The organism is Acinetobacter sp. TGL-Y2 (assembly GCF_001612555.1).
Classification (GTDB): Bacteria; Pseudomonadota; Gammaproteobacteria; order Pseudomonadales; family Moraxellaceae; genus Acinetobacter.
The window spans coordinates 692,059-922,744 of sequence record NZ_CP015110.1 but is presented as its reverse complement, the minus strand read 5'-3'; the positions used below and the strand labels follow the sequence as shown (position 1 = coordinate 922,744).

195 protein-coding genes, 2 tRNA genes, 3 rRNA genes, 1 other RNA gene and 8 pseudogenes (2 of these 209 running past the window's edge) are annotated in these 230,686 nt (G+C 40.2%); 69 read left to right on the top strand and 140 right to left on the bottom strand.

What is annotated here, in order from left to right:
• The 8 genes from AMD27_RS04295 to AMD27_RS04260 form a co-directional block, all read left to right on the top strand.
• On the top strand, positions 1-31 hold the 3' portion of the coding sequence (locus AMD27_RS04295) for a phosphatase PAP2 family protein (RefSeq protein WP_228140702.1). It extends 593 nt beyond the left edge of the window; the window shows 31 of its 624 coding nt (coding positions 594-624); its start codon lies beyond the left edge, outside the window; it ends in the stop codon at positions 29-31.
• Between the two features lie 13 nt (positions 32-44).
• Positions 45-1,307 (top strand): efflux RND transporter periplasmic adaptor subunit, encoded by a 1,263-nt coding sequence (locus AMD27_RS04290; protein WP_067656834.1) that lies wholly within the window; start codon positions 45-47, stop codon positions 1,305-1,307.
• A gap of 12 nt (positions 1,308-1,319) precedes the next feature.
• Positions 1,320-4,502, top strand: coding sequence for an efflux RND transporter permease subunit (locus tag AMD27_RS04285; RefSeq protein WP_067656831.1), 3,183 nt, complete (start codon positions 1,320-1,322; stop codon positions 4,500-4,502).
• The gene (adeK, locus tag AMD27_RS04280) at positions 4,502-5,953 is read left to right on the top strand and encodes a multidrug efflux RND transporter AdeIJK outer membrane channel subunit AdeK (protein ID WP_067656826.1); all 1,452 of its coding nucleotides are present in this window, start codon (positions 4,502-4,504) and stop codon (positions 5,951-5,953) included. Before AMD27_RS04285 ends, adeK begins: the two co-directional genes overlap by 1 nt.
• Before the next feature lie 101 nt (positions 5,954-6,054).
• On the top strand, positions 6,055-6,411 hold the full coding sequence (locus AMD27_RS04275; protein WP_067656823.1) for a YbjQ family protein: 357 nt from the start codon (positions 6,055-6,057) through the stop codon (positions 6,409-6,411).
• Between the two features lie 3 nt (positions 6,412-6,414).
• Entirely contained in the window at positions 6,415-6,852 is a 438-nt protein-coding gene (locus AMD27_RS04270) for a YbjQ family protein (protein WP_067656820.1), read from the top strand.
• A gap of 385 nt (positions 6,853-7,237) precedes the next feature.
• A complete protein-coding gene (locus AMD27_RS04265) occupies positions 7,238-8,026 on the top strand; it encodes an SDR family NAD(P)-dependent oxidoreductase (protein WP_067656817.1) in 789 nt (262 codons plus the stop codon).
• Positions 8,027-8,160: 134 nt separating this feature from the next.
• Entirely contained in the window at positions 8,161-8,589 is a 429-nt protein-coding gene (locus AMD27_RS04260; RefSeq protein ID WP_067656814.1) for an ester cyclase, read from the top strand.
• Between the two features lie 160 nt (positions 8,590-8,749).
• Here the strand turns inward: AMD27_RS04260 and AMD27_RS04255 are convergent, their stop codons facing one another.
• Both AMD27_RS04255 and AMD27_RS04250 read right to left on the bottom strand, forming a co-directional pair.
• Positions 8,750-9,544 carry an SDR family oxidoreductase gene (locus AMD27_RS04255; RefSeq protein ID WP_067656812.1) on the bottom strand — a complete coding sequence of 265 codons (795 nt, stop codon included), beginning with the start codon at positions 9,542-9,544 and terminating at the stop codon, positions 8,750-8,752.
• Positions 9,545-9,600: 56 nt separating this feature from the next.
• The gene (locus AMD27_RS04250) at positions 9,601-10,290 is read right to left on the bottom strand and encodes a hypothetical protein (RefSeq protein ID WP_067656809.1); all 690 of its coding nucleotides are present in this window, start codon (positions 10,288-10,290) and stop codon (positions 9,601-9,603) included.
• Positions 10,291-10,751: 461 nt separating this feature from the next.
• Here AMD27_RS04250 and AMD27_RS04245 point away from each other — a divergent pair, with 461 nt between their 5' ends.
• Complete coding sequence (locus AMD27_RS04245; protein WP_067656807.1) at positions 10,752-13,646, top strand: valine--tRNA ligase; 2,895 nt, start codon at positions 10,752-10,754, stop codon at positions 13,644-13,646.
• 44 nt (positions 13,647-13,690) lie between these two features.
• Here the strand turns inward: AMD27_RS04245 and AMD27_RS04240 are convergent, their stop codons facing one another.
• The 5 genes and pseudogenes from AMD27_RS04240 to AMD27_RS04220 all read right to left on the bottom strand — a co-directional run bounded on the left by AMD27_RS04240 (position 13,691) and on the right by AMD27_RS04220 (position 18,912).
• On the bottom strand, positions 13,691-14,878 hold the full coding sequence (locus AMD27_RS04240; protein WP_067656804.1) for a DNA uptake protein: 1,188 nt from the start codon (positions 14,876-14,878) through the stop codon (positions 13,691-13,693).
• Between the two features lie 111 nt (positions 14,879-14,989).
• Positions 14,990-15,352, bottom strand: coding sequence for an endonuclease domain-containing protein (locus tag AMD27_RS04235; RefSeq protein WP_067656800.1), 363 nt, complete (start codon positions 15,350-15,352; stop codon positions 14,990-14,992).
• A 194-nt stretch (positions 15,353-15,546) separates the two neighbouring features.
• Positions 15,547-16,650, bottom strand: coding sequence for a molecular chaperone DnaJ (locus AMD27_RS04230; RefSeq protein WP_067656798.1), 1,104 nt, complete (start codon positions 16,648-16,650; stop codon positions 15,547-15,549).
• A gap of 169 nt (positions 16,651-16,819) precedes the next feature.
• Positions 16,820-17,528, bottom strand: a pseudogene (locus AMD27_RS04225) (carbonic anhydrase).
• Between the two features lie 394 nt (positions 17,529-17,922).
• Entirely contained in the window at positions 17,923-18,912 is a 990-nt protein-coding gene (locus AMD27_RS04220) for an NAD(P)H-quinone oxidoreductase (RefSeq protein ID WP_067656795.1), read from the bottom strand.
• 360 nt (positions 18,913-19,272) lie between these two features.
• Between AMD27_RS04220 and AMD27_RS04215 the strand changes: the two genes are divergently transcribed.
• Entirely contained in the window at positions 19,273-20,151 is an 879-nt protein-coding gene (locus AMD27_RS04215; RefSeq protein ID WP_067656792.1) for a 5'-methylthioadenosine/S-adenosylhomocysteine nucleosidase, read from the top strand.
• Positions 20,152-20,233: 82 nt separating this feature from the next.
• Here AMD27_RS04215 and AMD27_RS04210 read toward each other — a convergent pair whose 3' ends face one another.
• The 5 genes from AMD27_RS04210 to lysS form a co-directional block, all read right to left on the bottom strand.
• Positions 20,234-20,503: a hypothetical protein gene (locus AMD27_RS04210; protein ID WP_067656789.1), complete on the bottom strand. Its 270-nt coding sequence runs from the start codon at positions 20,501-20,503 to the stop codon at positions 20,234-20,236.
• A gap of 146 nt (positions 20,504-20,649) precedes the next feature.
• Positions 20,650-22,266, bottom strand: coding sequence for a sulfate adenylyltransferase subunit CysN (cysN, locus tag AMD27_RS04205; protein WP_067656786.1), 1,617 nt, complete (start codon positions 22,264-22,266; stop codon positions 20,650-20,652).
• A gap of 152 nt (positions 22,267-22,418) precedes the next feature.
• Positions 22,419-23,327 carry a sulfate adenylyltransferase subunit CysD gene (gene cysD / locus AMD27_RS04200; protein ID WP_171254824.1) on the bottom strand — a complete coding sequence of 303 codons (909 nt, stop codon included), beginning with the start codon at positions 23,325-23,327 and terminating at the stop codon, positions 22,419-22,421.
• Positions 23,328-23,621: 294 nt separating this feature from the next.
• Positions 23,622-25,079 carry a capsule assembly Wzi family protein gene (locus AMD27_RS04195; RefSeq protein WP_067656780.1) on the bottom strand — a complete coding sequence of 486 codons (1,458 nt, stop codon included), beginning with the start codon at positions 25,077-25,079 and terminating at the stop codon, positions 23,622-23,624.
• A 153-nt stretch (positions 25,080-25,232) separates the two neighbouring features.
• Positions 25,233-26,759, bottom strand: a complete 1,527-nt coding sequence (lysS, locus tag AMD27_RS04190) for a lysine--tRNA ligase (RefSeq protein ID WP_067656774.1) — start codon at positions 26,757-26,759, stop codon at positions 25,233-25,235.
• 480 nt (positions 26,760-27,239) lie between these two features.
• On the opposite strand from lysS, the gene AMD27_RS04185 reads away from it, so the two are divergent.
• Positions 27,240-27,752: a YqiA/YcfP family alpha/beta fold hydrolase gene (locus AMD27_RS04185; RefSeq protein WP_067656771.1), complete on the top strand. Its 513-nt coding sequence runs from the start codon at positions 27,240-27,242 to the stop codon at positions 27,750-27,752.
• A gap of 137 nt (positions 27,753-27,889) precedes the next feature.
• Here the strand turns inward: AMD27_RS04185 and AMD27_RS04180 are convergent, their stop codons facing one another.
• On the bottom strand, positions 27,890-28,432 hold the full coding sequence (locus AMD27_RS04180; RefSeq protein WP_067656768.1) for an adenine phosphoribosyltransferase: 543 nt from the start codon (positions 28,430-28,432) through the stop codon (positions 27,890-27,892).
• 545 nt (positions 28,433-28,977) lie between these two features.
• On the opposite strand from AMD27_RS04180, the gene rubA reads away from it, so the two are divergent.
• The 4 genes from rubA to oxyR all read left to right on the top strand — a co-directional run bounded on the left by rubA (position 28,978) and on the right by oxyR (position 32,337).
• Positions 28,978-29,142 (top strand): rubredoxin RubA, encoded by a 165-nt coding sequence (rubA, locus tag AMD27_RS04175; RefSeq protein WP_067656765.1) that lies wholly within the window; start codon positions 28,978-28,980, stop codon positions 29,140-29,142.
• Between the two features lie 99 nt (positions 29,143-29,241).
• Entirely contained in the window at positions 29,242-30,420 is a 1,179-nt protein-coding gene (locus AMD27_RS04170) for an NAD(P)/FAD-dependent oxidoreductase (protein WP_067656762.1), read from the top strand.
• Positions 30,421-30,479: 59 nt separating this feature from the next.
• Positions 30,480-31,415, top strand: a complete 936-nt coding sequence (locus tag AMD27_RS04165; protein WP_067656759.1) for an alpha/beta fold hydrolase — start codon at positions 30,480-30,482, stop codon at positions 31,413-31,415.
• Between the two features lie 16 nt (positions 31,416-31,431).
• Positions 31,432-32,337 carry a LysR family transcriptional regulator OxyR gene (gene oxyR, locus AMD27_RS04160; RefSeq protein WP_067656756.1) on the top strand — a complete coding sequence of 302 codons (906 nt, stop codon included), beginning with the start codon at positions 31,432-31,434 and terminating at the stop codon, positions 32,335-32,337.
• Between the two features lie 78 nt (positions 32,338-32,415).
• Here the strand turns inward: oxyR and ppk1 are convergent, their stop codons facing one another.
• Positions 32,416-34,488, bottom strand: a complete 2,073-nt coding sequence (ppk1, locus tag AMD27_RS04155; RefSeq protein WP_067656753.1) for a polyphosphate kinase 1 — start codon at positions 34,486-34,488, stop codon at positions 32,416-32,418.
• 126 nt (positions 34,489-34,614) lie between these two features.
• Entirely contained in the window at positions 34,615-35,289 is a 675-nt protein-coding gene (gene mtgA, locus AMD27_RS04150) for a monofunctional biosynthetic peptidoglycan transglycosylase (RefSeq protein ID WP_067656750.1), read from the bottom strand.
• 86 nt (positions 35,290-35,375) lie between these two features.
• Between mtgA and AMD27_RS04145 the strand changes: the two are divergent.
• Positions 35,376-36,166: pseudogene (locus tag AMD27_RS04145) on the top strand (rhomboid family intramembrane serine protease).
• A 49-nt stretch (positions 36,167-36,215) separates the two neighbouring features.
• Here the strand turns inward: AMD27_RS04145 and AMD27_RS04140 are convergent.
• Together AMD27_RS04140 and AMD27_RS04135 are read right to left on the bottom strand one after the other, a co-directional pair.
• On the bottom strand, positions 36,216-38,729 hold the full coding sequence (locus tag AMD27_RS04140) for an ABC transporter permease (RefSeq protein ID WP_067656747.1): 2,514 nt from the start codon (positions 38,727-38,729) through the stop codon (positions 36,216-36,218).
• The gene (locus AMD27_RS04135; protein WP_067656744.1) at positions 38,726-39,463 is read right to left on the bottom strand and encodes an ABC transporter ATP-binding protein; all 738 of its coding nucleotides are present in this window, start codon (positions 39,461-39,463) and stop codon (positions 38,726-38,728) included. Before AMD27_RS04135 ends, AMD27_RS04140 begins: the two co-directional genes overlap by 4 nt.
• 11 nt (positions 39,464-39,474) lie before the next feature.
• On the opposite strand from AMD27_RS04135, the gene AMD27_RS04130 reads away from it, so the two are divergent.
• Positions 39,475-40,119, top strand: coding sequence for an arylesterase (locus AMD27_RS04130; protein ID WP_067656741.1), 645 nt, complete (start codon positions 39,475-39,477; stop codon positions 40,117-40,119).
• Positions 40,120-40,168: 49 nt separating this feature from the next.
• On the opposite strand, the gene AMD27_RS04125 is transcribed toward AMD27_RS04130, so the two are convergent.
• Positions 40,169-40,783 (bottom strand): carbonic anhydrase, encoded by a 615-nt coding sequence (locus AMD27_RS04125; RefSeq protein WP_067656738.1) that lies wholly within the window; start codon positions 40,781-40,783, stop codon positions 40,169-40,171.
• 323 nt (positions 40,784-41,106) lie between these two features.
• Between AMD27_RS04125 and AMD27_RS04120 the strand changes: the two genes are divergently transcribed.
• Entirely contained in the window at positions 41,107-42,099 is a 993-nt protein-coding gene (locus AMD27_RS04120; RefSeq protein WP_067656736.1) for an alpha/beta fold hydrolase, read from the top strand.
• A gap of 45 nt (positions 42,100-42,144) precedes the next feature.
• Positions 42,145-43,143: a hypothetical protein gene (locus AMD27_RS04115; protein ID WP_081406001.1), complete on the top strand. Its 999-nt coding sequence runs from the start codon at positions 42,145-42,147 to the stop codon at positions 43,141-43,143.
• Between the two features lie 63 nt (positions 43,144-43,206).
• Here the strand turns inward: AMD27_RS04115 and AMD27_RS04110 are convergent, their stop codons facing one another.
• Together AMD27_RS04110 and nfuA are read right to left on the bottom strand one after the other, a co-directional pair.
• Positions 43,207-45,231 carry a TonB-dependent receptor plug domain-containing protein gene (locus AMD27_RS04110; protein ID WP_067656730.1) on the bottom strand — a complete coding sequence of 675 codons (2,025 nt, stop codon included), beginning with the start codon at positions 45,229-45,231 and terminating at the stop codon, positions 43,207-43,209.
• Positions 45,232-45,397: 166 nt separating this feature from the next.
• Positions 45,398-46,036 carry a Fe-S biogenesis protein NfuA gene (gene nfuA / locus AMD27_RS04105; RefSeq protein ID WP_067656727.1) on the bottom strand — a complete coding sequence of 213 codons (639 nt, stop codon included), beginning with the start codon at positions 46,034-46,036 and terminating at the stop codon, positions 45,398-45,400.
• A gap of 159 nt (positions 46,037-46,195) precedes the next feature.
• Here nfuA and AMD27_RS04100 point away from each other — a divergent pair, with 159 nt between their 5' ends.
• Positions 46,196-46,813 (top strand): rhomboid family intramembrane serine protease, encoded by a 618-nt coding sequence (locus AMD27_RS04100; protein ID WP_067656724.1) that lies wholly within the window; start codon positions 46,196-46,198, stop codon positions 46,811-46,813.
• A gap of 244 nt (positions 46,814-47,057) precedes the next feature.
• Positions 47,058-48,602: a hypothetical protein gene (locus AMD27_RS04095; RefSeq protein WP_067656721.1), complete on the top strand. Its 1,545-nt coding sequence runs from the start codon at positions 47,058-47,060 to the stop codon at positions 48,600-48,602.
• Positions 48,603-48,737: 135 nt separating this feature from the next.
• Here AMD27_RS04095 and AMD27_RS04090 read toward each other — a convergent pair whose 3' ends face one another.
• Positions 48,738-50,360 carry an inorganic phosphate transporter gene (locus AMD27_RS04090; RefSeq protein ID WP_067656718.1) on the bottom strand — a complete coding sequence of 541 codons (1,623 nt, stop codon included), beginning with the start codon at positions 50,358-50,360 and terminating at the stop codon, positions 48,738-48,740.
• Between the two features lie 468 nt (positions 50,361-50,828).
• Here AMD27_RS04090 and metH point away from each other — a divergent pair, with 468 nt between their 5' ends.
• The 3 genes from metH to dhaK all read left to right on the top strand — a co-directional run bounded on the left by metH (position 50,829) and on the right by dhaK (position 57,696).
• Complete coding sequence (gene metH / locus AMD27_RS04085; RefSeq protein WP_067656714.1) at positions 50,829-54,524, top strand: methionine synthase; 3,696 nt, start codon at positions 50,829-50,831, stop codon at positions 54,522-54,524.
• 265 nt (positions 54,525-54,789) lie between these two features.
• A complete protein-coding gene (locus AMD27_RS04080; RefSeq protein WP_171254771.1) occupies positions 54,790-55,689 on the top strand; it encodes a DUF4145 domain-containing protein in 900 nt (299 codons plus the stop codon).
• Positions 55,690-55,965: 276 nt separating this feature from the next.
• On the top strand, positions 55,966-57,696 hold the full coding sequence (gene dhaK, locus AMD27_RS17985; RefSeq protein ID WP_081405920.1) for a dihydroxyacetone kinase subunit DhaK: 1,731 nt from the start codon (positions 55,966-55,968) through the stop codon (positions 57,694-57,696).
• Positions 57,697-58,402: 706 nt separating this feature from the next.
• On the opposite strand, the gene AMD27_RS04065 is transcribed toward dhaK, so the two are convergent.
• The 5 genes from AMD27_RS04065 to pnuC all read right to left on the bottom strand — a co-directional run bounded on the left by AMD27_RS04065 (position 58,403) and on the right by pnuC (position 63,199).
• The gene (locus tag AMD27_RS04065; protein ID WP_067656706.1) at positions 58,403-59,692 is read right to left on the bottom strand and encodes a glutaminase; all 1,290 of its coding nucleotides are present in this window, start codon (positions 59,690-59,692) and stop codon (positions 58,403-58,405) included.
• Positions 59,693-59,794: 102 nt separating this feature from the next.
• The gene (gene def, locus AMD27_RS04060) at positions 59,795-60,271 is read right to left on the bottom strand and encodes a peptide deformylase (protein ID WP_067656703.1); all 477 of its coding nucleotides are present in this window, start codon (positions 60,269-60,271) and stop codon (positions 59,795-59,797) included.
• Between the two features lie 122 nt (positions 60,272-60,393).
• On the bottom strand, positions 60,394-61,608 hold the full coding sequence (locus tag AMD27_RS04055; RefSeq protein WP_228140701.1) for a GGDEF domain-containing protein: 1,215 nt from the start codon (positions 61,606-61,608) through the stop codon (positions 60,394-60,396).
• A 679-nt stretch (positions 61,609-62,287) separates the two neighbouring features.
• A complete protein-coding gene (locus AMD27_RS04050; protein WP_416202803.1) occupies positions 62,288-62,563 on the bottom strand; it encodes a hypothetical protein in 276 nt (91 codons plus the stop codon).
• A 54-nt stretch (positions 62,564-62,617) separates the two neighbouring features.
• The gene (gene pnuC / locus AMD27_RS04045; protein ID WP_067656697.1) at positions 62,618-63,199 is read right to left on the bottom strand and encodes a nicotinamide riboside transporter PnuC; all 582 of its coding nucleotides are present in this window, start codon (positions 63,197-63,199) and stop codon (positions 62,618-62,620) included.
• Between the two features lie 270 nt (positions 63,200-63,469).
• On the opposite strand from pnuC, the gene AMD27_RS04040 reads away from it, so the two are divergent.
• Positions 63,470-64,255 carry a crotonase/enoyl-CoA hydratase family protein gene (locus AMD27_RS04040; protein ID WP_067656694.1) on the top strand — a complete coding sequence of 262 codons (786 nt, stop codon included), beginning with the start codon at positions 63,470-63,472 and terminating at the stop codon, positions 64,253-64,255.
• Positions 64,256-64,286: 31 nt separating this feature from the next.
• A pseudogene (locus AMD27_RS19360) lies at positions 64,287-65,169 on the top strand (alpha/beta hydrolase).
• Positions 65,170-65,283: 114 nt separating this feature from the next.
• On the opposite strand, the gene AMD27_RS04030 reads toward AMD27_RS19360, so the two are convergent.
• The 19 genes from AMD27_RS04030 to AMD27_RS03940 form a co-directional block, all read right to left on the bottom strand.
• A complete protein-coding gene (locus AMD27_RS04030; protein WP_067656691.1) occupies positions 65,284-65,772 on the bottom strand; it encodes a hypothetical protein in 489 nt (162 codons plus the stop codon).
• A gap of 433 nt (positions 65,773-66,205) precedes the next feature.
• A complete protein-coding gene (locus AMD27_RS04025) occupies positions 66,206-66,436 on the bottom strand; it encodes a DUF2171 domain-containing protein (RefSeq protein ID WP_067656688.1) in 231 nt (76 codons plus the stop codon).
• 367 nt (positions 66,437-66,803) lie between these two features.
• Positions 66,804-68,957 carry a TonB-dependent receptor gene (locus AMD27_RS04020; protein ID WP_067656685.1) on the bottom strand — a complete coding sequence of 718 codons (2,154 nt, stop codon included), beginning with the start codon at positions 68,955-68,957 and terminating at the stop codon, positions 66,804-66,806.
• A 396-nt stretch (positions 68,958-69,353) separates the two neighbouring features.
• Positions 69,354-71,759, bottom strand: coding sequence for a glucose/quinate/shikimate family membrane-bound PQQ-dependent dehydrogenase (locus AMD27_RS04015; protein ID WP_067656682.1), 2,406 nt, complete (start codon positions 71,757-71,759; stop codon positions 69,354-69,356).
• Between the two features lie 170 nt (positions 71,760-71,929).
• Positions 71,930-73,171, bottom strand: a complete 1,242-nt coding sequence (locus tag AMD27_RS04010) for a carbohydrate porin (RefSeq protein ID WP_067656679.1) — start codon at positions 73,169-73,171, stop codon at positions 71,930-71,932.
• 761 nt (positions 73,172-73,932) lie between these two features.
• Complete coding sequence (locus AMD27_RS04005) at positions 73,933-75,126, bottom strand: hypothetical protein (RefSeq protein ID WP_067662753.1); 1,194 nt, start codon at positions 75,124-75,126, stop codon at positions 73,933-73,935.
• 150 nt (positions 75,127-75,276) lie between these two features.
• Entirely contained in the window at positions 75,277-76,917 is a 1,641-nt protein-coding gene (locus AMD27_RS04000; protein ID WP_067656676.1) for a thiamine pyrophosphate-binding protein, read from the bottom strand.
• Positions 76,918-76,958: 41 nt separating this feature from the next.
• Entirely contained in the window at positions 76,959-78,425 is a 1,467-nt protein-coding gene (locus AMD27_RS03995; protein ID WP_067656673.1) for an aldehyde dehydrogenase, read from the bottom strand.
• A gap of 19 nt (positions 78,426-78,444) precedes the next feature.
• On the bottom strand, positions 78,445-79,236 hold the full coding sequence (locus AMD27_RS03990; protein WP_067656671.1) for an aspartate dehydrogenase: 792 nt from the start codon (positions 79,234-79,236) through the stop codon (positions 78,445-78,447).
• 10 nt (positions 79,237-79,246) lie between these two features.
• Positions 79,247-80,041 (bottom strand): SDR family oxidoreductase, encoded by a 795-nt coding sequence (locus AMD27_RS03985; RefSeq protein WP_067656669.1) that lies wholly within the window; start codon positions 80,039-80,041, stop codon positions 79,247-79,249.
• A 21-nt stretch (positions 80,042-80,062) separates the two neighbouring features.
• Positions 80,063-80,878 (bottom strand): alpha/beta fold hydrolase, encoded by an 816-nt coding sequence (locus tag AMD27_RS03980; protein ID WP_067656666.1) that lies wholly within the window; start codon positions 80,876-80,878, stop codon positions 80,063-80,065.
• A gap of 18 nt (positions 80,879-80,896) precedes the next feature.
• Positions 80,897-81,418: a cupin domain-containing protein gene (locus AMD27_RS03975; RefSeq protein WP_067656663.1), complete on the bottom strand. Its 522-nt coding sequence runs from the start codon at positions 81,416-81,418 to the stop codon at positions 80,897-80,899.
• 111 nt (positions 81,419-81,529) lie between these two features.
• Complete coding sequence (locus AMD27_RS03970; RefSeq protein ID WP_067656660.1) at positions 81,530-82,753, bottom strand: MFS transporter; 1,224 nt, start codon at positions 82,751-82,753, stop codon at positions 81,530-81,532.
• Between the two features lie 44 nt (positions 82,754-82,797).
• The gene (locus AMD27_RS03965) at positions 82,798-84,006 is read right to left on the bottom strand and encodes an NAD(P)/FAD-dependent oxidoreductase (protein ID WP_067656657.1); all 1,209 of its coding nucleotides are present in this window, start codon (positions 84,004-84,006) and stop codon (positions 82,798-82,800) included.
• Positions 84,007-84,034: 28 nt separating this feature from the next.
• A complete protein-coding gene (locus AMD27_RS03960; protein ID WP_067656654.1) occupies positions 84,035-84,964 on the bottom strand; it encodes a VOC family protein in 930 nt (309 codons plus the stop codon).
• Between the two features lie 10 nt (positions 84,965-84,974).
• Positions 84,975-85,739, bottom strand: a complete 765-nt coding sequence (locus AMD27_RS03955) for an SDR family oxidoreductase (RefSeq protein ID WP_067656650.1) — start codon at positions 85,737-85,739, stop codon at positions 84,975-84,977.
• Positions 85,732-86,799 (bottom strand): aromatic ring-hydroxylating oxygenase subunit alpha, encoded by a 1,068-nt coding sequence (locus AMD27_RS03950; RefSeq protein WP_067656647.1) that lies wholly within the window; start codon positions 86,797-86,799, stop codon positions 85,732-85,734. The genes AMD27_RS03955 and AMD27_RS03950 overlap by 8 nt, the downstream gene beginning before the upstream one ends.
• 18 nt (positions 86,800-86,817) lie before the next feature.
• Entirely contained in the window at positions 86,818-87,117 is a 300-nt protein-coding gene (locus tag AMD27_RS03945; RefSeq protein ID WP_067656644.1) for a recombinase-like helix-turn-helix domain-containing protein, read from the bottom strand.
• Positions 87,118-87,143: 26 nt separating this feature from the next.
• On the bottom strand, positions 87,144-87,449 hold the full coding sequence (locus tag AMD27_RS03940; RefSeq protein ID WP_067656641.1) for a non-heme iron oxygenase ferredoxin subunit: 306 nt from the start codon (positions 87,447-87,449) through the stop codon (positions 87,144-87,146).
• 262 nt (positions 87,450-87,711) lie between these two features.
• On the opposite strand from AMD27_RS03940, the gene AMD27_RS03935 reads away from it, so the two are divergent.
• On the top strand, positions 87,712-88,527 hold the full coding sequence (locus AMD27_RS03935; protein WP_067656639.1) for an IclR family transcriptional regulator: 816 nt from the start codon (positions 87,712-87,714) through the stop codon (positions 88,525-88,527).
• Between the two features lie 98 nt (positions 88,528-88,625).
• Positions 88,626-89,600, top strand: a pseudogene (locus tag AMD27_RS03930) (IS5 family transposase).
• 202 nt (positions 89,601-89,802) lie between these two features.
• Here the strand turns inward: AMD27_RS03930 and AMD27_RS03925 are convergent.
• The 16 genes and pseudogenes from AMD27_RS03925 to AMD27_RS03840 all read right to left on the bottom strand — a co-directional run bounded on the left by AMD27_RS03925 (position 89,803) and on the right by AMD27_RS03840 (position 107,462).
• Positions 89,803-90,231, bottom strand: a complete 429-nt coding sequence (locus tag AMD27_RS03925; protein WP_067656636.1) for an MFS transporter — start codon at positions 90,229-90,231, stop codon at positions 89,803-89,805.
• A 190-nt stretch (positions 90,232-90,421) separates the two neighbouring features.
• Entirely contained in the window at positions 90,422-92,614 is a 2,193-nt protein-coding gene (locus AMD27_RS03920; RefSeq protein ID WP_067656634.1) for a TonB-dependent receptor, read from the bottom strand.
• 209 nt (positions 92,615-92,823) lie between these two features.
• The gene (locus AMD27_RS03915) at positions 92,824-93,432 is read right to left on the bottom strand and encodes a GNAT family N-acetyltransferase (RefSeq protein WP_067656631.1); all 609 of its coding nucleotides are present in this window, start codon (positions 93,430-93,432) and stop codon (positions 92,824-92,826) included.
• Positions 93,433-93,467: 35 nt separating this feature from the next.
• Positions 93,468-94,088, bottom strand: coding sequence for an RraA family protein (locus AMD27_RS03910; protein ID WP_067656628.1), 621 nt, complete (start codon positions 94,086-94,088; stop codon positions 93,468-93,470).
• The gene (locus AMD27_RS03905) at positions 94,088-94,894 is read right to left on the bottom strand and encodes a (2Fe-2S)-binding protein (protein ID WP_067656625.1); all 807 of its coding nucleotides are present in this window, start codon (positions 94,892-94,894) and stop codon (positions 94,088-94,090) included. Before AMD27_RS03905 ends, AMD27_RS03910 begins: the two co-directional genes overlap by 1 nt.
• Positions 94,895-94,913: 19 nt before the next feature.
• Entirely contained in the window at positions 94,914-96,839 is a 1,926-nt protein-coding gene (locus AMD27_RS03900; protein ID WP_067656623.1) for an IucA/IucC family protein, read from the bottom strand.
• 11 nt (positions 96,840-96,850) lie between these two features.
• The gene (locus AMD27_RS03895; protein ID WP_067656620.1) at positions 96,851-98,692 is read right to left on the bottom strand and encodes an IucA/IucC family protein; all 1,842 of its coding nucleotides are present in this window, start codon (positions 98,690-98,692) and stop codon (positions 96,851-96,853) included.
• A 17-nt stretch (positions 98,693-98,709) separates the two neighbouring features.
• On the bottom strand, positions 98,710-100,152 hold the full coding sequence (locus AMD27_RS03890) for a DHA2 family efflux MFS transporter permease subunit (RefSeq protein ID WP_067656617.1): 1,443 nt from the start codon (positions 100,150-100,152) through the stop codon (positions 98,710-98,712).
• Positions 100,153-100,166: 14 nt separating this feature from the next.
• Complete coding sequence (locus AMD27_RS03885; protein ID WP_067656614.1) at positions 100,167-101,573, bottom strand: lysine N(6)-hydroxylase/L-ornithine N(5)-oxygenase family protein; 1,407 nt, start codon at positions 101,571-101,573, stop codon at positions 100,167-100,169.
• The gene (locus AMD27_RS03880; RefSeq protein ID WP_067656611.1) at positions 101,566-103,356 is read right to left on the bottom strand and encodes an IucA/IucC family protein; all 1,791 of its coding nucleotides are present in this window, start codon (positions 103,354-103,356) and stop codon (positions 101,566-101,568) included. The genes AMD27_RS03885 and AMD27_RS03880 overlap by 8 nt, the downstream gene beginning before the upstream one ends.
• A 200-nt stretch (positions 103,357-103,556) precedes the next feature.
• Positions 103,557-104,033, bottom strand: a pseudogene (locus tag AMD27_RS19025) (transposase).
• 68 nt (positions 104,034-104,101) lie between these two features.
• Positions 104,102-104,356 carry a hypothetical protein gene (locus AMD27_RS03870; protein WP_228140700.1) on the bottom strand — a complete coding sequence of 85 codons (255 nt, stop codon included), beginning with the start codon at positions 104,354-104,356 and terminating at the stop codon, positions 104,102-104,104.
• Between the two features lie 1,185 nt (positions 104,357-105,541).
• Complete coding sequence (locus tag AMD27_RS03860) at positions 105,542-106,012, bottom strand: transposase family protein (protein ID WP_067655823.1); 471 nt, start codon at positions 106,010-106,012, stop codon at positions 105,542-105,544.
• Positions 105,960-106,355 (bottom strand): transposase family protein, encoded by a 396-nt coding sequence (locus AMD27_RS03855; RefSeq protein WP_067655826.1) that lies wholly within the window; start codon positions 106,353-106,355, stop codon positions 105,960-105,962. Before AMD27_RS03855 ends, AMD27_RS03860 begins: the two co-directional genes overlap by 53 nt.
• Before the next feature lie 87 nt (positions 106,356-106,442).
• Positions 106,443-106,658, bottom strand: a complete 216-nt coding sequence (locus AMD27_RS03850) for a hypothetical protein (protein WP_067656605.1) — start codon at positions 106,656-106,658, stop codon at positions 106,443-106,445.
• Positions 106,659-107,015: 357 nt separating this feature from the next.
• Positions 107,016-107,462: a hypothetical protein gene (locus AMD27_RS03840; RefSeq protein ID WP_228140699.1), complete on the bottom strand. Its 447-nt coding sequence runs from the start codon at positions 107,460-107,462 to the stop codon at positions 107,016-107,018.
• Positions 107,463-107,623: 161 nt separating this feature from the next.
• Between AMD27_RS03840 and AMD27_RS03835 the strand changes: the two genes are divergently transcribed.
• A complete protein-coding gene (locus tag AMD27_RS03835) occupies positions 107,624-107,998 on the top strand; it encodes an IS630 transposase-related protein (RefSeq protein WP_067655598.1) in 375 nt (124 codons plus the stop codon).
• Positions 107,995-108,543, top strand: coding sequence for an IS630 family transposase (locus AMD27_RS17970; protein WP_081405914.1), 549 nt, complete (start codon positions 107,995-107,997; stop codon positions 108,541-108,543). Before AMD27_RS03835 ends, AMD27_RS17970 begins: the two co-directional genes overlap by 4 nt.
• 18 nt (positions 108,544-108,561) lie before the next feature.
• Here AMD27_RS17970 and AMD27_RS03825 read toward each other — a convergent pair whose 3' ends face one another.
• From AMD27_RS03825 to ssb, 4 genes and pseudogenes are all read right to left on the bottom strand, one after another.
• On the bottom strand, positions 108,562-108,768 hold the full coding sequence (locus tag AMD27_RS03825) for a hypothetical protein (protein ID WP_067656595.1): 207 nt from the start codon (positions 108,766-108,768) through the stop codon (positions 108,562-108,564).
• Positions 108,762-109,274, bottom strand: a complete 513-nt coding sequence (locus AMD27_RS03820) for a PAAR domain-containing protein (protein ID WP_067656592.1) — start codon at positions 109,272-109,274, stop codon at positions 108,762-108,764. The genes AMD27_RS03825 and AMD27_RS03820 overlap by 7 nt, the downstream gene beginning before the upstream one ends.
• An 875-nt stretch (positions 109,275-110,149) precedes the next feature.
• A complete protein-coding gene (gene fic, locus AMD27_RS03815) occupies positions 110,150-111,259 on the bottom strand; it encodes a protein adenylyltransferase Fic (protein ID WP_067656589.1) in 1,110 nt (369 codons plus the stop codon).
• A gap of 287 nt (positions 111,260-111,546) precedes the next feature.
• A pseudogene (gene ssb / locus AMD27_RS03810) lies at positions 111,547-111,873 on the bottom strand (single-stranded DNA-binding protein); the annotation flags it as partial.
• Between the two features lie 372 nt (positions 111,874-112,245).
• Between ssb and AMD27_RS03805 the strand changes: the two are divergent.
• Both AMD27_RS03805 and AMD27_RS03800 read left to right on the top strand, forming a co-directional pair.
• Complete coding sequence (locus AMD27_RS03805) at positions 112,246-112,527, top strand: transposase-like zinc-binding domain-containing protein (protein WP_067656586.1); 282 nt, start codon at positions 112,246-112,248, stop codon at positions 112,525-112,527.
• A complete protein-coding gene (locus AMD27_RS03800) occupies positions 112,520-112,984 on the top strand; it encodes an IS1 family transposase (RefSeq protein WP_067656583.1) in 465 nt (154 codons plus the stop codon). Before AMD27_RS03805 ends, AMD27_RS03800 begins: the two co-directional genes overlap by 8 nt.
• 101 nt (positions 112,985-113,085) lie before the next feature.
• Here the strand turns inward: AMD27_RS03800 and AMD27_RS03795 are convergent, their stop codons facing one another.
• From AMD27_RS03795 to AMD27_RS19020, 3 genes are all read right to left on the bottom strand, one after another.
• Positions 113,086-115,992: a type I restriction endonuclease subunit R gene (locus AMD27_RS03795; protein ID WP_067656580.1), complete on the bottom strand. Its 2,907-nt coding sequence runs from the start codon at positions 115,990-115,992 to the stop codon at positions 113,086-113,088.
• 157 nt (positions 115,993-116,149) lie between these two features.
• Positions 116,150-116,560, bottom strand: coding sequence for an endonuclease domain-containing protein (locus AMD27_RS03790; protein ID WP_228140698.1), 411 nt, complete (start codon positions 116,558-116,560; stop codon positions 116,150-116,152).
• Positions 116,561-116,710: 150 nt separating this feature from the next.
• Positions 116,711-117,151 (bottom strand): restriction endonuclease subunit S, encoded by a 441-nt coding sequence (locus AMD27_RS19020; protein WP_416202802.1) that lies wholly within the window; start codon positions 117,149-117,151, stop codon positions 116,711-116,713.
• A gap of 27 nt (positions 117,152-117,178) precedes the next feature.
• On the opposite strand from AMD27_RS19020, the gene AMD27_RS03780 reads away from it, so the two are divergent.
• Both AMD27_RS03780 and AMD27_RS17965 read left to right on the top strand, forming a co-directional pair.
• On the top strand, positions 117,179-117,553 hold the full coding sequence (locus AMD27_RS03780; protein ID WP_067655598.1) for an IS630 transposase-related protein: 375 nt from the start codon (positions 117,179-117,181) through the stop codon (positions 117,551-117,553).
• On the top strand, positions 117,550-118,098 hold the full coding sequence (locus AMD27_RS17965) for an IS630 family transposase (protein ID WP_081405901.1): 549 nt from the start codon (positions 117,550-117,552) through the stop codon (positions 118,096-118,098). The genes AMD27_RS03780 and AMD27_RS17965 overlap by 4 nt, the downstream gene beginning before the upstream one ends.
• Before the next feature lie 59 nt (positions 118,099-118,157).
• Here AMD27_RS17965 and AMD27_RS03770 read toward each other — a convergent pair.
• The 3 genes and pseudogenes from AMD27_RS03770 to ssrA all read right to left on the bottom strand — a co-directional run.
• A pseudogene (locus AMD27_RS03770) lies at positions 118,158-118,781 on the bottom strand (restriction endonuclease subunit S); the annotation flags it as partial.
• The gene (locus AMD27_RS03765; RefSeq protein WP_067656570.1) at positions 118,781-120,352 is read right to left on the bottom strand and encodes a type I restriction-modification system subunit M; all 1,572 of its coding nucleotides are present in this window, start codon (positions 120,350-120,352) and stop codon (positions 118,781-118,783) included. The gene AMD27_RS03765 and the pseudogene AMD27_RS03770, both read right to left, overlap by 1 nt.
• 78 nt (positions 120,353-120,430) lie before the next feature.
• Positions 120,431-120,788, bottom strand: a transfer-messenger RNA (tmRNA) gene (gene ssrA / locus AMD27_RS03760).
• A gap of 128 nt (positions 120,789-120,916) precedes the next feature.
• Here ssrA and glpK point away from each other — a divergent pair.
• Positions 120,917-122,395 (top strand): glycerol kinase GlpK, encoded by a 1,479-nt coding sequence (gene glpK, locus AMD27_RS03755; RefSeq protein ID WP_067656567.1) that lies wholly within the window; start codon positions 120,917-120,919, stop codon positions 122,393-122,395.
• Positions 122,396-122,520: 125 nt separating this feature from the next.
• Here the strand turns inward: glpK and AMD27_RS03750 are convergent, their stop codons facing one another.
• From AMD27_RS03750 to AMD27_RS03740, 3 genes are all read right to left on the bottom strand, one after another.
• Positions 122,521-124,047 (bottom strand): DHA2 family efflux MFS transporter permease subunit, encoded by a 1,527-nt coding sequence (locus AMD27_RS03750; RefSeq protein ID WP_067656538.1) that lies wholly within the window; start codon positions 124,045-124,047, stop codon positions 122,521-122,523.
• Positions 124,048-124,053: 6 nt separating this feature from the next.
• Positions 124,054-125,253, bottom strand: coding sequence for an HlyD family efflux transporter periplasmic adaptor subunit (locus AMD27_RS03745; RefSeq protein WP_081405915.1), 1,200 nt, complete (start codon positions 125,251-125,253; stop codon positions 124,054-124,056).
• Between the two features lie 321 nt (positions 125,254-125,574).
• Entirely contained in the window at positions 125,575-126,072 is a 498-nt protein-coding gene (locus tag AMD27_RS03740; protein WP_067656535.1) for a thioesterase family protein, read from the bottom strand.
• Positions 126,073-126,180: 108 nt separating this feature from the next.
• On the opposite strand from AMD27_RS03740, the gene hemB reads away from it, so the two are divergent.
• Positions 126,181-127,194: a porphobilinogen synthase gene (gene hemB, locus AMD27_RS03735; protein WP_067656532.1), complete on the top strand. Its 1,014-nt coding sequence runs from the start codon at positions 126,181-126,183 to the stop codon at positions 127,192-127,194.
• A gap of 82 nt (positions 127,195-127,276) precedes the next feature.
• The gene (gene thiO, locus AMD27_RS03730; protein ID WP_067656529.1) at positions 127,277-128,380 is read left to right on the top strand and encodes a glycine oxidase ThiO; all 1,104 of its coding nucleotides are present in this window, start codon (positions 127,277-127,279) and stop codon (positions 128,378-128,380) included.
• A gap of 29 nt (positions 128,381-128,409) precedes the next feature.
• Here the strand turns inward: thiO and AMD27_RS03725 are convergent, their stop codons facing one another.
• Both AMD27_RS03725 and AMD27_RS03720 read right to left on the bottom strand, forming a co-directional pair.
• Entirely contained in the window at positions 128,410-129,315 is a 906-nt protein-coding gene (locus AMD27_RS03725) for a TIGR01777 family oxidoreductase (protein ID WP_067656526.1), read from the bottom strand.
• A gap of 69 nt (positions 129,316-129,384) precedes the next feature.
• The gene (locus AMD27_RS03720) at positions 129,385-129,834 is read right to left on the bottom strand and encodes an ABZJ_00895 family protein (RefSeq protein WP_067656523.1); all 450 of its coding nucleotides are present in this window, start codon (positions 129,832-129,834) and stop codon (positions 129,385-129,387) included.
• Positions 129,835-130,355: 521 nt separating this feature from the next.
• Between AMD27_RS03720 and AMD27_RS03715 the strand changes: the two genes are divergently transcribed.
• The 3 genes from AMD27_RS03715 to AMD27_RS03705 are packed head-to-tail and all read left to right on the top strand — an operon-like array spanning position 130,356 to position 131,509.
• The gene (locus tag AMD27_RS03715; protein ID WP_067655598.1) at positions 130,356-130,730 is read left to right on the top strand and encodes an IS630 transposase-related protein; all 375 of its coding nucleotides are present in this window, start codon (positions 130,356-130,358) and stop codon (positions 130,728-130,730) included.
• A complete protein-coding gene (locus AMD27_RS17960; RefSeq protein ID WP_081405901.1) occupies positions 130,727-131,275 on the top strand; it encodes an IS630 family transposase in 549 nt (182 codons plus the stop codon). The genes AMD27_RS03715 and AMD27_RS17960 overlap by 4 nt, the downstream gene beginning before the upstream one ends.
• 30 nt (positions 131,276-131,305) lie before the next feature.
• On the top strand, positions 131,306-131,509 hold the full coding sequence (locus AMD27_RS03705; RefSeq protein WP_067656520.1) for a hypothetical protein: 204 nt from the start codon (positions 131,306-131,308) through the stop codon (positions 131,507-131,509).
• A gap of 146 nt (positions 131,510-131,655) precedes the next feature.
• On the opposite strand, the gene AMD27_RS03700 is transcribed toward AMD27_RS03705, so the two are convergent.
• From AMD27_RS03700 to AMD27_RS03690, 3 genes are all read right to left on the bottom strand, one after another.
• On the bottom strand, positions 131,656-132,138 hold the full coding sequence (locus AMD27_RS03700) for an AmiS/UreI family transporter (protein ID WP_067656518.1): 483 nt from the start codon (positions 132,136-132,138) through the stop codon (positions 131,656-131,658).
• Between the two features lie 170 nt (positions 132,139-132,308).
• Positions 132,309-133,370 carry an AAA family ATPase gene (locus tag AMD27_RS03695; protein ID WP_067656515.1) on the bottom strand — a complete coding sequence of 354 codons (1,062 nt, stop codon included), beginning with the start codon at positions 133,368-133,370 and terminating at the stop codon, positions 132,309-132,311.
• A 30-nt stretch (positions 133,371-133,400) separates the two neighbouring features.
• On the bottom strand, positions 133,401-134,444 hold the full coding sequence (locus AMD27_RS03690) for an aliphatic amidase (protein WP_067656512.1): 1,044 nt from the start codon (positions 134,442-134,444) through the stop codon (positions 133,401-133,403).
• A 1,648-nt stretch (positions 134,445-136,092) separates the two neighbouring features.
• On the opposite strand from AMD27_RS03690, the gene AMD27_RS03685 reads away from it, so the two are divergent.
• On the top strand, positions 136,093-137,343 hold the full coding sequence (locus AMD27_RS03685; RefSeq protein WP_067656509.1) for an exonuclease SbcCD subunit D C-terminal domain-containing protein: 1,251 nt from the start codon (positions 136,093-136,095) through the stop codon (positions 137,341-137,343).
• A gap of 9 nt (positions 137,344-137,352) precedes the next feature.
• Positions 137,353-140,955, top strand: a complete 3,603-nt coding sequence (locus AMD27_RS03680) for an SbcC/MukB-like Walker B domain-containing protein (protein ID WP_067656506.1) — start codon at positions 137,353-137,355, stop codon at positions 140,953-140,955.
• Positions 140,956-140,999: 44 nt separating this feature from the next.
• On the opposite strand, the gene AMD27_RS03675 is transcribed toward AMD27_RS03680, so the two are convergent.
• Together AMD27_RS03675 and AMD27_RS03670 are read right to left on the bottom strand one after the other, a co-directional pair.
• Entirely contained in the window at positions 141,000-141,782 is a 783-nt protein-coding gene (locus AMD27_RS03675) for a hypothetical protein (RefSeq protein WP_416202801.1), read from the bottom strand.
• Positions 141,783-141,995: 213 nt separating this feature from the next.
• The gene (locus AMD27_RS03670) at positions 141,996-142,682 is read right to left on the bottom strand and encodes a YggS family pyridoxal phosphate-dependent enzyme (RefSeq protein WP_067656500.1); all 687 of its coding nucleotides are present in this window, start codon (positions 142,680-142,682) and stop codon (positions 141,996-141,998) included.
• A 122-nt stretch (positions 142,683-142,804) separates the two neighbouring features.
• Between AMD27_RS03670 and AMD27_RS03665 the strand changes: the two genes are divergently transcribed.
• The gene (locus AMD27_RS03665; RefSeq protein ID WP_067656497.1) at positions 142,805-143,842 is read left to right on the top strand and encodes a type IV pilus twitching motility protein PilT; all 1,038 of its coding nucleotides are present in this window, start codon (positions 142,805-142,807) and stop codon (positions 143,840-143,842) included.
• 36 nt (positions 143,843-143,878) lie between these two features.
• Positions 143,879-144,997, top strand: coding sequence for a PilT/PilU family type 4a pilus ATPase (locus AMD27_RS03660; RefSeq protein WP_067656493.1), 1,119 nt, complete (start codon positions 143,879-143,881; stop codon positions 144,995-144,997).
• Positions 144,998-145,079: 82 nt separating this feature from the next.
• On the opposite strand, the gene fur is transcribed toward AMD27_RS03660, so the two are convergent.
• On the bottom strand, positions 145,080-145,517 hold the full coding sequence (gene fur / locus AMD27_RS03655; RefSeq protein ID WP_067656488.1) for a ferric iron uptake transcriptional regulator: 438 nt from the start codon (positions 145,515-145,517) through the stop codon (positions 145,080-145,082).
• Between the two features lie 112 nt (positions 145,518-145,629).
• Between fur and AMD27_RS03650 the strand changes: the two genes are divergently transcribed.
• A complete protein-coding gene (locus AMD27_RS03650) occupies positions 145,630-146,028 on the top strand; it encodes an outer membrane protein assembly factor BamE (RefSeq protein WP_067656486.1) in 399 nt (132 codons plus the stop codon).
• 45 nt (positions 146,029-146,073) lie between these two features.
• On the opposite strand, the gene AMD27_RS03645 is transcribed toward AMD27_RS03650, so the two are convergent.
• The 9 genes from AMD27_RS03645 to AMD27_RS03605 all read right to left on the bottom strand — a co-directional run bounded on the left by AMD27_RS03645 (position 146,074) and on the right by AMD27_RS03605 (position 155,323).
• On the bottom strand, positions 146,074-146,391 hold the full coding sequence (locus AMD27_RS03645; RefSeq protein ID WP_067656484.1) for an RnfH family protein: 318 nt from the start codon (positions 146,389-146,391) through the stop codon (positions 146,074-146,076).
• Positions 146,391-147,473: a hypothetical protein gene (locus AMD27_RS03640; RefSeq protein ID WP_212846457.1), complete on the bottom strand. Its 1,083-nt coding sequence runs from the start codon at positions 147,471-147,473 to the stop codon at positions 146,391-146,393. Before AMD27_RS03640 ends, AMD27_RS03645 begins: the two co-directional genes overlap by 1 nt.
• A 171-nt stretch (positions 147,474-147,644) precedes the next feature.
• On the bottom strand, positions 147,645-148,100 hold the full coding sequence (locus AMD27_RS03635; RefSeq protein ID WP_067656481.1) for a bacteriohemerythrin: 456 nt from the start codon (positions 148,098-148,100) through the stop codon (positions 147,645-147,647).
• A gap of 264 nt (positions 148,101-148,364) precedes the next feature.
• The gene (locus AMD27_RS03630) at positions 148,365-149,213 is read right to left on the bottom strand and encodes a class II glutamine amidotransferase (protein WP_067656476.1); all 849 of its coding nucleotides are present in this window, start codon (positions 149,211-149,213) and stop codon (positions 148,365-148,367) included.
• Between the two features lie 246 nt (positions 149,214-149,459).
• Complete coding sequence (gene argB / locus AMD27_RS03625) at positions 149,460-150,365, bottom strand: acetylglutamate kinase (RefSeq protein ID WP_067656474.1); 906 nt, start codon at positions 150,363-150,365, stop codon at positions 149,460-149,462.
• A 29-nt stretch (positions 150,366-150,394) separates the two neighbouring features.
• Complete coding sequence (locus tag AMD27_RS03620) at positions 150,395-151,822, bottom strand: phosphomannomutase/phosphoglucomutase (protein ID WP_067656471.1); 1,428 nt, start codon at positions 151,820-151,822, stop codon at positions 150,395-150,397.
• Positions 151,823-152,028: 206 nt separating this feature from the next.
• Positions 152,029-152,481, bottom strand: coding sequence for a dUTP diphosphatase (gene dut / locus AMD27_RS03615; protein WP_067656468.1), 453 nt, complete (start codon positions 152,479-152,481; stop codon positions 152,029-152,031).
• Positions 152,482-152,506: 25 nt separating this feature from the next.
• A complete protein-coding gene (locus AMD27_RS03610; protein ID WP_067656467.1) occupies positions 152,507-154,546 on the bottom strand; it encodes a UvrD-helicase domain-containing protein in 2,040 nt (679 codons plus the stop codon).
• Positions 154,547-154,690: 144 nt separating this feature from the next.
• On the bottom strand, positions 154,691-155,323 hold the full coding sequence (locus AMD27_RS03605) for an OmpA family protein (RefSeq protein ID WP_067656465.1): 633 nt from the start codon (positions 155,321-155,323) through the stop codon (positions 154,691-154,693).
• Positions 155,324-155,569: 246 nt separating this feature from the next.
• On the opposite strand from AMD27_RS03605, the gene AMD27_RS03600 reads away from it, so the two are divergent.
• The 6 genes from AMD27_RS03600 (at position 155,570) to AMD27_RS03575 (ending at position 160,206) form a co-directional block, all read left to right on the top strand.
• Positions 155,570-156,493, top strand: a complete 924-nt coding sequence (locus tag AMD27_RS03600) for an acyltransferase (protein ID WP_067656462.1) — start codon at positions 155,570-155,572, stop codon at positions 156,491-156,493.
• 24 nt (positions 156,494-156,517) lie between these two features.
• The gene (locus AMD27_RS03595) at positions 156,518-157,567 is read left to right on the top strand and encodes a hypothetical protein (RefSeq protein ID WP_067656459.1); all 1,050 of its coding nucleotides are present in this window, start codon (positions 156,518-156,520) and stop codon (positions 157,565-157,567) included.
• Between the two features lie 118 nt (positions 157,568-157,685).
• Positions 157,686-158,408: a septum site-determining protein MinC gene (gene minC, locus AMD27_RS03590; RefSeq protein WP_067656458.1), complete on the top strand. Its 723-nt coding sequence runs from the start codon at positions 157,686-157,688 to the stop codon at positions 158,406-158,408.
• A 64-nt stretch (positions 158,409-158,472) separates the two neighbouring features.
• Positions 158,473-159,285 carry a septum site-determining protein MinD gene (gene minD / locus AMD27_RS03585; protein WP_067656453.1) on the top strand — a complete coding sequence of 271 codons (813 nt, stop codon included), beginning with the start codon at positions 158,473-158,475 and terminating at the stop codon, positions 159,283-159,285.
• A 3-nt stretch (positions 159,286-159,288) separates the two neighbouring features.
• Positions 159,289-159,561 (top strand): cell division topological specificity factor MinE, encoded by a 273-nt coding sequence (gene minE, locus AMD27_RS03580; RefSeq protein ID WP_067656450.1) that lies wholly within the window; start codon positions 159,289-159,291, stop codon positions 159,559-159,561.
• A 357-nt stretch (positions 159,562-159,918) separates the two neighbouring features.
• A complete protein-coding gene (locus AMD27_RS03575; protein WP_067656447.1) occupies positions 159,919-160,206 on the top strand; it encodes a PA4642 family protein in 288 nt (95 codons plus the stop codon).
• 82 nt (positions 160,207-160,288) lie between these two features.
• Here the strand turns inward: AMD27_RS03575 and AMD27_RS03570 are convergent, their stop codons facing one another.
• Entirely contained in the window at positions 160,289-163,444 is a 3,156-nt protein-coding gene (locus tag AMD27_RS03570) for a DNA translocase FtsK (protein ID WP_067656441.1), read from the bottom strand.
• 284 nt (positions 163,445-163,728) lie between these two features.
• Here AMD27_RS03570 and trxB point away from each other — a divergent pair, with 284 nt between their 5' ends.
• The 4 genes from trxB to AMD27_RS03550 all read left to right on the top strand — a co-directional run bounded on the left by trxB (position 163,729) and on the right by AMD27_RS03550 (position 167,957).
• Entirely contained in the window at positions 163,729-164,679 is a 951-nt protein-coding gene (gene trxB / locus AMD27_RS03565) for a thioredoxin-disulfide reductase (RefSeq protein WP_067656439.1), read from the top strand.
• Positions 164,680-164,784: 105 nt separating this feature from the next.
• Positions 164,785-166,335, top strand: coding sequence for a class I SAM-dependent methyltransferase (locus tag AMD27_RS03560; RefSeq protein WP_067656437.1), 1,551 nt, complete (start codon positions 164,785-164,787; stop codon positions 166,333-166,335).
• 60 nt (positions 166,336-166,395) lie between these two features.
• Positions 166,396-167,124 (top strand): leucyl/phenylalanyl-tRNA--protein transferase, encoded by a 729-nt coding sequence (gene aat / locus AMD27_RS03555; protein WP_067656435.1) that lies wholly within the window; start codon positions 166,396-166,398, stop codon positions 167,122-167,124.
• A gap of 17 nt (positions 167,125-167,141) precedes the next feature.
• On the top strand, positions 167,142-167,957 hold the full coding sequence (locus AMD27_RS03550; protein WP_067656433.1) for an arginyltransferase: 816 nt from the start codon (positions 167,142-167,144) through the stop codon (positions 167,955-167,957).
• 14 nt (positions 167,958-167,971) lie between these two features.
• On the opposite strand, the gene rimI is transcribed toward AMD27_RS03550, so the two are convergent.
• From rimI to AMD27_RS03515, 7 genes are all read right to left on the bottom strand, one after another.
• Positions 167,972-168,436, bottom strand: a complete 465-nt coding sequence (gene rimI, locus AMD27_RS03545; protein ID WP_067656431.1) for a ribosomal protein S18-alanine N-acetyltransferase — start codon at positions 168,434-168,436, stop codon at positions 167,972-167,974.
• 128 nt (positions 168,437-168,564) lie between these two features.
• The gene (locus tag AMD27_RS03540) at positions 168,565-169,446 is read right to left on the bottom strand and encodes a metal-dependent hydrolase (RefSeq protein WP_067656424.1); all 882 of its coding nucleotides are present in this window, start codon (positions 169,444-169,446) and stop codon (positions 168,565-168,567) included.
• Positions 169,447-169,672: 226 nt separating this feature from the next.
• The gene (gene tuf, locus AMD27_RS03535) at positions 169,673-170,863 is read right to left on the bottom strand and encodes an elongation factor Tu (RefSeq protein WP_067656421.1); all 1,191 of its coding nucleotides are present in this window, start codon (positions 170,861-170,863) and stop codon (positions 169,673-169,675) included.
• Between the two features lie 91 nt (positions 170,864-170,954).
• Positions 170,955-173,093 (bottom strand): elongation factor G, encoded by a 2,139-nt coding sequence (fusA, locus tag AMD27_RS03530; protein ID WP_067656416.1) that lies wholly within the window; start codon positions 173,091-173,093, stop codon positions 170,955-170,957.
• Positions 173,094-173,220: 127 nt separating this feature from the next.
• The gene (rpsG, locus tag AMD27_RS03525) at positions 173,221-173,691 is read right to left on the bottom strand and encodes a 30S ribosomal protein S7 (RefSeq protein ID WP_067656413.1); all 471 of its coding nucleotides are present in this window, start codon (positions 173,689-173,691) and stop codon (positions 173,221-173,223) included.
• Positions 173,692-173,870: 179 nt separating this feature from the next.
• On the bottom strand, positions 173,871-174,245 hold the full coding sequence (rpsL, locus tag AMD27_RS03520; RefSeq protein ID WP_004648013.1) for a 30S ribosomal protein S12: 375 nt from the start codon (positions 174,243-174,245) through the stop codon (positions 173,871-173,873).
• Positions 174,246-174,411: 166 nt separating this feature from the next.
• Positions 174,412-175,914 carry an EcsC family protein gene (locus tag AMD27_RS03515; protein ID WP_067656410.1) on the bottom strand — a complete coding sequence of 501 codons (1,503 nt, stop codon included), beginning with the start codon at positions 175,912-175,914 and terminating at the stop codon, positions 174,412-174,414.
• Positions 175,915-176,219: 305 nt separating this feature from the next.
• Between AMD27_RS03515 and AMD27_RS03510 the strand changes: the two genes are divergently transcribed.
• Positions 176,220-177,449, top strand: a complete 1,230-nt coding sequence (locus AMD27_RS03510; RefSeq protein ID WP_067656408.1) for a beta-ketoacyl synthase N-terminal-like domain-containing protein — start codon at positions 176,220-176,222, stop codon at positions 177,447-177,449.
• 72 nt (positions 177,450-177,521) lie between these two features.
• Positions 177,522-177,974: a protoporphyrinogen oxidase HemJ gene (hemJ, locus tag AMD27_RS03505; RefSeq protein WP_067656406.1), complete on the top strand. Its 453-nt coding sequence runs from the start codon at positions 177,522-177,524 to the stop codon at positions 177,972-177,974.
• A gap of 173 nt (positions 177,975-178,147) precedes the next feature.
• Here hemJ and AMD27_RS03500 read toward each other — a convergent pair whose 3' ends face one another.
• The 5 genes from AMD27_RS03500 to AMD27_RS03480 all read right to left on the bottom strand — a co-directional run bounded on the left by AMD27_RS03500 (position 178,148) and on the right by AMD27_RS03480 (position 184,097).
• On the bottom strand, positions 178,148-179,365 hold the full coding sequence (locus tag AMD27_RS03500) for an acyltransferase family protein (RefSeq protein ID WP_067656405.1): 1,218 nt from the start codon (positions 179,363-179,365) through the stop codon (positions 178,148-178,150).
• 169 nt (positions 179,366-179,534) lie between these two features.
• On the bottom strand, positions 179,535-180,956 hold the full coding sequence (locus AMD27_RS03495; RefSeq protein ID WP_067656403.1) for an amino acid permease: 1,422 nt from the start codon (positions 180,954-180,956) through the stop codon (positions 179,535-179,537).
• A gap of 146 nt (positions 180,957-181,102) precedes the next feature.
• Positions 181,103-181,462 carry a RidA family protein gene (locus tag AMD27_RS03490; RefSeq protein WP_067656396.1) on the bottom strand — a complete coding sequence of 120 codons (360 nt, stop codon included), beginning with the start codon at positions 181,460-181,462 and terminating at the stop codon, positions 181,103-181,105.
• A gap of 97 nt (positions 181,463-181,559) precedes the next feature.
• Positions 181,560-182,684 (bottom strand): alanine racemase, encoded by a 1,125-nt coding sequence (gene alr, locus AMD27_RS03485; protein WP_067656389.1) that lies wholly within the window; start codon positions 182,682-182,684, stop codon positions 181,560-181,562.
• A gap of 153 nt (positions 182,685-182,837) precedes the next feature.
• Positions 182,838-184,097, bottom strand: a complete 1,260-nt coding sequence (locus AMD27_RS03480) for a D-amino acid dehydrogenase (protein WP_067656387.1) — start codon at positions 184,095-184,097, stop codon at positions 182,838-182,840.
• 138 nt (positions 184,098-184,235) lie between these two features.
• Here AMD27_RS03480 and AMD27_RS03475 point away from each other — a divergent pair, with 138 nt between their 5' ends.
• Positions 184,236-184,700: an Lrp/AsnC ligand binding domain-containing protein gene (locus tag AMD27_RS03475; RefSeq protein WP_067662741.1), complete on the top strand. Its 465-nt coding sequence runs from the start codon at positions 184,236-184,238 to the stop codon at positions 184,698-184,700.
• Between the two features lie 78 nt (positions 184,701-184,778).
• Here the strand turns inward: AMD27_RS03475 and AMD27_RS03470 are convergent, their stop codons facing one another.
• A complete protein-coding gene (locus AMD27_RS03470) occupies positions 184,779-185,426 on the bottom strand; it encodes an HAD-IA family hydrolase (RefSeq protein WP_067656384.1) in 648 nt (215 codons plus the stop codon).
• Between the two features lie 98 nt (positions 185,427-185,524).
• Between AMD27_RS03470 and AMD27_RS03465 the strand changes: the two genes are divergently transcribed.
• Complete coding sequence (locus AMD27_RS03465) at positions 185,525-186,292, top strand: hydroxymethylpyrimidine/phosphomethylpyrimidine kinase (RefSeq protein ID WP_067656376.1); 768 nt, start codon at positions 185,525-185,527, stop codon at positions 186,290-186,292.
• A 49-nt stretch (positions 186,293-186,341) separates the two neighbouring features.
• Here AMD27_RS03465 and AMD27_RS03460 read toward each other — a convergent pair whose 3' ends face one another.
• From AMD27_RS03460 to rpe, 5 genes are all read right to left on the bottom strand, one after another.
• Positions 186,342-187,004: a nuclease-related domain-containing protein gene (locus AMD27_RS03460; protein WP_067656373.1), complete on the bottom strand. Its 663-nt coding sequence runs from the start codon at positions 187,002-187,004 to the stop codon at positions 186,342-186,344.
• 46 nt (positions 187,005-187,050) lie between these two features.
• Positions 187,051-187,569, bottom strand: coding sequence for a methylated-DNA--[protein]-cysteine S-methyltransferase (locus tag AMD27_RS03455; protein ID WP_067656371.1), 519 nt, complete (start codon positions 187,567-187,569; stop codon positions 187,051-187,053).
• A gap of 19 nt (positions 187,570-187,588) precedes the next feature.
• Positions 187,589-187,903 (bottom strand): DMT family transporter, encoded by a 315-nt coding sequence (locus AMD27_RS03450; RefSeq protein WP_067656368.1) that lies wholly within the window; start codon positions 187,901-187,903, stop codon positions 187,589-187,591.
• A gap of 74 nt (positions 187,904-187,977) precedes the next feature.
• Entirely contained in the window at positions 187,978-188,295 is a 318-nt protein-coding gene (sugE, locus tag AMD27_RS03445; RefSeq protein ID WP_067656364.1) for a quaternary ammonium compound efflux SMR transporter SugE, read from the bottom strand.
• Between the two features lie 614 nt (positions 188,296-188,909).
• Positions 188,910-189,596 carry a ribulose-phosphate 3-epimerase gene (rpe, locus tag AMD27_RS03440; RefSeq protein WP_067656362.1) on the bottom strand — a complete coding sequence of 229 codons (687 nt, stop codon included), beginning with the start codon at positions 189,594-189,596 and terminating at the stop codon, positions 188,910-188,912.
• A 210-nt stretch (positions 189,597-189,806) separates the two neighbouring features.
• On the opposite strand from rpe, the gene AMD27_RS03435 reads away from it, so the two are divergent.
• Positions 189,807-190,085 (top strand): DUF2218 domain-containing protein, encoded by a 279-nt coding sequence (locus AMD27_RS03435; RefSeq protein WP_067656358.1) that lies wholly within the window; start codon positions 189,807-189,809, stop codon positions 190,083-190,085.
• Between the two features lie 87 nt (positions 190,086-190,172).
• Here the strand turns inward: AMD27_RS03435 and AMD27_RS03430 are convergent, their stop codons facing one another.
• From AMD27_RS03430 to AMD27_RS03390, 9 genes are all read right to left on the bottom strand, one after another.
• Positions 190,173-191,216 carry a M48 family metallopeptidase gene (locus tag AMD27_RS03430; RefSeq protein WP_067656349.1) on the bottom strand — a complete coding sequence of 348 codons (1,044 nt, stop codon included), beginning with the start codon at positions 191,214-191,216 and terminating at the stop codon, positions 190,173-190,175.
• Positions 191,217-191,232: 16 nt separating this feature from the next.
• On the bottom strand, positions 191,233-192,339 hold the full coding sequence (locus AMD27_RS03425) for a YjgN family protein (protein WP_067656345.1): 1,107 nt from the start codon (positions 192,337-192,339) through the stop codon (positions 191,233-191,235).
• A gap of 143 nt (positions 192,340-192,482) precedes the next feature.
• Positions 192,483-193,319: an S-formylglutathione hydrolase gene (fghA, locus tag AMD27_RS03420; protein ID WP_067656343.1), complete on the bottom strand. Its 837-nt coding sequence runs from the start codon at positions 193,317-193,319 to the stop codon at positions 192,483-192,485.
• A 13-nt stretch (positions 193,320-193,332) separates the two neighbouring features.
• Positions 193,333-194,778, bottom strand: coding sequence for a C13 family peptidase (locus tag AMD27_RS03415; protein ID WP_067656340.1), 1,446 nt, complete (start codon positions 194,776-194,778; stop codon positions 193,333-193,335).
• Positions 194,779-194,898: 120 nt separating this feature from the next.
• The gene (locus AMD27_RS03410; RefSeq protein ID WP_067656338.1) at positions 194,899-195,717 is read right to left on the bottom strand and encodes a class I SAM-dependent methyltransferase; all 819 of its coding nucleotides are present in this window, start codon (positions 195,715-195,717) and stop codon (positions 194,899-194,901) included.
• Positions 195,711-196,535: an undecaprenyl-diphosphate phosphatase gene (locus AMD27_RS03405; RefSeq protein WP_067656337.1), complete on the bottom strand. Its 825-nt coding sequence runs from the start codon at positions 196,533-196,535 to the stop codon at positions 195,711-195,713. The genes AMD27_RS03410 and AMD27_RS03405 overlap by 7 nt, the downstream gene beginning before the upstream one ends.
• 12 nt (positions 196,536-196,547) lie before the next feature.
• On the bottom strand, positions 196,548-197,213 hold the full coding sequence (gene tsaB, locus AMD27_RS03400) for a tRNA (adenosine(37)-N6)-threonylcarbamoyltransferase complex dimerization subunit type 1 TsaB (RefSeq protein WP_067656335.1): 666 nt from the start codon (positions 197,211-197,213) through the stop codon (positions 196,548-196,550).
• Between the two features lie 157 nt (positions 197,214-197,370).
• On the bottom strand, positions 197,371-197,898 hold the full coding sequence (locus AMD27_RS03395; RefSeq protein ID WP_171254819.1) for a gamma carbonic anhydrase family protein: 528 nt from the start codon (positions 197,896-197,898) through the stop codon (positions 197,371-197,373).
• A 152-nt stretch (positions 197,899-198,050) separates the two neighbouring features.
• Complete coding sequence (locus tag AMD27_RS03390) at positions 198,051-198,665, bottom strand: CoA pyrophosphatase (protein WP_067656333.1); 615 nt, start codon at positions 198,663-198,665, stop codon at positions 198,051-198,053.
• A gap of 131 nt (positions 198,666-198,796) precedes the next feature.
• On the opposite strand from AMD27_RS03390, the gene AMD27_RS03385 reads away from it, so the two are divergent.
• Entirely contained in the window at positions 198,797-199,345 is a 549-nt protein-coding gene (locus tag AMD27_RS03385) for an NUDIX hydrolase (RefSeq protein WP_067656331.1), read from the top strand.
• A gap of 118 nt (positions 199,346-199,463) precedes the next feature.
• On the opposite strand, the gene AMD27_RS03380 is transcribed toward AMD27_RS03385, so the two are convergent.
• The 6 genes from AMD27_RS03380 to AMD27_RS03355 all read right to left on the bottom strand — a co-directional run bounded on the left by AMD27_RS03380 (position 199,464) and on the right by AMD27_RS03355 (position 207,586).
• Positions 199,464-201,353, bottom strand: coding sequence for a hypothetical protein (locus tag AMD27_RS03380; RefSeq protein WP_067656329.1), 1,890 nt, complete (start codon positions 201,351-201,353; stop codon positions 199,464-199,466).
• A 29-nt stretch (positions 201,354-201,382) separates the two neighbouring features.
• The gene (gene filE / locus AMD27_RS03375; protein WP_067656326.1) at positions 201,383-202,732 is read right to left on the bottom strand and encodes a putative pilus assembly protein FilE; all 1,350 of its coding nucleotides are present in this window, start codon (positions 202,730-202,732) and stop codon (positions 201,383-201,385) included.
• A gap of 11 nt (positions 202,733-202,743) precedes the next feature.
• Positions 202,744-204,408 carry an OmpP1/FadL family transporter gene (locus AMD27_RS03370; RefSeq protein WP_067656325.1) on the bottom strand — a complete coding sequence of 555 codons (1,665 nt, stop codon included), beginning with the start codon at positions 204,406-204,408 and terminating at the stop codon, positions 202,744-202,746.
• A 12-nt stretch (positions 204,409-204,420) separates the two neighbouring features.
• Complete coding sequence (locus AMD27_RS03365) at positions 204,421-205,677, bottom strand: hypothetical protein (protein WP_067656322.1); 1,257 nt, start codon at positions 205,675-205,677, stop codon at positions 204,421-204,423.
• A 40-nt stretch (positions 205,678-205,717) separates the two neighbouring features.
• Positions 205,718-206,551 (bottom strand): C39 family peptidase, encoded by an 834-nt coding sequence (locus AMD27_RS03360; protein WP_067656317.1) that lies wholly within the window; start codon positions 206,549-206,551, stop codon positions 205,718-205,720.
• A gap of 177 nt (positions 206,552-206,728) precedes the next feature.
• A complete protein-coding gene (locus AMD27_RS03355; RefSeq protein WP_067656313.1) occupies positions 206,729-207,586 on the bottom strand; it encodes a DUF6160 family protein in 858 nt (285 codons plus the stop codon).
• Between the two features lie 206 nt (positions 207,587-207,792).
• Here AMD27_RS03355 and AMD27_RS03350 point away from each other — a divergent pair, with 206 nt between their 5' ends.
• A complete protein-coding gene (locus tag AMD27_RS03350; RefSeq protein WP_067656310.1) occupies positions 207,793-209,178 on the top strand; it encodes an anthranilate synthase component I family protein in 1,386 nt (461 codons plus the stop codon).
• A gap of 95 nt (positions 209,179-209,273) precedes the next feature.
• Here the strand turns inward: AMD27_RS03350 and hisC are convergent, their stop codons facing one another.
• From hisC to AMD27_RS03315, 7 genes are all read right to left on the bottom strand, one after another.
• Entirely contained in the window at positions 209,274-210,371 is a 1,098-nt protein-coding gene (hisC, locus tag AMD27_RS03345; RefSeq protein ID WP_067656307.1) for a histidinol-phosphate transaminase, read from the bottom strand.
• A 154-nt stretch (positions 210,372-210,525) separates the two neighbouring features.
• Complete coding sequence (gene hisD / locus AMD27_RS03340; protein ID WP_171254766.1) at positions 210,526-211,827, bottom strand: histidinol dehydrogenase; 1,302 nt, start codon at positions 211,825-211,827, stop codon at positions 210,526-210,528.
• Between the two features lie 358 nt (positions 211,828-212,185).
• Positions 212,186-212,887, bottom strand: a complete 702-nt coding sequence (gene hisG, locus AMD27_RS03335) for an ATP phosphoribosyltransferase (protein WP_067656302.1) — start codon at positions 212,885-212,887, stop codon at positions 212,186-212,188.
• On the bottom strand, positions 212,887-214,143 hold the full coding sequence (gene murA, locus AMD27_RS03330) for a UDP-N-acetylglucosamine 1-carboxyvinyltransferase (protein WP_067656301.1): 1,257 nt from the start codon (positions 214,141-214,143) through the stop codon (positions 212,887-212,889). The genes hisG and murA overlap by 1 nt, the downstream gene beginning before the upstream one ends.
• A gap of 6 nt (positions 214,144-214,149) precedes the next feature.
• Positions 214,150-214,401, bottom strand: a complete 252-nt coding sequence (gene ibaG, locus AMD27_RS03325; protein ID WP_067656300.1) for a BolA family iron metabolism protein IbaG — start codon at positions 214,399-214,401, stop codon at positions 214,150-214,152.
• Between the two features lie 139 nt (positions 214,402-214,540).
• Positions 214,541-214,879, bottom strand: coding sequence for a ribosome hibernation-promoting factor, HPF/YfiA family (gene hpf / locus AMD27_RS03320; RefSeq protein WP_067656298.1), 339 nt, complete (start codon positions 214,877-214,879; stop codon positions 214,541-214,543).
• 186 nt (positions 214,880-215,065) lie between these two features.
• Positions 215,066-216,517: an RNA polymerase factor sigma-54 gene (locus AMD27_RS03315; RefSeq protein ID WP_067656296.1), complete on the bottom strand. Its 1,452-nt coding sequence runs from the start codon at positions 216,515-216,517 to the stop codon at positions 215,066-215,068.
• A 512-nt stretch (positions 216,518-217,029) separates the two neighbouring features.
• Here AMD27_RS03315 and AMD27_RS03310 point away from each other — a divergent pair.
• The 4 genes from AMD27_RS03310 (at position 217,030) to AMD27_RS03295 (ending at position 220,284) form a co-directional block, all read left to right on the top strand.
• Positions 217,030-217,929: an amino acid ABC transporter substrate-binding protein gene (locus tag AMD27_RS03310; RefSeq protein ID WP_067656294.1), complete on the top strand. Its 900-nt coding sequence runs from the start codon at positions 217,030-217,032 to the stop codon at positions 217,927-217,929.
• Positions 217,930-218,006: 77 nt separating this feature from the next.
• The gene (locus AMD27_RS03305) at positions 218,007-218,849 is read left to right on the top strand and encodes an amino acid ABC transporter permease (protein ID WP_067656292.1); all 843 of its coding nucleotides are present in this window, start codon (positions 218,007-218,009) and stop codon (positions 218,847-218,849) included.
• Between the two features lie 2 nt (positions 218,850-218,851).
• Complete coding sequence (locus tag AMD27_RS03300) at positions 218,852-219,529, top strand: amino acid ABC transporter permease (protein WP_067656289.1); 678 nt, start codon at positions 218,852-218,854, stop codon at positions 219,527-219,529.
• 11 nt (positions 219,530-219,540) lie between these two features.
• Positions 219,541-220,284 (top strand): amino acid ABC transporter ATP-binding protein, encoded by a 744-nt coding sequence (locus tag AMD27_RS03295; RefSeq protein ID WP_067656286.1) that lies wholly within the window; start codon positions 219,541-219,543, stop codon positions 220,282-220,284.
• Positions 220,285-220,700: 416 nt separating this feature from the next.
• Here the strand turns inward: AMD27_RS03295 and AMD27_RS03290 are convergent, their stop codons facing one another.
• From AMD27_RS03290 to AMD27_RS19355, 3 genes and pseudogenes are all read right to left on the bottom strand, one after another.
• A complete protein-coding gene (locus AMD27_RS03290) occupies positions 220,701-221,171 on the bottom strand; it encodes a transposase family protein (protein ID WP_067655823.1) in 471 nt (156 codons plus the stop codon).
• Positions 221,119-221,514 carry a transposase family protein gene (locus AMD27_RS03285; protein WP_067655826.1) on the bottom strand — a complete coding sequence of 132 codons (396 nt, stop codon included), beginning with the start codon at positions 221,512-221,514 and terminating at the stop codon, positions 221,119-221,121. Before AMD27_RS03285 ends, AMD27_RS03290 begins: the two co-directional genes overlap by 53 nt.
• A 71-nt stretch (positions 221,515-221,585) precedes the next feature.
• Positions 221,586-221,723: pseudogene (locus AMD27_RS19355) on the bottom strand (hypothetical protein); the annotation flags it as partial.
• 230 nt (positions 221,724-221,953) lie between these two features.
• Between AMD27_RS19355 and AMD27_RS03280 the strand changes: the two are divergent.
• Positions 221,954-222,901, top strand: coding sequence for an IS30 family transposase (locus AMD27_RS03280; RefSeq protein ID WP_067656902.1), 948 nt, complete (start codon positions 221,954-221,956; stop codon positions 222,899-222,901).
• 73 nt (positions 222,902-222,974) lie between these two features.
• On the opposite strand, the gene rrf is transcribed toward AMD27_RS03280, so the two are convergent.
• The 5 genes from rrf to AMD27_RS03255 form a co-directional block, all read right to left on the bottom strand.
• Positions 222,975-223,089 (bottom strand): 5S ribosomal RNA (gene rrf / locus AMD27_RS03275).
• 165 nt (positions 223,090-223,254) lie between these two features.
• Positions 223,255-226,149, bottom strand: a 23S ribosomal RNA gene (locus AMD27_RS03270).
• Positions 226,150-226,628: 479 nt separating this feature from the next.
• Positions 226,629-226,704, bottom strand: a tRNA-Ala gene (locus AMD27_RS03265).
• A gap of 73 nt (positions 226,705-226,777) precedes the next feature.
• Positions 226,778-226,854: transfer RNA gene (locus tag AMD27_RS03260), tRNA-Ile, on the bottom strand.
• Between the two features lie 61 nt (positions 226,855-226,915).
• Positions 226,916-228,453, bottom strand: a 16S ribosomal RNA gene (locus AMD27_RS03255).
• Together the 16S, 23S and 5S rRNA genes with 2 tRNA genes alongside form the textbook arrangement of a ribosomal RNA operon.
• A 622-nt stretch (positions 228,454-229,075) precedes the next feature.
• Between AMD27_RS03255 and AMD27_RS03250 the strand changes: the two genes are divergently transcribed.
• Positions 229,076-229,486 (top strand): YfiR family protein, encoded by a 411-nt coding sequence (locus AMD27_RS03250; protein ID WP_228140696.1) that lies wholly within the window; start codon positions 229,076-229,078, stop codon positions 229,484-229,486.
• Between the two features lie 4 nt (positions 229,487-229,490).
• Positions 229,491-230,686: the 5' portion of a diguanylate cyclase domain-containing protein gene (locus tag AMD27_RS03245; protein ID WP_067656282.1), read on the top strand. 22 nt of this gene lie beyond the right edge of the window; only the first 1,196 of its 1,218 coding nucleotides appear in the window; the start codon lies at positions 229,491-229,493; the stop codon falls past the right edge of the window.

Below are 230,686 nucleotides of genomic sequence, written 5' to 3'. Positions count from 1 at the left end.
GCAAAACAAATTATTTTTAGAGAAAATCTAAACGAGGTGGAATAATGATGTCGGCAAAGCTTTGGGCTCCTGCCCTCACTGCTTGTGCTCTTGCAACAAGTATTGCACTTGTAGGTTGTAGCGATAAACCTGAAGGTGCTGAGCAAGCTGCAGCAGCCCAGAAAATGCCACCCACTGAAGTAGGTGTCATTGTTGCTCAACCCCAAGGTGTTGAACAAACCGTTGAGCTTTCAGGGAGAACATCTGCATATCAAATTTCAGAAGTTCGCCCACAAGCCAGCGGTGTCGTTCTTAAACGTCTCTTTGCAGAAGGCAGTTTTGTTCGTGAAGGACAGCCTCTGTATGAAATTGATGCCAACACCAACCGTGCAAACTTAGACAGTGCTAAAGCATCACTGATTCGTCAGCAAGCTAATTTGAATGCATTTCGCGTTAAAGCGGATCGTTATCGTCAACTTGTGGGCATTAATGCCGTATCAAAACAAGAATATGATGACTTACAAGCGCAAGTAAAATTGGCACAAGCAGACGTTGCTGCATCTGAAGCAGCTGTTAAAAATGCTCAAATTAATTTGGGTTATTCAACCGTTCGCTCCCCTATTTCAGGTCAATCAGGTCGTTCATCTGTGACTGCTGGTGCATTGGTGACAGCCAATCAAGCCGATGCTTTGGTCACGATTCAACAACTTGATCCAATTTATGTTGATATTAATCAATCCAGTGCGGAGCTGCTTCGTTTACGTCAGCAGTTAAGCAAAGGCAGTATTGATCGTAGCAACAATACCAAAGTACGATTAAAACTTGAAGATGGCAGCCTTTATCCAGTAGAAGGTCAACTTGCGTTTTCTGATGCAAGCGTCAACCCAGATACAGGGACGATTACAGTTCGTGCTGTTTTCTCAAACCCAAGCCAATTGTTGCTTCCGGGTATGTATGCCACTGCACAAATTGTGCAAGGTGTTATTCCAAATGCAATTTTGGTTCCGCAAGCTGCGATTACACGTACGCCAACGGGTCAAGCGACTGCAATGGTGGTCAATGCCAAGAATGTGGTTGAAACCCGTCAAATTGAAACTGCGGGCGTTCAAGGCAAAGACTGGATTGTAACCAAAGGCTTACAAACTGGCGAAAAAGTAATTGTTGATGGTGTAGCGAAAGTCAAAGACGGTGCAACTGTCGTTGCAAAGCCTTACCAAGCTCAGCCAGCAGCGGCACAAGGTACTCAACCGGCTGCTCCTGCTGCTGCGCAAAAACCGGCAGAAGCTGCAAAGCCTGAAACTGAACAAAAATCTACTTCAAATACATAAGGGGTAGACTCAATGGCTCAATTTTTTATTCATCGTCCCATTTTTGCATGGGTGATTGCATTGGTTATTATGCTGGCGGGTGTTTTAACCATCAGTAAAATGCCAATTGCACAGTATCCGACCATTGCTCCACCCACTGTCACTATTGCTGCGACTTATCCTGGTGCATCTGCTGAAACTGTTGAAAACACAGTAACTCAGATCATTGAACAGCAAATGAATGGTTTAGATGGCTTACGCTATATTTCATCAAACAGTGCGGGTAACGGTTCTGCGTCTATTTCTTTGAACTTTGAACAAGGGATCGATCCTGACATTGCTCAAGTTCAAGTACAAAACAAATTACAGTCTGCAACTGCACTTTTACCAGAAGATGTACAGCGCCAAGGTCTAAGCGTCACCAAATCAGGTGCAAGTTTCTTACAGGTTTTAGCGTTCTATTCTCCAAATGGCGAATTAGGTGATGCAGATATTAAAGACTATGTGAATTCGAACATTTCTGAACCCCTAAGCCGCGTTGCTGGTGTGGGTGAAGTTCAGGTATTTGGTGGTTCGTATGCGATGCGTATTTGGCTAGATCCTGCCAAATTAGCCAGCTATCAACTCAGTCCAAGTGACATTGTAGCCGCACTGCGTTCGCAAAATGCGCAAGTTGCGGTCGGTCAATTGGGGGGTGCACCTGCTGTTGAAGGTCAAGTTTTAAATGCAACAGTCAACGCACAAAGTTTGCTTCAAACCGTAGATCAATTCCGTGCGATCTTTTTAAAAAATGCTGGAACAGGTGCTAAAGTCACTTTAGGTGATGTCGCTAAAGTTGAATTAGGCTCAGACAACTATCAGTTCACATCGAAATTTAACGGTAGTGCTGCAGGTGGTGTAGCCATTAAACTGGCAACAGGTGCCAATGCGCTCGATACAGCAGCAGCTGTTGAAGCACGTCTTGTACAGCTTCGTAAAAACTATCCTACAGGTCTACAAGATAAATTAGCTTTTGATACAACGCCGTTTATTAAGCTTTCAATTGAGAGTGTGGTTCACACCTTGATTGAAGCCATTATTCTTGTATTCTTTGTGATGTTCTTGTTCTTGCAGAACTGGCGCGCAACCATTATTCCAACCATGGCTGTACCTGTGGTGGTATTGGGTACCTTTGCCGTAATTAATATGTTCGGTTTCTCCATTAATACTCTGACCATGTTTGCCATGGTACTTGCCATTGGTCTTCTGGTCGATGACGCGATTGTGGTGGTGGAAAACGTTGAGCGGATTATGGTCGAAGAACATCTCGACCCTGTCGAAGCGACTGAAAAGTCAATGAAACAAATCACTGGCGCATTGGTGGGGATTACCACTGTACTTGCAGCGGTATTCGTTCCAATGGCATTCTTTAGTGGTACGACGGGGGTAATTTACCGTCAGTTCTCGATCACGCTGGTGACAGCGATGGTGCTATCGCTGATTGTGGCTTTAACATTTACCCCTGCCCTATGTGCAACCTTGCTTAAACAACATGATAAAAACAAAGAACAGGGCAACGGCTTTTTTGCGCGTTTCTTCCGTGGGTTCAATGATCGTTTTGATCGTATGGCTGAAGGTTATCAAAAATGGGTCGGCAAACTTCTTATTCATAAGATTTTTGCAGGTGCGATTTATGCCCTGGTACTGGTTGGTTTAATGTTCTTATTTAAAGGGCTTCCAAGTTCTTTCTTACCAGATGAAGATCAAGGTGTCGTCATGACACTGGTTCAACTTCCTCCAAATGCAACCATTGATCGTACTGAAAAAGTCATTGATCAAATGACGCACTATTTTAGAGAAACCGAAAAAGCCAATGTTGAATCTGTATTCAGTGTTGCGGGGTTCTCTTTTACAGGTGTAGGTCAAAATGCGGGCTTGGCTTTTATTAAATTAAAAGACTGGGAAGAACGCACCACCAAAGAATCGACCGTAGGTGCCATTATTCAACGCGGTATGGCGCTTAACGTGATTGCAAAAGATGCCTCTTACGTGATGCCATTGCAGCTTCCTGCAATGCCTGAACTCGGTGTGTCTGCAGGCTTTGACTTGATATTGAAAGATGCTGCCGGCAATGGGCATGAACAACTGCTCACTGCACGTAATATGATTTTGGGAATGGCTGCACAAGACAAACGTCTTGCCGGTGTTCGTCCAAATGGTCAAGAAGATACGCCGCAGTACAAAATCTATGTCGATAATGAAAAAGCCAGCGCAATGGGTGTCAGCATTTCAGAGATTAATAGCACCATGAGCATTGCTTGGGGTGGATCTTATGTGAATGACTTCATTGACCGTGGGCGTGTGAAGAAAGTTTATGTACAAGCCATTGCAGATGCACGCATGATGCCCGAAGATTTAAACAAATGGTACGTGCGTAGTTCTTCAGGTCAGATGGTGCCGTTCTCATCATTTGCAACAGGTGAATGGACTTATGGTTCGCCACGTTTAGAGCGTTATAACGGTATTTCTTCAGTCAACATTCAAGGTACACCAGCGCCAGGTATTAGCTCGGGTGATGCCATGATTGCGATGGAAGAAATCGTTGCAAAACTTCCAAGTATGGGCGTCAACGGTTTTGACTATGAATGGACAGGTTTATCTTTAGAAGAACGTGAGTCAGGTTCTCAAACCTTGGGCTTATATGTGCTTTCAATGCTCATTGTATTCCTGTGTCTGGCTGCACTTTATGAGAGCTGGTCTATTCCATTCTCTGTGATGCTGGTGATTCCACTGGGTATTGTCGGGGCAATTGGTTTGACTTTCTTGGGCATGGTTTTACTCAAAGATCCAAACTTAACCAACAACATCTACTTCCAAGTGGCGATCATTGCCGTGATTGGTTTGGCGGCGAAAAATGCGATCTTAATCGTTGAGTTTGCTAAGGAACTTCAAGAAGACAAAGGCGAGCCTTTACTTGAAGCAACTTTACACGCAGCAAAAATGCGTTTACGTCCAATCATCATGACCACCTTAGCCTTTGGTTTTGGTGTACTTCCGCTTGCGCTTGCAGGTGGTGCGGGTGCAGGTAGTCAGCACTCTGTTGGTTATGGTGTACTCGGTGGCGTGATTAGTTCGACCTTGCTCGGGATCTTCTTTATTCCGGTATTCTATGTTTGGATTCGAAGCATTTTCAAATTCAAGCCTAAACAAAAACTCTCTCAGGAGCATACATCGTGATGCAAAAGTTATGGTCTGTATCAGGTCGTAGCATTGCGGTATCTGCACTTGCGCTTGCTTTGACAGCTTGTCAAAGCATGCGTGGGCCAGAGCCGGTTGCTCAAGCCAATATTCCTGGCAACTACTTGGGAAATGCTTCAGGCACTTCTGTGGCAGAACAAGGCTACAAAGATTTCTTTGCTGACCCACGTTTAATTCAAGTTTTAGATTTAGCCATTACCAACAACCGTGATTTACGTACCGCGGCGCTGAACATTCAACGTGCACAGCAGCAGTATCAAATCACGCAAAATAACCAGCTTCCAACCATTGGGGCAAGTGGTGGCGTATTGCGTCAAGACACAGCAACCTCAAATGGTGCGAATACGGTCTATAACGTTGGCTTGGGTGTAACAGCCTATGAGATAGATTTTTGGGGACGTGTACGTAGCCTCAAAGACAATGCTTTAGACTCATATTTAGCCACTGCAAGTGCGCGTGATGCCACTCAAATTGCACTCGTGGGTCAAGTTGCACAAGCTTGGTTGAGCTATTCCTTTGCCAATGCCAATTTAAAATTGGCAGAACAAACGCTTAAAACGCAACTTGATTCTTATAACTTAAATAAAAAACGTTTTGATGTGGGTATCGACAGTGAAGTACCTGTGCGTCAAGCACAAGTCACGGTTGAAACTGCGCGTAATGATGTGGCTAACTACAAAACCCAAATCGCGCAAGCTCAAAACTTATTGAATTTGCTGGTGGGTGAAGCGGTTCCTTCAAATCTGTTACCTCAGCAACGTGTGACGCGTGTGACCAATAGCGATGCATTAACAGCAGGTATTCCAAGTGACTTGCTCAACAACCGTCCAGATGTCAAAGCGGCTGAATATCAACTCAGTGCTGCCGGTGCGAATATTGGCGCTGCCAAAGCTCGTTTATTCCCAACCATTAGCCTGACGGGTTCTGCCGGTTATGCATCGACTGATTTAAGCGACTTATTTAAATCAGGTTCATTTGCATGGTCTGTGGGCCCAAGCTTAGATATTCCAATCTTTGATTGGGGTACACGTCAAGCGAATATCAAAATTTCTGAAACGGACCAACAAATTGCGTTATCTGACTATGAAAAATCGATTCAATCGGCTTTTCGTGAAGTAAATGATGCTTTGGCGGTACGTCAAAATATCGGTTCGCGTTTAACTGCTCAGCGCCGTTTGGTTGATGCAACCAATACCACTTACAAACTGTCGAATGCTCGTTTCCGTGCCGGCATTGATAGTTTCTTAACCGTACTGGATGCTCAACGTACGTCCTATGCTGCTGAACAAGGTCTACTTTTGCTTGAACAAGCCAACTTAAATAATCAAGTTGAAGTGTATAAGAGCTTAGGAGGCGGTTTAAAAACCACTACCTCCCAGCAAATTCAGTATCAGCCATCGAGTGCTGATTTGAAATACAACCAAAAATAAGTCATCTTGATAAAAAAGCCCACCTTGTGTGGGCTTTTTTGATTGCATTTTGCAGCAGGATTTCCTATCTTCAAATGCAGTTCTTTATTTGAATCAACGTCATGCTTCTTAGTAACTTAGAATCCGTACCGGGTCATCAGATTATTCAACAGTTTGATGTGGTTTACGGCAGTACCGTACGTAGTAAACATGTGGGTCGTGACTTTCTAGCTGGACTTAAAAACATTGTCGGTGGTGAACTCACGGCATATACCGAATTATTGGAAGAATCACGTCAAGAAGCCATGAACCGTATGATTGCCAAAGCCCAGAGTTTAGGTGCGAATGCGATTGTCGGGATTCGTTTTTCCACCTCCAATATTACTCAAGGTGCATCTGAACTTTTTGTTTATGGTACTGCTGTACGTGTCAATAAAGCTGAGAGCTTACTCCCCGATCCATTTCCAACCCAAGGCTAAGTTATGGATGGTTTAATCTTTAAAGCGGTCATTTTTGTTTTCTTGTTCGCGATCGGCTTTGGTTTTGGTCGATACAATGAGCGTAAACATTTGAAGGCATTAGAGGCAGATGAGAAACGTCTGGCCTATATTCACATGGAGACCAATCGCTTTAAAACCACTGAATATTTGGGTCAAATGGTCAGTAGTAATGTGGTGATCTCGCATGACTACTTCAAATACGTCATTGCTCAAATTCAAAACTTCTTCGGCGGGCGTTTGAAAAGTTATGAAAGTATTGTCGAACGTGCTCGTCGCGAAGCAGTGGTTCGACTCAAGCAAGAGGCTGAGAAAATAGGTGCCACACAGATTATGGGATTAAGACTGAGCACCACTGACTTAGGCATGCAAGGCGGTATGGTTGAGGTGTTTGCTTATGGAACAGCGATTCAAAATCGTTAATCTTACGATCCCGATGCCTCCATTAAATGCGTTATTTTTTTGCTTTATAAACCTTATGATAGCGAGACTGTAAAACGGTCTTGCTTTATTTGTATCAAATCCATGGAACATTCAAAACTAAAACAATATTCTCAGCACTGTCTTAAGATACTGTATTGAAACATTATTTTAAAACCTTAGCTTTATCAATTCTTGAAATCTCGCTATCCAACTTTCACTGTCTTCATTCGCAATCGATGATTCATAAATCATAGAACCTAGAACAATCTGTCCTGAATTTAGACCTGTCTATTCAGCTGCTTTTTGGCTTAAATAAAGTAAGTAGAACTTATTTATACATTTCGTGTTTTATATATTCACTGTTCATCAAATAAGGAATTAGCGCATGCCTATTGCTATCGTTACAGGTGCAGGAAGTGGACTGGGTCAAAACATTGCGCTTGCACTTGCCAACAACGCCTATATGGTCTACGGCACAGCGTTTAATGATCAAGAAGTCGAACTTCTTCATCAACAATCAAAAGGCAAAGTAATGCTAAAAGTGTGTGATATCACCAGTCAAAATGATATTGATGCATTCGTAGATTTTTTCAAAAGTAAAGAAACCCATGGATTGGATGTACTGATTAATAATGCTGGAATCCTCACACCAGGTCCTCTTGAGATTATTCCAATTCAATCGATTATAAAAGAATTTGATGTCAATACTTTTGGGCTCTTGCGAATAGTGAACGCTTTTTTGCCAGTATTACGTCTTTCAAAAGGCAAAATCATTCAGATAAGCACAATCTCTGTGGATCAACCCTCAGCATTCAATGCACCTTCAAGCGCATCAAAATCAGCTGCAGAAATTTTCACTGAATTGTATGGTGCAGAATTAGAAAAATTTGGAATCAAGACGCACATTGCAGTCTGTGGAAATATGCAGACAGGTGGTCCCAAAAAAGTTCAAAAAGCACTGGATCAGATGATGTTGAATATGTCTGATCAAGAACAACAACTTTATGGACAAGCGTTTCAAGATTTCACTGATCGTATGATGGCAGGGCAAAATCTCGGATTAGATCCAGCACTTGCAGCCAAAGAAATTGTGGATTTAATTGATCATCCTGATGCTCCACTGCGCATTGCAATCGGAGATGATGCGCGTCGTATTTTGTCGCATCAAGAATAAATTTTAATTGACCGACCTCTACCCTCAGCGTATTGCCCTTTTCTTTCAAGGGTGAGTAATCAAAGAATTTATAAAATGACGACTCATGAGTATGGGTGTCGTGCTTTTTCAATACAGAGTCAAAGGAAAGAATAATGGATATTTTATACGATCAAAATAATCAACAAGCAGCTCAGAATGCTCAAATATTATTGGCACTATATGATGAAATGTTTAACCAGAAAAAACCACTAGAGGCCGCACGTAAATATCTGTCTCCCGACTATATTCAACATAATCCCTTTCTGCCCGATACTGCGGATGGAACAGGCGGTGCATTTCAAGAACGCTTAAAAAGCTTCCCTAATATGCGTGTTCGGGTTCATCGAATTATCTCTCACGGAGACTATACTTGGGCCCATGTTAACTTTTTTAATATCTACAACAATGATTCTCATGACCTAGGTACGGCAGGAGTCGACATTTTTAGATTTGATGCCAATGGGCTAATTTTGGAACATTGGGATGTTTTACAAGCAGTCGCCCTTCCTGCTGAGTGTGCTAACTCAAACGGCATGTTTTAAAGGATATCCCTGGTCTTTTTAAGCTTCTATATATCATACAAGCTTGAGAAACATTGAAAGACAAATTGACCTAATCGCAGTGCCTATTATTTTGCACTTGTTCATTTTCGACATATACATCAACTTCAAGCAATTTGATGTATAGCCTCCTATGCACATATTATTTCACTTTGACTTTACGAATCATTTTATATAAGGTTTTTGGCGACAACCGTGATACCCATACCCCGAGTTTTTCCTTAGCACCTCCCACCACAATAAACTCTTCTCCATGTAACAGCGCTTTCACCACGATTTCTGCAAACGCTTCAGGTTCTAAACCATTTTCAATCGCTTCATCTTGCTTGGCTTGCGGCTTACCCTCCCCATTTAATGCATTAAAAGATACATTGGTTTTGACAAACCCAGGGAAAATGACAGATACATTTACCCCCTCATTTGCGACTTCTGCACGCAAACTGTTCGCCCACAAATGAATCGCGGCTTTGGCAGCCGAATAGGACGCGCGGTACTGGGTACCGAGTAATCCCGCCACGCTGGATACAAATATAATGCGTCCCGATTTTTGCTTTAAAAAAGTCGGTAGTACAGTTTTGGTCAAAAAGACTTGAGAAAAATAATCAATTTCCATAATGGCACGTTCAGTTTGCATAGTGGTGTCTGCAATCAAGGCGCGCTGGCTTAATCCTGCATTATTGATGAGCCAATCAATTCTGCCTTTTGTAGCAACCACAAGCTCATGCGCCCGTCGTACTTGGGCTTCATCGGTGATGTCTGCTGCAACAGATAGATGACGTTCTGAATGACTTAAGCTGAGTCTGACCTTTTCAAGTTCCTCAATACGTCTGGCGGTGAGTACCACCGTTGCACCTCTTGAGGCACATGCGTTTGCCAAGGCTTTGCCCAAACCAGAAGAAGCTCCAGTAATCCAAACGATTTTTCCATCCATGATCATTTTTCTCTTATTGATGATGCAGATTGATTTGATGACGCAGATTGATATAGCACTGATTATACGTGAATCAGAAATTTTCCGAAGTGATCTGCATAATAGTGTGCCCGACTTGCATCACTGGTGTCGTACTCGTCGGCAGCCTTTTCAATGCGTTTATAGCCGGTGCTGGTAATCATATTGATCACCCCATTTAAAGTTTTATCCACTACAAAATTAAACTTCAATAAGGTTTTTGGATCACGAATAAATTCGGAAATACCCAAGTCGATGATCTTGATTAAATCCCGCATAAGCTGCGGCAAGACTTGAAAATTGCCTGCTTTTATTTGTTCTAATGCGGCTTGAGACTCAGCACCCAACTGGCGATCTAAGTGGTAAAACATTTTTGAATCACCTGTTTCAGAAACATGGAATTTTTTTAAAATGTGATTGGCCACAGGTTTTAAACGATCATTGCCAAAAAAGGAGATTGCCCACGGCATATATTTGGTGAGTGCGCCTTCAATTTGCGCCAAGACTTGCTCAGCTTCTTTTTGAGATTTTGAATTGGGATTGGCAGTATTTTTCTGCTTTTCTTTGACCAATGTGCCAAACACCTGTTCCAACACTTGGCAGGACATATCAGTAAAAACTCGTCCTAGATCTTTGGCTAAACTGGTTTTATCTGCATGGTTTAAGCGCTGGGTAATTTCAGCAAGCTCTTTATAGGTTTCTGCTTTTATATCCAACTGAATTTGATATGACATAGGTCCATTTCCCTGTTAATTTTAAGCATTTTTTTGAGTTATAGGGTTTATCTTAACAAAGCAGCCCAACGGCTTCATTGTCTTTTTCGACCTTTATTTGCGTTTAAATGATGCTTATTTCACATTAAATATCAATTCACTGGTACATCGCATTGGAATATTGCCCAAGATGCATCGGCTCAAATGCCCAAAACACTGGCTTCATCCTCCCGACATTCGAGATTTTCTCAGTATTGATCGAAAGTCGATTGAGTGGGACTGTCACGTTTATCAGGATTTAAACGTCTAACTCATCATCTGGTTTTATGCCAAACAAAAAAACAAAGTACCTTATTTCCTTCGTTTGTTTTTTCACACATTAAGAAACATCTATGCTGCGCAGGGAATACGAAGCAACATTCGGCTAAATTATTTTGCTACAATGAATACAATTTTTTATCTACTTTTGAATTTTTCTCACTATGACTGATTCAGCGCAAAATATTGCTACGACTTACGATCCCACTGAGATCGAAAAAAAATGGTACAAGACTTGGGAAGACAATGGCTACTTTAAGCCATCGGGTCAAGGTGAATCATTTTCTATTATGATTCCACCGCCGAACGTCACCGGTTCTTTACACATGGGGCATGGTTTTAACAATGCCATTATGGATGCATTGACTCGTTTTAACCGTATGTCAGGCAAAAATACCTTATGGCAACCGGGTACGGACCATGCCGGTATTGCAACGCAAATGGTGGTAGAGCGTCAATTGGCTGCTCAAGACATTAGCCGCCATGATTTGGGTCGTGAAAAATTCATCGACAAAATCTGGGAATGGAAAGAGCAATCTGGCGGAACGATTACGCGTCAAATTCGTCGTTTGGGTTCTTCTGTAGATTGGTCACGCGAACGTTTCACCATGGATGAAGGCTTATCCAATGCCGTAAAGGAAGTCTTTGTGCGTTTGCATAAAGACGGTCTGATTTACCGTGGTAAACGCCTCGTTAACTGGGATCCTAAATTACAAACTGCCCTGTCTGATCTTGAAGTTGAGTCTGATAAAGAAGAACAAGGTTCGCTTTGGCATTTCAAATATTTCTTTGAAGATAAATCACTACGCACGCATGATGATAAAGATTACATCGTGGTGGCAACCACACGTCCTGAAACCTTACTCGGTGATACAGCTGTTGCAGTGGCACTCGATGATGAGCGTTATGCAGACTTAGTTGGCAAAAACATTATCTTGCCGATTACTGGTCGTGCTGTTTCGATTGTGAAAGACGAATACGTCGACAAAGAATTCGGTACCGGCTGTGTCAAAATCACCCCTGCGCACGACTTCAATGACTATGAAGTGGGTAAGCGCTGCGAATTACCAATCATCAATATCTTCAACAAAAATGCTGAAGTGCTTGCAGAATTTGAATATATCGCAAAAGCAGGCGAACAAATTTCTAAAACCATTGCTGCACCAAGCGAATATATTGGTTTAGAACGTTTTGCTGCACGTAAAAAACTAGTTGAACAAGCGGAATCGGAAGGCTGGTTAGAGCAAATTCAACCTTATACATTGAAGCCACCTCGCGGTGACCGTTCAGGTGTGATTGTTGAGCCACTGCTGACAGACCAATGGTATGTAAAAATTGCACCACTGGCTGAGCCTGCGATTAAAGCGGTAAAAGATGGCGAGATTAAGTTTGTTCCTGAACAATATACCAACATGTATATGGCGTGGATGAACAACATTCAAGACTGGTGTATTTCACGTCAGCTTTGGTGGGGTCATCGTATTCCAGCTTGGTACGATGCTGAAGGCAATGTCTTTGTGGGTCGTAATGAAGCTGAAGTGCGTGCAGAAAACAACATTGATGCAAGCATTGCATTAACCCAAGACGAAGATGTGCTCGACACTTGGTTCTCTTCAGGCTTATGGACGTTCTCGACTCTAGATTGGACTGGTGACGCTGAACAAGATATGAAGAACTATTTCCTCAATACTTTCCATTCTACGGATGTATTGGTGACAGGTTTTGACATTATCTTCTTCTGGGTAGCTCGCATGATCATGATGACCATGCACTTCATGAAAAATGAAGATGGTACGCCGCAAGTGCCGTTCAAAACTGTGTATGTGCATGGTTTGGTACGTGATGGTGAAGGTCAGAAAATGTCGAAGTCGAAAGGGAACGTGCTTGATCCTTTAGATTTGATTGATGGTGTTGATCTTGAAACCTTAGTGCAAAAACGCACGACAGGTCTGATGAACCCGAAACAAGCGGCGAAGATTGAAAAATCAACCCGTAAAGAATTCCCAGATGGCATTCAGTCGTATGGTACAGATGCAGTTCGTTTCACGTTCTGTGCATTGGCCAACACGGGTCGTGACATTAAGTTCGACATGAAACGTGTTGAAGGCTACCGTAACTTCTGTAATAAAATCTGGAACGCGACTCGTTTCGTGATGATGAACTGCGAAGATCAAGTGATTGGTAGCGAAGCTCGTCAAGACCTGTGGGAATTGCCTGAACAGTGGATTGTCAGCCGTTTGCAAAAAGCTGAAGCTGCGGTACATCAAGCCTTTGCAACCTATCGTTTAGATTTGGCTGCACAAGCGATTTATGAGTTCATTTGGAATGAATACTGTGACTGGTATGTTGAGCTGACCAAGCCTGTATTAAACGATGAAAACATTTCAGTGGAGCGTAAAGCTGAAATCCGTCGTGTACTGCTTGCTGTGATGGAAGCCTCGTTACGTTTGGCTCATCCGCTGATGCCGTTCTTGACCGAAGAAATTTGGCAAACACTTGCGCCGAAGCTGAACATTGCAGGCGAAACCATCATGCTTGCGCAGTACCCTGTTGCCGATGAAGCCTTGATGAATGATCAAGCTGAAGCTGACATGCAGTGGCTACAAGGCTTAATTGGTGCGGTACGTAACATTCGTGGTGAAATGGGCTTAGGTAATGCGCGTTTTTTGCCTGTGTTAATGCAGAACATCACGGATGCTGAAATGGCGCAAATTTCACGTATTGAACCGTTATTCAAAGCATTGGCAAAAGTTGAAAGCATTACCTTCTTGGCCAATGGTGAACAACCACCGTTGTCGTCATCTAGCGTTGTCGGTCATGCCTCTGTCTTTGTTCCGATGAAGGGTTTAATTGACCCGAAAGCAGAACTTGGTCGTTTGCAGAAAGACTTAGATAAGGTTCAAAAGCAGCATGATCAAATTGCAGGAAAACTTTCAAATGAAGGTTTTGTGGCGAAAGCCCCTGCTGCTGTGGTTGAAGGTGAAAAAGTGAAATTGGCTGAGCTTGCTGATCAGCTTGTGAAGATTAAAGCGAATATGGAGCAGATTGCAGCGCTTTAATGCTGTAGTTTGATTCAAAAAACCCCCTCAGTTGAGGGGATTTTTTATTCAGCAAATCGTTCTTTTGCTAATTGTAAAGTTTTAACTCCGATACCTCGAATTTCTTTTAGATCATCAAAGGTGAGAGAACCATTTTTCTCTATTCTTGCCTTGTATATTGTTTTAGCAATCTCACGCTTAACATTCAACAGTACTTCAAAATCATCTAGAGTTGCTGTTATCAATGACGGTTTAGAATTAGCGCTTACTTGGGATGGATCTAAATATTCTAAAATATCAGAAAGCATCAAGTACATATGAAAAACAACACGAGTAGCTTCTAATTGATTAACTTCTGCATGAACGCCCTTATTGGTCATTTTGTAATTTTTTTCTAACCATGAACCTAAATAATCAACATGCATTTTAGCTAAATCACGATTACTTTCTGACTCTATCGACTCAGACATAAATTGCCAAAGACGATTGATATATTGATTAGCTTTGAAAGTTCGCTTATTAATGACCTTATCATTTGGTGGGTAAAGTTTATCGGCCAAGGCTTCTAACAGTCTACGACATGATGTTAATGCTTGTGACCATTCTTCGGAACTCTTAGATGATATTCCTTTAAATGCAAACATTAGTTGTTGTGCTAATTCAGGCTCTAAATCAAGCAATTTATCATCAACAGCATTCTTTAATAAGTCAAAACAACTACTTGAAGTCTCAGAATATTTATATTTATTACTTAATTTCACACAATATTCGTGGGATTTTTTCTTTATATAATCAATATGGTCTTGTACATTTTTCAAGTATAGAGTTTTATCATTACCGTTCTTTTTTAAATAAGGTAATTGATCCTCTAATATATTTATTGAATGATCCAAGCCACCAGTTGAATCTGAGTTTTTTAAACTAGCAAATTTAGATGTGATAATAAACTGATGATCAATCCCATTATCTTTTAATTCCTGCAATACAGTTTTAAATACAGAAGAACTAATATCTACAGGTTTTTGCTTTTTCTGAAATTCCTTATTAATTAAGTCCAATAATTTTTTTATATGAAAGACATATTTTTGATTTCCTAATTGAATTTCGGACCAAACATATATATTTTTTTCATCCAATAACAAAGAGGCACGTGATAATTTTTGAACTGCAACAGTTACACTTCCCTTTGCTGATTCGAGTTCTTTTAAAGCTTCATTCAATAGCCCAATAGCTTCCGATTTTTTATCTGACATTTCGCCCCCACAATTTAATTATAAATTTTATGTATTTATTGTGTCGATTTATGATTTTTCAAGTTGCACTCACCCTAATCTTCTTCTACAGGGAGAGGGAATTTTCCATTACTAATTTACTCTCAATTCATCACATACTTGCCATAAGTGTTCTAAAACCACATCTATCCGTCCCAACACATCATGATTCCAGTAGCGCACAACTGTTAAACCTAAAGGTTCTAAAAACTTAGTCCGTTCCGCATCATACTCAACCGCATCATCCGTTCCATACTGACCACCATCCAACTCAACCACTAAACCAATTTCATGACAGTAAAAATCGACAATATATGGTTTGATCACATGCTGACGGCAAAATTTAAGATCCATAAAACGCTTAGCACGTAAGATTTGCCACATCAGGTGTTCTGCATCGGTGGCGGTGTGTCGCATGGATTTGGCAAATTCTAATAAGTTAGGATCTATTTTCATTTTTATTTCCCTCTCCCCCTTGCGAACTCAGAATATATTCTGAGGATTCTCATCTCCCATAGGGAGAGGGAACTTTCATTGAGATTCTAATTATTGTTATTCGATTCCAGCTTAAACTCTTTTCGCAATGGATTTCCCTCTCTCCTTTCAGGAGATGAGTAGCACTGCTACGCAAGGAGAGGTGCTTTTAAAAATCACAAAACCCCATGCTCCAACAACATCTCTAATCCACTCAACCGCTTCATATATTTCAGCCGTTCAGTCTCGGCTTTAATTTGCTGTTTAATCGCGGAAGTATCCGCATCTATCTGTTTATACAGATTAGCCACTTGAACACGTCCTGAAGATTGACGCTTCCCCGATGCTTTGGCTTTCTTCGTCCAATACAAAGATTCAAGAACGTCATCTATCTGATCATCCAATTTCTGACTTTGCGCATCCAGCGCCAACTTATAAAACTTGATCTGATCGGGACTTAAACCCTTTTTGGCAATACCCCGCTCTTGATCAACTTGGATCTGCAATTTGAGAAGATAAAATAGATCTTTATTTTCATAAGCTTGATTGGCATGTTGAAGCATTTCGGTTTTTTCGAGCTTTTTGGCTTCATCTTGCTCACGATCAGGGTGAATGATTGCGGCGATTTTTAAATACGCCATCTTCAAAGATTGCTCTGCCATTTTCTGTGCTTGTGCTTGCTTGTCTTGCTGACGTTTGAGTTTGGCTTGCGCGCGAGCTTCAATATGCTGCTCAGCATCCCAACCCTCCATTTCTTTAATTTCTTCCATTTCATCAAACGCTATAGGGTCGAGTTGATCTGTTTGCTCATGCTCAGATTGAGCATCATGGTTCGCTGTATGGTTGGCTCTGTCTTTTTTATTTGACTTTAATTTTCGCTGGGATTGGTTCTGATGCTGGGCTTGGTGCTGATCATAAAAAGTATGCAGCTCATCCACTTTAATCAGTTGCTTTTCTGCCAGTGACTGCGAGTCTTTTAAATCCTGCGCCAAACTGTAAATTTTATCATCCAGTTGTGCCAACTCTAATTTGGAAAAAGCATGGCGGTGTAGACTTTCCCATAAGGTTTCAAGCTGCTCAAACAAAACCGTATGCCACTGCGCATAGGCAGGCATTAAGGTTTTACGGGCATGTTGCTGTATATCAGTTTTGGCATGTTCCAGTGTATCTAAATTAATTTTTTGTTGTTCTATTTTTTCAATTAGACTTTTCAGCTTTTGCTGTTGTGGCGGAAGCGGCTGAGCGTCTTGCGCTGTACTCAGGTTTAAATCAAATGACATAGCAATAAAAAAATTAAGTGAACCACAAACTCAGACGGTAGCACAATTTGTCTAAACTGCCTCAAAGATTCATATTCGCTTCATGAAAAACTTTAAAATAATATTGCTTTTGAAACCCATTAATCAAGAGCAGACCCGTAGGTCTGCTCTGTACGACTCGATGTATTCGTTACTCTAAAATCACACGTGCGCCAATCGGTTGGATGGGTCGATTATTCGGTTCAGCCATCAAATCTGCAAAGGCTTTAATCTGCGCTTTTGATGCTTGCTGAATCTCTTTAATCACCAACCAACGTACGCCTTCTGAACACGGTGGCGTGGTCAAAGACCCATTAAAACGATAATAATCTAAACGCTCAGGCAAAAAGCTTGCTGCTGTGTTGTTGCTCTTAAGCATACGTGTTTCACCCATTTTTTTAGGCAGCACCTCCCAAATATGTTGCAGCTTGGCATTCTGTTGTCCTTCTTCAAACATTAGCGCCACCACAGCCAGCTCACCTTTGTCTGAGGCATGGACTAGATGCAACTCCATGGGATAGCGTTTACCCTGAATGGTGTTTTCACTGGGGCTGTGCAAATGAAACTGCTTTAAAAAAAATTGCTGACCATCGAGCGTTAAGCTTGCACCGTCATTAAATTCAACTTGAACTGTATGACCATGGTTTTGCAGTGCTGTCATAGTCGAATTTTAACGGTGCTAAATCTGCTTGAATGGTCCGCTCAATGTTAATTGGAGATTGGTTTAAACCCGAACAGGCTTGATAATGTGGATTGAGCTTTGACCACTGCGCAGGATTTTTATAGTCCCAATCTGCGCCTGCCCACAATGAATTTGCCGCGAATAATGTTGTTAAAAATAAACCGTGTTTAAAAAACATAAAGAACCCAAAATTATTAAAATATATGTTAAAAATCTGCTATGCCGAAGCCGAGCTAGATGCAAAATATAGTGAAATTAGATGGATTTACACAACAGTTTAGATTCAATTTAATGCAGATTGGTAACAATACTTGCTTATTTTATTCACGTTACTTTTCATTCTTTCAGGTGGAGATAAGTTAGCCATCCAACATTCACCTGTACACGATTTATCTTAATTTTAAGCCGTTCAGATTAAATTCGATATGAATACATAATGCTTATTTTAATGACTTATTTAAGCGTGCCATTATTTCAAATGTAGCCTAGAACAGATCAGGAAGCATCGGATCATCTTATCGACACTTGCTTCCTGCTGATTTGATATATCAATGATAGATAGCGCTTAAAGTTTAAATGACTTCGACCACGACTTTACCGACATGTTCGCCCGTGTCCATGATCGCATGTGCAGCTTGAATTTGGTCAAATTTAAAGGTTTTATAGATCATCGGCAAGCATTCACCTTTCGCCCAAAGTGGTGCAACCACCTGTTTCAAGCCTTGGGTAATTTCAGCTTTTTCAGCAGTATTCCGTGCACGCATGGTTGAACCTGTAATGGTCAAACGCTTCATCATAATTTGACCAAGTTTGACCTCTTTAGCTTTTGCTCCACCCAAAAATGCGATATACACCAAACGCCCGTCACGACGCAGTAAATTCAAGTTTTGCGCTAAATACGGCGCTCCGACAATGTCTAAAATCACATCTACACCCGCATTGTCATTCGCTGCATTAATCACTTGTTCGAAGTCTTGGGTCTTATAATTAATGGCTGTGGTTAGGTGTGAAATTGCTTGCACTTTTTCATCTGAACCTACGGTTGCAAAAGTTCGAATGCCGAGCGCTTTACACAGTGCCAGTGCTGTCGTACCAATGCCACTGGTTCCCCCGTGAATTAAAACTATTTCGCCTGCTTTGGCTTGACCCATTTGGAACACATTTGCCCAAACGGTATAGAAAGTTTCAGGAATGGCTGCTGCCTGTACAAAGCTCACCCCTGCTGGAATGGCTAAGATTTGCGTCTCTGGTACCACGCAATATTCGGCATATCCCCCACCATTGGTCAAACCACAGACTTTATCGCCCACTTTAAATTCAGTCACGTCGCTACCCACAGCGTCAACCACTCCTGCCACTTCAAGTCCAGGGACTGGCGTCACACCTTTTGGCATCGGGTATAAACCTTGACGCTGCAAAATATCTGGACGGTTTAAACCGAAGGCATGGACTTTGACCAACACTTCATTGGCTTCAGGTGTCGGGATCGCAACCGATTCATAGGCAAGTTTTTCAACGCCACCTGGCTCTGTAATCATGATCTGTTGCATGGTGTTTGACATAGGTCTTTTCCTATCCTTGATATTTCATGTTTTATTGATGTATTGGAACATATTATGCTGTGATAAAAAAGAAGAGCGAATCTCTTTCAGCATTGATTTTAATGTGGACAGATTTCATTCCGAAAATTGACTAAAACCCTGCGAATAAAAAAGTGTATACAAGTAAAGGGATCGAAAGCATGTTGATGTCTGATTGTTGATTGTTGATTGTTGATTGTTGATTGTTGATTGTTGATGAGGATTAACTGATATTTTAAAAAAACTTCAAATCAGTAAGATAATGCAATTCTAAAATCGTCCATTTGGCACGATACTTGCGAGTTCTCAATATCCTCTCCTACCATCAAGCGATTTTTTTCCATGCTAAAAAAACTATTTTGCACTGTTGGCGTATGTAGTTCACTTGTTTTAAGTGGCTGTAATGATAGCGACGATAAAACGGTGCAACCCCTTCCTCCAGTAGCTGCTGAAAAAACCTTACAACCGATTGTGATTCAAGGTGCGCTGCCGATTGAAACTGAAAGTCTTGCCTCAAAGCTTGACAACACCACCTCAGAAACCATTGGTGGCTGGAAGTTTTGGAAAGGCACCTATCAAGGTTATCCGGTCATCATTTCTAAAACACGTATGGGGATGTCTAACTCTGCGGCAGCCACTGCGATCGCAATCACGCATTACAATCCCATTGCCATTATCAACCAAGGGACCTCTGGAGGTCATGACCCTGCTTTGAATGTGTATGACATTGTTGTGGGCAAATACACCACCAATATCAATGCATTTAGAACGCCAAAACTCCCTATCGGTGGTGGATCTGACGCTTTGAAGTGGAATGAAGCTTTTGATGTATTGCCTGAAGATGAATCTGATCCTGAACCGATTGCGATTCGTAAGTTTGAAGGTGATGCAGATTTAATTTTGGCAGCGCATAAAGCCAAAGCGACTTATAGCAAAGGTAAAGTGGTTGAAGGCACGCTAGGCTCTGCGGATGTATGGAACAATGAATTAGATCGTATTGCATTTATTCATCAAACTTATGGTACGTCTGCTGAGGAAATGGAAGGTGCATCGGTTGCACAAATCGCCACTCAATTTAATGTTCCTTTTGTCGGTATTCGTGTGCTTTCAAACAACATCACCAATAATGGTGCCTATGATCCGGGTACAGGTGAAGCGTGTCAGGACTTTGTTTTAAATGTTGTTGTTGAATATATGAAGGCTAAAAAAGCTGAGCTTTAATTTTTGATGTATGTGTTTCAACGCCCATGTTGAAACACATTCTATTGATGACTCTATAAAGCAGAAATCTATCTAATCCATTTTATCTCTTATAGTTTTTAATCATTTGTGCCGTCACATCCTCTGCATAACAAATAGGCGCATATCCACCAGCACGATGATAAGCGCTTCGCTTACCACAGCGACTGCCATTCCGTGCGGTATTATATGGACAAGGACAATTTCCAGAATAATTTTTAATCGATTCTTGAATTATTTTTTGCTTAATTACGTCTACATTTTCACTACTTTGTTTAGCTTCCACCTCAAAAGCTAAAAAAGATAAACCCATTATAATCAATAATCTTTTCATAAATCCCCCTCTATACTGGTATTGTATCGAGAAGAAATTTAAGTGAAAGTTCAACTTTTTAATGATTGTATGTTATTCAAACACTTAAAACTTAAGCAAATAAAAAACCCGCCATGAAGACGGGTTTCTTTTAAATCAGCTCAATCTTATAGACGAACTAATTCCACAATTTTGTCAGCCAATGCTTCAGCAGACTCATCTGCATAGCTCACGTCAGTCCCTTCGGCAACCGTTGTAATGACGACAACACCCGTCTCACGAAGTAACGCAACTTGAGCAGCATCGAGATCCGCTTTCGCAATTGCGACAATCCCTTGTTGAAGCAACAAGTTCTCTAAAGCTTGAGCATTGTCCAATGCTTTGCTTGATACCGTCACCGCAGCAGGTTTTTGACCCAAACGTGCAGCACGTGCTTCAGCAGTCACCGGATTGCTATGTGCCGTCCATTCAACAGACTCTTCCACCATACCCGCACCAATCGTCACGTTGTTCAAACGATCAATGAAGATAAACGAACCTGTATAACGACTGTCTTGATAACGGTCAAATACCACTGGCGCATCAAATTCAACGGTTACATTGGCAATTGCGTTCAGCTCTAGGCTCTCTACTTTTGCTTTTTCAAGTGTGTTGACATTGGTACGGTAGTTAATCGCGGTCACTTTTGCAGGAACGGTTTGCGTACCTATTTTGATGTTGTAGAGTTTACCCATCACCAGCGGTTGATCTGCCATCCACACCACAGTCGCTTCAACTGAACGTGAAATTGAAGGTAGACCTTGATCAGCACGGATCAACACATTACCACGAGAAATATCAATTTCATCGTTTAAGGTAATGGTCACGGCTTGACCCGCTGCAGCACGCTGCAAATTACCATCAAACGTCACGATCTCTTTGACTGTCGATGACTTACCTGAAGGTAAAGCAGTAATCGTATCACCAACGTTTACATCACCTAATGCGATCGTGCCGCAGAAACCACGGAAATCGAGGTTTGGACGGTTGACATATTGCACAGGGAACCGAAAATCACGCTGCGCCGTATCACGGTTAATTTCAACAGATTCTAAAGAACCCATTAAGGTTTGACCCGTGTACCAAGGCGTATTTTCTGACTTGTTCACCACGTTATCACCATTTAACGCTGAAATCGGCGTAAAGATGATGTTCGATGGTTGACGCTCGCCTAATTGTGCAACGAAGCCTGCATATTCAGTTTGAATTTCATTAAAGCGCGTTTCAGAGAATTCCACTAAGTCCATTTTGTTGATCGCAACAATAATGTTCTTAATACCCAAAAGGCTCGCAATGAAGGTGTGACGACGCGTCTGCGTCTGCACACCATAACGTGCATCAATCAAGATGATCGCAAGGTCGCACGTTGATGCACCTGTTGCCATGTTACGCGTGTACTGTTCATGCCCAGGAGTATCCGCAATGATGAACTTACGCTTTTCTGTAGAGAAATAACGATACGCCACATCAATGGTAATGCCCTGCTCACGCTCTGCTTGTAGACCATCGACAAGAAGCGCTAAGTCAGGTGCATCACCCGTAGTACCGACTTTTTTCGAGTCACGCGTCACCGCTTGTAATTGATCTTCATAAATCAATTTTGAATCATAAAGCAGACGACCAATTAAAGTCGATTTACCGTCATCCACGTTACCGCAAGTCAGGAAACGCAATAAGTCTTTATTTTCGTGTTGTTTTAAATAGCCCAAGATATCTTGGCTAATCAAATCTGATTGATGAGACATGGCTCATAGCTCCACAAATACGTTGAAATCGGTTGTTTTAATCTTCAAATCCACCTAAATCCTCCTTTACTAAAGGAGGACTTGCCTCCTTTCTTTTGGGGGGAGTTCCCCTTCTTTCTCAAAGAAGGGATTAGGGGAAGATTTGAAAATTCTTAGAAGTAACCTTCTTGTTTTTTCTTCTCCATCGAGCCTGCTTCATCATGGTCAATCATACGACCTTGACGCTCAGAACTGGTCGCCAAAAGCATCTCTTGGATGATTTCAGGCAAGGTATCAGCAGTTGACTCCACTGCACCTGTTAATGGATAACAACCTAAAGTACGGAAACGTACCGATTTCATTTCTGGAACTTCGCCCTCGAATAAAGGCATACGTTCATCGTCCACCATAATCAAGGTACCACTACGCTCAACCACAGGACGTTCTGCAGCAAGGTATAAAGGTACCAGTGGAATGCTTTCCAAATAAATATACTGCCAAATATCTAGCTCAGTCCAGTTAGACAGTGGGAATACACGAATACTTTCGCCTTTGTTCACTTTACCGTTATAAAGATTCCAAAGTTCTGGACGCTGGTTTTTCGGATCCCAACGATGTTTGGTATCACGGAAAGAGTAAACACGCTCTTTAGCACGTGATTTTTCTTCATCACGGCGCGCACCACCAAAAGCAGCATCGAAACCATATTTATCAAGGGCTTGTTTTAAGCCTTGCGTTTTCATGATATCGGTATATTTAGAACTACCGTGATCAAAAGGATTGATGCCTGCATCTTTGCCTTCTTTATTTTGATGCACGATTAGGTCAAAGCCATGTTTTTTTGCCATGTTGTCACGGAAGGCAATCATGTCTTTAAACTTCCAACCTGTATCTACATGGAGTAGTGGGAAGGGAAGTTTTGCAGGGTAAAATGCTTTTAAGGCGAGATGCAACATCACTGCTGAATCTTTACCAATGGAATAAAGCATCACCGGATTTTCAAACTCGGCAGCTACTTCACGGATAATATGAATACTCTCAGCTTCAAGCTGCTTAAGATGAGTAAGTCTTTCCTCATTTATTGACATCGACAACACCAGCTCAACTAAAACGTGTACTTATTACACTTGTAAAAATTTATATTCATTATAGTGATTTACAGCAATTTCCTTTTGCTTGTTTTATGATATTCATATACCAAAACATCATAAACAAACTCTCTAAATAGAGACTCTACACGGGTGATTCATTTATACAATCAGAAGGAATCGCTATGAAATCATGATATTTTGATCTCAATAACACATTTATCCTTGACCCTAAACCTAAACCCTATAAAAAGCCCCTTAATCATGGGGCTTTTTATGGCGCATGGCTTATCGACCAAACAGAGCACTGTCTAATGGTAGCTCTACACCCAGTGACAGACCACTATCATTGCCTTGACGATCTGAATCTGCCACCCAACCATTTATTTTTAAGGGAATGGTCGGTTTAATATAATGCGTCCAAGTTAAATCTAAGGCTTTAATCTCATCTTCTAAAGGAAATGCACGATTAATGGCAAGATTGGATTGATTCACTTTGGCAAATAACACACGACCCGATAAACGATTCATGCGGTCAAAGCGAATATCACCACCAACAGAGACCATTTCGCCATCACCCCCCATTGCATGCCCCAAAGGGAAACCATGCTGATAATAACCATCTTTATAAATATGATGGTTATATGAAATACCGTCTGCACTGCCATTGGTCATGGTGTCTGCCCATTCCGCATAGACTTGATAAGGCAAGTTCTTATAGCTCGATGAATAATCAACACCTGCCAAATACATTTTCTTAGCAGGTAACCCGCCTGCTTCATCTTCACCGACATATTGACCATATAAACTTACGGGCACATCCAGTAAAGATTGAAGATTAAGACGTGCATCTAAACCTGCAATTTGGTTAGAGGCATTACCCTCACCGGTACAACTCGCATCTTCGCAAGCATTGTCTTTTCCAATAAAAGCATTCCAATATGCTTTTGCAGAACCTGGTTGTCCTTCACCGTCAATTTGGAAAGTACGTGATGCACCCAGCTCCAAATAAGGCAATGGCTGTGCAGTCAAACGCAATCCCATTAAACGGGTTTTGGGTACTGCTGTATAGTCATCCAATTGACCTGCAAACGCTTGATATTGCCAAGGCCCAATCCAAGACAACCATTTAGATTCAAAAGCATTTTGTTCTGCGCGTTGTGCTGTAAAGCCATAGACAGGACGACTTGCATCGCCGCGAATTAAACTGCCATCATGTCCAGGTCCCCAATACGTTGGAATTTGACCTGCAATCAACCACTGATTCCAAAGCTTACCCGCCAGATAAGATCCTTCGACATTCACATCTTGATCATTGTCGATCTGAGGATCTTTCTCAGCATTGATACGCAGTTTTCCATCCCAATTCGTGCCACCTGCATTAAACTCCAGTGAAGCTCCATATTGAGACTTATTTTGATCCGCGAAAGCCTGCGGAATATTTTTCTGATCTGTTTCTGCAAATAGTCCAAGTTTGGCCATTTGATTATCGGATTTTAATTCATTTTGAATTGAATCAATCACTTTCTGCTGAGCATTGTTGATCACTTTTGCTTGAGATAACGCGCGTTGAATTTCATCACCGCTCATTGGCCATGTTGATGTACTGATTTCAATCACACCTTGTTGATTAAGCCAGTTTAAATCGGTACGTAAATGGTCATCATTTAACACCAAACCTTGTGCAAATGCTGGAAGGCTTAAGGCACTCAATATAGCCGCATACAATGATTTTTTTAGAAACATGCGTTTTCAATTCTCAAGTTTAATTCTCGTCTCCACCATAGTTTTTTTCATCTATTTTTTCAACATAAAAACTGTGTAACGTTTCACGATCTAAATATCTCACCCATAAAAAAGTCACTTCTGTGAAGTGACTTTTTTAAAACAAGAAAATGTTTAGTCTTTACGACGCATATGAGGGAACAGAATCACATCGCGAATGCTGGCTGCATTGGCAAATAACATCACCAAACGGTCAATACCAATACCTTGACCTGCTGTTGGTGGTAGACCGTATTCTAAAGCTTCCACGAAGTCCGCATCATAATGCATTGCCTCGTCATCACCCGCTTCTTTTTCATCCACCTGCGCTTGAAAACGCTCAGCCTGATCAATCGGATCATTCAGCTCTGAGAAGCCATTGGCAAGTTCACGACCACCAATGAAGAATTCAAAACGATCGGTAATATGCGGATTGTCATCATTACGACGCGCAAGCGGTGAGGTTTCTGCTGGATATTCAGTAATAAATGTAGGTTGACGAAGTTTAGTCTCAACCGTTTCTTCAAATACGATGGTTTGAAGTTTACCCAAACCAAAGCCGGGCTTCACTTTTTCTTTTAAAACGTTTTCTACAAAGTTTGCCAAGAAATCACGATCCCCCACATTTTCAGGGCTAAATTCAGGATTATTTTCTAAAATTGCATCGAACATGGAGATTTTTTTGTATGGGCCCTTGAAGCTATATACTTCTTCACCATACGGAACATCTGTAGAACCCAAAATATCGCTGGCTAATTTTTCAAGCATGTTTTCAGTAAGTTCCATCAAGTCTTTATAGTCTGCATAGGCTTGATAGAATTCGATCATGGTGAATTCTGGGTTATGACGTGTTGAAACACCTTCATTACGGAAGTTACGGTTGATTTCGAATACGCGCTCGAACCCCCCCACCACCAGACGTTTCAAGTAAAGCTCAGGTGCAATACGCAAGAAAAGTGGCATATCTAAAGCATTATGATGTGTCTCAAACGGACGAGCAGAAGCACCCCCTGGAATGATATGCATCATTGGTGTTTCAACTTCCATGAAACGTTGTTCAGTTAAGAATGCACGAATACCAGAGACCACTTTGGCACGAATCTCAAAAGTTTTGCGCGTTTCTTCGTTTACGATAAGGTCTAGATAACGCTTACGATATTTTGCTTCAGTATCGGTTAAGCCATGGAATTTGTCTGGAAGTGGACGTAAAGATTTGGTTAACAGTTCAAACTGTTCAATATGAACATACAGATCACCTTTACCCGAACGACCGATATAACCTTCAATTGCGATAATATCGCCTAAATCCAATGATTTAATTGTCTCTAATGTTTCAGGCGCAAGCTCTTTACGTGCAACATACAGCTGAATACGACCTGTCATGTCTTGAATCACGATGAATGAACCACGGTTCAACATCACACGACCGGCAACTTTTACATACACATTTTCGCTTGATTCAATCTCTTCTTTGGATTTGTCTGCAAATTGATCTTGTAAATCTTGCGCATAATGTTCACGTTTAAAGGTGTTTGGCCAAGGACTTTTCCCAGTCGCTTTAGCCTGCGCTTCAATCTGCTTTAACTTGGCGTGACGCTGTGCAATTAAATCGTTTTCGGAAATAGGTTGTTCAGAAGTCGATTGAGCGTTATGTTGCGTCATCACTGCCTCGTATATGTAGTAAAAAATCGGAAGTTGCATAGCATATCAGATTTAGCAAGCGTTGCGCAGTACTGTTCAAAGTGCAATTGAACAATTCGATTCACGCTTCAGCTCTCAGTTGCCTATACGACCTATCAATAAAGCATTGCACGGTAGCAACTGGTAAATCTGCTTAAGTTCAAGTTCAATAATGACGTGCATTCGCTTCCGTAACGCTACTAATTAACTGAAGTGAATGTACAGACTTAAAACAATCAATTGAGATTTAAAAGTTGAACTTACCAAACCCCATACTCTAAAGGTCTGTTCAAACTGCATTATTGCAAGATTTGGCATTTTTTATGTTCATTATTAGACCAAAAGCTAAGTTATTCTTTTGTGTAGAACACATAGAATAGCCATGAATGAATAGTGGAAATTTATTCTATTCAAATACTTTTTTTGGTTTCTTTGATGCTGCACTAACTGTGAATTAGAAGAATGAAAAGTTGTACACACAAAATACTCTTTTTACACGGATTAGATTCCTCAAAAGAGTCCACTAAATTTCAAGCGATTGATTCAGAAAATAAATTTTGTATCAATGTCGATTATCGCAACCTGAATTACAGTACGGTTGAACAGTTTTACCGTGACATTATTGAAAAAATTCAACCTGCGATATTGGTCGGCCATAGTTTGGGTGCATATTGGGCGCTGAAAATGTCCAAACACTTTCAACTGCCAACGGTCATTGCCAATCCGAGTTTAGCGCCCAACTTCAGCGTGGATTACCCTGCCATTACTGAAGACGACTTAGATCATGACATTCCGCAGTTTGCTTATATTGAATTGGGTGATGAACTATTAGATATGCATCAAACAGCAGATCAATTAGAATCATTTATGCAAGTCGATAGCATAAATGGTGGACATCACCGTCTGGCTGAACCTGAAAAGATTAATCACTTGATTGCGAAAATTGAAAAACATTACTTAAATTCATCATCTTAATTCATTTAAAGCAATACTATTAAATGAGTGAAATTAAAGTCTTAGCCGATTCAATATGTATATTTTAAATCATCGTTTTTCGATATCAAAAAAGCCATGGATATCCATGGCTTTTTGCATTGCTCAACTAAATCAACTTATGCAACATCTTGTTCAGGCATACTTTTGTCATCTAGAACCGACCAAACGTTTAGATCTAAATCACCGTGTAAGTCTGGTAAATCAAGAAAAATACTGGCACCTAAAATCGTGTGCTGGCATTTATCCATCAACTGCTTCACTGCTTTTAAAGTACCACCAGTCGCCAAAACATCATCCACAATAATCACTTTTTGCGGTTCGATATTTGCAGACATCTCTAAACGATCCATACCGTATTCTAAGCTATATCCCACACCAATCACAGGAGGTGGCAGCTTGCCTGCTTTACGTACCAACAATAAGCTTTTACCTGTACGCTGAGCCAATAAACTCGCCAAGACAAATCCGCGTGCTTCAACAGCCACGAAACTTTCAACTTCGGCCAACTGTTCAGCAGGAATGCTCGCAATCAGTGCATCCGTTAATGGCTCAATGCTATTCATAAACAATGGCGTTAAGTCAAAAAAGCAAATACCCGGTTTTGGAAAATCTTGGACAGTACGAATGTTTGACCACAAAGCTGTAGACGAGTTGATCATAGGAGATAGGAGAATGACAAAGGAATACGTGAATTTTAACGAATTTTGCAGCAGAAGAACAGTCAATTGTTGTTTTTTAGAACAGTGTTTTTTATTAAGTTATTGTTTTTATTCATTACATATTTTAAATAAATATTCCACACAAAGTATAAGCATCCTAATGATATCTTAAAATGTGGTTTTTTACTGTTAGACCTAAGTCCAAGCGAACTCACTCACAGTTCAAATTCAGTTTAAACTCCTGATTTTGGAGATATAAAAAGAGCATAAAATCAAATTGAAAGTAGGGACTCTTAAGAAAATCACCATAACATCTCAGATTTTTCTGCTTTAATTTGCCCAAACATCACGTGTTTTGTCCTCATCAGCCATTCAGCTTCAAGATTAGTAGGTTAAACTCCGTTATTTACTTTACATTGGTCATAGAACTGCGTAAAAATTTGCGGGAATATGTACATTTTTAAAGTCATATCCATTGAGTCTATGTACGGAAAAGAATTTTACTGACAACTTTAAGCGGATATGTCAGTTTTTTGGAGAATCAGATGAAAAAATATCAATGCATCGTTTGTGGATGGATTTATGACGAAGCAGAAGGTTGGCCTCAAGATGGCATCACTGCGGGAACAAAATGGGAAGATATTCCAGATGATTGGACTTGCCCAGACTGTGGTGTGTCTAAAGCTGATTTTGAAATGATCGAAGTTTAATTTCAGTGAAAAGGCCATGATTTCATGGTCTTTTTTTTGAATATTGTGGATTTTTCTAAATCCTAATTTATCTATATTAAGTGTGTATTGGAGCGTTTTATGCAACCTATCGTAATCATTGGTTCTGGCATGGCAGGTTATACCCTTGCAAGAGAGTTCCGTAAATTAAATACCGAGCAAGAGCTTGTGATGATTTGTGCTGATGATGCGGTGAATTATGCAAAACCGACGCTCTCAAATGCACTAGTAGGTAATAAAGCGCCTGAACAAATTGGATTAGGCGATGCTGAAAAAATGGCAGCTCAACTCAACTTACGCATTGAAAAGCACACTTGGGTTAAGCAAATTGATGCCGAAAATCGTGAATTGCATATCGAAAATCAAGAACAAACGACCATTCAGCCTTATTCAAAACTGATCTTAGCTGTCGGTGCAAATCCGATCCGCTTGGCGATTTCAGGTGATGCAAGTGATGACATTCACGTGGTGAATTCACTTACAGATTACCGTACCTTTCGTGAAAATCTATCAAAAAGTGCCGATAAACGCGTGGTGATTTTAGGCGCAGGACTGATCGGTTGTGAGTTCGCCAATGACTTACAAAATACAGGTCATCAAGCCACTGTGATTGATTTGGCACCCCAACCCTTAGGTCGTCTGCTCCCAAGTCATGTTGCAGAAGCATTCAAACAAAATTTAGAAGAAACAGGCATTCATTTCGTTCTCGGTACAACCGTTGAAAAAGTTTCAAAGCATGCTGAACAGGGTTATATCGTCACCCTTGCCAATGGTCAAAACTTGGTGGCGGATGTGGTGTTATCTGCCATTGGTCTACAACCTAATATAGGCTTGGCCAAAGATGCAGAGATTGAAACCAGTCGCGGTGTAGTAACCAATACTTTAATGGAAACCAATCAGGCAGATATCTATGCGATCGGCGACTGCGCTGAAGTCAACGGAATGCTTTTGCCTTATGTGATGCCACTGATGCAACAAGCACGTGCACTCGCAAAAACGCTCAATGGTCAATCTACCTCGGTACATTATCCAGCGATGCCTGTTGCGGTGAAAACTCCTGCTGCCCCACTGACTGTTTTACCTGCGCCACTCGATGTCGATGTCTCTTGGGAGACCGAAGAACTTGACGATGGCATGATTGCAAAAGCATTCGATAGTTCAGCGACCTTACGTGGGTTTGTATTACTTGGGCCAACAGCAGGCAAACAACGGCTTACACTCACCAAATTGGTTCCAGACTTGATTCCTGCTGCGATTTAGGGTTTAAATGAACGGGGTGTTTTTTAAGCATAGAAACACCCGACTTTAGGAAAATAACAATGAATAACGCATTACAATATCGTGTCTCTCCACATACCGCATACATGCAAGAAACCACTGTCGACTTAGGCAATGGCATTCAGTTGCATGTGGAAATTGGTGGTCAAGCTGAACATCCGACCATTTTATTGATTATGGGGTTGGGGGCACAATTGTTGTTTTGGCCAGATTTTTTTTGCAAATCGCTGATTGATCAAGGTTTTCGTGTTATTCGTTTCGACAATCGCGATATTGGCTTGTCTTCTAAAGTACGTCATCAAGGTCCAAGGCTCAACACGCTGAAATTGATGAGTCGCTTTGCCTTTGGGTTAAGCAATCACGGTTCGGCTTATGATCTGTATGATATGGCTGATGATGTCGCATTATTGATTGATCGCTTAGGTTTAGAGAAAGTCCATGTGATTGGCGCCTCTATGGGCGGTATGATTGCACAAATTTTAGCGGCAAAATATCCAGAGAAAATTGAAAAACTGGCGCTTTTATTTACCAGTAATAATCAACCGTTTTTACCCCCGCCCTTTCCCAAGCAGTTATTTAGCCTCATTGGAAAACCTGCATCCAATGATGAAGATGGGATTGTGAACCATAGTTTGAAAGTATTTCACACCATTGGTTCGCCCGGATACATCAATCAAATTGAAGTGATGCAAACTGCACGAAAATTATATCGTCGCAGTTACCACCCAGCGGGTGTACTTCAACAGTTTTTAGCAATATTATGTACAGGTTCTTTACTTCAGATTGATAAACAAATTCAACAACCCACGCTTGTGGTACACGGTTCTAAAGACCGTCTTTTGCCTGCAAGCCACGGGAAAGCCGTTTCCAAAGCAATTTCTGGTGCGACATTTGAATTAATCGAAGGAATGGGGCATGATATTCCTGCGCACTTCATTCCACATCTCAGTGGGTTATTTGCAAAACATTTTAAATGATAAACACTAGGACACTATGGCTGCATTACCATCCCTAAGACAGCTGTCATATTTGGTGACACTGTCTGAGACGTTGCATTTTACAGAAGCAGCACGTCGCTCATTCGTTACTCAGTCTACCCTGTCGGGTGGCATTATGGAGCTTGAGCGTTTATTGGGTGGCGTACTCGTTGAACGTGATCGCCAAAATGTACGTTTGACGCCACTTGGCGAGCAAGTGGTTGCACGTGCCCGTGTCCTACTTGCAGATGCTCAAGATTTAATGCGACTTAGTCGTGAAATGAGCGAACCTTTAACTGGTGATCTGCATTTAGGTATCATTCCAACAATTGCCCCATTTATTCTGTCGCAATTATTAGAAGAAGTGCATAAAGACTTACCGAAAATTCAATTACACTTGCACGAAGCTCAAAGTGAACATCTGGTTGAAAAACTTGAACATGGCAATTTAGACATGATCATGTTGGCTCTTCCTTTTGACACGCGCGGTCTAAAAGTGGCTGAAGTTGCTAAAGAAAGCTTATATCTGGTCTCCCATAAAGCTGACCACAAATCTGCGCAAGCAAAAAGCTTAGAAGATCTTGATTTATCGCATCTGATGTTACTTGAAGAAGGTCATTGCTTACGCGATCATACCTTGAGTGTATGCCCCGTGGGTGAGCGTAAGAATGATCATCGTCTAAAAGCGAGTTCGTTGCCTACGCTGATTGAAATGGTGAGCTCGAACTTAGGCTTTACCTTATTGCCGCAAATTGCGGTGAATACACACATGCTTAGAAACAATGATCAACTTGTGATTCGTCCGATTGAAAATGCACCTTCACGTGTATTGGCTTTAGTGACGCGTAAAAGTACCCCACTGCAAAGTGAATTTGATATGTTATTGCAAATTTTACAACGGGTTACTGCAAGACTTTGTTAAGACAGTCAGCAAAAAAAGGAGCCTCATGGCTCCTTTTTTATATTAGATTGTAAGTGGCTATATTAAAAGTATCGAGTATTAGAAAATTTCGAGTAATTTGTGCTGCGCATTATGCGGTGTATCGCCTTCTGCCATTTTCACACGATCCCAAGTCCCATCTCCACTGAGTAACCATGCCTGTTGGTTGTCTTTCATATAATTGAGCAACCCATATTGATAAATATGCTTTTTCAAAGTCGGCTCTTCAATTGGAAAACACACTTCTACACGATTGAATAGGTTACGATCCATCCAGTCGGCACTTGAGCAATACAGGCGCGAATTACCTGCATTTTCAAAATAATACACACGAGTATGCTCTAAGAAACGACCCACAATTGAACGTACACGAATATTTTCAGATAAATTTGGTAAGCCCGGTCTTAAACAACAAATCGAACGAATGATCAGGTCAATTTGAACACCCGCTTGTGATGCTTCATAGAGCTTATTGATCAACTGAACTTCAGTTAAAGCATTCACTTTGACAATAATTTGCGCACGCTTACCCGCTTTCGCATGGGCAATTTCTTCATCAATAAAGGTAATGAGCTGGGCGTGTAAGGTAAATGGTGCATGCATAAGCTTCTTTAACTTCGCCATTTTGCCCATGCCTGTTAACTCTTGAAAAATACGGTGTACATCTTCGCACAGTTCTTTTTGCGTGGTCATTAAGCCATAGTCTGTATAAATACGCGCGTTGGTTGCATGGTAGTTACCTGTACCCAAATGCACATAACGTACCAGCTTATTATTCTCACGGCGCACCACCAAAATCATTTTCGCATGGGTTTTATAGCCCACAATGCCATACACCACCACAGCGCCCGCTTCTTGCAAGACATTCGCTACGGCAATATTTGACTCCTCATCAAAACGCGCACGCAGTTCAATAATCGCGGTCACTTCTTTGCCGTTACGTGCAGCTTCTGCCAACACTTGGACAATTTCCGAATCTGGTCCACTGCGATACAGTGTTTGCTTAATCGCAAGTACCTGCGGATCACGCGCAGCTTCACGCAGTAAATTGATGACGGGCGCAAATGATTCAAAAGGATGATGCAACAAAATATCTTGCTTTTTCATCGCTGAAAATACATTTTCAGATTTTTTCAAGACTTTGGGAATCACGGGTGTATGTGAGTCATAACGTAAATGTGGACGTTTAAAGTTGGTGAGCAAACGCGCTAGGTTGACTGGACCATCGACTTTATAGAGCTGCTCTTCTTCGAGGTCAAATTCATTTAACAAATAATCATAAATATGTTTCGGACAATTCTCGGTCACTTCTAGACGCACAGCACGACCAAAACGGCGAGAGTTGAGTTCACCTTTCAATGCTTTGGCTAAATCTTCGACGTCTTCATTGAGTGCCAAGTCTGCGTTACGAGTAACACGGAATTGATAACAGCCTGTTGCTGTCATGCCGGGAAATAAATCAGACACATGTTCATGAATAATCGCAGACAGCATCACGTGATGGTCCTTACCCTCGGTCAATTCATCAGGTAAACGTACCACACGCGGCAATGAACGCGGTGCAGGCACAACCGCTAAATCAATCTGACGACCAAAGGCATCTTTACCTTCAAGGGTGACAATAAAGTTTAAACTTTTATTGACCAAGCGCGGAAATGGATGCGCCGGATCAAGACTAATTGGCGTCAGAACGGGTGCAACTTGCTCTTGAAAATACTTTTTCACCCACTGCGACTGTGCAGGCGTCAATTCACCACGGCGTAAAAAACAAATATCTGCTTCACGCAATTTCGGAAAAATTTCATCATTCAAAATACGATATTGGCGCTCTATTGCCGCATGTGTCGTTTTGGAAATCGTTTCCAGTACTTGCTTCGGTGTTAAACCATCTGGACTACGGCTTTCATTGCCCAATTCAAATTGCTCAATGACACCAGCCACACGAATTTCAAAAAATTCGTCCATATTGCGTGAAAAAATCAGTAAGAAATTCATGCGCTCAAGTAAAGGATGTAACGGATCGACCGCTTGTTCCAATACGCGCAGATGAAAATCTAGAATAGAAAGCTCACGATTTATATATCGTTCATTATAGGTATATTCTGTAGGACTATTAGAAACTGCGGTATTCATACCACCAACCTGCAAGCAAATGATCTGTTCTAAGTATGCTTCATATTTATGACAGTTTCATAAAAAAATACCCAAATAAATTTGAGCATTCAACGTTTCTAAATCGAAAAATCTCTAAACGGCAGATTATGGAATTTGAGTCGATCTCATATAGCGTAAAACCATACGTTTTTTATTCAGCACTTTTCGATCATTTTGATGATGTTGATAATATTTTGGATTCGGTAAAATAGACGCAAGAAACGCAGCTTGCTCTCGGCTAAGACTTTCTGCAGTTTTGCCAAAATAATGTTTAGATGCCGCTTCTACCCCAAAAATATGATCACCAAATTCTATGGAGTTCATATAAACCTCTAAAATACGCTGTTTTGACCACATCCGCTCCATCATGACCGTTGCAATTGCTTCTTGACCTTTACGTAAAAAAGAGCGTTTATTAAACAAAAATAAATTTTTTGACAATTGCTGGGAAATGGTTGACCCCCCCGCCACTACTTGCTCATTTTCACGATTACGCTCTAAAGCAAATTTAATCCCCTCAATGTCAAAACCTTGATGCTGGGTAAATTTTGCATCTTCAGCAGCCACAATCGCATGTTTTAAGTTATCACTGATTTGATCATAATCACGCCATTGATGCTGAATCGGTTTAGACGAATCAGTCCAATAGGTCCAGCGCATCAGCATCGTGGTATCGACTGAGTTACTGCGCCACCAGACCAAACTTGAAAAAATCCACAATTGAATTACAAGGATAATACTGACTATAATCAACAAAGTCCGAACAATAAAGGCTTTCATGTCAGTGTGTTACTCCTGCTCATATGGAATGTCATGCTATGCTCAATCATTTATAATAGAAAATAGAATACAAATACAGGTCTGAAATGCAAGTACCCCAGTTTATTCAGTCACAAAGAGATGCAATCGGCAAAATCACCTTATTGTTAATTATCATCAATGTAGGGTTATTTGCTTGGCAAATTTTCTCAGGTGTGAATGTATCCAATCCATCGACCGCGGATGCGATTCGTTGGGGAGCTGATTATGCACCGCTTACTTATCTTGCGGAACCCATTCGAATCTTTACCAGCACTTTTTTTCATTTTGGCTTAGTACATTTAATGCTGAATATGTGGGCACTGTATATTTTTGGCAATGTCGCAGAAAAAACCTTTGGTTCATTTTATTTTTTAGGGCTGTATTTACTTGCGGGCATCATGGGTAGCTTGCTGAGTGGTTATATTGATATTCGTAACACTTACGAGCTGACCAAAGTCTACTGCCGAATGTCTCAGCGGGCGCTTCAGGTGCAGTGATGGGCTTGGGCGGCGCGCTCACCTTATTGTCTTTATTACCTGTATTGCCGAAACAACAGTTTATTCTAGATCGAAAATCACTGCTCATGATCTTGGCACTGAACATTGGCATGGGTTTTATGATTTCAGGCATCAATAATGCAGCGCATATTGGCGGTATGTTGATGGGTGCAGTCCTCGCCTTGCTTTGGTATATGCTACGTAGATGGAAGCTTAACCCACTGGGCAATGTTATCATTATTGCGCTTGGGATCTGTACGACCTATCTGTTTTATCAGTACTGCTTTAGTTTAATTCAGCCCATTCAACCGCTCTGGTTAGAAATGCTGAATCAAAGTAAAAACCAATTGGGTTTTTAAGCCAATTGGTTTTCAGTTGATTTTATGCATCAAGCCATGTATCGAAACGCTATTGATTCATCTCTCTTAAACTTTGGAGTGGTGGAATTTCGCTCAAATAACTCAAACGATAGCGTCCGATCAAGGCACACAGCAGCAGCATCATGAGCGGTAAAATCAGCCAGATTTCTAAGTGAAACTGTATGCTAAGGCCCATGCGCTGACTGGCAATGGCACTGATCACTTCAGCAAATAAACACGATACGACTCCAGCAACAAGCCCAATAAAACCAATTTCCAAGGTCATCATATTTTTCAATTGTGCTTTGGAGCTGCCAAATGAGCGCATTAACGCCACTTCACGTTTGCGCTCATCCATCAGTAAATTTATACAGGCGATCAGCACCAAGAAACCCGATAAGCTCACTAAAATTGCCAATACGGTAATAATCTGTACCAACACATTTACCAAGTTTTTAATTTCTTGCAGAATCAGCGATACATCGATAAAGACCGTATTTGAAAACTGTTGAATGATGCTGACCAGTTTACCCTTTTCTTGTGGCGGCACATAGAAGCTCCCTAAGTAACTGCCTGCATTTTCATCCATGCTGTTCGGCGCAAAAATAAAGAAAAAATTGGGACTAAAACTTCCCCATTCCACCGATCTCAAATTCACCACTTTGGCCTGCAACTCACCTTCAGGCAAACTAAAGGTCAATTGATCTCCGATATTAATCCCCAGTTCTAACGCCAATTTGGATTCGACAGACACCTCACCCGCTTTCACCAAGGGCGCAGCCCCCCTAACAATGATATTGTCTTTGGGATATTCATGGGCTTGAGTTAAATTTAACTCACGGCGCAAAGAATTGTTTTGCTTCACCAATTCTGTTGAAAAAGGCTTACCATTATGCGCAATCAGTCGCCCTTTAACATTGGGATATAAAGGCGTGCTGACCCAATGATGGGCCTCAATTTGCTGTTTAAATTGCTCTACTTCAAACGGGGGTAGCCCATAAATAAATTGATTGGGTGTACCTTCAGGGAGTTCCTGCTGCCATCTGTCGAGAAGGTCGGTACGTAACACTGCCAACACGGTGATTAAACTCAAACCCAAGGCCAAAGCCGTGATTTGTAATGCGGTTTGCGATGGCGTGCGAATATAACCCGATAATCTATTTTTGAGTGCTTTGAGCGACTTTAATAACAGCCACACTATGCTATACAGCACTGCGCTTAAAATGATGACCGTACCAATCACAATGGCGCTCAGCATAATATTTTCAGTCAGGACCAAACTAAAAACAATGAGGCTGAGAATACCAGTGGCAAACATCACCAGCATTGATCGTGCAGATTTTTCTTGCTGGCGAATCACCCGAATCGGCGGTGTATTTAACAATTGCCATAAACTAGGAAGTACAAAACCAAACAACACCATCGCACTGGTGAAAATCGCAATGGGCAATGGACCCAGCAACATATCCCACAGCGTGAACTGCAATTCCAAATTTGGAATCAGCTCTAACATCAGCTGTAATAAGCCATAACCCAGACCTAAGCCTAATGTACTCCCTAGCAACATTGCGATGACAATCACAGCACACAAGAGTGCAATATAGGCTTTGAAAATTTGATTTTTCTTGGCGCCCATACAACGCATCAATGCAATATGATCTTGGTTTTGCTGAACATAACGCTGACTAGTCAGTGCGATGGCAATCCCACAGAGCAAAATGGTCAAAATATTGGCCAGCTGTAAGAAGGTATCTAGATTTTCAATCGGTTTCATCAAGCGGGTGTTGCCATCACTGGCGGTGCTTAAACGTAAGCTAGACTGCTCATCCACCAATGCTGCTGTGTCTGCACTGCCATTTGCATTCGTGTTTGAGTCGCCCAATGAATCATGATTTTCAGATTTTTTAAGTTGTTTAAAATGTTGCTCGAATGCACCAACTTGCTTAGGCTCGCCTGCCATGAGCAGTCGATAATCAATACGACTTCCCGGCTGTATCGCATTGGTCTTGGCAACATCTTGCTGAGCAATAATCACGGTCGGTGAAAATGCAGAGAACCCTAACTCTTGATTCGAGTCCTGTTCAATGACCGCACTGACCTTAAATACACCATCAGCAATGTTCAGTGAATCGCCCAATTTTAGCTTGAGCAATTCCATCGCTCTAGCGCTGAGCCAAACCTGTCCCGTTTGAATCTGTACAGAAATAGGCGAGACTTTCAGCTCCCCACGCAGTGGAAATGTCGGCTCAATTGCTTTGACATTGACCATCACAAAGGCATCATTGGTATGTGCCATTGAACTAAATATCGTGACATGAGATTGTTGTAGTTCAAGTTCAGACGCTTTGTCTTGCCACTGTTTTTCTATAGGGTAGTTATCGGTCAAGACCAAATCAGCGGCTTGCATTTTAGCCGCTTGTAAAGATACGGACTGCTGAATCTGTTCATTACTAAACTTTAACGCCGTGGTTGCACTGATGGCTAAACTCAGCGCAATAATCAGTAAATAAATCCCCGTTGAACCAAAACTTTGCCGAAGTAAGGGCTTAAACAATGCCATCATAACCGCGCCTCGATTCGAGTGGCATGCTCAAAGAGTGCGCCATCTTTTAGCTCATAATGACGCTGGCACTGCGCAGCGAGTGCTGGATCATGGGTGACCAACACCAAGGTGGTGCCCAGTTCCCGATTCAGTTGAAACAGCAGTTGTTCTATTTCTTCAGCCGTATCACCATCTAAATTACCCGTCGGCTCATCTGCGAAAATAATTTGAGGGTCGCTAATTAAAGCACGCGCAATGGCAACACGTTGCTGCTCTCCACCTGAGAGTACTTTCGGTGTTTGACTACTTTGGCGCTCAAGTCCGACTTTTTTCAGTAATGCCAATGCCTTCTGTTCGGCTTTAGCATAGTGAAAATCTGCTTGTAGCCGAAGCGGCAACATCACATTTTCCAGCGCAGTTAATGAGGGCAACAACTGAAAAGATTGAAATACAAAACCAATATGCTTTAAACGTACCAAAGCTCTTTGCTCTTCATTTAAGACATGCACAGCCTCACCCTGCACATAAAGCTCACCTGATGACGCTTGGTCGAGTGTCGCCAAGATCCCCAAGAGGGTCGATTTTCCAGAACCTGAACGCCCTGTAATGGCAACCTGTTCACCTGCATAAATCTCTAAATTTAAATTTTCAAAAATGCTTAATTTTTTTTGCTGTAATTGAATACTTTGTGTAAGTTTCCGTGCAGAAATAATCACCTGTGGCATGATGGATGGAGTCGAGTCTGTTTGAACCATAGAAAACCTATATGCAAAATGAAAAAATATTTAATCTCAAAACTTTAAAGAAATTTGGTCAATATTTTATATGTAGCATAGTCTTGCTTTTACCCAGTACAGTTTTTGCAAAAACCATTTTAATTTTAGGTGACAGTTTAAGTGCCGGTTATGGCGTAACGACGCAGCAAGGTTGGGTTAATCTACTGCAACAGCGACTCAATCAGCAGTATCCGAAACAACACAAAGTGATCAATGCCAGCGTCAGCGGTGAAACCACCAGTGGTGCATTGGCTCGTCTGCCAAAATTATTACAAACGCATCAACCCAATATTGTGGTGATTGAACTGGGGGGCAATGATGCACTACGGGGTCAACCGCCTCAAATGATTCAGCATAATCTTGCAAAACTTATCCAGAATAGTCAGAAATCTAAAGCAACAGTTTTACTGTTTGGGATGAAAATTCCGCCCAACTACGGCACAGCCTATAGCAAGGCTTTTGAAAATAACTATAAGCTGCTGAGCCAGCAGTACAAAGTGAAGTTACTGCCTTTCTTTATGCAAGGTGTTGCTGGCAATAAAAAATTGATGCAAAAAGATTTGATTCATCCGAATGCCAATGCGCAAAAAATCCTATTGGACAATGCCTATCCCTATATAAAAGGCGCTTTATAAGCGCCTTTTTTTCTTCATGCAAATAATACGATGCAAATATAATGAGATCTTAAAAGTCAAAGAACAGCACTTCGCCGGTTTCCAAAGAATACTCAGCGCCAACCACTTTAAGCTTGCCTTTAGAAATAAAACTCTCCAATACAGCAGAGCCGTGGCGTAATTGGTTCACTGAGGCAAACACATTCGATCGCACTGCGTGACAAGACAATTTTTTCAGGTCATCTTTGAGTTCGGTTTGCATTAAAATTTCAACCGATGGTCGCACACGGTTGACAATAGACATCAGGTTTGCCGAAGGCGGTTGGTCTGGGTTACGTAAAGCTTCAATGGTTGAATCAATCGCGCCGCAGTGAGTATGACCCAAGACAATCACCACAGGACAGTTAAAACTGTCTACTGCAAATTCAACACTGCCGACTTGTGAGGGCGCAACAATATTGCCTGCCACACGAATGACAAACAGATCGCCTAAACCTTGATCAAACACCATTTCAGCGGGGACACGAGAGTCTGAGCAACCCAAAATAATCGCGAAAGGTTCTTGGGTTTCTGCCATTTGCGCACGTTCATGGTGGGTCAGCAATTTTTGATGATTGGTCTCTCCATTCACAAAACGCTGATTACCTTTTTTTAAACGTTCTAAAGCTTCGACTGCAGTAAGCATGATCTATCCGTGGTCTATAAAGGTTTTAAGAGATTTTAATACTGTGATTTTTGAATGTCACTGACAAAACTTAAACTCTGTTACAAATTTTGTGAATTGCCAAAAATGACATCTATATCCGTTTTTTGGGCTTAACATTAAATTAAATTTCGGTTTTATAGAGACTTTTATATATTAATGGCATTTAGCTCATTTATTCTAAAGCAAACAATGACTAAAAAGCATGCAAATTTAGTTATCTGGCAAATGCTTTCACCATTTTCAACATGAATAATCGATAGGCTCTCCTTATAATACCTAGCTACTTTTTTGGATCAGTATGAATGTCATTTTTCCAATCTCCCGCTTTCGTTAAATTCATGACCGCAACCGCTTTGACACTGAGCCTAAACAGTCTCATGTTGATTCAATCCGCACAAGCGTCAAATCCAGTCGAATTTGTCGATTACCAAAAAATGTTACAAGAAGAACGGGCTTGGGCAGGCTTAACCACGAAAACATTACGTGTGGGTGATGTGGTTTGGAGCTACAGCGAAGGCGGGCAAGCCAACAAGCCAACCTTGCTATTAATTCATGGTATTGGCAGTAGCCGTGACACGTGGAATCTGATCGCACGAAATTTATCTAAATACTATCATGTGATTATTCCGGACTTGCCCGGCAGTGGTAATACGCAGACTACGAAAAACTTTGAAATGACTTTGCCGAATTTGACCGAGCAACTGCGTAGATTTGTCGAAACAGCCCATATCCAAAATGATTTACATATTGCTGGACATTCAGTCGGGGGTTCAATCGCTTTGCTGTATGCCTCAAAATATAATTTTGACACCAAAAGTTTATTTTTAATCAGTGCCGGCGGTTTATTTAAAAATAATCAAACCTCTTATTTGAATAATCCGGTGTATTTAAAGCAATTGGTGATTGCTCAGCCAGGTGATTTAAATTTTGTCATGAACAAGATCATGTATAACCCACCTTTTGTGCCCGCTGTAATTAAGAAACAGCAAGAGCTATTGATGATCTCACGCGCTGAAGACACCGCAAAGCTGATTACTCATCTACTTGATATGAATAAAATATATTCAATCAATACATTTGCCGCTATGCTTAAAAACATTGAAGCACCGACGCTGATATTATGGGGAAAACAAGACCCGATTGTGAATGTCGAAGTAGCTGCGGATTTAAAGTCATCACTCAAGTATGCACGTCAACCTGTGATTTTAGATCAAGTGGGTCATTTACCCATTATTGAAGCACCTGAACGCGTGACTCAGCATTATATTGAGTTTCTAAACATGCTTTCGCATTAGCCCCATTAACCGATACCTATAGGTTTGTAGAGATTTAAATTCATGATGAAAGATGCACGTACTGAACAATTGATTGAAGCGCATTTGGCATTTCTTGATCATGAATTTGCTCAAGCCGAAACCATTCAAACTGAATTTTTAAGTTTTTATCAATGGTTTCGTAAGCAACCGCTCAAGCAGCTTTGGTCATTTCCACAGATCAATGAATTACTGCAAAAACAAATTTTGGCCACCCCTGCCAGTGATTTTCTCATTGAACAAATTTCAGATCATATTCGCTTGGCTTTGGCACATAACCTCAATGATGACACCAAAATTGAAGATGTGATTCCAGTGCACACCATCGATAAAATTGCACAATATGTGGCAAGCAAAAGTGTGCATCGTGAGGCTTTAATCAAACGTGTGGTCAGTAATCCTGCTTTTTCTGCGACGCTCACGCAATTAATTCATCATTCAATTCAAGACTACATCGATAATTCTGTCATGAGTAAAAAAGTCCCCGGTGTCGGACGTTTTATGAAGATGGGAAAATCGGTTTTAGAAAGCGTTACGGATTCGAATCTTGACGATACGGTAAAGCATTATTTACAGAAAAATATCATCAAGATCAGTCAGCTCAGTGAACAAGTGATTAATCAGCAATTTGATGACAATAAGCTCTATCACTTTCAAGCGAACTTATGGCACAAAATTAAACAGGTGCCGTTGTCGAGTATGCGCAAGTATATTGAAGTGACAGATCTGCCTCAAACAGTCGGAATGGGCCATGAAATTTGGGATCATATTCGTCAAACCGATTATTTGAAGCAGCAAGTACATGACGGCATCTATGCATGGTATATCCGAAATGAATCGCATAATTTTGATGCGATTTTAAATGACATCAATATTGATGAAAGTTTGGTTCAACAGGAATTACAACAGCTCCTTGCGCCTGTAATTCAGAACATGATTTCCTCAGAACATTTAAAACAGCGTGCACGTCATTATTTAGAAAAGTTTTATTATTCTGAAAAAGCCCAACTGATTTTGAATGCTTAGTTTTAAATTAGTTTTTAAAAACGTATAAAAAAAACCGCTCTAATCGAGCGGTTTTTTTAAAGATTAGAATCTTGCAGTTAAACCTAAGTAATATTCAGCAGGATTACTTGAGCCATCACTTGTAGATTCAATTTTGACGCCAGCCACGTTTTTCACACCGCCTCGAAAGGTTAAGTGATCTGTAAAATTATAATTTGCCCCAATATCTGCTGTAGTATATGCCTTTTCAAAGCTGCGGCTTGAATCACCACTCTCTAATTGCTGCTTACCTAAATATTGGACTTTAGAGTTTAAGCTCAACTGATCGTTTACATCCCAAACCAATGCTAAATTTGACGTAATCTCAGGTGTGCCAAGTAATGTTTCGCCCGTAATTTTATTTTTAGATTCCAACATATAAGTCGTGTTACCTGTTACACGAAAATAATCATTGATGGGTAGTTTATAGTTAACCTCAATCCCACTGGTCCGTGCTTTTTCTACATTTGACGCTATTGCATAGAAAACATCACCACGGCGTTCATGGAATCTATTTTGGATAAGATCTTCAATATCGCTCAAGAAATAAGTCATATCCAAACCGGCACCATTTTGTTCATAACCGACACTAACTTCGTAGTTAGTACTTGTTTCTGGCTCTAAGTCTGGATTCCCAATCATTGAACATGTACGACCACTGCCTGCTGTTGACCAGCCCTCAAAAGTGTTACAACCATTTCCTCTCGAACCTGTACTACTGGTATCAGACCGCTCTCTTAGATTTGGGGCACGGAAGCTGCGTGACACCCCACCTTTCACCGTCCAATCGTCGGTTGGATGGTAAACGAGATAGGTTCTCGGTGAAAAATTTAAATCAAATGTTTCATATTCATCTAAGCGCCCACCCAATGTCAGAATAAGGTTTTCTTGTAGATGAATTTGATCTTCTAAAAAGAGTGACCACGAATAACTATCGAGTTTTCGATCATTGTTATTGAGTGTATTGCCGTCTTTATCTACAGCAGCATTGCCAATATTACTGTGGTTCGATACTTCTTCTTGCTTATACTGACCACCAACCGTTAAATCATTTTTAAAATTGAATACATTAAGCGGTTTAGTCGCTTTTAAATCCAATACTGTCTCTGAAGACTTCGTTTCAACGATGTCATCTTTTACCCAAGCATCATCTTTATTTTGAATTTTATTGTGGTACAAATCGACATTGGTCACTAAGTCATTTTCAAACTTAGCTTCATGTCCAATACCAAAGCCAATTCGATCCATCTCATAACCAAATTTACTTCCGCCACCTTCAATCACATCAGGTTCATCCTTACCAAAAGAACCATCCAAGTTAAAACTGTGTCGATCTGAAGGAGCCCAGGTTAGTCGCGTTGTTGCTGTATCTGTGGTTGATCCTGATGAACCTTCTGTATCTTTATCGCCATCACGCTCAGTACGATTTAATCCTAATCGAAAACCAATCGTATTCGTTACAGGCCCAGCTAAAGTTGCGCCAAAAGATTTGGTTTCACCGCGGCGACTTGTATCTGGCTTGCTAAAGTTTGTAGTCACAGAACCACTAAGCTGTGTTGGAATTTTTTTAGTGATAATATTAATCACGCCACCTACAGCTTCAGAACCATAAAGTGTTGACATTGAACCGCGAATAACTTCAATTCTTTCAATCATATCAGGCGTGATCCAATCTAAATCTTGTTCAGTTCGATCTGGACGATGTCCCAGTAAGGATTGATTACCTAATCTTTTTCCATCTACTAAAATTAATGTATATTTATCAGGCATGCCTCGTAATTTGATTTTTGACCCAGACCCCGAGTTCGAGTACCCCCCTGTCACACCAGGTAAATCACTCAATAACTCAGCAATACTATTAAATGGTGCTCTCTCAATGTCTTCATTACTAATGACACTAATTGAAGCGGGTGCATCTTTTACGTCAACTTCACTACCACTCGCGGTAACAACAATACTCTTAAGCTTAGCCTCAGAATAAACTTGATTAGCATCTTGAGCTTGTGTTGTAGACACTAATACTGATAGCACAGCTAACGACAAAGCCGACTGAATCCATTTCTTGTTCATACACATATCCGAAAACTTTTAAGAAGAGAATTAGAATTTTTCGTTGCGTATTGTAACAAATGATAAGACTAATGCAATTGTTTTTAATAATCATTATCATTTGCATTTACTGATTGGGCAAAGAATAACCCCCATATAGGAGGTTAATGATTTCATTCTAAATCATTTATTTGAAATAAGCACCTTCAGCTTGTGTGTGATCCGTTTGGTCAACCACACGTTTAAGCTCAGGAATTTGCTGTTGAAGCGTCGTTTCAACCCCTTGTTTCAAGGTGACGTCAATCGCTGAACAGCCTTGGCAACCACCACCAAATTTGAGTACAGCGGTTAAACCGTGTTCCGCATCTTCCACCACTTCGACCAATGCACAGTTACCCCCATGCCCTGCAAGACCTGGGTTAATTTCAGACTGAAGTACATAGGTAATACGTTCTTCGATTGAAGCATCTGGACCGACACGTGGCACTTTTGAGTTCGGTGCGCGGAAGGTTAATTGACCACCAAAACGGTCTTTGTTGTAGTCAATGACAGCATCTAATAAATAAGGAATGGACGGCGAATCAATGTACGCTGCGAAGTTTGGATAATCTTGCTTGTAATCAGTCGCTACGATTTCGTCTGGAGCACTATATGCCATGCAACACTCAGCACGTGGCGTACCCGCATGTTCAACAAAAACACGCACTGCGATTCCAGGAGTGTTCTGTTTTTCAAGTAAATCAAACAAATACTCTTGCGCAGTTGGCGTAATCAATAGGTTTGGAATTTCTTCAGCAACTGCAGTGCTGGTGTTCTCAGTCGACATAACCGTATTTCCTCAAGCTGAAGTCTCTATTTTAACTGAAGATCGGGGGTAATATGAAAAAATCAACTAAAATTGTCGGAATTAATATTAAAAGCCTACTTCTTAGCACAAAAAATGGCATGATATTGATCAAGTATCTCAAAGATGAATTTTTGCTCTATGTTAGATTTACCCTTTAATCATACAGTGACCATTGTCATTATTACGGTCATTATTTCCTTGATTGCACTTTCCAATCAAAATGTAATGAATCGTTTAATCTTTTGGCCGCCTGCAATTCAAAAGGGTCAATATGACCGCTTTATCAGTCATGGCTTTATTCATGCTGATGGTACACATTTGCTTTTCAACATGATTACCTTATTCTTCTTCGGTAGTATTATTGAAAACTTTTACCGCCAGTATCTTTACGAATTGGGCTTTGTCCTGTTCTATCTGGGTGGTCTCATCGTTGCGATTATTCCAAGTTATTTAAAACATAAAAATGATCATCGCTGGGCAAGTCTGGGTGCATCAGGTGCAGTATCAGCAGTTCTTTTTGCTTATATCTTGTTTGAACCGTGGAAACTAATTTTTGTCTTTTTCATTCCCGTTCCTGCCATTATTTTTGCTGTGCTCTATGTTGCATATAGCATCTGGTCAGCCAAACGGAATAATTCAAATGTGAATCATAGCGCGCATCTTTGGGGAGCCGCGTATGGTGTGATTATGACGATTATCATTGAACCGCGTTTGATTCCCCATTTTTTAAGTCAATTGGCGCAATTGCCTTTTTAAAATTCAACTCTTCGCTTTACAGTTCAAATAAGATATACAGGCCCACGTTGTGGGCTTTTTTATGCTCAAGCTCAATTGATTAAATAAATGATCATATCCATTCAGTCTAAATTAGTTAGATCTCAGTTTTTCATCGAGATAATCTTCATACAATTTTGGTAGTTAATGCCACCACGTTATTCAATTTGGCATAGATAATGTAGACATATGTATATTAATGACGAAAAATCACGAGAGTTTTTGCATGTCTCATACTTTAGATGGTCTTCAATTTCCAATTCAATCCAATAACAAAGCCAGCACCTCCAAAACAGGTCAAGCCATTTTGGCTGAAGCCTTGTCTACGGTGAATCATCAAGCTTCACTTCAGGTGTTATCTGAAAAAAACTGGCGTAAACAATATCCGATTCATTTCAAAGCCTTGGTTGAACATGGTTTGACCACTCCAGAAAACGCAATTGACATTGCTCAAAATGGACTTGCCAAAGCACAGCATAGTTTTGACTTTTATCGTGACGGTCAGCGTCATACGCTTACAGACATGATGGCTTTACCCCTTCAAAAATTGCACACCATTAAGCTCAAAGGTGAAAGTCACGCAGCACCTGAATGGTATGTCCCATATAAAGGGAAAAATCTTCAAGGACAAGCTTTGCTTGATCAAATCGATCTTTGGCAAGATGCAGGTATTATTGAAGCCAGCCATGCCAAAGCCTTGAAAACAGTGCTTGATCATCCTGAATGGTTTGATCTTTCAGACCGTACCATGGTGCTATTTGGTGCTGCATCTGAAGCAGGTCCTTTGACTTGGCTCGCCAAATGGAAAGCCAATATTATTGCAGTTGATTTGCAAAATTCTCGCGTTTGGGACAAAATTCTCAACACCATTCAACAGGGCAATGCCACGCTGTATGCCCCCTCTACAGAAGCGATTGATTCGAATGACTCTATTGCCACCTTAAAAGAAAAATTGGGGGCAAATCTACTTACTCAAACCCCTGAAATTGCGCAGTGGTTACTTGAGCAAGACCATACTTTAGATTTAGCCGCGATTGCGTATTTAGATGGTGAAAAGCATGTTCGGGTGTCTATGGCTATGGACAGCATTATGCAGCGTATCAGTGAGCAAAAACCCGATACCAGCCTGATGTATATGTGTACGCCAACAGATGTCTATGCAGTACCTTCAGACGTCATTGATGGTTCTGCAACGAAGTTTAAAACTCGTTCTCAGTCTGAAAAAATTCTCTGTAAAGGTATTGAGACTTTGAGCTTAAAGCACTTTTTTAAGCAAAATCTGCATGACAAAGTCACATCAGCTGAAGGTCAAAAATATGGTATTGCAGACTGTTTAGTGGTTGAACAAGGTCCGAATTATGCATTGGCTAAACGTATTCAGCAGTGGCGTGCGACCTTGGCACGTCATCAAGGACAGCGTGTCAGCATTAATATTGCCCCATCGACCACCACGCATTCTGTGACCAAGAATCCGCTGTTAAAGGCGGCATTCAACGGCGCAAGTCTATTTGGTGTGGAAGCCTTTAGTCCTGAAACCACCAATGCGATTATGGCGGCACTCTGGGTTCATGATCTGCGTAATCCTGAATCCATTGCTAATCCTGAACGTGTAATGAATCATCCGCTCGAGCTGATGATGGAAGGTGCAAATCACGGCGGACTATGGCGTGTGGCATATTTGGCTCGTACGGCACTTCCCTTTGCAGCCCTTTATGGTTTTGCAAATGAAAAACTACCGCTAAAGAAAGTATTGAGCTTATTTAATAAGTAATCACTTTTAATTTCCTTCTCCATAATTTCTTCTTAGGTAAATAGGACATTTAAGGGTTTTTAAGGATTGATCATCGCAATATTTAAGGCAAAAAAAACGCTGCAATCGCAGCGTTTTTTTAAATTCAAAATCATCTTAAAGGATCTGTAAGAACAACCAGAATAACCCACCAGATAAACAGATTGTCGCGGGTAAGGTAAAGATCCACGCCGATAAAATCGTACGAACCATTTGGAAGTTCAAGCCTGATTTATTGGCTACCATAGTACCTGCAACCGCACTGTTCAATACATGCGTAGTCGATACTGGCATCCCGAAACCATCCGCAGCAGCAATTGTAGTCATCGCAACCAATTCAGCAGACATCCCTTGACCATAAGTCATATGTTGCTTACCAATACGCTCACCTACAGTCACTACAATACGTTTCCAACCCACCATTGTTCCTAGACCGAGCGCAAGTGCAACGGCCACTTTAACCCAAGTTGGAATGTATTGGAGGAATGAATCCATATTGTCGCGGTAGTCTTCAACCGTTTGCTCTTGAGCAACAGTCATTGTTGGTAATGCTTCTGCTTTATCTAGACGCTTAAATGCAGTTGCACTTAAGTACATGTCATTACGTAATGCTGAAATTTCAACTTCAGGAATATCTTTTAATGAACCGTACTGACCTACACGGTCACCTAAGTGATCGGTCATGCTCGCAAGAGCAGGAACAACGTCAGAGGTAATTTCTTTGGTCTGGATATATTTGGTCAATACATCACGCGCTTGTACATCTGGAATATCCTGATGATTTGGATAGATTACAGCAGCCGTTTGTACAGACAGTTGTTCGAAAGACTGAATATGTTTCTCGTCTAGGTTCTTATTCAAAGAATAAGCCAAAGGCACACAACCAATCAGAATGAGCATGATCAAGCCCATACCTTTTTGACCATCGTTTGAGCCGTGCGCAAAACTTACACCAGTACAAGTAAAGATTAAGATGGCACGAATCAGTGGCGGTGGTGGTTTGTTGCCTTCGGGTGGCTGGAACAGCTCTAGTTGTTTCTTGAAGACTTTTTTTACCAACAAGAATAATAGTGCTGCAAAAGCAAAGCCAATCAACGGTGAGAATAATAATGCCTTACCTACTTTTAAGACCTGCTCCATGTCTACACCACTTGCGCCGCTACCTGCGTTCAAAATGTAGTTCATGATGCCCACACCTAAAATCGATCCGATTAAAGTATGTGAACTTGATGCAGGAATACCAAAGAACCAAGTACCTAAGTTCCAAGTAATTGCAGCAATCAGCATGGCAAAGACCATCGCAAAACCTGCGCCTGAACCGACATTCATAATCAATTCAACAGGCAGTAGTGCAATAATACCGTAAGCCACGGCGCCACTTGCGACCATAACCCCAAGGAAGTTACAGAAGCCGGCCCACATGACTGCAACAGGTGCAGACAGTGCGTTGGTGTAAATCACTGTAGCCACAGCATTGGCTGTGTCATGGAAACCGTTGACAAATTCAAAGCCTAAAGCGATGAATAATGCCGTCGCCAACAGAATAACTGAATAAAGACTTAACGCGGGAACATGCGACAAATCTGCAGCCAACTGAAAGCCAATATAAACAAGTGTGGATACGATTAATGTTAAGAACACCGGAACAAAGAATTTTGGTGTTGGCACATGAACATTCGTCGACTTCTCAGTACTTGACGATTGTGCTGAATCTGAAACGGGAGTTTGATTAGAATTCATGCAGATTGGTAAAGAGGATAAGAATATCCCCTTATTGTTCAATTTAATTATTACAATTATATGACAAAGAGCTGTCACATAAAGCATCTAAATGAGGCTTTATCTTAAATTTTAAACTGTTAAATCGCATTGGATTTATTTTTAAACAATATTTTTCAATAGTTTAATAAACTATTCCTTTTATGAGTTTACAAAATTTAACCCGTAATATTTCTGAAATAAAGTTGTAATATTTTTCGACTATTTCATCAATATTTCGCATCCAATTATTTTGCTTTGTAAATATGACAAAGTTATGAATAAAAACATAAATTTAAATTGAATCGTTCAAAAATTAACAGAATGTCGATTTAACACACGAAATTGACTGACTTGTGTCTGCTAAGGCGTTTATTTGCGCTGCAGATTGTTCAATTTCTGTTAAAATAATGCACCTTTATTAAGCTAAATATTTAGAGAGAGTCATTGATGTCTACCCTCGCTACATTAAAAGCACTTCTTGCTCAACGTATTCTCATTATTGATGGTGCGATGGGCACCATGATTCAACGCCACAAACTAGAAGAAGCTGATTATCGTGGAGAGCGCTTTGCAGATTGGGCATCAGACCTCAAAGGCAACAATGACTTACTGGTACTTAGCCAGCCCCAGATTATTCAAGGTATTCACGAAGCTTACCTAGAAGCGGGTGCGGATATTATTGAAACCAATAGCTTTAACGGCACCCGTGTTTCAATGTCTGACTACCACATGGAAGACTTGGTTCCAGAAATTAACCGTGAAGCTGCACGCATTGCCAAAGCAGCCTGTTTAAAATATTCAACGCCAGACAAACCACGTTTTGTCGCAGGTGTACTTGGTCCGACATCCCGTACCTGTTCGATTTCACCCAACGTGAATGACCCTGCATTTCGAAACATCACCTTTGATGAACTGAAAATCAATTATATTGAAGCCGCGCACGCTCTGATTGAAGGTGGTGCAGACATTCTCTTGATTGAAACTGTGTTTGATACCTTGAACTGTAAAGCGGCTATTTTTGCAGTCAAAGAAGTGTTCAAACAACTCGGTTATGAATTACCCCTGATGATTTCAGGTACCATTACCGATGCTTCAGGTCGTACTTTGACTGGACAAACCGCTGAAGCGTTTTGGAATTCAGTGCGCCACGGCGATTTATTGTCCATTGGTTTTAACTGTGCCTTGGGTGCAGATGCGATGCGACCGCACGTAAAAACCATCTCAGATGTAGCGAATACTTTTGTTTCAGCACATCCAAATGCAGGCTTACCGAATGCCTTCGGTGGTTATGATGAAACGCCAGAAGAAACCGCGGCATTTATTAAAGAGTTTGCGGAAAGTGGTTTGATCAACATCACCGGTGGCTGTTGTGGTACCACACCCGACCATATTCGCGCAATTTACCATGCTGTAAAAGACATTAAGCCGCGCCAAGTACCTGAGATTGCACCTGCATGTCGTCTTTCAGGTTTAGAGCCGTTTAACATCACCAAAGATTCACTGTTTGTAAACGTCGGTGAACGTACTAATGTGACCGGCTCTAAAAAGTTCTTACGCCTGATTAAAGAAGAAAACTTTACCGAAGCCTTAGATGTGGCACGTCACCAAGTTGAAGGCGGTGCGCAAATCATCGACATCAATATGGATGAAGGCATGCTTGACTCTCAAGGCGCCATGGTGAAGTTTCTTAACCTGATCGCGTCTGAACCAGACATTTCACGTGTACCGATCATGCTGGATTCGTCAAAATGGGACATTATTGAAGCGGGTTTAAAATGCGTTCAAGGTAAAGCCGTGGTTAACTCGATCTCGTTGAAAGAAGGCTATGACGAATTTGTAGAACGTGCCCGACTTTGCCGTCAATACGGGGCTGCCGTGATTGTGATGGCGTTTGATGAAGACGGTCAGGCAGATACGGCTCAACGTAAAAAAGACATCTGTAAGCGCTCTTATGATGTCTTGGTCAATGACGTCGGCTTCCCGTCTGAAGATATTATCTTTGACCCGAACGTGTTTGCGATTGCGACAGGGATTGAAGAGCACAATAACTACGCGGTTGATTTCATTGAAGCGACAGGTTGGATTAAACAAAACCTGCCAAATGCAATGATTTCAGGCGGAATCTCGAATGTCTCCTTCTCTTTCCGTGGCAATGAGCCTGTTCGTGAAGCGATTCATGCCGTGTTCTTGTACTATGCGATTCAGCAAGGCTTGACCATGGGGATCGTGAACGCAGGTCAGCTTGCGATTTATGATGATATTCCGAAAAACTTAAAAGATGCGGTTGAAGATGTGGTTCGCAACCAAAACCAAGGTGAATCACAGCAAGATGCGACTGAGAAGTTGCTTGAAGTTGCAGAAGAATACCGCGGTAAAGCGGGTGCGCAACGTGAAGCTGAAAATTTAGAATGGCGTGAGCAAAGCGTTGAAAAACGCCTTGAGTATGCCTTGGTTAAAGGGATCACCACCTATATTGATGTGGATACAGAAGAAGCGCGTTTAAAGTCCACACGCCCTTTAGATGTAATTGAAGGCCCACTTATGCAAGGCATGAACGTAGTCGGTGACTTGTTCGGTTCAGGTAAAATGTTTTTACCGCAAGTGGTGAAATCTGCACGGGTAATGAAGCAAGCCGTAGCATGGTTAAACCCGTACATTGAAGCGGAAAAAACTCAGGCACAAGCCAAAGGTAAAATCTTACTTGCAACAGTGAAAGGCGATGTACACGATATTGGTAAAAACATTGTGGGTGTAGTGCTCGGTTGCAATGGCTATGACATCGTGGACTTAGGTGTGATGGTGCCATGCGAGAAAATTTTACAAACCGCGATTGATGAAAAAGTCGATATTATTGGTTTATCGGGTTTGATTACACCGTCACTTGATGAAATGGTCTTTGTTGCCAAAGAAATGCAGCGTAAAGGCTTCAATATTCCCCTGATGATTGGGGGTGCGACCACTTCTAAAGCGCATACTGCGGTGAAGATTGACCCGCAATATCACAATGATGGTGTGCTTTACACAGCCGATGCTTCACGTGCAGTCGGTGTAGCAACCCAGTTACTTTCAGCTGAAATGAAGCCAAAGCTTTTGGCAGACTATGCAGCAGATTATGAAAAAATCCGGATTCGTTTAGCCAACAAACAACCGAAAGCGGCGAAACTGTCTTATCAGAATTCAATTGAAAATGGCTTAAAAATTGATTGGGACAATTATGTTCCGCCTAAGCCTCATATGCTGGGTCAAAAAGTCTTCAAGAATTATCCGCTTGAAACCTTAGTGCCCTACTTTGACTGGACACCATTCTTTATCTCTTGGAGTTTGGCAGGTAAGTTCCCTGCAATTCTGACTGATCACGTGGTGGGTGAAGCTGCAACTGACCTGTATGAACAAGCGCAAATCATGTTGAAAGACGTGATTGAGAATAAACGTTTTGATGCTCGTGCGGTCTTTGGTTTGTATCCTGCAAAACGTACAGGTGCAGATACCGTTCAAGTACTCGATGAATCAGGTCAAACGGTGACACATACGTTTGAACATATTCGTCAGCAATCAGACAAAGTGACAGGCAAACCGAACTTGTCTTTGGCTGATTATATTGCACCTGCGGATGCCAATCTTGAAGATTACTTGGGTGGCTTTACCGTTTCAATTTTTGGGGCTGAAGAGTTGTCTCATGAATATAAAGCCAAAGGCGATGATTACTCTGCAATTTTAGTCCAAGCTTTGGCGGATCGTTTTGCTGAAGCATTTGCTGAACATTTGCATGAACGTATTCGTAAAGAGTTCTGGGCGTATCAAACGGACGAACAACTCTCGAACGGTGAGTTAATCAAAGAGAAGTATGTGGGTATTCGTCCTGCACCGGGCTACCCTGCTTGCCCTGAACATTCTGAAAAAGAAACGTTGTTTAGTTGGTTGGATTCAACCCAAGCGATTGGTACACAACTCACTACAAGTTATGCAATGTGGCCACCTTCAAGTGTCAGCGGTTTTTATTATTCAAACCCGCAGTCTGATTACTTTAACGTGGGTAAAATTGCGCAGGATCAATTGGATTCTTATGCTGAGCGTAAAGGTTGGACGATGGATGAAGCGAAACGTTGGTTAATGCCAAACTTGGATGATTCGATTGATATCTAAATAATCCTCCCCAACCCTCCTTTGAAAAAAGGAGGGAGAAATCCATTCGTATCGAACATAAAAATCCCCTCGATTGAGGGGTTTTTTTGTTTTTAAATCTTAGAATCCCCCTAACTCCCCCTTTGAAAAGGGGGACTTTGTCATGTGATTAAATGAATTACGTGACAGCTCCTCCCTTTTTAAAGGGAGTTTGGAGGGCTTAAAAAGAAAAAATACTGTCAATATGTTTTTAAGCGTAGGTAAAAACTACCAAAGTGATCAAAATATGTCGGAAAATAATACTTTAAAAAATTATTGTAATGAATGTGATAAAGATACGAGCCATATTGTATTAGAACAACATAGTTGGTATTCAGATCCTGAAGATTATGATCATTCTCAATATCATAAACTAGTTAAATGTCTAGGTTGTGATAATGTGTCTTTAAGAATTGAAGATCATGATTTATTTTTTACAGTTCAAAATAATGATGGGGAATGGATCCCTGATATAACAATTAAGAACTATCCTAAAAAACTTCAGAATCATAAAAAAATTGATCATGATTATCTTATCCCCCAATTGGTTAGAAATATCTATAAAGAAGTTTTATTAACATTACAAGAAGATGCTAAAATTTTATCTAGCCTAGGTTTGAGGGCATGTATTGAATCTGTCTGCAACCATCTTGAAATAACTGGAGGAAATTTAGCCACACGTATTAATAAATTATCTACAGCCGGTTATATATCAAAAAAAGATGCTGAAAGATTACATGCCATTAGATTTATGGGTAATGATTCTGCACATGAGATCAAAGCTCCAAAAGGAGGTTCTTTAAAAATTGCTCTTGAGATTGTTGAGCACTTACTCAAAAGTGTTTTTATTTTACCCGAGCAAGCAAATGGATATTTAGATACCATTGTAGATAAATATGAATTATTTGAAACCTTACTTGAAAAACACCTGACAAATTTCAATAATGGTGATGAATATCCTCTTTATCATTTTTTTGAGAAAGATTGGCGTAGAGTGCAAGACTTTATCTCAAATTTTCAAACAGAATTGATTGAAAATATAAATAACTCCAATTTTAAGCTTCTTGAAATTGGAAAAAAGGATGTTAATCAAAAAGGTGATGAAATACAGCATTTCATCATCAAAAGATACGAAGTAACTGAATAATTATTAATCCCTCCCAACCTCCCTTTTCCAAAGGGAGGGGCTACATGAATTCCAGACCGTCATTAATTCCGTGGAAAGTCCCCCTGAGCAAGAACTTAAGCACCGCTTAAGTCGAAGCGCAAGAAAGGAAAATTTAGGCGGATTAAAAAGTAGCTCCATTTCTAACCTTTCCATCCCAAACCACCCATTTTTTACATTTTAGAGTCTACAAACTTAGCCACTTTCTATGATAATAGGCGACAAATTTCTCCCAAATTTCCGATTGTTGGTATTTCCATGAAAAAATTAATGAACGATGCTGAAAACATCGTGGTCGATCTGTGCAAAGGTCTGGTATTGGCACACCCTGAACTTGCATTTAACGAATTACATAAAATCATTTCAAGAAAAGAAAAACACAACAATGTCGCACTGATCAGTGGTGGCGGTAGCGGTCATGAACCTGCACATGCAGGCTTTGTAGGTACAGGTATGCTCGATGCTGCTGTATGTGGTGATGTGTTTGCTTCTCCTTCACAAATTCAAATCTATAAAGCCCTCACCCAAGTCGCAACCGACAAAGGTGTGCTGATGATCATCAAAAACTACTCTGGCGATATGATGAATTTCCAGAATGGCGCGGCACTTGCAACGGATGACGGCATTCAAGTCGACTATGTCAAAGTCGCAGATGACATTGCGGTTGAAGACAGCCTCTATACCGTCGGTCGTCGCGGTGTGGCGGGAACTGTATTTGTACATAAAATTGCAGGGGCAGCCGCGACACAAGGTTATGAGCTTGCCCGTGTAAAAGAGATCGCGCAAAAAGCTGCGGACAATGTCACAAGCTTAGGCTTTGCTTTTAGCTCATGCACCGTACCTGCCAAAGGCGCACCCACCTTTACACTTGCAGATGAAGAGATGGAATACGGCGTGGGTATACACGGTGAAACGGGTATTCGTCGTGAAAAAATCCTACCTTCACAGCAGTTAGCGCAGCGCATCGTCGATGATCTACTCAAAGACCGTCCAAACTTAAGCGAAGTTGCAGTGCTGATTAATGGTTTTGGTGCAACCCCAATGCAGGAGCTGTATCTATTCAACCAAGATGTTTGCCAATATTTAGCCAAGAAAGGCATCACGATTTATCGTACTTTTGTCGGTAACTACATGACCAGTATCGACATGGCAGGTGCATCTGTATCCCTGCTTGCACTAGATGATGAACTGAAAACCTACTTAGATGCCAAAGCCGATACCCCAGCATTTAAAATGGATGGCTCAACTGCACAGCCGATTCAACTTACAGCAAATGATGCTAAAGCAGAAGATTTGTTCAATGTCGCGATTGAAACACATGCTGAACATGCCACCATTTTAAATCATCACTTTAGCATTGAAAATATGCGCTACGTGGTGGATGCCATGAGTGCCTGTATCATCAAAAATGAAATTCCGTTCTGTGAACTCGATGCCCATGCTGGTGATGGCGATTTTGGTATGAGCGTCGCCAAAGGGTTTAGACAGTTAAAACGCGAATGGAATACATTGCTTCAATGTGAACAAATGGATGATTTTTTACTGAACTGTTCGATGATCATTATGGAACATTGTGGCGGTGCATCAGGCCCGATTTGGGGTTCAGCTTTCCGTGCGGCAAGTAAATCGGTTCAAGGTAAAAAGACCCTCTCTGTTGCGGACTTTGCTGCCATGCTGCAAGACGCAGTCAAGGGTATTCAAATGACAGGCGAACGCTCATTTGGACGGGGCGCTGTGGTGGGCGATAAAACCTTAATCGATGCGCTTGTGCCGTGTGCCGATTCTTGGTCTGCAAATTTTGATAAGACGTTTAAAGAAAACTTTATTTTAGGTGCGCAAGCTGCTGTTCAAGGTGCTGAATCTACTCAACATATCGTGGCACGTATGGGCCGTGCGGGTACGGTTGGTGAGCGCAGCTTAGGCTACCCAGATGCAGGTGCACATGGTTTAGGCGTGATCTTTAGTGAAATCGCTGAACAAATTAAATAAACTTTGGCCTCTATAAAACATCTCAAAACAATCTCAAAAGCATCGAACGGATTTCGGTGCTTTTTTTATGCATCTCAATATTCAATCCTTCAATAGATGTTCTGTCAAAGCGTTCTGAGCTGGATTTAACAATTATCGACATGTAACTGATACTTGAATAATTGGTTATTTTTAAAGATAAAGCTGATTGAACGATGACTATGCTCTGAAGCATCTGCATGCAATATATTGGGATTTTCACTATCTATACGCAAGTGTTTTTTAAATTTCTTCATAAACTGTGCTTTATTTAGGCTTGGTGAAGTGCTTAGTGAAGTGCTTGGAGAAATGCGTTCATTGTGAAAAGACAAACCGTTATTTTGAGTCAAATAGACCTCGTGAATTTGTCCATTTGAAAGCACACTGAAATTCTTAAATTGATATTGATCTGGAAAATATCCGCCATTGCACTCATCTTCACCGCCCTTCAAAATATGAAGAGGTTGACCAAATCTTTTAGGATTGACAGTCTAAGTTTTATAGACCTTGCCCTGAATAATCGGTTGTACAACATTTTCTGCTAAAGCCCCTATGGGCATGATTAAGCTCATGAAAAATGTCGCGATATACATAATTCTTTTGAATTTCATTATTTCTTCTCCAGCCTTATTCTTAATCACCTATAGATAAATAGCTTAAGGTCTCATTCAAAATTATCCTTTTTTAATCAAATTTTTAACTGTTTTTCTAAATAACGATCTAGCGGCTCTGTCACCACGCTTGTTTTTCTACCCTTGCATTGTGCTTCCGTCAGAATTCCTTCAGCATCTAATATCACAGCCGTGTGACCATCTTCAATTAACCGATTGACCCCTTCAAACAACATGCGCGCCCCAACGTCGTGCAATAAAGAGATATTGGTTAAATCTAAAATGATACGGGTATCGCCTTCGGGTTCATCTTCTAAAATCCGTAGCAGCATTTCTGATTCAGTAAATTGCAATACCCCGCGCAGCTCATAGACCACAGTTTGATTGTTTCCATCCGTTTCAGCAACGACATAACGGCGCTGAACAATCGTTTGCGCTGACGGCGTTCCCTCCATGAGATGCAGTCCCATATCATTGGAAAGCCGTTCCATAATTTCAATGCCACGTACGCTGTTGCCATGCTCATCAAGTTTGGGTGAAAACACTGCTATGCCGATTTGCCCGGGGAGTACGCCTATAATGCCACCGGCCACACCACTTTTCGCAGGAATACCCACGGTGGTCAGCCAGTCGCCTGCAGCATCGTACATGCCACAGGTCATCATTACGCTCAGTACTTGTCGTACCACTACTCGAGACAATAACCGCTTGCCTGTTTTAGCTTGCACACCGCCATTGGCAAGCACCCCTGCCATTTGTGCCAAGTCCTTGACCGTGACTTTAATCGCGCACTGCTTAATATAACCATGCACGATGGCAACTGGGTCTTCATCAAGCACCCCCACGGTTCGAAGCATATAGCCAATGGATAAATTACGAAATGCCGTTTCTAGTTCAGACCGATAAACCTGTTCATCAAACTCAAGCTCACGTCCTGCAAGCTCACTTAAAAATACTCTTAAAGTTTCAGCTCGATCAGCACCTGCTTCAGCATGAATCAGCGAATGCGTGGTGATCGCACCCGAATTAATCATCGGGTTTTTGGGGATTTTGTTTTTGGCATCGAGGGAAATTTGATTAAATGCCTCGCCTGAGGGTTCAACCCCCACCTTTTTTAATACGCTCTCTAAGCCCAGATGTTTAAGTGCCAAAGCATAAGCAAAAGGTTTTGACATCGACTGAATGGTAAATTCAGTGTCTTTGTCTCCCGTGGCATAGCTTGTACCATCGATGGTCGATAGCGCCAAGGCCAATTTATTCGGATCTGCACTTGCCAGTTCAGGAATATAATCCGCTAATGCTCCCTGATCATTTTGCTTACACTGCTTCAATACGTGCGCTAAATAATCAGCTACGGGTGTTTTCATTTTAATGGCCTTTACATTATTTTTTTAAGATGCATTCACCTTAAAGCAATGCGAGTACACGTCAACTCAATTCTAATTATCAGTCTAGATGTGATCTATGTGTCAAAGTCGATCGACAAATAGAACACCATTTAAATGATCGATTTCATGTTGAACAATCCGTGCAGGAAAACCACTCAACGTCAATTCAGTTGGCTGACCCTCAACACTATAAAAAAGCACTGTTACGGTTTCTGCCCGAAGCACTTGACCGCGTTCGTTTTCTACACTTAAACAGCCCTCTTCACCAGAAAGCATCTGTTCAGATAACGCTACAATTTCGGGATTCACCATCACAATCGGCTGCATTTCAGGCGCTTCTGGATAACGCACACTGGGACGTGACGCGACAATGATCAAGCGTTTAGACACATAACACTGTGGCGCTGCAATCCCCACACCGTTATAGGCAAGCATCGTATCTTGCAATGCATCTATCAAGCCAATTAACCATGGACTGGAAAACTCAGCCTCGACGACTGGTGCTGTCACTAACGTTAAAATGGCTTCGCCCCGCTGGGCAATATTTAAGATAGTCATGTTTTGTATTCTTATATAGGCATCTATTCATCTTAAACTGATTTTCAAATGAATGTGTATGCACTCTTCAATAGTCTTTTGCGTACTAATGGCAGAGCTTTCTATCTTACACTTTGTGCAGACTATTGTTGGGTTGAATCCCGAGCCTGACCTACGATAGCTTGCTGCTGTAAGACTTCAAAATAATCCCGAACCTGATTTCGACCCTGTTTTTTCGCCATATATAAAGCTTGGTCGGCATGACGGATGACTGCCTCTTTATTCAGTAGTGCATTTGAAATTGCAACACCAAAGCTTGCTGTCACTTTTATACGGGTTTTCTTATCGACTGTGAACTGTGCCTGTTCAATTTCTTTACGACATCGCTCCGCAATATCAAGCGCTTCTTGTAGATTTTTATGTGGCAATACCAAAATAAATTCTTCACCGCCAAAGCGTCCGACCACATCTCCTTCACGGAGCATTCGGCTTAAAATTTTGGCGACATTTTGAAGGACGTCATCTCCGATATCATGCCCAAAATTGTCATTGATGTGCTTAAAAAAATCTAAATCCAATAAAACCAAAGCATAGTTATGCTGCTCAAGTTCAATTTCCGCCAAGTTGTGTGCAATTTTTCGGCGATTAAAAATCCCCGTTAATGGATCCATTTGACTAATTTTTTCAATCTGTTTTTCTCTATTTCGCCACTGGGTCAAAAGAATTTCAAACAGTACAATACTGGCAAAGAAAATAGGGATATATAAAAATAACTGGCTATACACCCAGAACTCATTCTTATACAAAATTTGTTGATTCAAACTTTGGTTAAATACCGGTGCATAGTCCATATATCCCAAAGTACTTAAGACTATCGCGAACAACAAATAAACCGTAATCGGTAGGAAAATAATATAGACCATCTTGCGTTCAAATAGAACTAAGCCTACTGTAACCAAGCTAACATAACCCGCAATGGTCGCAGGACTATTTATCCCAATGGTATAACCAGCATACATAAAGGTGACTGCAAAATAAATAATCGCGATATAAGGAAAGTAACGTTGAAAGAAAGGGATATGCCTAAAATAATGACAAGGCAAAATCAGCAGAAAACTTAAAAGACACAAAATAACTGTTCGAGGGAAATGAACATTAAAATAATCGAGATTCATCCACTGTTGAAATGCGGGTGTAGAGGTACAAAAAATGTACCAAGCAATCCACAGTAAATGATCAAGACCGCCCAAAACCAACATCAAAATACTTTTATTGAGATTACTCCAATTCATCAGCACACTATTCTTCATAAAATAATGAATGGTGCTGGGATGAATAATGCGATTCGGTAAACTCATAGTTTTGGTTCATCTCTTTTAAAACAGATGTAATGTGCGCTGTAGATGATTTTTATTGATAATGTGTAGATTAGATCTGTAAGTTACATCCTTAAGTCATAGCTTTAACTTATAATCTTGAATACCTATACAATATATGTTGCTCTCCATCATAAACCTAAGTCCTTTAAGCTCATATCAAACAGTCCCCCTATAAAAGTGAAATCCATCACACTTTGATTGTTAATCTAGCACGTTAAACTTAGAATTTTCAAGGCTATGATTTCTATGACTTAGGCCTAGTGTTTAATTGAAACCGATTTTTTCTAGGAGTAGCCTTGATAAAACAAGGTCAAATTTTATTTTAGTATAGCCAATTCCATTTGTTTCGTCTGATTTTTATTCAAGATTTGCCTACTTTGAGATATACAACTTCATTTTTAATCAATGATTTTTGAATAACTCTAAATTGACAGCGGAAGTTCTCACTCTTTGTAGAAGATGAGCAGTACTGCTGCGCAAGAGGAAAGTTTTAATCACAAATTCTCATCTTTTTGCGGAATAAATTTCTCATCCTAGAGAGCAGGAACTTTCAGTTACCATTTAAGCAGCCTTGAAAGATTATTTTTAATTAAAAGGTTTTTAACGATTGAAAGAGATCTATTATTATATTATTCACTCACATTTAAAACGCTTTAATTCACTTCAATATTTCAATACTCACGTCAATATCCCCACGTACTGTGATCTTCAGCACTCGATGACGATACTGAATTCGTGCATCAAATTCATCTGCACCATCATCTAGTCCTGTACATGACCATGTGGTACCGCTTGGAAAGTCATCTAACCATGTCGCTTTATAAAAATCAGATACAGAATCGAAATTAAGATAGCGCTCAGGATCAGTTTGAATTTTTGCTGCCAAAGCATCGAACTTAGCCAACTGATGATGATTAAAATCAAGTATATTCAATCGTAGCATCCTATTTCACCATGGAAAATTCAAATTCTGATACAAACGCATTTTTTAAATAACAGAATGCTCCGCATGTTGTTTGTGCCAGATTTTAGTCCATTGCCACCAACCAAAAGTAGCCAATAGTACAAAAGCAGCATACAGCCCTGCGGTTAAATACAACGCTTTATAGTAAAACATACCCACATAAATAATATCGACAAACACCCAAAGTACCCAAGTCGCAATATGTTTTCGACTGGTCCAATAGGTTGCAAGTAGACTAAAAGCCGCCAGTTGTGCATCCAGTATGGGCAGTGAAGCATCTGTGAAATATTTTAACGTCAGCCCGAACATTAAACCGCCCACCGCGGCCATGATCATTTGCAAGATCACATGCGTGCGTGAAATAGGTGCAATCGAAATTTCATGATCAATATGTTTCGCTTTAAGCCAAAAGTAAAAACCATAGACATTCATGCCCATAAAGAAAAATTGCAAAATGGTTTCACCATAGAGCTTATATTCATAAAACAAATAGGCATAGAGTACAAAAGCGATTAGGTTGAAAAACCAGCACCACATATTTCGTAGTACCGTGAGGCTCACGCCAATCACACTAATGACAACAGCAAAAATTTCTAAAGGTGACATGGCAGGCTTTCACTCTAAGGATGTCCTATTATGAAAACTCGAAAATTAAACGCAAGCGTTTACGCATCAAATATGGCAAAAACCACAATGATTTTTCAGATCAGTAAAACAGTAAGCTAATCCTCAGCCTGCATATATGCAGAAGCTTAAGGGCACTCAAAAATTCCGCATGACTGAATAAATACAAATATGAACCCAACAGTTTTGACCTGCAGCATTTCCTGCTTTAAAACTAAGACATTGCAATCGATAAAAAGGATAAAAATAACCATGACAGAACATACAGGACGAGTCAGCCGGGAAAAACGTGATCATGTCTTGCTCCTCGGACTAGATCGGGCGCAAAAGCGTAATGCATTTGATCAATATATGATTGATGATCTCTCCCAAGCCATGACTGAATATGAAAACGATACGGAATTACGCTGTGCGGTCATTTTCGCGCATGGAGCGCATTTTACTGCAGGACTTGATTTGGTTCAGCTTCAAGGCAAAATATCTTCAGGTATCTTCTCTTCTGATCCAGACATCATTAATCCTTGGGGCACATCAGGACGCGTACGCAAAAAACCGGTCATTGTCGCTGTGCATGGCTACTGCTATACCGCGGGAATCGAATTAATGCTCAATGCAGACATCGGTATTGCTCAGTCCAATACACAGTTTGCTCAACTGGAAGTATTAAGAGGTATTTTACCCTTTGGGGGAGCAAGCGCTCGCTTTGTCAAGGCCGCAGGATGGAACAAAGCCATGCGTTACCTACTGACGGGCGATACTTTTAATGCACAGCAAGCCTTAGAGATGAATTTGATTTGTGAAGTGACCGAGGAGCATCCTTTGAAACGCGCACTTGAATTGGCCAGGAGCATTGCAATGGCTGCACCGCTTGCGGTTCAAGCCACCATTGCTGCTGCTAAAGACGCGCTTGAAATGAGTGAGAATGAAGCCTTTAAACAACTACATCGGCACCTCATGCCTTTACTGGGTACTTCGGATGTACAAGAAGGTGTTGATGCCATGCTTGAACGTCGAACGCCACACTTTCAAGGCAAATAAATGGGTTTAAAACAAAAATGAGAAAAAGATGATGCACCATTTAAAAATGAAAGACGCTCTTTTATTTCAAACCGAAACTGTGCAGTTTCAAGCCCATGATGGCTATGTTTTGTCTGGAATTCGCTATGTCCCTAACCAGACGATAAAAGCTAAAATTATTGTGGCGAGCGCAACAGGTGTACCGCAGCCTTTTTATCGTCGCTTCGCTGAATATATTGCACAGCAAGGTTATGAGGTGCTTACTTTTAATTATCGCAGTGTTGCCGCGTCCGCATCGAAACAGTTAAGAGCTTTCAAAATATCCTATTTAAATTGGAGCAATTTAGGCCTTGCTACGACTATCAAGAGTTATCATGAAAATGAGTTAGCACTGTTTATCGTTGCACACTCATACGGTGGGCAAGCTCTAGGCTTAACTTCAAATCATGACAAAGTCACGGCTATATACTGCTTCGGCACAGGTGCAGGTTGGGCAGGATACATGCCATTTAAGGAAAAATTTAAGGTGTCTGTAATGTGGAATATTATTTTCCCGCCCATGGTCGCACTCAAAGGTTATTTACCTTGGAGTAAACTCAACATGGGGGCAGATTTACCTTTGGAGGTTTATCAAGAGTAGCGCAAATGGTGTAAACATCCGACTTACTTTTTTGCAGATCCAGCATTACATGCCTTAAAGGCAAACTATGCAAAAGTGAAAACCAAAATTTTTGCCGTGTCCGCACTTGACGATGATTGGGCCCTTCCTCTATCCAAACAAGCTTTCATGCAGTTCTATAGTGATGCTGACTGACCTTTGTAAATATCCATGAGCAGATTATGGACTTAAAGAAATTGGCCATATGGGATATTTTAGAAAAGGATCAGAGCAGATTTGGAATGAAATCATAGCGGCCTTTGATCATCTGCTTTAGTTTTATTTTTAGGCTCATCTTTAGTTCTATCATTTTCTGCTTATAACCTGATCAGCATGTGTCTGATGTTTTAAGATGACGTATGAACTCTAAATGAAGATGCTTATGATTCGATTACACGGCAAACATGTATTCCTGTTTATGCTCAACGCCTTTGGCATCGACATGGGTATAGAAAATTCCATAGCGGCTTGCATAGTATTCTAAGGATTGATGCTTATAAGACCAAAAAACTGACCATTCGCCTAAATCAAATTGTTTAATTTGAGTTTGGGTCTGCGTGGGCATTTTATTTAGAAATTCTGCCTGAATGTGTTGGGCAGCATCCAGCTCATACTTTCGAATCTGCTTTTCGAAAAACAATTTGGCTACATCATCGAATAATTTTATATCTTCAGGGCTGATCTGTTCGACCATCACTATAGATTGAACCTTTGAATCTTTGTGTACAGGTTTAAATAAACGATTGAGGTGGATGTTGTTGAGATCAATATTTTTAAGATTAAAAAGCGTATAACGATGATGATTTCGGCTCAGTCTGTATAAACCATAAACGAAAGCAATGACTATAATTAGAATTACACCCAAAATCAGTATTTTCATAGCTCTTCTACCCACTTTAGACCACATATCCAATATAAAATATTGAATTTGATTAACATTTATTTATATTCCTATTAATCAAATTTTATTTTAAAAGATATTTTAGATTTTTTATAGCAGATCAAATATGACAATAACATTTAAACGTAACAATAAATGTCCGTATTTTGTTCTTTTTCACATAATTAGAATCGTTTACATATAAATGTTCTACAAGCAGATATGGGTTTTGGCTTTCTTATTGAAATCAACATCACAAATATCTAAAGCCTAAATAAGTATGTATAGGTGAATGTTTTATTCATTTTCTTATTTATTGAATTGATTTGCATTTGGTTAATATAAATTAGAATTTCATTTAAAATCATCTATCCATTTACATAAAAAAGAGCCCTCTCATGAGGACTCTTTCGAATTAAGTGATTTTGAGAACTTAAACTTCAATCCAATTTCCAGTCACTTCTTGCGAGTTTTTATTGAGTACCACTTGACCATCACGCAGTTCACCGACCCAAGAAGATGGGATCAGATGATGTTTACCATCACTGTGTTTGGTGAGTTTAATATCGTCACCCTGTAGGTGATCAACATCACCGACTTTTGTGCCACATGAGGCAATTACACTTGAATGTTCTTTGATATCTGTAATATTAACGGCTGTCATGTTCTTTATACCTCTATATATCTAATATTGGTAGTTCGAATATTCAGAGTAGTCTATTGAATTTTATTTTTCAGCATATGCAATGCAAATACTACATAATGTTTATCTTTATTTACTGAGTAGCTTTAAGTAACTACTTGTCTCCTTTCGTACAATTTGTATTTCAAATTTAATCATAATCATTCATAAAAGACCCAATACATGGTGATGCATATTTAAACATACAATTGATTTATTCATTGAATTTCAATATATACCAACTCATTAAAATATGAATTTAACGTAGCTTGTTATTCCATATTTCAAATCAAAATTAATAACAATTTAGTTCAATGAATAAATCTAAACATTCGCTATAAAAATAAATTTAAAAAGCTTTAGTTACACTTAAACCCGTACTCCAATTACGTCCTTCAGCGGGTTCAAAGAAACGCTTATTGCTTTCGTTCACAATTACGGAACCTGAATAATCTTTGTCAAATAGGTTATCAATTCGAGCAAATGTATTGAATGCCCAATCATTGACGGTCCAGTTATACCCAACATTGGCTGCAGCAACGACATAGCTTGGTGCTGAATCAGAGTTCACATCATCTACATAAATTTTATCGCTATAACGCATATCAACTCCTGCTCGCAAACCTTTTTCGGGCTTCCAACCCAAGCTGACAAAAGCCTGATTCTTGGCAATTCCCGGAATATAATTATTTTTTGCAATAGCAGCTACAGTGCCTTGAGCAGGAATATCCGCATCGAATTTTGCATCAATATAGCTATAACTTGCTTGTGCAAATAAATCACGCCACAGGTTTTTATTCCAAGATAGCTCTAAACCTTGTCTTAGCGTCTGATCAGCATTACGGAAAGTTGAGCGTCCTTCATCACTACCTGCTGAGACAATGTCATTGTCGGTTGTTGTATAAAAAGCTGCAACTGTAAACTGTCCCAATGAATTGTCAGATTTCATCCCAATTTCATAAGTTTCACTTTCAGCTGCTTTTAAGCTAAATGCTGTATTACTCGTTACGACAGGATAAGCCATTTCTGTAAAGGTTGGTGTTTCAAAACCTTGTGCATAGCTCACATAGGTCATTAACTCAGGAACAATTTGCCAACTTAAAGCAAGAGATGGCAATAATTTTTGGTAATCGGTTTTACCTGAGTTGTCACCATTTACATCGGTAATGTAATGATCTTCAGTTTTAAAATGCACATTGCTATAGCGTAAGCCCGCATCTAAGTTCCAGTCTTTATTCAAAGCATAAGATGCTTGTAAGTAAGGATCTATATTCCACAAGCTATTGTCTTCATTACGGCGTAACTCACCTTTTACACCCAAATTTTCACCGACAAAGTTTTGATAACCGCGACGCTCTTCGCTCATGCCATCGATTGCAACACCGGCAATGAGTTTTAAATTTGGAAGAATATCCTTACCCGTCCAACGCATATCTGTACCGTAAAAGTTACGGTCAAAATCAATTACACCACCGGCATGCTTCTTACCCAATTGGATTGTATTAGGCTTGCAGATATCTGTTTTATCGACATAAGCACATTTCGGAATCGATTGATATTGAGTCACAGAACGCTGTCCTGCGTAAACCATGGCATAAACGTCGTTCTGATCATTAATCGGTTTATTCCACGTTAAACCTGTTTGTAGCTGTTCAATTTCTTTCCGTGCATTATATAAAAATACATTCCCAGCCACTTGCTTCGGATTGGCTCTCCATTGATCACGCGTTAATCCCCCTGGATCATCCGCTTCAATTTTAACGTAATTATTGATCCAGTTGATTTTTGAGCCATCATCCAAATCCCAAGTGAGTTTGGTATTAGTGAGCGTTTTATTTGCGCCACTATGATCACGATAGCCATCGGTATCAAAATACGATGAACTGAGAATATAACTCGGTTCATTGGCATTTTTCGCACCGCCTTGTAGCACGATATTGGCTTGACCTTTATTTTCACTGCCACCTGAATAACCCAGCGTGATTGAATCCTTCCCCTTTCCTTCGCGGCTTGTGGTCAGAATCGTACCACCAGATGAGTTTCCATATAGTGAAGACAAACCACCACCTAACACTTCAATATGATCCAAACTGCTTAAATCAATATTTGAAGTTTGTCCTTGACCATCAGGCATGGTTGCCGGAATACCATCGACGTATAAACGCACGCCACGCACACCAAAACTTGAACGCGCGCCAAAACCACGCATTGAAATTTGTAAGTCTTGTGCATAGTTTTCACGGTTATTGAGTTGTAAACCCGGCACACCTTTTAAGGTTTCAGACAGATTTACATTCATGCCTTTTTGTGGCTCTTGCGTGAGGTAATACGCAGATGCAGGTGTAGACATCACATCACGATTGGTTCGTGTTGCCTCAATAATAATCGTGTCTAGCTTTTGGACAGACTGTGAATCACTTTCTGCATAAAGGTTTTGACCTACACAAGCAATCAAACAGGATAATGTCGATCTTACAAATGGAAATTTCGCGCTTTGATACATAAATGGCAGGCCTTATTTAACAGTGACTGAGTACAGCGAATCCGCTATCGAAATGTCATGCACTCATGATTCAAATCATTTGGTTTTAAGTCATTCAGATCGAATACACAATCTGATTCGATAACATTTATCTTTTGCTCAATTCATCACAATCATTGGAGCTTCAAAATTCTGTGTTTCATATATAACCATAAATTTTGCGCTTGATCTCACTGGATCTAAACAGCACTGAAAATGAGTCATATATGAATCATGATATTTTAATGGACTTTGAACAAATTGAGATTTTAGCAACACATCAACATCATTTTTTACGCCCTTAAAAATGAACGTGCTTTAAAGCAAAGATGATAAAAAAGCCTGACGAATCAGGCTTTTTTAAACTGAGTTAACAACTCAATTATTTTGATCAGGTAATGCATAAGCAACTAAAGCGTCACCCATTTTAGTACCAAACGATCCATGACCACCGGCCATAATCACTAGGTATTGTTTACCATTGGCTTCATATGTCATTGGCGTCGCTTGACCACCCGCAGGAAGACGACCTTTCCAAAGTTCATCACCATTTGTTACATTGATTGCACGGATATAGTTATCTTGCGTACCACCAACAAACATCACGTTACCCGCAGTTGAGATAGAACCACCCAACATTGGCACACCCATTTTAAATGGTGGTAATGGAACACCTGGCATACTGTCGCGAATCGTACCAATACGACGTTTCCATACAGTTTCATGCGTGTTCAAATCAACGCCCGCAATGAAGCCCCAACTTGGTTGTTTACATGGCAGACCCAATGGAGATAGGAATGGACCCATTTCAACACCGTAAGGCACGCCATACATCGGTTGAACACCTGCTTCAGTTCCTGCACCTTTAGCCGTTTGTTCACGGTTCGGGTCTTGTGGAATTAAGCGAGATACAAATGGCAAGCCAATTGGGTTCATCACAGCAATTTGACGGTCTGGGTTTACAGACATACCGCCCCATTCAAACACACCAAGGTTACCTGGGAACACCAAAGTACCATTTTCAGAAGGTGGGGTATAAATACCTTCATAGTTCAATTTGTGGAAAGATACACGACACATCAACTGATCAAACATAGTGGCACCCCACATTTGTTTGTCTGTCAATTTGTCTTTTGGCGCCAAATTAAAATCAGAGAATGGTTGAGTTTTAGAATAGAACTCGCCCTTGGTCTGTGGACCACGTTTCACAGATTGTGGAACAGGTTTCTCTGTAATCGGCACAATGGCTTTACCGTTACGGCGATCAAGAACGAAAGCATTGCCCGTTTTGGTCAATACATAGATTGCTGGAACAGTCTTGCCGTCTTTGTCTTTGATGTCAGCCAATGTCGGTTGAGATGGTACATCCATATCCCACAAATCGTGATGGGTTGTCTGGAAATCCCAAACCAACTTACCTGTGGTTGCATTAATCGCAAGCATAGCGTTTGCATAACGTTCATCAAGCTCAGTACGGTGACCACCATAGATATCTGGCGTACCCACACCCGTTGGTACATACACGATGTCCAATTCAGCATCATATGCCAATGGCGCCCATGCATTCGGTGAGTTTTTAACAAATTTTTGACCTGGAGCAGGGATCGCATTTGGATCTTCAGCACCTGTATCAAATACCCATAAAAGTTCGCCAGTATTTACGTCATAACCACGGATTACACCTGATGGCTCTTCAGTAGAATAGTTATCAGTGGTTGAACCCGCAATAATAATCGTGGTGCCTGTGACTACAGGAGGTGAAGTTGGAATATAACCCCCTGGGTAAGGGAATGGCATATCTTTTTGAAGATCAACTTCGCCATTTTTACCAAAGTCCGAACATGCTTTACCTGTTTGTGCATTGACTGCAACCAAACGACCATCATTCACAGGTAAAATGACTTTTTGAGGACATTCAACAGATGCTGATTTTTTCGCAGCAAGGCTAACTTTGAAACCTTCTGTATTGTTTACATCAAAATAAGAAACACCACGGCACGTTAAATGCTGAAAAGTAATATCTGCTTTTAACTTAGGATCAAAGGTCCATTTTGCTTTACCCGTAGTCGGGTCCAGCGCAACCAATTTTTGGTGGGTTGTACAGATGTACATGTTGTTGCCCACTTTAATTGGTGTAACTTGGTTGGTGGTTTCGCCTGAGTCAAGATCAGTTTTAAAATCACCAGTATTGTAGGTCCAAGCAACCTGTAGATCTTTCACATTCGATTCATTAATTTGAGTTAATGGTGAATAGCGAAGACCAGATTGTGTACGGCCATAGGCAGGCCAGTCTGAATCTGCAATACCTGGAATTGGTTTGGCTGTTTCAGGCTGCTGGGTTTTTAACTCTCCACGAATTTCTTGAGGATCATTAAAGACAGCATAAATCATCACTAAAATAGTAATGGCGAGTGAACCTATTAAAGCCATTTTGCCTGTTTTCGCATTTTCAAAACCACGCGTTGCCGCAGGAATTAACAATGCTAAACCGAATAGACCTAAAATATCTAAACGAGGTGCCAGTGCAAAGAAGTCAGAGCCAACTTCCCACAAGCCCCATACAACAGTACCTAGAACAAGTACAGCATACACAGTCAGTGCTGCGCCTTTTAGCTTTTGAAGCAGAACTGCTGTTACGATGAAGAATATACCTGCGATGATGTAGTACCAAGACCCACCAAGAACCGCAAGATAAATCCCTCCAACCAACAAGACTAAACCGATAATGGCAGCAACAACTGCCAAAATCGTCTTAAGTAATGAACCTGAAGGTGACGTATTCATATGAACACCTATATAAAATTCTTAAATTAAACACACATATTGAATCAATATGAGCACCTATATTTCACATTTTTTAGATCTTAAATACCTGATCATGGACTGTTAAAACGCGATATCAATGCGTATTTCTTTAACATTCATGCCCAGAACAAGTATTTATGATCTACAAATTAGAATGCTGTTTGGAATTTAATACCGCCAACCCAAACATTTTCACCGTTTTTACGTGCACCAACATGACGAACATATTGAACATTTGGACGGATGGTTAACCAGTTTGTTGCATGTAACCCGTAGTAAATTTCGGCATTGATTTCTTTGCTTTGATTACGATCAAAACGATCATTCATATTTATACGTGCAACACCAACAGCGATCTCATCTTTAGGACGAGCATCCATTGCACCTTTATAAACAAGGCCAATATTTTGCATATCCGTTTTTTCATTGGTTTTAGAATCATGAACAGTCGCATTCATAAAACCTGTTAAACCACGAGAAATATCACCTTCGTGTGCCGTCAATTGTTGCTTCGCAACAACCCAACCGCCTTGGTGATGATCTGTTTCATTTGGATCAGAAATTACAATAGCATCAGCTGTGCTGTAATAATAACCGGCATGGTATTCACCTGGGAGTTTTTGTTCACCAACTTTAGGTGTCCAGACTACTTCAACAGGAATCATTGCGCCTTTTGAACCGTCGGTGCTCAGGTTAAAACCTTTACCCCGTGCCAAGTTTTCAGGATTAATTTCATATGCACCCACTTGAGCATAAACTTCAGGTGTGATGTTATATTTCACACGTGCAGCCCATTGTGATACTGGCCAGTTGTACCATTCATCACCGACCCAATTCCCCACTTGTGAACCACAAAGTGCAAGGTTTTGGAAGTCACAGTCAAAGCTGTTGAAGTCTTCACCTTCACCAAAACGCCCCACTTTGACATCTAATTTTTGGTCTAAGAATTTTTTCTTAATCCAAAAATCAGTCAAACGCCACGTTTGACCACGACCCCAAACTTCTTGAGTCGAACTTAAATGACCATTTAAGGCATCGGAAGTGTTGGAAAGACTACGACCATTACGCTGGGTCACGGTGATTTGTGCTTCCGTATCTTCCCAACCCGCAATTTTTTCTAGGTCTAAGTGTGCGCCAACAGCAAACTGATCTGCATACTCAGTGCCATGGCTAGAAGAATGTTTGGCATCCAACAGGGTTGCCATTTCACCGCCATAGCCGAAGCTAAATTCATAACCTTGCTGCTGCAATGCAGTACGTTGACCATTCCAATCACCCAGCATCCAAGGACTTTCAGGATCAAATGCGTTGTTAGCGTGTGACGTGGTACTACACAATAGCAAAGCCGCCAAAGATGTATAAACACCCTTAGTTAAAGGAGAGAAAAACATTAAATGTCAAACCTAAATCACGCTCTTGAGATGTTAATGTTACACCCGTTTGATTGTAATTGCATAAAACACAAATCAAATACATAAAAAAATGAATGTTCAAAGCATCCAAAAAAATCTTTTTAATGCCTTAAAGTTAATGTAAAATTTTGTTATATAAGAAAATAAAATAAAATTCAGTTCTTTTATAAATATCAAAAAATGACAAAAAAATCTTTTTTATTTTTTCGCTTTAACCGAAAAAATATGCCCCCTATATCTGAGTCATCTAGTATTCTAAAATTTAAGCTAAACATTTAGTATATTCTTAGCTTTTTTGATCTTTATTTAAAAAAATACCCTCACTTTGTAATGGTAAATTTCTGATCTATGACTCCAAAGCAATCTTACACTTTGCATTACTTCTTGCTTCTTTTTTTCTTTCATTTTTTTTAAATATGATCTCTGCTCACATTTTCATGCTGCTGACATTGCAGTTAACCTCCTCCAATCTATGTGAGTAAATAGCGAAAGACTTTAAGGACAATCTAAATAACGCACAGATGAATATATGACAAAGATCACTCAATAATTAAATCACCACTGTAGAAATGACTCGGCACAAGAAGCCCGAGTCAGGTCTTTTTTCAAAAGCATGCTGTTGCACTTCAATTCACAATTTAAGAGATTAAAAGCCCAAAGAACATTAACCCTATTTCGCACAAATCCGACGTATTACATCAAGTTTATATCCAAGAAGCATCAACGCCTTTCGATCAACATTAGAAACTAAAACCAAGATTTAAATTAACTCTATACAACCATTGGTCTGAATACTTTGCCCCCTGCCCCGTGCTGAGACCTGTGCCATTTTGCGCACCCCCTAGAAAATTGGCATTTTTAGCCCAAGTATAGTCTGCCCAAACCATGAAAGGTTTTGCAATAAACATGGCTCCTGTTGTATTCATTTGTGAATCTGACCAATCATTTCTAGCTTTATCTAAGTAGCTATAGTCATTATAAAATCGAATTGCTTTTAGCTTCCCCATATCTTTTACTGGCAAGGTATACGCTAAATTCACACTCGAAACAGTACCTTCAGACGCGATAAAATAAGAAGGTGTTAATCCATTTGCACCCATTAACGTCACATCATCATTTATACCTGCTGGATTTTTGGCATCATATTCATATTGAATAACGGACGACTGTAAATTCCAACGTTCGTAGTTACTGTTGGTATGAAAACCTACCGCATAATATTTTCCATCATCGTCTGTGAGTTTATTATGTAATTGAGATACAGAGCCAGACGCCCCTATCTCATGCTTACCCCATGCTTTGGTTTCAAATTTATGTGCGACACGCGCATTAAATTGGTTATGTTTTTCATTTTGATATGCTGATTGGAAAGGCAAATGGTTTTCAGACAAATCATCATAGGTCGCAGATTCTGGTGAGTAACGTAACCCTGCATCGAGCATTCTCGGGTAATAACCTAATTTGATATCCCAATCTTGATGGTCGAAGTTCCAGTTCAGTCCCGGTGCAATATTATTTCCATAGCCCAAGAAAAAAGGAAGATGGTACGTCCAACCATTTTGAGGATAAGGATAAAGAGCAAAAGGTTTATAAACTAACCCGAGATCCAAACTTTGATGATCATCAATCTTATACCCTACATAAGCTTTTTCAACCGAAGTTATCTCTTGGTCTTGTATAATGGGACTGGCATTTAAGTAAAAGTCACCATATTTGGCTTTTAAATCTAAACGAAAAATATCAAAATCAAGCTTACCTAAGCCACGGTTTTTACTTTCATCCCACTGTTCATAACGATGATTAAAGCGTAAGACACCACCGACTTTAAATGAATTTGCGCCATCTTCACTTTTCCACTCTAAAGGATCTTCTTTTGCATACACTGACGTTATGCTTACTGCTATCAGCAGCATAGTTGCTATTGATTTCTTCATCATTTTGACATCCTTGATCTTTACATTGTTTTATACCCAAAACAATGTTTATTTTTATTTTAATTAAAAAAAATTATGCATTTATTTAAAAGATCAATTCTAAAATTTCTAGTATCAATCTTTTAAATCCCTTTTAAATGCTGATTGACCTTAATACAATTTTTTCTGCGGTGGTCCTGCAAATTTGAGTGGTCCAATCGAATTCATATCGAGTTCAATGACCGCTGGACCATTCAAGTTAATAGCATCTTGAATAGCTATTTTGAATTCTTCAGCACTGCCGACCTTCCAACTCTTCACGCCCATCGATTCGCCAAGCGCTTTATAGTCAGGGGTATGCAGCTCATTGAAATATTGACGTCCACCAAAGTAGTTATTTTGGATACCACGCATCACCCCATAGCCTCCATCATTCATGACCATGAGTACCATGTCGGTATTTTCTTGTGCCATGGTTGCAATTTCACCAATCCCCAGCATTAATCCACCATCGCCTACCAGTCCCACCACTTTCTTCGTCGGATTTGCAATTGAAGCGCCAATTGCGTGTGCCAGACCTAAACCAATTGCACCTGCAAGTGAGTGAATGTTTTTATTGGGTGTTTGAACTGGAAATAAACGACTGCCCCAAGTACTGCCCGACATGGTGATGTCACGTACAAAAATACCGTCTTCAGGCAAGGCTGAGCGTAAATAATCACAAATCAGTGCGTATTGATCCATTTGGGTACGCAGTGCTTCGATTGCATTGTCACGCGCCGCTTTTATGTCAGCATCGTAAGCGACATCTACTTTACTTGTGCCATTTAACGCTTTAACGACACGTGCTAAAAGATCTTTTGCTTCCGCACAAATAAATTGACCGACTTTATAGTTACGTTGCTGTGCAACGGGATTAGCATCAACCTGAATGATATGGTCAGGGAAAACAACCGAATAAGTCTTGGTTTCATTACTGCGTAAACGCGAGCCAACCACAACCAATAAATCTGCATCTTTTAACAGTTGCTCAACTGCCACAGAGTTATGAAATGCGCCTAATGTGCGTGGGTGATGATCTGCCAACACACCACGCGCATGGGTAGATGACACCACTGGAATACCTAAATCTGCAATCGCTTTAACTTCTTCCACTGAATTTAAAGTACCACCACCAATCCAAAAAATTGGTCGCTTTGCTTTCTTAATTTCTTCAGCAATTAGATTTATTTCTACATCTTCTGCCACAGGAATCTGTAATGCTTTTACAGGTCCTAAATTTGCAGGTAGATCAATTTCTGCGGCTTGCACATCAATCGGAATTTCAACACTCACGGGACCCATCGGAACTGTAGTTGCGACACGAATCGCTTCACGAATGACACCCACTGCATTTTCTGGGCTGGTAATACGAAATGCTGCTTTGCTTGACGCTTTTAAAAAGGTCAGTTGATCTTTGGTTTCATGAATAAAACTTGCATCACGATCTAAATATTCACGTTCAACTTGCCCTGTTAAGTGAAGCACAGGACTGCCTGCATTCATCGCTTCAATTAAAGAACCCACAGCATTACCAGCCCCTGCACCTGTACTTGTCAATGCAACCCCTAGTCCAGTAAAGCGTGAATCTGCATCTGCCATGGTCACACAACCCGCTTCGCCACGTGCTGCAACAAAACGGATTTTTTCACGGCGTCCAACTGCATCAGCAATGGGAAGATTATGAATTGAGATCACGCCATAGATGCTGTCTACTTTGTGCGCTTCTAAAACACGTGCGATTGCTTCGCCTACATTTACTTTTTCAGTCATTTCATCATTCCTTAATTTTTAAAATTTCTCATAAACTTTTATTAATCAGACCAAGGATTCGCTTGCTCGTTTAACCCGAGATAAATACTTTTTTGTTGCATATAAGACAAAATCCCCAAGCGACCTTTTTCACGACCAATACCACTGTCTTTAAAACCACCAAATGGCGCACTGATTGAGAATTTCTTATAGGTATTGATCCATACCGTTCCCACTTCTAAAGTACGTGCAATTTTCCATGCTTTACGATAGTTTTCCGTCCAGATACCCGCCGCCAACCCAAAACAGCTATCATTGGCTTGCTCAATCAAATCTGCTTCATTTTCATAAGACATCACCACCAAAACTGGGCCAAAAATTTCTTCTTGGCAGGTTTGTGCGCTGTTGCTTAAACCTGTGATAATCGTTGGTTTATAGAAACTCCCTTTGGCAAATTCACCCTCTGTAATCGCTTCACCGCCAGTGACCACCGTTCCACCTTCAGATTTGGCAAGTTCGACATAAGCATGTACCGATTCCAAATGCTTTTGATTGATGAGTGAACCCATATGGACATTTGGCGTTTCAGGATGACCTACACGTAGGCCTTCCGTAATTTCAACCAGACGCTTTAGGAATGCTTCATAAATAGATGCGTGAATAAATAAACGTGAACCTGCAATACAGGCTTGACCTGCCGAGCTAAAGATTCCGTAAGCAATGCCTTTGGCAGCAATTTCAATATCTGCATCAGCAAAAACAATGGTTGGCGATTTTCCACCAAGTTCTAACGATGTCGTTATTAACTTTTCTGCCGCAATATGTGCAAGATGGCGACCTGTGGTCGTGCCCCCTGTAAATGAAATTTTGCGAACCAAAGGGTGTTGAGCAATGGCGTCTCCAATGACAGAGCCACGACCGATAAGTACACTCAAAATACCTTTCGGAAGACCTGCTTCTTCAAAGATTTTTGCAAGCTCAAGCGCAATTAAAGAGGTGGCTTCCGCAGGTTTTAGAACAACAGCATTCCCCGCTGCAATTGCAGGTGCTAACTTTTGGACTTCACTGGCAATGGGTGAATTCCAAGGGGTGATTGCAGCAATCACACCCACAGGCTCGTACACACTCATGGTGACAAAATCGGATGCACGTTGCGTGGTTAATTCTTCGTTAAATGTCTCGCAAGCTGCCGCATTAAATCGTGCTGTCGCTGCTGCACTCATGACCAATGCACGTGTTTCAGATAAAGGTTTCCCGTTATCACGTGTTTGCAGTTTAGCCAATTCATCGGCGCGAGCCTCAATGATATCTGCAACTTTATATAAAATTTTTGCACGCTCATGTGGCAGTGAATTACGCCACTCAGGCTTACGCCAAGCTTGATCTGCTTTTACAATCGCTTCTTCTACATCTTCCAATGATGCTGTTGAAATTTCTGCATTGACTGTATTGTCTGCTGGGAATAGGCTTTGAATGACATTCCCACGACCCAAACGCCACTCACCCGCAATATAAATTTGTTTTACCATGGCACTCACCTATTCCTTGTTAAATCTGAATTGCATCTACACTATTTCGACATGCACGAATCACGCTGAGCGCAGCCAAGGTGGACGTTTTGGGATTACTTTCTAATGGCACACCAATCATCTCAATACTCATTTGTCCGAAACGACCTGAGGCAACAATGGTGTGTTTGTTTTGTCGACTATGAGGATCAACCGTAAGCTCAACTTGTGTTTCATCCATCCCAATACCTGCTAAGGCAATGGTTGCTGCCACATTGGCATTGGCTGGAAAATTCAGTGCTGCTTCACGTGCCGTACCTTTATAGAAAACAGTTGATTCAGTCACTTTGTCTAAATCTATGAGTTTTTCTGCATAGCTACCACGCCAACTGTTTGGGCTTTTACAGCCCTTATAAGTTACTTTTTCTAAACCGCCTTCTTTAGCAGCTGCAATCCCATCTATTCCAGCAATTGCACCTGCCAATAAGTGAAGATGAGCACCCGATTGTTCTGCTGTTTTTTGTAGTCGTTCAAAGAATTCTGTATCTGCAAATGTACCGACTGAGATCAGTCCAATGTTCCAACCATTTGCCAGTACTTTTTCTGCATGCTCTTTCACCGCAGCCTGACCCGCCACCTCAATCACATAATCTGGTGTGCCGTTACAGTCCTCTATATTCGAAATCACCTGCACATCTGCTGAAACAATCTTTTGGACACTTGCAATACTACGCTCAGGAACAACCACCCATTTCAGCTCAAGGTCTTTCGGTAAATGGACACGTACTTCATTTGCCATAGCACCAAAACCAATCATCATTAACTGTTTCATTGCGCTCACCCTATAAATGCTTGTTGAAACCGCCAGATACATCAATCGCAGAACCCGTGGTATAAGATGCCATGGGCGAAGCCAAGAACACCAAAGCACGTGCTGGCTCCTCGGGTTTACCTAAACGCGCTATGGGAATGCCACGTTTTTTAGCAATATTGCCAATCCACTCCTCCCACGTTTGATTAACATTGGCGCGTGTTTCAAAACGGCGTTTCCACTGTGCAGATTCGACCATACCGAGCAAAATCGAATTCACTCGAATGTTGTACTGTGAAAATTCATGCGCCAATGAATGGGTCAAATTTAAAAGAGCTGCACGTGCAGAAGACGTCGCAATCATGTGCGGTTCAGGTTGCAATGCCAGTAATGAATTCACATTGGTAATTGATGCACAATTTGACTGCTTCAATGCAGGTAAAAACTTACGGATCGGATGTAATACGCTGAAATATTTCAGCTCGACTTCTTTGAGCCAGTCGTCATCTTCTGTATTTTCAAAATTAGAAACACGACCTTGACCTGCGTTATTAATTAAAATATCGACACCGCCAAATTCGCTTTGCACTTGATCTGCAAATTTCTGTACATCTTCTTTATCTAAAACGTTGCAAATGACTGTTAATACCTTGGCATGTGGGTAGCGCGATAAAATGTGCGCTTTGGATTCTTTTAAACGCTGTTCATCACGACCGCACCAAGCAACATGAGCACCTTGTGCCACTAAAAGATCTACCGTTGCTAGTCCAATGCCAGACGAGCCACCGGTAACCACTGCTTTTTTTCCTTCTAATTGGAAGCTCATTTCCCTATCTCACATCAGTGCTTAATTAAGCGACAATAAAATTTGATTGAATTGCGCGGCTTGATCCAAATAACTTAAATGACCTGCATCTGCAATTTCGTAGCATTGCTTTAACTGAAACTGATCTGCCAATGCTTGGATATCTTGTGCAGGGGTAATGCCATCTGACATGCCCATGACCACATGAGTATTTTTTTGCTGTTCTTGCAAATAACTTTGAATGCAATCGTAAGCCAGTAAGTAAGATGCCTGTGTAAATCCAGTGAGGCTAATCTCTTGCATGACCGCTTCGATTAACTGCAAAGCATCCGCAGTTACATGGGCAACCAAATGTGGTCCTCTTGATTGCGCCATTCCTGTTGCACCCAGTGCTTTAAGCATCTTTGGTCTTTTTTCAAAAACCTCTTGCTGTTTCTGTGCTTCAAAGCCTTTATATCCTTGAGCGACATTGGCAAGTACCAATGCATTGACATATTCGGGGTATAAAGCATTAAACGCAGCCGCTTGTAATGCCCCTAATGAATGCCCGACCAAAATAATATCTGTTAAATTCAAAGCATCTAATAGATCTTTCAAACGCGTCGCATACTCTGTCGCTTTTGGCTCTGCTGTATCTAATGCATCGGAAGCACCATATCCGGGTACATCCCAAGCAAGAATATGAAAGTGCTGACCTAAATCTTGCAACTGCTTTATCCAAGAACCCGATCCAGAGCTAATGCCATGAAGTAGAACCAATGGTTTTCCCTGACCTGTTTCTCTATAAGACTGCTGTACGCCATTTAATTGAATGGTTTTTAATTCATACGCTGCCAGTTGCTCGATATAAGTCATCACTTCGTATCCTGTGTAAAATTAGCGCTTAATTTGAGACAGTGGATGCTCAGGTGGATAATTCGGAATGGTGGGTTTCCCTGTACCTAACATCACACACATCAAGGCATCATCTTGTCCAGGATTAAATAAGCCGCGATAAATTCCTGGAGGGATTGAAATCAAATCACGCTCATTTAAACGTGTTGTAAATTTCTGACCTTCATGTTCGATGAATAAATCAATCTCGCCACGAAGCATGAAAAAGACTTCTTCTACATCGTGATGAATATGTAGTGGACCTTCGCATTGCGGTGGAAGTACCATCGTTGAGAAAGTGAAGTTTTCAGCAGGGACTGTGTTGCCATCATTCGCAACGCCTGTCGCACCCGTACCCATATAACGCATTTGCGCACGGCGGTATTTAGGATCGTAATCTGCCTGAAACTTCAAAGCATCAAAATCATATTTACGCGTTTCAAAGCGAGCAATACGTCCATCCATCCATTCTTCTAAAGTTTTGTCTTCTGGTTGCATCCAAGATTCAAATTGCTGAGTTGACATGAAACTCACTCCTTCAAGGTTTGGACAGAATCTTGATGACTCAATAATTGATTCAGTCCGTTTATTAAATTTCGTTTTCCTCTCACCACTGTGATGAGAACAATTTTGGTTTTAGTAGCGTTTCAACAGTGGAATCAGGAAAAATGATCCGATCACTGCAAAAGCTGCAAGGAACGTAATCCCTAAGTTGAAACTTCCTGTTTGCATCACAATTGCACCAATCATCACTGGCGCTGCTGCACTTGCAAAGTTACCAAGTCCATTGAAAATACCACCTGCTGTAGCACCCACATCTGCTGTTGTGATTCGAGCGAGGAGCGCAAAAACAGCTGCCACACCGAAGCCCCAAGCCATAGCACTGAGCGACATTGCAAGAATCACCATGGCTGGGTTTGTCGCAATGACCATGAGATACATGAACACACCAGCAACGAATAACCCACCGCTGACTTGAATGGCACGTTTACCGAGTTTGTCAGAAAGTACCGCACCAATAATTTCGCCAAACAGCATGGCAATGAAAGGGAAACTTGAATAAATACCGAACTCTTTTAAGTTGAAACCTTTGTCTTGAATAAGATAAGAAGGTACCCAGCTATTGAGGCCCCATAAGTAAGTCATCAAGGCAATATTAAAAATACACAGCAACCAAAATGCAGAATTGGTTAATAGTGATTTGGTATTTGAAAGATGTACTTTGAAATTAACGCGTTTGCCTGTACCTTCAATATCTACGGTACGTTTCAACTGTAAATGACGTAAACCGAATACAATCAAAGCCAGTACGAGAAAGGTGATACTTCCCATTACGAAGAAGGTGCTGTGCCAATCATAATGTGCCAACACGAATGCGGTAATGGGAAATCCCAAAAATGCACCTATGGGTGTACCCAACAAAAACATCGTTGATGCGCGCGCTTGCTGACGGTCTGTATACGTTTGTTTTACAATGGTATAAGCGAGAGCAAAAAGTGGTCCTTCTGCTAAACCCAATAATATTCGCAGGGTAATCATAGTCGAATAATCATTTGCGAAGCCCATAGCAAACATGAGTACGCCCCATGAAGCGACACTCCAAAACAACATCTTTTTAGGGCAAAAGATATCCCCTAAAAAACTTAAGAACATCGATGAAAAACCATATGCCAGTAAGAAACTGGTCATGAGCCATCCAAGTTTTGCCTTATCCTGACCAATACCCATTGCGTTTTGGAAGGTTGAATCGGAAAACAAGACCGCGATACTAATCTTGTCAAAAAATGCGAGTATCACGCAGATCATTAAAATGACTGCCGGTATCCAATGCTTTATACCTGTTTTTGTTTCACTATCCATGGTTCGTTCCTTCGAATATGTTCTTATTGAGCCCTTTATCTCGGCTACTTCAATTTCATTAAATTAAAATCTGTATCTTGTAGTTGCTGGGGATCAAGTGTTTTGTCGCTGGCTATCCATCTCTTGGCGAGCTTTACAATTTTTGAATCATTTACCGCTATCATATTAATCAGTTGATTTTTACTGTTGAGATAGAAAAAACATTGCTGAGTTGAATTTGTATTGCGCACCACAACCTGCGCAGTTTGTTCAGGTTGATAGGTCCCCAAAATTTGAATATTGCATTGATATTGATCTGACCATAACCAAGGAATATCTTGGTAAGACGTCATTTCACCTAACATCGATTTTGCTGCTGATATCGCTTGATTTTGCGCATTGGCCCAAGACTGAATGCAGTAACCTAAACTTGGGTGAATGGCGACATCCCCTGCTGCATAAATATCTGGGTCAGAAGATTGACCATATTCATTCACAACAATCCCATCTTTCACGTCTAGCGCTGCGGCAGTTGCGAGTTCTTTGGCAATTTCAGCCCCTGCACCGACCACTACACAATCAAACTGTTTAAGTTTGATATTTGCATCAAACACTTCCACTTTTTGATCTACAGTTTCAATCAAATGCAATGTCGTTGCATTCAAATGAATAGCCGTACCTGCATCTTCATGCAATTGCTTTAAAAACGCAGAGACTTCAGGACTTACACTTCTGGCACACAGACGTGAGCCGTATTCAAAAACTTCAACATTCTTGCCTTGCTTACGCGCGGTAGCTGCAATTTCAAGACCAATCCAGCCACCTCCAATCACAGCAATGTGTTCTGAAGATTTTAATTTTTCTGCCAATTTTTGGCAGTCTTTAATATCGCGCATGGTGTAAACATTGTGCATGCTCGACCAAGCAGAAACAGGAATACGTGCTCGGCTGCCCGTGGCAATCAACAGCTTGTCATAAGCCAAAACCTTGCCACTTTCTAAAAGTACAGTTTTATCTGCCTTGTCCAGTTTTACTGCATGATCTGGCTTATGCCAAACGATAGAGAAATCCTTTAATTGCTCGGTAGAAAATAAATTTAAACTTTCTTCAGATGCTTCTTGAGATAACACTTGTTTTGATAATGGCGGACGTTCATAAAAAACATGCTCTTCGTTCGATACAACATGAATTTCACCGTCATACCCTTGATGTCTTAAGGTATGAACTGCCCAACCCGCAGCTTGCCCTGCACCTACAATCACAATTTTATTCATGTTGTCGACTTCCTTATCTTTGAATGAATTATGCAGGTTTCACTTGACGACGTGTTTCATGGTCTAGCCCCCCCTCAATCGCCCATTCAGTAAATAATTCCAAGCGATGTTCTTCCTCACGTGGTTGCCAATCTTCAGTCAAATAGTCATCATTGGTGTAATACTCAAATGCGCCCCCTAATGGAGAATGTACATACCAAAAATATGCAGATGAAATAGGATGACGACCAGGACCAATAAAGGTTGACCACGATTGGCGATTCATACTTAAACCACCACCAATCACTTCGTGAATATCACGAACAACAAAGGCCACATGGTTTAAACCCGCAGGTTTATTGGGAATAGAAAGTAAGAATAAATCATGATGGAAACCTTCACCGCGGCAGCGCAAAAAAGCCCCACGATCGGTATACGCATCTGACAAATAAAAGCCTAATTTTTCAATATAGAAAGCTTGAGTCGTGGCTAAATTTGGCGTAAAAAACACCACATGACCAATATCTACAGGTTCTGCTTTTTCATAAACAGGACTTGCCGCATTTACACGCTGTACATTGCCAAATTGATTAATTCCTTCGGTTTTAGCTTGCGGCATATCTTTGGTGATTGTTTTTTCGAAAACAATGGTCATACCGTTCGGATCAAGACATTGCACTTTATTTGAAGAACTGATAAATCCAGGTTCGTTTGCTAGGTTTAGATTGAGACGTTCAAAATCTTGCTCATTTTCCACACCCCATGTCACTTCACGAAGCGTTGAACCTGTCTCAATAGCCTCTGGTAAACGTTCGTCTGTAAGATCAAATAAATAAATCTTGCAGCCATTTTGAGTTTGATAAAGATCTGTAGCATCAATGTCTGAAGCGGTCGCAGTCAAACCAAAATCTGTTAAAAAAGTCTTTGCTTCTTCACGATTTTCAACACCGAACTTTAAAACTTCTATTCCTGTAATCATGTGTTGCTCCTTAATTAAAAACAAAGCCGCCATTCACAAGAATATTTTGTCCCGTCACAAAAGAAGACATATCTGAAAGCAGATAAATCGCTGTGCCGTTTAAATCCTGTGGATGTTGTTGACGCTGTATTGCTCTTCCATTGACATACAAATCATGACGCGCTTGGGGTACATATTCTGTTGCTTCTACTAGCGTTAAACCGGGGCTGAGGGTGTTGACACAAATATTGTCTTCGCCGAGTTCACGTGCCATGGAGCGCGTCATGGAAATAATTGCACCTTTACTGGCAACATAGGCCATTAATTTTTGTGCACCCCACATGGCCGTGTCGGACGCAATATTGACGATTTTTCCTGCACCTGATTTCTTTAAATGCGGGACACATGCTTGTGTGACTAACCATGTGCCTTTTACATTTACAGTCATCACGCGATCCCAAAGATCTTCGTCATATTCCATCATGGATACACCACCAACGCCTGTTGCTAGTGCTGCACAATTGATTAAGCCATCTAAACCTGAAAGTCGCTCAACAGCTGTTTCAACTGCCGTTTGAATGGATTCTTTTTGACTCAAATCGATCGTGATAGCTGAAACGTTTAGGCCTTTTTCAGCAAGCGTCAGCGCTTCTTTTTGAACAAGCTCAGCTAAGATATCGGCCATAACCACGGCTGCGCCTGCTTCTGCTACTGCTTGTGCAAAGTCACGCCCTAAACCTCTCGCCGCACCTGTGACCAAAATGCGCTTACCTGCTAAAATGGGTAAACTAGCCATGAGACACTTCCTTCATTTCAATACGGTTCTCATTTTGAGCAGTACGAAGTGCCGTGATTTTTTTGATTTGCTTCTCAGCTTCCTTTTTCATTAGGCGGCGTAAGCGAGATAAACCCACATCGTGCTGATAAAGGAATTCGTGTTTACGTGCATTTGGTGCGAGATTTTCAAGAATAATTCGATCTTGCTCTAACACGTCCCAATGCAATTGCTCTAAATGATTGCGATACAAGAAACGCCAAACATTACGTTGCCACCCCGAAACCTTGCGGCATCGCCAGAAGAACACGCGTGTATTTTTTTCATCAATGGGCGTTGCAAAACCAACAATCCAAAATACACCACCGGGACCAAAAGACTTACGATAAGGAATAGAAAGACGTAACCAAGCTGTACCTGTTTGACCGTATTCAACCCAGTCAAAATTCACACCTGTTTGACCTTCTTTTTCAAAAACAAAGCCATCTTTGGTCGGACGATGCTTCATTTCAGCTGTTCTTTCACCATCCGCCATAGAATGCGATGTGCAATGCAAATATGTGCCATGCATTGGATCCATTACATTATCAATCGCATATTGATGGTTGACTTTCCAATCCGCCATGCAAAGAAATGAACTCCACTCGTCACTGGCAAGCTGCTCAGGAAGCACTAATTCAGTAGGTGCTTCTGATGCATCAATACCAAACCAGATAAAAATTGCATCATGTAATTCTTGTACTGGATAGGTTTTAACACAATCACTGCCTTTTAATGGACAATCATGTACGGCGGGTACATCTTCAACGACGCCATCATGACGAACTTCCACCCCGTGATACCAACATGCAAGACGATCACCCAAATTCCAACCCAAAGACAGTCGTGCACCACGGTGTGGACAACGATCTTCCAAAGCGTGAATTTGACCTTTGTCATCACGCCATACCACAATATTTTCGCCTAAGCGCGTAATACCCACTGGGTTTGACCCAACTTCCCAACTTGCTAATACTGGATGCCATTGATCACGAAGACCAAGCTCAAGATATTGCTCAACATTTATTTCTGCTGTTGTCATGATGATGTCCTTATCCCGTTAGTAACCTAAGCGCTGCATCTCAGTTGAAAAATTCTCAACAGTCCATAGCTCACCAGATTCCTCTCTAAAACCCTGTTGATTTAAAGTCTCAACCAAATCATTTATTTCAGTCACATCATTGCTAAATGCTTGAAGCAAATGCTGAACAAAATCTTGCTCATACGAACTCGGTTCTTTGTAACGGTTTTGCCATACCAGATGCTCAACCTGACCTGGGATTTGAATATTATTAATACCCGCATCGCTTGAAGGGGTTGAGTAAATCCATCTTGCTAGCTTTTCGTTATATTGTTTCATTTGATAACTTCCCTATTCATCCATTTTCAAAGTTGAATTTGAATTTCTCCGTTTTCAACGCGTGCAGGATATGTGCATAAATCTCTGCAACCTGGACCACTTTCCAAACGTCCAGTGGGTATATCGAAAATTGCCTCATGCAATGGACATTCAACAGTTGAATCCTCAATAAATCCTTCTGTCAATAAAGCAAATGCATGAGGGCAAACATTTTCAATTGCAAAATATTTTTCTTCTATAACAAAGACACCAATTTTTTTGTCATTGATCTCAATCGCCTTTGGTTCTTCTTCTGCCACTTCATCTACTTTACAAACTGATATCCAATTCACGAGAGAACCTCCATGTTTCACTAGTAAAACTTTATTTGATATTTAAAACACAAAACAAGATTAAACTTTAACTCAAATCTTTGTCAAATATTATTTAATTAAATAAATCATTTACTTATTAAAATTAAACATATTGTAACGTTTTATATAGGGAATATTGTTTTATATGTAAACTCCATCTAAGTGATTTATAATGCTAAAATATCGTGTGAAAACACCCAAATTTGGGTCAAATTTAAAAATCGTGAAGGTCAATTTATAGATGAGCTCTACTCAAACAGACGTTGTATTTGAACAAGACACCCATAAAAATGAAGATCGATACTTAGTCCCGGGCTTGGTGCGAGGTTTATCAATTCTTGCATTATTTGATGAGCATAATCAGGAAATGACAATTTCTGAAATTGCAGAAAAATTAGATGTTAATCGTTCAAGTGCTTTTCGCTTAATCTATACGTTAGAGTTTTGTGGTTATTTAAGGAAAATGTCACAAAAGACCTATGCTCTGAACAGTAACGTTATGGAGTTAGGATTTAATAGTCTTTCTAAATCATCTATGACAGAATTAGCCTTGCCCCTGATGCGTGAACTTCGCGATAAAATCAAAATTGCGGTGCATCTTTCTATTTTAGAAAATACTGATATTGTTTTCATCAGCAATATGCAGTCAACAGGTGCGTTTACAAGTAACATTCATGTAGGAACACGCTGGCATGCGCATGCAACCGTTATTGGTCAGTTATTATTAGCAGATTTGCCAGAATCAGAAGTGATCAAACGTTATCAAAATTTTACAGATTGGAAAGTTTATTCTGAGATCACACCGCGTAACATCGAAGCGCTTTTAGCGCGTTTGAAAATGGTAAAAGAACAGCCCTGCATGGTCAGTTGGGGACATTTTAATAATGATATGGCTGCGTGTGCATCGCCCATACATAATCAATCTACTCAAGAGATGACAGCAGTACTTTCTGTTAGCTGCCCGTTGAGTACGTATAGCGAAGAAAAATTCAAACAAGAAGTTTCTAGTTTTGTGATCGATTATGCCAATAAAATATCTAAATTTATTTATAGATGATTAAGAAATTTAACTCTTCCATCAATCAAAAATCATTTTTCTAAGGCTTTTTTGCACAAACCTACCATCAAAGGCTTATTCAACAATATAATTTTCAAATGAATAAGCCTAGACCTAAAATCTACCGTACAACCAATTGGTCTTCTTATATGAGCAGTATACTGCGCAAGATTAATCAATCGAGGAAATATCTCGATTTGGTTTGATCCTATCCCCCAATGGTATGTTCAACTCAAAAACAAGCAAGGACGAAATCAAACCTACTCAGATATAGCTATTCAATGCTGTCTCATGATCAAATCTCTATTTCGACTCTCTTTACGCATGGTTATAGATTTTGTTCAGAGCCTCATTAAATTTTATGGACTGGATTGGACAGCACCAGATTACTCCACCACCTGTAAAGTCAAAGGTATATTGATATTGCGATTAGCTATCAGAAAAGTAGTGATGAACTTTCTTGCGCAATACACTGCTCATCATCGACTCTACTGGCTTTAAGTTTTTAGGTGAAGGCGAATGGAAACGCAAGAAGCGTCAGTCTGAATACCGTCGGCAATCGCGTAAACTGCATATCGGTATAGATGTTAAAACCCTGCAAATAGTGGCTGTTCATTTAACGACGAACAATGTCAGTGATTCGCAAGTACTAAGGGATTTACTTGATCAAATTCCACCAGATGAGCAGATTAATTCTGTCTATACAGATGGGGCTTATGACACAAAATATTGCAGACAAGTCATTTCAGATCGACAAGCACATGCGGTGATTCCGCCAAGAAAAAATGCAAAGCTCTGGAAAAATACAACTTTGAGATCTATGCAGAGAAATGAATTATTGAAAACAGTCAATCTTGCGAGGCAGTGCTTCTAACGAAGAGCCATTTGGAAAAAGTGGGCTGGGTATCACCGCCGAAGTTTGGTAGAAACCAAGATGCATTGCATTAAATTATTGGGCAATAAACCTCAGTACTATGAACTTTCAAAGCAAAGTCAATGAGATTCATGCACGTGTAGCAGCCCAAAATAAATTCACTGGATTAGGCCAGCCTCATACCCAAGTTATCACTTAAATTTGAGGCGATATGGGGAGCTTTAATTTTTAAATATTTGTGCAACAAAGCCTTTCCAAGCCAGATGAATCTCTGTTGCACTGCGTCTGAGAATCTAGAAATTTAATATAAGAGGTATTAAGTCGATCTTATGAAATCCTTAAAACTGATTAAGACCTATAGGTCATAAGTTTACTTACCTGATAGGGAAAATTAAAAATAGTTAATATGCTTCTTTGACAAATAGAAACCGCCGTGAGAATTGTAGTAACGATAATGCCAATAATACGAAGCCTAACATCGCCCATGGAAAGCTAGAAGCCCCATACTGTTGTAATAATAATCCGCCAGTTATACCACCTGCGGCTAAGCCAAAATTCCACATCGTGACTAAAATGGATTGGGCTATATCAGCATTCGCGCCTGCAGCATTAGCACAAGCTGTTTGTAATAACACTGGGGATGATCCAACACTGAACCCCCAAATAAAGATCGCCAAAATAATCAATACAGGGTGATTTTGGAAATAAGCGAACATTAATATTGCTAAGGCAAACATGCTCAAATTCAGTATCACTAAACGAGCTAATAGGCGATCGATAAAAACCCCAGTCACCCATACACCGATCATAGAAGACAAGCCAAAAATCATAGAATTACGTCAACATACTCAGACAGTCCAATGGGCTTTAAATACGGAATAATGGTAGTGCTAAATACCAACGTGTAATAATTCATTTATATATTTTAATATCAATAACTTATTATTTTTATCACGTCGTATTCATGCACTACCGAAAAAAGTATCCATAACCATTTTACGGATACTTTTTGAATGATGATTAATAGTGAATCAGATAGCTCAATGCAAAGGTACGTCCTTCGGCAGGAATAGCCAAAAGTAAGTTGTCATTTGTGATTGCCGCTTGTTGAGCAAATACTGTTTTATATTGATTACCCCAAACATTATAAACACCAAAATCCACGCGACCTTTCGCCATAGGAAAATGCGCCAATACATCCATCGTGGTATAACCTTTAATCTCTGCTGCACTATTACTGTCTTTGAAGCCTGCATCTTTTAGTGCTTGGTCATCTTTATAAGCTCTATCTGTGCCTTTAATGGCTTGCATTTGCGCACGAACACCATAGCCTTCATCATTACTCCATTCAGCAAATAGCGTTCCTTTTACTGGAGAAACCGCAAACGCATTTAATTCATGCCACTTATTTGCAGCATCTTTATACTGTCCGCGGGTATAGCCCAACGTCCCGCCCACCTTATAGTTTTCCATAAATGGATAACTGACATTGGCTTCTGCACCATAAACACGTTGATCGGTGTCCACAATATTCACTGAGCGGTCTGCGTTGAACTGAACCACCTTATCGGAGTTATTATAAAAACCTGTTAGACCTAAGTTTAGGCCATCATCTTGGTTTAAGCGCCAACCCAATTCATAACTATTTACGGTAATGGGTGCAATACCTGAAGTTGTGAGCGTGTAGGCGGCCACATCACGTAGTACACGTTGTACATCAGGATAACTATAACCCTGTGAGAAGTTTGCGTAAATTTGCTGATCATCCGTTAATGCATACACACTACCTAAGTTAAATAAAAACTTATCAGAATCTGTAGAATCAGCAGCCATTAAGGTAAAAGGTTTACGTGCAGTTAAGTAACTGTCCGTATCTGCTTGAACGTATTGATAACGCACGCCCCCCTGAATATTTAAACGATCTGTTAAAGCATAGTCACCTTGTAAAAAGGTGCCAATATTTTGGATTTCTGTGTCTGGTCCAGAACCTTGTTTTTCACCCGTTGCCGTATAGACCAAACCATTATTACTCGGTGTATAAAATTCGGCCCATTGGTGGTCTTTTTCCCAATCATAATCTAAACCATAAGTCAGTTTTAAATCACGTTCTGCAACTTTAAGATGAGATTGAACCGTAGAACGAATACCCGCATAATCAACATTAGATTGACTTTGTTTTACATCAACGCCATCAGCGGAATACCCATAAGGGACAAAGCGTGACTTTTCATTACGATAATACGCTTCTACATTCAAAATTTTGCCCAAGAAATCTTGATTTTGATATTGCGTGTTGAAAGCATAACGTTCTGTAAATGGCTGATTGTCTAAACTCCAGCCTTTAATCGCTTTATAAGAGGGTTGTGTTTTTGTTTTTAAGTAAGAATAGTCAGGGCCATATTCTGTATCTTGTTCATCTTTATAATATTGAGCACCAAAACTTAAGCTTTGATGCTCAGTTAAATTAAAATTTAAGCGACCATTTACATCAATGGTATCGGTGTCCATAGTGCTGCCTTGCCACGGGCTTAATGAAATACGATCACCCTTACCATCAAACTGAGAACCTCGGTTGGTATAGTCTAAACCTAAAAAACCATCCATTTTGTCATTATTAAATGATGCTGTTTGCCCCACTTGGTAGGCTAAGCTATCGCTACGAAACTGATCAGCCGATGTCAGACCCAACTTGGTTTGAAAGCTTAGAGGTTTCGATTTATCTGCACGTTTGGTAATAATATTAATAATACCGCCTGTTGCTCCAGAACCATAAATACTGGTTGCACCCGAAACGACTTCAATATGATCAATCATATTTGGACTAATACTGTTCAATTGACGTGCCACATCACGAGAGCCGGTTTGCGATACCCCATCAATCATCACCAGTACATTACGTCCGCGCATGGTCTGACCATAATTACTGGTGGTACCGCTACTCGGTGCTAAAGACGGTACAAGCTGTGCCAAAACATCTGCGACTTTACGTCCAGCCCCTGCCTGTTGTGTAATTTCATCACCCGCAATGGTCTGAACCGTTCCCGCAACTTCCGCAATACTTTTTGGACTACGTGTTGCTGTGACAACGATTGAAGCTAACTGCGTATTGGCTTGTTTTGTTTCGGATGATGAGACTTTAGCCATGTCATCTGCATATAAATGTGTACAAATGGCGGTGGTCAAAAGGCAAAGACTAAAGTGAGATAGTCGCATTCTTGTTCCTTGAATCTTGAGTATTAATGTTAGCGCAAATAATAACCATTATCATTACTGTTGTAAAATCCTTGTTTCAATATTTAATGCTTATAACCATGCTGGAATAAATTGGCTGGAATAAATTGATTAAAAAGATAGCATCGAGTTAGCACACTCGAATTTTAAAAGGATTTAAAAATTTAGGAAGATATAAAACATTCAAAAAATTAGTAAAGATCATCTGTTTGAAAAGGCAATAACTCTCCACATTGTTGATAAAATTTTTCTCTGAAACAATGATATAAAATGGCTTTTTTCTCTAACATTTGAATGTGTTTCTGGGCTTCAAATGCAATTTCTTGTGCTACATACTGATAAGATTTTACATTTTCATCGGGCTCTCCGACTATTTTTTCAGCAGTTGAATGTTCAAAAATGAAATAACACATCATGCGCATCACGGCTTTAAAATGCCCTTTTCCCACTACATTTATTTCACCCAACAATATATGCCAACCTAAATCATTGTCTAATGCAGGATAATATAATGAAAGCCTATCCCGCTTAGCTTCATATATCTCCAAATATCCAACATCCTGTTCTTTAATTTGAATAATATAAAGTCGTTGATGGTCATCAATGAGCATTTTTTCAAAATATACGGCTAATTCTATTTCAGGTTTATTGAGTTGCCATTGGGGAATCACATGCGGTTCATGCATCCACTTATAAAGTAATGAAAAATCCTGCGGCAGCTTTAAAGCCCGAAGTGCATATGACACTCCTTTTTCTTGATACTTAAAGTCATTTGGAAGTTTGGAGGATAATGTGTGCATATCTCGTTTATTACTCTTTTTATCCGTTACATCGGTTATTGATTGGCATGATAATACTGTTCAAGTGAATGCTGACTGAAAAACTGGTCACGTTTTTGTTTTTCTCGTAATTCCATATGTTGAAACTTTTCTAAATATTGTGCGGCAATATCAGGTTTTAAAATAAAGATACCGTCTGCATCTGCAACCATTAAGTCCCCTGTGGAAATAGTGGAACCCAAATAGTGAATATCGTGATCAAAGTCAACAAAACTTTCGCCTTCAGACCTTGTGGTTAAACTACTTACAGTTTGAGCAAATACAGGTACTTTCATTGTTTTTAAAGCATCTATATCTGTTACCGCACCTATAACGACAATCGCAGCCAATTGATGATAGATAGCTGCGCGATGACGCTGTTCACCCCAACATGCTCGATATCCAAGTTTTCTCGCATCTATTACCAGTATATCGCCAGCTTTACTTTCTAAAAGGGCATGACGGATCTGCATCGCATTGATAGAGTTTAAGGTCACTGTTCGCACAATACCGACGACATGCTGAACCGAATTAACGGCATGAATTTTGGGTAAATAGCCTGTGTCTAAAACATGACCTATGGTTGAACTGGCAACAAAGGCATATTGTGTTAATAAAAAATTTAATGGCTCTGACATCAGGTTTGATCTCTCCCTTGATCCTTTTTCACTAAAGGGCAACTGGCACAATATTCATTTTCAGCTTCGGGTAATTGGAAGTAAAAACAGCATTTTTTACGTTGATAGCTTCCCCCACTCAATTTTCGGCTTTGTTCCAACAGTAAAAATGGATTTTGTTTTAAACCGAAAAACTCAGCATTTAAATCAGATAAAAATTGCCGCTGGTTTTTCATTTTCCTCAACCCTTTTAGGGTTGAGTCTTTTCGTTGCATCAGGTCGTAAAACTGTAAAATACGAAGTGCGGTATTTTCCCAAAGCAAAAACTTCTGTACTTTTCCAACCTTACTCATCACTTCAAAAATCTGATTTAAATCCTTAAAAACTCTTAAAATAAAAATCTCATAAGCATAATTCTGAGTATTCACCGAATTTAAAGATAAAAACGAAAGCTTAAAATTTAAATGTCGATCCCAATACCATGTCGGCACCATTTGTACTGAAAGTGCAGATAATTCCCAAGGTAAATGAATCTGTTCAGTGAGCAGTGCATATAAATAGGGAAATAACAGGGGCACTGCCCAATACTTCATAAACATAGAAGCTGAACAGGTCAAATTAACCGCCTGAATTCGAATCTGAAATTCACTCAGTACAACTAAACATCGCTCAGGATTCATTAAATCTGAAAAACTATCTGTATTTTGCGCATGCAAATGAATTTTGATATTAAGCTGATCGACCAAAATCTGTTTTGCTTGCGACAATCCTAGATTTTCTAAATCCAGTTCTGGCTCAATATTGGCGACAGGGATAGGAGAACGCACGTTTTAGTGACCTGTTTTATCAATCGTTATAAAAAGCTTGGTAGTTTTTTAAAATATTACCGATCTTGCCTACACTGCTTGGCATGCTCCCTACTCGATTCTTTTGCTGCAATAATGGACGAATAAGCTGTTTATATGGCCACTGCTCTTTTTCAAATAAAAGATGTTGTAATTCAGCGCGTGCTTCATCATTCAATGGCACCTCATTTAAGGCCTCTTGTAACTGTTGAGCCACAACCTGCCACAGCTCATATTCCTCAATTTGATAATATTCAGCAATCGACTCTAAAATACTGGCTAAATTCACTTGTATACCCAGTGTTTGAAGATACAAAATCAACTCTTCAATAGAATCGTGATAAAGCGTGATTTTAAAATCATGAGGGCTTAAATAATGTGGGTCTTGCAAACCATGTTGTTGCAGCCAAGGTAAATAAATCCGCACCGAATCATGATCGCGCAGCATAAATCCTGAAAACTGTCCATTTTTTAAAACAATACAAATATTTTGACCATGAATCTCCCCCATTAAACCTAGACGAAATAAACGTAAATTCACCTCAAAAAAATCTCGACATAAGGCTACAAATATCTGAATGACATTCTCTTTATTCGATTCAATATTTTGAGCCTTTAAAATAAGTTCAAAAGGGTATAATTCTCCATCTACGAAATGTCCTAAACTCGCCATTGGAATAATTTGATAAGGTTGCTGCAACAATTCAGCAGGAATACGGCGCCGCTGTGCTGCCAAATGCATTGGTCGCTCATCAAATAAAGTGAGATTATCTGGAGTTAAATTTTCAGGTTGATGCGGTAAATAAGCCCACCACTGGCTTTCATCACATAACCATAAGCGTTTTTTCAAAACGTCATCTTTTTGTTTAGCAACTTGTAAAAGTTTCTGGTTTTTCTGTCCATTGATCATTTTGACAATGGGTAAAAAACGTAGCGACCCTAAAGACTTCACTGCTAATGGAAGTTTCAAACTGTCTTGTGGTTTTGACGATGACAATAAGCTTCTTAATGAAGAGCTGGCATACATTTCAGTGGACTGAAACTGCAAAGGAATAATCACGTGATCTGCGAGTTCTTGGGCAAATGTTTGTTCTAATACATGCTCAAATTGCCAAACATGTACAGGTAAAGTTAAATATTCTTCATTAATGCCTTTGTAATTTAACTCGTGTTGTAACTGTAAATATTCATTGTGATGAAGAAAAATTTTGGCAGGTTGATGAATTTCAAGTTGTATGACATCTTGCCCAAAGACCAATTTTTCTTTTTTAATTGCAATCCAATTTAATGCTATAGGTTGTGAAAATTCAGGACTATATTGCTGGTATTCATCTTTTGAAAAACCATCTTTGAGTTTGGCCAAAGGATGATATGGACGATCCCGGAGTCCTGCATATTGTTCAAGTTGAATAAACAATTGAGCAGATTGATCTAAATCCCATGTCTGGGTTTGAATCTGATGCTGAGTACTGAGTTGGTTTTGTTGCAGACTCAGTTGTAAATCAAGTCTAAAAGCGTTTAACTTGGATTCCTTACAATCGGTAAAATATCCTAAACACTGCATTGAATCAAAAAGTTCTAAAGCATTTAAAGTACGTAATTGAAAGTTTTGTTGCATTTGAACCAATACGGAAAAAGCAGGTGCAAAAGGTTGGATTTGCCAATCTTGTTTAATCGCTTTTCGCACAGGCAAAATAATAAATTCAGACAATGTTGAATTAAATAAAACAACAAAATAAGCTTGATTTGAATAAGCCTCAAACAGTGAACTAAAATTTTGCTCGAACCGCGCTTCTAATTGGGTTTTGGCCTGCTGTTCAGTAAAAATATATTGTTCAGAAATATAGCCTTCTACCAAAAAACTATTCACCAAGTCGACCCATACCATTTGAGCAGTCACAGTCGGTGAAAATAACATCGTATTCATCTTATGACCTCTTAAACTGCTTGTGGGCGAAATTGATACAGAGGGTTATTCACAAAACGAAGTTGAACTTCGCCATCGCCAAACAAGCGTCTTTTGGTTAAAGATTCAATGCAAAACTGTGGTGCAAATACGTCAAATTTTTCATATCTGATTCGATGTTCTGGATGTCGCTGTTGAAAATGGTGAATAATATTTGCTGCTTTTTGCCAGAATTGCTGTTCAGAAAAATTTTGGTTCTGTTGGAGCGTCATTGCGATATCACTTAAAGCAACGAAGAATAAACAGGCACAACTAAAATCTCGAACGGCATTTAAATCATCAGTCAAAATAAATGACATTCGATTTGCTTTGGCATGCTCTGCGGGTAAAGCATATAAGTCTAGATATTCATTTGGATGGGTTAAATGTTCTGGACTAAAACGCACACCGTCATGAAAATCTTTTAAGATAATTCGGGTTGGCCAGCCATTTTTATGCACTAAAATAATGTTTTGACCATGTGATTCTGAGCCAATCCCCTCAGCATGTAATAAAAATAAAATCGGTTGAATCACTACCGATAGAAATTGTTCAATCCACGCTTCAGTTCCATATTCTTTTAACCACGGTTGAATAAGCAATTGTCCATCATGTTGTATATGGCCAATACCATTGAGTGGAATGGCATCTTCTTCAGGCTTTAAATAGGTATGGATACTTTCACGCCATAAACTTCCAATGGTGCCGTAAGCTTGTTTTGCATGTGAGGCTGGCAATTTGGCAAAATCAACCGCAGTTGCATGAACTTCACGCAATATGGCAAAATCCAATGACTTTGCAATGTCACTATTTTCGATCAAACGTTGTAACCAGTCGGTAATTAATGGCCCATTCATGGCGGCATGAGAAGCCAAAATGCGTGAACTAGAGGTATTGGTTAAGCTCATTGAAAGCTTGATATATGGCTTTTCAGGATGGTATAAATTGGTCAAAGTTCTTAAAGACTGTTGAGCAATATAGGCATCGCCTCCCCGACCTAAATAAATGATTTTTTGAGCTACTATTTCTTCAAAAAAAGTATGAACCAAGGTATTTTCCCATTGCCAAGGATGAACAGGTAACCACGTATATTCAGCGGCATTTAAATGATGCTCTGTAACAACATGATTAAATGTTTCTAAATCTTTTTCAGTCAGTTGGTGTTTTAAAAAGCGATCTGGGTCAATCGAGACAGAATTATTTTCTGAGACTAATGACTGATGTACTGCTAACCATATCAAATGAATCGGCTGGGCATATTCAACGCCATATTTCAAATTATCTTGTAGACTAAAACCCACCCGCGACTTGTAACATGGATGATAAGGATGCCCTGCCATCAAATAGGTTTCTAAAACATCATAATTATGTTGGGCTGCAGGAAGTGGAAATTCATGTTGACAACGTTGGGATTGCACATCATGGATAAAAGTACGTTTCAACTCATAAATAAAATCATCTAATTGAGTCGCATTCGGAATAGCACGGACAATTTCGTCAACGACGCTATTTAATTGTGCGATCGATGTTTTTCCCCTATGGTCTTGACGAATAACATCTTGCTCACTTATACGTACCAAACCAAAGCTCAAATAATGCTGACCTACAGCAAAATACTGAACCGCTTGCTGATTTTGATCTTGAGCGCTGATAACAAAACTGCCATTTTCTATTTTTGTTGTAATAATTTCTTCATAAATCAGTGCTTGCAACAATTGTTTAATGACACGTTGCTCCACTTTCTTGATGGTAGCGTGATCAGGTTGCTGCCAAGCCAACGTCGGTGTAAAAGAAGAGTGATTGTTTTGTGATAATGTTGGATGTAAGTGACCCATTATTTTTTCCTTAATTATTAATGTTCAATATGAAGCTTTGGCTGTTTATGGTTCGGAAATTTCCATGCATAAGGCAATGCCAATAAAGTCATGCCTGCACAGAAGAAAAACAGCTCTCGAATTGCATATAGCTGTGCAATCGGGAGTTCATGATTCGATAAAAAAATTTGTGTGCGAATTTGCAGATAAAGTCCAGCTATCACCACGGCAACAGCCGAACTGAGACGTCGAAATAAGTTATTTACAGCTGCAGCTTGCGTGACCAGTTCTGGATCATGTAAGTGATTTAACCCAGCTGTGGTTGCAGGCATATAGGACAAACCAAAACCCAGACCATGAATGACCATACACACTATGAGTAAAATGAGAGATACATTGGCTGCTAGACCCAGTCCAATAAAAGAAATGGCAGTCAGCAGGATGCCAAAAATAATCAGCTGTTTTGCACCATGCTGATCTAAATATTTACCCGCACAGTTACTGCATAAACTGGTGGTTAATGCACTACTCATCAGTAATAATCCGGTCCAAATTGGACTTAACTGCAGGGTATTTTGAATAAGCAACGGTATGAGCAATAAGCTGATAAATAAACCGACGGTATGCACAACTGATATCATCAGGCTGTAATTAAACTCACGACTTTGAAACAACCGCCAAGTAATAATGGCATCGGTTTTTTTTCGACTTGACCAAAAAAAAACAAATCCTGTTAAACCACTCAAACCCAATAACCACCAGAACGACAGTTGTTGTAAATCCTGTAATTGTTTAACCGTGCTTAGACCAATCAATAATGAAACGATTGAAATTGCCAATAACACAAAACCGAGCCAATCAAATTTCAAACTCGTATCGATTGACTGTTTCGGTAAATATAACCAACCTATAGCCAAAGCCAACAAAGCCAGAGGTACATTCAGCAGAAATAAAGCTTGCCAATTAAACAGCACCAAAATGAGCGCGCCTAGCATAGGGCCACATGCCAATGTCAGCATAATCATTGCACCCCATAGCCCTGTTGCAGCGCCACGTTGTTGTTTCGGTGTGACTGAAAAAATAATGCCTAATGACAATGGAATCATCAGTCCACTAGAAAAACCTTGTAGTGCACGGATTACCAAAACAGTCTCAAAAGCAGAAGCCAGTACGCCACAGATTGAGCTCAACATAAAAATACTTAATGCCGATAAATACACACGGCGTTTACCAAAGTACTGACTTAAGAATCCAGTCACTAGCAAACTTAAGCTCATGCTCAAAAGAAAGATCACAATGACCCAACTGACCGTAGCTTCAGCGATATGAAAATCTTGCATAAGCTGGGGAATAGCAGGATTGAAACTACTATTATTGATACTGACTGTACCTGTTCCCAACATAACGGAAATCATTACCCAACGTTGTGACATTGAAACATCAGAAGCAGTACGAGACTCTGACTTGGATAGTTCAGTCATATATACTCTCTTTCTTACTTCGCCAAATATTCAGGAAATAAGTTAGTCTTTTTTCTTGAAATTTGAGATGACTCGCCGTCTGAACGATAGCTGCTTTTCGCGACATCCCTTATTGAAAATGGCCGCTCAATCTCTTTAGATTGAAAATCTTGAAAACTTTGCCGCCCTTCAATTTCAAAATAACGCTCACCTAAAATTTGATTGGCGATTTTTGCAGAACGAAAAGCACCTAAACCCAAATCTGGCGTGCCTACGCCGTGATGAAACAAGTCCGTATTTTGGACATAAATTTCGCCATCGGCTTGATAGTTCAACTTATAGTTCTCATTAATATGCCAATGCTTCTGTGTGTCTAAAACAATGTTGGGACTTAACTTATTTAACAAATCTAAAGAAGGATATTGATAACCAGTCGCAGCAATCACCGTACTTGCTTGAATATGCAAATTCTGCTGCTGCTGTGTTTGAAAAAATTTGAGCTGAATATTCTTTCCATTGATCACTTCTGCACTTTCAAGTTGATAATGACCCGCCATGGTGACATGCGTATCTACTGCTCCAATGCTTCGATGATAAAGACGCTCATAAATATCACGAATGGTTTTAGCGCTAATGCCTTTGTATAAATTGGCTTGCGTAGTCGGCAAGGTCTCTTTTAAATTTTTGGGTAAATGATAAAAGTAGGACATATAATCTGGACTAAAACTTTCCAAACCTAATGGGGTGTTTTCCATCGGGAAAAATCCTGCCGAACGCGTCAACCAATATAAATGAAATTTGGGTTTTCCCGTTTCAGAATTGATTTGTCGATCAAATAAATCGATAAATATTTCAGCAGCAGATTGTCCAGAACCGATCAACACAACATGGCCAGATAAATGCTCATCACATTGATGGAGATAATTTGAAGAATGCAAACACTGCCTATTTTGCTTAGCAATTATTTGTAATGGTTCTGGTAACTTGGGTATTGTTCCCATTCCTAGCACTAGTTTTCGGGTTTGATGAACAGACAAACGACCTTCTTGCTCGGTAATCACTTGAAAACCACCCGAAATAGGTGCAATGTCCGTTACTCGGCTTCCAAACTGTAAATGATGTAATTGCTGAACCACCCACTGACAATAATGATTATATTCTTGACGCGGAATATATAAACTTTCCCGAAAATAAAACTTATATAATCGTTGCTGAGCTTTTAAATAATTTAAAAAACTATATGGGCTTGTCGGCTCGACCATACTGACTAAATCTGCCATAAATGGCACTTGCATCATGGCATTGGGCAGTTGTATTCCAGCATGCCAATCAAAATTCTGACGTTTATCAAAAAATTGATATTTGAGTGAAGTATTTTGATTGAGCAATGCAGCCAGACTTAAATTAAATGGCCCCAAGCCAATACCAATAAAATCAAGCATATTCAACCTCCCCTATCGTTTGTTTAACGTACAGCGGGTTCTTGAGGTTGATATAAATAGATTGCTGTGAAATATGCGCTTGTAATTCATCCAATTCATACAACCGCGTCATCAAGTTACCTTTATATGGAAAAGTATCCTGATGTAAAACAGTTTTTAATAAATTGCTTTGTGGATATTTTTTATAGGCCTGAAGCAGATATGACCGGAGCATTTCAAGCAGTTGTTGTTCTTTGACTACACCCGTAATACCTATGGCATTAATCAACCCAAACAATGTATTACCAATAAAATAATAACGGAAACGCTCATCTACAAGTGATAATGGACATACTGCTTGACCATCCGTTGCCAATGTTGGAAAACGTTCTAAAATTTCACTGGCCAATTCTTCAATATAGTAAAAACCTTGATTATCTCTAAACCAAACTTTTTTCGGCATTCCCCCTTCAAGTTCAATTAAAGTATTTTGTTGATGGGCTTCAAATGCCATACCAAATTCATGATACAACTCCATGAGTGGTAAAATCGTAATCTCTAAGAAACGCTTAAACCACTGTAAAGCAACATCAGATTTGTTTTGGCCCGTTTGCTGTGAAATAGTGGTAAAAATTTCACTAAAACGATTTTTAAATTCAAATGGATGATCTTGACACAATGATGCGATACAAGTCACATCGTCTTTTTGCTTAAAGGGATTTTCACGCAAAATACAAATCGTTTCGTCTAAGACCTGTCCATTCACTTTTAGTGCAATCCAGGCTGGGTCACTCATGGTTTTTAAATGTGGATTGCGCTGTCTAAAATCTGCAAGACAGTTATCGTTCCACAATTGGTAACTGAGTAATCCTCGATGACATTCTTTATAAAGATTCACTCGAATTGAATTGGTCACAGCGACAGTCATTGAAGCTTTAAACATCCAAGGTGCCTGTTCACTATATAAAGTTCGCACTGATGTTGTAGCTTTCATCTCCCATCCTAATGCACCAAAATCAATCAGTTTGCCTTCGTGTAAAAGCTGTTGATACCAATCTTTATCTTTTAAATATCTGGCCTGCCATGGATGCAAAGGCAATAAAGCATAATCAGGATGTTCAGCCATTTTTGCACGATGATAAGCATTAAAAAATGGGGCTAAATCCTGTTTAAATTGGCTTGGAATATGCAAATTATGGGCATTGTCATGTACCACATGATCAGGATGTACATATAAAAAATGCATTTTAAAAGCTATTTTTGTTTCTGGAGAATAAGTCTGCCAATCATTTTGCACAAAACCCTGACGACTCTTTGGAGAGGGATGCATACTATGTCCAAGTACAAGTGCTTGTTCGCTCTGAATAAAGTTTTGCTTAAAGGCCACGACTTCATCTATATGATCTTCTCGATGATTCAAAAACTGCTCTAAGGCTCGACGACTTTGAATCCAGCTTTCCAGTAGTGATGACGTATCTAATTGTTTTCCATTTTCTTGCGCGATCAAATTTTCTAACAAATTTGCAGCTAAATTCACGGCGCTAATTTTTATAAGCTCTCCTTTTTGTTCAACCCACGGCAAAGCTGCAAAACGATGTCGTCCAACTTTACTTACATATTCAAGAGGCACATATATATATCCAGCGATTGTATCTAACGGAATACACACTAATACTTTGCCTTGACTCTTTTCTTGCAACTGCTGAGGTTGTTCTGCTACAGAGATGAAATATCCATTTCCTGTTTCTTGTAAATACGAATTAATTAAATGTTGTAACGCAATCTGATCTGTAATTGATTTCATCTTTATCACTTTATCTATTCAGTAAAAATAGTGTGATATGTAAGATATACCTCCACACACCAAATGTAAATGATAATCACTATTATTTACATTTATAAATAATATCGGAATAAAACCAATGCTAACCACTGTGCTAGCAGCCCTATGATTGGTTTGAACACCTGTAACCGTACTAGATATAGCTAGATTTAAATTTTAAGCTACATTTCCTTCAAACCCAAATCGAGTGCTTCTTCTATCGTTTTGTCTAACCGGACAGCGATATTTTTGACTTTGGATTTTAGCACTGACCATGCTTTTTCAATTGGGTTTAAGTCTGGACTGTAAGCAGGCAAGCACATGATTCTACAGTTAAAGTCTGTGGCTGGTTTTTTGATATTCCCATTCTTATGAATCGAAGCGTTATCTAGAATCAGCAGATGCCTCTTGGTCTTATCCTGATTATTTTAGTTAAATTTTCAAGTAGATATCTCAGCCATCCCGTGAACATTGCTCGATCGCATGAATCTTGAAAAAACCAAAGGGTAAAGGAACTCATATGCCGAATTAGACCTCACAGCACTGATGATACTTAATCTTTTCCCATGACCACCCAATTTTAAAGCAGGGCAACGACTGCCTAGTCTAGACCAACCACATTGCGCTGTATCTGTGGTGTTTATTCCAGATTCATCAATATAAAGAATCTGATCTTATCCAAACTCCTCTTTCCATTGCGGAAGAAACCAGTTGAATACAGCCCTTGTTATTTTATCGGCTTGCTTATAGAGAAAACTCTTTTTTTACGTGTCCAACCAAGCCTATGAATGGCTTTTAATAGGGTTGAGTAAAGGATTGGATACCCAAACTTTTGTTCAAATAAAGGAATGAGATCTTTCACTTGAGAAAATTCAGTAGTTTGAACAAAGTGTTTGAAAACGTCCATATCCTTGATTTTAGTGGGTCGACCTGCATTGATTTTAGGCTGTTTCAATTCTCCAGTAGTGTTCTGAAGAAGCATCCAGTCATCTAAAGTGGTCCTAGATATTTTGAAAGTTTTACATGTGTATGATTTGTGATTGTTTTCTTGATAAAACTACATGACTTTTTCACGTAAATCCACTAAATATATTTCAGGCATAATCTTGATCAAATGAATTTTTAATCATTGTATCCTAAAATAGGATTGCAGCTATAAGGCATAAAAAAAGGCTTAAACCATTACAGTTTAAGCCTTTCCACTTATGGCGTCAATTGAACTGGATTTATAAACAACTGTTATTTAAACAAAAAATGATATAATAAAAATAAGGGATACACACAGGGATACAAATTACTTGTTGCTAGGCTTATTTTTATAAGAATTGATCGTTAAAAAGAAGGTATTTACTTGAGCTTATGTACGCTGATTCGGTGGTCACCATCAGAGACTAATAGACTTTAATTAAAAATTAATGGTACAAGCTCTAAACACTATGGGGGGATATTCAAATATTTAGCGTTTAATGCTGAATGACCGACCTCTTAGACACATTTTTACATGCGTTTAATTAAAAATTAAGGCTCTTGACTAGCTATAAGCCTTATCTATCAAGGTAATGACTTTTTGAATGCACGTTTTTATAAGGTTTTAATGCATATTTCATTACTGTTTTCTTATTATTTTTATGCTTATTTTGATTCTTTTTAGCTATTTTCGGCTATCTCTAGCACCCTCACCGCTTTATTTTCAATATTGCCTGTGTAGCGGTTTGATGGGTTTTTAACGGATGGACTTGTTATTTTCTATACCGAAGATAAGCTTCGATAAGCATAGCTATAGGTGTTGTTATGAATAATAGTAGTCTCAAAACTAAATATAATGAAATAAGAACAAGATCTATTGCTTCAAATTGAACAGAATCACGGTTCAATATAGTGAAAAGAACAGTTAATACAACTGACGAAATGATGATAGATAAGAAAGATCTGATAGAAAAATATTTAATTTTACTGAACAAAAAGAACAATAGATTTGATAGGCCAACAACAGCCACACAAAACAATAAAACCTTGTTTACTATTAGGTGTCTATGGAAATAGCTATAAGAATAGATAAGACCTATTAGGAGTTGAGTATAAAGTACAATCCATCCGATATTTTTCATAATTATTAATAAGGTTGAGCTATTTTTAAGTTGGGGATTCTTTAGACTTCTTTCATAAGTCATTTTTTATTCAGCTCCATGTTGTAAATTCCAGCAATTAAATTGAATCTTAAGCCCAGTCTTTTTCCACGGTTACGATATCGCTCAGCAAGAATTTTGAAAGTTTTCAAACTACCAAATATATGCTCAATGCCAATTCTCCTTTTATTGATTTCTTGATTATACATTTTTAGCTCAGGATCCAGTTTGCAGCGCTTTTTTGCTTTTAATGGCAATAGGCTATTCGCATATACTGCATAAATCCCTTGATAGCCTTTATCTGCAAGAATGAAGGCACCTATAGGAATCTGATTCAAGTTACGTTTGAAGAGTTCAAAATCATGTACAGCACCACGACTCGTGCATAAACTTAGAATTTTCTGAGTCTTATAATGAATGATGGCTTGAACTTTGAAAGTATGTGCCTTCTTCTTCCCACTATAGCTTTTCTTCTGTTTTTTTAGGCCTTTGTATTGTAATTTCTGTGGCATCTACGATCACCACATTCCAATCAATGCCTTCGCCTTCTGGCAAATCCTTTGGTAAATTAAATAAATTCGACTTGATGAGGCAGTCCTCTACGTGGCGGACGATTCTTGAAGCTGTAGGCTCTGAAACACCATAACTTGTTGCGACATGGAACAATGTTCGGTATTCACGCCAATAACTTAAGCATAGAAGGATTTGATCTTCTATGCTCAATTTAGGTGGTCTGCCTTTGGCAGGAACATGCATATTAAGTTGCTCAACCATTAAATAAAAGGTTGACCATGAGATGCCTGTATATCGCTTGAACTGTGTTTCAGAAAGCTTTTTTGAATCGATGTATTTCATTCAAAGATTATGCATGATTATTGAAGAGGCTTTGGTACAAATAATCGGCAAAAGATTGATTATTTTTTGATTTATGAAAGAGATCTTTTATTTTCTTCCTTTAGGTAAATAAACTAAGCTCAAAATAAGGCCAGTCAAAAGTAAAGCAAACCAACCTCCAAAGATATATTTAGCTTTATGAGGTTCCCCATCTAAGCCTGCATTTGTAGAAAAAATTAGATCACTTGAGGATCTAATCAAAGTCCAAAAGACAATTGAAAATAAGATGATACTCAAAAAATAAATACTTATTTTTTTGAACATATTGATCTCTTTAATTATACAATTTCACTTGTTAATCTTTTTTCGATTCATAAATAATCTAATCAAAAGTACAATGAAAATAATTAATGAAAAAAGTAGATAGAAATTCCCATGAAAGATATGTGAACTAAAGCCCTCATATATAAATTTATATAAAAATTCTTGCTCTAAGTAGCCTAGCCAAGCTTTATCAAAGAAATAGCTTAAAATTAGTGAATACAAGCCAGTGAAACTTATAAATGCTAAGATCTTATCGATTTTATCCTTTATAAAAAATACAGAATTTAAGCTTAAAGAAGCGATTAAAATTGAAAAAACACATGAATAAACTGTAATCCAAAAACCGTAATTTTCCATTTAACTTCCCATAATCTTCTTAATTAAAGAAACAGATATACGACCTTCAGCACGTGTTTTATATCTAAGCTTGCCGTTATAAAAAATAGCACGTTGTCCATGCCGATAGTCTTGTTTAGTTATTTCCTTTGTATTTCCTCGATTTGGGGTAGTGAAGTCAGTATGACCAATAACAATACTTTTCTTTTTTCCTGCTTTAAACAGGTGTGAAGAAAGAACCGCACTAAAAGAGTCTTCATCCCCATCAATTGCTGTATTACACCCATGTATCTCAATTTTAGATTCATTAGTAAAAACATTAAAATTAATATCAGATAAAATAGGACAATTACTCCAATTTGCACCACCGAACAAACTATATTTAGAGAATTTAGTTGAAGAATCAAGGTAAATATTTGAAACTAAATTATTATCTTGAGCATGTTCGTAGCTCATTGATTTATTCATTGAAGCACCTATCACAGAATAAAGAGCTGATTGAGATCCATGACCAAAAATATCTAAAGATTGGACTGTATTTACAGGCTGAGCATTAATATATTCGACAAGTTGTATAGCTGCAATCTTATTTTAGGATACAATGATAAAAAATTAATTTGTTCAAGATCATGCCTAAAGTATATTCAGTGGATTTACGTGAAAAAGTCATGCAGTTTTATGAAGAAAATAATCACAAATCATATACATGTAAAACCTTTAAAATATCTAGAACCACTTTGGATGATTGGATTCTTCTTCAAAACACCACTGGAGAATTGAAACAGCCTAAAATCAATGCAGGTCGACCCACTAAAATCAAGGATATGGATGCTTTCAAACACTTTATTGAAACTACTGAATTTTCTCAAGTGAAAGATCTCATCCCTTTATTTGAACAAAAGTTTGGGTATCCAATCCTTTACTCAACCCTGTTAAAAGCCATTCATAGACTTGGTTGGACACGTAAAAAAAGAGTTTTCTCTATAAGCAAGCCGACAAAATAACAAGGGCTGTATTCAACTGGTTTCTTCCGCAATGGAAAGAGGCGTTTGGGGAAGATCAGATTCTTTATATTGATGAGTCTGGGATAAACACCACAGATACAGCGCAATATGGTTGGTCTAAACTAGGCAGTCGTTGCGCTGCTTTAAAATTGGGTGGTCATGGTAAAAGATTAAGTATCATCAGTGCTGTGAGGTCTAATTCAGCGTATCAGTTCCTTTACCCTTTGATTTTTCAAGGTTCATGCGATCGAGCAATGTTCACGGGATGGTTGAGATATCTACTTGAAAATTTAACCAAAGATAATCAAGATAAGACCAAAAGACATCTGCTGATTCTAGATAACGCTTCGATTCATAAGAACGGAGATATCAAAAAACTAGCCAAAGACTTTAACTGTAGAATCATGTACTTGCCTGCTTACAGTCCAGATTTAAATCCAATTGAAAAAGCATGGTCAGTGCTAAAATCCAAAGTTAAAAGTATCGCTGTCCGTTTTGACAAAAACATAGAAGAAGCGCTCGATTTAGGCTTGAAGGCAATGTAGCTTAAAATTTAAATCCAGCTATAACATACCTTTTGATATGAAATAGGACTTAACAGGTAAATCATTTTTATAATCAGCAATCACATTTTTAGAAGCATTATAAAAAGCACCATTGTCACCTAATGATCTAGCCCCTCCATAAAGTACCAAACGGATTGGAAGTTTTACATTTACCTTTTGAACTGTAGCTCTTTGAGTTGTTTGACCATTATGAACATCTACCATCCTTCATCCTCCGCTACTTGAATAGTGATAGTGTTAGGTTGATCACGATAACTTAATTTTTCAGTCATACCTTCTTCATCAGTTATACCTTCAACAGAAGATTCATCATCATAAGTAATGTTATATTTGATATTTTTATATGGTTGACCATCTAATTCATTAATTAATTGGTATTGACCTGAATACTGCTTATTAGTCATAAAAGAAGAACTAGCAGCATTGGCTTTACCTAAGCCACTGCCATTTGCTCTAACAACTAAATTTTGTTGAGGTAGGAATGTAGCTCCACACGTAGTCTTATCACCTGCCATAATGATGGTCTTAGAGCCTACAGTTAGAAAGCCTTTACCTAAAGAAATAGCCGAAACACTCTTTTTACATTTAGGGCATACATGCTTCATACCTTCTAAATGAACTGACTTACCTTCAACTAGAAAAGAACTATCAGCTTCTACGACAATTCCACCGTGATCTGTCTTGCAACCTATTGTTATGAGGGCTTTCATTATTTTTGTTTAATACTGCTTATATAATAGTTTATTTAAACACAATAAATGAACAACCGTAAACATTAAATCTAATAACGAGAAACCATATCGGCTTTTAACGAAATTTCGAATAGTCTCATCATTTTATCGATTAGCCATGACAAGTCATTACACATTTTAAGAATAATTTGCATGACTCGTACAAGTTAGGTCAATAGCAAGGGGGGGATATTAAAAGTTAAAAACATTGGAACAACCTAGACCACCATCCATCACACGTATAAAAAAATTCTTTTTCCAGCAAAAAAGTGCATCTAAAAGTTAACTTTCTACCTACATCACTCTATTTACAAGAGTTTCGTGTTTTTAAGATTAATCCACAAGTTAACTTTCAGTATATTTTTTAATCTAAAAGTTAAATTCTAAAGGTTAAAAGTGCATATAAAGTTAATTAAAAGTGCATATCTGCACTTCTGACAGTTTTCAGCATAATCATATTGTTATGGGTTGGTTTTAGAATCCCGACCTTTTCGCCACTTATGACGATAAGTTAAATTATTGTTTTCTAAGGTAACCGCAAAATTGCGTTTTGTGATATGGGATTATCCCACTTCACTAAATCATTGGTTCTAAGGTTGAACGCAAAATTGCACTGTCATCAATACAGCATTTTAAATGTGGAATTAAGCATATTTTTCTTTACGTAGCTATACAAAACAGCACTTTCAATTGTGAGTGAATGGCTTACCAGCACTGCCTTTCAGCATGTTTATTGGTAGGTACTGTATATCTAAGCCTAGCAAGACAAAATACAGAGTTTTCCTTGATGAAATGGCACTTATTGAAATGGCTATCACACCCAATAAAAAGCCCGGGATTAAGGAGGCTGTTGTTTAGTCGTATCGTATGAATTGATTATTATCATCTCGTAACAACTCTAAGAGCTTAGGATGGACAAATAGCTTTTCTTTACCCAGCTGTAACTCACGTAGTACACCAATTTCCACAAGTTTTTTTAAGTATGTTGATGCTGCTTGACGCTTTGCTATATTTTTATCAACTAGATTGGTTATACGACTATAAGGTTGCTCAAAAATAGTATCAACTAACTCACGAGTATATATTTTATCTGCATGGGTTTTTATATATTCAATAGTATGTTCATGTAAGCTCTTGATAGCTGTAATTTTAGATATAGTCCACTCACTAGTGTTCTTTACAGCTTGTAGCATAAACATCACCCAAGGACGCCAATCTCCATCTTTGGTCACATTGAGTAATAACTCGTAATATTGTGATTTATTTTGAATAATGAATCGACTTAGATAAAGAATAGGTAAACTTAATAAGTTACAATCCATAAGGTAGAGAATATTTAAAATTCTTCCTGTACGACCATTCCCATCAATAAAAGGATGAATTGCTTCGAATTGATAATGAGCTATAGCCATTTTCACCAAAGGGTCTAATTCTTCATTGTAATGAATAAATTTTTCCCAATCAGATAATAATGTCCGAATTACATCTTCACCTGCTGGAGGAGTATAAATAATTTCTCCTGTATAACTATTTTTTAATGCTGTACCAGTCGTTGCTCTAATACCTAAATCTACGCCTTTAATTGTTTGGCATATCTCAATAGTTGTACCTGTACATAGTGGTCTTTCTTTAATTGATTGAACCCCTTTATACAATGCAGTTCTATACCTTAAAGCCTCTTTAGTTGCATGGTCTGCATGTTCATCATTACCTTGCGCGTGTTGAAAAAGCTTATCTGTAGTCGTAACAATGTTTTCAATTTCAGAACTGTCTTTTGCTTCTAGTAACGGAATAATATTTATAAGAATCGTTTGATTTGGTATCAATTCCCCAGCCTGCTTTAATTCAGCTAGTGCTGATCTGGCTTCAATACATAATTTTAATACAGCTTTATTTTCTACATCTTGTGATGGAGGTAGATATGGTAAAGCGTTATATGGTTGATCTGCTTGCCATTGGCTCATTACTGTTATCTCATTTTGTGTCGATTTCAATAAGAAAAATCGACATAACTTTTAGTTTATGTCGATAGGATAAACATAACATGCCCTTCATGTCGATATTTTTTATAAAAATCGACATGTGATTGGAATCATGTCGATGCAATAAACATGATCAGATAGATATGTCGATAAAATCCAAAAGATCGAACATGAGGCTCTTAATATGTCGATGGTATAAATATATTAATGGTCATGTGTTGATTTAGATGGGAAAAATAAAGATTAAAAGTCTTAACTAGACTGCATCAAAGCAATTGCAACGTTTCGGCTTTGATTTCTGTTAGTTCCCGATCTGATCCGCTTTGGTCTTTCCACTTCCTTGTACGCAATGAACCCTCAATATAGACCTTTCCACCTTTCTTGAGGTACTTACTACTGGCAATCTCAGCTAATCGATTGCTGGTAGTAATTCTATGCCACTCTCAACGCTCTTTACGTTCTCCAATGGTCTTGTCTTTCCATTGCTCAGTGGTAGCCATACTAAAAGTGGCAATACTTCCGCCGTTAGGGAATTGTTTTATTTCAGGGTCACGACCTAATACACCCATTAAAATGACTTTGTTCACGTTTGGCAGGGTTATAAATCTCCTGATTTTTCTCAGAATGCCTATTTTTGATGGGCAACATGGGCAATACAGGCAACATACTTGATATATCTATCTTTCAGACTGTTACCTCTTTTTTTTAGCTTGGGCAACACGTTCAAAGCCTTTATCTATAAGGGTGTTGCCCTTGTTGCCTTTGTTGCTCTCTATTTTCAGGATTCCCAACTAAAAATAGCATCTTTGATTGCATAAACTCGAATCAATTTACTTCAACTAGGTAAGCTAAAGATTTTTGTATTCTTGCCTATATCATTTTCTAAGAATCCTAAATCGGTAGTGTGCAAAATTAACGTGGTTCAATCTAGAATAGACTTAAAAATACCTGAGTAATAGACCTTAAACATGATCATAGAAACGATAAGCTACTTATGTACCCGTTGCCAATCAGCAAATATTTATAAGAATGGACACAATAAAAGCGGGAATGCGCAGTTCAGATGTAAAGATTGCGGTCGATCAAGTGTGCTCAAACCTAAAATCAAATATACCGAAGAGCAAAAAGAACTCATCATCAATACTTATCTTGAACGAGGCAGTTTAAGAGGCATGCAGCGTCTATTTGGTGTTGCACCTCAAACGCTCATGGGATGGATAAAAAAAAGTAAACAACAGGAAATTGAGTGACGAATTACTTGATGCTCATCCAACAGATGTTCTAGAACTGGATGAACTTTGGAGCTTTGTAAAAGCTCGTCGTCATAAGGTTTGGAGTTGGATTGCACTATGCTGTCGTACACGTCAGGTCGTCGCTTATGTATGTGGTCAGCGCAATGATAAAACATGTACAGATTTACGTTGCCGTATTCCCTCAAGCTACTTTAATTTAGCAACATGTAGTGATTATTGGTCAAGTTATGCTGAGGTGTTTGATCCTGGTACCCATCGCTCTGTAGGTAAACATACAGGTTTAACGAACCATGTTGAGCGGTTCAATGCCACATTAAGAAATCGCTTAGGGCGTTTTACACGGAAAACTTTAAGCTTTTCGAAGAAGAAAGAAAATCATGAAGCTGTCTTGCATATGTTTTTATTAAAATACAATCAAGACATGAAAGATAAGTGGTTAACACGTCATATTTAGACACTACCCCTAAATCATAGCCCTTATTAGCACGCAATATTTTTGCTTCCTTTAAACGCAGACTACAGATCAAATCAGGCAGAACTATAACAAAAATTAATTTAAAAATTTAATTGAAATCGATTCAGTAAATGACTGGTCTTAACCTGTAATTCTGCATAGTAACGTTGCCGTTTTAATAAAGGTGGCTTTTCAATAGGTAATTCTTTAATTTCATGGGTGTATGGCAAGCGTTCTGTGAACTCAAAATTCGTTGCTACTTTATTAAACTCTATTTTCTTTAAATGTTCATCACGACAAAAGATATCGTATGCTTGTTGTTTTTCTACATCCCAAAACGATTTAAATGCGTCTTGTACTGATTGTCCGTTCAGCATTTTTGGGATTTGTTGCTGAATAAATTTTTCAATCAAATCTCTCTTGTCATATAAATGAACATTTGAGTCTAAAATAGAGTTAAGTTGAGCAATATGCTGCTCCCTTCTCTCAGTATTTTGAGTTTTAACAATCAGTGAAATTAAGCTTATAATATAGTCGACATCAACACGATCACTAAATAAAAGCTCTAATTGAAAATCTACCTCATCAAGCACAGACTGGTTTTTGTTATCAACGCTTTGAGACAATGCATAGTGTCTTGCCAAATCTTTATATTTAGATGAATAGTCATTAAATGTTTGTCGATTTAATGAGGTCTGATCTTGATCGTACTCCGTATAATGCCCCAATCTATTGTTGAGTTTCATCACCTCTTTAAATGCCATCACAAAGGACGCTTTTTGACTTTCACCGAATAGTTCATCTACAGATTGGCAAGTTGGTGTAATCGTCAATAAAGTGTTCACAGCCGTTTCATATTGAGCCAATGCTTGATCAAAGGCTTCAACAATCACTACGCTTTTTGCATTTTCATCTGAAAATAAAATTAAGGCTTCGTCAGTCGCCTGTTTTAAATTTCTAAAACAGACAATATTACCAAATGGTTTAAGCTCAGAGAGCACTCGGTTTGTTCTCGAATAGGCTTGTATTAAACCGTGATATTTTAAATTTTTGTCTACATACAATGTATTTAAATGCTTCGCATCAAAACCTGTCAGAAACATATTCACAACGATTAATAAATCGATACTTTGAGCTTGGTATTCTTTGGATGCATAGCCTTTAAATCGCTGACTGATATCACCGTAATAATCGTAAAAGCCATCCGTTAAATTAAAACTCGTTCCATACTGTTCATTATATTCGCTCAAATATTTGCCCATTTTAGCTGCGGCTAAATCATCCACTTGTTCTGGCGTATCTACAGACTCGTCTGCAATTCCTGAGCTTGAGGATTCATCTTCTGTGTTGGCTTTTTCTTTAGCATATGAAAATATAGTGGTAATTTTGAGCGGCTGATAAATATCGTTATTTTGCTCCGCCTGTTGTTGCAGTTCATTTTGCACTTTCTTAAATGTATCTACATATTTAATCAGTGCGGCTACAGATGAAACACAAAACATCGCGTTGAAGTCACGATGCTTGGTTTTAATTGGATGAACTTTTAATATTTCGCGAACAATTTTTTCTATTCGAGCTTCATTTTCAAATAGCTCTTTGGTATCGATCCCTTTAATCTTTTCTTCGACGTCTGTTGAATCTTTATGAACAAATCTTCCTAGATAATCAATATTGAAAGGCAATACGTTATGATCGTTAATTGCATTGACGATCACATACTGATGCAGTAAATGGGGGAAAAGTTTGTCCGTGGTCAGCTCGATACCACTGTCTTTATAGCTATTTTTATCAAAAATAGGGGTGCCCGTAAATCCAAACATTTGCGCTTGTTTAAAGAAACGACGAATATTTTGATGGGTCGTTCCAAATTGACTGCGATGACATTCATCAAAGATGAAGATCACTTTTTTGTCTTTAAGTTCCCCCATCTGCTCTACATAACGATCTTTAGAAATCGCATTGTTCAGCTTTTGAATGGTGGTGACCACCAAGCGATTGTCTTTCGCAGTGAGTTGTTTAACCAGATTGGCTGTATTTTTGGTGCTATCGACGGAATTCTTTCGAAACTTATTAAATTCTTCAGCCGTTTGACCATCTAAGTCTTTGCGATCCACCACAAAAATCACACGTTCAATATCGGGTTGTTTAATCAGTAGTTGACTGGCTTTAAAGGACGTTAATGTCTTACCTGAACCTGTGGTATGCCATATATAGGCATGTTCATCTGATGTTTGTACATGCTGAATCATGTTTTCTACGGCGTAGATTTGATATGGACGTAAGGTCATCAAACTTTGTGTAGTTTGGTGCATCACCATATATTGTGTCAGCATTTTGATGGTGTGATGTGGATTCAAAAAAGTTTGCGTAAATTCATTAATATCATTAATGGCTTTGTTGTTTTGACTCGCCCAAGGAAAAGCGAACTCAATGTCTTGGGTTCCATTTGAGTAATAACGGCAGTTCACACCATTACTGATCACAAAATACTGAATAAATCCAAACAGCCCTTGCCCTGCTTTATAAGCGGCTTTGGTGTAGTCCAAGGTTTGTTTAAATGCTTGGCTAATGGCTACGCCACGTTTTTTGACTTCCATTTGAACCAATGGAAAGCCATTGATGAGTAAAGTCACATCAAAACGACTGGTTCTGCCATCTAAGTCACGATGATCGGCAATAATCTGATTGGACACTTGAAAGAAATTATCTTCTGCATGTTCACTAATAAATCGTAGATGTTTAACGGTTCCATCATCAAAACTGACAGGACAACGATCACGTAATAGTTCAGCTTTTTTAAAGACTGTTATTTCTTTGCTGAGGTAATACCAAATTTGTTTCCATTCTTCATTTGAAAATGGTGTTTCAATCTGATTAAAACGTTGAATCTGCTGTTTTAAGTTATCGAGTAAGGTGTCTTCTTTACGTAAAGTGATTCGTTCATAGCCTAATTGTACAAGCTGCGAAATCAGTTCTTCTTCAAGTTGTAATTCTTTTTGCGTCGACATCAATCTGCTCTAAATTAAAATCATTATAAAGTCCCATATTCATTCAATTTTAGGTGTTTTATGACACAGATCAAGCGCTTATTTTAAATTTACTTTTTTAGCGCTTGAGGCAGTTCAACATATCCTACCTAGTCGCCCCGCATATCATGACGAAATTTTAATTTTGTGGGTCATTAATATACCGTTGAAGACAGTCAAAGACGCCTTGTAAATTTTGCATCACCTCTTGATTTGAAAATCTGAGCGTATATAACCCTAAATTCACCATATCGTTTTCTCGAATTTGATCATAGGCTTGTGCTTCCTCAGTACCATGACTTTCTCCATCAACTTCGATAACCAGTTTAATTTCAGAACTATAAAAATCAACAATATAGTGACCTATGCCATGCTGTCGGCGAAATTTCACACCCATTTGCTTATTTTTTAAAATTGACCATAACCGTTGTTCAGGTTCAGTCATATCTGAACCTAAGGTTTGACGGCGTTCTTTATATTCAGTTTTGTTAAATATTTTTTGCATTGTTTTTATTCGAACTCCCTTAATCAAAAGCTCTCCCTTTTTCAAGCAATCATACCCCTCTAAATCTCCCCTTTTAAAGGGGAGACTTCACATCAATTCACTTATAAGCAAAAAAGTTTTTTAAATCCAAATTTGAAGTTTTAACGATATAAAATCTGTGAATGAGAAAAGCCCCCTTTTTAAGGGGGTTGGGGGTTAAACAAACATCTGCTGTAACAAGCCTTTTTTCCATTGCTTGGCTTGTTGAATTTGCTGTGCTACGACTTCAATTTTTTGGTCAATGCTCGATAAGAAATTAGCTATTTTGGTTTGTTCTTCTAAGCAAGGTACTTGAATTACTATTTTCTTTAATAAACCACCTGTAATCAATGGCTGACCTGTCCCAAAAACTAATTTATTTAATTGATATTTTTCCAAGAGAGCTCTAATAAAAATATAATTTAAATTTGAGGGCAATTCTAAAATCAGCGTATTATCAGATACGTTATATTGACCACTTGCCATATAAATATATCCAGCATTGTGTCCAACACGTGCTATTAAAATTTTAGTTCCTCGGTAATCATATTCATTTGAATATCCAATTACTCCAGTCGAACCATAATAATATAGCTGCAATCTTATTTTGGGATACAATGATAAAAAATTAATTTGTTCAAGATCATGCCTAAAGTATATTCAGTGGATTTACGTGAAAAAGTCATGCAGTTTTATGAAGAAAATAATCACAAATCATATACATGTAAAACCTTTAAAATATCTAGAACCACTTTGGATGATTGGATTCTTCTTCAAAACACCACTGGAGAATTGAAACAGCCTAAAATCAATGCAGGTCGACCCACTAAAATCAAGGATATGGATGCTTTCAAACACTTTATTGAAACTACTGAATTTTCTCAAGTGAAAGATCTCATCCCTTTATTTGAACAAAAGTTTGGGTATCCAATCCTTTACTCAACCCTGTTAAAAGCCATTCATAGACTTGGTTGGACACGTAAAAAAAGAGTTTTCTCTATAAGCAAGCCGACAAAATAACAAGGGCTGTATTCAACTGGTTTCTTCCGCAATGGAAAGAGGAGTTTGGGGAAGATCAGATTCTTTATATTGATGAGTCTGGGATAAACACCACAGATACAGCGCAATATGGTTGGTCTAAACTAGGCAGTCGTTGCGCTGCTTTAAAATTGGGTGGTCATGGTAAAAGATTAAGTATCATCAGTGCTGTGAGGTCTAATTCAGCGTATCAGTTCCTTTACCCTTTGATTTTTCAAGGTTCATGCGATCGAGCAATGTTCACGGGATGGTTGAGATATCTACTTGAAAATTTAACCAAAGATAATCAAGATAAGACCAAAAGACATCTGCTGATTCTAGATAACGCTTCGATTCATAAGAACGGAGATATCAAAAAACTAGCCAAAGACTTTAACTGTAGAATCATGTACTTGCCTGCTTACAGTCCAGATTTAAATCCAATTGAAAAAGCATGGTCAGTGCTAAAATCCAAAGTTAAAAGTATCGCTGTCCGTTTTGACAAAAACATAGAAGAAGCGCTCGATTTAGGCTTGAAGGCAATGTAGCTTAAAATTTAAATCCAGCTATAATATTTAGCGGATTCTAATTTTTCATGTGAGGATTTCCCTGAAGCTATAGAAACTCCTTTAATCTTGCCTAGAGCAATTTCTTCCCACTCCCCAAACTCACTCCCATCATCCGCTTTGAAACGAATCTGCTGACTAAACAACTTTTGCATCATGCCTTGTTTATATTGGCTGAGCAGTTTGTGTTTTTGGGTTAGTTGGCTAATCTTTTCATCCACAGCGGAAAGAAAAGAAGCGATTTTGGTTTGTTCTTCTTTGGATGGAAGTGATATATCAACATTATTAATCGAAGTTGTATTTAAACTCGGCACACCAGTTGCTTCATTTAAACCTAGCCAATTCACTTGAAGTGCATGTTGAAATAAAAAAAATGGAACTGAATTTTCTTTTATCTCTGTATAAAAAAGAGTATCTACAGTCCAAAATTTTTCATTTACATATTTTGGTTGATCAATTGTTCCTTTACGACCAATTAAAATACTTTCGCCTTCGTATAAAAATTTATCTACATAACGCATGATTCCACCTGTTCCATAAACAGGTATCTCACCATCTGATAGGCTTTTATGATCTTTGCCGTATTTGATGTTTAATACATCTTTATACTTTAAATTAGCCCAATCCCCATCAAACTCTTTAAAACGTAACTGAGGCGAAGCCATTACTTCACCTCCGCAAATGGTGAATCAATACCTAATTCTTTACAAAAATCGGCAATCACCGCATCGGTTTTTTGGCTTTCCACTTCCAACGCTTGAAGCTGTTTCGCAATCACATCTAAATCAATCTCATCTTCCGCTTCAAAGGTATCAACATAACGAGGAATATTTAAGTTGTAATCATTGGCTTTCACTTCATCCAATGACGCAACTTTGGCGTATTTTTCAATATCCTGACGGTTTTCAAAAGCAGCCACAATATTGTCCAAATGCTTTGGCAATAACTTGTTTTGATTCTTCTGTTTCTCAAACTCATTACTGGCATCAATAAACAAAATATTGTCTTTATGCTCACGGTTTTTCTTAAGTACCAAAACACAAGTTGGAATAGACGTGCCATAGAAAATATTGGCAGGTAAACCAATAATCGTATCCACCACATTTAACTTTTCAATCAAATGCTGACGAATTACACCTTCACTCGAACCACGGAACAACACCCCGTGCGGTAAAACAATCGCTAAAGTGCCCGATTCATCCAAGTGATACAGCATATGCTGAACAAATGCCATATCCGCCTTAGAACTTGGTGCAAGCTTGCCATAGGACTTAAAACGAGGATCATTCATGAGCAACGGATCGGCTGACCATTTTGCAGAAAATGGTGGATTTGCCACAATCGCATCAAACTTCAAGCCGATATGTTGCGGACGAATCAGTGTATCTTCTTGCTTAATATCGAACTTAGAAAAATGCACATCATGCAAAATCATGTTCATACGTGCCAAGTTGTAGGTGGTGCGGTTCATTTCCTGACCATAAATCGCATCGACCTCATCACCTACTTCACGTTTGACACGAAGCAATAATGAACCTGAACCACAGGTTGGATCATAGACACTACGCAAACGCATTTTACCCAGTGTCACGATACGAGCCAGTAAAGTCGACACCATTTGTGGTGTATAAAACTCACCGGCTTTCTTGCCTGCACCTGAAGCAAATTCACCAATCAAATACTCATAGGCATCACCTAGAACATCGGATTCAGTATTTGCAAGATCAAAATCAATCTCGTCCAAATGAATAATCACTTTGGAGATGAGTTCATTCCGATCACTGACTTTATTGCCCAACTTGGTCGAGGTAAGATCCATGTCTTCAAATAAATGTGCAAAGTCTTCCGCAGAGTCAGCATCCTGCGTACTGCTTTCAATCGCTTTTAAGATTTCGATCAAATCATCTAAGATAAATTCTTCTGCTTTCGCTCGAAGCGCAATACTGTGAAATAACTGTTTCGGTTCTAAAAAGAAGCCAATATTTTGCAAACTTTCTTGTTTTACAGCATCTAAATATTCTTGGTGAATTTTGTTTGCTCTATCTAAGTCACTAAAAACAATGCCTTCGCCTTCTAATTCTTGATTGGCACTGGTCATGACTTTTTCAGATAAATACTTATAGAAAATGAGTCCTAAAATATAATCTCGAAACTCATCAGCCCCCATTTTTCCACGCAACGTATTGGCAATATTCCACAGTTGTTTTTGCAGTTGTTGAAGCTGAACTTGCGTCATTATTTTGTCCGTTTAATCATCTTATATTAGGCGAAAAAAAGCGCCAACCGATGAGGTTAGCGCTTTTCCGTATAATTTTGGTGGAGATGGCGGGAGTCGAACCCGCGTCCGCAAGCATTACGCTCGAGAATACTACATGCTTAGATATCGTCTATTAGTTTAACCCTTTGCGACCCGACGAACAGGATGCTCTGGCGATCCTCTAGATTTAATATAAAGCCCCGAGGCTTAGCTTTATACGGTCTTGTGTGCGTGCGCTTCAGTCGTTCTCTCTAACCACAAGTATTCAGAGAAAAGGACAAGCTGCCCTTAGGCAGCTAGAGCGTATGATTCGTCGTTTGCGACTAAAAAATGCAAATTTGATTTACGAGAGAAAATGCGCTCTCGGCATGCATCTATGAGTTTCATCACCAGCGTCGAAGCCAAGAACATCCCCAAAGTACAAACGAATCATAGCACATTTATTCAGTTTTGGCAGGAAAATTCTCAATTTTTGCATATCGCTCTGGGTCGTAGTGCAAGATTAGGCTAATATTGTGCTTTCGAAGCTAAAAACCGTAGAAGATGAGCTATTTACTTGCACTCGATCAAGGAACAACGTCTAGTCGTGCGATCATCTTTGATGAACATGGAAAGGTTCATGCCAGTGCTCAAAGAGAAATCCAAATTCATACCCCACAGTCAGGTTGGGTAGAACAAAACGCGCAAGACATTTGGAGCACTCAAATTGCCGTGGTGCAGCAAGCCATCGCATCTGCCCGATTGATGGCCAAAGATATCAAAGCCATAGGACTGACCAATCAGCGTGAAACCACCGTAGTGTGGGACAAACGAACAGGACATCCGCTTGCCCCTGCGATTGTCTGGCAAGACCGTAGAGCCAGTGAATGGTGTAATCAGCTGATTCAAAACCAACATGAACATAAGGTCAGCCAAAAAACCGGGCTTCGCATTGACCCTTATTTTAGTGCTGGAAAATTGGTTTGGTTGCTTAAGCATGTAGATGGACTCCGTGAACAGGCAGAACAAGGTCATGTGGCTTTTGGTACAATTGACAGCTGGCTGATTTGGAACCTAACTCAAGGTGCTGAGCACGTCATTGAAATGAGCAATGCCTCACGCACTATGCTCATGGAACTCCAAACTCAGCAATGGGACGAAGAACTTTTAGCGTTATTCAACATTCCAAAATCACTCTTACCGAAGATCGTTGCCTCAGATGCCTATATCGCCAATACCGCTAAAGGTTTATTGGGTGCTGAAATTCCGATCACAGGTGTTTTAGGTGATCAGCAATCTGCCCTATTTGGGCAGTCTTGTTTTGAAGTCGGTACCGCCAAGAATACCTATGGTACGGGTTGTTTCATGCTGTTCAATACAGGTCAAGAAATTAAAGCGAGTCAAAATCAACTGCTTTCAACCTTGGCTTGGCAATGTCACAACAAACCGACCTATGCACTTGAAGGCAGTGTATTTATGGCGGGTGCAATCGTGCAATGGCTGCGAGATGGTTTGGGCATTATTCAGCACAGTGATGACGTTGAACAACTGGCATGTACAGTCACACAAACTGAAGGTGTGGTGCTGGTTCCCGCTTTTACTGGATTGGGTGCACCGCACTGGGATAGCGATGCCCGCGCGCTACTGTGCGGAATGTCTCGAGGCACACATAAAGCGCATATTGCACGTGCTGCTCTCGAATCCATTGCTTTTCAAGTGTCCGATGTTTTAACTGCCATGCAGTCGGATATTGGTCATCCCCTGAAAGAGCTACGCGTCGATGGGGGTGCCAGCCAAAACGATATGATGATGCAATTTCAAGCCGACATTTTAAATGTGCCGGTATTACGTCCTAAAATGTTTGAATCGACTGCATGGGGTGCCGCGGCAATGGCGGGATTAAAGGCAGGTGTATTTAATGATTTAAGCGAAATTTCGGACTCTTGGAAACTCGAATGTGCTTTTGAGCCGCAAATGAGTGAAGATCAAAGACAGTATCATCTCAAGCTTTGGAATGATGCATTAAATCGAGCGAAATCTTAATTTCAGAGTTTAAGATTTTACCAAAGTAAATATTCAAAAGAATCATCCAAAATATAAAAAGCACCTAACAAAGGTGCTTTTTAATTGATAAACAGACTTTAATACTTTATCTCATCAAGTCAAAACTAATGCGCATGACCTCCACCAACGTTGCCTTTAGGTTTAGGACATAACCAAATGATTAATCCTGCAAAGATAAAGACCATAGAGAGAATCAAAAACACATGATTGACCGATAATGTCAGCGACTCTTTATCGACCAGATTCGAAATGACGCCTAAAATACTTTCTGGGCTATAACCAGCTTGGCTCATATTTCGCTGAGTTTCTTCAATATGTAAATTAGACACCATTTCGCTACGAGCGATTTTGGCGTGATCATCCCAAATGGTGACTGCAATCGATGCTCCAATTGCCCCTGCCATGGTTCGACAAAAGTTCATCAAGCCTGCTGCAGAAGCCAATTCCTCTGTTTTTACAGAAGCTAAAGCGATATTGGTGAGTGGGATAAAGAAAAATGGTACAGCGAACCCCTGAATAATTTGTGGAAGTGCCAATGCCATAAAGTCCGCATCTGTAACCCAGAATGACCGCATTAATGTCACACCACCCAACAGTAGTAGTCCAAAACAGGCTAAGGCGCGCTGATCATATTTGGTCGCGATCTTCGCCACAATCGGTGACATCAACAAACTACCAAAGCCCATGGTCGCCGTTAAATAACCCGCCCAAGATGCGGTATAACCCAAATTGATTTGTAACCATTGGGGAATCAAAACAATACTTCCAAAAAATGCGCCAAAACCAAGTGCTAGCGCCAAGGTCGCTATACTAAACCCACGATATCTAAAAATTTTGATATTTACGACAGGATGTTTTTCGGTCAGTTCCCAAATCATAAACACGACAAAGCCAATCAGGGTAATTATAGCCAATGATGTGATTAGACCACTGTTGAACCAATCATGTTCATGACCCAGATCAAGCATCAATTGTAGTGCGCCAATCCATAAAATCAGTAATGCCAAACCTATGGTGTCGATTTTCAATTTAGAAATAGGTGTCTCAGCTGATTTGAGCAATCGCATTGCACCATAAGCACAAAGTAATCCGACTGGAATATTGATAAAGAAAATCCAATGCCATGACAGATTATCACTGATTGTCCCTCCAAGAATTGGACCTAAAATCGGGCCAACCACCGTGGTCATTGCCCACATTCCCATGGCTTGAGATTGCTTTTCAGGAGGGAAAATACGCATGAGAAGCATTTGGCTGAGTGGCATAATCGGCCCCCCGAATATGCCCTGTCCAATGCGACAAATCACCAACATCGCTAAACTATTCGACAGCCCACATAGGATGGAAAATATAGTAAAGCCTAATAAGCTAATACTAAAAACTCGAACTGCACCAAAGCGACCTGCAAGCCACCCTGTCAGTGGTACACAAATCGCTTCAGCGACCGCATAAGAGGTAATAACCCAAGTTCCTTGCGAACTTGAAACAGCCAAACTGCCTGTAATATGTGGAACAGATACATTGGCAATGGTCATATCGAGTACGACCATAAAATTTGCCAATGCCAAAACAAAGGCGGCCAAAGCCAACTTAGCGCCTTTGAGGTCACCGTACAATGCTGTGTTATTCATACGAAATTACTTCGATGAGATATCGATTGTGGCTTCCATTGACAAACCCACCCGAAGCGGATGCTCAGCCAATTGCTTCGGATCAAGTCGAATACGCACAGGCAAACGTTGAACGACTTTAATCCAGTTGCCTGTGGCATTTTGAGCAGGAATTAAAGCGAATGCAGCACCAGTTCCGCCTGAGAAGCCAATCACTGTGCCTGTATATTCAACTTTTTTACCGTATAAATCGGAGGTTAAACCGACTTTCTGCCCGACTTTTACATCTGCCAATTGGCTTTCTTTAAAGTTTGCATCTACATAAAGTTGACTGAGTGGCACCACTCGCATTAAAGATGCACCTGATGCAATACGTTGACCCACTTGTACACTACGGCGTGCAACCACTCCATCTAAAGGCGCTCTAATTTCAGTTCGTTGTAAATCTAAACGTGCTTGATCTACACGTGCTTGAGCCACCAACACATCTGGCGTAGTGGATTGATTTGTTCCTTTAATTAAAGCTTCACTGGCTTCTAAGTTACTTTGTGCAGCTTTACGTTTAGATTCTGCCTGTGCAAGCCCAGCCTTCATTACATCTAAATGTGCCTTAGCTGTTTGTAAGGTACGTTGTGACGTTGTTAACTCCTCTTTGGAAATTGCACCTGATGCACCCAATTGCGTACGACGAGCCAATTCATCTTGAGCACGCTCAAAGTCTACCTGTGATTGAGCAACTTGCGCTTTGGCACTGCGAATGTCTTCACTACTCACCATAACTTGAGAGTTTAAAGAATTGGTATTGGCGCTGCTTTGTGAATACTGCCGTCTAGCTTTAGCCAATTCTGCTTCTGCCTGTGCCAAAGCAATTTCGGCATCACTGGAATCTATCCGTGCCAGTACATCTCCTTTTTTGACAGCTTGAGTATCTGACACAAGGACTTCGGCAACCTGACCACTGACCATGGAGGTAATTTCGGCACTTTCAGCACCCACATAGGCATTTTCCGTACTGACGGTATGACTAAAAATAAATGACCAAATCAGGTAAACGACCAATGCAATGAAAACCAAAATAGCGACAATACTGAGTGCTTTTTTCCGTTTACTTTTCATCTTCGCAGCATGTTCTGCTTCTGATGCATTTTCTTGAGGTGCTTGCTCTTGAGGTGCTATCGCTTTTGACTCGTCTTCTGTAGACGGCTTTGTGTTACGTATTTCTGACATCACATCTTCCTAAATAGACATGAGACTTGGTCAAGGACACCACATAACGATTTCAAGGCAGATGCTACAAGGCGACTACACATTAAAATTCAACAAATGGAGGATGTGAATGAGAAAGCCATTACTTAAGTTATTAATGCCAATTTTACTGCTAAAATGAATGGATTTCGTAATAAAAAATTACTCCTGCGTATACTTTTTAAATTTTTTTATTTTCACAGTATTAGCCAATTAGAATAAATACATGCCCAGAAGAAAGCCACTGCATTGAGTGGCTTTTGAATCTTCATTCGAATTCAATCAGTCAGTCAGTCAGTCAGATCAATATGCATAGGATGCAATGCCTGTAGCAATCGGTTTATTTTCATCATTGACCATGGTCATGCGCATAGTACAGCCCTTACGCCCCATACGCAGCACTTCAGCTTTGGCTGTAAAATACTGACCACGACCTGGCGCGAGATAATCCACTCGCATATCCACAGTGGCCAAACGAGATACTTTTTTTAGTGTGTCCGCAAGTTGGTCAGGCTCAGCCCGTTTATATAGCTCACCCATTGCCACGATCCCGCCAATACTGTCGAGTAATGTCGCTGCAACACCACCATGCAAAATTTGGAATGAAATATTACCAATCAAATTTGGCTTCATTTCGATATAACCTTCAATTTCGTCATTCACCACACGCATCTGCATTTCATTGTGCGCAAAATAAGGCGATGAATTAAAAACTTGGCTAAGTTGGTTGAGCACCACATTAATTTCAGGCTTTGTACCTAAATGGAGGTTGCCCGTCCATTTTTTTTGGGAATCATTCATAACAAACTCAAATTAACATCATGAGAAAAAACCATCAGCATTTTCCCAAAAACCGCATGAAGGGGGCTACAATGACCGCAAGTTTAAATACCGAAGATCGAGACTTTAATGACTTATACGTTTAATCGTCCTGCTTTTCCCGCTACACGTATGCGCCGTATTCGAAAAAATGACAAGCTCAGAACGATGGTGAGAGAAACGCATCTATCTGCTGATCATCTCATTTATCCGGTATTTGTCTTACCCGGTCAAAATCAGAACCAAGACATCGCTAGTATGCCAAACATTCAGCGTCTTTCAGCAGATTTGTTGTTAAACAAAGCTGAAAAACTTTTGCAATTGGGTGTTTCTAAACTGGCACTGTTTCCTGTCACCCCTCAAGAAGACAAGAGTTTAAACGCTGAAGCCGCATGGCGTGATGACGGCTTGGTGCAAAGCACCGTTCGTCTACTCAAAAAAGAGTTCCCTGAAATGGTGCTCATCACAGACGGCGCACTTGACCCCTATACCACACATGGTCAAGACGGCATTCTTGATGAGACGGGCTATGTTTTAAATGATGAAACCGTTGAATGTTTGATTAAACAAGGCTTAAGCCATGCTGAAGCAGGTGCTGATGTCTTTGCACCAAGCGACATGATGGACGGTCGTATTGCGGCGATTCGTCAAGCTTTTGAAGCCAACGGTCATATTTACACCAACATCATGGCGTATTCAGCAAAATATGCGTCCAGCTTCTACGGCCCTTTCCGTGATGCAGTCGGTTCAGCCAGTAACTTAAAAGGTGGCAACAAATACACCTACCAAATGGATGTAGGCAACCGTGCAGAAGCCTTGCATGAAATTGCACTGGATATTCAAGAAGGTGCGGATATGGTGATTGTCAAACCCGGTATGCCGTACTTAGACATCGTACGTGAAGTGAAAGACACCTTTGGTATTCCGACTTTTGTCTATCAAGTCAGTGGCGAATACGCCATGTTGGCTGCTGCGATCCAAAATGGTTGGTTGTCTGAAAGTGTGATTTTGGAGTCACTCATGTCATGTCGCCGTGCAGGTGCAGATGGTATTTGGACCTACTTCGCTGAAGATGCCGCAAAAATGCTGAAAGAGATGAAGTAATACTCAAATAACCAACCTCTCACTGTGCATGAGGGTTTTTTATAGGTATAAAAATTTTAATCAACGATTTAAAGAGTGCGGGATGCATATAGCCATTGTCGGTGCGGGAATCAGTGGTCTACTGACTGCACTTGAACTTGTGGAACAGGGATGTTCCGTCAGTATTTTTGATCAACAACATGCAGGAAAAGCCGCCTCATGGGCAGGTGGTGGCATCCTCTCTCCCATGTATCCTTGGCGCTATCCACCAGAAGTGAATGAATTAGCCAAACATGCCAAAACGCTGTATAGCGAATGGAATGAAAAACTCAAGCCGATTACGGGGGTTGATTTTGAAATTCATGAAACAGGTCTTTTGATTTTTGATCATGATGATTTTGAAATCGGACTCAATTATAAAAATCAGCATCAAGATCCGATGCAATACTGTCAATACTTAAACCAAAGCGCATTAGCTAAGACAAACCCCAGAGTTTCAAGTCAATTTCAAGAGGCAATCTATTTCCCTCATATTGCCAATATAAGGAATCCACGATTATTAAAGTCACTGATTCATTACTTAAAACAGCATCCTAACGTTCAGTTTCATGAAAATACTTGGATCGATCACTTTAAAATACATCTTGATCAGATTGAATATATCCAATCTCAAAATGGTCAATGTTTTCATGCGGATCACTATGTGATTGCAACTGGCGCTTGGTCAGAACATTGGTCAACGCAGCTCAATCTAAATATTCCTGTGTATCCGGTTCAAGGACAGATGCTCCTGTTTAAAACGCCTGAACAATGGCTTCCGAGCATGTGTATGAACAAGGTGATGTATTTGATTCCACGGCAGGATGGTCATATCGTCTGTGGTTCAAGTATGAATGAGATCGGTTTTGATCAGCGTCCAACTCTCCATACGCTACAAGATATTTATAAGGCATCTATAGAAATGGTGCCAGAACTGTCTCATTTCCCGATTGTTCAACAGTGGGCCGGCCTGCGACCCAGCTCTCCGAACGGCATTCCTTATATTGGACTTATGCCCAATATCGACAATCTTTGGGCGAACTTTGGACATTATCGAAATGGGCTATGTATGGGACCAGCATCTGCAAGACTATTGCGCCAAATGATATTGAAACAGAAAACACTCAGTGACATTCAGCCCTACTCGACTGATCCTTTAAGTCTTTAGATCTTGTGTAACGCGATATTTTTCTTAAGTTAAAGAATGATTACATCTTCAAGTGCTTGTTTTAATGTTGGAAAATTAAATTCAAAACCTGCATCTTGTAGCGCTTTAGGTTTAACGTATTGGCCATTTAAAATCAACTGTGATTGTTCTCCCAAAACAGTCTTCATCACTACACCGGGTAGGTTAAAAAGTGGTTTCTTCTTTAAGATCAAGCATGCCGTATCAGCAAAGGTTTTTTGATTGACTTTTTCGGGTGCAACCACGTTGAAAATCTGCTCAGATGTATCCTTGAGCATTAAAAATTCGATCGCACGAATGACATCTTGAATATGCACCCAAACGCAGGGTTGGCGTCCATGCCCGATCTTTTTCACCATGTTCATTTTTATAGGCAACAGCATTTGTGGCAAAATACCGCCTTTGCGCCCAAAAACCACACCTAACCGAATAGTCTTAGTATTTTGATCAGGATATTGAGCGGTCACGGCTTCCCATTTTTGGCACAGTTCAGACATGAAAATCGCTTGTGGGGGGGTGCGCTCATCACAGCTGTCAAACCATTGCTCTGAAGGGTCAATACCATAAAACCCAACAGCAGAACCTGAAATGATCCGTTTAGGAAATACCTTTCTTTTGCTCAGATACCGATATAAATTTTCGGTGGTTCCCACCCGACTTTGTATCAATTTCTGTTTACGATGGTCTGTCCAGCGACCCTGTCCAATGCTTTCACCGGCTAAGTTAATCACGTAATCAATTTGATCAGTGGTCAGTTCTTCCAAGTCGTTAATCCACTGCATAGCGGGATGCTGAGCAACTTTATTTTTCTGTCTGGTTAAGCCGACAACACGATAATTTTGTTGCAGTAAATACGAGATCAATTGGGTGCCAATAAAACCAGAGGCACCGGTTACCAAAACCAATAATGTGTTCATCGTTTGTGCGCTTTACCCATAAAGTTGCTTCTATGCTATATACAAAAAAAAGCCTTTACGCAAACAAATTTAAGTTCCTAATATTTTATTGGCCATGCGCTCAGCTTGTTTGCCATAAAACCAAAAGGTGATAATGTACAGTGGAATCATGTACATCATCAGCTGTGCAATCAGTTGAAATAAGAACTGTTTATGGCTAATAAATTGCAGCCATACCTGAACAATATTGTCTTCTTTCCAGTTGAAAATTAACGGCCCTAATAGCGCAAAAAGCATATTGTAGCTAAAAAAGATCAAGCTATAACCCAAGGCAATTTTGTTGCGCTCACTGGGTGTGGGCGCACGCTGTTCTTTACGAATAAAATGAAACAGCACCAATATCATGGCAATGAGAAATGGAAATGCAGTGAGCACCTGTCCCACAAAACTCGGTGTCAACGCCGCGATGACACCGACCATCATGGTTAAAATCACGCAGTAGATAAAAAATCTAAAAAAATATTTGCTCAAAACAACCATGTAGATTACTCAAATTTAATTTTACCGACACAGTATAGAAAAAAATTTCAACTTTATTTGTTTTTCTTGTCAACCAATTGAAACCCTTGGTCGTTATATAGAGTACAAGGTCAGTAGAACCCGCGAAGTATTTGCCATGGCATCCGCAAAGAACCTCGGTGACCTTTAACTCCAATGAGACTTATAAATCATGCTTGAGCCTCAAAATTTAGAATAGCAGCCTAAATTTTATTGATCTCAGCATTTTGGCCGACGATTTTCCATCACTCGAATCGTCGGCTTTTTATTTTAGTGATGTTATTACTATAAGATTTTAGCTTTTTATTACAATAAAAATATTCAATATGCAAGGCACACCTATACCTAATCCTCTCAATGTCAAAAACAATAGTTTAGCCTAGTCTTTATTTAATCAAATTATACAATTCTGCAAAAGAATACCAAATCCTAATTTAACAGAGCTGGTATAGCTGCAATCTTATTTTAGGATACAATGATAAAAAATTAATTTGTTCAAGATCATGCCTAAAGTATATTCAGTGGATTTACGTGAAAAAGTCATGCAGTTTTATGAAGAAAATAATCACAAATCATATACATGTAAAACCTTTAAAATATCTAGAACCACTTTGGATGATTGGATTCTTCTTCAAAACACCACTGGAGAATTGAAACAGCCTAAAATCAATGCAGGTCGACCCACTAAAATCAAGGATATGGATGCTTTCAAACACTTTATTGAAACTACTGAATTTTCTCAAGTGAAAGATCTCATCCCTTTATTTGAACAAAAGTTTGGGTATCCAATCCTTTACTCAACCCTGTTAAAAGCCATTCATAGACTTGGTTGGACACGTAAAAAAAGAGTTTTCTCTATAAGCAAGCCGACAAAATAACAAGGGCTGTATTCAACTGGTTTCTTCCGCAATGGAAAGAGGAGTTTGGGGAAGATCAGATTCTTTATATTGATGAGTCTGGGATAAACACCACAGATACAGCGCAATATGGTTGGTCTAAACTAGGCAGTCGTTGCGCTGCTTTAAAATTGGGTGGTCATGGTAAAAGATTAAGTATCATCAGTGCTGTGAGGTCTAATTCAGCGTATCAGTTCCTTTACCCTTTGATTTTTCAAGGTTCATGCGATCGAGCAATGTTCACGGGATGGTTGAGATATCTACTTGAAAATTTAACCAAAGATAATCAAGATAAGACCAAAAGACATCTGCTGATTCTAGATAACGCTTCGATTCATAAGAACGGAGATATCAAAAAACTAGCCAAAGACTTTAACTGTAGAATCATGTACTTGCCTGCTTACAGTCCAGATTTAAATCCAATTGAAAAAGCATGGTCAGTGCTAAAATCCAAAGTTAAAAGTATCGCTGTCCGTTTTGACAAAAACATAGAAGAAGCGCTCGATTTAGGCTTGAAGGCAATGTAGCTTAAAATTTAAATCCAGCTATATCCATAGATGATAGATGAATGTTTAAATTGCAAACTGTCTGCAGATGTCCTTGCTGAAGCTGAATATCCCAATATTGCACTTTCTCGTACTCATGGATATATGATGAATCTAAAACATGATATTAGAATTGTTGAAGAATTAAGAAGTATAAAACACTTACAAGGTTCACTTGAATATGGACAAAAAAAAATTAAGGCAGATCCTTCTTAGGAATACAGACGTTATGTTAATACTCATAGACTTTGTTGTACGAAAAATTGAACACATCGATAGTCTACAATTAGAGATTTGAGTTTAATTTAGATATCTAGCCCATACAGGGCTAGATATCTAAAATAATTTTTTGAATCAAATATTTACCAATGGTTGGTTAACATTAATAGACCTGGTATCCAACAGGTAAAAACGCCTATAAAAATTGTGTAGTTTCCTAGAAATTTAAGATTTTTTTCAAGGCTTAATACTAGGAAGAATAAGAACCACAAACTGGACCATAGCACCCACATAACAATTAAGCGATATTCACCAGCTAGTGTAGCAAAAATGAATGCGTTTATAGCCACAAAAAGACAATACCAACCTAAACCAATACCTTTTAAATTAAACCATTGAACAACCGCTAAATATAGATATGTAAATGCAAACAGTAATCCTGCTGCTACACCGAAATAGTCAAGTGGGTTATTTCCTCTATATAAAGCAATACCGTTGATGAAAAAGGCTAACAATCCTACTAATAGATTAAATGGTGCAGAATCTCTAGCTTCCATTTTTCCATTTAACCCTAAACCATTAACCAACAATACAGATCCTATAAATAAAAGTGCAACTCCTAGCATAAGCCTCTCCATTTTTTTGTTTTAGCAATAGTGCCGCCATGGTGTATAAAACATTAATTTATAATGTTGATTTTTTTGATCATCCTTAAATCAATTTTATTTTAGAAATATGGTATCTATTCCACGCAGAACAAATTTCATAGAGACACTTTCAACCATTAATTGTTAGTTTAATTAACGATATTAATCTCAATTTCTTTCTTCTGATAATCAATAACAATATGATTTGCATTTGGATTTTCCAATAAAAACCGTGCAAGCTTCGAATCGATTAAGACACGAAAACGATGACCTAAACCACGAGCACCAAAACGTACATCATGTTTCTCTGATAAAAATTTAATTGCATTTTCTGTAAGTGATACAGTTCTATTTTGCTTACGCAGACGAAGATTTAATTTTTCAACTTCCAAAACAATTAGTTGGGATATAAAATCTGTTGATACTGCTTGATAGTGCAGAATACGCTCGATTCTGTTTAGAAATTCAGGATCAAACTTTTTATGTAATGCCCGTTCTGTAATTTCTGAATCATCAAGTTTAGTTGCTTTAGCAAATTGCTGTAACCGCTGAGGTAATTTAGCAAGAAGTTTTAAACGAGCTTGTGATTCCTTAGTACCAATATTACTGGTCATAAAAATTAAACTATTTTTAAAATCCAGTGATTTTGTTCCTGATGTAAGATTGAGCGTCCCTGTATCTAAAACATTAAGTAATCCACGAATAACCTCATTACTTGCTTTTTCTATTTCATCAAATAATACAATTCCTGGTTTAGAGAAACTTCCTTGTATCTGTTCCTCATTAAATAAGGTATTGCCTTCTTTTGAGCCTACATAACCAGGAGGTGCACCAGTTAATGCTGCTGCATAATGTTCTTGTGCTAACGTATTCATATCAATACGACAAAAAGCATCTGGTTTACCATATATGGCCTGAGCAATTAGTCGAACAGTTTCTGTCTTACCTACACCTGTTGGTCCAAGCATTAGAGTGACTGCTAATGGCCGATTTGGCACATTAAAGTCAGCTTTTACCGTCATGAGCATATTTGCAATTTCATTAAGTGCAGCGTCTTGCCCAATAATGTTATTACGAAGTTTTTCCATAACATCATTAGGGTCGAAATTAAAACGAGAGGTACGTGCAATACGCTCTTTGCTTTGCATGTCATAACGTTCCCTGTCTAAGACTTCCTGATTGGCTTGCATACGATCGCTAGCAAAAGTCATCTCAAATACCTCCCTTTGATTTTATATGAACTAATTTGCTTCTTTTTCAATGCCTTCGTGCGGCAAATTACCGATTGGACATTCAGCTACACCGATCGTAGAACGGGTAATTTTTTCGACATTCTGTTGAGCCTTTTCTGCATCTAAAACCCAAGTCCTATAAAAATCAAACGGACAATTTGCTAAACCTTTATCACCATCACCATTGTTATGTACACCTGTATAACCACGATGTAAAAGTTTAAATAAATGGTTCTGAGATTGGTCATATTTTCGAGCATCACGAATCTGACTTACTGAAAGTTGTGCATATTGGAGGCCATCAACTTCAGTACCACATTGACCTAATGTCCGACCATCAAAACCAATAATAGAAGAGTTACCAAAGAATGAATAAACACCATCAAAACCAGTACCATTGGCTACTGCAACATATATATTATTTGCCCAAGCCATAGCTTTTGCCATAGTCACTTGTTGCTCAGCGGATGGGTACATATAGCCTTGACAGCGAACAACCAATTCTGCACCTTTCATTGCGCAATCACGCCAAATTTCAGGATAATTACCATCGTCACAAATGATTAATGATAGTTTGATACCTTTTGGTCCATCCGTTACATAAGTTGTGTCTCCTGGACACCAACCTTCAATCGGACACCATGGAAGAATTTTTCTATATTTTTGAACTATTTCACCCTTATTATTAATAAGAATTAGAGTGTTATAAGGGACTTTATTCGGATGCTCTTCATGTTGTTCACCCGTAATTGAAAATACCCCCCAAACATTGGCCTCAATACAAGCTTTTGAATAGATAGCTGTTTCATCACCTGGAATTGTTGTTGCAGTCGCCATCATTTCATCATGGTCATACATAATGCCCATTGTGCTGTATTCTGGGAAAATTACGAGATCCATTCCAGGAAGACCTTGTTTCATTCCCTTTATCATTTCACCCATTTTTTTTGCATTTTCTAAAACTTCAGCCTTCGAATGCAAGCGAGGAATTTTATAGTTAACAACTGCAACACCAACCGTATCTGGACAACTTGAAATATCACCATGTCTCATTTTGTTATTCCTTTTCAACTTTAAATATTATGATTAGATTGATAAAATCAGTGTTATTAAAACCACGTCATTTACTTAATATCGATATCGATATCGATATCGATATCGATATCAAAGCTAACACTATTTTATCAACATTAAAATATTTTGTTTTTTAAGCTTTAAAAGTAATTAATAGAAACTAAATATTTGATTTGTATTTATTTTAATCACTAAAAACAAATCATAAACTTCAAATACCAAACTAATACTTTAGTCTCATAATTATTTAATCAATACATGAATATTAAACAAATATAATAAAACCAAACTATAAATAAACGATATATTTCCAAATACAATTTATTATCATTTTTAAGTTAATCTAAATTAAATTTTCAAATAAACAATAATATCCATGTTTTCTTTTTTACACAAAATTAAAAAATATTGTCCAAATATACAAAGCAAACACCATAATGTTAACAATATATCACTTTTTTTCATATATGATACTTATTATTCAAAATAATAAATACAACTTAATTTAAATTCCCACAGTATTTATTAATCTTGTTTTCTTATCTAATTGTATTTTAAAATCATCTATTAACTCATCAACTATCCATACAAAGAATCTCATTACTACCGTACAATTTCTTATTCATGTTAAATGAATACTTACTAGAAAAATTATACATCCCCGTTAATATTATTATTTTTTTACTACACATAGGTATTACATAATTTATTAAAATTAAATCAATAACTTACATCAAAACATTCATTACCGCATTAATGAATAATAAATATAACTACAGAAATCAAAAACAAAGTGATGATTTTATAAGTATTATGGTTAACTTTAAGTTAATCTAAATTTAATATTTATAGTCAAAATACTTTTAACGTGAATTTTGTATAAATAAGAGAATTAAGGTAGTGATACAAAAAATAATCAAAGATCTATTTTTTCTCATCTATCACTACTTTTCATAAGGATATTTCTCGTAACACGTCTTAATTTAAATTCTAACTATATCTTATTTGGTTAGCTTATTTAGCTTGCAAATAATTTCCAGCTTAATGTTTTGATTTTTTTAAAATTATTGTATTCACTTTAATTAAAGCATAAACCCTCTAAATATTTCTATGCCTTATTATCTTTCTAAGATCGAGATATATCATAATATTTATAAAGAAGAGCAGATGACACACAAATACTGAATAACCATTCATTTTAACAACATGACTTAACCCAGTAATGTACTAAAAATTGAATTTCTCTAAAATCATCTTAGTTCCGGTTTAATTAAATTCATTCATTATCTGAATTATAGGTCGTCTGTGATTTTTAATTGAAATGTATACATTTCAATATCAACAATATGACCATTGGATAAAACAGAACAATGGATATCACCAAATGTATTCATCACATTATGTAATTTACATCCATATAACCAACTCATTCAGCTTTTAGCTCGTGATGATATCTTAACGAATGACTTCTTAAAAAACCTGCATTCTAACTCTCGTTATCTATAATTACTCTCAATCATTTAACTTAGTTTTATTTAATTTAACAACACCCGCCTAAACTCATTTAACACTAGAAATTCAGTCCATTATTTCGCTACTATGCTTCTCAAGGCATGGGGCAAATTTTATGACGGTTCGTTTTTTACATACTTCAGATTGGCATTTGGGGCAGTTCTTTCATAACCATGATCGTGATTATGAACATACTCAATTTCTCAAATGGTTGCTCAATCAAATTCAAGAAAAACAACCGCATGCTTTACTCATTGCCGGTGATATTTTTGATGTGATCAATCCAGCATCTGCAGCGCAAAAACAGCTCTATCAATTTTTAGCAGATGCATATGACATCGCCCCACATATGCAAACGCTCATGATTGCGGGTAATCATGATTCAGGCTATCGCATTGAGCAAGTTGAACCTTTACTGGAAAAATTTAATGCTAAAACAGTCGGTGTAGTCCATAAAAATAGCGCAGGTCTGCTTGATTTAGATCGCCTACTCATTCCCATTTATAACGAACAAAAACAAGTGGTCGCATGGTGTTTGGCACTACCGTTCCTTCGCCCTGCTGAAATTACAGGACTGAATGAACATACTCTTAATAATCAGTCTGCAATTGCCTATATTCATCAACAACTGATTGCTGAAGCCAAAGCACGTAAGTCTGATGATCAAGCGCTGATTTTAATGTCACACGCCCATATGCAAGGCGGTGAAACGTCGGACTCAGAACGTCCGATTGTGATTGGCAATGAAGAGGCATTATCGACAGCATTATTTGATGAGGTGATTGATTATGTTGCGCTTGGACATTTGCATAAACCGCAAAAAGTCGGTCAGGATCATATTCGTTATAGTGGCTCCCCTATTCCACTTTCCTTTAGTGAAATCAATTACAAGCATCAAGTGGTCGAAGTGACCATTGACCCTACGCAAAACGATGACACGCGCTTCCAATATCAACCCATTTTTATTCCACGTACTGTCGGGTTAATGCGTGTTCGAGCTGAACTTAAGGAGTTAATCGAAAAAATTAAATCCTTGCCGAGCGGCGAAATAGCGCATTTGTCCGCACGTGATTTCTTAGAAATTGAATACACCACCGATGCGCCTCCCCCTGTCGATTTACGTCAACAAATTGAATTGGCTTTACCGAAAGATTGTTATCGCTTATTACGCATCAGCCGGGTTTATCGAAAAAGTGCCGATGACCAACATAACGAATCCAAAATTGACTTAGCACCCCCCACTCCTGAATCGCTATTTGCCAATATTTGGTCAAAACAAGGGTATGAACCCGATGCCGCTGTACTGCGAGATTTTCAACAATTGTTGCATGAAGCGCAGCATGATCTTGATGAAAAACAGGGATAAGGCGAAAACATGAAAATTTTACGTTTAAGTTTAAATAATTTGGCTTCTTTAGCCGGTACGCATCATATTCAGTTTGACGATGCACCGCTTGCCCATGCGGGTTTAATTGCCATTACCGGTAAAACTGGTGCAGGAAAATCCACCTTGCTCGATGCGATGTGTCTTGCGCTGTATAACGAAGTCCCTCGCCTGAGTGGTGCAGCCGGTAGCCTCAAAGATGTCGGCGGTCAGGACATTTCGATCAAAGATTCTAAAAATATTTTACGTCGTGGTACGACTTCTGGGTTTGCTGAACTTGAATTTATTGCACTCGATGGCAAGCGTTATCAAGCCCGTTGGGAAATTCGTCGTGCGCGCAATAAAGTCGATGGCAATCTAAAACTAGAACGCGCGATTACCTGTCTCGATGATCAATGCCTACTCAATCATAAAATCTCTGAAGCCACGCCGATTGTAGAAAAATTGATTGGACTGAGTTTTGAGCAGTTCACCCGCGCGGTGTTACTGGCTCAATCCGAAGTGGGTGCATTTTTAAAAGCCAAAGATCACGAGCGTGCAGATTTACTTGAATATCTGACCAATTCACATATTTTCAGTTTGGTCAGTATCAAAGCCGCGGAAAAGTTTAGTCAGGTCAAACAGCAGCGCGTGGAGCTGGAAAATTTGATTGGCCATATTGAAATGTTGTCACAAGCAGAAATCGAGCAACTGCAACAACAACAATCAGCAGAAGCGCTACAACTACAAAACCTACAGCAGGCTGAAAAGCTTTTAGAGAATGAAAAAAAATGGCAGCTCGATCGAGATCGTCTATATGCCGATGTACAGGGCAAAAAAGAGATTTATGACGTTCAACTCGATGCGGTACAAAAATCTGCAGCTCAACAACAATTGCTTGAACATCTTGATCAGTTTCAGTCGGTACGAGAACAATTTGTACAACGCACACAGCTTGCCCCAACAAAACAGCAGACCTTAGAAGAGCAAAAAGCCTTTCAAACTGAATTTGCCGCCATTCAACACACTGTCGCCACCGAGCAATCCAAATGGGTTGCGTTAAAACAACAGCAACAACAGTCTCAAAAAAATCGTGAGGATATTCGTCCGCACTTAGAAGCAGGTTTAAAACTTGATCATGAGATCAACAGCATTACAGCGCAGTATAAAAAGATCCATGCTGAACATGAGCAGTTCCAGCACAATCGTATTCTGCCATTAACTCAGCAGATTCAACAGCACAGCAGTCAACTGCACAGTATTCAAACTCAAATGAGCCATACACAGCAGCAGCTTGATCAGACCCTTTTTTTGCAGGTCTTTGATCAAGAACCGCAGAGTATATTGCAATCGCTTGAATCCTACGCAAAGCAACAGCAGGCCTTAGCACAACGTCATCCTCAACATTCATCTTTAAGCCCGAGCGAACTCGAACAGCAGATCACTGTCGCGACTCAGCACTTGGCAAATTGGTCAGCAACACAGCAAAGTTTAGAACAGCTTGAGCAGCAACTCACGGCGCTACAACAGCAGCAAAGTACACTTCAAAAACAGCGCTATCAACTCGATACCTTGCAACAACGTATTGCTCAGGTGGCAAATCACATCAAACAAGCAGAGCAGCTTGAGCGCCATTTAAAGACGCAACAAAGTCAGTATCAGACCGAGCAGACCCAACTTCAACATCTTCAACAACAGGTTGCGACTGCACAGCAGTCTCTGCAACAACTTGAACATGTTTTGGCACAGCAGCGCTTACTACATGCGCAAAGCGTGCAGGAGTTACGTGCCCAATTACAAACCGATCAGCCGTGTATGGTTTGTGGAAGTTCTGAACACCCTTATGCACACCCTCACGCCCTTTTAGAGCAAGGCTTACAGCAACTGCAAGAGCAACAACTCACCGAAGCCCGTGACAAGTACGAGCATCTGCTCAAACAACAACAACAGCAACAGATTCAGCTTTCAAAACTCGAAACTTTGATCGAACAGCAACAATACAATTTACTTCAGTTAAATCAGCAGAACACGGCGTCCATACAACATGCGGTCACTCAACTGACTGAATGGGGCTTAAGCCAAAATCGTGACGCTGACATAGATACGGTGCAGAAGATCGTTGAGCAACAGATTGTTGCTATGACCACGCAAACAGACACACTGAGTCAGCAAGAAAAAACCATGTCGGCTTTACTGCAACAATGGCGCAGTACCTTACAGCAGTTGCAACAGCATAAATTGTTGCAACAGGAATATTTAAGCCTGCAACAACTAATCCAACCGATTCAACACCAGCTTCCTGAGCCGTTTAAAACGCAAACTCCAAGCGTATGGTTGGCGCAGATTCAACAACAGCTGCAGCAGCGTCTACAGCATTTAAATACCCATAAACAACTCGAAAATGAGTTGCTCAACCAACAACAGCAGCTTGAGAAAATTCAGTATCAACTCAACAACGAGCAACAACATTTTGACAAGTTAAGTGTTGAACAAGATCATCTGATTGAACAAGGTAAAACATTTCGAGAGCAATTATTGAATCTCACTCGAGCCTATGCAGGTCAGGAATATCGGGTCGCGTCAGATTGGCAAAAGGCGTTGGAACAACACGCTAAAACCTTAGAACAACAACTGGAAGATCAGCAACACAAAGCCACTCAGGCGGACACTCTGCTTAATCAAGGCAACTTAAAACTTCAGTCCTTGATCACTCAATTGCAACAGCTTGACCAACAGCTTGACCAAGCCGAGCACAGTATCCAAGTGTGGCAGCTCAATTATCCTCAAATTACTCATGAGATTATTGAGCAATGTATCGGCATTGGTTTGACTGAACATCAAGCGATTCGCCGTCAACTGAATAATCAAAAACAACTGTTAGAAAATGCCAAAACCGCATGGCAATTGCTCGAAGAACAATATAAGGCGCATCTGAAATTGCAGCCTGAGCATGATTTTGAACAGATTGAACAGGGTTTGAATCTGCTTCATCAAGAAAAGACTCAACAGCAAAATCGCTTTAATGAAATTGATGCCAAGTTACGCATGAATGCCAACAATCAAGCCACCTATGCCAAATACCAAAGTAAGATTGAACAGATCAAAGCAGAAGAATATCGTTGGGGCCGCATTTATGATCTGATTGGGCACAAGGAAGGCACCAAGTTTAAAAAGATTGCACAAGAGCATCACTTGGATATTTTGGTGGAATACGCCAACCAACAACTGCAACCTTTGGCACCCCGCTATCAATTACATCGGGTACCGAATAGTTTAAGCCTTGCCATCATTGATTTAGACATGAACAGTGAAGTGCGCCCCGTGCTGTCTTTGTCTGGCGGTGAAACTTTCTTGGTGTCACTGGCTTTGGCCCTTGCGATTGCCAATATGGCATCCGGCTCGATGAAACTTGAATCCTTATTTATCGATGAAGGCTTTGGTACACTCGACCCTGCATCCCTGCATATGGTGATGAATGCTCTGGATCATTTGCAAAGCCAAGGTCGTAAAGTGGTGCTGATTTCCCATGTTCAAGACATGCATGAACGCATTCCCGTGCAGATTCAAGTTAAACCACTGGGTTCAGGGGCAAGCAGCATTGAAGTGGTGGGATAAAATAAAAAGCCCTCATCAGAGGGCTTTAAAGTCGTTAGAAATAATTAATTTTTCTTATCACCCGGAAAGGCATTCGGCGCTGGAGCATACGCATCTGCGGTATCCGCTACAGCTTCTACTGGTTCGAGTGGCTCTACTTCAAATATCACTGTTCCAATGATCCCGGTATTGTCAATTGAACCCTGAGATGAGTTTGCAGCATAGGCTTCATCAGGCTGACCAAAGGTAAATGAAGCTACAGCAGAATCACTCTTACGGAAGCCTTCAATGTTTAAGGTTCGATGCGGCCCAAGTACGTAACCACTGGCATATTTAGATGCTTCTTGACCTGTTAAAACATCTAGACCATCCACACTTGCTACAATTTCAAAGCTTTTATCTGAATGGTTTTCATACTGTAATTGATAACTCTGACCATCTTTTGCTTTTAAGAAGTAGTTTTTGCCGTCACGAACCAAAGGCAATGGCTTTGCTTGATCATCCAGTACGGTAAAGCTGATCACCCCAGATGCGACCGATAGACTATTCACTGCTTTGCCTTGATACTGTTTATTTGCATAACGTACTGAAGCTTGTGCAATTGGATTTACGCTTAAGCGCGTTAATTCAACACTGCTGACATTCGAGGTCACATCATCACCCCACTTGGTGCCCAGTTTTTCATTTTCGGCAGTCTGTGCATTGGTAGCGTCTGCAGCTTCTATCGAGGCTGAATCAGCGACGACCGTAGCATCTGCTGCTCTTTCTTCAGTTTTTTTACTACAGGCGCTGATAAACAGGCCCAAAAATAAGCAGAATAATAAGTTTATAAAATGATGTAGTTTCATAATTCACCTTGGTTTTTTATTGGTTTTATCGACATTTTTTAGCTTTCCTAAACAGTATAGAATGTGATTTTTAATTTGGTTGACATCAATTTGTTATTATTTGTATAAATTATTATCATAATTTAAGCCTAAAAAAACCCTAAATGATTTTAGGGTGTTTAAGGGAGATTATGGCTTTAAAGTGTCTTGGATTTTTTTAAAATAACGACATTATTAGTCCAAGTAGTCTCGTGCACCAAACAGTGCCGTCCCTACTCTCACCATGGTCGAACCCGCCGCAATCGCATCATTCATATCGGCCGACATACCCATACTTAAGGTATCCCAAAGCTCAGGGTGTGCATGCTGAACACGGACATCCTCAAAGAGCTGTTTTGCATCAATAAACGCTTGCGGATTATTGGGTGCTGGAATCACCATCAAGCCACGCAAATTCAAATGCGGTAATCGGCTAATCTGTTGTACCAATTCAGCGACTTCTGCTGGCTGACAGCCATCTTTGCTCTCTTGTGCGTCAATATTGACCTGCACACAAATATTTAAAGGTTCTGGATGACTCTCGCGCTGACTGGATAAACGCTCTGCAATGATCAGTCTGTCTACACCATGTACCCACGCAAATTTTTCAGCCAAATGCTTGGTTTTATTGCGCTGTACATGACCAATAAAATGCCATTCAATACTTAAGTCTTGTAAAGCTTGCATTTTATCTAAAGCTTCTTGCAAATAATTTTCACCAAAAGCACGTTGCTCTGCTGCATACATCTCACGCAGTGCCTCACTTGGATGGGTCTTTGACACTGCCAACAAGGTCACTGTCGATTCGTCTCTATGAATTTGCTGACAAGCCTCTTGAATCTGTTGCAATACATGTGCTCTTGCGAGTTGAAGACTATTCATTGACGGGATTCTCATTTAATTCATCTTTTTTTCTTTCCTATTCGGCTAACTGTTGGTTAAGCTGTCGGAAAGCCTTATCATTCTAACAAAATAATTACGACTAATTTTAATTTGGGGAATTTATGGATATCACAGAATTATTAGCCTTTTCGGTCAAAAATGGCGCATCAGATTTGCATTTATCAGCAGGCATGCCGCCCATGATCCGTGTTGATGGTGAAGTCCGTCGCATTAATTTACCTGCACTTGAACATAAAGATGTACATCGTTTGGTCTATGACATCATGAACGATAAACAGCGCCGTGATTTTGAAGAAAAACTAGAGACGGACTTCTCGTTTGAAGTGCCGTCTGTAGCCCGCTTCCGTGTCAACGCGTTTAACCAAAACCGTGGGGCGGGTGCGGTATTTCGTACTATTCCATCCAAAGTCCTGTCTATGGATGATTTAGGTATGGGCCAAATTTTCAAAGATATTTGTGAATATCCACGCGGTATCGTACTGGTCACAGGTCCAACAGGTTCGGGTAAGTCCACCACACTTGCAGCGATGATGGATTATATTAATGAAAACCGTTATGACCATATTTTAACGGTCGAAGACCCGATCGAGTTTGTACACCAATCTAAAAAGTGTCTGATTAACCAACGTGAAGTACACCGTGACACCCATGGCTTTAACGAAGCACTTCGTTCAGCCTTACGTGAAGATCCAGATATTATTTTGGTCGGTGAGATGCGTGACCTTGAAACCATTCGCTTGGCACTTACCGCAGCGGAAACAGGTCACTTGGTGTTTGGTACACTGCATACCACCTCTGCGGCAAAAACCATTGACCGTGTGATTGATGTATTCCCAGCAGAAGAAAAAGACATGGTTCGCGCGATGTTGTCTGAATCGCTTCAAGCAGTGATTTCACAAACGCTCCTGAAGAAAACTGGGGGTGGTCGTGTCGCTGCGCATGAAATCATGATCGGTATTCCTGCCATTCGTAATTTAATCCGCGAAAACAAAGTCGCGCAAATGTACTCATCGATTCAAACCGGTGCAAACTATGGCATGACCACCCTTGATCAAAGCCTAAAAACACTGGTGTCTAAAGGCATAATTACAGCACAAGTGGCACGTACTGCAGCAAAGCAACCTGAGTCATTCTTATAAAAATTAAAACTTAATGGACTTTTTTGGGGAACAGATATGGATTTCAATGATCTGCTCGACATGATGACTACGCATAAGGCATCTGATTTATTTATCAGTGCCGATGTAGAACCATCTATGAAAATTAACGGCGAAATTATAGCTGTAGGCAAAACCAAACTAAATGGTGAAATCATTGCAAAACTGATTCATGCCATTATGAGTGAGAAACAGCGCCAAGAGTTTGCAGAAACCCGTGAGTGTAATTTTGCCATCAGTAACCGTGATCAGAGCACGCGCTTTCGTGTCAGTGCTTTTCAGCAGCGCGAATTACCTGGTATGGTTTTACGTCGTATTGAAACCCAAATTCCAAGTGTTGAGGAATTAAAGCTGCCACCTATACTCAAAGATTTGGCCATGACCAAGCGTGGCATCATCATTTTTGTGGGAGGTACAGGAACAGGTAAATCAACCTCACTGGCGTCTTTAATTGGTTATCGAAATAAAAATTCTAAAGGTCATATTATTACTATTGAAGACCCGATTGAGTTTATTCATCAACACGAAGGTTGCATCATTACCCAGCGTGAAATCGGAATTGATACAGACTCTTTTGAAGTGGCACTGAAAAATACCCTGCGCCAAGCACCTGACGTGATTTTGATTGGTGAGATTCGCTCACGCGAGACCATGGACTATGCCTTGGCTTTTGCTGAAACAGGTCATCTGGTATTTGCCACCTTGCACGCCAACAATGCCAACCAAGCCATTGACCGGATTATTCATTTCTTTGATGCTGACCGACATAACCAGTTGTTTATGGATTTATCTTTAAATCTAAAAGCGATTGTGGCACAGCAACTGATCACCTCTATTGACGGTAAATCACGCCGCGCTGCCATTGAGATTTTAATTAATTCTCCTTTAATTTCAGACTTAATTCGTAAAGGTGAAATTCATGAAATTAAGGAATTAATGAAGCGCTCGCGTGAATTGGGTATGCAAACTTTTGACCAAGCTTTGTTTGATTTATATAAAGCAGGACATATCTCTTATAAAGATGCTTTGAAACATGCAGATTCAGCCAACGATTTACGTTTACAAATCAAATTGTCTGAAGAAGGTACAGAAACTTTAATGAACGCAAGCTCAAAACTCACCTTTGACCGGCAGTAGGAATTTACAATACGGATTAATCTAATTATTGTTGTATAAAAAAAGGAGCTGATTGATAGCTCCTTTTTAGATATTTTGTAAATTATTTTTTACGATAAGCTTCTTGGCATTCAGGCGCATCGCAGTAACCATATAGGTTGAGTGAGTGGCCGGTTAAGATAAAACCCAGTTTTTCCGCAACTTCATGTTGTTCTTGCTCAATGGTATCGTTCGAAAATTCAACAACTTTATTACAACTGTAGCAGACCAAGTGATCGTGATGATCGTCCTGCATGATTTCAAAAACAGAGTGATTATTTTCAAAATGATGACGCTGAATAATGCCAGCCGCCTCAAACTGTGTTAACACACGATATACAGTTGCTAGACCGACATCTTCGCCCTGTTCAAGTAAGGTCTTATAAATGTCTTCAGCACTTAAATGGTGCTGTCTTGAGTTTTCCAACAATTCCAAAATCTTAATTCGTGGAAGGGTAACTTTAAGTCCAGCTTTGCGTAAATCTTGATTTGAAATAGCCATATAAAAAGGTCTCTTAACAAATTTTAAGTTGGAATATGCAACAGAGTTGAGATGCAGTATGATCTATCATTGGATCAAATGCATCATAATTAATTTGGGATAGTGTAGCAAAATGCAAAAAATCATGCTGACGTTATTCGTCGCTTCTTTACTGGGTGGTTGTTCTGTCTTTGGTGTCTATAAAGTTGATATTCCACAAGGAACACCGCTAACCCAAGCCCAAGCATCAAAAATACAAGTCGGGATGACTTATCAACAAGTGCGTTTTTTACTCGGCAGTCCAACGGTTACTGATCCGATGAATCCATTGCGTTGGGATTACCTTTACAACTATATCCCGGGTACTTATGCGAAGAAAGCCAATATTCCAGCCGCTCAAGGTCAACACCTGAAGGTGTATTTCAATGAAACGGGTATTGTGAATAAAATTGAAGGTTTAGAAACCATTCCTGAATCTCAACCGGGCTTGCCTGCTTCAAAAGAAGCAATTCTAAACGCGCCCCCACTATAAAGACTTTAAGTAAAAAGAAAACCCCTCAATGAGGGGTTTTTTATATCAATTCAATTGTTTAAAGCGATTGCTTCGACAGTAGCGACTGGTCGGATTTGCAGCTGCGCGTTTGCGACGAATCTCTTTGGGATTGATGGTCAACGGCCGATAAATCTCGACGCGATCTCCCGGCTGTATCGCATAATCAAGGTCTTGAATCTTACGTCCGAAAATCCCAAAACTCAAAGGCTGTGGCAGCTCAACCCGCTGTTGAATGCCACTTTTTTCAATCGCTGCAGCGATGCTCATGCCTGATTCATAAGTTACTTCAATATGAAATTGCTGTTCAAGCCCAGCATACGCCACCCATACTTTCGCGCTCATTAGATCAACTGTCCAAGATACGACACGATCGCCAATATAATCGATAATGGCAACACGATCCGTACCGCAATACGCCACAGGTTATAGAACACTTCACCGCTGAAATTTAATGCTTTGCGCAAATGACTGATCTTCATGATCCAGCCTACAAAAATGGAATAGATCAAACAAATGATCAAGCCCCACAGCATCAATATTGAATTTAAAACGGCTGTCAGCTGTGGAATCGCCCAAACAAATAATCCTGCAAGAAGCACGATAAATTGAATGAGCAAAACCACATGACGCTGTTTTAATTGCTCTTTTGCCAATTGCAATAACAGTGCTGCTGCAAAAATAGCAGTGATTAAAATCGTATAAGCTGGAATTTGGGCAGAAACGGCAAAATAGCCAAAAGCCGCAACTGCGATGAGCTGTGCAATCCAAATCGGTAAAGTCGCTTTAGATGCCGCATCTTGTTGAGACATCACGCTAAGGCTGGTTTGCCAATACAGCCCTAAACCCAAACCACTTGCCACCAAAGCTAAAATAGTGGCATTGCCCCATTCTTTAAACTCAATCGGCGTCACTTGCCAAGCTTGAACTTGAGTGCCAAACATATTGGATAAAATCAGTGATGTAATCACACCAATAGCGGTGAACAGCACCAATATTTGACGTGATATAAAAGACAAGCCCACCGCAATCACGGCACAAATGACAAACAGAACATTGGTTTGAACAGGCAATTGCGTATAGCTTGACGTTATATTGGCAATATTGCTGAGTAAGCCACCTGCCAAGAATGCAATAAAGACCACAGACAACCAACCGACCAAACGCCATTGCTGCGATGCATCTGCATCACGCGTTAGGCTTGAAAGCGCATTTAATGCTGTTGTTTTTGAACGCTTTGCTAAGGCAATTTCCAAATAAATAATTGGCAAAGCCAAAAAGATCATTGTGCCCATCCACAATAACCAAAAGTCGATTTGTCGATCGAGTTGTAAACCAAGGCTAGGTGCAAGACCTACAATGACCATAAACGATAAACAAAATGCCATGAGCGGCGATAACCATCGTGACATAGCTGTGTCCTGCATGACGTATTCCATGAAAAAGTCTTGTGCTATTTTGCCCTTGTCATCCATGAAAATCAAAGTTTAGACATAAAAAAGCAAACCATCCGCTGAGATGGTTTGCTACGCACTGATGTTACAATATTTTTTGCTTGTTTTTATTCACTAAACTCAAGTTAAAGACAGATTCAAACTTTATGAAAAAAAGCGTGCAAACCAGTTTTTGCCTTTTTTCTTTTCATTTTCGTTAATAATACCCATCATATTGGTTTTCACTGCACCGACATAATCTGCATCATCATGCTGAATATGATTGATGAGCCATTTAGACAACACTTCATTAAGTTCATTTTCAATCGATTGACCCTGTTCAAAACGATCACGATAGGCCTCAATTCGTTTAATAAATAAATCATGAACACGTTTGTGAGGAACGCGATACTTATAACCTGCTTCTTCTTGCAAGCTTTCTTCAAACGTAAAATGCGACTGCGTATAGTCAATAATATTATCTAAAACCTGTTTGATCTGAGCACGATTTGTCCCATCACTCACTTCATCTATTTGATTAATGAAATCTAAAATACGCTTATGTTGATCGTCAATCACATCGATTCCAGTATTGTAATCTGGCACCCATTTCATCTTCATACGATTTCCTTAAAACAATGATTTATAAAACAATGATCAACAAGTTTTAAAGCCATCTTATACAGATCATTTTTAAATAAAAATGAACTAAGTTAGTCGGGATTAATGCTATTTACAAAAAAACAACACAAGTGCATGATATGCATCATAATTTTAAATTAAACCAATCGAAAGACTCAATTATTAATTAACCAATATTTATTTTTATCAATAACTTATAAAGAAGCATTCATTAATTAGACTGCATTCACTGATTAATTATTCTCAATATTGATCTGCCTTGGTGACCCGTTTCAAGCTAGGATCAGCCGCTTCTTTGACTAAACGTTCGACATGCGTCATCGCTTTTTGTATGGGTTTACCGTCTCTAAATAAAATCATCTCACCAGCTTGATACGCAAACCACTCTTCATTGGCGGTCAACGGCTCAGTGGTAATGACAGCCACCCGATCATCTGGAGTAGTGACATCACTAAAATCAACCTCAACATCTAAATCGATTAAGCGTGCAGGTTGAAATGGATACTCGCGTACAATCCAATGCAGTTTCGTGGTGGCATAACTAAACAGCGCTTGACCATTGGACAAGCAAAAATTGAAGGTCCCATGTTCGGCCACCTGTGGAGAAATTTCCTCGAGCACTGAAAAAATATCAGACAGACTCGGTTCAATATAGCCAAATTTAAGCACTAAATGATCAAGTAGATAACAAAATGCTCGCTCACTGTCCGTGTTACCAACCGGGGTGAATTTTCCAGATAAGCGTGGTGCAAAATCATGTAGGTCACCGTTATGCGCAAAAATCCATTGTCTGCCCCACAATTCACGAATAAACGGATGTGAATTTTCTAAGGTAATTTTGCCTTGTGTGGCTTTACGAATATGCGCAATCACGTTACGTGATTTGATCGGATAGTTTCTGACCAGATCTGCAATTGGGGATTCTACAGCAGACTGATTATCCACAAAAAGTCGGCAAGCTTTGTCTTCAAAAAAAGCAATGCCAAATCCATCTGAATGATCAGAGGTGATGCCTGCGCGTTGAGAAAATCCACGAAAAGAAAAGGTAATATCCGTAGGTGTCGCACAATTCATTCCAAGTAGTTGGCACATAATCTTTCATTGGCTTTTAGTTATGAAGATGATTGTGCATCACCGCGTGAATGCTTGCAAATCTGAATAATTGCAATCGAATATGTTTTGATCGATTTCATTCCCTAGCGCATTATTCAAAACAAAATTGATGAGAAATATCAAATATCATTTATGACCGCATTCTTTGGACCATTAAAATTTGCAATCAAAAAAAGCCACGGGATTCAGTGGCTTTCCTTAAAATGGCTTAACTTAGTTTGTATTTTAATGACTTGGTTTTGCACGATTGGTAATTAAAGTTCCCACACCATGATCTGTAAATATTTCAAGTAAGGTCGCATGCGGTACACGCCCATCGACAATGTGTGCACTCACGACACCGCCTTTAACTGCATCGAGCGCACAGCCCACTTTAGGAATCATGCCGCCGTAAATCACGCCCGTTTCAATCAAACGATCGACTTCTTGGGTGCTTAAACCGGTGAGTAGATTTTTATTTTCATCCAGAACGCCCGAAATATTGGTCAACAGAATCAATTTTTCCGCGCCTAAGGCTTCAGCTACTTTACCCGCCACCAAATCAGCATTGATATTGTAAGTATTGCCTTCATCATCTACACCCAGCGGTGCGATGACTGGAATGAAATCACTGTTGCTAAACATTTCCAGTACATCAGTTTTTACACCAATGACTTCCCCCACTAAACCCAAATCAATTTTCTGAACGGTACCATCTGCAGCGACTTTTTCCATCAAAAGTTTTTGTGCCCGCAGTAAATTACCGTCTTTACCAGTCAAACCGATGGCACGACCGCCATGTTGATTGATCAGGTTGACGATGGATTTGTTCACGCTACCGCCCAACACCATTTCCACCACTTCCATAGTCGCAGGATCGGTCACACGCATGCCGTCAATGCGCTCTGATTCGCGCCCTAACTGCTTTAAGAAAGAATCTACCTGTGGACCACCACCATGCACCACAATCGGATTTAAACCGACTGTCTTAAGTAAAACAATGTCACGTGCAAATGAACTTTCCAATGCGGGATCGGTCATGGCATTTCCGCCATACTTCACCACCAATGTTTTTCCAGTAAAGCGTTGGATATAGGGTAAAGCTTCGGTCAGAATTTGAGCTTTATCGATGCCAGTTTGTTGTTGTGGCATTCGCCTCTCCTCTTGTATATACCTAAAGATTAATGTGCATTTAACATGTCTTGTGCGATTCTTGGATATTGATCACTTAACATCGCAGCAAATTTTTCACGAATCTGCTTCAAACTCGCAGCACTTTCAGCATCAAAGCGCACTGTGAAGTATTCGCCCGTATTGGATGCTCGCATGATGCCAAATCCATCCTGAAAATCAAGCCGAATTCCATCTATTTTACTCACACAAGCACCCAAACCTAAACTCCGCTCTTCAACAAGCTTGAGTACTTCAATGGGATCGGTGTGATCAGTACTAATATAAGTGTCTTCTGTGCCAAAACGATCTGGATACTGCGCAAGGAGTGCGGACAAGCTGGTCTCTGGATGTTGACTTAAATATTCCATCACGCGTAAGGCAGCATAGAGTCCATCATCATAGCCAAAGCCACGACCATCATTAAAGACATAATGCCCTGCATACTCGCCACCGAACACTGCTTTACCTTGGGTCTGAGACAAATATCGGCGCATAAAACTACTGCCGGTGCGGATCATTTTAGGTTGTCCACCCCATTGCTCGACGGTATTTTTCACCATACTTGAGCATTTCACATCAAAAACCACTTCATGAGCTGGATGTGAGGTCAAACATAGCTGTGCGAACAGTGACAATAAACGATCTGCTGAAATAATATGGGCGTTTTCATCCAATAAAACTACACGATCGCCATCCCCATCTAAGGCAATACCCAAATCTGCTTGATGTAAGCGGATTTTGTCTTGTGCTTGAGTTAAATGAATCGCAAGCGAAGGATCAGGTGCATGATCTGGAAAATTTCCATCTGCCTGACAGCGAATTGAGATCACTTCACAGCCCATTTTTTGTAAAACCAAATCTGCACAGCGTCCTGCTGAACCATGCAGGCCATCAACAACAATTTTTAAAGGACGTTTCAGCTGAATATCACTCAGCAAAACATTTTGATATTTTAAACAATATTCAGCTTTGATCTCATGCGCAAGAGTGAGACTTTCAATATTGTTTTGCTTTTGATAAAAAAATCGCTCAGCCGTTTCACCCACCTGTTGGATCATCTCGGGAGATGGCGGTTCAGATTGAATAATCCATTTCACCCCATTGTCTTCTTTGGGATTATGACTGGCAGTGACAATAATACCATTGCCTTGAGTTTCACGCGCCGCGAAATACATTTGTGGAGTCGAACAACAGCCTAAATCGATGACCGCAATACCGTATTTTTCTAATTGCTGCGTTAAAATTTTGGCATAACTAGGACTGGTCAAGCGCGCGTCGTAGCCCATGACCACTTGCGTTTGACCGTGCTTGAGAAACTGCTCAGCTAAACCAAGCCCAATCGCGCTGATCACCTGAGCATCCAATACGCTAATTTTCCCTCGAATATCGTATGCGCGGAAAATTTGACGTGGAAATAATTGATGTTTTGTATTCATACACACAACGACATGCTGACTGATCTAATTTTTTATTCTGAGTGGGCGCTTTGACACAAGCCTGAGGCCCAATTAGATTGCACAGAATTACTTAGAACTAAAGCGCTACTATAGCGATATTGTTACATATTTATTTATATATTTTTTGTTGTCTATTTATATTAAATTAATTAAAAGCCTGATTAATCAGGCTTTTAACTTAAAAATTAGTTTTTACCCGTATGACCAAAACCGCCTGCACCGCGCTCGGTTGCTTCAAATTCATTCACCAAATCAAATTCAGCTTGAATCACAGGCACCAACACGTACTGCGCAAGACGCTCACCTGGCTCTAAACGAAAAGCAGTTTGGCTACGGTTCCACACAGATACCATCAGCTCACCTTGGTAATCTGAATCGATTAAACCCACCAAGTTACCCAATACGATACCGTGTTTATGACCCAGACCAGAACGTGGCAAAATTAGACCTGCAAACTGCGGGTCTTCAATATAAATGGCCATACCTGTTTTAACCAAAACAGTTTGACCTGGCTCAATTTGAATCGCTTCATCGACACATGCGCGTAAATCTAAACCTGCTGAACCCGTGGTCGCGTATGTCGGGAGTGGCCACTCTTGACCCAAACGCGGGTCTAAAACTTTAACTTGAACTTTCATCATCTATCCTGTGCTTTTCACTCTATTAACGTTTCAATAATGCTTTTAAATTTTGAAGATATTGCTGTGCCTGAACTTTCGGATCAACATGTTCGGACAACTTCTTCTTACGTCCCAGCCAATCGACCTCATCTTGTGGCAACTCATCTAAGAAGCGACTTGGGGTCATTTGCTTCATTTGACCGCCATTTTTTCGCTGTTCTGCCAAAGTCAAAGTTAGCGCTTGCTTGGCACGGGTAATCCCCACATACATTAAACGGCGCTCTTCTTCGACCGTTTCGGCGGCAATCGAGTTTTTATGTGGCAGTAATTCTTCCTCCAAACCCATGATATACACGAAAGGAAATTCCAAACCTTTTGATGCATGTAGCGTCAGTAAGTTGACTTTATCCGTGTCTTCATCTTCTTGCTGCTGCTCAAGCATATCGAGGAGCACCATTTTACGAATCACGCTTTCAATGTTTTTGTCATCGACATCTTCAGCGCGATTAATCAGACTTTGAATACTGCTGTATAAGGTTTCAATATTATCGAGTTTGGTTTTCTCTTGCGCAGGTGTTGCCGCACTTTCCTTAATGTAGTCGATATAGCCTGCTTCAAACATCATCTGACGGATTTTTGGCACAGGCTCATCGTCATCTAAAAGTTCACGGGTAAAGTTCTGAATAAACTCTGCAAATTCTGCCAATTGCGATGTGGCTTTCTTCGGCATGACCATAGTTAAGCGCTGATCACTGGCGGCAGCCAAAAGTGACAGGTTATTTTCCTGTGCAAAGAGTCCGAGTTTTTCTAAAGTCACAGGGCCAATCGCACGTTTCGGTGTATTGATAATACGTAGGAATGCACTGTCATCTTCAGGATTAATAATGACCCTTAAATAGCTCATTAAATCTTTAATTTCAGCACGACCAAAGAAAGACTGACCACCCGATAATTTATATGGGATTTGCATCTGACGAAGCTGAGTTTCCAAAACGCGCGCTTGGAAGTTACCGCGATAAAGCACAGCATAATCTTTCCAGCTTTTACCATTCATCAGCTTATGCGTCAGCAAATCCTTAACTACACGTTCAGATTCATCGTCATCATTACGACAGGTAATAATCCGAATGACATCCCCATGACCTTTGTCACTCCACAATTTTTTAACAAAAATATGTGGGTTATTTTCAATCACGTGGTTGGCCGCTTTTAAAATACGACTGGTCGAACGGTAGTTCTGCTCTAGTTTAATCACTTTAAGATTATGAAAATCCTCTTTGAGCAGTGCCATGTTTTCAGGCTTGGCTCCGCGCCATGCATAGATGGACTGATCATCATCCCCTACAGCGGTGAACTGTCCCATCACGCCGACTAACAGCTTCACCAAGATATATTGGGCAGTGTTGGTGTCTTGATATTCATCCACCAGTAAATAACGAACACGGTTCTGCCATTTGTCACGAACTTCAGCATTGTCTTGTAAAAGACGAGTCGGCATCACGATCAAATCATCGAAATCAACCGCATTGTAAGCACGTAAATTACGCTCATACAATTGATACAAATGCGCAAATTGCACGTCTTCTTGCGTTTCACAAGTGGTGTGCGCTTGCTCTGGCAAAATCAGATCGTTTTTCCAATCTGAAATCATCTTCATGGCTTTGGCAATCAGTTCTTTACTTTCGGCGCCCGATAAATTGTCACGATGCATCAAGTCCATCAAAATGCGTTTACAGTCATCGGCATCTAAAATCGAGAAGTTATTTTTAAGTGGCGTATGTTTAAGCTCAAGACGCAGTAAGTTCAAACCAAAGGTATGGAAAGTCGATACAGATAAGCCTTTACCATCTTCTTTACCGAGCAGCTTACTGACACGCTCTTTCATTTCACGTGCGGCTTTATTGGTAAACGTCATCGCGGTAATACGATGTGCAGGAATACCACACTGCTTGACCAAGTACGCAATCTTTTGGGTAATCACGGAGGTTTTACCCGAACCTGCCCCAGCAAGTACTAACAAGGGTCCTTGAGTGTATTTCATTGCTTCAAGTTGCTTGTCGTTCAAATGACTTGCAGATGACATAGTGTATCCTCTCTTCTTTCAGCGCTCGATTATAGTCATCTGGGCTGATCTTGACTAACCTTTTAAATAAAATTCTCAATGCTGAACATAAACAGTCAGATATAAAAAAACCACCCGAAGGTGGTTTTTTGCTTTCAAACGAAATTAGTTGGTTTGATACACGGTGATTTCTACACGACGGTTTTGTTCACGACCCGCAGCTGAACCATTGTCAGCGATTGGAGAAGTTGAACCATAACCACGCGCAGTCATACGCGAGCTTGAAATACCTTGAGAAGATAAGTAGCCAAGTACTGAACTTGCACGGTTTTGCGACAATGGGTTGTTAATGGCATCAGAACCTGTGTTGTCTGTATGACCATGGATCACCAGTGCCAACTTCGCAGAAGTACCATCTTCACGTAAAACTTTAGCAACATCGTTCAATGCAGATTGGAAACGTGGCTGAATCGTTGCAGAATTGGTCGCGAAGGTTACGCTTGGCATCACCATGTTGATCGAACCATCTGGATTACGATTAACGTCAACACCAGTACCCGCCAATTCTTCACGAAGACGTTTTTCTTTACGGTCAAGTAATGCACCTGCACCTGCGCCGACTACAGCACCAATGGCAGCAGCTTGTCCCATTTTGTCTTTATCGGCATTCGAATACGCAATACCAGCACCCAACAAAGCACCAAGACCAGTACCGATAGCAGCTTTATCATATTCCATGTTTTGGCAACCAGTGAGTGCCAAAGCCCCTACAACAGTTGAAATTACTAGTGCACGCATGATGTGCCTCCTAATTGTGATTTTTGTATAAGAAGATAATGATTGAGCAGAAGAACTATAACCATTATGATTAGGTTAATGATAAAGATTTTATTAATCTTATGTAATATTTAGTTTTTATCTTTTGTAAATTCTTCCACATAATTTATTCATACTGTCAATTTACGCCTTTTTAAAAAGCGATTCTGCCCTTATAGTTGGTTTAATCTTCATTCAGTGAAATTGACCAAGATTTAGGACTGCGCAATGGCAATACAAAAACAACCTATTTTAAAAAAAATATTAAAAGGTTTAGCGGTCACATCAGTGATCACGGGCAGTACTTTCTTTCATGGTCCTCCTGTATTGGCCTTGGGTTTAACCAAACTGATCAAGCAATCACGTAAAGTAGATAAAGCCAACATCAACATCACCAACAGTTGGCTCGGTGTTAACAATTCGCTAATTGATCACATTTTACCCCAGTTAAAATGGCATATCACGATTGATGATCATTTGGATTTAAATATGCAAGGGCGTTACTTAATGACCTGTAATCATCAAAGTTGGGTTGATACCACAGTGACCCAATATTTTGGACTAACTCGTATGCCCCTCACCCGTTTTTTTACCAAATGGGAGCTGATCTTCATCCCCTTTGTAGGTCAAGCCTTTAAAATCTTGGGTTTTCCGATGATGAAGCGCCATACCAAAGCACAAATTGCTAAAAATCCTGAGCTGAAATATAGAGATTTGGAAGAAGCACGTAAGTCTTGCCAGCAGCTGTTGAGTCAACCGTTTACCCTGCTTAATTATCTAGAAGGCACACGTTTTAGCCCAGAAAAACATGCCCAGCAACAATCACCTTATCAGAATTTGCTCAAAGCCAAAGCAGGTGGTTTAGCGTTGGCCTTAAATATTTTGGAAAATGAAATAGATGCCTTGGTCGACATGACCATTGTTTATCCTGAAGGTGTGCCAGATTATGGTGATTTCTGGTTAGGCGATGTTTCGCAGATCGCGGTGGATTTACGTAAAATTGAAATACCCGATTGGGTGCGTGGTGGAAATTACGAAGATGATGCAGAATACCGTAGCCGCTTTCAGCACTGGGTAGATACCCTTTGGACTGAAAAAGACCAATTAATTACACAGTTAAAACAACAACTGCAAAGCCAGCCTGTAAATTAAAATAATCAATAGAATGTACAGCTTATGACAGAACAGATCGAAACACCACGGAAAAGTTTCCGCCCGATTAATCACGACACTTTGGCGTGGAAACTTTTTTTAGTCTATGACATTTTTATGATGGCGATTATTGTCATCAATCTATTTTGTCTGTCTGCAAATGCACTGCTGCTCAGCAATTTTGGGGCGTGGCTCTTTGATCTGATTCAGATGCCGCAACTATTGGCCTTTTATAAATCGGACTTACACCCTTGGGTGGTCAAAACTGAAAGCTGGTTCATTACCTTTTTGATTGTAGAATTGGCAGTACGCTGGTTTATTGCGATTATTCACAAGCACCATCAGCGCTGGTTTTTCTTTCCGTTTATTCACTGGTATGAAGTGCTTGCAATTATTCCGTATCTGCGTTTTTTACGTCTCATTCGCGCCGGAATTATTGCCTATAGACTGCAAGAATTGGGTCACAAAGTCATTCCCCAGCGTTGGGTCAAGCGTGGTTATTTTTATTACAGCGTAGTGATGGAAGAACTGTCAGATCGCGTGGTGATTACGGTGATCGATAGCATCAAAAAGGAACTGGATACCAGTTCAACCCACAAAAAAATCATTCATGACTTGGTGAACCATCACCGTGAGATGTTTGCCACTACAGTGGCACAGGTACTGCAAGAAACGCTGGCGAAAGAACTCAAAACTCAGCAGCAGACGATTTCAGATGGTGTGGGACAGGTGGTGATTAAAGCCATTGAAGACACACCCGAGCTTACTCAACTGTTGAGACTGATTCCAATTGTGGGCGGTCGTATTGAACAACAGATTCATTCGATTGGGCAACGTTTGGGAGAAAATATTACCCAAGGTTTAATTGATCCTTTTGTGGCTGGAACACCCGAAAAACCTAATCCGCAATTTGTACTGATTTCTAATCAATTAAGTCAGTTGAACATTGAAAATGCAGCTTTAGAGCAGTTGGTTGAATCTGTGGTCTATGAAAGTTTAGACTCACTTCGACGTCAAGTCGCTGTAAAACAATGGCAACTCGAGTTAGAAAAAAATGATCCACCTAAAGAATAGTCAATTCATTGAAATTATTTGTATCTTCGCTAGTGAAATCAATCAATTTGCTCTAGCATTTGCAACATTCACAAGATTTAACTTCGATCTCAAAATACGAAGCATTTAAGGAAGAAATATGGCTGATATTCGGATTACGGGCAGAATGGTTAATTTTACCCGATTAACCTTTGACACCAATGATCATACTGCTATCCGCCAACAACTGAGTGCCATGATGAATGAAACCTCTTATCAAGGGGCTTTGGTCATTTTGGACAGTACCGTCGAACAAGAATTGATTGCACTTATTCAACTCTTGGTCAGTTTAGACTTACAACCTATGGCTGTGGTGGATGGATTACTCGGCGATGAAGCTCGTCTCATTCAATTCCCCATTTTAGCTGCAGATCGACCTTTACAGCGAATTAAAGCCTCACAAGAACAAGTGGTGGAAACGCAGATTGAAGCAGCCCATCCAGTTCAAGCTGAAAGCGCTGCTGAAAAACCTTTGAAGAAAATTGCACATATCACCTCATATCACAATGAAATCTTGCGCACCGGTCAATGCTTGGTGCAAGACCATGGCGACATCATTTTAAACGCAGGTATTAACAGCGGTTCCGAAGTGATTGCTTCAGGAAATATACATATTTATGGTAGTGTGCGTGGTAGAGTGATCGCCGGCGCTGGCGCTAATTATGCAGCCCGAATTTTCTGTCATTCTTTAGAAGCAGAATTGGTATCTATTGCAGGGACTTATTGCGTTGCTGATGATATTCCTCAGCATGTAACCAAAAAGCCCGTGCATATTTATTTGAATGACCAACAAGAGCTGGTATTTGAAGCTCTAGAATTTTAATGTATAAATAAACACCTAAGAGCCCCATTTTAGTAAGGGGACAACCATAACAGGAGTGGAATCGGTGGCGAAAATTGTTGTCGTAACATCAGGTAAAGGTGGCGTAGGTAAAACAACTACGAGTGCATCTTTTGCAACAGGTCTAGCCCTACGTGGCCACAAAACTGTTGTTATTGATTTTGACGTAGGCTTACGTAATCTTGACCTGATCATGGGTTGTGAACGTCGTGTTGTCTATGATTTTGTCAATGTATTGAACAACGAAGCACGCTTACAACAAGCATTGATTCGTGATAAAGAAATTGAAAATCTTTATATTTTACCCGCTTCACAGACCCGTGATAAAGATGCGCTGACCGATGAAGGCGTGGCACGTGTTATGGATGAGTTGTCTTTAGAATTTGATTACATTATCTGTGACTCACCTGCAGGTATTGAACGTGGTGCAATTCTTGCCATGTATCATGCAGACGAAGCAATCATTGTGACCAACCCTGAAATTTCATCTGTACGCGATTCAGATCGTATTATTGGTATGCTCGACAGCAAAACCAAGAAAGTTGAAAATAATGAAGGTCGTATCCGCAAACACTTGTGTATCACACGTTTTAACCCTGAACGTGCAGATAAACAAGAGATGCTGACCATTGATGATATTTCAAAAGATATTCTACGTGTTCCAACACTGGGCGTGATTCCAGAGTGCGAAATTGTCCTTCAAGCATCAAACGAAGGTAAACCTGTTATTCTTTATCAAGAGACAGAAGCAGGTCAAGCGTATGACGACCTTGTAGCTCGTTTCTTGGGTGAAGAACGACCTTACCGTCACATCACGGTAAAACCTAAGGGTTGGTTAGCACGACTATTTGGAGCGTAAATCATGGCAGGATTTTGGAGTAAACTTTTCAGCAATGACGAAAAACAACCCAGTGCACAAACTGCAAAGGATCGTTTAAAAGTTATCGTAGCGTCTGAAAATGGCTTAGGCAAACGTTTAAGCCAAGATAAGATTGATCAAATGAAAAAAGAAATCATGCAAGTGGTCAATCGCTATGTTCGTGGTGTGGATGAACAACATATTCAAATGTCGGTTCGTTCTGAAGCAAATATCGAAATGTTAGAAATGAATATCAATTTGCCTGAAGAACGTTAATCTGATTATTGATTAGTCAAGCAATTTGAATCAAGGCAAAATATGAGCCACAACAAAGCACTGCTTTGTTGTGGCGCAAGACGAGAAACTTTGTTTCGAGTGGGCTATCAAAAGCACTGCTTCGCCCAGTCGCAAGACGAGAAACTTTGTTTCGAGTTTTCAAAAGCAACGCTTCGCCCAGTCGCAAGATGAGAAGCTATGCTTCGTAGACTGGATCAGAAAACTTAAAGCATTGCTTTAAGGCTTTGCCAGTTACAAGGCAAAAAGCCAAGCTTCCAATTGGCAGAATTTAATAAAATATTCTGCCTCTTATTTTTACAAATTTTGCCTTTTTTCAGCATAACCTAGGAGATTGCGATGGCATTATCTCAGCCAGCCACATTCAATGAAGAATGGTCAGACGAGCGCGTATTTGCCTATTTAACTCAGCTGCCTCCTGAAGGTGTGAATGCTGACTTTCATGTGCTCTATCATGCATTCAAGCACATGCGCCCTTTTGACTATCAGCGCTTACTTACGCAATTTGTTGCAGAGGGTCGTGATATCCATGCAACCAATCCTGAAGGCCAGCGCATTCATGATGTGATCGCAACATTTCCACGTCAAAAAGAAGGCTTTTTAGAGGTTTTGGCGCAGTTTGCTTAAATCCTCAATGCCGATTTTTACACATAAAAAAACCTGCTGATGCAGGTTTTTTTATGTGTTGAATTGACATACCGAGATCAGCTTAAACCAAGATTTCTCGTTTACCATTGGCACCCATTGAACTCACAATACCATTTTCTTCCATCTGGTCAATAATCCGTGCTGCACGGTTATAACCCAAACTAAATTTTCGCTGTAGCGATGATGTAGATGCTTTACGGGTTTCCAAGACAAAAGATACGCACTGATCATATAGAGCATCACGATCTGAACTGCCATCGCCATCTTCAAAACCACGAGACGTCGGTTCTTCATCATAAGGCGTTAAAATTTCATCCACATAGTTCGGCGCTGCACGTTCACGCCAAGCATCACAAATACGGTTTACTTCATCATCTGAAATAAAAGCACCGTGCACGCGTTCTGGTTCAATTTTACCCGGCCCCAAGAACAACATGTCACCATGACCTAGCAAGTCTTCTGCGCCACCTGCATCTAAAATGGTTCTTGAGTCAATTTTAGAGTTCACACGTAAAGCCACACGGGTTGGAATATTGGCTTTGATCAAGCCGGTAATCACATCCACCGAAGGTCGCTGTGTGGCAAGGAGTAAGTGAATACCGGCTGCACGTGATTTCTGTGCCAAACGGGTAATCATTTCTTCAGCCTTTTTACCGACCTGCATGATCATGTCTGCAAATTCGTCCGCAACAATCACAATCGATGGTAAAGGTTCTAAACGAGGCGCGCGCTCACCCACAACCGAGTCACTGGCCTTCCATGTCGGGTCAATGAGGTCCTCACCATTGGCAATGGCTTCTTCAACCTTGCGGTTGTAGTCTGACAATTTTCGAATTTTAAGGAATGACATCAGTTTATAACGACGTTCCATTTCATTGACACACCAGTTCAATGCGTTGACCGCATCTTTCATGTCTGTCACAACAGGCGTCAGCAAATGCGGAATATCATTATAGTTGGCAAGTTCTAACTGCTTCGGATCGATTAGAATCAAACGCAATTGTTTTGGCGTGTATTTTAATAACATCGACAAAATCATGGCATTCACCGCAACCGATTTACCCGAACCTGTTGTACCCGCCACCAACATATGTGGTGCTTTACCCAAGTCAGTCAGGACTGGATTACCTGAAATATCTTTACCCATCGCCATAGAAATCGAGCTGTTCGGATCTCGATACACTGGTGTTTCAAGCAGTTCAATCAGACGCACCATTTCACGGGTACTGTTAGGCACCTCGATTCCAATATATGGTTTACCCGGAATGACTTCGACCACACGTACTGAAGCCATCGACATTGAACGTGCCAAGTCACGCGAAATATTGGTGACTTTGGAAGCTTTTACCCCAGGAGCAAGATCCAGTTCAAAACGGGTGACCACAGGACCTGGCTGTGCCTCAATGACTTTGGCTTTGACATTAAATTCTTGCAGCTTAATTTCCAACAGTTCAGATAAACGTGCCAACTGCTCTGGGGTGAAGTTGACCTTTTTATTGGGATCGACTTTATCCAGAATTTCAAGTCCAGGTAATGTTGGTAGATCTTTACGTCGCTGCGCCACTTGCATCGCCAATGACATTGGTCGACCAAATGCATCGGTTAATGGCGCGTCCATATCAAAATCATCGATAGGTTTTTCATCAACCTCAGGCACACCGACCGTTTCTTGCCATGCATCTCTAAATGCAGTCTTGTCCGCCGCAATCCGCTGTTTTTCTTCTTCCGATACGATACTGGTCGGCTTAAATTGTGTTTGAATTTCAGCTCTTACCAAAGGCGTTGATTGCGCATAGCTCGAAGTGGTTCGAGGTGGCGTCGCTTGCTGAGGCTGAGTTTCTTGCTGCTGTTGCTTTAACGCCGTATCTGAATGCTGAGACATGTAATTCTGATCAGACTGATCCACCAATGAAGCCAGATCATCCAATTCCGATGCTAAATTTTCAGCACGGCGCAGTGCCCTATGGGTCGGATCGATGTGTGCAGCAACCGCCCCAGAAGCGATAGCCGCAGTGGGCATTAGATCCACTCCAGTCGAATTGACTTCATCCGTATCAGGCGCTGTGTTAAACGGTGAATGCATCCCATTTTCGCGCTGATTGTCAGGTACCACGGCCAATAATTCATCAAAAACCTGATCATCATTCCAATCTAAGTCTGATTTTGAAGACTGCACCGATTCCTGTGCAAATGAACGCTGAGGGCGTGCCTGATCCATCAAGTGCGATTGGGTAGCAGGCTGTAAATCATCTTCAGCCGCTCGAAGCAGCTCATCAATTTCACGCTTGTGATTATCATCTGGATGTAATGCTTTCCACACTTCGCCCGTTGGCACAACGCGTAGATTTTCTTGCTCCAAACGATGTGCTTTTTCTAAGGTACGCTCAAACTCTAACTCATCTTCAGCATCAAATTGCTGTGCAGCCTCTTTACCGACCATGTCTTGAAATAAGCGTTCAGCCATGATTTCAGCGCGCTTGTCTTTTGTCGTAGCTGCTTGAGCCGTTTCATCCAGTTCAAGAATGTGATTCAACTCATCATCATTTTGTTTTGCATTATTTTGAGTAGCTTGCGATTGAGCATTTTGTACTTTGGGCGTCTGCGCAGACGGACTAGTCAAGTCATACGCAGATTCGCTTTCAGGCACATTTTTATAAAACAAATCTTGTAAATACGCAGGCGTAGCTTGTAAGGTCGCCCAAGTTTTATTCCATTGAATACCAAAGGCTAAAGTGAACAGGACACCAGTTAAAAGTAGCAAAAAGAATACTGCGCCATAAATCGTCAACAAGTGCGATAAGCTTGCACCCAACTCATAACCAATAATACCGCCAGAGGCATTGGTTAAGGTATCTGCAGGCACCGTCCACAACAAATAGTTGAGACTTGCAATACTGAGCAAAATAAAAAATTGTGCCGCATAACGAAATGGACGACTGACAAAACTACGTGGCCACCAAACCTGAATCGCCTCAACAAAGAGAAAAATAGGAATCAGCAAACTTGCCCAGCCTAGAAAGCCAAACATTAAGTCAGCAATCCATGCACCGGCCACACCACTGGCATTTGAAACGTGTTGTGTATCACTTGAAATATGCATCCAACCTGGATCAAATGGCGTATAAGTCACTGTTGCTAAGAACAGGTAAATACCAAATGAGATTAAGAAGAATGTTAAAACTAAGCGCTGTGCATAAACACTTGACACCGCAGTCATATACTGTCCTGTAAACAATTATTCATTAATGTTCTAATGTTGAAATATAACAATTTCTTCAATGAAGAAAATTTTTATATTATGCACGTGTTCGCAAAAAAAAGATGCATGATTGTTGAAGTAACTTGGTAACTTCAACACAGCAAACATCGTGCTTATGACTATATAGCCGAATTCGATTTAGATGATCAATATAATCCACATGCAATCAACACATCTGTCATAAACTTTCACGTATAATTTTATCAAATTTAATATTTCGCATTACAGAAGGATGGCTTGGAATGAGCGCTCGTCACTCAAAATTAATTATTTTAGGTTCTGGTCCTGCAGGCTATAGCGCGGCAGTTTATGCTGCACGTGCAAACTTAAAACCGACCCTCATTGCAGGTATGCAATTGGGTGGTCAGTTAACCACAACCACTGAAGTCGATAATTGGCCAGGTGACCCTGAAGGTTTAACTGGTCCTGCGCTTATGGAGCGTATGCAAGCGCATGCTGAGCGTTTTGGAACTGAGCTTATTTATGATCATATTAATGAAGTTGATCTGAATGTACGTCCATTTGTGCTAAAAGGCGATATGGACGAATACACCTGTGATGGACTGATTATTGCAACGGGTGCAACGGCACAATATTTAGGTTTAGAATCTGAAGCCGCGTATATGGGTCAAGGCGTCAGCGCATGTGCAACCTGTGACGGTTTCTTCTATAAGAACCAAAATGTCATGGTTGTCGGCGGTGGCAATACCGCAGTTGAAGAAGCACTTTATTTATCTAATATTGCAGCTCACGTTACACTGGTTCACCGCCGTGACAAATTACGTTCTGAAAAGATTTTACAAGATCATCTTTTTGCCAAAGAAAAAGAAGGTAAAATCAGTATCATTTGGAATCATGCAGTTGAAGAAGTTTTAGGTGAAGCGAAAGCCGGCGTCACTGGTGTTCGTCTTCAATCAACGCTTGATCAATCCACTCAAACTGTGGATGTCTCAGGTTTGTTTGTTGCAATTGGTCATAAACCCAATACTGCTATGTTCGATGGTCAGTTGGAGCTTCGTGATGGTTATATCCAAGTTCAAAGTGGCATCAACGGCAATGCAACAGCAACTTCGGTAAAAGGCGTATTTGCTGCGGGCGACGTTGCCGATACTATTTATCGCCAAGCGATTACCTCTGCGGGTTCAGGGTGTATGGCTGCACTCGATGCTGAAAAGTATTTAGACAATCTTTAATATAGGTTTATAAAATCTAATCATAAAACCACCCTAGCGGTGGTTTTATTTTGTCTGGCTATACGTTATAACACTCTCACCCATAGATAAAATTAAGAGAAAAAAATGACCACGCATTGGACGGATGGTTATCAAACGACTGTGAACTACACGTTTGGTTATTACAAAGATTTGAGCCCTAATTTTCAAAAATTTTGCCTACTGCTTAATGGCGTAGATTGCCCGGCGAGTCACGAAGAACATACCCATTGTGAATTAGGCTTCGGTCAAGGGGTCAGTTTAAACATCCATGCCGCATCAGGTTTTGGTCACTTCTATGGAACAGATTTTAATCCCGCACATGCCGCACATGCCAATGTGCTTGCAGAACAAAGTCAAACTGAACACCACTTTTACGATGACAGTTTTGAAGAACTGCTCAATAAGAATTTACCTTTATTTGATTCAATTAGCTTGCATGGTATATGGAGTTGGATCAGTCATGAAAACCAACATATTATTTTAAAATTTATTCGAAAACACTTAAAACCCAATGGCATCGTGTATATCAGCTATAACTGTGTCACGGGTTGGGCGGCAAATATGCCAATCCGTGAGTTATTTCATAGCCACTTTAAGTTCAATAGTACCAGCACCAATCCCATTCAAAATGTGAGTGATGCATTAGATTTTAGTGAACAACTCTTAAACAAGAACCCCAATTTTGCGAAAGTAAATCCCAATGCCATTAAAAAAGTTCAAGAACTTAAAAAACAAAATCCGAACTATTTAATTCATGAATATTTAAATCAAGATTGGCAATGCTATTCTTTTCAACAAGTCGTGCGCACATTAGAAGACATTAAATTGTCTTATGCGGGGTCTACCGACTTAAATACGCAGTTGAACAATATAAATTTTTCTGAAGAACATCAACAATTTCTCAATAAAATTGAGCATCCAATCTTCAAAGAACAATGTCGTGATTATTTTGCCAACACTCAATTTCGTCGTGATTTATTTATCCGAGGTAAAAACAATCTCACCCCTTTACAGACTCAACAACGTCTTAGCCAAATTCCTTTCGTTCTACTGTGCAATCCTCGAGATATTCCTAAAACAATCAATGGATATTTAGGTGAATTTAACTTAATTCAAGATATTTATAAGCCGATTGGACAGCTCTTTAAAGATAAAAATTATCAAGTGCTGACCATTGCCGAAATTGAAAAAGAATATCCACAGCTGAATTGCAGTAAAGTGTTAAATGCGTTGGTCATTCTGTGTCATTTGGGCTTGGCACAACCATGCCAGCTTAACCCTACTAGACAAATGATCGAACAGTGCCAAAACATAAATTTATATTTATTGCATCAAGCCAGCTTCCAAGCCAATTACCAAGTATTAGCGAACGCCATCACAGGCATTGGCATTCCGACCGATCATTTCACTCAATTGTTTTATCGTGCCTATTTTGTTGATAGTTTAAAAACAGCAAAACAATTCGCCAACTATGTATATGAAGTGCTTATTGCTCTAAATTGGCTGGTCTTAGATCAAGACGGTCAGGCAGTCCACGATAAAGCCAAGAGCATCCAAATTATCCAAGCCAAAGCCGAATTATTTTTAGCCAGTGATAAAATTGAGATTGCGAAGCAACTTAAACTTTTTGCATAAGCAGTCAAAAAAGTAAAAGGATTCGCTAGAATAGAGTGAATCCTTTTTTCGACATTCATTATGCTTCCAGCATCTTTATATACCTTTCCAGATCCAATGACGTCCGACCCTGAGGGTGAAGGCTTAATTTGTATTGGGGCGGACCTCTCCCCTGCTACACTCTACCAAGCCTACTCAAATGGATTATTTCCTTGGTTTAATGAGGGAGAACCCATTTGTTGGTGGTGTCCTGAGCCACGCTGTGTGATTTATCCGCAAAATTATCATCCCAGTAAATCGCTCATTCGAAACATGAAAAAATGGGATTATAAAATCACTTTTAATCATGCATTTGAGCAAGTCATTCGTTCATGTTCACTGCCCCGCGTCTATGCAGACGAGACTTGGATTACGGAAGACATCATACAAGGGTATTTGGCACTCTTTAAAGCGGGTTACGCCTATAGCATTGAAGTTTGGAATGTTGATGATCGATTGGTCGGGGGGTTATATGGGGTCACCATTGGCAAGGGCTGTTTTGGTGAGTCCATGTTTAGTACTGAGACAGATGTATCGAAAATGGCTTTTTATGCCTTAATGCTATTTGGTCTAGAAAATCATCTAGATTGGATCGACTGCCAACTGGTCAATGAACATCTGCTCAGCTTAGGTGCCAGTACACTTTCTCGCCAAGACTACCTAAAATCGTTACAAGATGTAATAAAAGCCCATACGCTTGATTGGCAAAGCTATCAAGACAGTGTATTTTCAAGTAAAACAATAGCGTTGAATCATCGCCTAATGGGCTAAAAATAAGGAGGGACAGCATGAATTCTTACCAACCGAAGTCCCCTTTAAACGAGTTACAATACTATATTACACCGCCCCATGATTGCAGTTATTTGACTAATAAATCAGCACGGATGGTGTTCTTAGATCCCACCCATAAAATTGAAGTGGTGACCTTATCTGAACTTTCGCGTACAGGTTTTAGACGCAGCGGTGACTTTATCTATCGTCCTGAATGTCACTTATGCCGTCAATGTTTGTCTTGTCGTGTACCGGTTGCGACTTTCGAGATGAATAGCCAACAAAAAAAGGCATGGAAACGTAATCAAGATTTAACCGTTAAAATCACACAGACACAAGATGCATCTGATTTACATTACCAACTGTATGAACGCTATATCAATGAACGCCACTCAGATGGCGATATGTTTCCCCCAAGTTATGATCAGTTTGAGAAATTCTTAATTCACAGTTGTACACATAGCTTCTTTTTAGAATTGTGGAAAGATGATCGTCTAATTAGTATATCGACTTGTGATGTCTTAGACGATGGGATTTCAGCAGTGTATACATTCTTTGACCCAGATGAACACAGACGTTCGCTCGGCGTGTATGCAGTACTAAAACAAATCGAATATGTGCAATCCAAACTTCAGCGTTATGTTTACTTAGGCTATTGGGTACCACATTCAAACAAGATGAATTATAAATCTCAATATGCACCTTTTGAATTACTGCTCGATGGGCAATGGCGTAGATTAAATCGTGCTTTGAACTCAGAAGAAACTCATCAATTAGGGCAAATGCTCATGACCACACTGCCCTCTGAATGGAATGATTTTATTGTTAAATAGACCCTAAGTGCGGATTACTGCATTTTAAAAAGTTGTGAAAAATCATCACTACACGACTTCACCATAATAATCGCATTTTCCTTTCCGCCTTGTGGCTTCGGGTAGTAATTTTTACGAATATCGATTTGATGAAAATCTGATTTTTCATACAAAGCGATGGCAGCGAGGTTACTTTCACGAACTTCTAGAAATATTTGAACAGGATTATTTTTAAGTAATTGGAGTGACTGATCTAAAAGCTTAAAGCCCAACCCCTTGCCTTGCACAGCAGGGTCAATCGCCATCAATAACAAATTTGCTTCATCGACGACTGGTTGTAAAATACAAAATCCGACCACTTTTCCTTGATGTTCAATCACCGTACTGACATAAGCATCGACTGAATCTTGAAACTGGGAGACCGTCCAAGGATGACTTTGCACCATTTTTTCAATATTCACTACGGTGGATACATCAGTATGCTGCATTAAACGAATCATTGAATTTCTTATCTACAATGTTGAACTAAAGATGCATTATAGAAAGTTTGAACAAAAAATCGAGCAAAAAAATGGGTAACTTCCGTTACCCAATAAGCATTAATTCAAAATCACAGTCGAATAAGCCCTTAAAAACCTAACTTGGCTTTCCATTTGTCCAAAAGACCGACTGTATCGAGATCATTCGGATGAAAACCGGGTTTAAAGTAAATCAACATCTCTTTGCCCATACCTGAAATAATGCCTTTAGACGGGCTATATCCATAGGTATAAATGTCTTGAAGCGATTGAAGGTTTAATTTTTTATCATCTTTGAGCAAGCGCATCACAAAGTAGCTCTGAACTAAAAATAAAATCACCATCGCTAGAGCTAAACCACCTGTTCTGACAGTGTACGCTTTTAAACCTTTACCAAATACACCTTCAAAAACGTCATAAGCCACTGCTTTATGCTCATTCTCTTCAATAGCATGCCAAAGCCACATAGTTTTCATGGTTTCATCGGTCATGAGTTCCTGAATGTGTGAGTTTCTGAGAAGCTCAGATGCAATAGTCGCTGTAAAATGCTCTAAAGCAGTCGTTCCAATGAGATCGATCATTTGTTGATTGATACCAAAAGGCTTACCTGCAAACGCGGCAGTTTTTCTAAAAGTTTGAATGACCGTATTTGTGTACTTCTCTAAGCGCTCTACATCATGACCAAATTTCTGCGCCGAAGCATTGAAGTTTGCATGTTCATGCGTATGCATGGCTTCTTGACCAATAAAGCCACTGATCTCTTTTTGTAGCGCTGCATTGTCTTTAATGGCTGGATGCTGACGTACCGCACGCACACTGTCGATAAAAAACTTTTCGCCTGCTGGAAACAGCGCTGACAATGCCGTCATGAAGTGGGTCAAGCCCGCTGAGCCATCCATCCAATACTCAGGCACTTGATTGAAATCAAATTGCATGCGACGAACTGGAAATGATGCGCCTGCACGATTTGTAATATTCACTTTAGCATTCATTGCTAGACTCCTTTCAAAGGGAATTAATCCACTTTAAATCTTCTGATTATTTTTGATTCTTATTCATAGTACGTTTTTATTTTTTAATGATAAATGCCATATAGGTCACAACAATATCAGTTTGGGACAGCTTGTGTTATGTATTGTCTAACAATCAATACATCTAAATATATGTTATAAAAAAGCGCCCCTAAGGAGCGCTTCTTTTATACACAATCAATACTGATTATAGAGTTACTTTAGCAACTACACCAGCACCCACTGTACGACCACCTTCACGGATCGCAAAACGTAGACCTGGGTCCATTGCGATTGGGTGAATAAGTTCTACTGACATTTCTACGTTGTCACCAGGCATAACCATTTCAACGCCATCTTGTAATTTGATCGCGCCAGTTACGTCAGTTGTACGGAAGTAGAACTGTGGACGGTAACCGTTAAGGAATGGCGTATGACGACCACCTTCTTCTTTAGAAAGTACGTATACTTCTGCATCGAATTTAGTGTGCGGCTTGATTGCACCTGGTTTAGTCAATACTTGACCACGTTGAACGTCTTCACGCTTAGTACCACGTAGAAGAACACCACAGTTCTCGCCAGCACGACCTTCGTCAAGCAATTTACGGAACATTTCAACGCCAGTCACTGTAGTTAAAACAGTGTCACGGATACCCACGATTTCAACTGACTCGCCGACTTTAACAATACCTGATTCAACACGACCTGTTACAACCGTACCACGACCAGAGATAGAGAATACATCTTCGATTGGCATTAAGAATGCTTTATCGATTGCACGTTCTGGTTCTGGGATGTAGGTATCAAGCGCTTCAACAAGTTGAAGAACAGCAGGAACACCGTACTGACCTTCTTCACCGTTAAGTGCAGCCAAAGCTGAACCACGGATCACTGGAGTGTCATCACCTGGGAAGTCGTAAGTAGAAAGAAGTTCACGAACTTCCATTTCTACCAATTCAAGCAATTCTTCGTCATCAACCAAGTCGCATTTGTTTAAGAATACGATGATGAAAGGTACACCTACCTGACGAGACAAAAGGATGTGTTCACGTGTTTGTGGCATAGGACCGTCAGTCGCAGCACATACAAGGATTGCACCATCCATTTGAGCAGCACCAGTGATCATGTTTTTAACATAATCGGCGTGACCTGGGCAGTCTACGTGCGCGTAGTGACGAGCTGGAGAGTCGTATTCTACGTGTGAAGTATTAATCGTAATACCACGTGCTTTTTCTTCAGGTGCAGAGTCAATTGCAGCGTAGTCTTTCGCTTCGCCACCGAATTGCTTAGCACATACAGTTGCGATAGCAGCTGTTAAAGTTGTTTTACCATGGTCGACGTGACCAATTGTGCCCACGTTTACGTGTGGCTTATTACGTTCAAACTTAGCCTTAGCCATGAGATCTTCCTTTTTAAACAACTCATGGGGGTAAACCCATGAGCATTTGGTTTTAACTATGAATTAGTTTGGGCTTATAGTAATCGAAAGATTACTCGTCGTCACCTTTTTTACCACCAGATTGGAACTTAGTAATGATGCCTTCAGCCACGTTACGTGGAGTTTCAGCATATTTAGCAAATTCCATAGAGTAGGTCGCACGACCTTGAGACATAGAACGCATAGAAGTCGCGTAACCAAACATCTCAGCCAATGGAACTTCAGCTTTAATTGCTTTAGTACCACCAGGTAAATCATCCATACCCTGAACCATACCACGACGACGGTTTAAGTCCCCCATGATATCGCCCATGTAGTCTTCTGGAGTTTCTACTTCAACTTTCATGATCGGTTCAAGAAGAATTGGATCAGCTTTCATGAAACCATCACGGAAGGCATAAGAACCCGCCATTTTGAACGACAATTCGTCAGAATCGACATCATGGTAAGAACCATCAAATAATGTCGCTTTGATACCCACAACAGGGTAACCAGCCAATACACCATTTTTCATACGTTCTTGAATACCTTTATCAACCGCACCAAAGAATTCTTTAGGTACAGTACCACCTACAACTTCTTCAGCGAACAGGTATTCTTTACCAGCTTCTTCAACATTCATAGGCTCTAAACGAACATATACATGACCGAATTTACCTTTACCACCGGTTTGACGTACGAATTTACCTTCTTGCTCAACAGTCTTTTTGATTGTTTCGCGGTAAGCAACCATTGGTTTACCAATGTTCGCTTCAACACCAAATTCACGTTTCATACGGTCAACAAGAATGTCAAGGTGAAGCTCACCCATACCCGCAATAATCGTTTGACCAGATTCTTCGTCTGTGCGAACACGGAACGATGGATCTTCTTTAGCCAAGCGACCAAGCGCGATAGACATTTTTTCTTGGTCAGCTTTTGTCTTCGGCTCTACAGCTAAAGAAATTACTGGCTCTGGGAATTCCATACGTTCAAGTGTAATGATGTTTTTCTCATCACAAAGTGTATCACCAGTGGTCACGTCTTTAAGACCTACACATGCAGCGATATCACCAGCGCGAATTTCTTCGACGTCTTGACGTTCGTTTGCGTGCATTTGCACGATACGACCAATACGCTCACGCTTAGACTTAACTGGGTTATAAACTGGATCGCCTTGTTTAAGAACACCAGAATAAACACGTACGAACGTTAAGTTACCTACGAACTTGTCATTCATAATTTTGAATGCAAGTGCAGAGAACGGTGCTTCGTCAGATGCTTCACGAATCGCTTTAGTTTCAGCTTTGTCGTCAAGAATACCTTCGATAGGCTTAACTTCAGTCGGTGATGGTAAGAAATCAATAACAGCATCCAACATACGTTGAACACCTTTGTTTTTGAACGCTGTACCACAAAGCATTGGTTGAATTTCACAAGCCAAAGTTTGCGCACGAATACCCGCAACGATTTGTTCTTTCGACAAGTCACCGTTGTTTAAATATTCGTCCATCAATTCTTCAGAAGCTTCAGCCGCAGCTTCAACCATGTTGGTACGCCATTGGTTGGCAGTATCAAGAAGGTCAGCTGGGATTTCGCCGTATTCGAACTGCATACCTTGAGAAGCTTCATCCCAAATGATCTGTTTCATTTCGATCAAATCGATAACGCCAGTGAAGTTTTCTTCAGCGCCAACAGGGATTACAACAGGTACAGGGTGTGCACCAAGGCGTGTTTTCATTTGTTCAACAACACGGAAGAAGTTTGCACCAGTACGGTCCATCTTGTTCACGAATGCTAAACGAGGCACTTTATATTTATTTGCTTGACGCCATACAGTTTCTGACTGAGGTTGAACACCACCTACAGCACAGTAAACCATACATGCACCGTCAAGAACACGCATAGAACGCTCAACTTCGATTGTGAAGTCAACGTGTCCCGGGGTGTCAATTACGTTTACACGGTGTTCTGGGTACTGTTTACCCATACCAGACCAAAAACAAGTTGTAGCAGCTGAAGTGATTGTAATACCACGTTCTTGCTCTTGTTCCATCCAGTCCATTGTTGCTGCACCATCATGTACTTCACCAATTTTGTGAGATACACCTGTGTAGAACAAAATACGTTCAGTAGTCGTGGTTTTACCAGCATCAATGTGAGCAGAAATACCAATGTTACGGTAACGAGAAATTGGGGTTTGACGAGCCATGATTTCTTGCATTCCTAAATTTGTTGTTTAAAACAGGACGCTTTAAGCTGCATAGCAGCTTAAAGCGTTTTGACGAAAATTCAGTGAAACTGATCTGTCGTCATCCTGATTAAGGTCTTTAAACCTATTAGAAACGGTAGTGAGAGAATGCTTTGTTGGCTTCAGCCATACGATGCACGTCTTCACGTTTCTTAACTGCTGAACCCTTGCCTTCAGCTGCATCAAGCAACTCACCAGCAAGACGTAAAGCCATCGTTTTTTCAGAACGCTTAGCAGCAGCGTCTACTAACCAACGCATAGCTAGGGCAGTACGACGGGATGGGCGTACTTCCATAGGCACTTGGTATGTAGCACCACCAACACGGCGTGCTTTAACTTCGACCATAGGACGAACTTTTTCAAGAGTCGTCTCGAAGAAGTCAACTGGGTCTACTTTGTTTTTTTCTTGAACGCGGTCTAAAGCACCGTAAACGATACTTTCAGCAATAGACTTTTTACCGTCTTGCATTACGTGGTTCATGAATTTAGCGATTGTTTGGCTGCCGAACTTTGGATCCGGAAGGATTTCACGGGCAGCGACTACGCGACGTCTTGGCATTTTAATACACCTAATAAAATTGACACTTCAGGTTTATCCAGCATGAGTACAAAGTGTCATGTACTGCTTCGCTGGCCTTACTACACGTCGCTTGAATTTCACAAAATTAAATGCAGAAATCAGACAAGCGTGACGATAAAGGATTGCGGCTCTACGAGCCTAAGAATAATCTCGAAAGATTATTTCTTAGGACGTTTAGTACCGTATTTAGAACGTGACTGGTTACGATCTTTAACACCAGCACAGTCTAATGAACCACGAACGGTATGGTAACGTACACCTGGTAAGTCTTTAACACGACCACCACGGATAAGAACAACACTGTGCTCTTGTAAGTTGTGACCTTCACCACCAATGTAGCTAGAAACTTCGAAACCAGAAGTTAAGCGAACACGGCAAACTTTACGCATTGCTGAGTTAGGTTTTTTAGGTGTAGTTGTGTAAACACGTGTACAAACACCACGACGTTGTGGACAAGCCTTCAACGCAGGAACTTTTGATTTTTCAATCAAAGTTGTACGACCCTTACGGATCAACTGATTTGTTGTTGCCATTTGGCAATTCTCCCGTTAAATTAAAGCCCTCAAAAATACTACTTTTTGAGGGCATGCAATTGTATGCCAAGAAGCAAAAATGGTCAACATTCAACATTGAGTCAAATCTTGACCATTTCGCTGATTTGCCCGCATTCATTACCTAAACAGGCGCTCTTAGCACAGTTTAAGACTGGGTTTTTTTTGTAATAGAAGAGTTCTCAGTTTCAGTAGTGTCTTTTGCAGTAATTTTTTTCTTCACTATCACTTTCGGGGCGTCTGTTTTAGCATCGACTTTGGCCTCACCTTTGCCGAATGTTTCATTCGGCGTAGCTTCAGTTTTTGGCGCATTAGTTTTTGACGGGTCTGACTTTGCCTGATCCGCATCTGAGTTTTCTGTATCAGCATTATCTTCATGAGGTTCAACATGCTGTTCTGCCAACTTTTTAATTCCCTCTTCTATTGACACTGGCACTGCTTTTTCTGCATCCGCTTTATGTTCAATACGTACCGCACTGATTGCATCATTTTCAAGCTCAACAGTGATCGGATGCTGCGGTTCAATTGCAGGCTCATCTACAGACTCATTTTTCGAATCCGATGGCTTTGAGTCTTCTGGCTCTGGCGCAGACAACACACCTTGAGCTTGGGCTTTTGCCACAGCTTTTTCAAAAGCGCTTAGTACATCCAGTTTTTCATCTGGGTGCTGAAGTAGATATTGCTGTGCATGTGAAAAAATATGCTGCGCTTTAATACTCGCTTCATCGACCAATTTCCAACTATAGACTGCACCAATACCCGCACCCGCCAAAGGCGTTAGTTTAGACAAGACTGAAATTTGCGGAATATGATTTAACCAAGACCATTTTAAAGTGCCGTCTTCATTGCTAAGCCACTGACGAATTTTATCAAAGTCATTGCTTGAACCCAACATGGTTTGAAGCTGACGGGTATCTTGAGTTTCTAATACATTGGAAAGGGTTCTTAATGCAATGAGTAAGGTTTGCTTTTCTGCAATAGAGCCTAAATCCACTTCTTTAAAGACATATTCCACAATTTCCTGTTCTTTGCTGCGGTTCAACTCAAAACCGTGCGCACGTCCTGACTGATAAATGGTTCTTAACGTCAGCGCCAAAGATAATGGAATGTCGATCGCCGTGCCGATCACACCTGATGCACCGGTAATCGCACCTTGTACTGCGGCAAGGGTTTTGTTCTGATTGGCGAGGGCTTGAGCAATACGATCAGAGCGAGCAGAATCTTTAGACAGTTCATTTAACTCTTTTGCACCCACTTCTTTTAAGACATGTTCGACCGAACTACTTTCCGAAACAAAATCATTGAGCTTATCAAAAAAGAAATCTGCAATTTTATTGTTTAAGTTTGGTGAAATTAGCGATGCAACATTGTTCACTTTGCTGTAGTGGCGGCCCAATAGCTGTTGTGTCACTTTTGGAACATGGGTACGGAACATTTGCTGTGGATTTTCACTGTGTTTTTTTTCAGTCATAGTTTTCTCATTGTCATGGATATGAATAACGGTGTGATTTTCAGGGGCTTGCTTTAAAGGGGCAATCGAACCCGGTGCAACATGATTCATTAAGTCTAATCCTGTTGTACTGAGCTTTTTAGCCACTCCAAAAGCTTTCGAGATCAACCCTGTGCTGTGCTTATTATTAGAATTTGCCATGTATAGCCTTTCCTTTTAAAGGATCACTTTTCATAAAACACGATATGTAGTCAAGAAAATACTATGTGTATTCAAGATTTAACTCCACTTTAATGTGTTTCAATTGGTTGGGGATTGGTGAACACTCTTGCCAGTCCATGATTTCAAGATCAGACATTGATTTGCCATAAGAATTTAAAACGCTTTCTGCTATGATTACCCTAAATTTTGACAAAAGTAATCTAGTCGATAGGACGCTGGTGTAAGACAATACACACCACTATCTGATCTAGATTACTCAATATCACCATAATAGGGAATTGTAGATGAAACGTGTTGTAATCACTGGCATGGGCATTAACTCATGCATTGGTAATACATTGGAAGATGTGACTCATTCTTTACAAAATGGGATTTCAGGGACACGTTTTAACCCAACTTATGAAGAATTAAATTTCAAAAGTCACGTGAGTGCTGCAGCCGAACAAAACTTTGATGATATTGACCGTAAACTCAAACGTTTTATGGGCGTATGTGCGATGTATGCCTATAACTCAGCACTTGCTGCAATTGAACATGCAGGGCTAAAACCAGAAGACTTAGCCGCTAATCCACGCTACGGTATTGCGGGTGGTTCAGGTGGGGGTTCGACCGCATCTGTGATTGAAATGAATGAATTATTAAAAAGCAAAGGCGCACGTAAAGTCGGTCCTTTTTTTGTTCCTCGTAATATGTCGAACACCATTACCGCAAATGTGGGTGTGGCATTTAAATTACAAGGTGTGGCGCACTCCATTACCAGCGCGTGCGCAACCTCTGCAGATGCGATTGGTTATGCCTACAACCTGATTCAATTGGGTAAACAAGATTTAATGCTTGCCGGTGGCGGTGAAGAAGACCACTGGTCACAAAGTTTGTTGTTTGATGCAATGGGTGCTTTGTGCTCTAAATACAATGACTCGCCTGAAACTGCATCTCGCCCTTATTCGGCAGATCGTGATGGTTTCGTCATTGCGGGTGGTGGTGGTTTTGTGATTTTAGAATCACTTGAACATGCCCAAGCGCGCGGTGCAAATATCTTGGCTGAAGTGGTCGGCTATGCAGCTAATTCGGATGGTGCGGATATGGTTGCACCAAGCGGTGAAGGCGCGACACGTTGTATCTTATTGGCTTTAGAAGAAGCGAAGCAACACGGCGTTGACAAAATTGACTATGTGAATACTCATGGTACTTCAACCCCTGCTGGCGATATTACTGAGCTTCAAGCGATGGGTCGTGCGTTTGGTGAAGGTCAAGTGCCACCACTGAGCTCGACCAAATCAATGACTGGTCACAGTCTAGGCGCTGCCGGCGTACAAGAAGCGATTTACTCTGTACTCATGATGCAAAATGACTTTATTGCACCCAACATCAACGTGACCGAACTCGATGAAGGCACAAAAGGCTATGACATCGTACTTGAAAAACGTGACGCAAAATTGAATACTGTGATGAGTAATAGTTTCGGTTTTGGCGGTGTAAATGCCTGCCTCATTTTCAAAAAATGGGAAGGCTAAGTTAAGCGCTACTGATTGAGCGCTTCTGCGCCAATCAGCATCCGCACCGCCCTTTAAAAAAAGGGTGAATTAATGGATGCTCCTTCAGATGCTTTCCTTTGGGTAAAAGCGCTACATATCATTGCCGTGGTATGTTGGTTCGCTGCGCTGTTCTACTTACCTCGGCTTTTTGTTTATCACGCCATGAGTGATGATGCTTTAAGTCATGAACGTTTTCAGGTCATGGAGCGTAAGTTGTACCGCGGCATTATGTGGCCTGCCATGCTTGCAACCCTGATCACCGCGCACTTTCTAGTGGATTGGGGTGATGCTACACAGCATTATCATGAAGCGCTGTGGTTCTATCTTAAAGTGGGCTTAGTGGCATTGTTGGTCATTTATCATGTGTTCTGTGGTTATTACCGCAAAAAACTGATGTTAGATGCCCATTACAAATCACACAAATTCTGGCGTTATTTCAATGAAATGCCGACCTTGATTTTATTTGCGGTGGTCATTTTGGTAGTAGTGAAGCCACAGTTTTAAGTAGATACACATCAAAAGCCTCCCTAAATGGAGGCTTTTTTTATGATATATAGTTTGCTTAATTCGATTGTGCATTTACGGATTGCATGGATGATACAGATTGAATTTTCTTTGTGTTTCCCCAAAATCATTCATGGACTTAAAACTATTTGAATATAACCAATCGATCTGCCCTACTGATTAGAATGAATCAATCTTTTTCTCAGCTTTAAATTTAGCGGTGTAGAATAATATTTTTCAATCGTCCAACTTAGAATAAAAACAGCCAAAAAATAAATTGGCAAGAGCATTAACTTCTCAATTGGCAAAGTTTCTTTAGGGAAATATACTACTTTCATTAAGCCCAATATAATCAAATGAAATAAATACATCTCATAGCTCCGCTTTCCAATCCACACCAATATTTTGGATATTAGGCCAATATCTGACACCTCAGAAGTCAGGATTAAGTTTGAGTCTGGCACTAATAAATGTGCTGCTGCTAAATGTGACTCCTGATTTTGGTTAAAATTCTGATGTTCATTGGAGCGCTGACTTTGACCAAAACTATAAATCAAAATCGCAGTCAAGAGAGCAAAAACGCTGATTGACCAAGTACTTACCTCTTTGATCGGCGCATATACGTACAAAGCAATCATCAATGTTGGTATGATCAGCAGCAGCCATGGTGTAGCTTTTGCATGATAGGGTATTTTAGGAGCCATTAAAGCCGTTAAGCATCCTATTGCAATACCATCAAAACTTGAAAAATAATGGTAAAGATATGCCCCGCTTTCTTCAGCAAAATGCAAAGACCGAAAATAGGGCGCATAAACAACAATAACCAATAAAAATAAAATCAACACTTTGTTCCGTCTAAGAAACACACAGAGCAATGGAAAAGCAAAATAAAATACCTCCTCCACTGAAAGTGACCACAGCACGCCGAGGACATAATTCACCCATCCAAATTTGATAATCAGGATATTCATCCAAAAACCAAATGCAGACAGCAGGGTTAAACCATAAGATACCTCAATCCCGTTTGGACTTTGATTGATGAAAGGCGGTAACCCTAAAGCCCCAAGACCACTCACCATAAGTACAAGTAAAAACAAACAAGGCACAATTCGCGCAATACGGCGAATATAAAAATCTTTGATTCGAATCCCTGTAAGGCTGCCATCACGCTGTAATGTTTGCTGGGTAATTAAAAACCCTGAAATAACAAAAAACATGGTCACACCATAGTTTCCATTTCTCGCAATCAGTGTACTTAAGCTTTCTCCAAAAACAGGAACACCTAAAAAAGTGTCATGTAATTTGTAGGGAATATTGAAATGATGCAAAAGAACCAAAAGAATCGAAAGAATCGAAATTCCTCTTAAAATATCTATTTTGTAATTTCGCATATTAAGATCTGTGCTGCTTTATTCTTATTTCAGAATATTTATTTAAAACGAAATTATAACGGATGTGACTGAATGAATAAAATTTTTTTGATTTTTTTAAAAAGCATTATAAAAAAAGAGCCAGTGAAAAGTTCATTGGCTCTTTTTAAATAAACGTGTATCACATGTTTTAGTGATGACGTTTTTTTATTCTTGGTTTATACAGCACACGATAGGTTATCGCCAATAAGATCAACCACAATGGACTAATCATCAAGGCTTTAAGCGTATCTGGCTCTAAACTCAAAATCACCAGCGCAAACAATAAGAATGCCAATACGACATAGGACATCCAAATACCGCCTGGCATTTTAAAGGTCGATTTTTCATGCAGTTCAGGACGCAGTTTACGGTAGCGTAAGTAGCACACCATAATAATCGCCCAAATACTAATGAACAGGATCACGCACAGTGAACTGGCCAAAGTAAAGGCTTCCATCGTATTCGGCACGAAGTACTGAAATGCCGCACCAAACATGATAAATGCGCAAGAGAAAATTAAACCTTGTGCAGGTACTGCACGACTTGAAAGTTTCGCCAAGGCTTGCGGTGCTTGACCGTCTCGTGCCAAACCAAACAACATACGACTGGTGGAGAACACGCCACTGTTCATAGAGGACATGACCGATGACAACACCACCATGTTCATAATAATTGCTGAGGTTGGAATACCCGCGTATAAGAACAAGCTTACAAAGGGACTTTGATCCGCAGGAATATCAATCCACGGCGTCACAGACATAATCATGACCAGTGACAACACATAGAAAATGATAATTCGTGTTGGAATGGCATTGACTGCTTTAGGCAAGTTCTTTTCAGGGTCTTTAGTTTCAGCTGCCATCGTCCCCAAAAGCTCAACCCCCACAAAGGCAAACATTGCGATTTGAAACCCGGCTAAAAAGCCCATCGCACCTTTTGGAAAGAGCCCACCATGTGCCCAGATATTACTGAAACTTGCCACCGAACCTGTTGGGGTTTGGAAACTGGTAAAGACCATGAAGCCACCCACAAAAATCAGCCCAACAATGGCTAAAATTTTGACCAGTGCAAACCAAAATTCAATCTCACCAAACAGTTTTACTGTTACGAGGTTAATTGCCAAGATAAACAGAACACAGCCCACGCTGATGGCGGCTTGCCCCATCGGGGTAAACATCTGATCTGGCGGTAACCAAAAACTTAAATAATTGATAATAGCAGCCAAGTCCGCGATACCGACCAAAATCCAGCCCAACCAATATGACCATCCGATATAATAGCCCGCACCCGGACCAATCAAATCATGCGCCATATCAATGAAGGATTTGTAGTGTAGGTTAGACAGCAAAATTTCACCTAATGCGCGCATTAAGAAGAAAAACATTGCACCAATCATCATATAAATAATAATGATTGAAGGTCCGGCCAAGGAAATGGTTTTCCCTGAGCCCATAAATAAACCCGTACCAATAGCACCACCAATGGCGATTAACTGCAAATGGCGATTGGACAATTTTCGCTGTAACTCATTGGGAGATGAAGGTTCATCAAAATTGTTTGTTGTTGTCATTTTCAACTTCCTTTTAAAGCATTGAAAACTACTAAGCAGTGATCAGGGATTCCTCTCCCTGATCAACACGGTTGAATACGTGAATTATAAACAAATTTATACTGTTTACTGTTCAGGTGTTCATCGTCTTTTCGTCTAATATAAAATTATTCTTGTGCCGCAATCACTGCAATTTCAATCAGCCATGCTGGATTGACCAAATCGGCTTGAATGGTTGCACGAGATGGCGGAACGCAGCCTTGCATCCACTCGATCCAAAGCGCATTTACTTTTTGGAAATCATCCAAGTTTTTTACAAACAGCTGCGCGGAGAGTAGTCGAGATTTATCTGTCCCCGCTTGTGCCAATAAAGCATCAATGGTGGCAAGTACATCTTTGGTTTGTAGTTCAATATCATTTTCAGTGAGCTTTGGCACCTGCCCTGATAAATAAACGGTTTTATTAAATACTGTCACCGCGCTCATGACTGCGGTGCTGTTGATCTTTTCAATATCTGCATGTGACATATGCATTTCCTTATATTGTATTAAGTGGGGTGTAACTGTTTAGTGATTTAAATTCGTTTTGAAATTCAATTCCGAAACAGACTCTTTTCTTCATGTTCTAAGTTGATTGCTCGATTTGAAACGCTACCCGTGCCGTGACACCGCACATCAACTCATAACCCACCGTTCCTGAACCTGCTGCGACCTCATCTACGGGCAATACAACGCCTTGAGACGACTGCCCCCACAGCACCACTTCACTGCCAATATGAACATCTGGTAAATGGGTTAAATCCACTGTTAGCATATCCATACTAACGCGACCCAATATTTGGGTTTTTTGTGAATCGACTAACACGGGTGTGCCTGTTTGGGTTGTGCGCTGATAACCGTCTGCATAACCGCACGCCACCACACCTATACGCATGGGGTGCTGAGCCACAAAGCGTGAACCATAGCCTACACTTTGTTCAGCCTCGATCTGTTGAATGGCAATAATTTCACTGCGAAGCGACATGGTAGGCTGAAGCCCCCAATCTTGAATAGTATGTGCTGGATAATCTGGAGAGCTGCCGTAGAGCATAATACCACTACGTACATAATCAGAGTTTAACTGAGTTTGATATCTGAGTATTGCGGCACTGTTGCTAATCGAGCGTGTACCTGTAAGTCCAGCAATGGTTGACTCAAAGGTTTTGACTTGATAATCCACACCCGACTCGCCTAAGCGCTCACCATCAGCATCAGAAAAATGGGTCATATGAGTAATGGATTCAACGCATGAAATAGTCGAGAGTCGATGCCATGCAGCGCGATAGGCTTCAGGGCGAAACCCCAAACGGTTCATACCGCTGTTCATTTTTAAAAACACATGAAATGATGAAGACATGGATGCATTGCGCTGAGAAAATGCGTCTAACCATTCAATTTGAGCATCGTTGTGAACGGTAAAATCGAGCTGTAACTCAGAACACGCTTCTAACTCATCCGCCTGAAATAAACCTTCGAGCAACAAAATTTTGCCTGTCCAGCCCAAATCTCGTAGTCGACGTGCTTCTGCAATATCTAATAATGCAAAACCATCGGCAGATTGAAATGCCTCAAATACCCGTTCAATCCCGTGTCCATAGGCATTGGCTTTGACCACTGCAAAAACCTCACGATCAGGCGTTGCTTGACGCGCCACCGATAAATTATAGCTTAATGCGTTTGAGTGGATGATTGCAGTAATGGGGCGAGACATATATTCATCCTTGAATTAACTATCCTGAATCATTTTTATTGAATCAGCTTTGTTGGTTTAACGATGTGGTTCAGCTTTGTTATTTTTCAATCATATTAAAAAATAAAATAGGTGCGCTTTGATTCATTCAAAATGCACCTCACAACTTTGGCTTTATGCGGCATTCGGATAACGCTGAATGGATAAACCTTCGGTATTGATATCGGTTTTATGGTTCATCACCAAATCACTGATCAATTTGCCTGAACCGCATGCCATGGTCCAACCCAACGTGCCATGACCGGTATTTAAGAACAAATTACTAAAACGCGTTGCACCAATAATTGGCGTACTGTCCGGGGTCATCGGACGTAGACCTGTCCAGAAGCTGGCTTGTTGCATATCACCGCCTGGGAATAGATCTTGGGTGACCATTTCTAAAGTTGCACGGCGGTCCATATTTAAACCATGGTTAAAACCACTGAGTTCTGCCATACCACCGACACGAATCCGTTGATCAAAACGGGTAATCGCAATCTTGTAGGTTTCATCCAAAACTGTAGACTGCGGTGCAAAGGCAGCATCTACAATTGGAATAGTGAGCGAGTAACCTTTCACAGGATAGACAGGCAAATCTAAGTTCAGTGGTTTTAAGAAATCACGTGAATAACTACCAAATGCCAAAACATAGCGATCTGCGGTCAAGACTTTACCATTGACCACAACGCCTTTAATTTCATCGCCTTCAAGCACTAATTTTTCAACATTTTGGTTGAATTTAAAGTCTACACCCATCTCTTTTGCGATGTTCGCTAAAGCATTGGTGAACATATAACAATCACCCGTTTCATCATTCGGCAAATGTAATCCACCGACCAATTTATCTTTGGCGAACTCGAGCGCAGGTTCAACTTTGGCTAAGTCATCTTTGAGTAAGAGTTGATGCTCTACACCACATTCTTTGAGCACTTGAATATCACGTTGTACCGCATCGAGTTGGGCCTCATTACGAAATACTTGTAAAGTCCCTTTTGAGCGGTTTTCATAGCTGATGCCTGTTTCTTTACGCAGCTCACGTAAACAATCACGGCTGTATTCAGCCACACGTGTCATACGTTCTTTGTTAATCGCATAGCTATTCGAATTACAGTTTTTTAGCATTTGTGCCATCCACTGTAACTGCCACATGCTACCGTCCATATTAATGGCCAAAGGCGCATGATGCTGAAACATCCATTTCACTGCTTTAAAAGGTATGCCCGGTGCTGCCCACGGCGTTGAATAACCCGGCGAGATTTGACCTGCATTACCAAAACTGGTTTCTTCAGCAGGACCCGCTTGACGGTCCAATACGGTAACCGTTGCACCTTGTTGTGCGAGGTAGTACGCACTTGCCACTCCAATAACACCACTACCCAATACGATTACGCGCATATTCAGTCCCTCGAACACCTATAGTTTATTTACCTAGTATATTTTCAGTTCAATAGTTTTTTTCACTGTTTTAATAGCTATAATCTAGGTAATTCTATAGATTTCTCCTGAAAAAAATCCAAAAAAAGGAAAATAATGGTGCGTAAATTAGACCGTATTGATCATCAAATTTTAAATATCCTGCAAACAGATGGACGTATTGCGATTAGTGAATTGGCGGCTCGGGTCAATTTGTCCACCACTCCCTGCTCTGAACGGGTGAAACGTTTAGAACGTGATGGCATTATCATGGGCTATTACGCCCGCTTAAACCCTGAGCTGGTCGATCGAAATTTATTGGTATTTTTAGAAATTAAATTATCGGCCAAATCCGGGGATGTCTTTGATCAGGTTGCCCGTGATTTAGTCGAAATTCCTGAGGTTTTGGAGTGTCATCTCATCTCAGGCGAATTTGATTATTTGGTGAAAGCTCGCTTAAAAGAAATGAGTGCTTACCGACGCTTGCTTGGAGATTTATTGAAAAAACTCCCTTCATCTGCGTCTTCCCACAGTTATATCGTGATGGAAGAAGTCAAAGAAACCTTATATCTCGATTTGCAATAAACCACTTTTATCCAATTTTGAATGGTCTTTTTAGAAGAAAATGAGCTACTTAAATTTAAGCAGCTCATTAAGTATCACTTAACCCAGATGTTGCAGCAAATCTGAAAATTTGGTAATTCGTGCTTTTGGCTGAGCTGCTGTGAGCTCTGCATCCGAACCATAACCATATTCAACGGCAATGGTTTCTATATCATGACGGCGTGCCCCGAAAATATCATGTTCACGGTCACCAACCATTAAGCACTCGTCAGATTCAAGCTGTTCTTTTTCCAAAATATACGCAATCAAATCGCCTTTATTGGTTCGATCACCGTTTAATTCACTCCCATAAGGATATTCAAAATATTCAAGTAAGTTGAAATGATCCAAAATTTGACGTGCATAGACTTCAGGTTTTGCCGTCGCTAAAAATAAACGATAGCCTTGATTTTTAAGCGCTTCGAGCGTTTCTTTCACATCTTCAAATACATGATTTTCAAACAAACCAGTCACCGCAAAACGTTCACGATATCCAAGCAGCGCTTGCTCTGCTAAAACGTCAGTCACTTCCACATTGAGCAATTTGGCTAGGGATGCTTTGAGCGGTGGACCAATAATCCAATCTATATTTTCAGATTCAGGAATCGGATGACCTACCTTATTTAAACCATAACGTGCAGAGGTGGTGATCCCCACTTTGGGGTCAGTTAACGTCCCATCGAGATCGATTAATATGTTCTTAATCACAGCCTAGCCCTTTCCCTTTTATTTTCTATCGAATTAATATCGAGACTTCGCTCAAAGTTGCTTATACTAACGCAAAATTGTGAATCAAGGACATTGTTGTGCGCCCTACTGTACTTTGCTTTTCGGGTTTAGACCCATCTGGTGGTGCTGGCTTACAGGCGGATATTGAAGCCATTGGTCAAAGTGGTGCACATGCTGCCATTGCGTGTACTGCGCTCACCATTCAAAACTCACAACAGGTTTTTGGTTTTGAAGCCACTTCAAAACAACTATTGCTTGCGCAAGCCAATGCCGTGGTGAATGATTTGCCGATTAAAGTGGTGAAGTCTGGCATGCTGGGTACCACCGACAACATTGCCGCTTTAGCTGAGTTCTTAGCTGAACACCCTGATTATCTGTATGTGCTCGATCCAGTATTGGTGGCCAACAGTGGTGGCTCACTGGGCAATCAAGAAACTCTAGTCAAAGCCTTTATTGAACTGATTCCTCTTGCAGATTTAATCACGCCCAACACTGTAGAACTGCGTGCTTTAACAGGTGAGCAAGATATTGATATTGCAACCCAAAAATTATTTGAGATGGGTGCTAAAGCCGTACTGGTCAAAGGTGGTCATGAAGACACGCCTAACTATATTCGTAATGCTTTATATCAAAATGGTGACCTAATTTCAGAGACCCAATGTCCACGACTTGAGGGCGAATATCATGGCTCGGGTTGTTCATTGGCGAGTTTTATTGCAGGACGACTTGCCCAAGGCGATCGTATGCAAAATGCGGTGAATCACGCAGAAACGTGGTTATTTGGCGTGTTAAAAAAAGCAGATATTCCAGTTGCAGGCGGTCAAAGAATTCCAAAACGCTTCTAAGTAAAAGCCCTGATTGATTCAGGGCTTTTTTTAATCTGTGCAAAATTTTTTAAGAAATTTCTTTACGCTTTTTGAGGTTTTCAATATGAATGCGATCTGTTTTCCATGACTTCTCCAGCACTTCTTTTTCGATACGTAGTCGAATACGTTGCATTCTCATTCGGCTAATGACTTCTGTATCAAAGCCTTTGACGTAATCCACCCAACTTGCGCCTTTAAAGACCTTGGCAGGCATCTCTGTTTTAAACTCACAATCCGGCATAAATACGATTACTGAATGAATATGCTTAATATCGACCAAGTCTTCTAGGACAGTACGCAGCACCTTTTCATGTTTATAGTTTTGATGCAGTGGGTTTTGAAACTTATAGCGTTTTTTATAAAGCTGTTGTGTCCAACTTTTCTGACGCTCCCCACCAAAAATCCAGCCTTTATAGTTTTTGGTTTCAATCACAAAAATACCATAAGGACTAATCAGGATATGATCAATTTGCGTGGTTCCCGCACGATCATCTGGCAAAGTACAATCATTCAATAAAATATAATCATCTGTTAAATACAATTTAACGTGTGTGCTAACTGCAAGTTCACCAAATTTTCCTTTTAAATACGGCTTAAAAAATTGCAGTAATCCAATGCCGATGAAAATCAAAACCACCCACCAAAGGTTTGAAAAGAGTGTACTCAATAGTTGATTAGGCATATTTTCCATTTTATTTATGTCTACTTTTTAATGATGAATAGCACTTACACGTTATTTAAAACTTGAGAGACTCAAGATTCAATAAAATTTTCTTGTTCTCAAGTCCTCCTGCAAAACCCACTAGACCACCGTTTGAACCGATCACCCGATGACAGGGCGCAATGATCGAAATCGGATTTCGAGCATTGGCAGCACCTACAGCGCGTACTGCCTTCGGATTGCCAATCTGAACGGCAATGTCTTGATAAGTACGTGTTTCGCCAAATGGAATCGTGAGTAAGGCTTGCCAGACTTGTCTTTGAAATAGTGTGCCTTGAGCGTCCAAAGGAACATCAAATGCCTTACGCTGAGCTTTAAAATATTCGTTTAATTGCTGCTTGGCCATCAATAATATTGGATGTGAATCATCCTGTACCAGATCAGGTAAAATCACGCGATTCAGTTTTTCATTTTGCCATAAGACGGCAACCAAAGCATGCGCATGCGCCACCAATTTTATCTGACCTACTGGCGAGTCCATCTCTGAAAAAGCCAACGCTAAAGCCAAATGTTCTTTCGATTTCAAATTTCTCATACGTGATGATCCATAAAAATTACGAAGATATTTTCATTAATACCAAACCCGAAATAATCAGCACTGCAGCCAGCATCCGCATGGCAGATGCAGGCTCACCCAAAATAAAGATCCCAAGCAGAAACGAGCCAACTGCGCCTATCCCTGTCCAAATCGTATATGCTGTGCCTAAGGGTAAAGTTCGCATTGCATACGCCAATAGAACAAAGCTTAAGATCATAAAAATCAGCGTAATGATGCTGGGGGTCAATTTGCTAAAGCCTTCAGACATTTTCATCGAATATGCCCAAACAATTTCAAATATGCCCGCCAGTAATAATGCCATCCACGCCATATACAGCTCCTACAAGTGACAATAAAGATAAACACAACAACGCCCACATTAAATCAAATGTGGACATTTTTTGCTTAAGTTGATGAAAGTTTCATGAGAATAAGGCCCGTTAGGATCAGTGCTGCCGCGAACAACCGCAGTGCAGATGCAGGCTCACCCAAGATAAAGATCCCAACGACAAAGGAGCCGACCGCACCAATTCCCGTCCAAATGGTATAAGCCGTTCCTAAAGGTAAGCTCTTCATGGCGCTAGCCAGTAAGGCGAAACTTAAAATCATGAAAAATAAGGTGATAATACTGGGTGTGAGTTTGCTGAAACCTTCAGACATTTTCATTGAATATGCCCAGACAATTTCAAAAAGACCTGCACATAAAAGGATGATCCAAGCCATGATCGGCGCTCCAACTAAATAAAGTTAGTCAGGTCGTCCTGACGTTTTTTCTTGCTTTGCAAACGGATGTCAGCAACGCAAGGGAGGTCGTTCCCCCTCTTTTGATAGATTCAATTATAACCACAATTGACTGATTTTCAAACAGCCGCTATATCCAGACATGATTCATCATGTTCAGAAAGACCTTGCAGATCGATCCGTTTTAAAACAGAGGCTACTTTTTAAGTCACTTTGAATCTCGATATTTATTTAATCAGAATCATTACTTTTAATGTTTATTTCATTACCGTTATACACAAAGATTTGAATTTAAAAGCAATTGCACAATTCTAATTTTTCCACGTCCAGTTAAACATTTTAGTTATTTTTTATACAGCATGGTAGCAATCTAGATTTGACCTTAAAGTGAAGTACAGCCTTATAGAACAATGTAGCTTAGATATATAAAAAGAACCCAATTGGATTCTTTTTATACAAATTATGTCTAAATTATAAACCATTGCTATCTAAGTGATTAAAGAATAATCGACTTATCCCTAGTGTTATCAACACAGATATCCACCCAGTTAACCACAAAGTTATCCACAAATTGCAATGACTTATTCAAATATTGATTAAACTTGAACTGAACCAGCTTTAGATAATTCTAGGCGCATCTCATCAATCACGGTTTTATAATCTGACTGACCAAAAATCGCAGAACCTGCCACGAACATATCTGCACCCGCTTCCGCAATTTCACGAATGTTGGCCGGTGTGACCCCACCATCAACTTCTAAACGAATATCACGACCAGAGGCATCAATAATTTTACGCGCTTGACGCAGTTTTTCTAAGGTCATCGGAATAAACTTCTGACCACCAAACCCTGGGTTGACACTCATCAATAAAATTTGATCGACCTGATCAAGCACATAATCCAAATAATGAAGAGGCGTTGCAGGGTTAAACACCAAACCCGCTTTCGCGCCACCCGCTTTAATCAACTGTAAAGAGCGATCAATATGATCGGATGCTTCTGGGTGGAAAGTAATAATATCTGCGCCTGCTTCAATAAAATCACCAATCATGCGATCTACGGGAGATACCATCAAATGCACATCAATCGGCGCTTGAATGCCATATTTTTTTAATGCCTTACATACACCTGCACCAAAAGTCAGGTTCGGTACATAGTGGTTGTCCATCACATCGAAATGTACAACATCAGCACCTGCTTCTAGAACATTTTCAACTTCTTCACCTAAACGGGCAAAATCTGCAGACAAAATTGAAGGTGCGATTAAAAATGGCTTAGACATGACAGAACCTGGCTCAGAATTGTGTATTGAATAGAGGGATTATAACAAACTTAGCCTACCGTATGATTTCAAGTCCGATCATTTTATTGATCAGTGCCATTCAATATTCCATTTAAGTCATTGCAAAGCTGTGTTCTATTTCTGTGACTGCAACCATTGCATAACTCTGCTAAGCTCATGAACGATAAAATGATCATTAAGGGAGTTGATATGAAAAGTTCTGCAAACATTGCGACCTTGGATGCCAAGCGCATCGCTAAACGCTTAGTCAATCATTGGAAACATAAGTTTGAAGTGGCAGAAACCGAAGACCAATTCAGTATTTTTATGCCTCAAGCCACTGTGGTGATGAATGCATTAACTGAGCATTTATCCGTTCAGATTGTTACAGAGGATACAGACAATACTGCACTTGAAAATGTGGTTTTAGATCATCTAAATCGTATGGCACAACAAGAATTTCAAGCCGATTGGTCACATACCAATTAAATGATTTTTAATTTATTTTAGTCCAAAATAACAAAAGCCATCGCCTGCATTCAACATTGGAGCGATGGCTTATAATGGGTATTCGAGTTATTCGGCGATGTGTTTAGGATTGTTGGCTTCAAAGTCACGCACCATTTTGATTCGCTCTGCTGTCGCAGGATGACTCGATAATGCACTCATCCAACTGGATTGCTCCGTATCTTCTTCTGCATCTTCGCTCATACGCTGTAAGAAATTGGCAAAATGCGAGGTTTCGATTTGGTTTTTATGCATCAGCTTTAACGCATATAAATCAGATTTTTGTTCGAATTTACGCGAGTAACCTGCGCCCACAATCGCAACCGGAACAGTGGTCATGAGATCTGAGCTGTCGCCGGTAATCGCGATATACAGCACACTAAACCCTAAACTGGACAATGCTTGTTGTAGGCTGTGGCGCTCTAACAAATGTGCTTGCTCATGCGCCAATACCCCAATAATTTCTTGATCACTGTGTGACAACTCAACCAATTCATCGGTCAAAATTATCGTATTGTTCGGCAGTGCCAAGGCATTTGCACCGAGCTGATCGCCTGCACGAAACTTCAAGGTCGCAGGTTTATTTTCTGCCACGAGATTCGTATAAGTAGCTCGAATTTGATCTTGACGCGCCTGTGGCAATTTGCTGGGCTTGGTATAATCCATGACATAGTTTTCAGCCTGCCCCCCTAAACGAGTCAAGGTATTTTCAGGCAGTTGAAACGCAATCACTTTAGACGCTGTGGGTACACCCCACTTGATGAGGGCGAAACCCAAAGCCAGTACAAATACCACACTAAAAATAATCAGAGAAGGCGTGCGTTCCAGTCGCCAAACTTTATGGTGAAAACTTTTATGGTCAATCGGCAGCCATTTAGGAAGCGTCTGGCTGTGCAGTTCAATCCGTGCATCATTTTCCAGTTCAATCGCAGGATTACGCTGACCAATGGTGCCAAATAAGGTCATTTGATCGGCATGATATTGGTGTCTTTTCACCACACCATCTTGTTCATATTCCACCAAGATATGCTCATGGTCTAAAGCACTTAGACTCGCCTGATGAGGCTTTGAAATCAACCCGTCATAATAAGTGATGGAAATAGCTTGTTTCAAGATCTCTCTCCTTTCCTTAGAGCGAAATATCGAGGTCGAAAATGTCGCTAATCTCTTCTGCAATGGCGCTGTGATCATTCTGTGCAATATTGATCATTAGATTTGGGTCATCATGCAAGGTCAATGTCAAAGATTCAACTTGATAACGATATAGACGAATCGCTGCCCACGCGGACATTAAACCAATACTTAAAATTTTAATGATCCAGTTACTCGCTATAATCCATGCATAACGCCATTGATTGGCGCTGGTTTTAAATTCACTGCTATTAATGGCGGTACTGTTCCACGTGGTCATAAAGATTCGCGCTTGAATTAAAGGACCTACAAACAAAATACCCGCAACGTAAATCACCAAAAGTAGATTGATAAAGTGGCTACTTCCAAATCCACCACTCATCGGTAGAATAAAGGCTGCTATCACACCGAAGCCCAATAAGACCGCTATAAACATCAAAATCGGAACATACACGGCACGCATATAACTGGACCAATCATTGTTTAATTTAAACTTGAGTTGCCCCACATACAGATGATTGATGGTGTAGCGCTTATACAGCCAAATCGCCACAGGCGTGAAAATACCCAAGGTAAAAATAACAATTAAGGCGGCGATAAAAAACTGCTTATAGGCCTGCTTACTGCTGCCTTCAAAGTAAAATCGACTGTTGCCAAACTTACTGTTACGCGCGTTAAATCGAATCGTGGCTCTGACCAGCCAAGGCAATGCCAAATAAATAAATACCCCCCCAAAGGCCGCAATCGTCATTTCCATATAGGAGGCAATGGCAAATACCCCCCATATACTTAAAGCAATCAGACGTCCGATTAAGATTTTGGTCGGGACACCGGTAAAATCAAAGAAACGATGAAAAAATTCAGTATTATTATAGAAATAACGTAAGCGCCTCACTTTTGCCCAAGGTGCATATAAACTTAAAGTGGCAATGGTCAATAATATATTCACGATCCAAATACCAAAATATTCCATCGCTTGTCCATGGAATCTGAACTTAAACTCGCGCCCCATATACACAGGACGGTTCAAATCTTCGTCAGACAACGGAAATGGCGATTCTAGTTCAGGTAAATTTGGTGGTGCAGAGTTTTGGGAGTGTTGCATTATTATTCTCTGTTCTAAGTCATATTTTTAAATAAAAAATTTAATAAAATTCTGCGCTGAAAAATGAACATCTAAATTGTATATTGATCTTCAATTTTATTTCATCAGGAGCACATGAGCTCGTGCCCCCTGAAGATTCTACTTTATTTTTGAAGCTGAAGTGCATGGAATTGCAGATGATCATCCATAAAACTTTGGATAAAGAAATAACCATGATCGTAGCCCGCATGTTCTCGCAAGGTCAGCTTCTGACCGACTTTTTCACATATCTCGCGCATTTGAGCAGGATGTAATTGAGTATAAAATTGATCATTTAAACCTTGATCAATTAACACTTCAGCAAACAATGCGCCCTTGTTTAAGACCAATTGGGTTGCATCATGCGCATGCCAAGTCTTTTGATCCGCCCCCAAATAAGCATTAAAAGCCTTTTCACCCCAAGGGCAATCACTCGGTGCACAAATGGGTGCAAAGGCAGAAACCGATTTGAATTTTTCTGGATATTTCCATGCCAAAGTCAAGGCGCCATGCCCGCCCATACTGTGACCAAATATCCCGACTGCATGAGATAATATCGGCAGCTCAGCCAGTAAGCGTGGATATAATTCTTCTATCAAATAGCTTTCCATTTGAAAATGTTCGGCCCATGGCGCTTGTGTGGCATTGATATAAAAACCTGCGCCTTGACCAATATCCCAAGAATCACCTTGCGCCACGCTATCGCCACGCGGAGAAGTATCTGGGCTAATCAAAATGAGACCCAGCTGAGCAGCCAAACGCTGTGCGTGCGCCTTAATCACAAACGTCTCTTCGGTACAGGTTAATCCCGCAAGATAATACAGTGCAGCACACGACTGCCCCTCTAATGCTTGCGGTGGCAAGAAGACCGAGAATTTCGTACTTCCTTTTAAAGAGCGTGACTCAATTTGATAACTGCGTTGTTCACCTTCAAAACATTTATTTTTCTGAATCAGTTGCATGAGATTACTTACCTTATGGATTAACCTGAACCGTAGTTTCAGTTTTAAAGTTTAAATCATTCAAATCCAGATTTTGGTTTTGAGTTGAAGCTTGCGCACCCTTTTGTGGAAATAAGCGTTGTTCAAGCTGTGGCAGCATCAATTCCATGTTTTTACCCATGACCCACTGCGGCTCAGATGGCTGAAAACCTTGCGCCTGTTCCCAAGTGGCAATGGTGCTCGCAGCTTCATCAAACGCGGTTTTTAAACTGCTCTTTTCACGCATCGCTTGATCGAAGAAGGCCCGCCCAAAATAGGTATAATCGGATTCACTTGAGCAACCAAAAGAATCTCGATCTGCAGCAGAGGCAGTAATAATTAAAGTATCAGGCGATTGCAAAGCAGGAATAAAGCTTCCTGAATAACACGCTGAAATCACGATCACCTTCCAGCGAATACCAGATTTATCTAAAGTTTGTCTTAACCACTTCGGATCGACATCATCCAAGTCTATGGGAGCATTTTCCATTTCGAATTGATTGGATAAACCGTGTGAGGTCATATATAGAAATAACACATCACTTTCACGGTTCATCTGCGAACCAATTCGCTGTAATGCCAAGTCCATACTGGTTTTCGATGCCAATGGTACTTCAGTACGCGTGGCCGGATTATTAATCAGCGCAATTGATCTGCCATAGGTTCCAAAACGCGTATCGAACTGTTCACGAATACGTTCGATTTCGAGTTTGAATACATCTTGGTAACTTGCGCCTGCCACACCCATAAAATACCAATGCGTGTCTGCAAACTCACCGAATTTAATCTGTTGTAAGGACTGATTCAATAAACGATTTTGAGTATAAAATGCTTGCTCTGAAAGAGAAGGTGGAATTTCTTCGACTTTCCAAATCGGCTGATCCGACACTGAAGTTTGCCAAACCACTAAAGTGAACAACGTTACGAGCATAATCAGTGCGCGTTCCCACCATGGCCACTTCAATTCACGTGCAAATACCCAAACGACAGCTAAGCTTTGCCATACAAACAGAACCATAAAAACGATTGGTAAGTAGTCATAAGTAAAATGAGGTAAAAAGTCTAAAGTGCCAAGATACTGAATAAAGCTTTGTAAAAGCGCGATATGGGTATCAAGCACCAACCACAGCAGTGCTGGAACCAGCATTAAACGTGGGTTATTGGTTCGCTGGGATAAAAATATGCCAACCACGAGCGCAATAAAAGGCCACAGTGCATAGCTTACTAAGCCTTGTTTGTTGAACTCCCCTGCATCGCCTGCCACTAGCCAACTAAACAAACTGTTGGCACAGCCTCCCAAAATACCCCAAAAAATCAATTGCAGAATCGATGGGCGTACAATTTGCAGAGCTTTACGTGAACCCAAAAACAACCATATACCTGCACGTTGGTTACTTTTTAAATCATGCCAAAAGTTAATTGAGGGTTTCAGATCTATCATAAGGGTTCATTTTTGCAGGTGCCTGTATCAGCTTTTCTAGTGTATGCTCGGTTAAAATTTTATCAATACTACTTTTAACTATATAACAGTTTTTTGACTATTATTGAAGCATTTACCAAATTACTCAGAAATAGGATGCTGAAAATAGGCATCAAATCTGCACGCATCACCATGCCACTGATGATTAGTTTTCTGGTCTGCCAAAAACACAGCCAATCGCGGTCGTTTGACCACCACGCGTTTTGCCATTTTTCGTGCCAGTTCCAGCAAATGATCACCCAAATCCATGTCACCATCTTTGGGCAATAACACATGTAAAAGCTGCATTTGTTTTTTTACTTGTGCTTGTTTCTTCACGGCATTTTGGTTTTGATCGCGCTGCGGAAACATCGGATCTAAATAAACCACATCGACTATCTTTTTTTGCGCAATTTGCCTTTTTAAGTAGTCTGCTGAATCCGAAAAAACCAGATGAATACGCGCCACGATTGGCTTTAGAAACGGATCATTTTCTGCTTGTGCTTTGCTCGACTCCAATAACGTAAATAAAATCGGATGACGCTCAACCAAAGTCACTTCCGCACCCAAATGCGCCATCAGCAAACTGTCATGTCCGAGTCCTGCTGTTGCATCAATGAGTTTAGGTTTTTCACCCAAATTGCATGCGCGTGCAATCATTTCGGACTTTAAGCTGGCACGTTTTAAACGTCCGACTTCTGCCTTCCAGTCGGGCTGCATTTTCATACCATTGGCAGACAACCATAGTCCTTCTATATCCACACAGAGTGCCAAATCTGGATTTAATCGGAAAAAACGTGCATTAAGCTTTTCCACCAACTCAATCTTTACCGCTACCCCACGAGAAGAAAGCACAGCAAAATACTGCTGTGCTTTCTCTTGAAAGTCGTGTTCTACAAATAAGCGTAACTCGCTTACCATAACTTCCAACCTGTATATGCAAACAATAAAATGATTAAACCCGATACAATGCGATACCACGCAAAAATCATAAAATCACGCTTCGCGACATAGGCCACCAAGACACGGATTAAAATCAGCGCAGATACAAAAGAAACAATCAGACCTGTTGCGATAACAGTCCAATCCTCTTTCGTTTGAAACACATCATAACTTTGGTAAAGATCAAGTAAGCCTGCACCGACAATAACAGGAATACCCAAAAAGAAAGAAAACTCAGTCGCCGCTTTACGAGAAACACCCAAAAACATGGCACCGATAATCGTTGCACCTGAACGAGACGTTCCTGGAATTAAAGACAAGACTTGAATGAGACCAATCCAAATCATATCCTTATAACTCATGTTTTCGACTTCTTCAGCTTTGATCGCAGGTGGATTTTTTTCAATCCAAATAATAATCACACCACCAACAATTAAACCAATCGCAATCGCAATATCATTAAACAATAGTGCCTTAACGGTTTGCCCTAGCGTTAGACCAATCAGTACAATTGGAATAGACGCCAGAATCAAACCAAAACCGAGTCTGCGTCCTTTTTCCTCACCTGTGAACATACCGGTAGCAGCGCCCCAAAGACGAGCCCAATATTCATAAATCACCGCTGCAATTGCACCCATTTGAATGGCAATCACAAACACATCACTTTTTTCCTTGCTCCAAAAGTTCATGAGTTCTGCTGCCAGAATCAAATGACCGGTACTGGAAATGGGTAAAAATTCAGTGATACCTTCAACAATACCCATAATTGCCGCTTTAAGCAGCAGTAAAAGATCCATATAAATCCCTAGTTATGATTTGCCTTGTTCTGGAATTTTTTTCCACGCGTTGTCACGTAAATACACAGGCAATGCATATTCTGCACTCACCCATTTTTCGTCTAAAGCTTGAATACGGGCAATAGTCGCAATATCTTCAGCTGATGCTGTAATTTTTAAATGCTCTACTGCATGTGCATCAACTAAAGCTGCACCAGAACCAATCAAAGTAAATTTTTGATAGCTTTGTGCATCGCTATAGCTAAGTAGCTGTTCTTCATCGACAGCTTGCATAATCTTTTGATCATCAAGTTGGTAACTTGCGATATACACTTCACTCATACGTGCATCAAGGACCGCAGTCACACGTTCTAATTTTAATTCGCGATACGCCGCTTGTGCCAGTGCTTGTAAAGTCGACACGGGAATCACAGGCAAGTCATTTGACCACGCCAAGGCTTGCGTCACCGCAGCATTGATCCGCACACCACTAAATGAACCCGGTCCACGACTAAACGCAATCGCGCTTAAGTCTGAAATTGCGCTTTTGGTTTGTTTAAAACCTTGCTCAATCATCGGTAAAATGGTCTGAGTCTGGGCTTTTGCACGGTCATCACGCTGAAAATAAAGTGTCTGATGTTCATCTATTAACGAAACTGAGCACTGCTCATTGGCAGTTTCTAATGCAAGCAATTTCATGCACGACCCTATCTACGTTAAAAATGACGCCTATCATACTCCACTCATTTTATTCACGCGAGAGGTTCTCTGTGATGTTTTGCTGTTATTTATGCGCACCCTTCATATCATGCTTTAAACTCAAATATTTGCACATTGTATTGACACAACTCAGCGCTTAAAACTCGAACTTTTCCAGCTGAACGAAATTTTTATAATGCTCGGCATAATGCATCGCACTGAGTTTTAATTTGGCTTCAGCAAACTCATCTAAGGTTTTGACAACTTTACCGGGTGATCCCATCACCAGAGAGTTATCTGGAATAATTTTACCTTCAGGAATCAGAGCATTTGCACCAATAATGCAGTTTTTACCAATCACGGCGTTATTGAGCACCACCGCATTAATGCCAATGAGGGAATTATCGCCAATCGTACATCCGTGTAACATCGCTTGATGACCAATGGTGACGTAGCTGCCAATATTCATTTCAATGCCGTGATCCGTATGCAACACCGCATTTTCTTGGACATTGCTAAAATCCCCCAAACGAATTTTACAATTGTCCGCACGCACAACTGCCCCAAACCAAACACTGACTTGACGCCCAAGCTCAACTTGCCCAATGACGGTTGCTGTGTCTGCAACCCATCCATCCCAAGGTTCATGGGTCGCTTGAGGTGCTTGTCCCTGAAATTTGTACATCATGATCATATTCCTTTATATGCTTTTATATTGACAGGCTATTGATTCACCGATTTTCTATTGGGTTGGTCAATTATCTTTTTTGAACATCCTCATATGACAAGTATGGTCATAATGTCTATACCCATGTTTTCACATTGATCATGTACAGATTAATGATGTTTAAAAATAGCCGATTTAAAACTCGGTGAATTTAATAAAAACGGCCAATTCTTTTTATAATTGAGTCCATATTGAAATAGCGAAATAATGATACGAGCGGTTAAGCCCCACACCACTTCATTTTCAATTCTTAAACTTGGAAAATAGATCGATTGCTTTGCCAGTCTGACTTCGTAAGGTGTCGGTGGTGCTTTCATCATATCGCGTATGGAGGCAAAGAAAATACGATCAATTTCAGTGGGCTGTGCAATCAAATTCACTTGTGGTGGAATCAGCCCGACCACAGGCTTGACCAAAATACCTGTTTTAGATCGCTCCATGGGTAAATCCCCTAACAACGTCACATCAAATGGATTGAGTGCGGTTTCTTCCCATGCTTCACGAAGTGCCACCACAATATTACTGGTGTCATTTGGGTCGCGTTTACCACCTGGGAAAGACACTTCACCCGCATGGTTATTCATATAGATCGAACGGCGGGTCAGTAAAATTTTGGGGTCATCTTCATTGGTAATCGCAATTAACACAGCAGCATGTGCATGTTGAATCCGCTTTGAGAAGCGTAAATGCTGTTGAAGAAGCTGTGTTAAAGGTGGTTCCATCATCGTTACACACTCAATTTGAGATTTTTTATTGTCATTCCATCATATATGAAATTTTGTGCATAAGGCTATAAATGATGCGAAAGTCATCGTTTTACGTTATGCTGAATCATCTCATATTTTCAATGATGCTTATGCCTTTCTGTACGGCCTGCGGACAACCGACAACAGACCAAATTCCTTTAGGTGACGAAAGAGTTCGCCAAGTGTGTACTCAATGCAGAACGATTCATTATGTGAATCCGAAAGTGATTTGTGGCGCACTCGCCATTTGGGAAAATAAAGTTTTATTGTGCCGCCGTGCCATTGAACCTCGTTATGGACTTTGGACCTTGCCCGCTGGCTACATGGAACTTTTTGAAACCATGGAGCAAGGTGCTGCACGTGAAACCCGTGAAGAAGCCGAGGCTGAAGTCGAGATTGAACAGTTGTACTGTATGTATAATATTCCTCGAATTGGTCAAATCTATGTGCTGTTCAAATCTATACTTGTAGATGGGAAATTCGGCGCGGGTGATGAAACTATTGAAAGTCGTTTATTTGAAGAACATGAAATTCCATGGAATGAACTGGCCTTTCCAAGCGTAGAACGTACTTTAAGACATTATTTTGAAGACCGTAATAGCAATGAATTCCCAACCCATCTTGAAACCTTAGGCACGCGTTTAGATCACACGGGTTAAATTGAACCAATACAATTATTTACATCAAAACTTATCATTTGATATATTCAAATCTACATAAAAAAATCCATCACTATCGATGGATTTTTTCTTAAGGTAAGTACTGTTTTTTTATGCATTAAGTCTTGGTTTTAATGCTGTAGCATGTAGGCAAACTGATATTAATTTTACCTTGCTGACGTTTAGCCAGCTCACTCTGCGGTGTGACTTTATTGGCGGTGTCATAAATAGACTGCGCCACAGCATGCATATTCAGCCATTCAGCATCTTTTGAGGCTGCACCATCCCAACCCGTGATGTTAATCCCTGAAGCTGTAGTATTGCTGCTGATTAAGTTCTGCAGGTTTAATCGAACACCGCCAGAAGATAAGTTTGACACATTGCCTTGATTGTCTTGGGGTAAATACATAAAGCTTTCATTTAAGCCAATTAAGGCGCCATCCAATGGACCAAAAATAGAATTGGCTAAAATCATACGCAAAGTAATCGACTTATCATTGCTACTTTGGTTTGCTGCCCCTGTAGTCCCTATTCGATACTGCTGAACACCATTGCTGTCTTGCATATTGGCATTGACTGTTAAACATTGATCTGATGCCAAAGATGTTGCTGAGCGGTTGGTGCGAATATCGCCAAACTCATCAATCACAATTCCCACTTTTTGCACTGGCATCGCTGGATCTTGGAAACTAAACTCTAAGGTTGCATACAGCGGGAATATATAATTTTCACCATTATTTACAGTATTAATGGTTTTAAATACCGCCCGATCGAGATAAGTTGCAGGATTCGACTGATACACATCGATTGAGCCTGTAAAATTTTCATTATCTATGCTTTGACGCCACTGGCCATAAACATTATTGGCAGGTGCTGTGCTACTTCCTGTAACCTGTTTATACATATACTCAGTGCCCACAATTGCTTTTTGGCTGAGTATCGTGCCTTGATATATATCCAGTTGATCACTTGCCGTAGAGGTCGTTTTAAAAGATAACGGTGTTGAAATGCTATTGCTTAAAGGACTAATCCAGTTTTTTACACCGTCATTGGCGTTAAGCTTAATTGGAGGGACTTGAGTCAGTAAATTAATTCGTCCAATACTACTAATCACTTGGCTGCCTGTGGTTAAAGGTTTGCCTTTCCATTGTACCGTGTAGCCTGTGGTATAACCTTGTCGAGTGGTCAACACATACATGTTGGCGATCGATTCTTGATTTTGGCTTTTACCATGGAAACCACCGACATCTACGTTTAAAGCAGACACCGCCAAGAAATTTGCACTATAAATATTGACGTTTTTCAGCAGAACCATTTGCTCTGCAACATTCTCTGCCACACTTTCACTGACTGTACCTAGATTTAGCCAGGGTGCGATGCTACTTACATAACGACCATCTATAAATTCGCTGGCAGTCACGTTTGCAGAGAGTTTCTCTAGGTCATTCTTAAGTTTGGCTGTCAGTTCAATCGGTTGAACATCACCCAATACATGACCATTTTGTGAAAGTCCAACAGCTTGAAAGATGCGTGTGATTCCGACCATGGTTTTGAAAGTTGGATCTGTAAGATCCATCGCTACTGCATCTTTACCGGTCATGCCTTTTGCAATATCCAATAAACTGATTTGCACAGGCTGGCTTGCCACTTTTAGCGGACTGATTTGTTTTAAATCCACTGTTCCGAGTTCAATTTTACGACTTGAATCCTGTCCTTGTATATAAAAGCTGACCTTATCACCTACTGCACAACCACCTGTCGCAATATTGCCTTCGAGTTGGGTAATAAAATGATTTTTAGTGTCGCTACTGCAATCAAAATTTAAACCTTCAACAGGATAAGTGACGACAAAACCCAAACAACTATCACTGCTTGCATCACAGCCGTTGGTTGAGGTTTTAACTCCAGTATTTGGGTCTTCATGAATCGTAGCACTTTCACCGCCACAACCCGACATGGCCAACATGAAACTGGATAAAGCGAATGGAAGAAATATTTTATTATTCATTTTTAAACCCTTTTGGTTATCTTGTTCAATTATCTTAAAACGTTGAGTTTGATTTGACCTATATTGGACAGCTTCAGATTGTTTACATCTACAGATTCAGCCAAAGGGGTCATAAATAGAAAATGCGCTTGATTCGGTTTCTTAAGTACACCCACCAAAGATGCAAACTGCCGATGATTGGCATCCACATCTTCATTTTTAAAACCCGTGACCCCTTCGATGACACAGCCTTGCTGATCTAGAAACACGACCAAGGGCCAGTAATAACTTGGATTTTTTTGTGATGATGCATATGAGCTTAGCTGAATGTTTTCGACCTTCTGATCTAATTTGACCACTTCATAGGCAAAATTTTCTTTGATGGGTGCGACAGGCCAAAAACCCATTTCATCTTTGTCCACACTTAAAAACTTAGCTTTTTCAATTTTCTTACCTGTGAAACAGGATTGTTGTAGATTCTCAACCACCTGTTCCTTCGGTAATCTAAAATAAGTTGATGACAGTACGATTGGCCCATGAACGGCTTTATCGTTCTTTAAGAACTTCGAAAATACCGATTTGCTAATTCCTTTTTCGCGTTCCACAGTTTCAAACTGACGTCCACCTGCAACGCCTGCTTCAGACATAATATAAAAGCGTTTCTTACCTTCAAGGTTAAATTCTTTATCTTCTAAATATTCATTGTCCACATATTGCACACCATCAATTTCTGTAAATTTTGAGTCATCATTTTTAGGCTTTTGACTCGGGTTTACATCTACTGGTTTTGCTATAGAAACAGATTCAGGTGCTGAAACTAAGCCCGCACTTTTCAAAGCCTGCTTAGCCTCGCTACTTGAGGTTTCAGTATTGCTCTTGGCATTTTTTGGCTGAACATGGATAGCTTGAGATTGATTCACCCAAGGCACTTGACCAGCTTCATCATTTTTTTCGATTTTTTTTAGCTTTTGATTATCCTTTACAGGATTTAGTAATGCTCGATCTTTACTGATGTGTTGAGTCGTTGGTGGTTTAGCGAGACGCTGTTTTTGCTCAAGCACTTGTTCTACTTTAGATTGATCCTTTTGATTCTGTAGGTTTAACTGCGTCGAATCAGCCGCGTTTGGAGTAACTTTAGTGTTGTTTTCAGGAAAATGTGCGCCTTCAAATTGAGTAGTGTGATCCATAGCTCTATGGTCAGATGACCTGCTCTCAACCTTTTGTGGTTGTACAGGGGCTTTCACTTTTTCTCGTTTAGGTTTAACGCTCGTAGCGTTTTGCTGAATAATCATCGGACGACCATCAGGGCCAATAATGGTATAGAAGTCAGCTGCGAAACTTAAACTCGACCAACCACAGCACAGCAAAAGTACGGCTTGTGCTGACTTTGCTTTTTGCATATTCAGTATCCTTACCATCTCGTTCTATAGTTAATACCAAGAATAGTCACTTTGGTATTGGTCGATACATTTAAACCGGCATATGGGTTCAGTAGAAGATTATCTACTGTATCCTTGTTTGCCAAACTACTGCTTCCTGCAGGAATATTGTCACGGCTTCTTAAAAATGCGACGGACAGATCAATATCACTATCTTCATCGAAACGATAACCCAGACCTAAGCCAAATAGCTGTGCATTGTTAATCGGCACCATCGTATTGCGCTTATTGTCTGGAATAGCACTGGTCCGTGGTTCATAACCCACACGTAGTTTTAAACGCTCATTGGCAGAGTATTCAAATCCAATTCCCCAGCTCCACGGCGACTGAAAGCCTAAAGGTAAAGACAAGGTGGTATCGGACACATCATTGGACAAAAGCTTGGCAATTTTCAGCGCGCTGATCTGACGGTCAAATTCAAACTTAAACTTATCCCACGCAGCGAAATCCGTCCAACCGACATCAAAATTCACTTGTAAATCTGGCAAGACTTTATATTTAATCCCTGCCTGAAAATGCGCTGGATATTCCAAATCCATCGCAAGTAACCCAGACTCTATCGGTGGAATGTAGCTTGGAAAACCTAAAATAGCCGCCAAAATCTGACCTGTAGGTGACTCATTAAGACCCTTAATTAGTTCTCGTGGACCATTGGCGTTTTGAATGACGTACTTGCCTTTTAAGCGCATTTTCGCCGCACTTTGATAAACAATACCAAAGCCGAAGTCTTCTGTTGGCTCCCACATCAGACCCAAGTTATAACTTGGACTTAAACTCTGCTCCAGCGCTACATCCATTTTACCAAAGGTACTAAACGGATTCATGCCTTCATCGGCACGGCAAATACCGAATAAAATAATATCGGTAATAATATTGGAGTTTTCACGAAATGGACCACAGACAGATTCATCCACCATACGAAGCACGCCAATTAACTCATTGGGAAAGCGTAAATCCGTTTTCATGGCAATGGCCTGATAGGACATCCCAATCGATGCACCGATTGAGAGTTCGTCATTCACTTGATAAGCAATCGATGGTGACAAATAGGTAATCCGCTCAATGGCAACCTGCTGACCCATATAGTTACCAGGATTACCGTCTTCAGCACCGAAGCCCGCGACCATAGGTGCATAAGCTGCTGTTGCAAAAGTCAGTTTTGAACCAGGTGGGTTATACGAAATTCCTGCAGTTGGTGCTGCAACGGGCCATCCTTCACCTAAATCAACCACTTTTTTGAGAATGGGAATATAAAGACTGGCATACTCTACATCACCACTAACTGTACCTTTGTAGTCAGTACATAGGCTAGATGGATTATCTGGTGCGTCATTACACACGATAGGGTCATCAGAATAACCAAACACATCGTAACCTTCGGGTGCAGAAAATTCGCGTTGCACATCAAAGTTGGCAATTAAACCCTGTACGTCAGTTTGCAAGCCTTTTAGCTTGGTCAATGCAGCAGGGTTAAAGTGAATCGCACTAATCCCAGGTGGATCTGCAGTGACTGCATTCCCCATGGTCAGTGAACGAACATCGACAGATAGATTTTGCCCCAGTTGAGCAAAAACGGACGTACTGCACCCAGTTAAGACAATTGCCAGAACCAAGGGTTTTAATCGATGGTAAGCCATACCCTCTCTCCCTTAGCTCGGTTTTTTCTTACCGAAACCTAAAATATCAAGCGGAAATGACAAACCAAGCGATACATCTGGCGCATCCTCAGTCAAACCAATCCCTAATGTTCCATTCACAATCGTTTCAGGATTTACACGGACACCCAAAGCAATGGCGAAAGTCGCACTTGTTTGATCTGCTGCTTTATATTTCTCACCTGTTTGATAGGTAAAAGACGTATTGGTATTAAAAGACTGCTGATAGGACATGGTGAGCGATACGTCATAGTTAAATGAATAGGCAAACCCAAAAGAGAAACCACCTGTAATGCCAGGCTCAAATGTATCTAAAATGCGTGTTTTACCATCAAGACCTTCACCTTCTGTATTACCGCCCCCGCGCAGTTGATTTAACCCTGTTTCCTTAAAACCATAATTTGCAGAGACGGAAGCAAAAAGCACAACAGGATCAATATATTTCCGAGTACTTGCACCCACACCTACTGAGTAATAGCCCTTACCTGTAGATAAATCTGTTTCAGGATTAATCTCATAAGGACTGTCGCCTGTTTTGGTTGAGACACTTCCGAATAATATTAAAGGCAGGCGGCCAGCTTTAAGTGGAAAGGGTTCCCAACGTGCGCCTAAATTAATATCACCAAGACCAGCGGTGGTGGTGTCTTTTAAGTTGTCTGACTTGGCCACCAGTGGAACAGATGCACTAAGTGTCAGATTGTCCAGAACACCATATTGCGCCGTGAATGTATTGGTGATGGTATGATTGGCATCTTCATCGACACGCAGTTGATACAATGAACCTTCATCCAGCGATGCATTAATTTGTGAATCTCGGTAGTATGAATAATCTAAGTCATAAAATGCTGAAATCTCACCCTGCTTAATCAGTGAATATTGACGCTCACTTGAGGTAAATACCTCTTGTAAGTTCGTCTCTTGCGTTGCATCACCTTCCTTTTGCTGCAACGCATTTGCCGCTTGACCTTCGGCTTGCGGCACTAGCGAAGCAGTTTCATCCTTATTAAAGCTAGGGGCAGGTTGAATATCAGTTTGATCTACCACTACTGCTGACTCAACTGCAGATTTTGTTTCGACAGTATCGGTTTCTTGATCAAGATTGTCTAAAGTAGGATTTGCGACAGCAGTACTTTGGACCTCTTCGATCAGATCAGCTTCCCCTTCAAGCTCAGCTTCAGCTGCATAGCTTGTACCCATCACCATTTGAATGCTTAATGCGAGTAAGGTTCGTTTCATCCATTGATTTTTCATATTCTTCCTACCAACTTTTTGTGTAATTTTTTATAAATTATTACTTACGTTTATAATAGAGTCGCATAAAGGTTGTAATTGGCTGATTGTACGTAGGGGAGTTAGGGTCTCGGTCAATCACCTTTCTCATGGTCGAAGCTTTGTCTGCAATTCGGTTCATATAATCCGCTGAAAACTGCGCTTCAACTAAAGCATAACGATTGATTGTGGCGTCATCCACATGTCTGAGATCTGTTTCTTGAAGTGCCAATAAATTTTTTTGTTGGTCTTTTGGAACATTAATGAGGAATAAAGTATTGTTTTCCCAGATTTCTTTAAACCGCTCTTGTTCAAAACTGATATTGCCCAAGGCTGGATCTGCTACATAGACCCGCCCATCTTTAAATGCTTTATACACCACAAAATGCTTAAAGCCCGCATAATGAATGGGTACAATTGCAGGTTGTTGTTGTTTGATCAGGTCTTCAAATTCGCCTTTATATCCGCCACTTTCATAGCCCAAAGCTGTAACAAAACGTTTCATGTCTAATAATGAGAAGCTACGGCGCTCAACAATGCGCTCATATTCACCAAAACGAAGTAAGCCTTCCATGGTTTGTTGTTCTGTTAGATTGAGCCCCACATGACCATTGAGAACTGTGGTAAGTGCTGCTGAACCACAACTATAGTCATAAGCTTGCCTCACAATGCCTCGAAACTGATTCTCTAAGGCGGGTTTAATTAGCACAGCCTCACGATGATTTCGAGTAAACGACTTATCTCTAGGATCAACAATTTCAGAATAATAAACCGCTTCTGCTGGCTTTTCTTTAATATCAAGTGAGCGACTGGCAAAGTAATACATGATTGCCGAGCCTAAAGTAATTTCTATCATAATGTTAACTATTCTAGTTTCGGCAGTCATTGCCTATGGTTATTTTTGGTATTCAGAGTAAAAACTCTAATTTGTTCTTATCCTTAAGATACCGTTTTTAATATAAAAATACAGTAATTTTTTAGAAATATTTGAGAAAAAAAAACGCGTGATGTACACGCGTTTTTTTTAAATGAATTAGTGTCCGCTAATTGTGATCGTAGAAGTTCCCATATTTAAACCTTTGATTTCAACATCACCAATAGAAGCAGCTGCTGCTGAACCTAAGTGTACACCACCTATATATGCACTGATGTTCTGAGCAACTGGTTTGATGTATAAGCCATTAGGATTCACACCAATTTTGGCATTCGCACTTAGATTTGAACTTCCTGTATCAACCACTTGAATGCTATCCAATACAATTGAACCGCCACCAGCATTATCTTTAATACCCAGATTAGATAATTTCAAACCACCAACAATTTCAGAGTCTAGAACAATCATAGCGCCTTGTGGGGTTGCACCCAATTGAACATTCGCCGTGATAGAGCCTAGGGATAGATCTAGGCCTGTTAGAATCTCATTCACAGTGCCCGTGGTACCACGTACAACAGAATCAGCAGTCTTAACACCTGATGCACCTACACCAATCGAACCCACGGAAATATCCATACCCGAAACACTTGCTGCAACGTTAAGAAAAGCACCACCCGTCCCTGTACTACCCGCATCCGTGTCAATCGCTAGATCAAGCAGATTACCCGTTCCTGTTTGAGTAATTGAAACACCGGGAGCAGCACCGTCTACACCTGTACCAATAACGATTGCACCAGCAGTACCTGTACCACCTAAAGCAGTATCCGCTAAACCATCGTTATCATGAATCAACAATTGACCAACGGTAATGGCACCACCTTCAAGGTTAATACCAATATTAAGACCATCTTGACCTGTTGTTGAACTGAGTGATGCATCATCCATAGCCTGCATTGCCATAGCGTTAGCGCTAAGGATGATTGATGAAGCTAAAGCAAGTTTGGTAAATAATTTCATGTTAACTCTCCAAGAGCATTTTTTTTCATTTTTAACCACTCTCCGTGTTTCGGTTGTTTTTTGTTTTTTTACAACTGAAACGTCAATCCTTGAGCAGTCCGATTTGCCTTATTAAATTAACCTTATGTTATCGTATGATCAATATCTGTTTGGAAATTTAGACTTATTCCCGATAAGTGGTATTAGTGTGAACTGGTTTAATATTTATGATACATATTCCCGAGAAAGAGCGTAACAAATCGCAAGCATTAACCCCTTATTTTTTCAAAAAAAATTTAAATTTATTGAGCATTTCTATTGGTAAAATTTTAGAAAAATTACAGACAATATTTGGCTGTGTTTATCTTGAAAATCACCATCAACCCGTTATTGGCATTTTGCCTTTACATTACTGTGTGCAATTTAAAGATAAATTTAGCTGCTACTCTCGTCATGTCGGCTTAAAATATTTACAAAATGAAACGATCAAAAATTTTGAAGAATTTGTGCAGTTTTCACCAGCACAAACGCCTTTGAAGCCTCGAGAGTTTAACGGCGGTTATATCGGTTTCTTTGATTATAATTTTGCAGCAAGCAGACATATTAGTTCGAACTTAAAAGCCCAACCCAATGCATTTATGGGCAATTACCAAAGCTTTTTAACATGCGAAAATGGTGAATGGCATTTCGTTAGCACCGAAAAACAGGCTGAACAAATTTTTGAGCAAGTCCTACAAGCGTTAAACCAAATAACTAAAGCAGACTTTGAGCTACTCACACCTTGTATAGCCCATTGGAAAAAATCTGAGTATCAAACTGCATTCGATAAAGTACAAGCATATATTCGTGCTGGAGATTGTTATCAGATCAATTTAACCCAAGCGTTTAGCGCAAAGGCAGCAGGTCAATTGGTTCATACAGCTGATGCTTTTTGGACGCTGACCAATGCGCCTTATTCGGGATATCTAAAGGTGGGCGACTTTGAAATATTAAGCTGCTCCCCTGAATTGTTTATTGACTTTGAAGCTCACGGTAAAATCACCACCAAACCGATTAAAGGGACGATGCCACGCTATGCAGATCCTATAAAAGACGAAGTCTCAAAGCAGACCTTGATCAACTCGCAAAAAGATCAAGCGGAAAATGTAATGATTGTAGATTTACTGCGTAATGACCTGAGCGTCTTTGCTGAAAAAGGTTCAGTACATACCCCAAAACTGTTTGAGATTGAGTCGTTTAATCAGGTGCACCATATGGTCAGTGAAGTCACGGCAACGCTACAAACTGGGGTTAATCCTTTGGATGTATTGCTCAATGCCTTACCAGGTGGATCAATCACAGGTGCACCAAAAATTCGTGCAATGCAAATCATTGAAGAATTAGAACCTACACAGCGCGGTGTCTACTGCGGCTCTATGGGTTATTTTAATTTTGATGGCACTGGTTCGTGGAATATTTTAATTCGAACCCTTCAAAAACAAGCAGATGATATTTCAATTTGGGCAGGCGGTGGCATTACGATTGCATCAGATTGTGACGCAGAATATCAAGAATGTTTTGATAAAGTTGAAGCGATGCTGGATTTGTTAAATACTTGGTATAAGCCAAAATAAAAGAATAATTGAAAAATCATTTTCAAACATTACCCCCCCTAACCCTCCTTTACTCAAGGAGGGAACTCCTCCCTTTATCAAAGGGAGGGATTAGATTAAGCCAAAATATCGTTTTTCAATGTGTTCACTAACCGCTGATTTTGCTCATCTGTTCCAATGGTAATACGCAAATACTGATTGATTCTTGGCTTATTGAAGTGACGCACAATAATCCCTTGCGCACGCAGTTTCGCAGCCAATTCACCCGCATCGTGAGTAGCTAAAGTGGTAAAAATAAAATTGGCACTTGAGGGTAAAACCTTAAAACCCATTTCTGTCAATTGAGCAACCAGCTTTTCACGACTTGCAATCACCTTTTGAGTTTGAGCTTCAAAATAAGCTTGATCTTCAAAAGAGGCAACTGCCGCTGCTATTGCAAAGCGATCAATTGGAAATGAATTAAAACTATTTTTCACAACATCAAGTGCAGCAATCAAATGCGGTTGCGCAATAGCAAAACCCACCCGTAATCCAGCTAAAGATCGTGATTTTGATGTGGTTTGACAAACCACTAAATTGTCATATTTTTCTACCAAATCAACAGCTGATTGGGCACCAAAATCGACATAGGCTTCATCAATGACCACAACCGAATCTGGATTGGCTTGAAGGACTTCTTCTATCGCAGATAAACCGAGTGCAATACTGGTCGGCGCATTCGGATTGGTAATGATTATGCCACCATTCGGCTGTTTATAGTCATCGACCACGATTTCAAAATCATTATTTAAAGGCAATATTTTAGTGTTTGCCGATAACCCAAAAAACTGGCTATACACAGGATAAAAACTATAGGTAATATCTGGATATAGAATCGGCTTTTCCTGCACAAAAAAAGCTTTGAAAATATGCGCCAAAACTTCGTCTGAGCCATTACCGACAAACACATGTTCAACTGGAACATGTTGTTGCTTTGCAATCGCTTGTTTTAATGCTGTTGCATCTGGATCTGGATACAAACGCAGCGCATCCGCAGAATTTTCCAATACCGCTTGAACCGCTGCAACCACTTTTGGTGACGGCGGATATGGATTTTCATTGGTATTCAGTTTTAATAAATTTTGGATTTTAGGTTGTTCACCCGGCACATACGGCTGTAATTCCCGTACTTCTGGACTCCAAAAACGCATTTGTTCTGATGTGATCTTTGACATTTTATTTTCTCTTATTTAAAACCCTCACCTAACCTCTCCCACAGGGAGAGGAATCTTCATCTCTTAACAAAATAACTCAGTAAACATCTGATTTTATAATGTAAGTCCTCTTTCCTTTCAGGAGAGGGTTCGGGAGAGGTTTCATAATTTTTAATTACTGATAACGATAACGTGCTGATCTTGCATGTGCATCTAAGTTTTCTTGTTGCGCCAAGATATCTGCAGTTCTCGCCAAAGGTTTTACCCCTTGCTCAGAACACATAATCAAACTCGAACGCTTTTGAAAATCATATACGCCAAGTGGCGATGAAAAACGTGCTGTGCCCGAAGTCGGTAGAACGTGGTTCGGACCTGCACAATAATCACCAATCGCTTCTGGCGTGAAACGTCCCATAAAAATAGCACCCGCATGACGAATCTGTTCAGCCATAACTTCTGCCTCATCTAAGCACAGTTGTAAATGCTCAGGCGCAACTTGGTTAATCAACTCAATCGCTTCTGCACGATCTTTCACTAAAACTAAAGCACCACGATTGGCAATAGACGTACGGGCAATATCTGCTTTTGGCAATTGTTTTAAATGCGCTTCAATGGCTTCAGCTACATCATTTAATAACTGCTCATCTGGACTCATAAATACCGCTTGAGCCACCGTGTCATGTTCAGCTTGTGACAATAAATCCATGGCTAACCATTTTGGATTATTTGCACCTTCTGCATAAACCAAAATTTCCGAAGGTCCTGCAATCATATCGATTCCGACTTGACCAAACACCGCACGTTTTGCCGCAGCAACGAAACGATTTCCAGGTCCTGTGATTTTATCCACACTTGGAATGGTCTCTGTACCATAGGCCAATGCAGCAATCGCTTGCGCTCCACCCATGGTAAATACACGACTCACACCTGCCAAATACGCAGCTGCCAATACCAATGGATTGAGTTCGCCATTTGGAGCAGGAACCACCATAATAATTTCAAGTACGCCTGCCACATGTGCAGGAACAGCGTTCATCAGTACGGACGATGGATAAGACGCTAAGCCACCTGGAACATAAATACCGACACGATCCAATGGCGTTACTTTTTGACCTAAGGTATTGCCCAATGCATCCACATAGCTCCAGCCCTCTTGTTTTTGGGCTTGATGAAATTCACGCACACGATCTGCCGCCATTTCCAAAGCTTCACGCACTTCGGTGCTCAAACCATCAAATGCCGTTTTAAGCTCAGCTTGAGAAATTTCGAGGTCTGAAAATTGATGCGCTGGATGTCGGTCGAACTGTTGAGTCAATTTAAGCACATGGGCATCACCATGCTGACGAACGTCGGCAATGATTTGATCTACGGTTTTTAACAGCTCTGGGTCACTCACAGTTTCAAAAGCCAACAAATCAGCAAAAATTTGTTTGAAATTTTGATCTTGAGTCGATAAACGTCGCATCAATTTATCCACAATAAAATATACGGAAGCTCAAGTTTACCTTGTTTCAAAGCCTTTGTGGTTATGATTATGCTACCAAGTCAATGAGTTTTATTGAAAATAGCGGTTGATTTTATTGATGCATTATCCCGAGTGGTTGTGTTCAATTCTTCTGAAGAATCATGCCAGTTTGAACATGAAATTCATGCAATCCTTCAGCTATCGATATGCTCTAAACATCATCGTTGTTTATTCTGGTAGTGCTGAATGACAATAGATCATTGGGCACTGCAATCTGATAAAACATTGAATACAAAAATAATTCTCTTTTACTTCGCTTTAAGAAAAAAACCGCCCTCACGGACGGTTTGTTTCTAGAACTTAAATCAAATTAAGCTTTTTTGGCTTGTTCACGTGCTTCCACGGCTTGTTCAAGCTGTGCCAGAATTGGATTCAGTAACTGCTGTTTACGCTTAAAGCTTGCCTTGTTCACGATTAAACGTGAAGACACTTTACAAATTTCTTCCAGTGGCTCAAGACCATTGGCACGTAAAGTATTACCCGTATCCACCACGTCAACAATGTAATGACCCAAGCCGACAAGGGGTGCAAGTTCCATTGAACCGTATAACTTGATTACATCGACTTGCTCGCCTAAGCTTGCATAATACTGACGGGTTAAATTCACGTACTTGGTAGCAATTTTTAAACGACCTTTTGGACGTTCCATGCCGACTTTGCCCGCAGTCATCAGTTTACATACCGCAATTTTCAAGTCTAAAGGTTCATAGACATTTTGCGCGCCATGTTCCATCAGTACATCTTTGCCCGCAACACCGATATCTGCCGCACCATTTTCAACGTAAGTCGGTACATCAGAGGCACGTAAAATTAAAATACGCACCTGCTTATGCGTGGTCGGAAAAATCAACTTGCGCGATTTATCAGGATCTTCAAGTAAATTGATCCCTGCTGTTTCAAGTAAAGGTAGCGTTTCTTTTAAAATACGACCTTTACTTAATGCTAAAGTTAAACCATGATCAAAATTGCCCATTACGTCAAAGTTTGGATCATCGTTTCTCATATCGCTCATTAACTTACTCGCTTAATTTGGGCGCCTAAACCTTGTAATTTCGCTTCAATATCTTCATAACCGCGGTCAATATGATAAATACGGTCAATCAATGTTTCGCCCTCAGCTGCAAGTGCTGCAAGAACCAAAGAGAATGAAGCACGTAAATCTGTTGCCATGACAGGTGCGGCAGACAATTTATCCACCCCAGTCACCACTGCATCATTACCTTCAACCTGAATGTTTGCACCCATACGTGATAATTCAGGAACATGCATAAAACGGTTTTCAAAAATCGTTTCAGAAATAGTCGCAAAACCACGACCAATGGTATTCACCGCCATAATCTGTGCTTGCATATCTGTTGGAAATTCTGGATGCGGTAAAGTCTGGAAGCTAACTGCCTTAGGACGCTTACCCATCATATCAAGCTCAATCCAGTCATCACCACGGGTGACTTCAGCACCCATTTCTTCGAATTTATCGAGTACAGCTTCCATGAGGGTTGGATCTGTATGCGTCGTCTTGATTTTACCGCCAGTAATGGCAGCCGCAGCCAAATATGAACCCGTTTCAATACGATCTGCCACTACAGCGTATTCACAGCCATGTAAGCTTTCAACACCTGTAACCACCAAAGTATCTGTATCTAAACCTTCAATTTTTGCGCCCATCTTAATCAACATGTTGGCAAGATCAGTAATTTCAGGTTCACGTGCCGCGTTACGAATGGTGGTCACACCATCAGCCAACACCGCCGCAGTCAAAATATTTTCTGTTCCACCTACAGTCACCATGTCAAAAACTACTTCGCCGCCTTTTAAGCGACCATCGACTTTGGCAAGCACATAACCATTTTCGACTTCAATCTGTGCACCCAAAGCTTCTAAAGCTTTTAAATGCTGATCGACAGGGCGTGAACCAATGGCACAGCCGCCTGGTAAAGATACTTTTGCACTACCATAGCGCGCAAGTAATGGACCAAGCACCAAAATAGATGCACGCATGGTTTTTACAAGTTCATAAGGCGCAAATTGATTGTCGAGCGTTGAAACGTCTGCAATGACTTTTTCGCCTTCATAATTGATCGTGACACCTAAACCACCAATCAATTTAACCAATGTATTGACATCTTTTAAATTAGGCACATTGGTCAAGGTAATCGGTGAATCTGCCAAAATCATGGCAGCCAATAAAGGTAAAGCCGCATTTTTCGCACCCGAAATACGCACTTCCCCTTCAAGTTTTACACCACCAGTAATTAAAAATTTATCCATCTATTGTTAAGCTCCGAAAAGACTAGCTTTGCGCCATTCTTCTTTTGTCATTGCGCGGATAGTCACAGCGTGAACTTCGCCACTTTTAATATAGTCATTGAGCGGAGCATAAACCGACTGTTGACGAGCAACGGTACGTTTAGCCTCAAATTGATCATCTACAATACGGAGGTCAAACTTTCCGCCTTGTCCACTTACGGCAATTTCAGCAGCAGGGAAAGCAGCTTTCAAAATATCAGTGAGCTGTTCACTATTCATTGCAAAGACCTCTCATGGGACGATCGATAGTGTAAAAACCGAGTATTTTACTATAATTGATCAGGTTTATTCAGCAGCTCATACAATTTATCTATAAAAAAAGAGGTTATTCAACCTCTTTTTCTCAATTTCAATTCAATTATGCCTCTAACAGCATCGGTTGAAAGTTCATCTGCATTTTACGATAACGCAATAACTGCTTTTTTATTTTCTCTGTGAGTTTTTTGATCAAGGCATACATATCATCTCCCGTCGCTTGTGCGAAAAACTCTACTCCAGGCAAACGTACAATGGCTTCAGCAATATGGTTGGCACTGCCTTTTTTTGAACGTTTATCGACTTGATGGTCTTTACTGAGTTTTACCTGCATGCTATTCACCTGATCGAGGTGCTTGGTCATTTCGGTAAATTTACAACGAATATTCGCTTCAATAGCAGGAGTAATACTGAGATGATGTCCACGAATTGTTATTTGCATAATCCTATCCCTCGCCTTCTTCAACATGTGAGCAAGTCATAATCGAAAGATTAAAGAGCAGAATATTCACTATAGGAAAAATTCTGAAAAATCATTTATATAATCATTTCGATAAGCCTTGTATAAATAAAAAAGAGATTCATTATTTCGTCATAATGAAGCTCTAGAATAGTCACATTTCAATTTTTAGATCAAGACCTTTCGATCAGAGGATGCAGGAATATGTAACGATTCGCGATATTTTGCGACCGTTCTTCTTGCCACCTCTATACCATCGTCATTGAGCATTTTCGCCAAAGAATTATCTGACAATGGCTTATGGGGATTTTCATCTGAAATCAGTTTTTTGATTTTGGCACGAATGGCCGTAGACGACGCCTCACCACCTGTAGATGTACCCACATGACTTGAAAAGAAATATTTCAGCTCAAATAAACCACGCGGTGTCAGTAAAAATTTATTGGTGGTCACACGCGATACAGTCGATTCATGCAGCTCGACTTCTTCTGCGACATCACGCAGCACCAAAGGTTTCATCCCTTCTGCACCCAACTCCAAAAAATTCAGCTGATGACGCACAATACACGACGCCACCTTTAATAAGGTTTTATGACGCTCATCTACACTTTTAATAAAATTTTTCGCATCTAACATTTGATTTCTAAGATATTGATTGTCTGCGCTTTGGTCGGCACGTTTAATCATATTGGCATAAAAGGAATTAATCCGAAGCTTCGGTAAAACGTCTGGATTTAGTTGGACTAGCCAGGTTTCATTCTTTTTAGACACCACTACATCAGGCACTTGATACTCAGAATCTTTATTTTCAAATGTTAAACCCGGATACGGTTGTAACGATTTTAATAAGGCAATACCGCCTTTAAGCTGCTCAAGCTTCAGTCCTGTTTGCTTAATCAGTTTATTTAAATCATTGGCAATCAAAAGCTCATAATGCTTTAACAACAGTAGCGCTTCTTTTCGGAGTTCAGTTTGAGCTGGGAGTACATCTAATTGTATATAAAGACATTCCACCAAACTGCGTGCACCCACCCCCACTGGCTCTAAACGCTGAATATGCTTGAGTACCACCCTCACTTCATCAACCTCAACCTCTTCTTCTATATTCATTTGTCCTAAAAGGCGTTGCACAGCATCTAATATCTCTTCAACAGATTCCTCCAAAAAACCTTTATCATCCAACCCATCTACGATGCAATAAGCAATCAAACGATCTATTTGAGAAAAATGTAGTAAATTGACTTGTTCCAACACGTGATCTTTTAAACTTGCTTGTACATGATGATTATCTTCACGATCTTCAAACTCAGGCATTTCCATAGCAGATGATTGATGGGTATAGACATCATCCCATTCCGTATCGACAGGTAAATCTTTGGGTAAATGATCTGCATTGAGTTCATGGCTTAAATCCGTCACTGCTTGTTCCTGATGTAATTCTTCTAAACTTTGCGTGAGGTTCTCTTCCTCAACTTTTTCAAGCAAAGGATTACTATCTAATTGCAATTGAACTTCTTGTTCTAGCTCCAAACTTGACAACTGTAATAATCGGATTGCTTGTTGTAATTGAGGGGTCAAGGACAAAGAATTTGAAACTTTGAGTCCTAGTGATAATCTCATAACCATATCCCTCTCTGTTCTAATACGTAAAGCAAAAATCATGCCTAATAATTTTATAACACAAATTTTCTGAAATTGGAAAGCTCACTTTAAGATCGACATCTATTTAAAAAAAATAAAATATATAAAATCAAGTACATTATTTTAATAAATATTTAGTATGGTTTACTTATACTATTTAATCAGAGTCTTAAAATAATATTTTTAAAGCGATGATTATCAATTATAAAAATATACCTTAAAAGTATATCCACCAAATAAATAGCAAATCCTCTATGCAAATCATGTGTTTTCAATGCAATATAAAGCAACTAATGTGAGTCTAAGCTAAAGCAACCAACTCACAAGATATCTTTTTTATTCTTTACTTATTCAGGTTAAGCGTATAAAAATATTGATAGGGCAATTATTAATCATCCACACGGAAATGTGGTATGAATCTTGAATAACCAATAAGTAGATGAAGTTCATCAATACGCTACACCATCAAAATTAGAAATGGAGATTTCACGATGAAGACGTTATCAACAAAAGTACTCGTATCAGCCTTGGGCATTGTTCTTGCTGGGAGTGCTTTTTCTCAAGCTCAAGCTGCAGATACCCTCGCTAAAATCAAAACGTCTGGCAAAGTGGTGATTGGATATCGTGAGTCATCTGACCCGATCTCCTATATCGTAGGCGGTAAGCCAATGGGTTATGCGATTGATATTTGTAATAATTTTTCAAATACACTAAAGAAAGATTTAAAACTTCCGAACTTAAAAGTTGAATATAAAGCAGTTACTTCATCCACTCGTATTCCCGAAATGCTTGCAGGCAATATTGACATGGAATGCGGTACGACCACCAACTCCATTCAACGCCAACAACAAGTCAGCTTCTCAACCAACTACTATGCAACAGAAGTGCGTATGGCGGTTAAAGCTAACTCACCTGTAAAAAATATTGCTGACTTAAATGGTAAAGCGGTAGTAACTACACAAGGTACTACTTCGGACAAATACATCAAAATGGGTGAGAAAGGCGAAAAAATTAACGTCAACAATGTTTACGGTAAAGACCACTCAGATTCATTTGCGATGGTGGCTTCAGGTCGTGCAGCTGCATTCGTTATGGATGACAACATTCTTGCAGGACTCATTGCCAAATCTTCAAACCCAAAAGACTTTAGAATTGTTGGTCCAGTGCTGTCTTCAGAACCTTATGGCATCATGATTCCTAAAGGCGATGCAGCCTATAAAAAAGTTGCAGACCGTGTAGTAACAGGCATGTGGAAAAACGGACAAATGGCAGCACTCTATAAAAAATGGTTCTTGTCACCAATTCCACCACGTAACTTAAACCTCAATATGCCAATGAGTACGTCTTACAACAAACTTAAAGCAAGTCCAAATGATGCTGGCATCAAATAAATAAAGCCTTCAAGCATGAGGTTAAAGTATTCACTTTAACCTCATTTTTTTAATTCAAATATTAACCAGGAGCACACATGTCAGTTGGCTCACTTAATTGGACTTCATTTTGCTTAGCCTCCAACGAATACAGTTTAGATAAAGCCACTTGGGCGGAATCTATTTGTAAAGTGATTGGTGGTGAAAGTTATTCTCCTGTCGCAGATGCACCGACGTGGTTACAACTCTTAGGTTCAGGTGTCTGGACTATGGTGTGGACTGCTGTACTCGCTTTTATCATTGCGTTTACCTTAGGTTCTCTCATTGGCATTATGCGTACACTTCCCAACAAATTCTTAGCTTTCATTGGCACCTGTTATGTCGAGCTTTTTCGAAATATTCCACTCATTGTACAATTGTTCTTTTGGGCATTTGTATTTCCAGAACTACTACCAGTTAGCTTAAGCACCGGCAGTGGGGAAATGGTCAACGGAGGATGGTGGCAAAATATTCTCAATGACAATCCTGCCATTATTGGGGTATTTGCATTAGGTCTATATACCGCAGCACGTATTGCTGAACAAATTCGCGCAGGTATTAATACCGTATCTCAAGGTCAAAAAAATGCCGCTTTTGCGATTGGTTTAACCCAAAACCAAAGTTACCGTTATGTGATTTTACCGGTGGCTTATCGTATCGTTTGGCCAACACTGACTTCAGAAGCCATGAACGTGTTTAAGAACTCTGCGGTTTTATTTGCACTCAGTGTGCTAAATTTCTTTGCTTATACCAAAACAATGCGTGAAGAAACCTCACAAGACATTGTTATTCTGATTCTTTCTACACCTGTATATTTGGTCATCACCTATTGCATTAAGTATTTAATGGCATGGGTCGAAAAGCGTATGGCCGTACCAGGTCTTGGCTCAGGAGGTAAATAAGCATGGATTTTAGTATTTTACAAAATGAAGATGTCCTTGCCACCCTTCTTGCAGGCTTCAAATTTACGATTACGGTCACGGTACTCTCTATTATCGGTGGAATTCTCATTGGTACTCCACTGGCCATGATGCGATTATCCAACAGTAAAATTGCCAGTGGGTTTGCCAGATTTTATGTGGACTTTTTCCGTGGTGTACCGCTAATTCAAGTCATCTTCATTTTCTACTTTTTATTACCGAAGTTTTTCGACTTCCAATATGACACGTATTACGGACCACTCTTCTCAAGTGTGGTCACATTTGCCATTTTCGAAGCGGCTTTTTTCTCAGAAATCGTGCGCTCAGGCATTCAATCGGTCTCTAAAGGTCAAGTCAATGCGGGTTATGCGCTCGGATTTACTTACAGACAAACCATGTCTTTCGTGGTGCTACCGCAAGCCTTTCGCAATATGTTGCCCATCATTTTGACTCAATCGATCGTACTTTTCCAAGACGTATCTTTAGTCTATGTGATTAGTGCACCAGACTTCTTGGGCAATGCCAACACACTTGCTAATACCTATGGTTCTGAAACCAAAGCTGTTTTCTATCTCGTCGTGGCAGTCGTTTATTTCTGTATTTCATTTGCGCTATCACGTTTAGTGAAGCGTTTACATCAAAAAATAGCCATCATTCGATAAGGAGAATCTAAATGCCAATGATAGAAATCAATAATGTCTCTAAATGGTATGGGGATTTTCAGGTACTTACTGATTGCTCAACCAATATCGAAAAAGGTGAAGTGGTTGTCGTCTGTGGGCCTTCAGGTTCAGGAAAATCAACCCTCATTAAAACGGTAAATGCTTTAGAGCCGTTTCAACAAGGCAATATCGTGGTAAATGGCATCCCCTTAAAGGACTCTAAAACAGATTTGGCCAAATTTCGCTCTCGCGTGGGTATGGTGTTTCAGCATTTTGAACTGTTTCCACATATGACTGTGCTTGAGAACCTAACCATTGGTCAACTGAAAGTACTGAATCGTTCTAAAGATGAGGCAAAAAAGAAAGCGCTCCAGTATTTAGATCGTGTCGGTTTAACTGCGCATAAAGATAAATTTCCAGGTCAGCTATCCGGTGGCCAGCAGCAGCGTGTCGCAATTGCCCGTGGCTTATGCATGGATCCCGTCTGTATGTTATTTGATGAACCCACTTCCGCACTTGACCCAGAAATGGTCGGTGAAGTTTTAGAGGTCATGACTCAACTTGCCAAAGAAGGGATGACCATGATGTGCGTAACCCATGAAATGGGCTTTGCACGTAAAGTATCGAGCCGTGTGATCTTTATGGATCAAGGGAAAATTTTGGAAGATTGTCCGACCAATGATTTCTTTAACAAACCTGAAGAACGTCATGAACGCACGAAGCTGTTTTTAGATAAGATTTCTGCGGTGCATTAATTTAAATACCCCAACTCAAGTTGGGGTTATTATCTATTAGAATAATAAAAGTCTTATTTGATGAAATACTTAAATTTATAAATTCAGCGAAAGCATCAGTTTTAAGATCCTATATTTTCTAATTAGCATAGTTTTAAATTAAATTCTGATCACTCATCGCACTCATACGTTTAAATAAAATCTCCTTTTCACTAAATTGACTTAGAACTAACAATTATTTTAATTTTCTAAATACAACTGTATTGCTGGAATAGGGTAAGATAATTTTGGCATTACTATACTAAGCCATGACATTAATTCAAATAAGGTATTTTCACCAGTGGGATTTGTTATATGTAATCCAGCTAAAGAAACTCTATTACTCCTCCACTAAATCATTTAAATATGGATGATATTCATTAGACTTCTTTCATAAGTCATTTTTTATTCAGCTCCATGTTGTAAATTCCAGCAATTAAATTGAATCTTAAGCCCAGTCTTTTTCCACGGTTACGATATCGCTCAGCAAGAATTTTGAAAGTTTTCAAACTACCAAATATATGCTCAATGCCAATTCTCCTTTTATTGATTTCTTGATTATACATTTTTAGCTCAGGATCCAGTTTGCAGCGCTTTTTTGCTTTTAATGGCAATAGGCTATTCGCATATACTGCATAAATCCCTTGATAGCCTTTATCTGCAAGAATGAAGGCACCTATAGGAATCTGATTCAAGTTACGTTTGAAGAGTTCAAAATCATGTACAGCACCACGACTCGTGCATAAACTTAGAATTTTCTGAGTCTTATAATGAATGATGGCTTGAACTTTGAAAGTATGTGCCTTCTTCTTCCCACTATAGCTTTTCTTCTGTTTTTTTAGGCCTTTGTATTGTAATTTCTGTGGCATCTACGATCACCACATTCCAATCAATGCCTTCGCCTTCTGGCAAATCCTTTGGTAAATTAAATAAATTCGACTTGATGAGGCAGTCCTCTACGTGGCGGACGATTCTTGAAGCTGTAGGCTCTGAAACACCATAACTTGTTGCGACATGGAACAATGTTCGGTATTCACGCCAATAACTTAAGCATAGAAGGATTTGATCTTCTATGCTCAATTTAGGTGGTCTGCCTTTGGCAGGAACATGCATATTAAGTTGCTCAACCATTAAATAAAAGGTTGACCATGAGATGCCTGTATATCGCTTGAACTGTGTTTCAGAAAGCTTTTTTGAATCGATGTATTTCATTCAAAGATTATGCATGATTATTGAAGAGGCTTTGGTACAAATAATCGGCAAAAGATTGATTATTTTTTGATTTATGAAAGAGATCTATTAGTTATAATTATATCTAGTTGTGTTGATTGTATTCCATTTATTCCAATAGACTGGCCCTCTCCCACTCTATTAAAGGATAGTAAATAGGATTTTAGAAAATCTCTTACAATTGCTTCAGCTGTTGCCCCTCTGTTTCAATTATGAGAAAAAGTTTCCCTAATTTCTTTCAAATTTAATTACATTTTTTTTGAATTAAATCAAATTTTTTCTTAAACATTCTATCTAATCTTTTAACAGTGTTTTTTTATATCTTAGATTCTCAAACGAAGTGCAACAGAGATTAATTTTAGGTAGGAAGTAAAATGAGATAGCATTCTGCTTCCAGACCGACCAAAGTCAAAGTTGCATCATGAACTATACTCATCTTACCCAAGAAGAAAGATATCAGATTTATACATTACTACGCGAAGGTTTTTCTACGCGTCATATTGCCCTCAGATTGGCTCGTGCTCCCTCTACAATTTGTAGAGAGATCAAACGTAATCGTAATAGAAATGGCTACTTTGCTAAACATGCTCATAAACTGGCTAAAAGACGCCATATCTCGAATCATAGAACTGTAAGTTCCTCCCTATTGCAACAGATCGAAAGCTATCTTGCTTTGCAATGGAGTCCCGAACAAATCGCTTCTCACGTAGCTATCAGTATGCATTCAATCTATCGATATATTCAGCAAGATAAACTCAAAGGAGGCAGTCTTTATCTTCATTTACGTTTTAGAAATCAACGAAAAAGAAAGTATGGACAACCAGAAACTCGTGGGATGCTCAGTAACCGTAAAAGCATTCACGATAGGCCACACATCATTGAGAAGCGATCACGTTTTGGTGATTTAGAAATAGATACGATTGTGGGCAAAAATCAGCAGCAGTCTTTAGTTTCAATTGTAGATAGGAAAACAGGCTATCTTTGGTTAAAGAAATGTAGCACTCGCAAGAGTCAGGCGGTTTGTGAAGCCACTGTTGACTTGCTGGCTCCAATCAAAGAGAAGTTAAAGACGATTACTGCTGATAATGGCAAGGAATTTAGCCTACATGAACAAATCGCGAATGAACTGGAAATAGAATTCTACTTTGCAGATCCTTACAGTGCATGGCAGAGAGGCACAAATGAGAATACGAATGGTCTGATCAGGCAATACATCAGAAAAGGAAGTGATCTAAATAACTACACGGATGAATATATTTCAGAGATTACTAAGCGTTTGAATCATCGCCCAAGAAAAAGACTCGGATTTAAAAGTCCGAGTCAGGTATTACTCCAAGAACATGGTGTTGCACTTCAAGTGCTAATCTAAGTATTATATATTCTATGCGTAAAAAAACACCCCCTTCATCATTAAGATGAAGGGGGTGTTTTAGGAATTAATGAGCTGGCGATGACTTACTCTCACATGGGTAACCCCACACTACCATCAGCGCGAAGAGGTTTCACTTCTGAGTTCGGGAAGGGATCAGGTGGTTCACTCTTGCTATTGTCGCCAGCACAACTGTTTATGGATACTTGCATTGGTCTTATTTAGATGCCAAGGCGTTCTACCAAAAGAGTTATTAACAGAATAATATTTGAGTTGCAGTTTAGGTACTTGCGATTACTAAATCAAGGTTTTTGTATCAATTAGATCAACAACACCAACTGTTTGGGTGTTGTATAGTCAAGCCTCACGAGTAATTAGTATTGGTCAGCTTCACATATCACTATGCTTCCACATCCAACCTATCAACGTTGTAGTCTTCAACGGCTCTTTAGAGGACATATAGTCCTAGGGAAATCTAATCTTGAGGTAGGCTTCCCGCTTAGATGCTTTCAGCGGTTATCCCTTCCGAACATAGCTACCCGGCGATGCGACTGGCGTCACAACCGGTACACCAGAGGTTCGTCCACTCTGGTCCTCTCGTACTAGGAGCAGATCCTCTCAAATTTCCAACGCCCACGGTAGATAGGGACCGAACTGTCTCACGACGTTCTAAACCCAGCTCGCGTACCTCTTTAAATGGCGAACAGCCATACCCTTGGGACCTGCTTCAGCCCCAGGATGAGATGAGCCGACATCGAGGTGCCAAACACCGCCGTCGATATGAACTCTTGGGCGGTATCAGCCTGTTATCCCCAGAGTACCTTTTATCCGTTGAGCGATGGCCCTTCCATACAGAACCACCGGATCACTAAGACCTACTTTCGTACCTGCTCGACTTGTGGGTCTCGCAGTTAAGCGCGCTTTTGCCTTTATACTCTACGCGTGATTTCCGACCACGCTGAGCGCACCTTCGTACTCCTCCGTTACTCTTTAGGAGGAGACCGCCCCAGTCAAACTACCCACCAGACATGGTCCTCGCTCCAGATTATGGAGCAGAGTTAGAACCTCAATATTACCAGGGTGGTATTTCAAGATTGGCTCCACTTGAACTAGCGTCCAAGTTTCAAAGCCTCCCACCTATCCTACACAAGTAAGATCAAAGTTCAATGTCAAGCTGCAGTAAAGGTTCACGGGGTCTTTCCGTCTAGCCGCGGGTACACCGCATCTTCACGGCGAATTCGATTTCACTGAGTCTCTGCTGGAGACAGCGCCCCCATCATTATGCCATTCGTGCAGGTCGGAACTTACCCGACAAGGAATTTCGCTACCTTAGGACCGTTATAGTTACGGCCGCCGTTTACTGGGGCTTCGATCAAGAGCTTCGCTTACGCTAACCCCATCAATTAACCTTCCAGCACCGGGCAGGCATCACACCCTATACGTCCACTTTCGTGTTTGCAGAGTGCTATGTTTTTAATAAACAGTTGCAGGGGCCTGGTTTCTGTGGCTATCAATAGCTCAGGAAGTAAATTCCATCACCGTCGACAGCGTACCTTCTCCCGAAGTTACGGTACCATTTTGCCTAGTTCCTTCAGCAGAGTTCTCTCAAGCGCTTTGGTCTACTCGACCTGACCACCTGTGTCGGTTTAGGGTACGATTCCTGTGTAACTGAAGCTTAGAGACTTTTCCTGGAAGTATGGTATCAGCCACTTCGCTAATAAATTAGCTTGCTATCAGTTCTCAGCATAGAGCACCCCGGATTTGCCTAAGATGCATGCCTACTACCTTTCACCTGGACAACCAACGCCAGGCTGACTTAACCTTCTCCGTCCTCTCATCGCATTACACAGAAGTATTGGAATATTAACCAATTTCCCATCGACTACGCCTCTCGGCCTCGCCTTAGGGGTCGACTCACCCAGCCCCGATTAACGTTGGACTGGAACCCTTGGTCTTTCAGCGAACGAGTTTTTCACTCGTTTTGTCGTTACTCACGTCAGCATTCGCACTTCTGATACCTCCAGCAGACTTCTCAATCCACCTTCATCGGCTTACAGAACGCTCCCCTACCACTTGCAATAAATTGCAAATCCGCAGCTTCGGCATATAGTTTTAGCCCCGTTACATCTTCCGCGCAGGCCGACTCGACTAGTGAGCTATTACGCTTTCTTTAAAGGATGGCTGCTTCTAAGCCAACCTCCTAGCTGTCTATGCCTTCCCACATCGTTTCCCACTTAACTATAATTTTGGGGCCTTAGCTGGCGGTCTGGATTGTTTTCCTCTTGACTACGGACGTTAGCACCCGCAGTCTGTCTCCCGGATAGTACTCATTGGTATTCGGAGTTTGCATCGGTTTGGTAAGTCGGGATGACCCCCTAGCCGAAACAGTGCTCTACCCCCAATGGTATTCGTCCGAGGCGCTACCTAAATAGCTTTCGGGGAGAACCAGCTATCACCAGGCTTGATTAGCCTTTCACCCCTATCCACAAGTCATCCCCTGGCTTTTCAACGACAGTGGGTTCGGTCCTCCAGTTAGTGTTACCCAACCTTCAACCTGCTCATGGATAGATCGCCTGGTTTCGGGTCTACACCCAGCAACTAAACGCCCTATTAAGACTCGATTTCTCTACGGCTCCCCTATTCGGTTAACCTTGCTACTGAATGTAAGTCGCTGACCCATTATACAAAAGGTACGCAGTCACCGGACTCAATGCCGGCTCCCACTGCTTGTATGCATGCGGTTTCAGGATCTATTTCACTCCCCTCACAGGGGTTCTTTTCGCCTTTCCCTCACGGTACTGGTTCACTATCGGTCAGTCAGGAGTATTTAGCCTTGGAGGATGGTCCCCCCATATTCAGACAAGGTTTCACGTGCCCCGCCCTACTCGACATCATCATATAAGCCCTTTCGTGTACAGGACTATCACCCACTACGGTTGCACTTCCCAGAGCATTCCACTAGAACTTATATGACTTAATGGGCTTTTCCCCGTTCGCTCGCCGCTACTAAGGGAATCTCAATTGATTTCTTTTCCTAAGGGTACTGAGATGTTTCACTTCCCCTCGTTCGCCTTGCAACACTATGTATTCATGTTGCAATACCTACCTTATGGTAAGTGGGTTTCCCCATTCAGAAATCTCCGGATCACAGGATATTTGCCGCCTCCCCGGAGCTTATCGCAGGCTATTACGTCTTTCATCGCCTCTGACTGCCAAGGCATCCACCACATGCACTTAATTACTTGACTATACAACCCCAAACAGTCGTAGTACTTTACAAGCAGTACTAGGACAGAAGTCACTTACGTTACTTCATACAGTTCGTTGTTTCGTGTATTTAAACACTATATAGCTTCAATCTAATTCATATACCAAAACGCTTGATTCAGTTAATCGCTAGTTTCTCATCACTTCACTTTCATTCAATCGTTTCACTTGCGTGTAACAATTCAATGTCAATTTAGTTCTGAGCCTTAAACAATTTATTTCAACTCAAATATATTCTGTTAATGATTGCTCTAGCCTTCGTCAGGTCTAGAAACTGTGATAAATCACAGAGATTACCAAGTCCGCATATCTTAATGCTTGTACTTGTTAATCTCTATAAGCTATCTAGCTGTTTGCTTGTTTTGCATTCGAACATCGCTTCGTTTGATTAAAGCCTGCGCGAAGCATAGCTTCTTGCTTTAAATTTCAAGGAAAAGCATGCTTTTCTTGTCTTGAAATTTGGTGGAGACTAACGGAGTCGAACCGTTGACCTCCTGCGTGCAAAGCAGGCGCTCTACCAACTAAGCTAAGTCCCCAGCTTATCATATAGATTCGATATATCTTCTTATCCTTCACTCCGATGAATTGCTTCATCTTCGTTCGTTAGATTGGTGGGTCTGACAAGATTTGAACTTGTGACCCCACGCTTATCAAGCGTGTGCTCTAACCAACTGAGCTACAGACCCTCAGATACATCTTCATGAAGAACAACTTGTTGTGGATTCTTACCGATCGTCAATCTTTCGTTAAGGAGGTGATCCAGCCGCAGGTTCCCCTACGGCTACCTTGTTACGACTTCACCCCAGTCATCGGCCACACCGTGGTAAGCGTCCCCCCTAAGGTTAGACTACCTACTTCTGGTGCAACAAACTCCCATGGTGTGACGGGCGGTGTGTACAAGGCCCGGGAACGTATTCACCGCGGCATTCTGATCCGCGATTACTAGCGATTCCGACTTCATGGAGTCGAGTTGCAGACTCCAATCCGGACTACGATCGGCTTTTTGAGATTAGCATCCTATCGCTAGGTAGCAACCCTTTGTACCGACCATTGTAGCACGTGTGTAGCCCTGGTCGTAAGGGCCATGATGACTTGACGTCGTCCCCGCCTTCCTCCAGTTTGTCACTGGCAGTATCCTTAAAGTTCCCGGCTTAACCCGCTGGCAAATAAGGAAAAGGGTTGCGCTCGTTGCGGGACTTAACCCAACATCTCACGACACGAGCTGACGACAGCCATGCAGCACCTGTATCAGAGTTCCCGAAGGCACCAATCCATCTCTGGAAAGTTCTCTGTATGTCAAGACCAGGTAAGGTTCTTCGCGTTGCATCGAATTAAACCACATGCTCCACCGCTTGTGCGGGCCCCCGTCAATTCATTTGAGTTTTAGTCTTGCGACCGTACTCCCCAGGCGGTCTACTTATCGCGTTAGCTGCGCCACTAAAGTCTCAAAGACCCCAACGGCTAGTAGACATCGTTTACGGCATGGACTACCAGGGTATCTAATCCTGTTTGCTCCCCATGCTTTCGTACCTCAGTGTCAGTATTAGGCCAGATGGCTGCCTTCGCCATCGGTATTCCTCCAGATCTCTACGCATTTCACCGCTACACCTGGAATTCTACCATCCTCTCCCATACTCTAGCCAACCAGTATCGAATGCAATTCCTAAGTTAAGCTCAGGGATTTCACATTTGACTTAATTGGCCACCTACGCACGCTTTACGCCCAGTAAATCCGATTAACGCTTGCACCCTCTGTATTACCGCGGCTGCTGGCACAGAGTTAGCCGGTGCTTATTCTGCGAGTAACGTCCACTATCTCAGAGTATTAATCCAAGTAGCCTCCTCCTCGCTTAAAGTGCTTTACAACCAAAAGGCCTTCTTCACACACGCGGCATGGCTGGATCAGGGTTCCCCCCATTGTCCAATATTCCCCACTGCTGCCTCCCGTAGGAGTCTGGGCCGTGTCTCAGTCCCAGTGTGGCGGATCATCCTCTCAGACCCGCTACAGATCGTCGCCTTGGTAGGCCTTTACCCCACCAACTAGCTAATCCGACTTAGGCTCATCTATTAGCGCAAGGTCCGAAGATCCCCTGCTTTCCCCCGTAGGGCGTATGCGGTATTAGCAGTCGTTTCCAACTGTTGTCCCCCACTAATAGGCAGATTCCTAAGTATTACTCACCCGTCCGCCGCTAAGTTAGGTAGCAAGCTACCTTCCCCCGCTCGACTTGCATGTGTTAAGCCTGCCGCCAGCGTTCAATCTGAGCCATGATCAAACTCTTCAGTTTAATATTGCTTAGTACCTTAAAGGGTACCAATCTTGGCTCATCAATCTTCTGACAAATATTTCTCAAATAAACTTCGAGTAATTTCTACCAGTAAATCAATGAAAATAATTTCGATCGATCAATCAGTAAAAATCCACACAAGTTGTTCTTCATAATCTCTTAATGATCTTCTTGTTGGTTCGTCACCAGCAAGCTAGGTCGGCTATACTACTCTCTTTCGAAGAATAGTCAACAGGTTTTGCTAATTATTTTTTAACTCGTTCAATAAACTTAAATTTAACCACTTGGACTAAGCTATTGTTTATCAACAAGTTTTAATCAACATCACCGCCGATGGATGTGCATTCTACAGCATTTCTAACGCCATACAACCCCCTTTCTCAATTATTTTTAAATATATCCAACGAGTGGTTGTTCTGTGTACAAAATCGGTGCGTTTTTATAATAATGAGTTATTTTTTAAGCTATTTAAATTTGTTATTATTGTTTAGAATAAACAAATTCACATTAATTAGAATATATTAACGAAATGGCATTTTTTATTTTTAAAAAATCGATATGTCTGGGGGTACTGCTTGGTTTATGCAGTCTTTCGCATGCCAATTCGACTCATAATATATATATGATGACCTTATCCATCCTCAGCTATGTAAAATGGGATAACCCAACACCCAAGCTCTGTGTGGTAGACAATATTGCCGCATCAGAATTATTTAAAAAAACTTTCTTACAACAACATACGCGTTTTCAAGTCAGCGCCATTCAAGCGCAAGATTTGAGTTTCGAAAAATGTGATGCAGTGTTTTTTAGTCAAACCACACCTTTAGTTGAACAAAAGCTGATTTCGAGCTCTATTAATCACTCTGTGCTGTCTTTTAGTACAAGTAATAAGGAATGTGAGATTGGCAGCATTTTTTGCTTACATATTTCAAAATCTGGAAATACCCAATTTAAAGTCAATTTAGATAGCCTCACCAAAGCCAAAATTCATATTGACCCTCGCGTCTTACTCCTAGCACAAAGTTCGGAGTAGACCTATGATGAGCAGATATTTCGGTTTAAGTTCACTTCAGTCATTATTTCGCAGATCCCAATTTACGATTTTTGCGATTACCTTTCTTATTTGTACACTTACCTTTACCTCAATTTCTGTTTTAACGGTGAAGTCTTATGCCAAACAAAATTTAGAGCTGATCAGTCGAACTGTTTCAGAACGCGTGCAACCTGCCTTGGTGTTTCAAGACCAAAGTACATTGTCTTCTATTATTCACGAGTACACCTTACAACATTCAGTAAGACTGATTGAAGTGAATGATTCAAAAGGTAAACAAATTGCGAAAAGTGTAAAGACCATAGAACACTATTCAACACTTCAAAATATGTTTGATCAGCTGTTTTTCAAATTACCCATTAAAGTCACGGTCAAACATCATGATCGAGAGGTTGGCGAAGTGCTCCTTTATGGGAGCTCTAAGGACATCACCCTATTTATTATTAAAATATTATGTGCCCTACTTTTAGGGATGCTATTCATGTTATTTGCGCTGTGGTGGTCGGTCAGTGCGACATATCAACATATTATGCGCTCAATCTCACCGATTATTCAGATCGCACAATTGGTCAGTAGCCAAAAAGCCTATAACTTACGTTTTCCAGAGAATAATATTAAAGAATTCAATCATCTCAATAGCGCATTCAATCAGTTATTGGGCGAAATTCAATCTTGGCATACGCATTTACAAAGTGAAAATTCGCAATTGTCTTATCAGGTTCAACATGATGACCTAACTAAGCTTCCGAATCGTAACTATTTTTATCAAATGCTGTGTGATGCTTATGATAATGAAAACACCCGCAATCAAGCTGCATTGATTTTCATTGATAATAATAATTTCAAAGCCATTAATGATAAATATGGACACTTGGTTGGTGATGAAGTGTTAAAAGAAACAGCCAAGCGACTGAAACAAAATACCCGCCAAAATGATTTTGTAGCACGTTTAAGTGGCGATGAATTTGCCATTATTTTAAAATCTATCCATCAAGCAGAGCATTTGGTCTCTATTGCTGAAAACTTAATCAAATGCTGCGATGAACCTTTAAATTATAAAGGTCAAGACATCCATTTTAGCTTTAGTCTAGGGATTGCAATTGCCAAAGAGGCACAAAGCCCAGAAGACTTTATTTCACATGCTGACCAAGCCATGTATAAAGCAAAAACCCTCAAACATCA

Bases quoted from the DNA above. Each gene is read 5' to 3' on its own strand.
- AMD27_RS03450 (WP_067656368.1), bottom strand. From the start codon at position 187,903: ATGGCGTGGATGGCATTATTACTGGCGGGCATATTTGAAATTGTTTGG.
- AMD27_RS03955 (WP_067656650.1), bottom strand. From the start codon at position 85,739: ATGGCTAGTTTACCCATTTTAGCAGGTAAGCGCATTTTGGTCACAGGT.
- AMD27_RS03705 (WP_067656520.1), top strand. From the start codon at position 131,306: ATGATAGATGAATGTTTAAATTGCAAACTGTCTGCAGATGTCCTTGCT.
- AMD27_RS04135 (WP_067656744.1), bottom strand. From the start codon at position 39,463: ATGGTTCAAACAGACTCGACTCCATCCATCATGCCACAGGTGATTATT.
- AMD27_RS04275 (WP_067656823.1), top strand. From the start codon at position 6,055: ATGCTTCTTAGTAACTTAGAATCCGTACCGGGTCATCAGATTATTCAA.
- AMD27_RS03550 (WP_067656433.1), top strand. From the start codon at position 167,142: ATGAATTCTTACCAACCGAAGTCCCCTTTAAACGAGTTACAATACTAT.
- filE (WP_067656326.1), bottom strand. From the start codon at position 202,732: ATGCAAAAAGCAAAGTCAGCACAAGCCGTACTTTTGCTGTGCTGTGGT.
- AMD27_RS03960 (WP_067656654.1), bottom strand. From the start codon at position 84,964: ATGATTACAGGAATAGAAGTTTTAAAGTTCGGTGTTGAAAATCGTGAA.
- hisC (WP_067656307.1), bottom strand. From the start codon at position 210,371: ATGTCAAAGATCACATCAGAACAAATGCGTTTTTGGAGTCCAGAAGTA.
- AMD27_RS03665 (WP_067656497.1), top strand. From the start codon at position 142,805: ATGGATATCACAGAATTATTAGCCTTTTCGGTCAAAAATGGCGCATCA.
- AMD27_RS03280 (WP_067656902.1), top strand. From the start codon at position 221,954: ATGAACTATACTCATCTTACCCAAGAAGAAAGATATCAGATTTATACA.
- AMD27_RS03645 (WP_067656484.1), bottom strand. From the start codon at position 146,391: ATGAGCGCGAAAGTATGGGTGGCGTATGCTGGGCTTGAACAGCAATTT.
- AMD27_RS03700 (WP_067656518.1), bottom strand. From the start codon at position 132,138: ATGCTAGGAGTTGCACTTTTATTTATAGGATCTGTATTGTTGGTTAAT.
- ppk1 (WP_067656753.1), bottom strand. From the start codon at position 34,488: ATGAATACCGCAGTTTCTAATAGTCCTACAGAATATACCTATAATGAA.
- AMD27_RS03360 (WP_067656317.1), bottom strand. From the start codon at position 206,551: ATGATAGAAATTACTTTAGGCTCGGCAATCATGTATTACTTTGCCAGT.
- AMD27_RS03575 (WP_067656447.1), top strand. From the start codon at position 159,919: ATGGCATTATCTCAGCCAGCCACATTCAATGAAGAATGGTCAGACGAG.
- AMD27_RS03600 (WP_067656462.1), top strand. From the start codon at position 155,570: ATGGCAATACAAAAACAACCTATTTTAAAAAAAATATTAAAAGGTTTA.
- AMD27_RS03990 (WP_067656671.1), bottom strand. From the start codon at position 79,236: ATGAAACAGTTAATGATGATTGGTTTTGGTGCTATGGCAAATGAAGTA.
- AMD27_RS04230 (WP_067656798.1), bottom strand. From the start codon at position 16,650: ATGTCATTTGATTTAAACCTGAGTACAGCGCAAGACGCTCAGCCGCTT.
- AMD27_RS03365 (WP_067656322.1), bottom strand. From the start codon at position 205,677: ATGAAAAATCAATGGATGAAACGAACCTTACTCGCATTAAGCATTCAA.
- AMD27_RS03900 (WP_067656623.1), bottom strand. From the start codon at position 96,839: ATGAATACGATGTTATTTTCACCGACTGTGACTGCTCAAATGGTATGG.
- minC (WP_067656458.1), top strand. From the start codon at position 157,686: ATGGCTGATATTCGGATTACGGGCAGAATGGTTAATTTTACCCGATTA.
- AMD27_RS03480 (WP_067656387.1), bottom strand. From the start codon at position 184,097: ATGCGCGTAATCGTATTGGGTAGTGGTGTTATTGGAGTGGCAAGTGCG.
- aat (WP_067656435.1), top strand. From the start codon at position 166,396: ATGCTTCCAGCATCTTTATATACCTTTCCAGATCCAATGACGTCCGAC.
- AMD27_RS03995 (WP_067656673.1), bottom strand. From the start codon at position 78,425: ATGGTAAAACAAATTTATATTGCGGGTGAGTGGCGTTTGGGTCGTGGG.
- AMD27_RS04005 (WP_067662753.1), bottom strand. From the start codon at position 75,126: ATGAAGAAATCAATAGCAACTATGCTGCTGATAGCAGTAAGCATAACG.
- AMD27_RS03805 (WP_067656586.1), top strand. From the start codon at position 112,246: ATGATCATAGAAACGATAAGCTACTTATGTACCCGTTGCCAATCAGCA.
- AMD27_RS04100 (WP_067656724.1), top strand. From the start codon at position 46,196: ATGTTAGATTTACCCTTTAATCATACAGTGACCATTGTCATTATTACG.
- metH (WP_067656714.1), top strand. From the start codon at position 50,829: ATGTCTACCCTCGCTACATTAAAAGCACTTCTTGCTCAACGTATTCTC.
- minE (WP_067656450.1), top strand. From the start codon at position 159,289: ATGGCAGGATTTTGGAGTAAACTTTTCAGCAATGACGAAAAACAACCC.
- AMD27_RS03795 (WP_067656580.1), bottom strand. From the start codon at position 115,992: ATGTCGACGCAAAAAGAATTACAACTTGAAGAAGAACTGATTTCGCAG.
- AMD27_RS03300 (WP_067656289.1), top strand. From the start codon at position 218,852: ATGGATTTTAGTATTTTACAAAATGAAGATGTCCTTGCCACCCTTCTT.
- fic (WP_067656589.1), bottom strand. From the start codon at position 111,259: ATGAGCCAATGGCAAGCAGATCAACCATATAACGCTTTACCATATCTA.
- AMD27_RS03315 (WP_067656296.1), bottom strand. From the start codon at position 216,517: ATGAGATTATCACTAGGACTCAAAGTTTCAAATTCTTTGTCCTTGACC.
- AMD27_RS03640 (WP_212846457.1), bottom strand. From the start codon at position 147,473: ATGCAGGACACAGCTATGTCACGATGGTTATCGCCGCTCATGGCATTT.
- AMD27_RS04065 (WP_067656706.1), bottom strand. From the start codon at position 59,692: ATGAAAACACCCGTAGCTGATTATTTAGCGCACGTATTGAAGCAGTGT.
- murA (WP_067656301.1), bottom strand. From the start codon at position 214,143: ATGGATAAATTTTTAATTACTGGTGGTGTAAAACTTGAAGGGGAAGTG.
- tuf (WP_067656421.1), bottom strand. From the start codon at position 170,863: ATGGCTAAGGCTAAGTTTGAACGTAATAAGCCACACGTAAACGTGGGC.
- mtgA (WP_067656750.1), bottom strand. From the start codon at position 35,289: ATGAAAGCCTTTATTGTTCGGACTTTGTTGATTATAGTCAGTATTATC.
- AMD27_RS03610 (WP_067656467.1), bottom strand. From the start codon at position 154,546: ATGTCATCTGCAAGTCATTTGAACGACAAGCAACTTGAAGCAATGAAA.
- AMD27_RS04245 (WP_067656807.1), top strand. From the start codon at position 10,752: ATGACTGATTCAGCGCAAAATATTGCTACGACTTACGATCCCACTGAG.
- fur (WP_067656488.1), bottom strand. From the start codon at position 145,517: ATGGCTATTTCAAATCAAGATTTACGCAAAGCTGGACTTAAAGTTACC.
- AMD27_RS03885 (WP_067656614.1), bottom strand. From the start codon at position 101,573: ATGCTTGATTTTATTGGTATTGGCTTGGGGCCATTTAATTTAAGTCTG.
- AMD27_RS04220 (WP_067656795.1), bottom strand. From the start codon at position 18,912: ATGTCAAACACCATGCAACAGATCATGATTACAGAGCCAGGTGGCGTT.
- AMD27_RS03635 (WP_067656481.1), bottom strand. From the start codon at position 148,100: ATGAAGATGAAATGGGTGCCAGATTACAATACTGGAATCGATGTGATT.
- pnuC (WP_067656697.1), bottom strand. From the start codon at position 63,199: ATGTCACCTTTAGAAATTTTTGCTGTTGTCATTAGTGTGATTGGCGTG.
- AMD27_RS03495 (WP_067656403.1), bottom strand. From the start codon at position 180,956: ATGACAACAACAAACAATTTTGATGAACCTTCATCTCCCAATGAGTTA.
- AMD27_RS03870 (WP_228140700.1), bottom strand. From the start codon at position 104,356: ATGCTTCTTCAGAACACTACTGGAGAATTGAAACAGCCTAAAATCAAT.
- AMD27_RS04285 (WP_067656831.1), top strand. From the start codon at position 1,320: ATGGCTCAATTTTTTATTCATCGTCCCATTTTTGCATGGGTGATTGCA.
- AMD27_RS04120 (WP_067656736.1), top strand. From the start codon at position 41,107: ATGTCATTTTTCCAATCTCCCGCTTTCGTTAAATTCATGACCGCAACC.
- AMD27_RS03455 (WP_067656371.1), bottom strand. From the start codon at position 187,569: ATGAGAAATTTGAAATCGAAAGAACATTTGGCTTTAGCGTTGGCTTTT.
- AMD27_RS03305 (WP_067656292.1), top strand. From the start codon at position 218,007: ATGTCAGTTGGCTCACTTAATTGGACTTCATTTTGCTTAGCCTCCAAC.
- AMD27_RS03295 (WP_067656286.1), top strand. From the start codon at position 219,541: ATGCCAATGATAGAAATCAATAATGTCTCTAAATGGTATGGGGATTTT.
- lysS (WP_067656774.1), bottom strand. From the start codon at position 26,759: ATGACGCAACATAACGCTCAATCGACTTCTGAACAACCTATTTCCGAA.
- AMD27_RS03285 (WP_067655826.1), bottom strand. From the start codon at position 221,514: ATGAAATACATCGATTCAAAAAAGCTTTCTGAAACACAGTTCAAGCGA.
- rpsG (WP_067656413.1), bottom strand. From the start codon at position 173,691: ATGCCAAGACGTCGCGTAGTCGCTGCCCGTGAAATCCTTCCGGATCCA.
- hemB (WP_067656532.1), top strand. From the start codon at position 126,181: ATGACTTATACGTTTAATCGTCCTGCTTTTCCCGCTACACGTATGCGC.
- AMD27_RS04115 (WP_081406001.1), top strand. From the start codon at position 42,145: ATGAAAGATGCACGTACTGAACAATTGATTGAAGCGCATTTGGCATTT.
- dut (WP_067656468.1), bottom strand. From the start codon at position 152,481: ATGAAAGTTCAAGTTAAAGTTTTAGACCCGCGTTTGGGTCAAGAGTGG.
- AMD27_RS03310 (WP_067656294.1), top strand. From the start codon at position 217,030: ATGAAGACGTTATCAACAAAAGTACTCGTATCAGCCTTGGGCATTGTT.
- AMD27_RS03290 (WP_067655823.1), bottom strand. From the start codon at position 221,171: ATGCCACAGAAATTACAATACAAAGGCCTAAAAAAACAGAAGAAAAGC.
- AMD27_RS04215 (WP_067656792.1), top strand. From the start codon at position 19,273: ATGCTAAAAAAACTATTTTGCACTGTTGGCGTATGTAGTTCACTTGTT.
- AMD27_RS03670 (WP_067656500.1), bottom strand. From the start codon at position 142,682: ATGAATAGTCTTCAACTCGCAAGAGCACATGTATTGCAACAGATTCAA.
- AMD27_RS03675 (WP_416202801.1), bottom strand. From the start codon at position 141,782: ATGAAACTACATCATTTTATAAACTTATTATTCTGCTTATTTTTGGGC.
- AMD27_RS03370 (WP_067656325.1), bottom strand. From the start codon at position 204,408: ATGGCTTACCATCGATTAAAACCCTTGGTTCTGGCAATTGTCTTAACT.
- AMD27_RS04055 (WP_228140701.1), bottom strand. From the start codon at position 61,608: ATGAGTTTACCGAATCGCATTATTCATCCCAGCACCATTCATTATTTT.
- AMD27_RS04130 (WP_067656741.1), top strand. From the start codon at position 39,475: ATGCAAAATGAAAAAATATTTAATCTCAAAACTTTAAAGAAATTTGGT.
- AMD27_RS04270 (WP_067656820.1), top strand. From the start codon at position 6,415: ATGGATGGTTTAATCTTTAAAGCGGTCATTTTTGTTTTCTTGTTCGCG.
- AMD27_RS04110 (WP_067656730.1), bottom strand. From the start codon at position 45,231: ATGAACAAGAAATGGATTCAGTCGGCTTTGTCGTTAGCTGTGCTATCA.
- oxyR (WP_067656756.1), top strand. From the start codon at position 31,432: ATGGCTGCATTACCATCCCTAAGACAGCTGTCATATTTGGTGACACTG.
- AMD27_RS04235 (WP_067656800.1), bottom strand. From the start codon at position 15,352: ATGAAAATAGATCCTAACTTATTAGAATTTGCCAAATCCATGCGACAC.
- AMD27_RS03405 (WP_067656337.1), bottom strand. From the start codon at position 196,535: ATGGATCTTTTACTGCTGCTTAAAGCGGCAATTATGGGTATTGTTGAA.
- rubA (WP_067656765.1), top strand. From the start codon at position 28,978: ATGAAAAAATATCAATGCATCGTTTGTGGATGGATTTATGACGAAGCA.
- hemJ (WP_067656406.1), top strand. From the start codon at position 177,522: ATGGATGCTCCTTCAGATGCTTTCCTTTGGGTAAAAGCGCTACATATC.
- AMD27_RS04080 (WP_171254771.1), top strand. From the start codon at position 54,790: ATGTCGGAAAATAATACTTTAAAAAATTATTGTAATGAATGTGATAAA.
- AMD27_RS03560 (WP_067656437.1), top strand. From the start codon at position 164,785: ATGACCACGCATTGGACGGATGGTTATCAAACGACTGTGAACTACACG.
- AMD27_RS03825 (WP_067656595.1), bottom strand. From the start codon at position 108,768: ATGGTAGATGTTCATAATGGTCAAACAACTCAAAGAGCTACAGTTCAA.
- AMD27_RS04255 (WP_067656812.1), bottom strand. From the start codon at position 9,544: ATGATCATGGATGGAAAAATCGTTTGGATTACTGGAGCTTCTTCTGGT.
- AMD27_RS03780 (WP_067655598.1), top strand. From the start codon at position 117,179: ATGCCTAAAGTATATTCAGTGGATTTACGTGAAAAAGTCATGCAGTTT.
- AMD27_RS03425 (WP_067656345.1), bottom strand. From the start codon at position 192,339: ATGCAACACTCCCAAAACTCTGCACCACCAAATTTACCTGAACTAGAA.
- AMD27_RS03920 (WP_067656634.1), bottom strand. From the start codon at position 92,614: ATGCGACTATCTCACTTTAGTCTTTGCCTTTTGACCACCGCCATTTGT.
- AMD27_RS03715 (WP_067655598.1), top strand. From the start codon at position 130,356: ATGCCTAAAGTATATTCAGTGGATTTACGTGAAAAAGTCATGCAGTTT.
- rpsL (WP_004648013.1), bottom strand. From the start codon at position 174,245: ATGGCAACAACAAATCAGTTGATCCGTAAGGGTCGTACAACTTTGATT.
- AMD27_RS03910 (WP_067656628.1), bottom strand. From the start codon at position 94,088: ATGTCAGAGCCATTAAATTTTTTATTAACACAATATGCCTTTGTTGCC.
- AMD27_RS04260 (WP_067656814.1), top strand. From the start codon at position 8,161: ATGGATATTTTATACGATCAAAATAATCAACAAGCAGCTCAGAATGCT.
- fusA (WP_067656416.1), bottom strand. From the start codon at position 173,093: ATGGCTCGTCAAACCCCAATTTCTCGTTACCGTAACATTGGTATTTCT.
- rpe (WP_067656362.1), bottom strand. From the start codon at position 189,596: ATGTCTAAGCCATTTTTAATCGCACCTTCAATTTTGTCTGCAGATTTT.
- AMD27_RS03630 (WP_067656476.1), bottom strand. From the start codon at position 149,213: ATGTGCCAACTACTTGGAATGAATTGTGCGACACCTACGGATATTACC.
- AMD27_RS03570 (WP_067656441.1), bottom strand. From the start codon at position 163,444: ATGACTGCGGTGTCAAGTGTTTATGCACAGCGCTTAGTTTTAACATTC.
- AMD27_RS04090 (WP_067656718.1), bottom strand. From the start codon at position 50,360: ATGAATTCTAATCAAACTCCCGTTTCAGATTCAGCACAATCGTCAAGT.
- AMD27_RS03950 (WP_067656647.1), bottom strand. From the start codon at position 86,799: ATGACAACAGCAGAAATAAATGTTGAGCAATATCTTGAGCTTGGTCTT.
- AMD27_RS03385 (WP_067656331.1), top strand. From the start codon at position 198,797: ATGCCTTTCTGTACGGCCTGCGGACAACCGACAACAGACCAAATTCCT.
- argB (WP_067656474.1), bottom strand. From the start codon at position 150,365: ATGCCACAACAACAAACTGGCATCGATAAAGCTCAAATTCTGACCGAA.
- hisG (WP_067656302.1), bottom strand. From the start codon at position 212,887: ATGAGCGATATGAGAAACGATGATCCAAACTTTGACGTAATGGGCAAT.
- AMD27_RS04210 (WP_067656789.1), bottom strand. From the start codon at position 20,503: ATGAAAAGATTATTGATTATAATGGGTTTATCTTTTTTAGCTTTTGAG.
- AMD27_RS04165 (WP_067656759.1), top strand. From the start codon at position 30,480: ATGAATAACGCATTACAATATCGTGTCTCTCCACATACCGCATACATG.
- AMD27_RS03835 (WP_067655598.1), top strand. From the start codon at position 107,624: ATGCCTAAAGTATATTCAGTGGATTTACGTGAAAAAGTCATGCAGTTT.
- AMD27_RS04265 (WP_067656817.1), top strand. From the start codon at position 7,238: ATGCCTATTGCTATCGTTACAGGTGCAGGAAGTGGACTGGGTCAAAAC.
- AMD27_RS03765 (WP_067656570.1), bottom strand. From the start codon at position 120,352: ATGACGCAAGTTCAGCTTCAACAACTGCAAAAACAACTGTGGAATATT.
- AMD27_RS03350 (WP_067656310.1), top strand. From the start codon at position 207,793: ATGATACATATTCCCGAGAAAGAGCGTAACAAATCGCAAGCATTAACC.
- nfuA (WP_067656727.1), bottom strand. From the start codon at position 46,036: ATGTCGACTGAGAACACCAGCACTGCAGTTGCTGAAGAAATTCCAAAC.
- AMD27_RS03510 (WP_067656408.1), top strand. From the start codon at position 176,220: ATGAAACGTGTTGTAATCACTGGCATGGGCATTAACTCATGCATTGGT.
- AMD27_RS04250 (WP_067656809.1), bottom strand. From the start codon at position 10,290: ATGTCATATCAAATTCAGTTGGATATAAAAGCAGAAACCTATAAAGAG.
- AMD27_RS04240 (WP_067656804.1), bottom strand. From the start codon at position 14,878: ATGTCAGATAAAAAATCGGAAGCTATTGGGCTATTGAATGAAGCTTTA.
- AMD27_RS04140 (WP_067656747.1), bottom strand. From the start codon at position 38,729: ATGATGGCATTGTTTAAGCCCTTACTTCGGCAAAGTTTTGGTTCAACG.
- AMD27_RS03390 (WP_067656333.1), bottom strand. From the start codon at position 198,665: ATGATGGAACCACCTTTAACACAGCTTCTTCAACAGCATTTACGCTTC.
- AMD27_RS03945 (WP_067656644.1), bottom strand. From the start codon at position 87,117: ATGAAACAATATAACGAAAAGCTAGCAAGATGGATTTACTCAACCCCT.
- AMD27_RS04040 (WP_067656694.1), top strand. From the start codon at position 63,470: ATGACAGAACATACAGGACGAGTCAGCCGGGAAAAACGTGATCATGTC.
- sugE (WP_067656364.1), bottom strand. From the start codon at position 188,295: ATGGCTTGGATCATCCTTTTATGTGCAGGTCTTTTTGAAATTGTCTGG.
- AMD27_RS04180 (WP_067656768.1), bottom strand. From the start codon at position 28,432: ATGATCAACTCGTCTACAGCTTTGTGGTCAAACATTCGTACTGTCCAA.
- AMD27_RS03890 (WP_067656617.1), bottom strand. From the start codon at position 100,152: ATGACTGAACTATCCAAGTCAGAGTCTCGTACTGCTTCTGATGTTTCA.
- AMD27_RS03490 (WP_067656396.1), bottom strand. From the start codon at position 181,462: ATGTCACATGCAGATATTGAAAAGATCAACAGCACCGCAGTCATGAGC.
- AMD27_RS03975 (WP_067656663.1), bottom strand. From the start codon at position 81,418: ATGTCAACTCAGCAATTTGAATCTTGGATGCAACCAGAAGACAAAACT.
- AMD27_RS03680 (WP_067656506.1), top strand. From the start codon at position 137,353: ATGAAAATTTTACGTTTAAGTTTAAATAATTTGGCTTCTTTAGCCGGT.
- AMD27_RS03460 (WP_067656373.1), bottom strand. From the start codon at position 187,004: ATGGAAAATATGCCTAATCAACTATTGAGTACACTCTTTTCAAACCTT.
- AMD27_RS04025 (WP_067656688.1), bottom strand. From the start codon at position 66,436: ATGACAGCCGTTAATATTACAGATATCAAAGAACATTCAAGTGTAATT.
- AMD27_RS03250 (WP_228140696.1), top strand. From the start codon at position 229,076: ATGATGACCTTATCCATCCTCAGCTATGTAAAATGGGATAACCCAACA.
- AMD27_RS03860 (WP_067655823.1), bottom strand. From the start codon at position 106,012: ATGCCACAGAAATTACAATACAAAGGCCTAAAAAAACAGAAGAAAAGC.
- AMD27_RS03820 (WP_067656592.1), bottom strand. From the start codon at position 109,274: ATGAAAGCCCTCATAACAATAGGTTGCAAGACAGATCACGGTGGAATT.
- AMD27_RS03925 (WP_067656636.1), bottom strand. From the start codon at position 90,231: ATGATTTTTGGCTTGTCTTCTATGATCGGTGTATGGGTGACTGGGGTT.
- AMD27_RS03435 (WP_067656358.1), top strand. From the start codon at position 189,807: ATGAAAAGTTCTGCAAACATTGCGACCTTGGATGCCAAGCGCATCGCT.
- AMD27_RS03685 (WP_067656509.1), top strand. From the start codon at position 136,093: ATGACGGTTCGTTTTTTACATACTTCAGATTGGCATTTGGGGCAGTTC.
- AMD27_RS03500 (WP_067656405.1), bottom strand. From the start codon at position 179,365: ATGCGAAATTACAAAATAGATATTTTAAGAGGAATTTCGATTCTTTCG.
- adeK (WP_067656826.1), top strand. From the start codon at position 4,502: ATGCAAAAGTTATGGTCTGTATCAGGTCGTAGCATTGCGGTATCTGCA.
- AMD27_RS03965 (WP_067656657.1), bottom strand. From the start codon at position 84,006: ATGAATAAAATTGTGATTGTAGGTGCAGGGCAAGCTGCGGGTTGGGCA.
- AMD27_RS03935 (WP_067656639.1), top strand. From the start codon at position 87,712: ATGAGCTCTACTCAAACAGACGTTGTATTTGAACAAGACACCCATAAA.
- AMD27_RS03725 (WP_067656526.1), bottom strand. From the start codon at position 129,315: ATGAACACATTATTGGTTTTGGTAACCGGTGCCTCTGGTTTTATTGGC.
- AMD27_RS03985 (WP_067656669.1), bottom strand. From the start codon at position 80,041: ATGAGCTTCCAATTAGAAGGAAAAAAAGCAGTGGTTACCGGTGGCTCG.
- rimI (WP_067656431.1), bottom strand. From the start codon at position 168,436: ATGATTCGTTTAATGCAGCATACTGATGTATCCACCGTAGTGAATATT.
- AMD27_RS03355 (WP_067656313.1), bottom strand. From the start codon at position 207,586: ATGAAATTATTTACCAAACTTGCTTTAGCTTCATCAATCATCCTTAGC.
- AMD27_RS03415 (WP_067656340.1), bottom strand. From the start codon at position 194,778: ATGATAGATCTGAAACCCTCAATTAACTTTTGGCATGATTTAAAAAGT.
- AMD27_RS03850 (WP_067656605.1), bottom strand. From the start codon at position 106,658: ATGTTCAAAAAAATAAGTATTTATTTTTTGAGTATCATCTTATTTTCA.
- AMD27_RS04095 (WP_067656721.1), top strand. From the start codon at position 47,058: ATGTCTCATACTTTAGATGGTCTTCAATTTCCAATTCAATCCAATAAC.
- AMD27_RS03915 (WP_067656631.1), bottom strand. From the start codon at position 93,432: ATGCACACATTATCCTCCAAACTTCCAAATGACTTTAAGTATCAAGAA.
- alr (WP_067656389.1), bottom strand. From the start codon at position 182,684: ATGTCTCGCCCCATTACTGCAATCATCCACTCAAACGCATTAAGCTAT.
- fghA (WP_067656343.1), bottom strand. From the start codon at position 193,319: ATGCAACTGATTCAGAAAAATAAATGTTTTGAAGGTGAACAACGCAGT.
- AMD27_RS04290 (WP_067656834.1), top strand. From the start codon at position 45: ATGATGTCGGCAAAGCTTTGGGCTCCTGCCCTCACTGCTTGTGCTCTT.
- AMD27_RS03380 (WP_067656329.1), bottom strand. From the start codon at position 201,353: ATGAATAATAAAATATTTCTTCCATTCGCTTTATCCAGTTTCATGTTG.
- AMD27_RS04000 (WP_067656676.1), bottom strand. From the start codon at position 76,917: ATGACTGAAAAAGTAAATGTAGGCGAAGCAATCGCACGTGTTTTAGAA.
- AMD27_RS04170 (WP_067656762.1), top strand. From the start codon at position 29,242: ATGCAACCTATCGTAATCATTGGTTCTGGCATGGCAGGTTATACCCTT.
- AMD27_RS04125 (WP_067656738.1), bottom strand. From the start codon at position 40,783: ATGCTTACTGCAGTCGAAGCTTTAGAACGTTTAAAAAAAGGTAATCAG.
- AMD27_RS03605 (WP_067656465.1), bottom strand. From the start codon at position 155,323: ATGCGTGCACTAGTAATTTCAACTGTTGTAGGGGCTTTGGCACTCACT.
- tsaB (WP_067656335.1), bottom strand. From the start codon at position 197,213: ATGAAATTGCTTGCATTAGAAACTGCCAATGAGCAGTGCTCAGTTTCG.
- AMD27_RS03395 (WP_171254819.1), bottom strand. From the start codon at position 197,898: ATGTACAAATTTCAGGGACAAGCACCTCAAGCGACCCATGAACCTTGG.
- glpK (WP_067656567.1), top strand. From the start codon at position 120,917: ATGAGCTATTTACTTGCACTCGATCAAGGAACAACGTCTAGTCGTGCG.
- AMD27_RS04185 (WP_067656771.1), top strand. From the start codon at position 27,240: ATGAAAAGTTGTACACACAAAATACTCTTTTTACACGGATTAGATTCC.
- AMD27_RS04020 (WP_067656685.1), bottom strand. From the start codon at position 68,957: ATGTATCAAAGCGCGAAATTTCCATTTGTAAGATCGACATTATCCTGT.
- AMD27_RS03515 (WP_067656410.1), bottom strand. From the start codon at position 175,914: ATGGCAAATTCTAATAATAAGCACAGCACAGGGTTGATCTCGAAAGCT.
- AMD27_RS03620 (WP_067656471.1), bottom strand. From the start codon at position 151,822: ATGAATACAAAACATCAATTATTTCCACGTCAAATTTTCCGCGCATAC.
- ibaG (WP_067656300.1), bottom strand. From the start codon at position 214,401: ATGAATAGTGAACAGCTCACTGATATTTTGAAAGCTGCTTTCCCTGCT.
- AMD27_RS04010 (WP_067656679.1), bottom strand. From the start codon at position 73,171: ATGTTTTTCTCTCCTTTAACTAAGGGTGTTTATACATCTTTGGCGGCT.
- hpf (WP_067656298.1), bottom strand. From the start codon at position 214,879: ATGCAAATAACAATTCGTGGACATCATCTCAGTATTACTCCTGCTATT.
- dhaK (WP_081405920.1), top strand. From the start codon at position 55,966: ATGAAAAAATTAATGAACGATGCTGAAAACATCGTGGTCGATCTGTGC.
- AMD27_RS03740 (WP_067656535.1), bottom strand. From the start codon at position 126,072: ATGAATGATTCCCAAAAAAAATGGACGGGCAACCTCCATTTAGGTACA.
- AMD27_RS03595 (WP_067656459.1), top strand. From the start codon at position 156,518: ATGACAGAACAGATCGAAACACCACGGAAAAGTTTCCGCCCGATTAAT.
- AMD27_RS03750 (WP_067656538.1), bottom strand. From the start codon at position 124,047: ATGAATAACACAGCATTGTACGGTGACCTCAAAGGCGCTAAGTTGGCT.
- AMD27_RS04030 (WP_067656691.1), bottom strand. From the start codon at position 65,772: ATGAAAATACTGATTTTGGGTGTAATTCTAATTATAGTCATTGCTTTC.
- thiO (WP_067656529.1), top strand. From the start codon at position 127,277: ATGCATATAGCCATTGTCGGTGCGGGAATCAGTGGTCTACTGACTGCA.
- AMD27_RS03690 (WP_067656512.1), bottom strand. From the start codon at position 134,444: ATGAGACATGGTGATATTTCAAGTTGTCCAGATACGGTTGGTGTTGCA.
- cysN (WP_067656786.1), bottom strand. From the start codon at position 22,266: ATGTCTCATCAATCAGATTTGATTAGCCAAGATATCTTGGGCTATTTA.
- AMD27_RS03540 (WP_067656424.1), bottom strand. From the start codon at position 169,446: ATGAATGCTAAAGTGAATATTACAAATCGTGCAGGCGCATCATTTCCA.
- AMD27_RS03745 (WP_081405915.1), bottom strand. From the start codon at position 125,253: ATGTCAGAAATACGTAACACAAAGCCGTCTACAGAAGACGAGTCAAAA.
- AMD27_RS03660 (WP_067656493.1), top strand. From the start codon at position 143,879: ATGGATTTCAATGATCTGCTCGACATGATGACTACGCATAAGGCATCT.
- AMD27_RS03895 (WP_067656620.1), bottom strand. From the start codon at position 98,692: ATGGGTCACTTACATCCAACATTATCACAAAACAATCACTCTTCTTTT.
- AMD27_RS03840 (WP_228140699.1), bottom strand. From the start codon at position 107,462: ATGAATAAATCAATGAGCTACGAACATGCTCAAGATAATAATTTAGTT.
- AMD27_RS03695 (WP_067656515.1), bottom strand. From the start codon at position 133,370: ATGACTTTTGCTAGCGATCGTATGCAAGCCAATCAGGAAGTCTTAGAC.
- AMD27_RS03970 (WP_067656660.1), bottom strand. From the start codon at position 82,753: ATGGATAGTGAAACAAAAACAGGTATAAAGCATTGGATACCGGCAGTC.
- AMD27_RS03880 (WP_067656611.1), bottom strand. From the start codon at position 103,356: ATGAAATCAATTACAGATCAGATTGCGTTACAACATTTAATTAATTCG.
- AMD27_RS03650 (WP_067656486.1), top strand. From the start codon at position 145,630: ATGCAAAAAATCATGCTGACGTTATTCGTCGCTTCTTTACTGGGTGGT.
- AMD27_RS03855 (WP_067655826.1), bottom strand. From the start codon at position 106,355: ATGAAATACATCGATTCAAAAAAGCTTTCTGAAACACAGTTCAAGCGA.
- AMD27_RS03720 (WP_067656523.1), bottom strand. From the start codon at position 129,834: ATGGTTGTTTTGAGCAAATATTTTTTTAGATTTTTTATCTACTGCGTG.
- def (WP_067656703.1), bottom strand. From the start codon at position 60,271: ATGACTATCTTAAATATTGCCCAGCGGGGCGAAGCCATTTTAACGTTA.
- AMD27_RS04195 (WP_067656780.1), bottom strand. From the start codon at position 25,079: ATGTTTCTAAAAAAATCATTGTATGCGGCTATATTGAGTGCCTTAAGC.
- AMD27_RS04015 (WP_067656682.1), bottom strand. From the start codon at position 71,759: ATGAATACGTCACCTTCAGGTTCATTACTTAAGACGATTTTGGCAGTT.
- trxB (WP_067656439.1), top strand. From the start codon at position 163,729: ATGAGCGCTCGTCACTCAAAATTAATTATTTTAGGTTCTGGTCCTGCA.
- AMD27_RS03410 (WP_067656338.1), bottom strand. From the start codon at position 195,717: ATGGTAAGCGAGTTACGCTTATTTGTAGAACACGACTTTCAAGAGAAA.